Source organism: Ensifer sp. ENS07 (assembly GCF_014852185.1).
Classification (GTDB): domain Bacteria; phylum Pseudomonadota; class Alphaproteobacteria; order Rhizobiales; family Rhizobiaceae; genus Ensifer; species Ensifer adhaerens.
Genome location: NZ_JACVBE010000009.1, coordinates 1 through 230,053, shown reverse-complemented (window position 1 = coordinate 230,053; position 230,053 = coordinate 1). Strand labels below are relative to the sequence as shown.

Below are 230,053 nucleotides of genomic sequence, written 5' to 3'. Positions count from 1 at the left end.
TTTGGAAAAATGGTCCGCCGCCTCAAGCGTGAGGCGGCGGACCGGCCTGTATTACTCGACCGTCACGTCCGTCAGCCGCAGGCGGCTATCCGGCACCGGCGTGAAGTTCTTGACGCGCTTGCTCACGCCGAAGATGGCGTTGAGGTTATAGAGCGGCATTTCGAGCGAACGGTCTGCGGCGTAGTTGGCGATCTGCTTGAGGATCTCCTCGCGCTTTGCCTGGTCGGTGATCGAACGCTGCGATTCGAGCAGCTTGTCGAGTTCCGCGTCCTTGTCGTACGGGTTCCACTTTTCGCCCGAGTGGTACATCGAGTAGGCGGTGTTGTCGTAGTCGAGCGTCCAGCCGCCCCAGGACTGCTGGAACAGCGCGCCGGTCTTGCCGGCCGGGATGATGTCGTTCAAGAGGACGTTGGTTTCATAGGGCTTGATCGTCGCGTTGATGCCGATCAGCTGCAGGTAGCTTGCGATAGCCTGCACGACCTCGTTGAAGGTCGCGTCGTTACCGCGAACGTCGATCTGCACGGAAGCGCCCGGCGCAACGCCGGCTTCCTTCAGAAGCGCCTTTGCCTGTTCCGGATCGTAGGGCAGCGGCTTCATCGCCGGGTCGAAGCCGAAGGAGAGCTTGCCCTGGAAACTGGCGATCGGATCCGCCTGGCCGGCGAGGATCGACTGGATGATGGTGTCGCGGTCGACGCCGAGGATCAGCGCCTTGCGGACCTTCGGATCCTTGGTGATGCCGTCGCGCGTGTTGAATCGCAGCGCGTAGACCGTCGGGCCGGCGCTGGAGACGATCTCCAGATTGCTATCGCCCTGGATCGTCGGGATCATGCCGATCGGAATGGTCGGCGGGATGACGAGATCGACGCGGCCGGCCTGCAGCTCGGCAACGGCGGTCGCCGGCTCCGAAATGAAGCGGTAGTTGAGGTTGGAAAGCTTCGGCGCGCCGCCCCAATGATCTGCGAAGGCTTCGAGCTTGATGCCGACCTTCGGCTCGTAGGAGACGAACTTGAACGGGCCGGTGCCAACAGGATGGGCGTTGAAGTAGTCCTCACCCTTTTCCTGGATGTACTTCGGCGGCACGATCATCGCGCCATAGCCGGCGAGCTTGGTGAGAAGCACCGGATCCGGCGTCTTCAGGACGAGGTCGACTGTCTTTTCGTCGACGATCTCGACCTTTTCGATCACGGCATAGTTGGACTTCTGCGGACCCTTGGAGCCTTCTTCGCCGAGCAGGCGGTCGAAGGTGAACTTCACTGCTTCTGCATTGAAGGGCTCACCGTTGTGGAACTTGACGCCCTCGCGCAGCGTGAAGCGCAGGCGCTTGCCGCCGTCGAGCTCTTCCCAAGCAGTAGCAAGGCCGGGCACGAGCTTCAGATCCGGACCGCGATAGGTCAGGCCGTCATAGATGTTGGTGGCAACCGACGCCCAGTTGACGAGGAAGGTGTCGACCGGGTCCCAGCTTCCCGGATCCTGCGGCGAAGATACCGTCAGCGTGCCGGCGGCAAAGGCCGGGGCTGCGGTCATGAAACTACCCGCCATCGCAAGGGCGATGAAAGCGGCGTGGATCCCCTTTTTGTTGATCATTTACTCACTCCTGTTTCGACAGCCTTCCTGAGAAGAGAAAGCGGCTCACGCACCCTTGGCCACGTAATGGCCAGGGGCGATTTCTTTGCGCGGCAGCACCGCGGGTTCGTCGCCGACGCGGCGGATCGGGCTCGGGATCTCGCCCTCCAGCATGGCGCGCTCGCGACCCTTGCCGGGCTCGGCGACGGGCACCGCGGAAAGCAGCCGGCGAGTATAGGGATGGGACGGCGTCTCGAAGACCTGCTGGCGGCTGCCGAACTCCATGACCTGGCCGAGATAGAGCACGGCGACGCGGTGGCTCATGCGTTCGACCACCGCCATGTCATGGCTGATGAAGAGATAGGCGAGACCCTCCTGTTCCTGCAGCTCCATGAACAGGTTGATGATCTGCGCCTGGATCGAGACGTCGAGAGCCGAGAGCGCCTCGTCGGCGATGATCAGCTTGGGACGGGAGGCGAGCGCACGCGCAATGCAGACGCGCTGGCGCTGGCCGCCGGAGAATTCGTGCGGGTAACGCTTGGCGTGCGCGGGCGTCAGTCCGACGCGCTCCAGCAATTCATGCACGCGCTTTTCGATGTCCTTTTCACCGAGGATCAGGCCGTGGGTGCGGATAGGTTCGGCGATCGAGAAGCCCACGGTCTTGCGCGGGTCGAGCGAGGCGAAGGGATCCTGGAAGATGTACTGGATTTCCTGCTTCAGCCGCTGCCGCTCGGCATAGCTCATGGCCGAGACCGGGCGACCGCCAAAGAGGATCTCGCCCGAGGTTGCGTTCTGCAGTTGCTGGATCGTGCGACCGATCGTCGACTTGCCCGAGCCGCTCTCGCCGACCAGCGCCAGCGTTTCACCCGGGAAAATGTCGAAGCTGACGTTTTCGATGGCGTGCACGCGGTGCGTCGCCTTGCCGAAAAGGTTCTTGCGCACGTCGAAGCGGGTGACGAGATCACGCACCGAAAGGATCGGTGCCGCGTCGTAGCGGGCGGTGCGCTGGATATGGGTTTCGCCGACGCGCTTCGGTTCGCCGTCGATCATCATGGTCAGAGGCAGGCGCTTCGGGAATTCCTCGCCGGTCATGCTGCCGAGTTTCGGCACGGCGGAAAGCAGCGTCTGGGTATAGGGGTGCTTGGGGCTTGCGAAGATCTCGCCGACCGGACCTTCCTCGACCTTGCGGCCCTTCCACATGACGACGACGTCGTCGGCCATTTCGGCGACGACACCCATGTCATGGGTGATGAAGATCACCGCCATGCCGAGTTCTTTCTGGAGGTCGCGGATGATCGTCAGGATCTGCGCCTGGATGGTGACGTCGAGCGCCGTCGTCGGCTCGTCGGCGATCAGCAGTTTCGGCCGGCAGGCAAGCGCCATGGCGATCATGACGCGCTGGCGCATGCCGCCGGAAAGCTGGTGCGGATAGCGGCCGATCAGTTCTGGAGAATCAGGAAGGCGCACCATGTCGAGCAGGCGGCGCGTCTCGACGAGCGCTTCGGCCTTGGTCATCTTCTCGTGCAGCATCAACACTTCGGCGACCTGGTCGCCGATGGTAAAGACCGGGTTCAAGGACGTCATCGGCTCCTGGAAGATCATGGCGATCTCCTTGCCGCGGATCGCGCGCATGGTCTTCTGCGGGGCGCTCGTCAGATCGATTTCGCCGTCCTTGCCGCGAAACAGGATGCGGCCGGTCGGAAACTGGCCGCCCATCATGTCCGAGAGCCGCATGATCGACAGCGACGTCACCGATTTGCCGGAGCCGGATTCGCCGACGATTGCGAGCGTCCGGCCGGGCGTCACCGTGAAGCTCAGGTCTTCGACGACAGGATTGCCGTTGAAGGCGACGGAAAGCTTCTCAACGGCGAGCAGGGGCGCAGGCGTATCGACGGTCACGCGGTCTTCCTTGTTACAATGTGGTCGCGGCGCGCGCGGACTGTTCATAGGCGCCCGACATGAAACGCAGGACGGCGGCGATCTCGGAAAGCGTCTCCTCGGAAGGACGCGCTTTGGCGGTGGAGGAGACCAGCAGCCGCTCGCGAATTTTTGCGTAGCGCGTGCAGGCGTCCGACCCCTTGTCGGTGATGAGGATGGTCTTTTCCTTGCCTTCCTTGCCCGTCGTCACGAGGCCTGCGGCTTCGAGCTTGCGGATGGCATAGGTCGCGACATGGGTGTCCTCGATGTCGAGCACGAGACAGATGTCGGCGAGTTTCTTGCCGCGATCGCGGTGGCGGATCGTGTGCAGGATCAGGATCTCGATCGGGGAAAGACCGGGTACGCCGGCGGCCGCCATGCAGCGCATCATCCAGCGGTGAAAGGCATGCGACGCGAGGATCAACCCGTATTCGACCTCGGAGAGGCCGGGAGAGCCGCCTTCAGCAAGGTGCGCGGAGGAAACGATCGGGCCGATGGCCGCGACCGGCTTTAGATGTTCGGGCAGGGCATTTTCGGCCCATTCCCGTCCTTCGAAGCTATCCTCCGACTTCTTCGTCATTCAGCTCTTCCTCATCTTGACGATTTTATGTCATCATTTTATCGACATTTTGTCAACGAACTGCTTTGATGAATTTCCGGGCTTGCACAATGAAGCGGCTCGCGAATGAGAGGGATGGACAATGAGCGCACGCGAAACCGGCAGCTGGGACTTCTGGATCGACCGTGGCGGCACCTTCACCGATGTCATCGGTCGCGACCCGCACGGGAACCTGCATGCCCGCAAGGTGCTGTCCGAAAATCCGGAAGCCTATCGCGACGCCGCTGTGCAAGGCATCCGCCTGCATCTCGGCCTTGCGACCGGTGCACCGATCCCGACCGGCCTCATCGGCGAAGTGCGCATGGGCACGACGGTCGCCACCAACGCGCTGCTCGAGCGCAAGGGCGAGCCCCTGGCTCTCGTGACGACCAAGGGCTTTCGCGATGCGCTGAAGATCGGCTACCAGGAACGCAAGAAGATCTTCGCGACCGAAATCATCAAGCCGGAAGCGCTCTACCAGGATATCGTCGAACTCGACGAGCGCGTGCTGGCCGACGGTATTGTCGAGCAGCCGCTCGACGAGGCGAAGGCGCGCGCGGCCCTCGAAGACCTGAAGGGCAAGGGCTACAAGGCCGTCGCCATCGTCTTCATGCATGCCTACAAGTATCCGGAGCACGAGGCGGCCGTTGCCCGCATCGCCCGCGAACTCGGCTTCGAGCAGGTCTCCGTCAGCCACGAAGTCTCGCCGCTGATCAAATATGTCGGCCGCGGCGATACCACCGTCATCGACGCCTATCTCTCCCCGGTTCTGCGCCGCTACGTCGCCCAGGTCTCCGGCGAACTCGATATTGCCCGTACCGGCGCACGCGTCATGTTCATGATGTCCTCCGGCGGCCTGACGGCGGCTGAAATGTTCCAGGGCAAGGATGCGATCCTCTCCGGCCCGGCCGGCGGTGTCGTCGGCCTCGCCAAGACCGGCGAAGCCGCGGGCTTCGATCGCGTCATCGGCTTTGACATGGGTGGTACCTCGACCGACGTCGCCCATTTCGATGGTGAATATGAGCGGGCGTTCGAGACCGAAGTTGCAGGCGTGCGCGTGCGCGCACCGATGATGCTGATCCACACGGTTGCCGCCGGCGGCGGATCGATCCTGCACTTCGACGGCGAACGTTTCCGCGTCGGCCCGGATTCGGCCGGCGCCAACCCGGGCCCCGCCTGCTACCGCAATGGCGGTCCGCTTGCTGTCACCGATGCGAATGTCATGCTCGGCAAGCTGATGCCGGATTTCTTCCCGGCGCTGTTCGGTCCGAACCAGGACGAACGTCTCGACGTCGAGACCGTGCGCGGCCGTTTTGTTGCCATGGCGACCGAGATCGGCGATGGCCGCAGCCCCGAGGATGTGGCCGACGGCTTCATCCGCATCGCCGTTGCCAACATGGTCGAGGCGATCAAGAAGATTTCCGTGCAGCGCGGTTATGACGTGACGCGCTATGCGCTGAGCTGCTTCGGCGGCGCCGGCGGCCAGCACGCGTGCCTCGTTGCCGACCAGCTCGGCATGAAGAGCATTCTCGTGCATCCGATGTCCGGCCTGCTTTCGGCCTATGGCATGGGACTTGCCGATATCCGCTCGACTCGCCAGAAGGCGCTCGGCGTCGCGCTCGACGACAAGGCGCCGGCAGCCCTCAGCACGCTGGGCGCCGAGCTGGAAGTCGATTGCCTCGGCGAACTGGAAGCACAAGGAATTGCCCGCGACGAGATTCGCACCCATCTGCGCGCCCATATCCGCTATGCCGGCACCGACACGGTGCTTGCGGTCGACGCGACCTTCCCGGCGCATGACGACATCGCCCGCCTGCGCGCCGAGTTCGAAGAGCTGCACAAGCGCCGCTTCGGCTTCGTCGCCGACAACAAGGCGCTGGTGATCGACGCCGTCGAAGTCGAGACGGTCGGCGGCGGTGCTGCCCAGATGGAGCGCGAAGGCGCATCCGTCACCTCGGGCACGCCCGACGTTTCACGCCGCACTCAGTTCTATTCGCAAGGCCAGTTCCACGATGCGCCGGTCCTGCTGCGCGCCGAACTCAGCCCCGGCCAGCGGCTCGACGGTCCGGCGATCATCATCGAACCGAACCAGACCGTCGTCGTCGAGGACGGCTGGCAGGCGGAACTGACGGCGAAAGACCATATCGTGCTGCGCCGCGTGAAGGCGCTGCAGCAGCAGAGCGCGATCGGTACCCATGCCGATCCGGTCATGCTGGAGATCTTCAACAATCTCTTCATGTCGATCGCCGAGCAGATGGGCGTGACGCTGCAGAACACCGCCTATTCGGTCAACATCAAGGAGCGGCTCGACTTCTCCTGCGCCGTCTTCGACAACCGCGGCAACCTCGTCGCCAATGCGCCGCACATGCCGGTGCATCTGGGTTCCATGGACGCCTCGGTCGCAACCGCGATCCGCGAGAACCCGGTGATCAAGCCCGGCGACGTGTTCCTGATCAACGCGCCCTATAACGGCGGCACGCACCTGCCTGACCTCACCGTCTGCACGCCCGTCTTCGACGATGCCGGACAAGAGATCCGCTTCTGGGTCGCCAGCCGCGGCCACCATGCGGATATCGGCGGCATTTCGCCGGGCTCGATGTCACCGCTTGCCACCAACATCGAGGAGGAGGGCGTCTACATCGACAACTTCAAGCTCATCGATGCAGGTCGCTTCTGCGAGGCCGAGCTTGAAGCGCTTCTGAATGGCGCGCGCTATCCGGTGCGCAACATCCTTCAGAACGTCAACGACCTGAAGGCTCAAGTGGCGGCCAACGAAAAGGGCGTCGCCGAACTCAAGAAGATGATTGCCCAGTTCGGCGAAGACGTGGTCGAGGCCTATATGGGCCACGTCCAGGACAATGCTGCTGAGAGCGTGCGCCGTGTGCTTGACCAGTTGCCAGACGGCGAATTCTCCTACGAGATGGACCAGGGCTGCAGCATCGTCGTCAAGATCACGGTCGACCGCGACAAGCGCGAGGCGACCGTCGATTTCACGGGCACGTCGGAGCAGCGCGGCGACAACTTCAATGCGCCGGCGCCTGTCACCCGCGCCGCCGTACTCTATGTCTTCCGCGTGCTGGTCGAGGCCGACATTCCGATGAATGCCGGGTGCCTGCGGCCGATCCACATCGTCATCCCCGAGGGTACGATGCTGACGCCGCGCTATCCGGCGGCCGTCGTTGCCGGCAACGTCGAGGTCAGCCAGGCCGTGACGAACTGCCTGTTCGGCGCGGTCCAGAGCCAGGCCGGCGCGCAAGGGACGATGAACAACCTCACCTTCGGCAACGACAATTATCAGTATTACGAGACGATCTGCTCCGGCGCGCCGGCGGGTCCCGGCTACAACGGTGCCGATGCGGTTCATACGCACATGACCAACTCGCGGCTCACCGATCCGGAAATCCTCGAAACCCGCTTCCCGGTGGTGCTCGAAGACTTCCACATTCGCGTCGGTTCCGGTGGCCGCGGCCAGTGGCACGCCGGAAACGGCACGAAGCGCACGATCCGGGCGCGGGAAACGCTCGACTTCGCGATCCTCTCCGGCCATCGCCGCGTCGCACCCTTCGGCATCAAGGGCGGAAGCCCGGGTGAACTCGGCCGCAACCTCGTGCGCCGCAATGACGGCCGGACGGAGGAACTGTCGGGCTGCGCCCATACGGTTCTCGAAGCTGGCGAAGCCTTTACCGTCGTGACGCCGACCGGCGGTGGATACGGCCGGTCATAGGCCGGAAAGACTGAAATCTCCCAAGACTGCTGCGGTGGTCTGCGGGCGGGCGAGCGATCGTCCGCCCGTTTTTCGTTCCGGCATATGCACAACAACTATTGCTGCATATGCGAAAAGACGCGATCGCTTTTTTAACCCGAATTTAAATTCGAAATTACTAAGTACTTATTGGTCAGTGCGCGCCCCAGTTCCTCCCCTTGCGGGGCCGCAAACATCCGGTCCTCCTCCCGCCGGTTTGGCTGACCATGTCCCCTCCCATCAGCGCGATTGCGACATCACAGGAGTCACGGCAGTGACGTTCAAGAACCTTTCGATTTTGACCAAGGTCGGCCTTGTGGTCGTGGTCATGGGCATATCCTCCATTCTGATCGCGCTTGCCGGTGCGCGTGGTCTTTCCTCGCTCGGTGCGACGATCGTCGATGTCGGCGCGCGTGAGGAAGCAGCGCGCGAGGCAATGGACCTGCGCGTCGACATCATCGCCATCAGCCGCATGACCTATCAGCTCGCCGCCGCCCCGGAGAACGCCGCCGACTTCGGCGCGGAAACCGAAAAGCGTGCGACCGAAATGCTCGGCCGCCTGACCAAGATCGAGGCGGTCGCCGACGATGCCGAAGACAAGCTGCTGAATGACATCCGCCTGACGCTCAACAGCTACTTCGACGAGATCCGCGCCATGGTCGCCGTCGCCGCCGAGAAGGGCGGAGATGCCGGTGCCGTCAAGGCCGCACTCGACAAGGCGCTCGAAGCGCAAAAGACCGTGACGGCAACAGTCAAGACCTACAGCACCTATTCCGGCGAAGCGCTTTCCGCCGCTCGTGAAGAGGCGCTGAATTCCTCGTCCGTCGCCATGACAATCCTCGCCGCGGCCGCTGCGGCCTGCGTGCTCTTCGGCGTCGGCGTCAGCCTCGTCGTTGCCCGCCGCGGCATCGTCATGCCGGTCCGTGACCTGACCTCGACCATGAGCGAACTTGCCGACGGAAAACTGGATGGAGATGCGACGGACGTTTCCCGCCAGGACGAGATCGGCGAGATGGCCCGTGCCGTCGAAGTCTTCCGCAAGAACGGCATCGCCATGCGCGCGATGAAGGCGCAGGAAGCGGCCCTCCATGCGCGCAGCAGCGACCTGCAGTCCAACATCAGCGTCGTCGTCGCCTCTGCCGTTGCCGGCGATTTCACCGGCCGCATCAACAAGGACTATGAAAACGACGACCTCAACCGCTTCGCATGGAGCGTCAACGAGCTCGTCTCCAGCGTCGACCAGACCGTCACCGAAGTCCGCCGCGTGATTGCGGCGCTTGCCGACGCCGACCTGACGCAGAACATGCGCGGCGAATTCCACGGTGCCTTCGCCGAGCTGCAGACGAACGTCAACCAGACGATGGTGACGCTGCGGTCGACCATGCAGAACGTGCGCACCGCGGCCAGCACCATCAACGACAACTCCGCCGAACTGAGCTCGGCTGCCAATGATCTGTCGAAGCGCACGGAACAGCAGGCGGCAGCGCTTGAGGAAACCGCAGCGGCGCTCGACGAAATCACCTCGACCGTGCGCACCGCCTCGGAGCGGGCGAATGAGGCGCATGAGATGGTGCGCGCCACCAAGGAAAGCGCCGGCCGTTCCGGCGCGATCGTGCGCAGCGCCGTCGATGCCATGGGCCGCATCGAGGGTTCGTCCAACCGCATCAACCAGATCATCTCGGTCATCGACGAAATCGCCTTCCAGACGAACCTGCTGGCGCTCAATGCCGGCGTCGAAGCGGCACGCGCGGGCGAAGCCGGCCGCGGTTTTGCCGTCGTCGCCCAGGAAGTGCGCGAGCTGGCGCAACGCTCGGCCAACGCGGCCAAGGAAATCAAGACGCTGATCCACAGCTCGGCGTCGGAAGTCGAAAACGGCGTGGCGCTGGTGCGCTCGACCGGCGAGGCGCTGCTGGAGATCGAGACACTGGTCAACAATGTCAGCGGCCACGTCAACACGATCGCGACGGCGGCGCGCGAGCAGGCGACCGCACTGCAGGAGATCAACACCTCCGTCAACCACATGGACCAGATGACCCAGCAGAACGCGGCGATGGTGGAAGAGACGACAGCCGCCAGCGGCACGCTCGCCGAAGAGAGCCGTCAGTTGCGCACGATGCTGGCGAAGTTCAAGCTGGAAGGTGCTGCAGCCCGCGAAGGCTGGAGCCGCGCCGCCTGATCGAGCGGCGTAATCGCCACGACTTCAAGTGAAGTTCTTGCTGCGGCGGCACTGTCGTTTCTGCACCCCGTGTTGACGGGGACGGGGACAACAGTGCCGCCGAGCATATTGAAGCGCGAGACCGTTTCCCCATCTTTTGCGCCTGAAAATCCAGGCGCTCCTGCGCCTTCTTCCCGATTTGCTGGGAAGCATGCCTGTTAGCCGCTATTCTGGAACGCAGACGTGTGAGTCGTTAATTTGCGGGACAACCGAATGACGCAGCAGTTCGACCTCTTTGTTTCGGACGAGGCAACTTCCAAAAAGGCGGGCGGTGGACCGGCGGTCAAGCGGGCATCGCTGACCGAGGACGATATGGTCCGTCACCTTCAGGCGACGGGTCGCTATCGCCTGTTGCAGCGGCTTGTGCCGCGCGCTGTGGTGCCTGTTGCGCGTCCCGGCTTCCCCCTGCATGGCGTCATTCTCGATACCGAAACCACAGGGCTCAACCATCGCAAGGATGAGATCATCGAGATCGGCCTGATCGCCTTTACCTTCGATGAGAAGGGAAACCTGGGAGACGTGACTGGCGTTTTCGGCGGCTTGCGCCAGCCGTCCAATCCGATCCCTGCGGAAATCACTCGTCTTACCGGCATCACCAACGAGATGGTCGCGGGAAAGACGATCGACCTCGACGAAGTGCGGGCGCTGATGGAAAAGGCCGACCTTGTCATCGCCCACAATGCCGGCTTCGACCGTCCCTTCTGCGAGGCCTTCTCGCCCGTTTTTGCAGGAAAGGCATGGGCCTGTTCCGTCTCCGAGATCGATTGGTCTTCCCGCGGCTTCGAAGGCACCAAGCTCGGTTACCTGATCGGGCAGGCCGGTTACTTCCACGACGGCCACCGGGCGGTCGACGACTGTTTCGCTTTGCTCGAAGTCCTTGCCAAGGATGGCGGCTCCGGCAGCACGCCCTTTGCCGAACTCTACGAGGCGAGCCAGCGATCACGCGTCCGCATTTTTGCGGAAAACAGCCCCTTCGACATGAAGGATCATCTGAAAGCTCGCGGCTACCGCTGGTCTGACGGAAGTGACGGCCGTCCGAAATCCTGGTGGGTCGAAGTCGCCGAAACCGCACTTGAAGACGAACTCGGCTACCTCCGCTCGGAGATCTATCGCTGGAAGGAAGCCGATCCGCCGATCAAGCGCTTGACCGCTTTCGACCGCTTCCGGGCCTGACACGCGAACGAGCCGCTGCGGCCGACAGGGCAAGCCCTTCGGTGACGCGGGCGTCGCTCGATTAAAACATCCTTTTCCCGCCGATCTTTGCATGACGCGGCCCACCGATCGTAGCGCAGGCGCCAGGCTGAGGCTGTCCTGCGCCGGACGCGGGCTGACGGCCCGCTACGCCCCGATTTGCCTGTCTTTCCACATCTGGCAAACAACGCCCGGTTTACCGTTAACCGCTGAATTCACGCACAAAAAGCGTGGACGCCCGACCGAATCCGACTATACGTGCGCAGACTTGACTTAGAAATTCAAGTTTTATGCTATTGTTATAGTTGATGTTTCAATGTCGATGTTCGCAATCTCGTCCAGTTTTGAGAGTGCTCCCAAGCGTGGGATGACCCGCGATCGCCGACACTTTGTCTGGCAGCCAGTCTGCATGGGCGCAACCGAACGCGCCGTGACCGAAGGGCCGGTTACGCACCCGCTTTGCCGAAGCGAGCTGCTGCGCACGAGACCCGTCTGTCGGTCGAAATAGCCGCAACTGAACGCAATGTCCGGGGCTCGCCCTGCACCGTTGTTCAACGGGCAAGGCGCGTGCGTCGCGTTCTGAGCGGCTGGGTTCGGCCGGCGACAGTGGCGGATACGGAATTCACCTTAATCGAAGTTACAGGGGTAAGAGAATGGCAAGGGGCAGGTTCAATTCGGTTTCGCGTCGGCGAGCCAAAGTCGTGCTGGCGGGCGTGTCGCTGCTGGCAATGTCCGCCGTGGCGGCGTCGGCCCAGGAGGCACGCAAGACCAGCCGGGTCGAAAGCCTGGCCCAGGCTGAACGCAGTTCGGGCGGCGCGACGCAGCTGGCCCCCATCGTGGCCGTCGGGCAAGCGGGCGGTCAGCCGCCTGAGACCGGCACCATCGGCCAGCCGTCAGCTCCCTATGCGGGCGGTCAGATGGCGACCGGTGCGCGGCTTGGCGCGCTCGGCAACCGTCCTGTCAAGGAAACCCCGTTCAGCGTCACCAGCTACACGGATAAGCTGATCCGCGATCAGCAGGCGCGAACGGTCGCCGATGTCACCCTCAACGATCCCTCGGTACGCATGGATGCGCCGGCGTTCAGCGAGCGTGATTCGTTCTTCATTCGCGGCTTCTCGGTCACCAATCTGGATACGGCCTATGACGGCCTCTTCTACATCACCAACCCGCGCCGCAGCCCCCTTGAGGGCATCGAGCGCGTCGAGGTCCTGAAAGGCCCGAGCGCGCTGGTCAACGGCGGCGTCGGCCGCGTCGGTGGGACTATCAATCTGGTGCCCAAGCGCGCCACCGACGAGCCGCTGACGCGACTGACGACCACCTATATGTCGGACTCGCAATTGTGGTCGCACCTCGATGTCGGTCGCCGTTTCGGGCCCGAGGGCGAATGGGGCGTCCGTTTCAACGGTTCCTATCGTGGCGGCGACACGGCGCTTGACCACAACGAAAACGAGATCGGCGTGCTGTCGCTCGGGCTCGACTATCGCGGCGATCGGGTGCGTGCCTCGCTCGACCTCAATCATTCGAAGCAGAACATCAATGCGCCGGCCTCGCTGTTCAACGCGGCAGCGCCGGGCATCAAGATCCCGGAAGCGCCGGACGGCCGGATCAACACGTCCAACCCGTTCGAATACCATGACAGTGAACACAATATGGTCGCTGGCCGCGTCGAGTTCGACGTGCTGGAGAACACCACTGTTTACGCCGCCGGCGGCATCAGCCGCTACCGCGAGGACTTCCTGAGCACGTCCTACACCATTCAAAATCCCAATGGCGATGCGCTGGCCGAGTTCGGCTACAATCCGCAGGAGATCCAGGGGGTCTCGGGTGAGGTTGGTCTCCGCTCGGAGTTCGATACCGGACCCGTCGGTCACCAGCTCAGCGTTTCTGTGAGCCGAGCGCTCAACGAGAACAACCGCGGCTACTTCCATCCGGGCAGGCTCGGCTTCAGAAGCTACATGACCAACATCTACAATCCGATCTATGTGCCGAGCGATTGGGTCAATACGGGCGGGCTTCCGCGCTCGAACGACCTGCATGCGTTTTCGGACCTGCTCGCGACCAGCGTCGCGATCTCCGATACGCTTTCCTTTGCCGAAGACCGTTTCCAGCTGACGGTCGGCGGGCGCTATCAGGAAATGCGTGTACGAGGGTACAATACGCGTCCCGGCGCCGTGCCGCTCGGTCAACAGACCTACTATTACGAGGAAGGCCGGTTCAGCCCTGCCGTCGCGGCACTCGTAAACGTCACCGACAGCTTCTCTGTCTACGGCAACTACGTGGAAGCTCTGACCGAAGGGCCGTCAGCGCCGTCCAACGCTCTGAACAGCGACCAGATTTTCCCTCCTGTTGTCAGCAAGCAGAAGGAAATCGGCTTCAAATACGACCTCGGCGAAGTAATGCTCGGCGCAGCGCTGTTCGAGATCAGGCAGCCAAACGGTTTGACAACCGGCGGCGTCTTCGCCGTCGACGGCCTGCAGGTGAACCGTGGCATCGAGCTTTCAGCCTATGGCGAACCGGTTGACGGCGTTCGCTTGCTTGGTGGCATCACCTTCATGGACGCCAAGCTCGATAAGGCAGAGAACTCGAGAACAGGAGAGCGGTTCGATGGCAACCGTGTGCCCGGCGTCCCGACGACCGCGATCAGCCTCTATGGTGAATACGACACACCCTGGGTCGAGGACCTGACGCTCACCGGTCGCCTCGTTTATACCGGCAGCACCTACTACGACCAGAGGAACACGCAGAAGGTCTCGGACTGGACGCGGGTCGATCTCGGTGCGCGTTACTCCTTCGAGCGTGAAAACGCTAAGCCGGTGGAAATCCGGGCGACCGTCCAGAACGTGTTCGACGAGAACTACTGGGCCTCGTCCGCCCGTGGCTTCCTTGCCGCCGGCGCGCCGCGCACCTTCATGGTGTCGACTGCGTTTGAATTCTGAGCCAGAGGAGCTTCAGTCACAAAAAGAAACGGCCGGCATTTTGCCGGCCGTTTCTCGTTTCCGGGGGGGCGTGCCGATCAGGCTTCCGGCGAATAACCGAAGACGACGGCCGGGTTTTCCGCGGTCTCGACCCAGACGCTCTTCGTCTGTGTATAGGCCATCAGTGCATCACGGCCGGAGGAGCGGCCATAGCCGGAGCGGCCGAAGCCGCCGAAGGGCGACATGACACTGATCGTCTTGTAGCCGTTGATCCAGAAGGTCCCGGCCCGCACCATTGAAGCGACCCGGTGTGCGCGGCCGACATCACGGGTCCAAACGGCGCCTGCCAGGCCGTACGGGTTGTCGTTGGCGAGGGTGACCGCCTCGTCCTCGTCGTCGAAGACGGTGACGCCGACGACCGGGCCGAAGACCTCTTCGCGGGCGATCGTCATGTCCGGCTTGACATTGTCGAGAATGGTCGGCGCGAAATAGAAGCCGCCGGAGGCTTGAAGAGAAGCCGGCTTGGCGCCGCCGGTTGCAAGCGTTGCACCTTCGGCAACGCCCTGGCGCACCATTTCCTCGATCTTCGCCCATTGTCGTGCATTGTTGATCGGGCCGATCTGCGTGCTGTCGAGATAGGGATCGCCGACGGGGATGCGCGCGGCAGCCTCGGCATAACGCTCGACGAACTGCTGGTGCACCGAGCGATGCACGAGCAGGCGTGAGCCGGCAACGCAGCTCTGGCCGGCGCCAGAGAAGATCGCCGATTGGGCGCCGACGATGGCGCGGTCGATATCGGCATCGGCAAAGACGATGTTGCCGGACTTGCCGCCGAGTTCGAGGATACAGGGCACGACGTTCTTCGCAGCCGCTGCCGCAATGGCCGAACCGGCAAGCGCCGAGCCGACGAAGACGACGAGTGCCGTTTTCGGATGGGCGACCATCGCCTGGCCCGCCGTTACGCCCTGGCCGGCGATGACGTTGACGAGGCCACGGGGCGCGCCGCCCGCCTCGCAGAGCGCACCGAGCACGAGCGTGCTGAGCGGCGTCAGTTCCGACGGCTTGATGACGACGCCGTTGCCGGCGCAGATCGCAGGCGCAATCTGCCATCCGCCGGTAAAGAGCGGCGCGTTCCAAGGGGTGATCTGGGCGACGACGCCAACCGGCTCGTTGCGGGTATAGTTCAGATGCGAGGTCGGGACCGGGATGACCTCGCCGTGCAGCTTGTCGCACCAGCCGGCATAATATTCGAACATCTCGGCGACCCGGACAGCCTCGCCACGGATGTCGCGGATCGGCCGGCCGGCCGAGCGGCTTTCGAGCTCGGCAATCTCGCCGGCGCGCTCGCGGATCTTGCGGGCGATCTCGTTCATCACCCGGCCGCGCGCCGAAGCGGTCATCGAGATCCATTCGCGCTGGGCGCGCGCTGCCGCCTGCATGGCGGCGTCGACGATATCAGCGCCGGCGTCCTTGAAGGTGGCGAAGACTTCGCCGGTCGCCGGATCGGTGAGCGCCTGCTCGTCGCCGGAACCGGGCACCAGCGTGCCGTCGACATAGCTGCCGATCTCGGTGCCGGGAATGATGCCGTGGAACAGCGCCCGGATGCGCTCGGCCTTGGCGGGCATGGTCATGTCGTTCATCGTCGTTCCCTTCAAGTCTCAGTTGTCGTTGGCCACCGGGCGGAAGGCGCCCATGCGGGTGAAGTCCTCGGCGTTTTCGAGCGGGCTCTCGGCCCAGAGCTTGGCGACTGCGCCCGAGAGCGGCAGATCGGCGCCGGTGCGGGCCGCAAGCTCGCTGGCAAGCCGCACGTCCTTGCGCATCAGGCCCATGGTGAAGCCGCTGTCGAAGCGGCCGTTCATCACCCAGGTCGGGAAATGCACTTCGCTGATCATCGATTTGCCGGACGCGGCGTTGAGCACCTTCAGCGCCTCGTCCGCATCAAGCCCGGCGGCAAGCGCCAGCTTCAGCCCTTCGCCCGTCGTCACCATATGGGCGGCGGCGAGCAGGTTGTTGACGAGCTTGGCAACGTTGCCGGCGCCGCTCGGGCCGACATGCAGGGCCTTGGCCGACATCGCGTCGATCACCGGGCCGGCAAGGGCGACGTCCGCGTCACTGCCACCGATCATCATCGTCAGCTTGCCGCTTGCGGCACCTGCCGGACCGCCGGAGACCGGCGCGTCGATGAAGCCGTGGCCGAGGCCGGCAAGGGCTGCGGCGAGATCACGCGAGACATCCGGCTCGGAGGTCGAGGTGTCGATGATGACGACGCGGCGGCCGGCCGCCTTCAGCGCTTCTAGATTGGCCTCGACGACGGCTGCCACGTCCTTGGCGGTTGGCAGCGAGAAGACGATGAAGTTGGTGTCGAAGAAGACGTCAGTCAGAGCCTCGACCGGGGTCACCCCGCCTTCGGCGGCAAGCGTGCGCCGGGCCTCGGAGAGGTCGAAGCCCTTGACGGCAAAACCTTTGCCGGCGAGCGTCGTCGCCATGCCGAGACCCATGGCGCCCAAACCCACCACGCCAACTGTCGTTCGTTCCGCCGTCATGATCCGCTTACCCTCGTATGATCAGAATGATCCGGCGAAGGTGGCATGCGGGCTGGCGAGCGGGTAGACGGCGCGCCTGGTACAATGCGTTGCTGGCGTGGCAACGTCTGCTCGACCGCCGGTGATGGGAAAGGCGAGCGTTAGCGCCGCGCGGGTTTCATCGAGCTAGGACGGTCTTCTAAGTCTGGAAGGATTGCATCTCGCGCGCGAGATGCTGGCCGAGTTTTTCGACCGACAGCGGCAGGCGGCGGTGGGCCCGCACCATCAAATGCGCGCTCGCCTCGCTCAGCAGCGGATCGGAGAGGTCGATCGCCTGCATGGACCCGCGCGCGATTTCCACGGTTACGGACGTACGCGGCAGGAAGGTGACGCCGAGGCTTGCTGCAACGAAGCGGCGGAGCACCTCGATCGAATGGGTTTCGAGCAACGGCGCCAGCGCCAGCCCCGCATCGGCCGCCACCCGCGCCACCAGTTGTGTCACGCCATTGCCCTTGCCGAGCAGCGCGCACGGGAAGGCGAGGCAATCGGCAAGTTTCAGGTCGCTGCGCTCGGACAGGGGATGGCCCGCCGGCACGATGACGCAGAGCGGCTGGCGCGCAATCGCCAGCGCCCGGATGCGCGGTTCGGTCAGGGGATTGTAGGCGATGCCGATGTCGGCGTCGCTGTTGGCGATGGCGTCGACGACGTCTTCGGTGCTGCCGAGTTCGACGATGTAGCGCACATAGGAGTGTGCCTTTGAGAACGACGAGAGCCCGTGCTCCACCAGGTCGGCCATGAAACCTTCGCCGCAGCGAATGCGGATGCGGGTCTGCTGCACGCCGCGGATCTGGTCGAGCTGCTCGGCAAGCAGCCCGTTGTCCTCGAGCACGCGTTTGCCGTGTTCGAGCACCAGTTCACCGGCGTCGGTCAGGACCGTGCCGCGGGCGGTGCGCTCGAAGAGGGACAGGCCGATGTCGCGTTCAGTGTCGGCGATCTGGCGGCTGACGACCGATGGCGCCAGCCCCATATGCTCCGCAGCGCCCCGGATCGAACCGATGCGCGCAACCGCCATAAAGATCCTGAGCGCTTTCGCGTCGAGTACGTCCATGGTGGTCATGGATGCGACGGAATCCCCTTGGGGTCAACGACCAAGCGAGGTCGCGATCAGGCGTGTCCAGAGGTTTACGCCCTGGCCGATGATCGCGTCGTTGAAATCGTAGTGCGGCGAGTGCAGGCCGGGGTTAACGCCCTCGCGTCTTGCGCCGAGCCAGAGATAGCAGCCGGGACGTTCGTCGAGCATGAAGGCGAAGTCCTCGGCCGCCATGCTTGGTGGCGCGTCGATGACCGTCAAGGCCGGGTCTGCCGCGGCGACCGAGCGTGCGAGCGCGGCGGCTGCGGGATCGTTGATCGTCGCCGGATAGCGGCGCTGATAATCGAGCTCGGCCGTGCAGCCGAGCCCTTCGGCAAGGGCCGAAACGAGCGTGCGCATCCGGTTTTCGAGCGTGTCACCGACCGCCTTGTCGAACCAGCGCGTGGTGCCGCGGATCACGGCTTTTTCCGGGATCACGTTCCAGGCGTCGCCGCCGTGGATCTGTGTGACGGAGACGACGGCCGCTTCGAGTGGCGAGACGTTACGGCTGGCAATCGTCTGCAAGGCCGTGACGATCTGGGCGCTAGCGACGAGCGGGTCAGCACCCTCATGCGGCATCGCCCCATGGGCGCCGCGACCGGTGATGGTGATTTCGAAGACCCCGAAGGCGGCCATCATCGCGTCGTCGCGGGCCACCACCGAGCCGACGTCGAGCGCCGGCCAGTTGTGCAGCGCATAGACGGCATCGGCCGGGAAATCACGGAAGAGGCCATCGGCGACCATGACGCGGGCACCGCCCTCGGCCTCTTCGGCCGGCTGGAAGATGAAATGCACGGTGCCGTCGAAGTCCATCTCGCTCGCCTGCCGGGCGGCGGCCAGCAGCATGGCGACGTGGCCGTCGTGGCCGCAGGCGTGCATCTTGCCCGTCGTCTTCGAGGCGTAGGCAGCGCCGCTCGTCTCGATGATCGGCAGCGCGTCCATGTCGGCGCGAATGGCGATCGATCGGTTCGATGTGCCACGCCTGAGCGTGCCGACAAGCCCGGTGCCGCCATAACCGTCCTTCACGGCAATGCCCCATTCGGCAAGCCGGCCGGCGATGAAGGCCGCGGTCTGGCGTTCCTCGAAGGCAAGCTCGGGATGGGCATGCAGGTGATGACGCCAGCGGATCGTTTCCTCGATGCGCTCGGGGCTGATGTCGTGGCGTGTCATGGCGTGCGTCCTGTCGTTTGAGGGGATGGCCGGCCGCAGAGCGGCCGACCTGTTTCTCTTACACAATTCCGGACGGAAAACCGCTTCCTGGAATTGCGTGCCGCGTTACTGGCCGAGACGCAGGAAGAGATCGGCGACGACGACCGAGCCCATATAGGTGCCGACCATCACGCAGATCGCGACGATGACGATCTTCCAGCCCGAGCGGCGGGCGATCGCGAACTCGTTCGCCGTCAAGGCAAGGCCGCCATAGGCAAGCGCCGGGGTCGCCAATGCGAGGAAGTTGAGGTGCTCGACCTGTTCGCTGACCCAGGCTGCACCCGGAACGCCCGGGATGGTGATGAGGATCGCGATCAGCGAAACCCAGGCGACGCTTGGCAGGTAGAAGGGCACGAAGCGGGCGAGCGCCAGGCCGACGATGCAGGCGGCATATAGCGTCGCCATGCCCGGCAATGCGGTGAGCGGCGACGTTCCGGTGCCGACCCAGTTGGCGACAAGGCCGATGGCGCAGGCGATGATCAGCAGGCCGGCATGGCCGATCACGTCGAGCTTGCGTTCGTCCTCGGGGTTCAGCGGGAGATCGTCGGCGTAGTTGGCGGAGGTGTTCTGGTTGGTCATGGTTCTCTCTCCCGATCAGGCTGCGGTGCGACGCTCGGACGGGCGCGCCTTGTTGTAGAGCCACTCCGTCAACGGCAGCGCCACGAACATGCCGACATAGAGGCCGGTGGCATAGGTCAGGATGTTGCTGGCGGCGGCGAGCGCGAGAATGATGTCCTTCTGGTCCGGCACCGCCGCGACGAGGCCGCCGGTGCAGGCCGCCAGCATCGAGCCGGAGCCGACGCCGCAGGACATGGCGAGCGCACGCACGTCGAAGATGCCGAGGCCGTGGACGATCGGCGGCATGATGGCGAAGACGAAGGTGCCGATCAGCGTGCCGGTGGCATAAACGCCCATGGCGCCGGCACCTTCCGGCGAGTTGAGGCCGTATTTGTCGGCGATCAGTGCGATGTTCGGCTCGCGGTCGATCGAATAGGTGGCGCCGACGGCTTCACGGCCCATCTTGAGAAGGAACACTGCGACCGGGAAGGCGACGATGATCGTGCCGAGATTGCCGAGCTCCTGCAGAACCAGCGCCGGGCCGGCCTCGATGATCTGCGAAATCTGCGGGCCGACCGTCGTTCCGAACTTGGCGATGAACGGCATGATGGCAACGGTGATCATCGCGCCGGAAAGCTTGACCGCATCGCGCGACAGGAACTTGCCGGTCGCCTTGAAAATGGCCGGATTGAAGGCGATGCCGAGCGCGAAGGCGTAAAGGATCGGCAGGAAGATGACGGTGCCGATACCGATCGGCAGACGCTGAATGCCGATCAGCTCGGAGACGATGACGATCGCCAGCACAAAGATATGCAGATAGAGCGCGCCCGAGGCGGCTCCGGTTTTCCCGGTCATGATGTTCTCCTCTGGTTGGGAGCCAGTTGTTGTTCTTTGCCCAGCGTTCAGAGTAGGCGGTGAGGGCAAATTGCGGCTAGCCGGCCGGCAAGCAACGAAGTGTTGCGATTTGAGCAACGGGCGGGCCGCTGTTCGGGCGGCCATCGGGATCAATCCCGCAGCGCCTTCATGTCATGGCGTCATTCCTGCAGTTCATTCCAGTTGGCGCAACGACGAATCGTCACTGCCTCTGCCCTTGCTGTCGCACAGCGGGGAGGGGGAACCAAGCACTATTGGCTTCTCTCGGTGAGACACTTGCCGAAGTCTATTCTGCCCGCGCCCGACGCTTTCCGTTATCTCCTTGATCCTCCCGGCGGCGGAAAACGAAACCGCACAAAATTCCCTGAAAATGCCGATTGAAATCGATTACATTTTCTGGCTTCATGGTTTTCGCAAGATTTGGGAGGATCTGATGAAGAAATTTATCGCCGCAGCGCTTGGCGCTGTCGCAACCATTGCCATTTCCGCTTCTTTCGCCAATGCCGAGACCTTCAAGATCGGCCTGTCCAACGGCTGGGTCGGCAGCGAATGGCGCACGCAGATGATCGACGAGGCCAAGGAGGCCGCGGCGAAGTGGAAAGAGAAGGGCGTCGACGTCGAAGTCTCCGTCCAGAGCGCCAATGTCGACGTGCCCGGGCAGATCGCGCATGTGCGCAACTTCATCGCCGAGGGCGTGAATGCCATCATCATCAACCCCAACAGCCCGACGGCCTTCGATCCGATCTTCGCCCAGGCGAAGGAAGCCGGCATCCTGGTGATCGCGACGGACGCCGAGGTTTCCTCGCCGGATGCGACCTATGTCGGCATCGACCAGACGGCCTGGGGCGCTGCCGGCGCCAAGTGGCTGGCTGACACGCTCGGCGGCAAGGGCAAGGTGGTCGCCATCAACGGCGTCGCCGGCCATCCGGCCAATGAAATGCGCGTCGCCGGCTACAAGAGTGTCTTCAAGGATTATCCGGACCTGCAGGTGGTCAACGAGGTCAACGCCAATTGGGATCAGGCCCAGGGCCAGCAGGCGATGCAGAACATCCTTGCAACCTATCCTGATATCAACGGCGTCGTTGTTCAGGACGGCATGGCGGCCGGCGCCTGGAAGTCGATCATGGATGCGGGCAAGACCAGCCAGATCGCCGCAACCGGCGAAATCCGCAAGGACTTCATCGACCTCTGGGTCAAGGACAAGCTGAATTCCGGCGCGACCGTCAACCCGCCGGGCGTCATGGCAAGCGCGCTCAACGTTGCGGTGCTGATGCTGCAGGGCAAGGAACTGAAGGAGCCGGCAACGGCTGGCCAGTACAAGAACGCCATGTATCTGCCGATCCCGTTCATCGACAGCAAGAACCTTGGCGACGCCGCCAAGCAACTCGACGGCAAGCCGGGCTATTACTCCTACACCAACGCGCTTTCGATCGACGACGCCACGGCGTTGTTCAAGTAAGTTCGGGTTTCGCCGGGCGACTCTTGTCTTGAGCCGCCCGGCGACCGATGCCGCCGATGGCCACCGACCAAGGCCGATCGGGCGTGAAAGATTGCTGCAGTGGAGCCGGTGCCGAGCGCGAGCATCCCTGAAGATGCGGCAAGCAACCAAATGGACGACAGCCGATGTCGAAACTGAGACTGAACGGCGTGAGCAAGGCTTACGGCGCAACGCTGGCGCTACGCCGCGGCGACCTTGAGATCGCTGCCGGCGAAGTGCATGTGCTGATGGGCTCCAACGGCTCCGGCAAGAGCACGCTGTGCAAGATCATCGCCGGCAGCGTGCGGCCGGATGGCGGCCAGATCCTGATCAACGACAAGCGCGTGACGATCTCCGGGCCGCAAGCCGCACGCGCCGCCGGCATCGGCATTTTCTACCAGGAACTCAGCCTCGCCAGCCACCGGTCGGTCGAGGAAAACATCTGCCTTTCCGCCCTGCCGGTGAAGGCCGGCCTCTTCATCGACCGGGCGGCAATGAAGGCGCGCGCGGCGCGCTACATCGCCTTGTTCTCGGAGGTCTCCGGCGAAGGTTTTCACGCGGAGGCCCTGGTCGGCAACCTTCGGGCGGACCAGCGGCAACTGGTGGAGATCATGAAGGCGCTCGCCAGCGAAGCGCCGATCCTGATCTTCGACGAGCCGACCTCCGCACTTGACCGCGCCCAGGTCGATCGCTTCTTCGAGATCCTGCGCGATCTCAAAGGCCAGGGTCGCGGCATCATCTTCATCTCGCACCGCATGGACGAAATCACCGCGATCGGCGATCGCGTGACGATCATCCGCGACGGCGAGACCATCGAGACGGTGAAACTCTCCGAGACCGACCCGGCAACGGTCATCCGGCTGATGGTCGGCGGCGCCAGCGACATGCCGGCTGCAAGGTCATCGGCACCAGCGGTGGTGGAAACTGGCGCGCAGACGGCGATCTCCGTACGTAGCCTCTCGGGCAAGGGCTTTCGCGATGTCAGCTTCGAGGTGGCAAAGGGCGAGATCCTCGGGCTCGGCGGGCTGCACGGGCAGGGGCAATCGGCGCTGCTGCGGGCCATCTTCGGCGCAAGCACCGTTTCATCCGGCGAGGTGACGATCGGCGGCGAACGCTATGATGCCAAAAGCCCGCGCGACGCCATTCGCCGTGGCTGCGCCTATGTCTCCGGCGACCGCGGTCGCGACGGCGTCATCAGCGGCCGTCCGATCATAGAGAACGTCACGCCGATCCATTATCTTCGCGACCGGCTGATGCTCGCGCGGCCCTCGAGCCTCAAAAACAAGGCGATGCCGGCGCTCGAAGCGATGCACACCAAGTTTGCGAGCCTCTTCCATCCGATCAATTCGCTTTCCGGCGGCAACCAGCAGAAGGTGATCATCGCCCGATGGCTGATCGATCGGCCCGACGTGCTGCTGCTCGACGACCCGACCAAGGGCATCGACCTCCAGGCCAAGGCCGATCTCTTTGCGCTCATTCGCCAGCTTGCGGCCGAAGGCCTCGGCATCCTGCTCTATTCGTCCGAGGACGCCGAATTGCTCGGAAATGCCAACCGCATCCTTGTCTTCAACGGCGGCTCGGTGACGCGCGAACTGACCGGCGACGATCGCACCCGCTACAATCTCTACCAGGCTGCATACGAGGCCGCATGATGACATCGACCGCGACAGACATTTCCTCTCCCAGGAGCGGCGGCCTGCGCTCCTGGCTCGAGCGCTACCCCTTCCTGCCGGCGCTGGTCATCCTCATCGTGCTGCTGGCGCTGAACGGCCTCTTTTCACCCAACAGCCTGAGCTACCGCTCGCTGACGGGTCTGCTCAGCACCTATATGGCGCTGATCATGCTGGCGATCGCGCAGACATATGTCGTCTCCGCCGGCGATATCGATCTTTCCGCCGGCGCGACGCTGTCGCTGGTCAATGTCGCGATCGTCGTCCTGATGGAGCGCTGGGGCGGCGGCGCCGGTGCCGTGCTGCTCGCACTTGCGCTCGGCGTCCTCATCGGACTTGCCTGCGGGCTGGTCAACGGACTGGTCGTCGCAGCACTTCGGCTGCAGGCGATCGTCGCCACCTTTGCGACCAGCATCTTCTTCACCGGGCTGGCGCTCTATGTCATGCCCGTTGCCGGTACGCCGGCGCCGGCACTGTTCTGGCGCACCTATGGCGGCCGCCTCTTGGGCCTGCCCTTCGTCTTCTACGTGCTCGCGGCGCTGGCCGTCCTGCTTTACTTCCTGTCGCGCACGCGCATCATCACCGAACTGCTGGCCGTCGGTGACGACCAGCAGGCCGCCTATCAGACCGGGCTTCCGGTCGTCGCCGTCCGCATCAAGGGCTACCTTCTGTGCGGGCTGTTCTCGGCGCTTGCCGCTTTCTGCCTCACGGGTGATACAGCGAGCGGCGATCCGCTGGTCGGCGGCAAGATGACGCTCTACAGCGTCGCCGCCGTCGTGCTTGGCGGCAGTGCGCTTGCCGGCGGCTGGACGACGGTGGTCGGCTCTCTGCTCGGCGCCCTGACGATCGGCCTCGTCAATTCCCTGGTCTTCTTCATGGGCACGCCGTCGGAATGGCAGAACTTCGTCCAGGGCCTGGCCATTCTGATCGTCTTGATGGCCGGCGTGCTCGCCGGTCGGAGGGCACGCGCATGAGCTCGGTTACGTCGTTCTTCAAACAGCCGCTGGTCGTGGCGCTCATCCTCATCGTCGCGCTGCTCTATCTTGGCCAAAGCCTGTCGCCGGGGTTTGCCTCGGCCGATCAGATCCTGCGGCTCTTGATCGTCGCCTCGCTGCTCGGCATCGTCGCCGCCGGCCAGAACGTCGTCATTCTCGGCGGCCGCGAGGGCATTGACCTCTCCGTGGGTGGCGTCGTGTCGCTCTCGGCGATCATCGCCGGCAATGTCATGAACGGTGCCGATGGCGGCATCCTGCCGGCGGTGCTCGCCTGCCTGGCGGCTGGCGCCTTCTTCGGCCTTTTGAACGGCCTCGGCGTCACGCTTCTGCGCATCCCGCCGCTGGTGATGACACTCGGCATGCTGGGCGTGCTGCAGGGCCTGCTGGTGGTCATCCGCCAGGGCATTCCCTCGGGTCGCGCCGCGCCCGGCCTCTCCGCCTTCGTGACCCAGCCGCTGGCGCTCGGCATTCCCGGCATCATCTGGCTCTGGATCGTGATCGGCCTGTTCATGGCCTTCATGCTGAACCGCACCGTCTTCGGTCATCGGATCTACGCGATCGGCTCCAACGAGCACGCGGCCTATATGGCCGGCGTGCCGGTTCGGCTCATGCGCATCGGTCTCTTCATGATCTCGGGCATGTTCGCCGCGATCGCCGGGCTCTGCCTGCTCGGTTATTCCGGATCGTCCTTCGCCAATGTCGGCGAGCAATACATGCTGTCGTCGATCATCGCGGTCGTCTTTGGCGGCACGTCGCTTGCCGGCGGCAAGGGCGGTTACACCGGGACCATGGCCGGCGCGCTGCTGCTTGTCATCCTCCAGGGCATCCTGACGACGGTGAACATCGACGAGTCCGGCCGTCAGATGGTGTTCGGCGCGACGCTGCTGCTGCTCATGCTGTTCTACGGCCGCGGGAGGGCGATGCGCGCATGAGCGACCGGCCGAAGATCAAAGATATCGCAGAACGCGCCGGTGTCTCGGTTGCGACCGTTTCGCGGGCACTGAGCGGCTCGTCGCTGGTGACGGACGAGACACGCCAGCGCATCAACGCGCTGGCGCGCGAGCTCAACTACCGCCCGAATGTCAGCGCCCGCAACTTGCGAACGCGCCGGTCGATGTCGGTACTGCTTGTCGTGCGCGACGTCGGCAACCCCTTCTACCTCGAGATCCTGAAGGGCGTGGAGGCGACGGCGCGCGAGGCCGGTTACGCCGTCCTCATGGGCAACACCGAGAACGACCCGGACCGCGAGGTCGAGTATTTCAACATGCTGCGCGACGGCCATGCCGACGGCATGATCCTGATGACCGGCAAGCTGCCGCCGCCTGAGCCGGGCGAAAGCGCCGATCTCTCGCATCTGCCTGTCGTTATCGCGCTCGAAATGATCGAGGGGTCCGGCTTCCCGCATGTGCAGATCGACAACGTCGCCGCCGCTGAGGCTGCGGTCGACCATCTGATCGCGCTCGGCCATCGCCGCATCGCCCATATCGCTGGTCCCCTGCCGGAGGTCATGGCGCTCCGCCGCCGCGACGGCTATAGGGCCGCCATGAAAGCGGCCGGCCTTGCGGTCCCCGAGGGGTACGAGGTGCGCGGCGACTACCTGCTCGAAAGCGGCGAGGCCTGCGCCTCGGACCTTTTCGCCCTGCCGGAGCCGCCGACCGCGATTTTCGCCGCCAACGACGAGATGGCCTACGGCGCAATCCATGCGCTACGGCGGCTCGGCCGCGACGTGCCCGGAGACGTCTCGGTCGTCGGCTTCGACGATCTCTATCTCAGCAAGGCCTTCTATCCGCCGCTGACGACCGTCAGCCAGCCGCGCGCCGACATCGGTCGCACGGCGATGTCGCAGCTTCTCAACGTCCTCTCGGATGGTGACGTCGCCGCAGAGCCGGCCATCGTCCTGCCGACCACGCTCAACATCCGTGGCAGCACCGCGCCGCCACGTAAATAGCCGGAGGTGGGACGAGGAAAGCCGCGTGCGGTTTTCCGCCCGCACCCCGCCGTTACCAAAATCGATAAATGGGAGAAGAGAATGACACAGCTACCGAAGCAGACGCTGCGCGTGGGTTTCGTCGGATCGGGCTTCATCGCCCATTTCCATCTGAAATCGATGATCGGCGTGCGTAATATCGAGGTCACCGGCGTCTTCAGCCGCAAGGCCGAGAACCGCGAGAAATTTGCAAATGAGGTCGAGGCGCTGGGTCTCGGCAGCTGCCGCACGCATGAAAGCCTGGAAGCGCTACTGACGGCCGATGACGTCGACGCGGTCTGGATCCTCTCGCCCAACTACACCCGCATCGACGTCATGCGTTCGCTGCATAAGGCCGTCAAGGACGGCCGCAGCAAGGTCTTCGCCGTTGCCTGCGAAAAGCCGCTTGCGCGCACGGTCGCCGAAGCCCGCGAGATGCTGTCGCTCGCCGAGGATGCCGGCCTCAACCACGGTTATCTGGAAAACCAGGTTTTCTGCACGCCGGTGCTGCGTGGCAAGGAAATCATCTGGCGGCGCGCGGCGACGACCACCGGGCGCCCCTATCTGGCGCGCGCGGCCGAGGAACATTCCGGCCCGCACGAACCCTGGTTCTGGCAGGGCGACAAGCAGGGCGGCGGCGTGCTTTCGGACATGATGTGCCACAGCGTCGAGGTCGCGCGCTACCTGCTGACGGCGCCCGGTGCGCCGCGCAATTCGCTGAAGATCAAGGCGGTAAACGGCACCGTCGCCAACCTCAAATGGACGCGTCCCCACTATGCCGAACAACTGCGCAATCGCTTCGGCAACGAGGTCGATTATCGCAACCGGCCGTCCGAGGATTTTGCCCGCGCCACGGTGACGCTCGAAGACCAGGACGGCAACGAGCTGATGATCGAGGCGACCACCTCCTGGGCCTATGTCGGCGCCGGCTTGCGCATCCAGCTCGAATTGCTCGGACCGGAATATGCGCTCGAATACAATTCGCTCTCTACCGGCCTGAAGATCTTCATGTCGCGCGAGGTCAAGGGCTCGGAGGGCGAGGATCTCGTCGAAAAGCAGAATGCCGAGCAGGGCCTGATGCCGGTGCTCGAGGACGAGGCCGGCGTCTACGGCTATACCGACGAAAACCGCCACATGGTCGAGTGCTTCCGCAAGGGCGAAAAGCCGCTCGAAACCTTCGAGGACGGCCTTGCTGTCGTCGAGATGCTGATGGGGCTTTACCGGTCGGCAGAAATCAACGCGACGCTCAACTTCCCGGCGCCGGAGCTCGAACATTACGTGCCGGTCGTCGCGCGCCGGGGTGCCTGACGACTGAAGTTCAGGCCCGCGCGGTCGAGGCCGTGAGGCCGAGTTTGCGGAGCAATTGGGCGGCGGAGGCAATGACCGTCTTCGCCGGCCCGCCCGCAACGAGGGCGGTCGGCGTAGACGCCTGCGCGTAGAGCCCCCCATAATTATACGCTTTCCTCCATGATCCCGGTTGACGGGGATCAATGTCGCCGGGTGCGCATTTGCCTAGGCTGACTCAGTTCTTAAGTCCGGTCGCGAGGAGGAAACGCGATGACATACAAGACAATTCTCGCCGTGGTCGGCGTCGATCATTCCGCAGACGATCTGCGTGCCGCGGCACAGGTCTGCGCTTCGGCAAACGCTCACCTCTCCCTGTTGATCGTCAAGCTCGCCGCTTCTCCGCCGATCGGCGATTTTGCCGCCGCCATCTCGATTGACTGGCTGAACGAACGTCAGCGCGAGGTCGACAAGCTCGAATCCTGCGTGGCAAGCGCAACCGACGTTCTCACCCGGGAAGGCATCTCGTTCAGCGTCGAAACGAAATACACCGAGGCTGCCTGGGCCGATGACGAGATCGGCGAGCGCGCACGCTATGCCGACCTGACGCTCGTGGGCGACGGCCTGATGCTGGACCCGGAGCTACGGTCGCGCACCATCGACGGGACGCTGTTCAACTCCGCGCGACCGGTCCTCGTCCTGCCCAAGGGCAAGCCCGCGCGGCTTGATCCGAGGACGGTGGTGCTTGCCTGGAACTCCCGGCTGGAAGCGGCCCGTGCGGTACGCGAAGCGCTCGACCTGCTGAAGGGCGCCAAGATCGTCCACGTGACGATGGTCGACCCGCGTTCCGCCTACGGCAAGAACGGCGAGGAACCCGGTGCCGATATCGCCGGCTACCTTGCCCGGCATGGCGTTTCGGTTTCCGTCGAGCGGCTGCCGAGCGGCGGGCATCGGGTCCATGACGTGATCAATCGCTTCGCTTCCGACGTGGCCGCCGATCTGATCGTCATGGGCGCCTATGGCCACTCCAGAATGCGCGAACGCGTCTTCGGCGGCGTCACCCGCTCGATGCTCGAAAACGCAGTGGTACCCGTGCTGATGGCCCATTGACAGGCACGGCCGAGCGCGCAGCCATCTGACTGCGCGCCGACGGTCATCAACCCACAGTGGCTGCCCGCCCGGTCACCTCATCGATCTCGATTTCGAAGAAGAGATGCGGCGAGGCGCCGGTAATTGCCTGATCGCCGGGCTTCAGACCGCCCGGTTCCCACCAGTTCACGCGCTGTTCGAGAAGCGACCAGGCGTTCATGCGCTCGCGATGCCATTGTTTCGTATCCGGCAGTTCCTGATAGCGGCCGTAGATGACGACGCTTCGCCAGTCCTTCCGGTCCGTTGCCGTGTCCATTTGAATGCAGACGCGGGGAGTGGCCCGCATCCAGTCGATCTTCTGCCCGGGCATCGAAAAGCCGTAGAGCCTGTTGGCGGCAAAAGCATATTGGATGGGCACGACATAGGGCTGGCCATCCCGGACGCACCCGAGGCGGGCGATGTGGTTCTCGGCGACGAGGTCGATGCATTCCTGCCGCGACATTTCCCTGATCAACATGAAACTCTCCTTTTGAAAGAGGTCATCTGGCACCAGTCTCTGCCTGTCAGGAGAACAGGCATTGATCTCGCTCAATTCGGGCTTTCGGGCCTCCAGCGCCGAAAATTGTCGGGCACGAGCGGAATAAACCGCCCGACACCCCGTTTGCCCTCCCACGAAATCAGCCCGGTGGCTTTCGTGCGGCGCGGTTGCCGCGCGAGCCTGGGCCAGCAAAAAGGGAGCGTAGCTATGACCATCAGCCCGGTGATCGCTTCGGAAAAAGACCTCGTCACCCTGAAAGCGGCGGTAGCCGAACGCATTGACGGCCATATGCCGGTGAGCCAGGTGCGCCTGCTCGTCGGCGCAATGCTCGTCGCCTTTGCCGCCGTCCTGATCTTTCTCGCGGCTGACGGCCTGGCGCTGCCGATGCGCCTTTCGCTGATGGTGTTTGCGACGACGCTGATCTGCTGGACGATCTTCGACCTGCCGGAAACGCCGGTGGCGCTTGCCGGGGCGGCGGCTTTGGCCGTGACCGGCGCCGTCGGCGAAAAGGCGGTTTATGCCGCGCTTGGCAACGACATTGTCTGGCTGATGATGGCGGCATCGGTGATTGCGGCGGTGCTGCAGGCATCCGGTCTCGTTGAGCGGCTCGCCTTCCGGCTGCTTGCCCGTTTCCGCGACGTCAGCCGGCTGTTCTGGGTGGTGACGCTGACGATCTTCGTGACTGCCTTCGTCATCCCCTCGACCTCGGCACGGGCGGCGATCTTCATGCCCGTCTTTCTGGGGCTCGCCTCGACCATCGGCCGCCCTGGCGTCACCCGTGCGCTGGCGCTCCTGTTCCCGTCGGTGATCCTGCTTTCGGCGGCCGCCTCGCTGACCGGCGCTGGCGCCCATCTCGTCGCCGTCGATTTCATTCGCCGCAGCGGCGGCGAAGCGCCGGGCTTCCTCGGCTGGGCCTTGCTTGCAGCGCCCTTCGCGCTGCTGACGAGCCTCCTTGCCTGCGGCCTGATCCTGCGCTTCTTCCTCGACGATGCCGACTGGAACTGGCGCCTCGACCTGCCGGCCGCGCCTACGGAGAAACGTCCGTTTTCGGCGCGCGACAAGGCAATCCTTGCCGTGACCGCTGCGATCGTCGCAGCACTCGCGACCTCGGACCTGCACGGCATCGCGCTGCCGGTGGTGGCACTCGTCGGGGCTCTTGTCCTTGCGTCTGAAAGGATCTCCGGCATGCCGTTTCGCAAGGCGCTGAAGGGTGTCGAGTGGAACCTGCTTCTGTTTCTTGCCGGCACGCTCGTCATCGGCGAAGCGCTGCTGTCGACCGGCACGGCGACGGAACTTGCCGATCGCCTGATCGGTGCCTTCGGCCAGATCGGCAAGCCGCCGGCGTGGCTGGTCGTGCTTCTCGCCATTGCGGTCGCGACCTTTGCCCATATCGTCCTTGCCTCGCGAACGGCTCGCGCGACAGTGCTCATTCCGGCCGTTGCGCTGCCACTGGCGGGCTTCGGGGTCAGCCCCGCCAGCCTCATCATGGTCACAGCCATAGGTAGTGGCTTCTGCCAGACGCTGATGGTTTCGGCGAAGCCCGTAGCGCTGTTCGGAGGTATGGAACCACCCGCTTTCAGCCCTTCCGATCTCCTGCGCTTGGCCTTGATGCTGGCGCTCCCGTTCATCGCGTTGCTTGCCCTGTTCGCGCTTGTGATCTGGCCTGCAGTCGGGTTGGAAACATGACGATAAGCATCTGATATAATGTCATTTTAAGAGCCGAAGCGTCTGTCGCTTCGGCTCTTTTCTTTTTCTTTTCGTAAAAGAAAGAATTCTGCATTTCGGCCGGAATAAACGTGGCGAGCTGCCGTTTCTCCCTTGCATCCGCATTGTCACAAAAGTGCAAGGAGATTGTCACATGTCACTTACCATTCTGGTTGCACCGTCCGGTTTCAAGGAAAGCCTGTCGGCGGAAGAAGCTGCCGACTGCATCGAGAAGGGCGTGCTGCGCGCCTGCCCGAGCGCCGAAGTCCTCAAGGTGCCCATGGTCGACGGCGGCGAAGGTTTCACCAAGGCGCTCGTCGCTATCACCGGCGGCAGCCTGCACGAACTGACCGTGACCGGCCCGCTCGGCGAACCCGTCGCCTCGCATTTCGGTTTCCTCGGCGGGCAGTCCGAACGCACGGCCGTCATCGAAATGGCCGCGGCCGCCGGTTTGCGACTGGTCCCGCGCGATCGCCGCAACCCCTGCCTCACCACCAGCTACGGCGTCGGTGAGTTGATCCGGGCAGCCCTCGACGCCGGCGCCCGCCGTATCCTGCTTGGCTGCGGCGATAGCGGCATCAACGATGGCGGCGCCGGCATGGCCGCAGCCTTGGGCGTGAAGCTGCTCGACCGGGAGGGCAATCCGCTTGTGCCCGGCGGCGCGTCGCTTGCGTCGCTCGCGCGCATCGACATTTCGGGCCGCGATCCGCGCCTTGCCGAGGTTCGCATCGACGCGGCCGTCAACTGGCACAATGTGCTGCTCGGCGCACGCGGCGTTGCCCGTGTGTTCGGGCCGCAGAAGGGCGCAACGCCGGAGCAGGTGGAACTGCTCGCGGCGGCGATGGAGACCTATGCCGCCGCCATTCAGGCGACGACCGGCATCGCTGTTGGCGACGCCCCGGGAGCGGGCGCATCCGGCGGGCTCGGGGCGGCGGTCATGGGGCTGCTCGGCGGCGCGCTGCATCCGCGCTACGACATCGTCATGCGCTACCTCGAACTCGACGACATGATCGCCAGGGCCGATCTTGTGATCACCGCCGAAGGCAGCCTCGACGGCCAGACGCCGTTCGGCAAGGTGCCGGCCGAGGTCGGGCACAGGGCCAAGGAGGCGGGCCGCCCCGTGATCGCTCTCGCCGGTACGATCGGCAAGGGCGTGACCCTCAATTTCGAGCACGGCATCGACGCTTTCGCCTCGATCCTGAAGGCGCCCTGCACCCTCGACGATGCCATCAACGCCGCGCCGAAACTGCTCGTTCGTGCGGCTGAAGATGCCGTGCGCATGGTGCGCGTCGGAATGCTGCTCAACGAACGCGGACTGGCTGCCTGACAAAACGGCCACACTCTGGCGGGACGGCGGCGCTGCCGCCTCCCGCCGGAGCCGCGCGGCGGCTACCGTCATGCAATCGCCAAGGTTGTCCTCTCAGTCTTCGTAAACGCAGGACGGATCACGAGGGCCAAACGTAAAATGTCAAATGGATGGGAGGAGTCGGCGGCTGCCTGGATTTCCGGGCTGGGCGCCGAGGGGGATTTTGCGCGGCGCTTCGTCCTCGATGCGCCCATGCTCGAAAGGGCGCGGCAAAGCGGGGCAAGGGCTGTCCTCGATGTCGGGTGCGGCGAGGGGCGGTTCTGCCGGCTGCTTTCGGCGGAGGGGCTGAGCACCGTCGGCATCGATCCCGCCGGGTCGCTCGTTAGTCAGGCGAGGCGTCTGCATCCGGATGGTGACTATCGCATCGCACAGGCCGAAGGACTGCCTTTCGCGGAGAAGACTTTCGATCTGGTCGTTGCCTATCTCAGCCTCATCGACATCGCCGATCTGGATGCGGCGGTTGGCGAGATGAACCGGGTTCTCCGCCCGGGCGGTCATCTGCTGATCGCGAACCTGACCAGCTTTTACAGCGCCAGCAACCCGACCGGCTGGCGCGATGGCGGCGATGGCAAGCGCAGTTTCATGATCGACCACTACATGGATGAACGGTCCGATTGGATCGGCTGGGGCGATCTTCGGGTCATGAACTGGCACCGGCCGCTCAGCACCTACATGTCGCTGTTGCTGGGAGCGGGCCTGCAGTTGCGCTATTTCGACGAACCACTGCCGCGTGGCGGCGAACCGGAACAAAGGGACCTCTTTAGAAGGGTCCCCCCGTTCCTGGTCATGGATTGGCAAAAGCCGTAGTTCAGTGCCGCCCGCTCGACGCTGCTACGAGCGGCAGAGCTCGCGGGCATTGAGAACGCCCCAGCCGAACACGGGATCCTTGCCCGGCGCGCCGAGGTCCTGCGCCGTCTCCGTGACGAGTTTTGCAACTTCCTGGGCCGACAGCGACGGATGCGAGGCCCTGAGAATGGCGGAGGCAGCCGTGACGAAGGGGGCGGCAAAGGATGTGCCGGTCTTGGGCGCTGCCCCCTCGATCGACGCAGCCGTCCAGACACTCGTGCCGAGTGCTGCGACATCGATATGGTCGCCGCGCCCGGCGCGGCGATAGGGCTTGAAGTTGCGGTCGACCGCGGTGACCGCGATCGTCGCCGGATAGGCGGCCGGATAGACGGGTTTAGCCCGCGGGCCGTCATTGCCGGCCGCCGCCACCTGGATGATGTTTCGCTCGGCTACGAGCGCGACGGTCTTTTCGAGCAGCAGATTGTGTGGCCCGGAGAGGCTCATATTGATGACCGTGACCTTGCGCGAGGCCAGGAGATCGATGGCGCGCACGAGATCGTAGGTCTCGGCGATATCGCTCTCGCCGCCCTTTCGCTGGAAGGCGTCGACGGCGATCAGGTGGGCATTGCCGAGCAGCCCCGGCGCGCGACTGTCCTTCCGTCCGGCAATGAGAGCTGCGACCGCAGTCCCGTGCTGGCGGCCGGATTCCGGCGCCTCTTCCTCCGCCAGCCTGACGATGTCGAGCCTGACATCCTTTAGTGAGGGATGGGCGGGGTTGATCGCCGTGTCGATCAGCCCGATCGGGCCGGCAGCCGTGCACGCGGCGCTGGCGTCGGGCCAGCCGATGGCGGTGCGGACGAGCGCGCAACCGCCGTCGGCGCAGGGAGCCGGTGAGGCGGTGCCTTCGTTCGGCTCGAAATAATGGTTGAGATCGGCGATTGCTCCGGGCGTCGCATCCGCGACCTGCCGGAGGGCATCCTCGAGCGTCATGCCGCGGGGGGCGCCGAGCTTGACGATCTCTGTCGTCGAAAGCCCGAACGGCTCTCGTGCACGCACTGTGAAGCCGCTTTCCGCAAGGCGCTGGATGGCGGCATCGTCGAGACCGAGCGCGATGATTTCACCGGGAACATGGGTTGCCCGGCGCGCTGCCGGACGCTGGCGCACGACGCGGCGCTCCGGCGTTCCGCGGAAGAGATCGAGCAGATTGCCGCCTCCCCGCCAGGTGTTGCTTGAGTCGCGATCGCCTGAGCCGCGGGACGAACCGCCACCGCCACCATCGTCATCGTCGTCGTCCGCCTGGGCCTGACTGATTGAGGCAAAGCGAACGGTTGAATTGCCATCGTTACTACCGCCAAAGGAGAGATCCCCAGCACCGGTTGCCAGGCCGCACAACGACAGGACGGTCAGTCGAAACAGGCGTTTTTTCAAGGTTTTCTCCTTGTGTAGCGGCATCCGAAAACGAAAGCTTACCGTGAACGGACGGACCATAAGTGGTGACTTTCGGGTGTAGTTCCCATAACGCTCAACGGATGAATGGACAAATTATTCCACCGGTGACGAAGGGTAGCGCCAAAAGGAACGCCCGATGACGGATCCGACCATCGTCTTCGGCGAGCGCCTGGTCGCGTTTCTGCCGAACCTGCGCCGCTTTGCCATTTCGCTTTGCCGGTCGCGCGACGTGGCCGACGATCTGGTGCAGGCGGCCTGCGAAAAGGCGCTTGCCGGTTCGGACCGCTTCGAGGAAGGCACGCGCTTTGACGCCTGGATGTTCCGCATCCTGCGCAACCTCTGGATCGACCAGCTGCGCCGGCAGAAGACCGCCGGCCCGACGGAGGAGATCGAGGCGCAGGCCGAACTCGCCGTTCCTTCGGGCGAGGCCGGGAGCGAGGCGCGCATGGCGCTGAAGAGCGTGGCGGCTGCGATCGACGGCCTGGTGCTCGAACAGCGCGAGGTACTGATCCTCACCTGCGTCGAGGAGCTTTCCTACAAGGAGGCAGCCGAGGTTCTCGGCATTCCGATCGGAACCGTCATGAGCAGGCTCGCCCGGGCGCGTAAAAATCTTGCGGAGGCAACGGGAATAGAACCGCCGGTCGCGCGTTCACAGGACATGAGAGGCGGGACAAGATGAGCGACACGGAATTCAGCGATGAAATCTTGATGGCGTTCGCCGACGGCGAACTCGACGAGGAGACGATGCGCCGTGTCGAGGCGGCGCTGGAAACGGACGACGAATTGATGGCGCGCGTAGCGATGTTCATGGAAACACGCGCCGCCGCAAGCGAGGCGCTGAAGCCAGTGCTCGACGAGCCGGTGCCGGATGAACTGGTCGCTAAGGTGCGGGCCATGGCGGCGGCCGCAGGCGACGCAGCGCGCGCGGCGGACGCACCGGCTGCAGCCGGCGATAACGTCGTGGCCTTCCGGCGCCCTGCGGATCAGCCGGCGTCGCCGAACGGCAGCCCCTCGCGGTTTCTGATGGCGATGGCAGCGTCGCTGCTGGTGGTCGTCGGCGGCGCTGGCGGCTACCTGCTTCGCGGCGGTGGGCTGGCGGATCCAGGCGGGGTGCCGGGCGCGATGCAGGTGGCCGGCACCGTCGGCCCGGCGCTCTCCGCCATCCTCGACAAGGCGGCTTCGGGAGACGAAGTCGCCCTTGGTGAAGGGCAGGGGACGGTCCGGCTGGTATCGGCCTTCGAGCTCGGCTCGGGGCAGCTCTGCCGCGAATACGAACTCGCCCAGCCCGGTGAGCCCGGTCTGGTGTCGGTCGCCTGCCGCAAGGCGTCGACCTGGCAGACGCGGCTCGCCGTCACTAGGCCGGAAGGCGGAGACGGCTATGCGCCCGCCTCTTCGCTTGAGACCGTCGATGCTTTTCTGACGTCGATCGGCGCCGGGCAGCCGCTCGACGCGGACGCCGAGAAGAAGGCGCTCGGGGGCTCGAAGTAGGCGGAGAATTCCGCCGTCGGGCAATCGCTGCGCGCTTCCGGCTTTATCCTAGAGCGGAACCGAAAGCCCGACCTTCACCGGATCCATCGTCACGAAGGTGCGGAAGCGCTTGATGTTCGCATTGCCGAAGAACATGCGCCGGGTGAAGGCCTCGTAGTCGGCCATGGTCGGCACGATGACGACGAGCATGAAGTCGACGTCGCCGGTGACATAGTAGCATTGCTGCACCTCGGGTGCCGCCGTGAATGCCGCCTTGGCCGCATCGAGCAGGGCGATCTGCTCGCTTTCGACCTCCACCTCCACCAGGATCGTCAGCGCCTGATTGACGCTGACCGGGTCGATCAGCGCGACATTGGCGCGGATGACGCCGGTTTCTTCCATGCGCTTGATCCGCCGCTGGACGGCGGGCGCCGACAGATTGACCGCCTCGCCGATCTGGCGCTGCGGCGTCGTATTGTCCTTCTGCAGGATGGCGAGAATCGCAAGATCGAAGCGATCCAGTTCGACCTGTGGCTTTTTCGACGGGGCCATCCAGTGCCTTTCGGTTCCTGCTCTCCGGGCGCTGAAGGTGGAACCCCACGTCACGGCACCCCATTCGCTTTACAAACTTGCATCCGCGCCGGCTATTTAGAGCGCATTTCTCGGCAGCGATGAAATAGATTTTCGTGGTCTACGGAGATTGCACCATGTTTCTCGCCAATACCCATGCCGATTTCGGCCACTCGCTACTGCCCGCGGATGCCGACATGCTGTCGCTTGCCGCCACCGCCCGTGTCGAGCAGCAGCTTGCGCGCCGCCCCGACCATCGGCCGACGCCGCTTCATGCCTTGCCCGCTTTGGCGGACGAACTCGGTATTGCCGGCATCTTCGTCAAGGACGAAGGCCATCGCCTGGGTCTCGGCAGTTTCAAGGCGCTTGGCGGTTCCTATGCGGTGATCCGGCTGGTGGTCGAGGAGGCAGAACGGCGTCTCGGTCGCAGCATCGATCTCGACGATCTCGACCGGCCAGAGGTTCGGGCAATTGCCGCCGCCCAGACCTTCGGCTGCGCCACCGATGGCAATCACGGCCGCTCGGTTGCCATGGGCGCCCGGCTTGTCGGCGCGAAAGCGGTGATCTTCGTGCACGGAGGCGTCAGCGAAACGCGCATCGAGGCGATCGCGGCCTATGGCGCGGAGATCGTCCGCGTTGCCGGGACCTACGACGATTCCGTCCGGGAGGCCGCGCGGGTCTGTGACGAAAATGGCTGGACCGTCGTCTCGGACACCACCTGGCCGGGCTACGAATACATTCCCGGCCTGGTGATGCAGGGCTACACGGCGCTGCTGAGCGAGGCGCTGCGGCAGATGGAAGAGCCTCCGACGCATGTGTTCGTGCAGGCGGGCGTTGGCGGCATTGCGGCGGCGACCGCGGGGCATCTGGCGCTACGTTATGGCGCGGAGCGTCCACGTTTCGTCGTCGTCGATCCGGCGCGCGCCGCCTGCCTCTACGAAAGCGCCAGAGCCGGACATCCGGTCAAGGTGGCGCATGGCGAGCCGACGATCATGGCGATGCTCGAATGCTACGAGCCGTCGCTTGTCGCCTGGCGTATCCTGTCGCGCGTCGCCGATGCCTTCATGACCGTCGACGAGGAGGATGCCGTTTCGGTGATGAACCGGCTTGCGCGGCCGACAGGCTCTGACCCGGCGATCGTGTCCGGCGAAAGCGGCGGCGTCGGCCTGGCCGGGCTGCTTTCGGTTGCCCGCGATCCAGCGCTGCGGGAAACGCTCGGACTGACCGCGCAGTCGCGCGTCTTCGTCATCAATACCGAGGGTGCGACGGACCCAGAGCGTTATGCTGCCTTGGTCGGCCTGTCGCCCGAGACCGTCGCCAACACATCGAACGAAAGAGGATGACCATGGCGGGAATGGATTTTGACCGGCTTGTGAAGGACATGACCGCCTGGCGCCGCGACCTGCACGCGCACCCGGAATTCGGTTTCGAGGAACAACGCACCTCATCCTTCGTTGCGGCAAAGCTCAGGGAATTCGGGCTCGACGAGGTGGTGGAAGGTGTCGGTGGTACCGGCGTCGTCGGTCGGCTGAAACGCGGCAGCGGCAACCGCGCCATAGCGCTTCGGGCCGACATGGATGCGCTGCGGATACCGGAACAGGGAGAGCTTCCCTATCGCTCGACGAAGCCCGGCACCATGCATGCCTGCGGCCATGACGGTCACACGGCCATGCTGCTTGGCGCCGCCAAGATGCTCGCCGAAGACGGCGGCTTCGATGGTACCGCATGCTTTATCTTCCAGCCGGCCGAGGAGTGGGGCAAGGGCGCGCTGGCGATGCTCGACGACGGACTGATGGAACGTTTTCCCTTCGACGAAATCTACGGCCTGCACAACATGCCGGGGCTGCCGGTCGGCCGTTTCGAAACCCGCGTCGGCGCCATCATGTCGGCGGAGGACAATTTCGAGATCGTGCTCAAAGGCGTCGGCGGGCACGCGGCGCGGCCGCACTGGGGCAACGAGACGCTGGTCGCCGCCTGCGCCACCGTCGTCAATCTGCAGACGATCGTGTCGCGCCGCCTCTCGCCGACGGATATCGGTGTCGTTTCGGTCACCGAGCTTTTGACCGACGGCACGCGCAACGCGCTGCCCGGTCTCGCCCGCATCCTCGGCGATGCCCGCAGCTTCCGCCCGGAGGTCAGCGCCAAGATCGAAGCGGAGATGCGGGTGATCGCCAAGGGTACGGCGGATGCCTATGGCTGCGAGGTCGAGGTCAACTACACGCGCGAGTTCGTGCCACTGATCAATGACCCGGCCCTGACCGGCCACGCCTTTGCCGCAGCAGAAACGGTGTTCGGGACCGGGAATGTCGCAACGGCCGCCGAGCCGATGACCGGCTCGGAGGATTTCGCACGCTTCCTTGAGCACGTTCCGGGCTGCTTCGTCTTCATCGGCAATGGCGAGACATCGGCGCCGCTGCACAATCCGCGTTACGACTTCAACGACGACGCCCTGATCTTCGGCGCGCGTTATCACGCCGAGATTATCCGGCAGAGACTGGCGTTGGCTGATAGCCGGCCATGAACCAAAATCCGCATGAAAGCAGGAATAACATGTCATTTCCTTCCATCGACGCCGCGCGCCTCTTCGGGCGCATCCGCGAGCTTGGCGAAATCGGTCGCGATGCAGAAGGGCGACTGACCCGGCTGGCCGGCTCCGACAACGACAAGGCCGGCCGCAACCGCCTCGTCGCCTGGATCGAGGCGGCGGGCCTCGATGTGGCCGTGGATCAGATTGGTAACATCTTCGGCATCTGGCGCAGCGAGGAGAACAGCGGCGAAGCGCCGATCATGCTCGGCTCGCACATCGATACGGTCATCAATGCCGGCATCTATGACGGATGTTACGGCGTACTCGCCGCGCTCGAAGTAATCGAGACGCTGAAGGACCGTGGCGTGACGCCGGCCCGACCGATCGTCGTTGCCGCCTTTACCAATGAGGAGGGCGTGCGTTTTGCGCCCGACATGCTCGGCTCGCTCGTCTATGCCGGCGGCCTGCCGCTGGACGCAGCGCTCGCGACCATCGGCACGGATGGCTCGTCGCTGGGCGAGGAACTCGAGCGGATTGGCTATGCCGGCAACATCGAGCCGGGGTTCCTCAAGCCCCACGCCTATGTCGAGCTCCATATCGAGCAGGGGCCGGTGCTGCAGCGCGAGGGCTTTTCGATCGGTGCCGTCGAGAACCTGCAGGGCATTTCCTGGCAGCGCGTGACGATCGATGGCGTCGCCAACCATGCCGGCACCACGCCGATGGCAATGCGTTCCGACGCCGGTCTCGCGGCCGCCCGTGTCGGCCTCTTCCTGCGCGAGCATATTGCCCGGTCGAACGCGCCGAGTGTCGCGACCATTGGCACCATGCGTTTCGAGCCCGACGCGATCAACGTCATCCCATCGCGTGCCGCCTTCACCGTCGATCTGCGCGATCCGGACGAGGATCGGCTGCAGGCGCTCGAAGCGGCGCTTGCGGACTTTCTGGTGCGCATCGGCGCGGAAGAGGGGGTAACGATCTCGGTCGAGCGGCTGGCACGCTTCCAGCCGGTCGCCTTCGATCAGGGCATCGTCGCAGCGGTCGAGGCTTCGGCGAAGGCGCGAGGCCTCAAGAGCCGGCGCATGACCTCGGGCGCCGGTCATGATGCCCAGATGATCGCCCGCATCGCGCCGACGGCGATGATCTTCGTTCCGAGCCGCGACGGCATCAGCCATAATCCGCGCGAACACACGGAGCCGGATGATCTGGTCGCCGGCGCCAACGTGCTGCTCGATGTGGTCGAGCGGATGGTGAGTGGTCGCTAGAGGGCTATAGGGCTATAGGGACGTTGCGCGTTCGTTGATCGAACGGGATCGATAGCGCGCCTCCCGCTGCTCCGTCATGCCAGGGCTTGGCCCAAGCATCCAGGCGCAGACGCTTCTATGTCTGCGATAAACAGCACACGGCATCCTTCGGCGCGACGAAGCAGACATCTCTTCAGGGCTCTGTTCTGGTGTGACCCGCGCTTTTGCGGGATCCCGCATCGCTCTTCTGCCGGGTGGAAGACTCTGGCCCGCTCCCCTCGGGAGGCTCTTCCGGTGTCCGGCGAAAAAGATTGAGGAAACTGCTGCCGCCGTGCCATACGCTGCCGGTTGGTCCGTAATCCCGCCCGTCGCGCGATGAGGATGAGTGGCGCTCGCTGTCTCCGCCGCTCAGGCCGCTTCCGTCGATGACGCCGCCTCCACCGCCAGCCCCGGTCCCGCCGGGCTCGCCGCCCACGCCGCTACCATCGCCGGAGCCCCAATCGCCGCCACCCTCTGTGCCGTTGCTTCCGCCGCTCCCGACGTTTTCGCTACCTTGGTCGCTGCCGCCCGCGGCACCTTCACCATTCGTGCCGCCGGCATCGGCGTCGTCCGCATGGGCAGCGGAAATCCAGGAAAGGCCCGCGGCAAAGCCCCGGTCACCGTTGAGGCGCGGCAGATCTCCGCCGAATGCTGCAAGGGCTCCTATGGACAAGGCCGTCAGTCTCAACAGGCATGTCCTCAAGTCATTCTCCTTGTGCAAACGGCGTTCTTGCGTCGTCCTGCAGGACTTTTGCGCGGGTACAGTTCGGCTGCCCGCCGCGAATGAATTTCGCCGACAGCGACTTTTGCGTGCGCCTTGCATATCGTTCAATCGATGTGGGGACAAGCTATTGGGGGGACGGGCGACACGGAGCGCAAGGTGCGGGCCTCTGGCGGCGGCCACGACATACAGATGATCGCCCTCATCGCTGAGGCGTCGCGAGAGGGACAGAGGACGTTGCATGTTTGTTGATTGAACGGGGTCGTTGGCGCGCCTCCCACCCTCCGTCATGCTCGGCTCAAGCCCAAGCATGACGGAGGAGGAGAGCCTTGGCGATCGCCGCTTCCGCTTCCGAGGCGGGAGGCGCAGCCCTGAGTGAACTGAAGGGGCCGTGACTGGCCCCTTCAACGAGTCTCTGTCGTCTACTCGGCCGCGCCAGCCGCCCCTTCCACCGGCATATAGAGGTCGCCGCCCTCGCGGTATTTCGCGGCCATTGCCTCCAGGCCTTCCTTCTGCGCTTCTGCGCGGATGTCGTGCGAGATCCGCATCGAGCAGAATTTCGGGCCGCACATGGAGCAGAAATGCGCGACCTTGTGCGCTTCCTTCGGCAGTGTCTCGTCGTGGAAGTTACGGGCCGTCTCCGGGTCGAGCGAGAGGTTGAACTGGTCCTCCCAGCGGAATTCGAAGCGCGCGCGCGACAGCGCGTCGTCGCGCACCTGGGCGGCCGGATGGCCCTTGGCGAGATCGGCGGCATGGGCGGCGATCTTGTAGGTGATGACGCCGACCTTGACGTCGTTGCGATCGGGAAGACCCAGATGCTCCTTCGGCGTGACGTAGCAGAGCATGGCGGTGCCGAACCAGCCGATCATCGCCGCGCCGATGCCCGACGTGATGTGGTCGTAGCCGGGCGCAATGTCCGTCGTCAGCGGTCCGAGTGTGTAGAACGGCGCCTCGCCGCAGACGGCGAGTTGCTTGTCCATGTTCTCCTTGATCTTGTGCATCGGCACGTGGCCGGGGCCTTCGATCATCACCTGACAATCCTTGGCCCAGGCGATCTTGGTGAGCTCGCCGAGCGTTTCGAGTTCGGCGAATTGTGCCGCGTCGTTGGCATCGGCGATCGAGCCGGGGCGCAGGCCGTCGCCGAGCGAGAAGGAGACGTCATAGGCGCGGCAGATGTCGCAGATTTCCTCGAAATGCTCGTAAAGGAAGCTCTCGCGATGGTGATGCAGACACCACTTGGCCATGATCGAGCCGCCGCGCGAAACGATGCCGGTGACGCGATCGACGGTGAGCGGGATGTAGTGCAGCCGGACGCCGGCATGGATGGTGAAATAGTCGACGCCCTGTTCAGCCTGCTCGATCAGCGTGTCGCGATAGACTTCCCAGGTGAGGTCCTCGGCAATGCCGTTGACCTTTTCCAGCGCCTGGTAAAGCGGCACGGTGCCGATCGGAACCGGTGAGTTGCGGATGATCCATTCGCGGATGTTGTGGATGTTGCGGCCGGTCGAAAGGTCCATGACGGTGTCGGCGCCCCAGCGCGTCGCCCAGACCATCTTTTCGACCTCTTCCGCCATCGACGAGGTGACGGCGGAGTTGCCGATATTGGCATTGATCTTCACCAGAAAATTACGGCCGATGATCATCGGCTCGGATTCCGGATGGTTGATGTTGGCAGGCAGGATCGCGCGGCCGCTGGCAATTTCCTGGCGCACGAATTCGGGTGTCACGTGATCGGGGACGTGGGCGCCGAAGCTCTCGCCGTCGCGGACTTTCGCACGCGCCGCGTCGCGGCCGAGATTTTCGCGGATCGCCACGAACTCCATTTCCGGCGTGATGATGCCGGCGCGGGCATAGGCAAGCTGGGTCACTGCGCGGCCGCCCGTGGCCTTCAGCGGCGCATGCTGGAACGGGAAGGTCGGTGTCAGCCTGTCGCCGCTCACAAAGCCGTTGTCCTCGGGGCGGACCACGCGTCCCTCATAGGTTTCCACATCGCCGCGGTCGACGATCCAGTTGCGGCGCAGCCGCGGCAGGCCGTCCTCGATGCGGATCTCGGCGTCGTCGGCGGTGTAGGCGCCGGAGGAATCATAGACCGTAACCGGTTGCTCGCCCGACGTCGGGTGGAGCGCAATCTCGCGCATCGGCACGCGGATATCCGGATGAAGCACGCCCGGCTTGTGGATCTTGCGGGAGGCGGGAAGCGGTCCTTGCGTGACCGTGAGGGCTGCGGGTTTGGTGGCAATATTCATGACGAGGCTCCAAGTTTGCAATTGGAGACCCAGTTCTGATGCCGGAAAGATGAAAGACGCTCCGCCAGATGCTGGACGCACGGAATCCTGGCTTCGATATCTGCACCGTCCCTACGCCAGTATGAACTGGATCAGGTTCAACGGGTCACTGCGCCACAGCCGGCAAGCCGGCCATCCAGCAGAATCTCAGCCCCTTGCGGGACCCCCCTGGTGAATGCCTAGATCATAGCCATCGATCGGCCCGGGTCGTCAAGCGTGAATTCGCCTGCCGACAAAGATGCACCTATTGCGTGTGGTGACGGATTCGGGTTTGACGCTAGCGGCCGGCCTTTTCCGGTGCGGCCCGCTCGGCGTAATCGGCACGGTTGATGCCGTGGCGCTGGAGCTTGTCGTAGAATGTCTTGCGCGGAATGCCGAGCGCCTCGATCGTCGCCTTGACGTCGCCGCGCTGAGCCCGCAACACCTCTTTCAGGATCTCCGCCTCGTAGCGTTCGAGCCGTTCCGGGAGCGCAAATCCAGGCTGTTCGGCGGGCGCAATCGGCTGTCCCAGCGGACCTTCGACACCAAGCGCCACGCGTTCTGCAAAGTGCGAGAGCTCGCGCACATTGCCCGGCCAGGCATGCGTCATCAGATGTCTCTGCACGGCCGATGTGACCACAGGCGCGTCGCGCTTGAAGCGCTCGGCCGCCCGGGTCAGGAAGTGCGAGAAGAGCAGCGGGATATCGTCTCGGCGTTCGCGCAGCGGTGGGATCGACAGCGTTACGACATTCAATCTAAAGTAGAGGTCTTCCCGGAAATCGCCGCGCTGCGCCGGGTCGCCAAGATCGATTTTGGCAGCCGCGATGACGCGGATATCGACCGGACGAACCTGGTTGGTGCCAAGCGGCGTGATTTCGCGCGCTTCCAGAACGCGCAGCATCTTCACTTGAGTCGCCGGTGGCATCGCCTCGATCTCGTCGAGGAACAGCGTGCCGCCGCTCGCATGCTCGATCCGGCCGATGCGCTTCTTCAAGGCGCCGGTGAAGGCGCCCTGTTCGTGGCCGAAGAGTTCGCTTTCGATCACCGTTTCGGGCAGCGCCCCGCAATTCAGCGCCACGAAGTTGCCGTTGCGGCGTCGGCTCCAATTGTGGAGCAGCGTCGCCACCACCTCCTTGCCGCTGCCCGTCTCGCCGGCGACGAGCACGTCGACATCGGTATCGGCAATGTGCCGGATCGTCTGGCGCAAACGTTCCATGACCGGCGTCTGGCCGATCAGCGGCAGGCTGTCGCCGGCCGTCTCGGCGGCCCGTTTCAGCGCGCGGTTTTCCATCACGAGCCGGCGTTTTTCCAGCGCGCGATGCACGCTCTGCACCAGCCGGTCGGCGGCAAAGGGTTTGGGGATGAAGTCGTAGACGCCATCCTGCAGCGCCTGCACTGCCATCGGGATGTCGCCATGGCCGGTCACCAGGATCACCGGCAGATCCGCGTCGAAAGCTTCGATGCGGCGGAAGAAGGCGAGGCCGTCGATGCCCGGCATGCGGATATCGCTGACGACGACTCCGTCGAAATTCGCATCCAGCGTCTTCAACGCTTCGGCAGCGCTGGCAAAAGGGGTAACGGCGAGGCTGGCGAGTTCCAGCGTCTGCGTCATCGCCTTGCGCAGGTGGTTGTCGTCGTCGACGAGATAGACGGTCGGCTGCATCGCTCAGGCCCTCTTCAGGCGAACCGTGAAGACGGTGCCCCTGTCGCTGGTTTCGACGGTGATATCGCCGCCATAGTCGGCGACGATCTCCTTGGAGATGGCAAGGCCGAGGCCGAGCCCTTCATCCTTCGAGGTGTTGAACGGCGTGAACAGATCCTCGTGGATGTGCAGGGGAATGCCTGGGCCGTTATCGGCAACGACGAGCAAAACCGTACCCGAGGGACCGTCCTCGCAGCGCACGCGGATCTCGGCGCCGCTGCGCGTGCCGAGCGCTTCCAGGGCATTTTGCAAAAGGTTGATCAGCACCTGCTCGAGCCGGATGCGGCTGCCGAGGACGCTGAGGCCATTTTCCGGCAGGTCGATGACGATCGCATCCATGCGGCCGGCAAAGCGGCTGCGCAGCAACATCATCGCCCCCTCGATCACGTCGCGCATGGGCGTCGGCTCGGCGACGAAGCGGCCCTTGCGAGCGAAGCTTCTGAGTTCGTCGGTGATGGTGCCGACCCGATCGGTCAGTTCGGCGATGCTGACAAGGTTCTCGACCGCGGTCTGCTGCTGGCCGCGTTCGAGGAAGGTGCGGGCGTTGTCGGCATAGGCGCGGATGGTCGCGACCGGCTGGTTGATCTCGTGGGCGACGCCGGCCGCCACCTGGCCAAGGATCGCCAGCCGGTTCGCCTGAACCAGTTCCTGCTGCACCGCCTGCAGCTTCTCGCCAGTACGCCGGTGGTCGGCGATCTCCGTTTCGAGATGATCGCGGGCAAGGCTGAGGTCATGTGTGCGCTCCGCCACGCGGGTCTCCAGCTCGTCGCGCGCGGCGCGATCGCGCGCAGACACCAGCGCCAGCGTCTGGCGGCGGCGCAGGAGGACCGCGGTAAAAGCGAGCAGCGGTGCGAGGAGGGCCAGGGCAATCAGCCGGGCCTCGCGGGTTGCCGCCGAGATCGCGCCATCGAGCGGTGCTAGCTGCTCCAGCCGCCAGCTGGTGGTCGGAACCATGGTTTCGACCCGGAGGAACCGACGTTCGCTGTCGCCCGGCAACAGTGCGCGCAACTCGCTGGAGCCATCGCTGGTCGGCTCGATGTCGCGGAAGGGCAGCGGCAGCAGCGAGGCATCGCCAAATTGCAGGCTGTCGCGGATGGCGGCGACGCGGTCGCGTGGAATTGTTTTGGTCGTCATGAAGCGCCAGGAGGGGAAGCTGGTGATCAGCACGATGCCGCGCCGGTCGGTGACGTAGACCGGCTTGCCGGAGGCGAGCCATTCGGCTTCCACATCGTCGAATTCGAGCTTGGCGACGACGACGCCGATCGGGCCGTCAGGACCCTGGACCCGACGCGAAATGTAGAGGCCCGGCCGCTTGCTGACGTTGCCCATGGCGAAATGCTCGGCCTTGCCGTCGCGCATCGCCATGCGGAAATATTCGCGGAAGGCATAGTCGTTGCCAACGAAACTCGTCGGCTCGCGCCAGTTGCTGGCAGCGACGGCGACGCCATCGGGGCCGATCACGTAGATGACAGCGGCGTCCGTGTTGGTCGCCAGCGCCTGCAGCTTCTCGTTCAGCCGTTGCAGCGCCTCTGTGCCGCGGGTCGAAAGGGCTGCCATCACCTCGACATCGTCGGCCAGCACCAGCGGCGTCGAGCGTTGGCGTTCGAGTACGGCGCGCAGCAGCGAGGCCTTCAGATTGGCATCGATCCGGCTTTGGGCATCGACAGTTTCGAGCGCCTGGCTTCGGCCGTACTCGCCGGCAAGCAGGAGCGCGGCGACAAGCAGCGCGACGGCAAGGCCGGCAAAGACCAGCCAGGTGCGGCGCATCGACTGGTCGAGATCTGCCAGATTGAGGGGGGCGGACAGGGCGTTGAACATGGCCCAATTGTGCATTTTTTCGCTCAGTCTTCCAGATGGCTTGTGCGGAAATCCGCTCAACTCTTTGTGCGCACCGAGCCGCCTGCACAAAACATCCTCATCAATTCAAAGGCTTGGTTCCTGCCGCGGCCAACTGGCACGACCGTTGCAAATGACATCCTCATGACAGCCCGCGCTGTCGCGCATCGGAAATTGACCCGGGAGGCCCGGCATGACGCCGGACTGGGTCCAGTGGAGGATCTCATGATTATCGAACAATCCGCGGAACCGCGCGGCAAGACACCTTTCTATCGCCATCTCTATGTCCAGGTTCTGGTGGCGATCGCCGCCGGCATCCTGCTCGGCCATTTCTATCCGTCGCTCGGCACCGAGCTGAAGCCGCTCGGCGACGCCTTCATCCGTCTCGTCAAGATGATCATCGCGCCGGTCATCTTCCTGACAGTCGCGACCGGCATCGCCGGCATGACCGATCTTGCCAAGGTCGGCCGCGTCGCCGGCAAGGCGATGATCTATTTCCTGACCTTCTCGACGCTCGCGCTGATCATCGGCCTGATCGTCGCCAATGTCGTCCAGCCGGGCGCCGGCATGCACATCGATCCGGCCTCGCTCGACGTCAAGGCGGTGACCACCTATGCCGAAAAGGCGCATGAGCAGACGATCACCGGCTTCCTGATGGGCATCATCCCGACGACGCTCGTCGGCGCCTTTGCCGATGGCGACATCCTGCAGGTGTTGTTCATCTCCGTGCTCTTCGGTCTGTCGCTTGCCATGGTCGGCAAGAAGGCAGAGCCCGTCGTCGACTTCCTGCACGCGCTGACGCTGCCGGTCTTCAAGCTCGTCGGCATCCTGATGAAGGCCGCCCCGATCGGCGCCTTTGGCGCGATGGCGTTTACCATCGGCAAATACGGCGTCGGCTCGATCGCCAACCTGGCGATGCTGATCGGCACCTTCTACATCACGTCCTTCCTCTTCGTGTTCGTCGTTCTTGGCGCGGTCGCCCGCTACAATGGCTTCTCGATCGTTGCGCTGATCCGTTACATCAAGGAAGAACTGCTCCTGGTGCTCGGCACGTCCTCGTCGGAAGCCGCTCTTCCGGGTCTGATGAGCAAGATGGAAAAGGCCGGCTGCAAGCGCTCGGTCGTTGGTCTGGTCATCCCGACCGGCTATTCCTTCAACCTCGACGGCACCAACATCTACATGACGCTGGCCGCGCTCTTCATCGCCCAGGCGATGGATATCCCGCTGTCGCTCGGCGATCAGGTGCTGCTGCTTCTCGTCGCGATGTTGAGCTCCAAGGGTGCTGCCGGCATCACCGGCGCCGGTTTCATCACGCTGGCTGCGACGCTTTCGGTCGTCCCGGCGGTGCCGGTCGCCGGCATGGCGCTGATCCTCGGCATCGACCGCTTCATGTCGGAATGCCGCGCGCTCACCAACTTCGTCGGCAATGCGGTCGCCACGATCGTCGTTGCGAAGTGGGAAGGCGAACTGGATGAAGCGCAGATGGCCGCGGTCCTTGGCGGCCGTGCGCCGGAGGCGCTGCCGCAGCCGGCCTTGCAGCCGGCGGAATAAGTTTGCCTCCCAAGGCATGACTGCAAAAAAAGCAGTCCGAACGCGGTCCGTGGCAACACGGGCCGCGTCGTCGTTTTAGCTATTGGCCGCTCAACGTCATCTTCGACGTTTCAGGCGCACCGGCGTTCAGGTAGGCCACGAAGTCCCGGAGCATCGGAACTCGGCGCGGGCGGAAGCTTTCCTCCGTCATCGTGACATCGACGATGCGATCGACGCGGAACTTGCGGTAGTCCTGGCGCAGGCAGCACCAGGCGAGCAACACCAGCATCCGCTCGAGATACACGATCGCCAACGGCAGGATCTTCCGGTCTGTCCGCTGCTGGTCCGCGTCGACATAGGCGATCACCACTGCACGTTCCTGCCAGCAGGCTTCGCGCAGAAGGCTGACATCGGTGACAGGCGGGTTGCGGCGCTCGAAGCGATAGACCTGTGAAGCGGCATGCAATGCCTGACGCTGCAGCCTGTCGGGCAGTGTCGCCGTTATCTTCGAAAGCACGGCGCCCGCTGCGGCCGCGAGATCCGGCTCGCCCATGTGCTGCACCTCGGCAAGGCCGAGCACCAGCGCCTCGATCTCCAGGCGGGTAAAGGTTTGCGGCGGCAAGGCGATATCCTCCGTCAGCCGGTAGCCGAAGCCGCGCTCGCCATCGATGACGGCGCCGGCGGCGCGCAGGCTGTCGATGTCCCGATAGAGCGAGCGCAACGACACGCCGGTTTCCTCGGCAAGGCGGGCCGCCGTTACCGGGGAGGGGAGTGTGCGCAGCGCCTGGAGCAGGCAGAACAGACGATCACTACGGGCCATGGATGAAAGATAGACGAACCCTACTGACGAAAACTGGCAGTTGGCCGACTGTATAAGATCCGCATCGCCAAACGCAACCGAGGATCCAGACTATGCTGACACTCTTTCACGCCCCGCGCTCGCGCTCGTCGCGCATCATCACCCTGCTTCGCGAACTCGATGCTCTCGACAAGGTGGAAGTCGAGATCGTCGACATCACTCGCGGTGACGGCAGCGGTCGAAAGGATCCGGCGAACCCGCACCCGGAGGGTAAGGTGCCGCTGCTCGTTCATGACGGTGTGGTGCTCTGGGAAACCATTGCGATCATCCAATACCTGACCGACCTCTTCCCGGAAAAGAGGATGGCGCCGCATGTTGGCGATCCGCAGCGTGGCCGTTATCTCAGCTGGCTTGCCTGGTATGCCGGTGTGGTCGAGCCGGTGCTGATCGCGCAAGCCGCGGGGGTTTCGCACCCCTATTTCGACGCCACCTTCCGCGGCCCGACAGAGATGGCGGCACGCCTGGAAAACGCGTTGAAGGACAGTCCCTATCTGATGGGCGAGCACTACTCGGCGGCCGACCTGCTCTTGCATTCGCCCTTCGCCTGGTATCCCGCGGCAACACCGGATAGCGCCGTCATCAAGGACTGGGTCGAGCGCTGTGGCGCGCGGCCGTCGCTACAATGGACCGCGGATTTCGATGCCCGGGTGGCAGCGGTAGCCTGACGGCGCCGGCAACGCGCCAACTCCGCCCCGGTTCCGGTCCGAAGGGGGCATGGTGGCCCAAGGCTATTTTCGCTTGAGATTGATCTCGCTCGTGACGATCCGCTTGCCGGAAGCGGGATCGACGTCGATCGTCTTCAACTGCATCCCGTTGGTGCCGACCTTGCGTAAGGTCAGGTCGGCACTGCGGTCGCCATTGACTTCCTTCGCCCATCGAATGGTGAGGTTGATCGCATCGCCGCGTCGTGTGCCGTTGAGCCCGGCGCGGCCGCCGCGGGGCCCGAGATAGGAGCCGCTATAGGTGGACCCGGTAAAGCGCAGCTTCGCGTCAATGGATCGCGAGATCAGCAGCATGCCGCGGCAGACGCCCTCCATCGATAGAGCGGCGTCGCTCGCCTTGGAACTGAAGTTGCAGGAAATGTTCATCGGCGACATGTGAGCACGGATGCGCACCGTTCCGGTGCCTGCCCAGTTGCCGCCAAGGGTCTTCAAGAACGCGCCCTCGTCTGCCCGTGAGGCACTCGTGGACGGCAAGATGAGTGCGGCCATCAGGAGCCATCGCCACATGCCTTGCACCTCCCATTTGCGTGGATGCTGCAACACCCCGTTGCCGCACATGAGCGTCAACGCAACATGTGGCGGCGAAGTTCCTCATTGGCTTCTTTATCTGGCCGGATCTTACGATCGATCAACAATCGGGCACGCATCCGGGCAGCCATCAAAATGTGATCCCTGGCGCTGTTTTATCAGATTTGCCTGCACGTGCGCTGCTGTTTTCAATTCCCCGTATTAACGTTGATCTCTGAAACAGCGTCTCGTCGTCCCCATCCGTAAAAACGGGTAAAGACTTCGTTACCTTGTAAGTATAGACCTCGATCTGCGCTGTCTGTCCGATTTAGCTATTGGCCACCGGGGCGGGAGGGGGACTGGTTTATGTTCGGTGTTACGCGCTTTTTGCCTTTTTCAACCGATCCGGGTGCCCGGGTCCGCCTAAAGGCACCCGCCAGCCACCGGTTCATTTCACGCGGTCGCAAGCAACGAACAGCGGTTACGCTGTCTGGAGACTGCCCGTGACGGCGCGATCCGAATGTGTCCGATCTCCGGACGGCGAAACGCCGTTCACGCCTGAGCGGTTCGTCGGCGATCCGCTCTTTGGGGAGGCGTTGCGTCAGGCGGCCCTTCATATGGTTGCGATCCATGACGCCGCTCCGCGCATCGTGCGCTACACCGCCAGCCTGAGAAAATGGCTGCTCACCCAGGCCATCCTGACGCTGCATTTCGAGCGTCTGACCGACCCATCCCGCCCGGAGCTGACGGCGGCAAGGCTGATCGACTTTATCGCCGGCAACAACGTAGCCAGCAAGAACACGGCAGCGGCGCACCTGGCCGAGATGCGCAACTATCGACTGCTTCTCGATGCGGAACAGGGCGGCGACAAGCGGATCAGGCCCCTGATCCTTTCCGATGTCGCCGAGGGCCTGATCCGGCAGTGGTTCGAGGGGCACCTTTCGTCGCTCGACAGGCTCGACGAGGGAACAAGGCTGGCGCAGTCGCAAACCGAGCCGACCTTGATGCATCATGCGCTCCCGCGTGCGATGCGGCGGCTCATCGCGGATCGCGCCTGGTGCGACCCACCCGAAAGCATCGCCGCTTTCGTCTCGACGGAGTCGGGCAGCAACATCCTGCACGACCTGGTGGCGCGGCTGCCGACGGGCGTCCTGCCCGATCAGCGGATTTGGATCGGGCCCCTGAAGCCAGGTGAGATCTCCAGCCGCTACATCATCTCGCGCACCCATGCGCAAAGGGTTTTCGCGCGTGCCGGTGATCTCGGCGTTCTCGGCTGGGAGAGTTCCGGCAGCCGCGGTCCGCTCTGGATTTCGCGTGACCTGGTCGACGATTACCGCCATTGGCAAGCGGTCAAGTTTGCCGCACTCGATGAAGCCTTCGCCTGGGCAGCGTTGCAGGCAAGGTGAACGGCGGGCGCGGCCTGAGCGCGTGCAGATTGCTGCTTGCGACGCGTGCCGGTCGGCTGTCGCTTTCAGCAGGTGCTGACCCGCCCATGACGCTGGACGTGCGGCAGCAAGAAGCGGGACGGAAATCGGACCGCAGCCTGCCTACAGACTGTGCAGAACCTGCGTCGCCTTCACCGCGGCAGACGCCCGGTTCTCGACGCCGAGCTTCACATAGATCTGCTCCAGATGCTTGGTGACCGTGCGCGCGCTCAAGCCGAGGATCTCGCCGATGTCGCGGTTCGCCTTGCCCTTGGCGATCCACAGCAGCACCTCCGATTCCCTTGGGGTCAATGCGAAGTGCTGGCGCAACACCGCATCGTCGGAGCGGCGGTTTTCGGCGGTGAGGCGGAAGAGATGTTCATTCGGGCCGATCGAGCCGAGGAAGGATATCTGCAGGGACGACTGCTCGGGCTGGTCGAGCGTGAAGGTGCCGTCGTCGGGCGCTCCGGTGCGCAGGCGGTTTGCCATCCAGCTCGCGATGCGCCGGGTGACGATCGCCATGCCATCGTCGCGGCCGGTTGCGGCGTTGACGAGACGCGTCGCCTGCGGCGTCGACCAGCAGACGCTTCCGTCGCTGCGCACCGCGAGCAGATGGCGGCCGGCCGCGTCAAGTGCGACCCGTGCGCTCTGGGCCGAACGCGCGTTCGAGAGATGGACGCGAATGCGCGCCCTCAGCTCATCGATGTTGATCGGCTTGGTCAGATAGTCGACGCCGCCGGCCTCGAGCGCACGCACCACATGTTCGGTCTCGGTCAGCCCGGTCATGAACAGCACCGGCGTCTGGCCGACGGCGGCGTTGCCCTTGAGGCGTCGGCAGGTCTCGAAGCCATCGATCCCGGGCATGACGGCATCGAGCAGAATGACGTCGGGCGTGATGCGCTCGGCGATCGAAAGGGCGGCGCTGCCGGAGGTCGCGATCAGCACGGAAAAGCCGGATTGCTCCAGCGCTTCCGTCAAGAAACCAAGCGCCTCCGGGGAATCGTCGACGAGAAGCACGATGTCGCGGCGGTCGTTGGCCTCAGCCATGGGCGTCGTCTCCGTTGGCTGCGTTGTTCTTGAGGAAAGCGTCGTAGCCCGAGAGGTCGAAGGCCTGCACATAGGCGCGGGCGGCCTCAGCGAAGGGCTGGTGCTCGGGCTGCAGGGCAATCTCCGTCAGTTTGGCTTCGATGCCCCTGACATAGCCGATCTCTCCAAGGCGGATCAGCTCTTCCACGTGATAGGCGTCGGGGCGCGTCAACGGTTCGGCCGCCGGCGACGGGTGTGCTTGCTTCTCCTCTCCCTCGTGAACCCAAGTGAGGCCAAGGTGCACGGCGAGCTTGTCGGCGAGTTGCCCGACGGGGAAGGGCTTGGCGAGCGTGTCGTTGTGGCCGCGGAATGCTCCGGTCGCCGAGCCATCGCCGATATTGGCCGAAAGCATGATGATCGGCGCGATCTGCCCGCCCTGGCGCAGCCGCTCGACAAGCTCCCAGCCGCTCATGCCCGGCATCGAGATATCGATCAGGAAGAGGTCGGCGCCGAGGTCTTGAAGCAGCGCCAGACAATCGGCTCCGGACGCGGCCGTCAGCACCGTGAAGTCCATCGGCACGAGGATCTCGCGCATGAGGTCGCGATGGTCGGCATTGTCGTCGACGATGACGATGGTGCGGCGCGGGCCGAGATAGGAGGTGATACGGCGCGGGGCTGCGGGAGGTAGCGGACGATCTACCGCCGACAGCATCAGCCGGACGCGGAAGGTGGTGCCTTGCCCAGGCGTGCTGGTGACTGCGATTTCGCCGCCGAGCGTCTGCGTCAGGAGCCGCGTGATCGTCAGGCCGAGGCCGAGGCCCGGCATACTACCGAGATGTTCGGCCTCGCCGCGCTGGAACGGATCGAAGATGCGCGGCAAATCCTTGTCGGCAATGCCGCGGCCGCTGTCGGCAATCGTGAAGGTCGCCACCTGGCTGCGATAGGCGACATCCAGGCGGATGCCGCCACGCTCGGTGAACTTCAATGCGTTGGATAGGAGATTGACGAGGATCTGCCGCAGGCGCTTTTCGTCGGTCTTCACATGGCGTGGCAGGCCGCTAGCGCGCTCGTGCTCGAAGCTGATGCCCTTGGCCAATGCCTGCGGCCGAAACATTTCGACGATCTGGTCGAGGAAATCGTGAATGTTGATCTCATTGGAATAGACCTGCAGCTTGCCGGCCTCGATCTTCGAGATATCCAAGAGGCCGTCAATCAGGCCGGAAAGATGGTCGGCGCTGCGCTTGATCACCTTGATCGCGCCCTGACGCGCCGGGGGGATCGTCTCGTCGCGCTCCAGAACCTGGGCGTAGCCGAGCACGGCGTTGAGAGGCGTGCGAAGCTCATGGCTGAGGCCGACGACATAGCGGCTCTTGGCGCGGTTGGCTGCTTCCGCTGTTTCCTTTGCCTGCTGGAGTGCGGCGTCGGTCTTCTTGTGGGCGGCGATTTCCTTCAGAAGCAGGGTGTTCTGGCGCGAGGATTCTTCTTCGGCGACGACGCGGCTGTCATGGGCGAGCACGTAAAACCAGGAGACGATACCAGCGAGCACGGCAAAGACGAAGAAGACGACGGCGACCGTGCGCTCGACGACCGCAGCGATCTCGGGAGATGTGCCGGCGGTCTGGTGGGCGATCATCGCGAGGATGAGGCCGATGCCGGCGATCGACAGCACCGCAGAGATCGCGTAGCGGCCGAGCCGCGTCGCGAGCTTTTCCGTGACGGTGCGTGGAAGCAACGTGGTCGCGACGGTCGCGACCTGGGCGTTGAAGCGGGCCTTCGGCTTGCACATGTCGTGGCAGCGGCTGTCGAGCGAGCAGCAGAGCGAGCAGATCGGCGCTGCATAGGCGGGGCACCAGGCCATGTCCTCCGGCTCGAACGGATGCTCGCAGATCGAGCAGGTGATGTCCATCCGGTTGGCCCAGCTCCTGCGCGGCTTGCGCGCGAGATAGAACTTGCCGTCGGTGCCCCAGGCAATCAGCGGCGAGGCGATGAAGGCGACGACCAGCGCGATGTATGGCGCGAGCGAGGCGGCAATCTCGCCGAAGGCACCGAAATGCGCTGTCAGCGCCACGGTCGCCGAGATCGCCATCGCGCCGAGACCCACAGGGTTGATGTCGTAGAGATGGGCGCGCTTGAACTCGATGCCGGGAGGCGACAGGCCGAGCGGCTTGTTGACGAAAAGATCGGCCGAAATCGTGCAAAGCCAGGCCATGGCGATAATCGAGAAGACGCCGAGTGTTTCCTCAAGCAGCCGGTAGATGCCGAGCTCCATCAAAAGGAGCGCGATGGCGACGTTGAAGACCAGCCAGACGACCCGGCCCGGATGGCTGTGGGTGAGCCGCGAGAAGAAGTTCGACCAGGCGAGCGACCCGGCATAGGCGTTCATGACGTTGATCTTCAACTGCGACACGACGACGAAGGCGACCATCAGGAGAAGTGCTGCCGTATCGGAGGGGATCATGTAGCCGAAGGCGGTGTAGTACATCTGCGCCGGATCGGCGGCTTTGGTCGAAGGCACACCGGCAGAAAGCGCCAGCACCACCAGGAACGAGCCGGCGAGCAGTTTGGGCGCGCCGACGATCACCCAGCCGGAACCGGCGAGAAAGACGGCGATGCGGTGGTGCAGCTTGCGCTGTCCGTCCGGCGGCAGGAAGCGCAGGAAGTCGACCTGTTCGCCGATCTGCGCCATCAGCGCGAAGATGACGGCAGAGGCCGCACCGAATTCGACGAGGTCAAAAGGCGCGAAGGTACCCGGAGGACCCGAGGCGTGATGCATGCCCGCATAGGCGAGCCAGGCGCCGACCTTCTCCCAATCGGCAAAGGCGATGAAGACGAAGGGCAGGACGTTGAGCACGATCCAGAACGGCTGCGTGATCAACTGGAACTTGCTGATCAGCCGCACGCCATGGGTGACGAGCGGGATCACGACGACGGCGCTCAGGATGTAGCCGATCCAGAGCGGTATGCCGAGCGCCAGTTCGAGTGCGCCCGACATGATCGAGGCCTCGATCGCAAAGAGGATGAAGGTGAAGCTGGCATAAATCAGCGAGGTCACCGTCGAGCCGATATAGCCGAAGCTGGCGCCGCGGGTGAGCAGATCGATGTCGACACCGTGGCGGATCGCATAGCGGCTGATCGGCAGGCCCACGGTCAGGATCATCAGGCTGGCGACGACGATCGCAACGATCGCATTGGTGGTGCCATAGGACATGGTGATGGCGCCACCGATCGCTTCCAGCGCCAGAAAGGAGATCGCGCCGATGGCGGTCTGGGAAATGCGTTCGGAAGAGAAGCGCCGGGCGCTCTTGGCGGTGAAGCGCAGCGCATAGTCTTCAAGCGTCTGGTTGGCGACCCAACGATTGTATTCCCGCCGGACGGGAATGATGCGCTGGCGTGCCGCCATGGGGGTCCTAACGTGCTGTCGCGGTAGTCTCTGCCTTTTTTCTTAGCACGGAAATTTTCTGCTTAAAATTGCTGCAATCGTAAAATGTGTCGGTAAAGCGGAAAATATGAGCGTGCCGAAATCGGATGCCCCATACTTTGAGAATGAGATCAGTTGCGGAGTGCAGCGGCCGTCAGTTGGGCCGGCAATAGATCGGATTGCTGATGGCCCGGCGGATCGTCTGTTTCGAGAGATCGTCCTCCGAGAGCGCCCAGGGCAAATTTTTGCCGTGGAGGGCCTCCCGGAATGTCTCGACGATCGCGCTCCGGTTGGCGGCCGCGGCGATTTCGGTCCGCAGGAACCGATCGGGCGAACCGGCATAGTGGGCGGTCCAGTCGTCAGCTTCGATGGTCTCTTCACCGACGATGCCGGAAGCGTCTAGCCACAGCAGCCGGTCGCCCTTGGCGCCGCGAGCCAAGGCCTCTGCGGTCACTGGGCCAACCACGGTCGATCCCATCGGTTGGCCGTTGGCGATCAGTTCGAGATGCGGGCCGGTGGGGCTTTCCGTCACGTAGCCGTGGCCCGATCTCATCGTGGCGAGCACGGCGTCTTCGGAGAGTTCATTGAGCCAGAGCACCGTCGTCGGGCGGGCGAGCACCAGCGGTCCCTCCGGCAATAGCCGCGCCGGTTGGTGGAAGTCGCTGCCGCCGATGGCGGAGATCTTCAGGCCCGAGGCGAGGCGCTGCTGGTAGCGCTCGAGCGACACCCAGTTCCAGGCGAGCCAATGGGATTGCCAGACCTCCATGCAGTCGATCTCAGGCAGTTCGTAGTCCCAGGGGATGGTCGGCTTGTCGTGGTTGACCGAGAGCAGGCCGCCGCGCTCATGCACCATGCTCGCGAGCGTGCGGGCATGCTCCGGCTTCGTCATGCGAAAATCGACCCAATCGTCGACGCCGAAGACATTGGCGTGGCCGACGGCGGTGGTGATTTCCATGGCGCGGATGAAGATGAGGTCGGCGGAGGAATGCGGATGGAAGTAGCGCCGCTGGGTGATGGTGTTGTGGTCGGCGACCGCAAGAAAATCGAGACCCGCCTGTTTGGCGGCGGCGTGCAGCAGTTCGGGCGAGCCAGCCGCATCCGAGTGGAAGGTGTGGCAGTGCAGATCGCCGCGATACCATCCGGACTGTTTGCGCACGGGGAACGTTCTTTCCGGCTGCGGCACGATGGAGCGCGGGCTTCTGTCGAAATCGACCGTCACGCTGACCTCGGCGCCTTCTTCGGGGATCTTGTAGAGGCCGAGCATCACCTTCCACTGGCCGGGCGGCATCTCGCCGTGAATGTAGCCGGGCGTGGCGTCGTCGGTAGCGATGAAGAAACGGTCACGCGCGCCACCGCTCCAGCCGCGAAAACCCTGGCCGGTCGGATACTCGGTCGCCCGCGGATCAAGCGCGCCGAGATCGATGATGCATGCCTCTGACTTCGGATAGCTGAGCGTCGCGTCGATGCGCGTTACACCTTCGGGCACCTCGAAGGGCAGATAGAAATAGGGATCGGCCGCCTGATGCTTACGGGTGATGCGCACGGCAAATTCCTGCATGGCGGCCTCAGCGTTCGTCTGCCGCGGGAATGCGGGCGCTGCTGTCATCGAAGAGGGTGATGTGCCTGGCGTCGAAGGCGAGATGGACTGAGGTTCCGACCTTGATCTCGTCGTCGGTGAAGATGCGCGCGGTGACGCGACCGTTGTCGCCGCGCTCCAACGTGACGAGGCTCTCCGGCCCCATGTTCTCGTTGGCGAAGAGTTCGCCGGAAACCACGTTCAGGTCGCCTGCGGCCGCGATACGCAAATGTTCGGGGCGGACACCGAGTGTCATCCTGGCTGATTTCGCCGCCTTGGCGATGGCGTCGGTGAGCGCGATCGGTGCGAGCTTCAGGCCATCGGCGCGCAGGTGCAGGGCGCCATCGCCGATGGATGCTTCGACGGGGACGAGGTTCATCGGCGGATTGCCGACGAAGTTGGCGACGAAGGTCGTTGCGGGCCGGCGGTAAATCTCGATCGGCGGCGCGAACTGCACGATCCGGCCCTTGTCCATGACGGCGATGCGGGTTGCGAGCGCCATGGCTTCGGCCTGGTCGTGCGTGACATAGACGGCGGTCATGCCCATGTCGCGCTGCAGGTGGTTGAGGAAGCCGCGCGCTTCGAGCCGCAGCTTGGCATCGAGGTTCGAAAGCGGTTCGTCGAAAAGATAGACCTCGCTCGGATAGACGAGCGCACGTGCCAGCGACGTGCGCTGCTGCTGGCCGCCGGAGATCTGGCTCGGCAGCCGCTTCATCAGGTCGCCGATCTTGAGGACGTCGGCCACTTCCTTGGCGCGGGCGTGGCGCTTGGTCTCCTGCTCGCCGCGCACCTTCAAGGGATAGGCGATGTTGTCGGCGATGTTCATGTGCGGGTAGAGCGCATAGTCCTGAAAGACCATGGAGATGCCGCGGTCCTTCGGATGCAGGTAGGTGACGTCGCGGCCGCCGATCATCACCCGGCCAGAGGTTGGCGTTTCGAGACCTGCGATCATGCGCAGGCTCGTCGTCTTGCCGCAGCCCGACGGGCCGAGCAGGCAGATGAACTCGCCGTCGGCGATCTGGAAGCTGATGTCGGGCACGGCGACGAAGGCGCCGAAGGTCTTGGAGATGTTCTGGAATTCGACAGAGGCCATGACGGGTTTCCGATTACGACTTGATGCCACCAAAGAACCGGAAACCGAATTTCCAATTCACGAAGAGATAGAGGGCGATGACCGGCAGCGAATAGATCAGCGAATAGGCGGCCAGCAGCGTGACGATCGGCGTGCCGGCTTCCGAGTAGAAGGAGTAGATGGCGACGGATGCCGGCATCAGCTTGTCGCTGCGCAACAGGATGAAGGGGATGAGGAAGCTGCCCCAGATGTTGACGAAGGCCCAGACGACAACCACGACGATGCCCGGCCGGATGACCGGCAGCGCCACATCGAAGAACGCCTGGAGCGGAGAGGCGCCGGCGACCATCGCGCTCTCCTCATAGGAGCGCGGGATGGCGTCGATGAAATCGCGAAGAATGAACATCGCTGTCGGCAACAGCCCGCCGGCAAAGACGAGAATGACGGCAAGATGGGTGTCGATCAGGCCTGCCGCGGAGATGATGAGGAAAATCGGCACCATCGCCGCCGAGCCTGAAACGACCGACGAGAAGAGCAGCAGGATATAGGTGACGGCGCCCTTGCCCGGGATCGGTGAGCGCGAGAGGGCATAGGCCGCAAGCGTCGCCGCCGCGCCGACCAGCACCACGCCGCCCGCCGCCTGGATGAGACTGTTCAGCAGCGCCTGCATCGCGAAGGTGTTCTGGAAGACGGTGGCAAAATTCGAAAGCGTGAAGGGCGAGGGGATGGCAAGGCCGAGTTCGGCACGGGCATTGAAGGGTGCAAAGATGAACCAGACGAGCGGCAGTGCGAAGATCGTTCCGAGGAAGGTGGCGGCGGCGGCAAAGATCGCGCGCCGCACGAAGATGTTCTGAGTCTTCTGCATCATTCCGCCTCCACCGGCTTCTTGTGGGCAAGGCGAAGATAGATGAGCGCGAAGGCGAGATTGATCAGCATGATGACCACGCCGACGGCAGCGCCCTTGCCGAACTCGAAGTCCTTGAACGCGATGCGGTAGGTGTAGATCGACAGGATCTCGGTGCGATAGGACGGCCCGCCATGGGTGAGCAGGAACGGCGTGAAGACGTTGAAGGTCCACATGGTGATGAGGATCAGATCGGTGACGACATGGCCGCGGATCAGCGGCAGCGCGATGTCGCGCAGCTTCTGCCACGAGGTGGCGCCCGCGACATCAGCTGCCTGGAAATAACTCGGCGGGATCGACTGGAAGGCCGAGTTGAACAGCATCATCGAGAAGGCGGCGCCCCGCCAGGTGTTGAAGAACACGATCACCCAGAACGGTTGCTGCAGCAGCCAGTCGCCCGGCGGCAGACCGAGGCCGCGCAGGATCATGTTGAGCGTGCCGTTGTCGTAATCGAGGAACGCGAACCAGGCAAAGCCGATCACCACCTCCGGCAAGATCCAGGCGGCGATGACCGCGGTCTGCAGGAAGGATTTGAGCGTCGGCGTGACCGTCTGGCTGAGCCAGGCGAGCAGCAGCCCGAGCAACGCCTGGCCGATCAGCGCCGAGAGCAGCACGAACTGGATCGTCAGGATCAGCGAAAACCCGAACTGGCCGCGGGTAAAGAAGGTCGCCGGATTGAAGAGCGCGAAATAGTTCTGCAGGCCGACGAAATCGGGGTCGACGGCCGTGCGACCGAGCAGTGTGCGGTTGGTGAAGGAAACGAAAATCACCCAGAAGAAGGGAACGATGACGAAGACCCCGACGAGGGCCGTGGCCGGTGCCAGAAAAAGCGCGCCGGCGCGCGTCGAAAGCAGGGAGAATTTCTTCATGCGCGTTTCATGCCCATATCCTGATCGGGAGCCCGGCCACGGATGGCAGCCGGGCGCTCTGTCGTTGGATCGAAGCGGGAGGGGGCCTCGTTGCGGCCACATCCCGCATTGGCTTTAGAGCGTGCTGACGGTGTTTTCTTCACCGACGATGGCGATGACGGCCGCCTTGTACTGGGCCATCGCGTCCTCAGGCGAGAGCTCGCCGGAAACGACGCTTTCGGTCATGCGCTGGATCTCGGTCGAGACCTTGTTGTAATTGGCGTCGTTCGGACGGGCCGTGGTGATCGGCAGCAGCGTCGTTGCCGTTTCCGTCAGGAACGGCGAGTTCGGGATCGCCACGTCGTCGCGGATGCGGATGGCGGGCTGGATTTCCTGGAACGCGTCGAGCTGCTCCTTGCTGTTCATGAACGAGAGCAGCGCCCAGGATTCGGCAGGCGCGTCCGTATGCGGATTGATGACGAAGCCGGTGCCGCCGGACATCGTGACGAAATCCTGGCCGCGTAAGCCCTTTCCGGGTGCTGCGGCGGGCATCTTCTTCCAGGTCATGGTGTTGTCGCGATCGGCGACGGCGAATTCGGCGCCGGGCGCTGTGACCGAGCGATAGAACCAGTCGCCCTCGACGAGCATCGCCGTCTTGCCATCGCGGAAATTGGCGAAGGTGCGGTTGCGGCCGTCGGCAAGCAGCTGCGCGCGCTGGTCGCCGAGCTTGTCGTCGACATAGATGGTCTTATAGAGCTTCAGCGTGTCGAGGATGCCTTGGCTCGAAACGATATATTTGCCGCTGTCGTCGGTGACCTGTTCGCCGGTGCCGAGCAGCGCCATCCAGTAGCCCTGCATCGTGGTCGCCTCGCCCATGGAGACGCCGGCGTTGAGCTGCAACGGGAAGCTGTCGGGGGCGGCCGCCTTGATCTTGCGGGCGGCGTCGAGCAACTCATCCCAGGACTTCGGCTGCCAGCTGTCGGCATCGAGCCCAGCCGATTTGAAGAGGTCCTTGCGCACGAAGATCATGCGGGCGTCGGTGCCGAGCGCGATGCCATAGGGCTTGCCCTGGTAGCTCATCAGCGCCTTGGTGCCGTCGGAGATATGCTGCCAGCCCTCCCACTTCGGAACGTCTGGGCCGGCCACTTCCTCGAGCGACTTCAGGAGATTGCCCTGGACGAAGCTCGGGATCAGGAAGCCGTCGAAGCCGGAGACATCAGGGCCGGCGCCGGTGGAGAAATCGAGCGCGAGCTGCTGCGTCAGCTGCTCGTCCTCGCCGCCGAACTGGGTGAGCTTGACGGTGACGTCCTTGCCTTCGGCCTTCATCTTCTCGGTAAAGGCCGGAATGACCTTCTTTTCGATCCACTCGGCCATGCCGCTGTTTACGCCGCCGATGATGCAGCGGCAGGTGATGTTGAGTTCGGTGGCGCTCACTGGTGCTGCAAAGGCGATGGCCGCGGCTGCGCCGAGCAATAGGGAATGAAACCTGGTACGCATGTTTTCTCCTCCCGGTCGATCCACTCAAGGACCTATGTGTCTGGCTGCGACAGTCCGTCCCTCCTCCAGGTCCGGCGTCTCGACGACGGTCAAGAATGAACACGCTTTCATCTTTGTCAACATGGGTCATGTGTTCCGTTGGTAAAAATCGGCGGAATACCTATTCCGCTTGACGAAATCGTCGCGTTGCTCTCTTTTGTGAATGAACACGTTTTCATTTTGTGACGGATAGATGAACGAGCGCGCCGACAAGAAAGCTGCCCGAGCCACCGCAGACCAGGTGGCGCGCGAGGCCAATGTTTCCCGTGTGGCGGTCTCGCGGGCCTTCAATCCGAATGCGTCCCTGAAGCCGGAAAAGCGCGACCGCATCCTGCAGGTGGCGCGGGAGCTGAACTACACGCCCGACATGGCGGCACGCTCGCTGGTGACCGGTCGCTCGCATCTCGTCGGCATGATCGTGCCCGACGTTTGCAGCCCCTGGGAGAGCCAGGAGATCGACGCGTTGACGACGGCGCTGCAGGCGGAGGGCTTCGCGACGCTGCTCTTCAAGGCCAAGGCTGATTTCAGCATGGATCCGCGCCTGCTCACCTACATGCGCGGCTTCAATCCGGATTCCGTGATCGCCTTTACCGAGAACATCCTGCCCGATGTGCTCTGCGGCTTTCTCGACCGCGCGGTGCCGATCTACGTGATCTACGACGACGTGAAGCAGTTTGCAGGCGCCGCATCCGGTACGCTCTATGACCGCCTGCTCGTCCGGCAGAAAAACGGCATCGAGCAGGCGGTGGCCCTGCTTCAGGGCTATGGCGCGCGCCGCATCGCCTATCTCGGCGGCAAGGCGCAGTCGCTCGCCAATGCCGAGCGCGAGCGCACACTGAAGGAGACGCTCGCGGAGCGCGGCATGGATGCGCCGATCGTGCTTGCCGGCGATTACACCTACGACACCGCCTACCAGGCGACGCTCGATCTGTTCCGCATCGGCGAAGGTGCCGATGCGATCTTTGCGGCCAATGACGTCGGCGCCTTCGGCGCGATCGACGCGCTGCGCCACGAGCTCGGGCTTTCCGTGCCTGAGGACGTCAAGGTCGTCGGTTTCGACGACATCCCGCAGGCGCACTGGAAGAGCTACAACCTCACCACCGTGCGCATCGACCTCGAAGAGCGCGTGCGTGCGCTCGTCCGCCTCATCCTGATGCGGCTTCGTGCGCCCGATGCCGAGCCGTTTACCGAGACACTCAACACCCGCCTGATCGTGCGGGGCACCGTCGGCTGAAGGTAGCGAACATGACCGAAAAACGCATCCACGTCGTCTTCAAGACCCATCTCGACATCGGCTTTACCGATCACGCCGAGAAGATCCGAAAGCAGTATCACGAGCGCTTCATCCCGCAGGCGATCGAGACCGGCGCGCACTTCTACAACGAGAACCCGCACGAGCCGCTGTTCGTCTGGACGACGGGCGCCTGGCTGATCTGGGATCACCTGAATTCTCGCTCGAAGGAAGAGGTCGCCCGCCTTGAGCAGGCGATCGAGCGCGGCCTGATCCGCTGGCACGCGCTGCCCTTCACCACCCATACGGAGCTGATGTCGCCGGATCTTTTCAAGGCGGGGCTTTCCTATGCGCAGGAGCTGGACCATCGCTTCGGTCTGAAGACGATCGCCGCCAAGATGACCGATGTGCCCGGCCATACGCTCGGCATGGTGCCGCTGCTGGCCGAAGCCGGCGTGCGCTTCCTGCATATCGGCGTGAACTCCGCTTCGCCGCCGCCGGAAATCCCGGATATTTTTCGCTGGCGAGCGGCGGGCGGCGAGGAAATCGTCGTCATGTACCAGCGCTCCTATGGCGAGACCTATTTCCCCGAGGGTCTCTCCGACGGCTTGAGCTTCGCCCATACCAGCGACAACATCGGCCCGCAGAGCGTGTCGCAGACGGCCGAAGCCTATCGCGAGATCCTGAAACACGAGCCAGGTGCCGCCGTGCGCGCGGCGACACTGGAGGACTACGGCAAGCTTATTTGGGAGGCGCGCGAGCGTTTCCCGGTGGTGGAAAAGGAACTCGGCGACAGCTGGATCCACGGCAGCGGCACCGATCCGGAAAAGATCGCCCGCTATCTGGCGCTGCAGCGGCTTTACGACCAATTTGCCGGCGAGCGGATGACCACAAGCCGCCAGGCCTTCGGCCGCAAGCTGGCGCTGGTCGCCGAACACACCTGCGGCGTCGACATCAAATCCTTCCTGCGCGACGAGAAGGCCTGGGCACGCCCCGCCTTCGAGGCGGCGCGAAAGACTGATCCTCGCTTCCACTATACCGAAGCGTCCTGGGCGGAGCAGCGGGCCTATCTCGACCAGGCGGTTGCAGAGCTGGACGGCGAGGATGCGGTCCGCGCCGAGGCGGCCCTTGCCGAGATTGCCGTTCCATCACGGCCCGAGGCGACCGAGGCTGCTACGCGGCTCGATGTCGGCGGCTGGATCATCGAGCTTGATCCGGTAACCGGCGACGTTTCCGCGCTGACTGCGCCCGACGGTCGGACGGTCCGTGGCGCCAACGGTTCGCTGATCGCCTATCGCTACGAAAGCTATGACGCCGGCGACGTTCGCCGCCACATGGATACGTACCTTACCCATTGGATGGATTGGGCGGTGCTCGACCACGACAAGCCCGGGCTTGCGAAGGTTGCGGAAGCGCGCTCGCAGGCCTACGCGCCCAAGCTCTACGGCACGACCGCAACATCCGTCCTTGCAGTCATGCCGGCAGAAGCGGTGGAGCAATTGGGCGCGCCTGCCGAAATCGCCATCGAATTTTCCGCCGGCAAGGACGGGCTCGATGTCCGGCTGTCCCTCTATGGCAAGAACGCCAACCGTATGCCGGAAGCGAGTTTTCTGTCGTTCACGCCCGAGGGACGTTCCGCCTGGGATGTGTGCAAGATGGGGCACTGGCACGCCACCGACAATTTCGCCCGCGCGGGCGGTGCACAGCTGCAGGCGGTCACGGCGGTGAGGGGGCGCTCGGAACCGGGCGTCGAGCTGATGGTCGAAAACCTCGACACGCCGCTGGTGGCGCCGCAGTCCTGGCCGTTCATGGCCTTCTGCAAGGACCTGCCTGACTATTCCGCCGGTGTCCGCTTCAACATCCACAACAACAAATGGGGCACCAACTTCCCCATGTGGTGGGGCGGTGATTTCACCACGCGCTTCAAGCTTAGCTTCAGCGGTCGGTGATCGTCAGCGGCTGCGGAGCGACGGAAGGCTCGTCCTCGTTCGGGTGGGCTGTGCCGGTCTCCCGGTGAAGACACCAGATGTCGACCGGAAGGCGACGACCTGGCAGCACGACCGCCTCGTGCGATATCCATGCGGCTTCAGGTGCTGGAGCTTGAAGCCGGCACATCAACGAGGCGGAGACGACAAGCGGCACCTGCAGCGTCTTGGTCATGGATTCCAGGCGCTGGGCCACGTTGACGGCGTCGCCGATGACGGTGAACTCGCTGTGGCAGCCGCTGTCGAGAACGCCGCCGACGACCGTGCCATAGTGCAGGCCGATGCCGGCATCGAGGGCCGGGTGGTTGTTGCGCGCGTTGTGGTTCTTCCAATCCGTGAGGATGTCGACGAGATCGAGCGCGCAGGCAAGTGCCCTGTCGGCGTCGTCTTCCTTCGGTCTCGGCTGGCCGAAGACCGCCATCACCCCATCGCCGATGAACTTGTCGACGGTGCCGCCGTGTTCGAAGATCGTCTGCGAGACGAGTTGGCGATATTCGGCGAGCACGAAGGCGAGCTCAGGCGCCGGTGCCGCCTCGGCAAAACGGGTGAAATCACGCAGGTCCACGAACATGATCGCGGCGCTGCGTCGCTCCAGCCCGAGCACATCGCCTTTCTCCTGCAGGGCGGAAACGACTAGCGGCGAGAAGAAGCGCGAGAGATTTTGTCGCCGCTGGTCGGCCTTCAAGGCTTCCTTGCGCGTCCGGTCGTGGTCGCGCGCAAGAAGATAGATGGCAAAGGCGGTGAAGCCGAAGCTCACGGTCAGGCCGAGATCCTGATTGAAGAATGCCCCGAGCAGCGAAAGCGGTCCGGAGGCATCATGCCTTGCAGCCGTCATCGCCAGCATCGTCACCCAGGCTATGAGCACGATGGCGGAAAAGAGGAGGACCAGGCGTCGCTCCAGCTTGAGTCCGACATGGACGAGCAGGATGAAGGCGACGACGAGGCTGGTCGTCGTCAGATTGTGGTTCGCTGTCACCGGGCCGGCCAGAATATGGGCGTAGAGCAGCAGCGCGACCAAGAGCGCATCGAGAACGACGAAGAGGGTCGTCAGCCAGGAGCGGCCGGGCAGATAGCGCGCCGTTGCCACCGACGCCACGCTGATGGCGAGATAGCTGACGACAACGACCGCGTGCATGCGTTCCGCGCCCGCGTTGCCGCCGAGCAGCAGACTTGCCAGCAGGATTGCGAAAGCAACGAAGCGCAGGGTGAGCGAACGCTTCTCCCGGGCCGTATCCCAATGCGGATGAAGTGAGGACGTCATGTCTTTCGGCATTCCCCCTGCGTCGACGGCCGGCGATAGCCGCTCTGCTACCAGTCGATTCGCGTCGAATATGTGGCGTGGCCGCAAGCCCGCTGACCTGCGGCCAGATTAGGTTCTAGGGCTTCCAACGATGGGAAGGTCAAGAAAGATACCATCGCTGCGCTGCAGCCGCCCGCGACCAGGTTATCAATCGCGTTCCTCTTTGCCCCCGGCGCCTACGTAGAATGACGTATGTGCAGTGCAGCGTGGCTGTCCGATGATCCCCTTAAGCAGCGGCCAGAAGCACCGAAAGGCCAGTTGCTCCAGAACGAGAGGGGTTCCATCAGATGACTATCAAGACAAGCGTGACCGGCGCATTCCTAGCCGCCATCCTGTCGACGACGGCTTTCAGCGGCGCTTTCGCCGCTGACGACACGATCAAGGTCGGCATCCTGCATTCGCTTTCCGGCACCATGGCGATCTCCGAGACGACGCTGAAGGACGCCATGCTGATGCTGATCGACGAGCAGAACAAGAAGGGCGGCCTGCTCGGCAAGAAGCTCGAGGCCGTCGTCGTCGATCCCGCGTCCGACTGGCCGCTCTTTGCTGAAAAGGCGCGCGAACTGGTTTCGGTCGACAAAGTCTCGGCGGTCTTCGGCTGCTGGACCTCGGTATCGCGCAAGTCGGTTCTGCCGGTGTTCGAGGAGTTGAACTCGATCCTTTTCTATCCCGTCCAGTATGAGGGCGAGGAAAGCCAGCGCAACGTCTTCTACACCGGGGCGGCGCCGAACCAGCAGGCGATCCCGGCCGTCGACTATCTGATGGAAAACGAGAGCGTCGAGCGTTGGGTGCTCGCGGGCACCGACTATGTCTATCCGCGCACGACCAACAAGATCCTCGAAGCTTATCTGATCTCCAAGGGCGTGAAGCCCGAGGACATCATGATCAACTACACGCCCTTCGGTCATTCCGATTGGCAGACCATCGTTTCTGACATCAAGAAGTTCGGCTCGGCCGGCAAGAAGACCGCCGTGGTCTCGACCATCAATGGCGACGCCAACGTGCCGTTCTACAAGGAACTGGCGAACCAGGGCGTCAAGGCGGAGGATATTCCGGTCGTCGCCTTCTCGGTCGGCGAAGAGGAACTCGCCGGGCTCGATACCACGCCGCTCGTGGGGCATCTGGCGGCCTGGAACTATTTCCAGTCGGTCGACACACCCGCCAATGCCGAGTTCATCAAGACCTGGAAGGCCTATACCAAGAACGACAAGCGCGTGACCAACGATCCGATGGAAGCGCATTACATCGGCTTCAACATGTGGCTGAAGGCGGTCGAAAAGGCCGGCACGACCGATACGGACGCCGTTCTCGACGCGATGATCGGCGTCTCCGTCCCCAATCTTTCGGGCGGCTACTCGACGATGATGCCGAACCACCACATTACCAAGCCGGTGCTGATCGGCGAGATCCAGGGCGACGGCCAGTTCGAGACCGTCTGGGAAACACCCGGCCTCGTCGTCGGCGACGAATGGTCCGATTATCTGCCGGACTCCAAGGACCTGATCTCCGATTGGCGCGCGCCGATGTCCTGCGGCAACTTCAACGTCGCCACCGGCAAGTGCGGCGGCAAGGGTTCCTGATTTCATCACCTAGTCATAGACCGGGCGGCTTGCCGCCCGGACAGTGATTGCATGACGAAAACTTGAGGCAAGCATGCCCTTCGTTCGGCGGCGCGCACGAGCGAAGGGAGCTTGCTTGGGCTATGACGGGTTTGTGCATGCGCCGCATGACCGACCCGGATGAGGGGGCCATGTACCGAATTCTGCAGATCCTGTTCGTTGCGCTGTGTCTGGTGATATCGGCCCATGTGGTCGGTTCTCGCGCAGCCGAAGACCTCGGCCCGCTGATCGATCAGCTGGGCAGCGCTAAGCTTTCCGAAATGGACGACCACATAACGGCGCTGGCCAAGACCGGCGACGCGAAGGTCATTCCGGTGCTTGAGGCGCTGGGCGAGGGGGAACTTTATCAGCGCAAGTCCGACGGCAGGGTCTTTCTGGTCAAGGCGCAGGGCGCAGACCTGCTGCTCGTCGATCCCGTGACCGGGGCTGACGCCGGAGCGGCACCGAAGGCGGCGATGCAGAAGGTCAAGGTCAACAATGCGGTGCGTCGCGCGGTTCGCAGCGCGCTCGGAGGTCTCACGCTCTTCAGCGACGATACCAGTGCGCGCATAAAGGCGGCGCAATCCATGCTGCAGACGCCGAATGCCGATGCGCTCGAGGCGATCGAAACGGCGATCGCGGCCGAGAAAGACGGGACCGTGCGCAAGGTTCTCGATGAGGCCCGCGCGGTGACGCTGCTCGTCTCGGATCGCCCGGACGATCAGAAGCGTCAGGCGATCGCGCTGCTTGCCGAAGGTAACGGGCGAAACGGCCTTGCCGTTCTGACCTCCGCTCTGGCCACAGCCGATGCTTCCCTTAAACCCGATATCGAGGCGGCGATCGCCCGGATCGAGCAGACCCAGGCCTTCTGGAGCGCCGGCCAGAACATTTGGTACGGCCTGTCGCTCGGCTCGGTCCTCTTGCTGGCGGCGATCGGCCTTGCCATCACCTTCGGCGTCATGGGCATCATCAACATGGCCCATGGCGAGATGGTCATGCTCGGCGCCTACACGACCTTCCTGGTGCAGGAGGTGGTGCGCAATTCCTATCCTGACCTCTTCGACTGGTCGCTGGCGATCGCGCTGCCGCTCGCCTTTCTCGTGACCGGCGCGGTTGGCCTTGCAATCGAGCGCGGCGTCATCCGCTTTCTCTACGGGCGACCGCTCGAAACGCTGCTTGCCACCTGGGGCATCTCGCTGATCCTGCAGCAGGCGGTGCGCTCGATCTTCGGGCCGACCAATCGAGAGGTCGGCAATCCCTCGTGGATGTCCGGCGCCTTCGAGCTTGGCGGGCTGACCATCACCTGGAACCGCCTGTGGATCATCGTTTTCGCGCTGGCGGTATTTGCGGCGCTGCTGTTCCTGCTCAAGAGGACGTCGATGGGCCTTAAGATGCGGGCCGTAACCCAGAACCGGCGCATGGCGTCGTCGATGGGCATCCGCACCCCCTGGGTGGACGCGCTCACCTTCGCGCTCGGCTCCGGCATCGCCGGCATGGCGGGCGTGGCGCTCTCGCAGATCGACAACGTCTCGCCCAATCTCGGCCAGGGCTACATCATCGACAGCTTCATGGTCGTCGTCTTCGGCGGCGTCGGCAATCTCTGGGGGACGCTCGTCGGCGCCTTCTCGCTCGGCATCCTCAACAAGTTCCTGGAACCCTATGCCGGCGCGGTGCTCGGCAAGATCCTCGTGCTGGTGCTGATCATCCTCTTCATCCAGAAGAAACCGCGCGGCCTCTTCGCGCTCAAGGGAAGGGCGGTGGAAGCATGATCACGTCATTTCTGATGCGGTCGTTCGACCGCAGCATTCTGATCGCCGTTGCGATTCTTGTCGGCCTCGCCATGCTTGTCCCGGCGCTCAACCTTTTGACCGCGCCCGATCATCCACTCCACGTGCCGACCTATCTTGTGTCGCTGTTCGGCAAGTACCTGACCTATGCGCTGCTGGCGCTGGCGCTCGATCTCGTCTGGGGTTTCTGCGGTATCCTTTCTCTCGGGCATGCGGCTTTCTTCGCGCTCGGCGGTTACGCCATGGGCATGTACCTGATGCGCCAGATCGGGGCGCGCGGCTCCTACGGCAACCCGCTGCTGCCGGATTTCATGGTGTTCCTCAACTGGAAGGAGCTGCCGTGGTTCTGGCATGGCTTCGACATGTTCTGGTTTGCCGCGCTCATGGTGGTCCTTGTCCCGGGGCTGCTCGCCTTCGTCTTCGGCTGGTTCGCCTTCCGCTCGCGGGTCAACGGCGTCTATCTCTCGATCATCACTCAGGCGATGACCTACGCACTGCTGCTTGCGTTCTTCCGCAACGACATGGGCTTCGGCGGCAACAACGGCCTCACCGACTTCAAGGACATCCTCGGCTTCAACATCCAGGCTAACGGCACGCGCGCCGCCTTGTTCGCTGCCTCGGCGCTGATGCTGGCGCTCTGCCTGATCCTGACGTCGGCGATCGTGCGTTCCAAGTACGGCAAGGTGCTCGTGGCAGTCCGCGACGCGGAAAGCCGGACGCGCTTCCTCGGCTACCGCGTCGAGCACATCAAGCTCTTTGCCTTCACCCTATCGGCGATGATGGCCGGCCTTGCCGGCGCGCTCTATGTGCCCCAGGTCGGCATCATCAATCCCGGCGAGTTCGAGCCCGGCAATTCGATCGAAGTGGTGATCTGGACGGCGGTCGGCGGGCGCGGCACGCTGATTGGCCCGATCGTCGGCGCCATTCTCGTCAATGGCGGCAAGAGCATCTTCACCGCAGCGTTCCCGGAATTCTGGCTCTTTGCGCTTGGCGGCCTCTTCGTGCTCGTCACCCTGTTCCTGCCGAAGGGCGTCGTCGGAACGGCTGGCGCGTACTTCGCCCGCCGGCGTGCGGAGCGTCAGACGCGGGCGGCTGAAACACCGGACAATCTGGCCGTTGAACCCATGGCGGCGGAGTAACGACATGAACCAGACAATCGGGCAGACCAAGCCGACCAGCCTTCTCTATCTCGACGGCGTCTCCGTCTCCTTCGACGGCTTCAAGGCGTTGAATGCGCTCTCCTTCGTCATCGAACCCGGCGAGCTACGAGCGATCATCGGCCCGAACGGCGCCGGCAAGACGACGATGATGGACATCATCACCGGCAAGACGCGGCCGGACGAGGGGCAGGTGTTCTTCAAGGGCGAGATCGACCTGTCGAAAAAGGACGAGGCGGAGATCGCTTCGCTCGGCATTGGCCGCAAATTCCAGAAGCCGACGGTGTTTGAAAGCCACACGGTCTGGGACAATCTCGAGCTGGCGCTCAACCGCAAGCGCGGCGTGTTTCCGACACTCTTTTACCGACTGACGGCAGCGGACAAGGCTCGGATCGAGGAGATCCTTGCGACCATCCGCATGTCGTCGCGCAGCAGCGATCTCGCCGCCAACCTTTCGCACGGGCAGAAGCAATGGCTGGAGATCGGCATGCTGCTTGCCCAGGAGCCGGAACTGCTGCTGGTCGACGAACCGGTCGCCGGCATGACCGACGCGGAAACTGCCGAGACAGCCATCCTGCTAAAGGAGATCGCCAAGACCCGATCGGTCGTGGTTGTCGAGCACGACATGGGCTTCATCCGTGAACTCGGCGTCAAGGTCACCTGCCTTGCCGAAGGGGCGGTGCTGGCGGAAGGCTCGATCGACTTTGTCAGCAGCGATCCGAAGGTGATCGAGAACTACCTTGGCCGGTGATGACCCACACCGAAAATCCAAAAGGAGGGCGCGCCATGCTCAGCGTCGAAAACGTCAATCTTCACTACGGCGCCGCGCAGGCGCTGCGAAACGTGTCGATCACGGCCGAGATGGGCAAGATCACCTGCGTGCTCGGGCGCAATGGCGTCGGCAAGTCGAGCCTGCTTCGGGCGATCACCGGTCAGCATCCGGTCAGCGCCGGCGCGATCGACTTCAACGGCGCAGCACTCGCCGGCATGGCGCCCTATCGGCGGGCAAAAGAAGGCATCGGCTACGTCCCCCAGGGGCGTGAAATCTTCCCGCTGCTGACGGTCAAGGAGAACCTGGAGACCGGCTATGCGCCCCTGAAGCGCGGCGACCGCTCGATACCCGAGGATGTCTTCAACCTCTTTCCGGTGTTGCGCTCGATGCTTGGTCGCCGTGGCGGCGACCTCTCCGGCGGGCAGCAGCAGCAACTGGCTATCGGCCGGGCGCTGGTGACGCGACCGAAGATCCTTGTGCTCGACGAGCCAACAGAGGGCATCCAGCCCTCGATCATCAAGGATATCGGCCGGGCTATCCGCTATCTCAGGGATTCGACCGGCATGGCGATCCTCTTGGTCGAGCAGTATCTCGATTTCTGCCGCGAACTCGCCGACCACGTCTACATCCTCGATCGGGGCGCTGTGGTCCACGAGGGCGCAGCCGAAACGCTGGACACATCAGAGGCGCGCCGCCATCTGACGGTGTGATCGCATCCTGAACAGTTACACCTGCGGTGCTCCGGCGTCGGGTTTCGCGGCGTCCGAGGCAAGCGACTGCTGGCTCTTGAGGCAAAGCCACCTTCTCAAGGGAGCGGAAATTCTCCCCCTGCCATAAAAGCGCCTTCTAAAATCACTAAATCTATGCAGTAACTGACGTATTTTATTGAGAATGGTGCAGTTTGGGTGTAGGACATCCTAAGCGAAAGAGTGCGGCCGTCACAACCCGTTACCCCCGGTAAATGCCGCGGGAAGGGGCGTTGTGGCGGCTTTCCTTGTTCAGGAAAGTGAAGTGACATGTTGACCAAAAAAGGAAAATACGGGCTCAAGGCCCTTGTCGACCTGGCTCAACTGGAGCCCGGAGAGACCGCCTTCATCACCGAGATCGCCACGCGGAACAATATTCCGAAAAAGTTCCTGGACGCGATCCTGCTCGAACTGCGCAATGCCGGCATCCTGCGCTCGAAGAAGGGCCCGGGCGGCGGCTATTCGCTCTCCCGGCCAGCCTCCGACATCCGCATCGGCCAGGTCATCCGCACGCTCGACGGTCCCCTGGCGCCGATCCGCTGCGCCAGCCGCACCGCGTTCGAGGCCTGCGACGACTGTGCCGATCCGGTCAACTGTCATGTGCGCAAGTCGATGAGCAACGTTCGCGACGCGATCGCCTCGATCCTCGACAACATGACGCTGGAGCAGTTCGCCGCCAACGACAACGCGTCCGAGATCGTCGCCTTGAGGGACGCGGAGGCTGGCTAACCTTCGCGCAAAGGCCCGCTGTGGGGCCTGCGATCGCAAGATGCCGCTTGAGAACTGCAGCGTCACAGCTTTCTGATGATCGCGGCGGCTGCAGGCGGCGCTATGATTTCGAGCAGGCGCAGCAATCGCGCCTTGCCGACATGGATGCGGGTTGCGCCCGGCTCGAGCGCACGCAGGATTTCCTTCGCCGCATAGGCCGCGCTGACCTTGCCCTTTCCCCGCCCTGATGTCATCGGGGTATCGACGAGCGGCAGCACCACATCAACCACTTTGACTGCGCCTGCCTGGTGCTGGACGGAAAGTGCATCCGAAAACATGCGCAGCCCCGCCTTGGTGGCGCTGTAGACCGCCGACGTCGATTTCGGATAACGGGCGAGTGCTGAGCCGACATTGACGATGACGAAGGGGCGCCCGGGCGTCTTCGGCAGAAGCAGCCGCGACAGCAGCATCGGCGCGACGAGATTGGTATCGACTTCGTCCGCGATTTGTCCGGCGTCGTAATGCGGGTCGTCGAACCGGACATTGTGCTGGATGGCCGCGTTGTTGATGAGACCGTCGATCGGATCGCCCGCCATCTTGGCTCCGCAGGCGATGGTTGCGGCCCGATCGCAGAGATCGAGCACCCGCGTTTCGATCCTCCGGTTTCGCAGCGTCAAGTCCTCCAGTCGCTCCCGGTCGCGGCCAAGTGCTAAGACATTGTGCCCTCTCGCGGCCAGTTGCAGTGCGATCTCCCTGCCGATTCCCGAGCTTGCCCCGGTGACGACGTAGCGTGCCATGTGATCTATTTCCCGTTGTTGCGCAGTCGAATCTGCAACGGGAGGACGGGGATGGCATTAACCGAAGTTAAGCGCGGAGAGGGCGCTGCGATTTCGCTGTTCGAGCGCATCGCCCGGCATCCGCTGGCGCAGGCGGAGCGACTGGCCGAGGCGATGCAGGTGCGCAGCGTGGGGGCTGGCGAAGCGATCTTCCATCAGGATGAGCCGCATCCCTATGTCTATGTGATCGAGCGCGGCCTGGTGAAGCTCACCTATCTGCGTGCCAATGGCGAGGAGTGGATCAAGTCCTTCGCCATCGAAGGGCGGTTCTTTGCGAGCCTCTCGGCGCTGGTGCCCGCCGGGCGGGCGAGCTTTTCGGCAATTGCGGTCGAGGAGAGCCGCCTCGAGAAAATTCCGTTCGTGACGCTGCAGGCGCTGGCCGACACCGACCTTGGCTGGTCGCGGATGATCCGAAGTGCGCTGATGATGCTTGCCGAGCGCAAGGAGCGCCGTGAACGCCAGTTCCTGACGCTTGATCCCGAGGAGCGCTATCGCGCACTGCTCGTCGAGGAACCGGAGGTGGTCGCACGGGTGCCGCAGAAGGACCTCGCCGGCTATCTCGGCATCACCCCGGTCGGCCTCAGCCGCATCGCCAAGCGAGTGCGGGGGGAGGCCGACACCAGGCTTAACCCGGGTTAATGCGCGGCATCCGACAAGGAGCGATACCAGGCACCGTTGCAACAACGGAGGCGCGACTTGACCAAACAGAAAGCGGCATCGGATTTCCTGCTCTTCCTCAGATCCTGGGCGGCTAGACCGCTGGAGGTCGCGGCGATCGCGCCTTCGAGCAGACGGCTGGCGGTCGCCATGACCACCGAGATCGGACCGCTCTCCGGCAATGTGCTCGAACTTGGGCCTGGCACCGGAGCCTTCACGCGGGCACTGCTTCGCAACGGCGTTTACGAGGACAATCTCATCCTGGTGGAGCGCAATCCGGCTTTCGCTATGCTGCTGCGGGAGCGGTTCCCGAGCGCGACGCTGATCGAGGGCGACGCCCAGCACCTGGCCCTGCCGGCGGTGAAGTCCATCGGGGCGGCGATCAGCGGCCTGCCACTTCTGTCCATGCCGGCGCAGACCGTGCGGGCGATCCTCGCCTCGGTCTTTCATCACCTTGCCGAGGATGGAAGCCTGTTCCAGTTCACCTATGGACCGCGATGCCCGATCTCGCTCCAGGTTCTGGGCGAGCTTGGGCTCAAGGCCTCCTTTCGGCGCTGGGTGCCGCTCAACCTGCCGCCTGCCAGCGTCTATCGCATTTCCCGGAATAGTGCCTGAGCGCGATGGCCCCGTTTCCCGCCGGCGCGTGGGCGGCACCGAGTGGCAGGTAAGACTTTCTCGGGCTTCCGCCCAAGTCAAAATTCATTTGCTGTTATTGTCTATAGAATAAGTTCATTATTATGCCTCAACCAAGGAGAGGCGGATGAGCAACGTACACTTCCTCAGAGAACCGGCGCCGGTGAACGCCGAACATGACGAAAGGCGACGGGAGCTTTTTGCCCGCGCCGAGGCGCTGTCAACCGATCTTGCCCGTCGGGGCGCCGAACTCGACCGGGTGGGCGCGCCGCCGCGCGAGGAGATCGAGGCGCTCCGCCAGGCTGGTCTGTTGACGGCGTTGCATTCGCCGGAGATCGGTGGGGCCGGCTTGAGCTGGATCGACGGGCTGCGGCTGGTGCGCGTCGTCGCGCGCGGCGAAAGCTCGATCGGGCAATTGCTGGGCTACCACTACGTCAACAGCCAATACGTCTATTGGGCCGCCGCCGATCCCCGGCAAGCCTGGGTGCTGGGCGCCGAAACGGTCGAGCGGCAGCTCTACTGGGGTGCAGCCGTCAACCCGCGCGACCCCGGCCTGACGCTCGAGCGGCGCGGCGCGCACTACGTCTTGAACGGCCGCAAGACGTTTTCGACCGGCGCGCATGTCTCCGACCGCATCAACGTCAATGCCACGCTCGACGGCAAGATCGCCAATTTCGTCGTGCCCACCGACCGTCCCGGCTATATCGCGAACGACGACTGGGACAATATCGGCCAGCGCCTGTCGGACAGCGGCAGCGTCGAGTTCCGCGACTTTCCGGTTTATGGGCGAGACTTCATCCAGGCGCTTGCCGAACCCTTAGATCCGCCACCGGTGCAGGCGACGTTCAACACGCCGCTGATCCAGCTCGTCTTCGTCAATTTCTATCTCGGCACGGCGCAGGGGGCGCTGGCAGCAGCGCTCGACTACGTCCGCAGCACAACGCGTCCCTGGGTGACGTCCGGCGTCGAGCGTGCCGGCGACGACCCCTATATCCTTGAGGCGATCGGCGAGCTCCAGACGAACCTGAAGGCGTCGGTCGCGCTGGCTGATGCGGCTGCGGCAGCGGTCGAAGCGGCCTTGTCCGAGGGCAGCTCGGTAACGGCCGAGGCGCGGGGCGCGGCGGCGATCGAGGCCTATGCGGCCAAGGTGAATTCCACCCACGTGGCGCTCGACGTGACGGCAAGGGTGTTCGAATTGATGGGCGCGCGCGCCACGGCTGGGCACTATCGCTTCGACCGCTACTGGCGCAATGTCCGCACCCACACGCTGCATGACCCGGTCGCCTACAAGGCGCGCGAGGTCGGCGACTTTGCGCTCAACGGTCGGATCCCGCCGATAAGCCTTTACAGCTGAACCTGACGCACAGGGTGACTGTGCGTGGAAAGACGCCGCCTGAACAAAGGTTCCGGCGGCGTTTCTTTGATGTCTTCGCTTAAGCGGAGGCCGCGATCGTCTGCCGCTGGCCGGCGAGGTCGCGATAGCCGGCGCCCGGATGCGGCGCTGCAAGCCTCGGACCGGCGCCGAAGAGCTTTTCGCGGAGCGTGCCTTCGCGGTAGCCTGTCTTGTAGACGCCGCGTCTTTGCAGTTCCGGCACCAGCAGGTCGACGGCGTCTTCGAAGGTCCCGGGCGTGATGGCATAGGCAAGGTTGAAGCCGTCGACATCGGTGTCCTCGACCCATTCCTGCAGGAGATCGGCGACCGTCGAGGGCGAGCCGACGAAGACGGGGCCGAAGCCGCCGATACCCACCCAGTCGGCCATTTCGCGCACGGTCCACACCCGATCCGGGTCGATGGTCGTAAAGGTCTCGACGGCCGATTGCACCGCGTTGGTGTAACGGTGGCGAAGCGGCTCGTCCGGGGCGAACTGGCCGAAATCGATGCCTGTCCAGCCGGAGATCAGCGCCAGGGCACCCTCGTAGGACACGTGGCTGCGGTATTCGTCGAACTTCTTCTTCGCCTCCGCGTCGGTTTCGCCGAGGATCACCGTCTGCAGATTGAAGGCGAGGATTTCGCGTGGGTTGCGGCCGGCGCGCGCGGCTGCCTCGCGGACATTGGCGACATAGCGCTTCAATACGGTTTTGGATGGCGCGGCGACGAAGATGCATTCGGCGTGCGCCCCGGCAAAGTCCTTGCCGCGGCTCGAAGAGCCGGCCTGGTAGAGCACGGGCGTGCGCTGCGGCGACGGTTCGCTCAGGTGAATGCCGGGAACCGTGAAGTGGCGGCCGTGATGGTTGATCGGATGCACCTTTTCCGGATGGGTGAAGATACCGCTTGCCCGATCGCGCACGACGGCGCCGTCCTCCCAGCTTCCTTCCCAGAGCTTGTAGCAGACCTCCAGATATTCCTCGGCGAGATCATAGCGGTCGTCGTGGCGCGCCTGCTGCGCCTGGCCGATGTTGAGCGCGCCGCTGTTGAGGTAGGAGGTGACGATGTTCCAGCCGACACGCCCCCGGGTCAGATGGTCGAGCGTCGAGATGCGGCGGGCGAAGGTATAGGGATGCTCGAAGGAGAGCGACGCCGTCAGCCCGAAGCCGAGATGCTCGGTCTCGTAGGCCATGGTCGGCACCAGTTGCAGCGGGTCGTTGACCGGGACCTGGGCCGAATGCCGAAGGGCTGCATCCGCATTGCCGTTCAGCACGTCATAGACGCCCAGCACGTCGGCGATGAACAGGCCGTCGAACTTGCCGCGCTCGAGCGTTTTTGCCAGATGCACCCAGTAATCGAGATCCTTGTAGCGCCAGGACTGGTCGCGCGGATGGGTCCAGAGCCCTGGCGACTGGTGGCCGACGCAGTTCATGTCAAAGGCATTCAGCCGGATTTCGCGGCTCATGGGGCTCTCCTTCGGGCAAGGTTGGGCGTTGCCCAAAGCGCCGGTCACGCCTCGGGACGATCGCGCGCGGTCGATGGGCTCAGAGTGCGCCGTTCTTCGGCGGCTTGATGCCGTTCAGGTGGTAGTTGCCGACAACGTGATGCTTCCAGCGCACCGGGTCGTGCAGCGTGTGGGTGCGGGCGTTTCGCCAATGGCGGTCGAGGTTGAGGCCGATCTTCGTCGATGCGGTGCCGGCGAGTTCGAAGAGCGTGTTGCTCGCTTCCAAGGCGATTTCGGTCGTCAGGACCTTTGCCGCGGCAACGGCAAGCGTCGCTTCGATCACGCTTTCCTCGGTACCGTTGATCTGGGCGACGTCGACCTTTTTGCCGGCACGCTCCAGCGTGGCCGTTGCCGCCTCCAGGCGGATGGCAAGCTGGCCGATGCGGGCGATCGTCAACGGATCGTCGGCCGCCCGTTCGGCGCCACTGTCCATCCAGGGGCGCGCATGATTGCGGACAAAGTCGAGGGTTTCGGCAAAGGCTGCCCGGGCAATGCCGAGATCGATGCCGGCATGGATGATCTGGCCGACGCTACCGATCGTCGTCGGCCTTTCGAAGCCGCGGTGATGGCGCACCACCGCATCGGCGGCCACATAGACGTTCTGCAGCACGGTCGTGCCGCTGCCGGTCGTGCGCTGGCCGAAGCCGTCCCAGTCGTCGATGATCTGCAAGCCCTCCGCGCCGCGCGGCACGAAGGCCATGGTCAGCTTGTCGTTCGGATCAAGGGCGAAGATGACGATCCATTCGGCAAACAGCACGCCGGTCGAATAATATTTGCGCCCGTTCAGACGGAAGCCGGGGCCGTCGGAGGAAAGCCGGGTCTCATAGTCGCCGACGGTTTTCGTGCCACGTTCCGAAAGGGCGTTGCCGAAACGGTCGCCGGCAAGCGCCCGGCCGAAGAAAAAGGCCTTTTGCTCCTCGGTGCCATCGGTGCGCAGCGCCTCGAGAATGTAGAAATGGTTCTGCGGGATCTGGCCGATCGAGGAATCCGCTTCCGAAAGGATGGCGGTGACTTCGGCAAGAACGGCATTGGAGACGTCTATGCCGTCATACTCCGGCGGCACGGTGATCGCCAGCAGGCCGGATTGGGCGAGCGCATCGAGCTCGTCGAAGGGCAGAATGCGATCCGTGTCCCGCTCGTTGGCACTCCCTGCAAATTCCGCCGCCAGCTCACGCGCGATCGACAGCGCTTCCTCTTCGCTTTCGATCCGGTGCGCCGGGGCTCTAGTTTTCTCGGAAAGCCGCGAGATCGTTCCCATGTGACTGCTCCCTGTCGATTGAGGTGCATATCAGTGAATTATCTGGCCTGATCGGGTAAGATAGTATATTCTATAGAAATTATCGATTTGAGTATTTCGTTTCGGCCTTGATGGCGACTTGGTGTTTACCTTCGGGTCGGGATGGGTAAGATCGATTCGGGGGAAGGTCAGGGAAGAGGACCCTGGTGATGCTCGGCGGCGTGTATGCTCACCGATTTCCCGCCAAAATTGACTGCGGCTCAGGGAACCATCGCCCGATTTGTGCATTTGCCTCATCGCCTGCAGTTTGACCCGTCGTGTGGCCCCAGAGTATCGGCCACCCGGCACGAACACAAACATATGCTGACAGAATTGGCCATTCGCGTTTCCCGGCCTTAACCACTGAAGGAGACACAAATGACGAATTTCCTGCCTGCTCTCCATGAAGGGCACGCCTCCATCACGCTGCAGAACCTGTTTCGTGATGCTCTGGAGGCCTATGATGACTGGGGCGCCAACATGCCCGAGCCCATCGTTGCGTTCGAAGGCAAGCGCATTCCCATCAGCGAGGTCTTCGACTGGATGAAACCTTGCAGCGACATCATGCCGGCAAACCTCATCGGCATCGTAACCGACCGACTGAACAAGCCGTGGAGCGGTGAAGGGCCGCTCGACGCCATGACCGTCTCGACGGCCGCGCGTGTCATGTCGGTGCTGACGCGGCGGCAGCTGCGCAGCTTCGGTCGCGGCTCGATCGAGATCTTCGCCGACCGCTTCAACCATCCGGTCCACGCCAGCGCGTGAGACCGGTGACCTCAGAGGAGCGCGCGTGCGCGCTCCTCGTTCCCGGCGGGTATCCGTCACGGATTTCCCCGCACCTTGCCGACCCCTTCCTTGAAGCATCGCCTTCCCGTAAACACGAGGGGAGAGCAAGCGGATGTTCGAGCGGACCGGGGGCGGCGTGAATTTTCGACAATTGGAAGTGCTGCGCACGCTGTTGGCGACCGGATCGACGATTGCGGCCGCCAAGACGATGGGGCTCAGCCAGTCCGGCGTCAGCCGGCTGTTGCAGCAGCTCGAGGAAGAGCTGTCGCTGACGCTTTTTGCCCGTGACAAGGGCCGGCTGATTGCGACGCCCGAGGCGATGAAGCTCGCCGAGGATGCGGAGCATATCTTGCTCGGCATCGACCGGTTCACCAATCTGGCGCAGGACCTGCGCAGCGGCGCAGTCGGCCCAGAGGTCGTGCGCATCGGCCTGCCGAACAGCATGTCCGAGACCTTCGCCCCGGCGATGCTCGCCGACTATGCCAAGGATTTTCCCGGCGTGCGCGTCGAAACCTTCTTCGACACGACCGTTGCGATCGCCCGCCTCGTCGAGCAGCGCATCATCGATTTCGGCTTCCTGCGTTATGAGGGGCAGCTGAGCGCCGGTCTCGAAATGCAGCCGGTCGCAACCGGCCTCAGCGTCTGCGTCATGGAAAAGGGGCACACGCTTTCGCAGCACGAAACCGTGACGCCGAAGGAACTGCGCGGCGTGCCCTTGATCCTGATCGGCCGCCGCCGGCCGACGCGGGTCATGCTCGACGAGATCTTCCGCAAGGCCGGCGTGCCGCAAAAGGTCAAGATCGAGACCCACAGCAACAGCTCGGCCTGCGCCTACGCGGCCTACGGCCTTGGGGTCGCGATCATCAGCAGCTTCTTTGCCAATCTGCACCGGCACCTACCGATCGAGATCCGTCCGTTTTCGCCGCACCTCACCCAGGATTTCGGCGTCGCGACGGCGGCTGGCGTACCGCTGTCGCTTGCAGCCCAAGCCATGATTGACTGCCTCAAAAGGCAGGTCGCCGCTTCGCAGCAGCCGTGAGACAATGGCCTCAAGGTTGCGGCCATTGGCAATGGGACGGGCGCGACACTACATTGCCGGCCGATACGAACATTAGAGCGGATAAGATCATGTTTCAGGCAGCCACCATCGACACAGGCGACAAGCGCGCTTTCTATGCGGAGTTGGCCCAGCAGCTCGAATCGCTGCTTCATGGCGAGCCGAACCTGATCGCCAACGCGGCCAATACGTCGGCGCTGATGTTCCAGACCATGCCGAGCCTCAATTGGGCGGGGTTTTATTTCCTCGAAACCGACGACGAACTCGTGCTGGGACCGTTCCAGGGCAAGCCTGCCTGTGTGCGCATCGCCGTCGGCCGCGGGGTCTGCGGAACGGCCGTCAAGGAAGACCGCTCGATCCTTGTGGAAGACGTCCATGCCTTTCCGGGGCACATCGCCTGCGATGCGGCCTCGCGCTCGGAACTCGTGGTTCCGGTGCGGCGTGACGGCCGGGTGATCGGCGTCATCGATCTCGACAGCCCGGAGCCTGCACGCTTCGACCGCGACGACCAGATCGGCATCGAAAAACTTGCGGCGATCTTCGCAGCGGCAATTGCATAGGGCCGCCGCCGTGGATGATCTGGCAAGGACTGACAGGCTTTTGCTTCGGGCCGCACCATGACGGATGCGGCTCAGCCTGTCGATGTCGAAACGCATGCGCGCGTGGCCCGCAAGATCGACATCGTCGTCATCGGCGCCGGGCAGGCGGGATTGTCTTCGGCCTATCACCTGGGCCGGCTCGGGCTGGCGCCTCACAGGCAATATGTCGTCATCGACCGGTCGCCGCAGCCGGGCGGGGCCTGGCAGTTTCGCTGGCCGTCGCTGACCTTGAATACGGTCAACGGTATTCACGATCTTCCCGGCATGAGATTTTCCGAAGCGGTCGATACCAGCAAGGGCGAGGTTCACGCGGCCGTCGCCGTGCCGCAGTATTACGGCGCCTATGAGAAGGCATTCGGTCTGCCGGTCCGCCGGGCGGTGGCCGTCAAGGTCGTGTGTGACCGGGGCGAGCGCTTCAGGGTCGAGACGGACGACGGGGCTTATGCTGCCCGCGGCATCATCAACGCGACCGGCACCTGGGAGGCCCCCTATATCCCGCCCTATCCGGGAGCGGAGCGCTTCAAGGGGCACCAGCTGCACACGAAGGATTATCAGTCGGCAGCGCAATTCGCGGGGCAGCATGTGCTGGTCGTCGGCGGCGGCATCTCCGCCATCCAGCTGCTCGATGAAATATCGCAGGTGACATCGACCACGTGGGTAACGCGGGAGGAGCCGGCCTTCCGCGACGAACCGTTTACGCCAGAGGTTGGACGCGCCGCCGTAGCCATGGTCGAGGACCGGGTTCGCCGCGGCCTGCCGCCGGGCTCGGTCGTCTCGGTGACGGGCATTCCGGTGACACCTGCGATCATGGCCGCACGTGCACGCGGCGCGCTCGAGCGCCAGCCGATGTTTGCCGAAATGACCGAAAACGGCGTGCGCTGGTCCGACGGGCGCGAACTGGCCGTCGACGTCATCCTCTGGAGCACCGGCTTCAGAAGCGCGCTCGATCACCTGGCGCCGCTGCAACTGCGCAATGCTGACGGCGGTATCCTGATGACCGGTCGGCTGGCGACTCAGGTGGCAAAAGACCCGCGCATCCATCTCGTCGGCTACGGGCCGTCGGCTTCCACCATCGGTGCGAACCGGGCAGGAGGCGCTGCCGCCCGCGAACTGGCCGATTTTCTTCATCTGACCTGACGGAAGCCGGCGCGATCGCGCCGGCTTCCTCGCCAGCGAGCAGCCGGGCAGCGCCCACCCGGTCGCGATGAAGTTGCATGCCCTTTTCATAGAGGTATGACATTTACTCATAATATTGCACGATTTTTTCCAATCGATCATAGTCCCTTCAACAAGAGAGCCGACGGGCAGGAGAATCGCGGTAACGCGTGCGGCCTGCCTCAGTACGGGGAACCCATGATCAAATTCATTCTCAATCGTCTCGTGATGGCGATACCGACGATCGTGATCGTCTCGGTTGCCGTCTTCACGCTTATCCGCCTCATTCCCGGTGATCCGGCAGCGCTGATGCTCGGCGATATGGCCGAACCGCAGCAGATTGCCGCGTTGCGCGCGGAGCTCGGTCTCGACCGCAGCATCCCGGAGCAATTCGTCATCTGGGCCGGCAACATCCTCTCCGGCGATTTCGGCACCTCGATCGTCACCGGCGAGCCGGTGCTGCATCTGGTCGTCAGCCGCTTCTTCGTCAGCGCCGAAATCGTCGTCATCGCCGTGCTTCTCGCGAGCCTGATCGCGGTTCCGGCCGGCGTCATCGCCGCCTGGCGGCAGAACAGCCTGACCGACCTGGCGCTTGTCGGTTCGGCGACCGTGCTTCTGTCGATCCCAACCTTCTGGCTCGGTCTTCTCTTGCTGCTCGCCTTCGGCCTGAAGCTCGGCTGGCTGCCGGTGCTTGGCTACTTGCCGATCTCGGAGAACTGGAGGGCCGGCCTTCTCTATCTGGTGCTGCCGGTCATGACGCTTGTCATCCACGAGATGGGCGTGATCATCCGCATGGCCCGCGCCTCTACGCTCGAAGTGCTGCGGCTCGATTACATCACCCATGCCCGTGCCAAGGGGCTTTCGGAAAGTGCCGTTCTCTGGCGCCACGCCTTCAAGAACGCCTTCGGCCCGACCTGGACGATGATTGGCCTGATCCTCGGCAACCTGCTCGGCGGCATCGCCGTCATCGAGACGGTGTTCACCATTCCGGGTCTTGGCCGTCTAATGGTCGATGCGATCTTCCAGCGCGACTATCCGGTGATCCAGGGCTGCCTGCTGCTCGTCGCCTTCTCCTATGTCGTCGTCAATCTGGTGGTCGACCTCCTCTATCCTCTCTTCGATCCGCGGGTGGTGGCAGAATGAGAAAGCTCACTTTCAACGGCGCCATCGGCGGCGGCCTGATCGGCCTGCTGGTCATCACCGCCCTCATCGGCCTTTTCTGGACGCCTTATGATCCGATGGCGCTCGGCTTCACCGCGCGGCTTGCCGCACCCGGTGCAGCGCACTGGCTCGGCACCGACGAGTTCGGCCGCGATGTCGCCAGCCGCCTGATGGTCGGCGCCCGTGCCAGCGTCTGGATCGGCTTCCTGACCGTCACCTTCGCCGTCGTCTTCGGCACCTTCATCGGCATCGTCAGCGGCTATGCGCGCGGCTGGGTCGATGGCGTGATCATGGCGATCAACAACGCGCTCCTGGCCTTCCCCGGCATCCTGCTGGCGCTCGGCCTGCTCGCCGTCTTCGGCGCCAACCAGTACGGCATCATCTTCGCGCTCGGCATCGCCTATACGCCGTCAATGGCCCGCGTGGTGCGCGGAGCGGTGCTGTCGCTGCGCGAACGCGAGTTCATCGAGGCGTCGCGGGTGATGGGCAATGGCGAGATATATACGATGCTGCGCCATATCCTGCCGAACTGCGTCGCGCCGATCACGGTGCTTGCCACCTCGATGTTCGGCTGGGCGATCCTCTCGGAAAGCGCGCTTTCCTTCCTCGGTCTCGGCGTGCCGCCACCGGCACCCACCTGGGGAAACATGCTCGCCGCCGGCCGCCCCTTCATAGAACAGGCCGTCTGGCTCGGTTTCTTCCCTGGTCTCTGCATCGCTCTCACTTTGCTCGGCATCAACCTTCTGGGCGACGCGCTACGCGACCGTCTCGACCCCCGCATGCGAGGCCTGAAATGACCGGCAATCCTCTTCTCAGTGTCCAGCGCCTTTCGCTTGCCGTCACTCACTCCGGCAACCAGGTAGTGAAGAACGTCAGCTTTGACGTCGCGCCCGGCGAAATCGTCGGCATCGTCGGCGAAAGCGGCTCCGGCAAGACACTGGCGACACGCGCGATCATCGGGCTCATTCCGCCGGCCGTCCGCCGTATCGGCGGCACGATCCTCTACCGGGGTAAGGATGTGCTCGGCATGAAGGACCGGGATCTCCGCCAGCTTCGCGGCGGGGAGGTCGGCGTCGTCTTCCAGGAGCCGATGACCTCGCTCAACCCGTCGATGACCATCGGCCGGCAGCTCGAGGAAGGGCTGATCCTGCACACAAAGATGTCGGTCGAGGAGCGCCGCACGGCGATCCTCTCGATGCTTGGTCGCGTCGGCATACGCGAGCCGGAGCGGGCGTTGACCGCCTATCCGCACGAGTTCTCCGGCGGCATGCGCCAGCGCATCATGCTCGCCTCGGTGATGCTGTTGAAGCCAGCCTTGCTGATCGCAGACGAGCCGACGACCGCGCTCGATGCCGTCGTCCAGCGCGACGTCATGGAGCTGATGGTCGAGTTGACCCAGGCCGAGGGCACTGCAGTGCTGCTCATCAGCCACGACCTGCCGATGGTCGCCCGCTACACCAACCGTTTCGTGGTGATGGAAAAGGGCGTCGTCGTCGAGCAGGGGCTGACCGAGGAGATCCTGCAAGCACCGCAGCATCCCTATACCCGCAAGCTGCTTTCGTCGCTGCCGTTCCGTGGTGCTGCGCGTGAGCTCGACATGACCCGCACGCCGATGGTTTCGGCGCGCAATATTGTCGTCGAGTATCCCGGCCGCAAGGGTCTCTTCCGCAGGCACGAGCCGAAGCGCGCGCTGCACGGCGTCAGCGTCGATATCCATGTCGGCGAGGTCGTGGCACTGGTCGGCGGTTCCGGCTCTGGCAAGACGACGCTCGGCCGCACCATCGCAGGCCTCGTCCAGCAGGCCGAAGGCGACATCCTGTTCCAGGGCCGCCAGCGCAGCGCCGACTGGCGCGATTATAGGCTGAACTGCCAGATGGTCTTCCAGGATCCCTATTCGTCGCTCGATCCGCGCATGACCATTCAGGCGCTCCTCGAGGAAGCGCTGCGGCTGGTGCCGGACCTCGATACGCCGGCCAAGCGTCGCCGTGCGCTCGAAACGCTTGAGGAAGTCGGGCTCAGCGCCGATTTCGCCAATCGCTATCCGCATGAGCTCTCGGGCGGCCAGCGCCAGCGTGTGGCTATCGCCCGCGCCATCGCACGGCGGCCAAAATTCCTGATCGCCGACGAGCCGGTGTCGGCGCTCGACGTAACCGTTCGCTCTCAGGTGCTGGAACTCTTCTCGAACCTGCAGAAGCGCTACGGCTTCTCGTGCCTGTTCATCAGCCACGACCTCGGCGTCGTCGAGCAGGTCGCCGACCGCGTCATCGTCATGCAGGACGGGCGCATCATCGAAGAAGGCGACCGCGACCGGATCTTCGATGCGCCGAAGGATGCCTATACCCGCAAGCTGCTTTCGGCGATCCCGGCGCTCGATCTCAACCAGACCGGTGGCGTCACCCTCAAATGGCGGCTGGAGGCCTGAGATGAGCACGGAAATCAAGACCGGTGCGATCGCGGCCGAACTCCACGCGATCGCCGACGCGGAGCCCTTCGTCACCCGCTTCCTCGTGCGCAATCTCCAGACCGGTGAAACCATCGGCCGTGGCGAGGGTGAGGAAACACCATCTGCCAGCACCCGCAAAACCTCGATCATGATGGCGGCGCTGAAGGCGGTGGCAGAAGGCCGGCTTCATCTTGACGAGCGCATCACCTACGAAGCACGGCTCGCCCAGGAAGTGGCGAGCGGCATGTTCCGCTACCTGACGCCTGGAATCGTCATTTCGCTGCGCGACGCGATCGTCGGCATGATGGTTCTGAGCGACAATGTCTGCACCAAGATGGTGTTCGAGCGGCTGACGCTTGAAGAGGTCGACGGCTATTGCAAGGCGCTCGGCATGGTGGGCACGCACCATCGCTTCCTCATTCCGCCGCTGGCGCTCAAACCCGATCATTCGCTGGCCGACGTCACGACGACGACGGCTGCCGACCAGGTGATGCTGCTGGAACTGATCCTCGCCGCCGAGCACGATGCCGCTGCTGCCGCCAGGCTTGGCATCACGGTCGAGCTCGCCGCCTTCGCTGTGCAGACGCTGAAGAACCAGGTTTTGCGCTATGGCATCCGCTCGCGGCTGCCCTTCGATACGGTCGTCGCCTGCAAGGGGGGTCGCGGCAAACGCGGCCGCATGGATGCCGGCGTCGTCTATCGCGACGGCAAGCCGCTCTATGCGATCGCCGCCTTCACCGACGGCGTACCCGCGCTGATGCCCGACGGCACGCCCGGCTACACCATCGCGCTCGAAACCATCGGCAAGCTGTCACAGGTCTGCTGGCGCGCCTTTTGAACCGACAACACCAACAATCAGAAAAGAGAGAGGAACCATGAAAACCATACTTCTTGCCGGAACCATGCTGATGAGCGCGATCGCGCTCGGCCATGCGCGTGACCTGACGGTCGCCCAGAGCTCGGACATCCGCAGCAACGAGCCCGGCGTCAACCGCGACGGCAACACCGACTCGGTGATCTTCCACATCGTCGAAGGTCTGGTCGGCTACGCCGAGAACGGCGAAGTGAAGCCGCTGCTCGCGAAAAGCTTCGAGGTTTCGCCCGATGGCCTGACCTATACGTTCAAGCTGCGAGACGACGTGAAGTTCCACAATGGTAAGGCGCTGACCGCGGAAGACGTGGTCTGGAACTGGAACCGCTACATGAAGCCGGAGACCAAGTGGACCTGCGCCGGCGACTTCGACGGCAGCAAGTCGATCAAGGTGACGAGCGTCGCCGCAGCCGACGCCTCCACCGTCACCATGAGTATCGAGAAGCCTTCGGCCGTCTTTCTCGGCCTGATGGCCCGGCCGGAATGCGGCTACACCGGCATCGTCTCCCAAGATTCCGTCGGCGCAGACGGCGCTTACACTGCGCCCATCGGCACCGGCCCGTTCAAGTGGGCGGAATGGAAGAAGGGCGAATATGTCCGGCTCGAAAAGAACGCCGACTACGTCTCACCCGCCAATGACGGCAAGCCCGATGGCATGGTCGGCTCGAAGCGGCCGCTCGTCGACGGCATCAAGTTCATGGTGATCCCGGACGCCTCGACCGTGAAGACCGGCCTGCTTTCGGGCGCGCTCGACACCGCCGAAGTCTCGGCCGATCTCATTGCCGACTTCAAGGACAGCGACACGATGCAACTCATCGTCAAGCGCAACAACGGCAAGAACCTGCTTTACTTCCAGACCCGCGACAAGATCTTGAGCAACGTTGCGGTTCGCCGCGCGATGGCCGAAGCGCTCGACCTCGACCAGCTCGTCGCCGCTGTTTCCAACGGCACCGGCGAAGCCAACGCATCGATGGTCTCGGCCGACTCGATCTTCTACTCCGACGTCCAGAAGAAGAAGATCCCGATGGATCTCGAAAAAGCGAAGAAGAACCTGGCTGATGCCGGCTACAACGGCGAGCCGATCACCATCATCGCCAACAAGCGCGGCAACGTGCCGAGCTTCCCCGCTGCCGTCGTCGCCCAGGCGATGATGCAGCAGGTGGGCCTCAACGTGCAGATCGAAGTGCTCGACTATGCGACCCAGGTCGATCGCCGCCGCTCCGGCAACTATCAGGTGATCTCGCAGTCGGTGTCGCCGCGTCTCGATCCGGCGCTGATGTACAGCTTCTATGTCGGCAACAAGGACAAGAACGCCTCGCTGATGTGGGACAACCCGAAGGCGGTTGAACTGATGAAGGCAGCCTATGTCGAGGCCGACCAGGCCAAGCGCCAGGCGATCTTCGACGAGTTCCACCAGCTGATGCTCGACGAGGTCCCCGGCATCTTCATGTACGACATGGTCGACATCTGGGGCGCCACCAAGAAGCTGCACGGCCAGCCGGTCTGGCAGTCCAACACCCGCCTCTGGGAAGTGACGCTCGACGACTGATGCGGGCGTAGTCCTTTCTCTCCAGCGGATGGCGGCCGTTTGTCGCCCTCCGCACCTCCTTAGACAAAACTGCTGATGCGACCGCGCCCCGCGCCGTCGCAAAAGGATGATTGATGCCAAATCCAGCCGCCCGGACCGCCCTTGTCGACACGATCGAAGCGCTGAAGCCCGAATTCGCCGAAATGAGCGACGCGATCTGGGACCATGCGGAACTGAGTTTTCATGAGGAAAAGTCGGTAGCGACGCAGATCGCCATGCTGGAGAAGCATGGGTTTCGCGTGTCGCGCGGACTGGCGGACATCGATACCGCCTTCGTCGGCGAGAGCGGGCAGGGCCTGCCGGTGATCGCCTTTCTTGGTGAGTTCGACGCGCTTGCGGGTCTGAGCCAGGTGGCCGGCGTCGCCGAGGCGAAAGCGCTCACTGAGGGCGGTACGGGCCATGGCTGCGGCCACAATCTGCTCGGCACGGGTTCGCTGCTCGCTGCCGTCGCGCTTGCCCGCTACCTCAAGGAAAACGACTTGCCGGGCACGGTGCGCTATTACGGCTGCCCCGGCGAGGAGGGCGGTTCCGGCAAGACCTTCATGGCACGCGCCGGCATCTTCGCTGATGTCGATACGGCGCTGACCTGGCACCCGGCACCCTTCAACGGCGTACGCTCGACCAACAATCTCGCCGTTCTTGAAATCAATTACCGCTTCAAGGGCGTCGCCGCGCACGCATCGAACGGTGCCCATCTCGGCCGCAGCGCGCTCGACGCGCTGGAACTGATGAATGTCGGCGTCAACTTCCTGAGGGAGCACATGCCGCAGGATTGCCGCGTGCACTATGCGATCACCGATGCCGGCGGCAAGGCGGCAAACGTCGTCCAGGCCCGCGCCGAGGCGCTCTATCTCGTGCGGGCGCCGCAGATGCCGGAGGCCTTGGCGCTCGCTGCCCGCATCGACAAGATCGCCAAGGGGGCGGCGATGATGACGGAGACCGAGGTCGAGATCGTCTTTGACCGGGCGGCGACCAATCTGCTGCCCAACATCGCGCTGGAAACGGCGATCCACGACAACATGGCGGCGCTCGGGCCGGTTCCCTTCGACGAGGCCGATATCGCCTTTGCCAAGGACATCCAGAAGACGCTGACGCAGGAAGCAATTTCGAGCAGCATCCGGCTTTACCAGATCAAGGGCGATGTTTTTGCGAACAGCCGCATGGACGGTTCGACCGGTCTGCATCTCGGCCTTCGCGATTTCGAGGGCCAGTCGCATTTCCGCGCCGGCTCGACCGATGTCGGCGACGTCAGCTGGATCACGCCGACCGCGCAATGCTGGGCGCCCGCCTGGGCGATCGGCACGGCGCCGCACACCTGGCAGGTGGTGGCGCAGGGCAAGAGCCCGGCCGCCCACAAGGCTTTCGCCCACGCGGCAAAATCACTGGCCACGACCGGCCTCGACCTGATCCTCGATGCCGATCTTTTGGCACGGGCAAAGGCCGAGTGGCGTGAAAAGACCGAGGGCAAGCCCTACCAATGCCCGATCCCGGATCATATCGGTCCGAAACTCTGAAATCATTTTTTCGATGCCTGCAAACGCCCGCGCCACCCCGCGGGCGTTTCGTTTTGTCGGCGTCCGGAACGTCTGCCCGGCGAGTGCACGCGCCTTTGAATGGCGCCAGACTCTTGACGCGAATCGCAGGCTCCGGCATCTCTGTTACGGAGTTTTCCGAATAAGTGCCGATTGGCCGTATTTGAATTGAATCTCTGTTAGCGTGATGTGGCGCCGTTGGGCCGCTGACGCGCGCAAGGAGTATGGCAGAATGAATATGACGGCAACCCAGGCAAGACAGGACGCGGGTCACTCCCAGGCACGCCGTCCGGCCGACGAAGCGATCGCGGCCGATGCCCGCGCGCTTTCCGAACAGTTGAAGGCGATGCGCGAGCGCCTGTTCGCGCCGACGGCGATGAAGACATTGCGCAGCTTCACCTCGGGCGAGGCGGCCAAGCTGATCGGCGTTTCTGACGGCTATCTGCGCCAGCTCTCGCTTGCGGGTGAAGGTCCGCAGCCCGATACCGGGCTTGGCGGCCGCCGCTCCTATTCACTCTCCGACATCAATGCGCTTCGCCGGCACTTGGCCGAACAGGCGCTTGCCAAGGGCAATGCCGCCAAGGCGCGCAGCTATCTCAAGTGGCGCGATGCGGAAGCGGGCGAACACCTGCAGGTGATCTCGGTCACCAACTTCAAGGGCGGCTCCGGCAAGACCACATCGTCGGTGCATATCGCGCAATATCTGGCGTTGACCGGCCACCGCGTGCTCGCCGTCGACCTCGACCCGCAGGCCTCGCTGTCCGCACTCTTCGGTTACCAGCCGGAACTCGACCTTACCGGCAACGACACGCTCTATGGCGCGATCCGCTACGACGCCGAGGCGCGGCCGTTGAAGGACATCATCCGCAAGACCTATTTCGACGGCCTCGATCTCGTGCCGGGAAATCTCGAACTGCAGGAGTTCGAGCACACGACGCCGCAGGCACTGAGCGCCCGTCACAATGGCACGGACGCTGGCCCGCTGTTCTTCGCCCGCGTGCAGGCCGCCCTTGCGAGCGTCGCCGACGACTATGACGTCGTCATCATCGACTGCCCGCCGCAGCTCGGCTATCTGACGCTGTCAGCGCTCTGCGCCTCGACGTCCGTCGTCGTCACCGTGCATCCGCAGATGCTCGACGTCGCCTCGATGAACCAGTTTCTCTACATGACGTCGGACCTCCTGAGCGTCGTGCGCGAGGCCGGTGGCGAACTCAACTTCGACTTCCTGCGCTACCTCGTCACCCGCTTCGAGCCGAACGACGGGCCGCAGGCCCAGATTGTCGGCTTCATGCGTTCGCTCTTCGGCGACCGGGTGTTGACCTCGGCCATGGTGAAGTCCACCGCGGTTTCCGATGCCGGCCTGACGAAGCAGACGCTCTACGAGGTCGGACGCGAGAATTTTACCCGCGCCACCTATGACCGCGCGATCGAATCGCTGAACGCCGTCAACGGCGAGATCGAAACGCTCATTCACGCGGCCTGGGGGCGCTGACCGACATGGCTGGCAACCGCAAGAACGAACTGCGCGCACTCTTTTCCGGCAATGTCGCCCCGGCGGCGCCTGCCGCGGAAGCGGATGACAAGGCGCCCGCCGCACCAAGCGTGCAGCCGGCAAAGCCAGTCGTGGTCCCCGCCGCCCAGGCCGACGTGCCGCGGGCCGCCTCCGGCGCGATCAAGGCCATGGGGCTTTCGCTTGGGAGTATCACCCGCGAGGCGGAAGAGGCCCGGGCGCTGCGCGAGGCCCTGCATCAGGGCGAGCGCGTCGTCGAGCTTGATCCGGAGCTGATCGATGCGTCTTTCGTCGGCGACCGCCTGACCGACGGCGAGACCGACGATCCGGAATTCCTGGCGCTCGCCGACAGTATCCGCGACAGCGGCCAGCAGTCGCCGATCCTCGTGCGCCCGCACCCGCAGAAGCAAGGCCGCTACCAGACCGCCTACGGCCATCGTCGTCTCAATGCCGTGCGCAGCCTCGGCACCAAGGTCAAGGCCATCGTCCGGCCGCTGACTGACGACGAGCTGGTGCTGGCGCAGGGCAAGGAAAACGCCGAGCGGCGCAACCTGTCCTTCATCGAGCGTGCCATGTTTGCGTCGGCGCTCGCCGACCGCGGCTTCGACCGGAAGGTGATCGGCGAGGCGCTCGCCGTGCAGAAGAGCGAGCTGTCGCGCCTCCTGCAGGTGGCCGAAGGCGTGCCGCCGGCGATTGCCCGCGCGATCGGCCCGGCACCGAAGGTCGGCCGCGAACGCTGGATGGCCTTCGGCGCGCTGCTTGAGGACATGGTGACCGTCGAACTGGCGCAGGAGGAGTGCCGCTCGCGCCGCTTCCTCGAAGCCGAAAGCGACCAGCGGTTCCAGATCGTCTTCGCGCGCCTGTCGCGCAAACCGAAGCCGGACGCAGCGGCCAAGCCGGAGACGCTGGTCGACGCCGGCGGACGCGCCTTTGCCAAGCTCAAGCGCGACGGCAAGAATGCCCGCATCGAGTTCTCAGTCGATGTCGATCCAGCCTTCATCGACGAGGTCGTCGAACTGCTTGCCAAGCAGCATGCGGTGTTCGCGGCGGGCCGCGAAGGCTGAACGAAGTCTGCCCTTCTGAAAGTTCCAATCGGGCCTGCGTGACGCTCTCACGCAGGCCCGATTCGTTTTCCCGGCGGAGCCGATGGTAGGCCGCCGCGAGCATCCCCGTGCGATCGCCGCTGTCGCCCCCATCCAAGAAATATTTTCGGCCGTGTGAGGCCGGCGACGGGATGTCGCGGCGGCCTTGGGGCGTCGGGCATTGCCGTTGCATGGAGCCCACAGAAAGGCAGCAATCGACCACGGATCCCGGTTCGAAACGGGGCGTTGGAAGGGACTTGTTAACCTTCATTTCCTATCGCTTAGAAGGCCCCGCGGCGATGTCTCTAGCTCTTCCAGGACCCATGCGTATTCCCAGGACAAACTTCTCACAGGCTGCTTTGCATGATGCAAACCAGGCGGATTATTTCAATGGTCCGCAGGATGATGCGTTGAGCGGTATGCCCACCCATGAGGCGGAACCCGCCGACCCCTATCAGTTGTACGAGGCGCCGGCGGCGCCTCGCCGGCCGGCGAACCAGCAGGCTGAAACCACGAGCCGTGCGACCCGCCTCTATGGGCAGGGTTCCGCCTACGCTCCTGCACAGGTGACGTCGACGATGAGCGAACCCTTGCCGACCCTTTCGGAGATTGCCGGCCACTACGGCGATTCCACCTGGGAGAGCCATTTCTTCCTGGCGCCGAACGTGCGCTTCACCCGCACGCCCGAGCGCGAATTCATGAAGCGACGCGCGCCGCAGGTCGAAGAAGGCGAAACGGCAACCGAAGTCGAAGAGGCGATCGTCGCGGTGGCGGCGGAGCCTGCTGCGGTCTTGGTGGAAACCGTTGAGCCCGTCGCGACGGCCACGGTCGAGCCGGTACAGACGGAAGCTTCGGCCGTTGCTGCTGACGAGGCGCCGCTGGCCGAGGTCGCGCTGCCGTCCTACAGCCCGTCCGAACTGTTGCGCATGCTGACCAACCAGTTGCCCACTTGGACCGCCGCGCAAAACACGATCGAGCCGGCCATGCTCGCGCGTGTCGAAGCTCCGGCCGACGAGAGCGTAGCCCTTGCGCCCGTTCTGACGACGCAGATCGCCGTTTCCGCGCCGGTCGCCGAAGTCCAACCCGCGCCCGCTCAGGCAGGCGACGCTTCCGTCGATCAGGGCGCTGCGCATTCTGTCTTCCTGTCGGATTTCGCCTTCTTCGAATTCGGCCCGGCCGACGATGCTGAGGTTGCCGGTACGGAAGCCACCCATCCGAAGCCCTTTGTCGAGACGCCCGCCCCGACACCGATGACGCCTGTCGTCACTCCCGCTGCCTTTGCTGCCGTTGCGGTGACACCGCCAGCACCCGTGCGTCCGGTTGAAATCCGCCGTATGCCGCCGACGGCGATCACCTCGCTGTTCCGCGTTGTCGATGTCCGCGGCGCAAAGCCGGAGGATGTGCCAGCACAGCAACCGCCCGCCGCCGCCGCTGAGGCCGTTGCCGACGTTGCGCCAGCTCCGGTTGCCATGGCTGAAGAACCGGTGACTGTAGCCGCCGCTGAAATCATTGACGTCGAACCGGTCGAAATCGAACAGCCGACGCCGGTTGCCACGAAGGCGGCCATCACCATGCCGGCGCAGGTCACCCGCGCGCCCAGCAACATGCCGGCCATCGGCTCGACCGACCGCGCGCCGAGCGCCGACGGCTACGAGTTCCCATCCGAGGAACTGCTGCAGGAAGCGCCCGTCGGTCAGGGCTTCTTCATGACGCAGGAGCAGCTGGAACAGAATGCCGGCCTGCTCGAAAGCGTGCTCGAAGATTTCGGCGTCAAGGGTGAAATCATCCATGTTCGCCCCGGCCCGGTCGTCACGCTCTACGAATTCGAGCCGGCGCCCGGTGTGAAATCGTCGCGCGTCATCAACCTTGCCGACGATATCGCCCGCTCCATGTCGGCGCTTTCGGCCCGCGTCGCGGTCGTGCCCGGCCGCAACGTCATCGGTATCGAACTGCCGAATGCCACCCGCGAGACCGTCTATTTCCGCGAGCTGATCGAATCTGTCGATTTCCGCAAGACCGGCTACAAGCTGGCGCTTTGCCTGGGCAAGACGATCGGCGGCGAGCCTGTCATCGCAGAGCTTGCGAAGATGCCGCATCTGCTCGTCGCCGGCACCACCGGCTCGGGCAAGTCGGTCGCGATCAACACCATGATCCTGTCGCTGCTCTATCGGTTGAGCCCGGATCAGTGCCGCCTGATCATGGTCGATCCGAAGATGCTCGAACTCTCCGTCTATGACGGCATCCCGCATCTGCTCACCCCCGTCGTTACCGACCCCAAGAAGGCGGTCATGGCGCTGAAGTGGGCCGTCCGCGAGATGGAAGACCGCTACCGCAAGATGTCGCGGCTCGGTGTGCGCAATATCGACGGCTACAACCAGCGCGCCGCCGCTGCCCGTGAAAAGGGCGAACCGGTGATGTGCACGGTGCAGACCGGTTTCGAAAAGGGCACCGGCGAGCCGCTGTTCGAACAGCAGGAAATGGACCTGGCGCCGATGCCCTACATCGTCGTCATCGTCGACGAAATGGCCGACCTGATGATGGTCGCTGGCAAGGAAATCGAAGGCGCGATCCAGAGGCTGGCGCAGATGGCGCGTGCTGCCGGTATCCACCTGATCATGGCGACGCAGCGTCCTTCGGTCGATGTCATCACCGGCACGATCAAGGCGAACTTCCCGACCCGCATCTCGTTCCAGGTGACCTCGAAGATCGACAGCCGCACGATCCTTGGCGAGCAGGGTGCCGAGCAGCTGCTCGGCCAGGGCGACATGCTGCACATGCAGGGCGGCGGACGTATAGCCCGTGTCCATGGCCCGTTCGTTTCGGATCTTGAGGTTGAACACGTCGTCGCACATCTGAAGACGCAGGGACGCCCGGAATATCTCGACACCGTCACGGCGGAAGAAGAGGAAGAAGAGCCGCAGGAAGAGACCCCGGTCTTCGACAAGAGCGCGCTTGCGTCGGAAGACGGCAACGAACTCTACGACCAGGCCGTCAAGGTGGTCCTGCGCGACAAGAAGTGCTCGACCTCCTACATCCAGCGCCGCCTTGGCGTCGGCTACAACCGTGCTGCCTCGCTGGTCGAGCGCATGGAAAAGGAAGGCCTCGTCGGGTCGGCGAACCACGTCGGCAAGCGCGAGATCATCTACGGCAACCGCGACCATATGAGCGCGCCCGACAACGACGACATGGATTGATACCGGGCGTAGCCCAGGCCAGTATTTCGAGCCGTCGCTGACAGGTTGTTGGCGGCGGCTTTTCTATCTTCGAGTTGCTGTTAGTGTCGCCTGCGTCAGGAGCCGTCGTCGTGATGCTTCCGGCCCTAATGTCGCGCATGGGATGATCTGATCGGTGCAAGCAGTAAAGCATCGTCGCAATGAGACACCGATCTGGCCAAGCCTAACGCTTGCTCTCATCCTCCATGCGTTCGCCGTGTCGGTGCTTTTCCTCCTCCCGTCACCGCGGCCACCTGTTCCGAGCCCGGACGAGGGGATCGCCGTTCAGATACTGGAATTGCCGCTCCCACGCCCTGAGGTGGTGCAGCCCGTGCTCGGACCGCAAAATGCGCCGCCCGTCGCGCATTCCGTTCCGGAGACGGCGCCTGCCGCGGAAACAGCCACGCTACCGCCGGCTGCCCAGCCGATGGTGCAAGCGAAGCGGTTCTTCTCGGCGGCGATACTGGCTGATCCACGCAGCAGACAGGCGCTGGAAGGGCTGTCACAGCTCACCGCCGATGAACAGATTGTCCAGCTCTGCAATCTCGAGGCGATGGAGCAGGTTCATCGCTGGCGCGTTGACTTTACCCCCGACCTGCTCGTCGCCTACGCCACGTCGGATATCGTCTTGGTTGGGCGGAACCTCCGCGCCGATGGCGCCGCCTTTCGCAGCAAGGGGCGCTGGTTTAACATCAAATTTGGCTGCGCCGTGGCGCCGGATATCAAAAGCGTCGCCGCATTTGAGTTTCAGGTTGGTGACGAAATTCCGGAAAGTGAGTGGGAGGCAAATTTCCTCTCTGCCGGTGCCGAAGCCCACTGATCGTGGCCATGGCCGAAGTCCGCTCCCTGTGCACTTTGGTGAACGACCTGACGAGAAGCAGGCTGCGGAGCCGGATCAAGCCGGGGCGGTTCCACCTTTGGCGTGGCCTGTGCGGCAGCAGTGCTTCAGTTGCTTGCCAGATCCGCAGGGGCAGGGGTCGTTGCCGCGCAGTTGCAGGCGACCAACAAGCGGCAAGAGCGCTGCGGAGGGAAGGAGGCCCGCCATCAGGATTGCCAGCCTGGCGGAAATGCCGGGAATGACCAGCCGCCGGCGCGCCTTGAAGCCGCGCCAGGCGCATTTTGCCACGTATTCCGGAGTGGCTTTCGGGAGCGCCTTGAACAAGGCAGCCCTGTTGGCGCCGGATTTTTCGAGGAACTCGGTCGATACCGGTCCCGGCGCAACGCAGGTCACAGTTACGCCGGTCCTTCGCGTCTCCTGGTATAGCGCTTCGGAGAACGAACGAACGAAGGCTTTGCTCGCATAATACATTGCCATGTACGGGCCGGGCGTAAAACTCGCGACCGAGGCTAGATTGATGATGCCGCCGCGGCCGCGCGCGACCATGCCCGGCAACAGGTGCAAAGTAAGGGCCGCAAGCGCACGCACATTGACGTCGATCATTCCAATCTGGTCGGCAATCGGCAAAGCGGTCGCCGCGCCGCGCAGGCCATAGCCGGCACTGTTGACAAGAACGTCGCAGACGAGGCCTTCGCGCGAAAGAAATTCGTCGAGAATGCGCGCGGCATCGGGCGAGGCCAGATCGACCGGCAGGGAGAATGCCTCGCCGCCCGCCTGTCCGATCGCGGCCTGCACGACGTGCAAGCTTTCGATGGATCGCGCGACCAGAACGACCGGCGCGCCGTCTCGTGCGGCAAGTTCGGCAATTGCCCTGCCTATGCCCCGGGACGCTCCGACAACGACAATGGCGGGTCGTGGTGACTGCTGCGATGTCATGCCGATGGCTCCGGCGTAGCGATTGGCGGCTTGTCAACTTCGGAAAGGATCGCCACCTCGTCGGCGATCTCACCGTTCAATATTTCCTCGAAACGCGCCAGGGCTCGCGCGACGTTGGCGCCGTCCATGACGCGGTGGTCATAGTGGATCCTGACCGTGACCGATCCGTCGTCACCGATCGGCCCATAGTTGAAGATGGTCGTCAAAGGCGTCAGCGGATTAAGCGACTCCGCACCCAGGCCGGAATAGACCGACAATTGGAAGGTGCCGAAGCGGTGGCCCCGCTGGCGCCCCATGTTCAGGCTGAGCCACATCAGCAGCCGCCGCAACGGCGCGGGCAGGCGTGCAATCTTCAACGCCCGCCGGAATTCCCTGATCTCGAGCACGGGGCGGGACCGGGCCTCCTGGAGCAGGGCGCTCAATTCGGCAAGGGACCGCCTCTCGGGTTGCTTGATCGTGCTGAGAAGGACGACCCGTTCGCCTTCGTGCTCGCGCTCGTGCGCCACGGACGCGATGCTTCCGGGATACTCATAGAGTTGCGGTCTCGGAAGCTTGACATAAGCCCGGCGAAACTCGGGTGTCTCCATCGAGAGTAACCCGTAACCCTTGAGAAACAACACCATCCACGATGGCCGGTCAGGTCGGCCTGCCCGGGCTTTGTGCAACGCGCTGATGTCCATCTGCCGTTGCACCGTGACCCGCGGCACGCCGATGGAAAATCGCATCAGATCGCCGACGAGGCGTCGTGCGGCGGAAAGCTTGATCGGTCGGCCGCGCATAGTGCCACCTCTAATAGATATAGGGTATAATTCGCTTCGTCCTGTCCATGTAAGCGCGATATTCGGGCCCGAAGAATTCCAGCATCAGGCGCTCCTCCTTGCTTACACGCAGGAAGAAAAGCACAGCGAAGCCAAGGACACCCACGAGGCCAGCCACCCAGTTCGACAGCAGAAACAGCTGGCCAACGCCCATGAGCAGGAAACTGGTGTACATCGGATGGCGCACGAGGGCGTAAGGGCCCCCGCAGATCAACTGATGTTTTTCGCGAATTTCCAGCGAGATCGACCAGTTTCGGCCGAGTTCCTTGTGGGTGCGGCGGAACGTCCATAGAGCCAAGGCGAAGATGACGCCGCCAAGACCCACCGACCATGGGCGCCCCGTATAGTCGGCGAAAGCGGGGATTCCCGTTGCAACATACAATCCGGGCAAAATCGCAAGGCCCGCCAACGCAGCGGCCAGACCGATCGTATCGCTCGCCGAGCGACGACTGCTCATCACCCGCACGCGCTTTGCCCGGCGCTCAAAGGGATAACGGATAACGTACCAGGCAATGATGCCTATGACCCAGACGATTTCGCCAATGGAAGCGACAGACATGTTCACGTTGTTTCACTCAAGCTCTTTTGCTGCAGGGTTCGATCACCGAAGCGGCAAGCGTAGGTGAGACTGCCACGCGCCGCCTCGACCTGACAAGGTACCGAAACGTCGACGGCCAACCGATACCCATAATCAGCAGCCAAGGGTGGTGATGGCAGCCGATGATGGCGCAAGCGGTCCTTGTTGACCGTTCGGAGGGGTGCGCGTGTTCTTTCAGCCTATCCGCCGTTCATCTCGCGTAGTCTCGTGATGAACTGCTGGGGCCTGAGCCAGATGCCTGGTGTCTTGTAGCCCATGGAGCGGGCGATGTCGGCGACGAAAGCGTTGCAGTTGTAGATTGACGCCTGCCAGAAGCGGGCTTCGGACTTGAGCTTTCGGATCTTGGCAACGACGTCGCGATACTCCGCTTCCGTCAACATGACGCGCCAGCTCGCGGACCTGTACTGTTCCTCCAGATCACCGTCACTGGCGCCAGTTTCGGCCGGCACCGGCAAAACGTGACCAATTACATAGGGAGCGGTATCGTTTGTCGCTGGGGCAAGCCCCGCAACTTCTGGATTGACCATTGCTCCAGACTTGCTGAGCCGGCCAAAAATTACGTAGGAGTGACCGTAACTGAGGGCATAACGAGAGCGGAACTCAATGAAATAGCCCTGATCGCGCTGTTGTGACGTTGTGCCCGCGTAGCTTGAGACGAATCGCGGCTGAGGGCCCTTGTCCTGCGATTGACACGCCGTAACCGCGATTGCGGCCAGGACGGCGAACGAAATACGACCTCGTGAACGAGTCATTTCTGCGCGATGTCTCCCAAATTCTGATCAGGCTGCGAAGGTGCGACTGGTGGATTTCGATTCGCGCCGCGAAATGTGGCCAAGCCGGCCACGGTCAGACAGGGCGGGAAGGACTGTGAGGTCCTCCCCGAACTAAGGTCAGTGACTATTTGTAAACGGGCGCTGGTTCTTCAGCCACCGGTGGTGGCGCCTTGCCTTTGCCTTTACCGATTGTCCCGCAAGCGGCGAGGCTGGCCACGGAAAGCAACGCAACTGTCACGATTAGAATTCGGCTCATCAATATTTCCTTTCCTCTGTTGTCGGAATGGTTATTCGAAGGCTACATTCATAGTATTACCGGCAATTCGAGATTCGTCCTAGTGCAGAAATAACACGCTCGTTGGTCGGTTTATCGTTACCGAAGTTTAAATAATCCATCAAAGCGTGCTGGGCCCTACTCCAATGTCAAACTCAGATAGAGTACGGCTTCAAATGATCAATACCGAAGTTCCAATCGGTGTCCGTGCGTATAGGTCGACGATGTCCTCGTTGGTGAGGCGGATGCAGCCGTTGGAAACGGCTTGCCCTATTGTCCAGGGCGCATTTGTACCGTGGAGGCGGAACTTGGTGTCCTGTCCATTGCGATAAAGGTATAGAGCCGACGCCCCTAGCGGGTTGTGAGGGCCGCCTGTAACGCCACCGGCGTATTGCGCCAATTCCGGCTTGCGTCGGATCATGCTTGCCGTCGGTGTCCATGTCGGCCATTCCGCCTTTCGACCGACAACTGCCCGCCCCTTGAGGGTTAGGCCTTCTTCTCCGACGCCGATTCCGTAGCGCATCGCCCACCCACCACTTTCGATCGAGTAGAGGTAGCGTTGCGATGTGTCGACAAGGATCGTTCCGGCCGGCTCGTTGCCGTCATATCGGACGTGCCGTTTTCGGTAGCGACGATCAACGCCCGGGGTGCCGCCGTATAGGGACGGAAAGGAGACGCCTTGCCAAGTTGAACTGCATCCCGCCAACAAGCCAAGGCTGCCGATTAACAGGAGTCTCCGTGTAATGCGGTGATTGTCCATCTTTACCTGCTGAGAAAAATGGTACGCCCCGAATCTTTCTAGCATTACAATATTGCCTGGCCAAGTTCCAATGAATCAGGTGAGGCTTGCAAGCAGATAATCAGATGACGCTTAATATTTTTTCTGCGTCCCAGGGGATGAACGAAAAGGATTGTATATCTGGAACGAGAGGATGGGTGTGATGCATGGATTGGATTAAAATTTGCTGCGATTCTTGTGTGTAGTTGCATCAGCCAGGTTGGAAGATCGGGGCCCGATGTGCGCCCATGAAATGACTTGCGATGTCGTGCACGCTCGACGGGTCGAAACATGTAAATTAGGAATGGCAGCATGAATTTAGGCTTCGCTGGCAAGGTAGCGCTCGTGACTGGCGCGGGTTCGGGAATTGGCGCAGCCGTGTGTCGGCAACTCGCTGCCGAGGGGGCAGAAGTGGTGGCTGCCGACGTCGACGCTGAGGGCGCGCGCAACATCGTTGCGGAGCTTCGCGCGAAGGGGGGCGCAGCCCACGACGTTGCCGTCGATGTTGCTGACGCTGCCGCCGTGGAAAAGCTGGTTGCCTTCGCTGTTAAGACCTGCGGCGGTCTGCATCTGGCGGTCAACAATGCCGGCGTCGATGGGGTCCGCAAGGCGACCGCCGACTATCCAGTTGATGGCTGGCACGCATTGATGAATGTGAACCTGCACGGCGTCTTCTATTGTATGAAGTACGAGATCGCGGCCATGGTCGCTCAGGGCGGGGGTGCCATCGTCAATACCTCTTCCATTCTGGGCGCTGTCGCTCTGCCGGCCGCAGCCGCCTACACGGCCGCCAAGCATGCAGTGGTTGGGCTGACGAAGGCTGCTGCAATCGAATATGCCCGAACGGGAATTCGTATCAATGCCGTGGCGCCTGGTTGGATCGACACGCCGCTCTCGGCGGAAAATGCTGACGTGGCAAAAAACAGGCGCATGATGTCTCTGCAGCCGATGGGTCGTCTCGGTACGCCGGATGAGGTTGCTGCCCTGATCTGTTTCCTGTTGTCCGAGCAGGCGAGTTTCATCACCGGGAGCGTTCATCTCGTTGACGGCGCCTACACCGCTCACTAACGGGCGGCGTATTCACTCTTTAGATCACCTCCCTATGGTTCTAGGCACGTAGATGCGCGCGTCCGGCATCGCGCTGCGGCTTGTTGCGACGCGGAAATAAAAACGTTTTTATTTTTCTTGAAAACGTTTTTATTGGCTGTTACCTCTATGTTCAGGAGAGGTCGAGTCGTGGGAGGGTGCATGGCGACTGAGATGCACAGGGCGCGGCGCACGCCGACGCCGACGATCAAGACCCTGGCCGAGATGACGGGCTATTCCATCGCAACGATCTCGAAGGCCTTGCGCGAATCCCCGGTGGTCGCGCCGGCGACAAGAGACATCATTTACAAGGCAGCCCGTGAGGTCGGCTATCAGGCCAACGCCCGCGGCATGGCGCTTCGCACCGGCAAGAGCTTTCAGGCCGCAGTGCTGATGCCGGTGACTGCGGCACGCGACTATGAATGGGACGGCGTCGAATACACCCAGACCCTCAGCGGCATCAGCCAGGCACTCGATGGCACCGACTACCGCATGTCGGTGCACGTGATCCGCGACGCGGCCGATGGCGCGGACGCGGCGCGCCGCATCGTCGATCAGGGGCTTGCCGATGGCCTGATCTTCTCCGGTATTCTCGCCGATGACCCGCGCATCGATCTGCTCGTCGCTGAGGATTTCCCGTTCGTCTCGATGGGGCGCTGCCGCGGGGATCTCAACTATGCCCATGTCGACATCGACAACGAATGGGCAGCGCATGCGGCGACCGCGCGGCTGATCGCCGGCGGCCACCGGCGGATCGCGCTCGTCAATCCGGAGCGGCGGCTTTCCTACGCGCTCGACAGGATCGACGGTTTCGTCCGGGCGTTTCGCGAGGCCGGCCTGGAAGCCCCGATGGATCTGATTGCCGAAGGCGACCTCTCGACCCATTTCGGCCGGCAGACGGTGATCGATTTCCTGCAGCTCGACGACGCTCCGACCGCCTTCGTCTGCATCAACGAATCCACCACGCTCGGCGTGCTCTCGGGGCTCGGCAGCCTCGGACGCCAGGTCGGCGTCGATGTTGACGTCATCGCCTATGACGACATCAACGTCAGCGCCTACTTCACGCCGCCGATCACGACTTTCTATCAGCCGATCGAGGTGCTCGGTCGCACGCTCGGGCAATTCCTGCTGCGCCGTATGGAGGGGGAGGACCCTGGGGTGTTGCGGCAGGTCTTCAGGCCGACACTGATCGCGCGCCAGCCCGATAATCTCGGTGGCCGCCTGATCCAAAGTTAATCATCCAAGGAGGAGAACCATGAAGAAACTGATGATTGCCCTGGCTGTAGCAGCCCTTGCTTCGAGCGTGTCCCACGCCGCCGATCTCGGCGGCAAACTGCTGAAGGTCGGATCCGACACGACCTCGCCGCCGATGGAGAGCATCGATCCGGCAACCGGACAGGTGGTCGGTTTCGATGTCGACGTGGTCAATGCCGTCTGCGCCAAGATCAACTGCCAGGCCGAATTCATCACGACCGGCTGGGACGGCATCTTCGCAGCCCTCGACCAGGGCAGCTTCGACCTCGTCGCCTCCGGCGTCTCGATCACTGAGGAACGCAAGAAGGCGATGGATTTTTCCGATCCCTACATCGTCAACAGCCAGGCTGTGCTCATGCGCGCTGACGACCAGGGCATCACGCTCGACGCGTTCAAGAATGCCGGCAGAAAGCTTTCCGCCCAGGCAAACACGACGGACGCCCAAGTCGCTGAAAGCGTCGTCGGCAAGGAGAACGTCGCTGCTTACGACACGTTCAGCGCCGCGATCATCGCGTTGAAAAACAAGGATGTCGACGGCGTCGTCATCAACGGCGCCAATGCGGCTGCCTACGAGCGCGAGTTCGCCGGCGAGCTCGTCGTTGCCATCAAGGACCTCGAATCCGATCCGCTCGGCCTCGTCTTCCGCAAGGGCGACGAGAATGTTGCGGCTTTCAACGAAGGCCTGAAGATGATCAAGGACGACGGCACGCTCGACCAGCTGATCAGCAAATACTGGGGCCTTAAGTAAGCCCAGAGTGCCGATCGGGCCCGGAGCATGCTCCGGGTCCTCCGTCTGTCTAATCTATGCCCCCGGAGGAATGAATGTCGTTCCTGAGAAGCGTGCGTCCGAGCAATCTGATCATCCTGACCGCGCTGCCCTTCATCATCTATCTGTTTATTTCCTCCGGCGACTATCAGCGCTCGCTGCGGGCGATCCTCGGTGTCGAAAACGGTTCGTCGGCCTTCGTGCCTGGCTTTCTGGCGCTGGCGATCGCATTTACTTCGGGCATCGCGGTGCTCGTATTCTCGCGCGCCAAGGCGCCGCGTCCGCGCCTCGCCAATGTGGCGGCGCTGCTCAATCTCGCTGCCGCCGCCGTTCTCGTTATCGGCCACAGTATCCATCCCTTCATCGCGTCCGTCGTCGCCAATGGCGTCGATCCGTTCAAGTCGACATTGATCGCAAAGGGCGTGACGCCGCGGCAATTGACCGAGGCTGCGGATCTCATGGTGCAGGGCGTCGAGGCCTGGCTGTTTCCCGCCTATCTGGGGGTCACGCTGATTGGTCTTGGTCTTCATTTCTGGAGCAGACGTCCCGATGCTCCTCCTGACGGAAGGTCGCGCCGCATCGCGCGCTGGATCATCGGCCTCGTCAACGGTGCGGGTCTCGTCTTCATCTTCTTCTTCGCCCATATCGCCTTTGCGGCCGGTGTGGCGACCACCATCCGCGCGGCGATCGCAGCTTATATCCTGGCGGCGCTCATGGGCCTTGTCTGGGTTGGGCTGTTGCAACTGCACTCGACGGTGAGGACCAGCCTCTATTTTGCGATCGCCACCCTGGTGCTGGCGGTTGCGGCCGGCTGGTTCCTCATGCAGCCGCGCGACACCTACCTGCTCGCCGGCACGCTGGACGGCAAGGTCGGCATCATCACCAATACGCCGGCGGGGCTCATCAGCGCCGTGCGTTTCGGTCAGTATGACGGCGCGCCGCAGACGGAAACGCCGGTCCGCACCTTCGTCGGCCCGACCGAGGCGCTGGCGTCGATCGCCAAGGGCGAGGGCGTTTCCGGGGCCTTGCTGCCGGCTGCCTCCGCTCCGGCAGACATGCCGGTCCTGTGGAAGACCGAGGCGCTCAACGACCGCGACCGTGCCGCCGGTGTCACCGTCGCCGTGCTTGCGATCATCCTTGGCCTTCTCACTTTCGGCGGCTATCTGCACCAGCGCCATCCTCTGGCGATCGGCTCGGAGTTCATCGTCGATACGATCCGCGGCATTCCGATGCTGGTGATCGTGCTTTATGTCGGCCTGCCCTTGAGCGGGGCGCTGAAGGACGCGACGCAAGGGGTGCTCGACCCGCCAAACCTGATGCGCGGCATCGTCGCGATGGCACTCGCCTATTCGGCCTATCTCGCCGAAATCTTCCGCTCGGGCATCAATGCGATCCCGGTCGGCCAGGTCGAAGCGGCGCGCAGCATCGGCCTCAACCGTTGGCAGACGGCGCGTCTCGTCGTGCTGCCGCAGGCTTTCCGCATCATCATCCCGCCGCTTGGCAACGAACTGATCGCGATCCTCAAGGACACGTCGCTGCTTTCGATCCTGTCGATCCGCGACATCACCCAGCGCATGCGGGAGTTCCAGTCGGCAAGCTTCCTGCCGTTCGCGCCCTATAACTCGGCGGCGATCTTCTACATCTTCCTGACGTTGGCGGCGGCCAGCCTCGTCAACATGATCGAGCGGAAATATGACATCAAGCACCGCTAGGCCCCGCACGGTTCTGATCACGGGCGCCTCCCGCGGGCTCGGCGCAGAACTCGCGCGGCTTTACGCCGAAGACGGCTGGCGGGTGATCGCCTGCCAGCGGGGACCGGTCGCGAGCGAAGGTTCGGCGGATCGGTTGGTGCTGGACGTTGCCGATCCCGCATCGATCGAGGCTCTCGGTCAGTCGCTGCAAGGCGTCGCGATCGATCTGCTGATCAACAATGCGGCCGTGCGCGGCGATACCGGCGGCCTCGCGACGCTTGAACCGGGCGAGTTTCTCGATGTTATGCGCGTCAATGCGCTGGCGCCGCTGCTGGTGACGCGGGCGCTCCTTGCGAACCTGCGCGCCGGCGAACATCGCGTCGTCGCCAATATCAGCAGCCGCGCCGGCTCCCTTGCCGAAGGCACGCTCGACGATGATGACGGCGACTATGCCTATCGCTGCTCCAAGGCGGCCCTGAACATGGCGACGGTCAAGCTGGCGCAGGATCTGAAGGGCGACGGGATTTCCGTCGTCTCGCTGCATCCTGGTTGGGTGCAGACGGATATGGGCGGCAGCGAAGCCGTCGTTTCGGTGGCGACAAGTGCTGCCGGGCTGAAGGCGATCATCGACGGCACAGGTTTGGCCGATAGCGGCAGTTTCCGCGCCTATGACGGGCGCCGGGTTTCGTGGTGACAGGACAGTGAAATGGCAGACAGAGATTTGAGAACCGAGCAGGAATTGGCAACGATCCGGATCTGGCTCATTGAGACCTACGGCATCGAGGCAAGCCTCTCGCCGCTGCAGGGCGAGCACGATCTCAACTATCGTGTCTCGGCTGCCGATGGCCAGGAGTATCTGTTGAAGCTGCACGCTGCCGGCGATGCGGACGAACTCGAGATGCAGATTGCGGTGCTCGAACACATCGCCGCCAAGGATTCGGGGCTGCCGATCTCACGGACGTTTCGCGATCGCTCGGGTGGCGTCACCAGCAAGATCGAACTTCGAGGCCCGCGCACCGCACGGCTGCTCGCCTGGCTGCCCGGCGATATCTGGGCGAAGGCGCCGCTTCGCGACATGGCGAGCGCCGAAAGCCTCGGGCGCCTGCTCGCCGGTCTTGACCGCGGCCTCGAAGATTTCTCCCATGCGGGCGCCCAGCGGCTCTATGCCTGGGACATCGGCCGCGCCGACATGCACGCTTGCCATGTTGAACTGATCGACGGCGCCGACAAGCGGGAAGCGGTTCAGGCGATCCTCGAGCACTTTTCTTCGACGGTCCTTCCGCGTCTTGCCTCCTGCCCGAAGCAGGTCATTCACAACGACGCCAACGACTACAACGTGCTGCTCGACAAGGATGGCGTTGTCAGCGGCTTGCTCGACTTCGGTGATATGGTCGAGACCTGGCGCGTGATCGAGATCGCCGTCGCCTCTGCCTATGCGCTGATCGGGTCTCCCGATCCGGTCGGCATGGTTGCAGCCCTTGCCGGCGCCTACCATCAGGTCAATCCGTTAAGCGAGGCGGAAGTCGACCTGGTCTTCGATCTGGTCAAGACCCGCTATGCCGTCAGCATGTGCATGGCGGCAAAGCAGATCCGGGACAATCCTGAGAATACCTATCTGCTCGTCAGCCAGGAGGATGTCTGGCGCGAGCTCAATCGCCTGCAGGGCGAAAACCGCGCAATCGCCATCGCGCGCATCCGCGATGCCTGCGGCTTTGCGCCGATCCCGCATGCCGCTGCCGTGGTTCGCTGGCTCGAAAAGAACGCGCATGACTTCGCGCCGATCGTTCGGCCCTCGGTCAAAAAGCCGAAGGTGACGGTGTTCGATTTCTCCGCCGCCGGCCCGGAGGCCGCGCGATGGTCAAGCCTCGATGCGGCGGAAGCTGAAGCCCGCATCATGGCCCAGATCGGCAGCGAAGGCGCCGCCTTCGGCATCGGCCTCTACGGCGAGGATCGCGGGATCTACCAGGGCGACGCCTATGAGACAGCGATCGAAGGCGCGCGGCGCTCGGTGCATCTCGGCGTCGACATCTTCGCGCCGGCGGGCGAGCCGGTCTCGGCACCCTTCGCCGGCAAGGTCGCCTATATACACGACGACGCGGTTGCCTTTGGTTTCGGTCCGACCGTACTTCTCGAGCACGAGGTCGAAGGCGGTCTGCGCTTCTGGACGCTCTACGGTCATCTTTCGCGCAACAGCGTTGCCAAGCTCGCCAAGGGGCAGGCGATCGCCAAGGGCGAGGTTTTTGCCGCCTTCGGTTCCGCTGACGAAAACGGCAACTGGGCGCCGCATCTGCATTTCCAGATCGTCACCGATCATCTCGGTCTCGCCGGACAGATGCATGGCGTCGGCGTGCGCGATCAATGGCAGGTCTGGCGCGAAGTGAGCCCGGACCCGAGCGTCGTGCTTGGCCTTTCGGTGCCGGTCTCTGTGATCGTCCCGCGCGACAAGGCCTTTCTTGTGCGTGAACGCCATCGTCGCATTGGTCGGTCGCTGAGCATCGCCTATAGCGCGACACCCTTGAAGATCGTCGGTGGCGAGGGCGCGCATCTGATCGACGAGGACGGCACGCGCTGGCTCGACATGGTCAACAATGTCTGCCACGTCGGCCATTGCCACCCGCGCGTCGTCAAGGCCGCACAGGCGCAGATGCAGCGGCTGAACACCAATTCGCGCTACCTGCACGATTCGCTGGTCGAATATTCCCGCAGGCTCGCCGCGCAGTTTCCGGATCCGCTCAACGTCTGCTTCTTCGTCAATTCCGGCAGCGAGGCGAACGACCTCGCGATCCGGCTGGCGCGTGCCTATACCGGCAATCGCGACATCATCACCGTCGACCACGCCTATCACGGCCACCTGTCGAGCCTGATCGACGTCAGCCCCTACAAGTTCGCCGGCAAGGGCGGGGAGGGGCAGGCGTTGCATGTGAGGGTCGCCGAGATGCCGGACCTCTATCGCGGGCGCTATCGCTATGGTGACGCGGATGCGGGCCGGAAATATGCCGAGGATGTGCGCAGCCAGGTTGCGGTTCTTGCTGCCGATGGTCGCCGCCCGGCGCTTTTCTTCAGCGAAGGCATTCTTGGGACCGGTGGGCAATTGTCGCTTCCGGAAAGGTATCTGCGCGAAGCCTATGCGCATGTGCGCGCCGCCGGCGGCCTCTGCCTCGCCGACGAGGTACAGGTGGGCTTCGGCCGCGTGGGCAGCCACATGTGGGCGCATGAACTCCAGGGCGTCGTGCCTGACATCGTCACCATGGGCAAGCCGATAGGCAACGGCCACCCGATGGCGGCCGTCGTCACGACCGAAGCGATCGCGGCCTCCTTTGCCAACGGCATGGAGTATTTCAACACCTTCGGCGGCAATCCGGTCTCGGCCGAGATCGGCCTTGCCGTGCTCGATGTCATCCGCGACGAGCGGCTAATGAACCATTGCCGCGTCGTCGGTGACAGGCTGATGGACGGGGCGCGGACGCTCGCCGGCAAACACGCGATCATCGGTGATGTCAGAGGCCACGGCCTCTTCAACGGCATCGAACTGGTGCGCGACCGCGAGACGCTGGAGCCGGCAGCGCGCGAGCTTGATTTCGTCATTGCCGAGATGAAGCGCAAGCACCGCATTCTCTTGAGCAGCGAGGGACCGCACCACAATGTGCTGAAGGTGAAGCCGCCGGCGCCCTTCAGCGCCGAGGATTGCGACCGCTTCCTCGATGCGCTGGACGATACGCTTCAGCGTCTAAGCGTCTGAGACAAAAGACCAAAAACGGCCGCCTCCGGGCGGCCGTTTTGTCATTGCTCTCTGCTCTCAACAGCAAAATCGGATCGATGCGATTTTCCGCTTTACAAGAAAGTTAAACGTTTTTATCGTGCATATAAACGTTTAACTTGGTGCTGCAACTCGGCCGTTGGCCGCAGCAGTGCTCCGCCGGCAGGGAGGGCCCGTTGGCAGCGATCCGCATCGACAATTTGCGCAAAGGCTTTGGTTCGCTCGAAGTCTTGAAGGGTATCAACCTCGATATCGCCGACGGCGAGTTCGTCTGCTTCCTCGGTCCGTCCGGCTGCGGCAAGAGCACGCTGCTGCGCTCGATCGCCGGCCTCGAGGATCTCGACGGCGGCTCGATCCATCTCGGCGATCGCGATATCACCGACGTCGCTTCGGCCAAGCGCGACATCGCCATGGTCTTCCAGAACTACGCGCTTTATCCGCACATGAACGTGCGCAAGAACCTGTCCTTCGGTCTGGCGCTGAACGGCATGAAACGCGACGAGATCGACCGCCGCGTCGAGAGCGCTGCCGACATCCTGCGCATCAAGGAACTGCTGGCCCGCAAGCCGCGCCAGCTTTCCGGCGGCCAGCGCCAGCGGGTGGCGATCGGCCGCGCGATCGTGCGTGAGCCAAAGCTCTTCCTGCTCGACGAGCCGCTGTCGAACCTCGACGCGGGCCTGCGCGTCACCATGCGCGTCGAACTTGCGGCGCTGCATGAACGTCTCGGCGTGACGATGATCTATGTGACCCACGACCAGGTGGAAGCGATGACGCTGTCCGATCGTGTCGTTGTGCTCGACAAGGGCAAGGTCAGCCAGTTCGGTACGCCGCTCGAACTCTTCTATCAGCCGGCCAACCTGTTCGTCGCCGGCTTCATCGGCTCGCCGCGCATGAACTTCGTGACCACCGAAGTGACGTCGCAGGTCGATACGGCGGTGACGCTCAACGGCGGTGGTCTCGCCCATCCGCTCACGCTCGAAATGCTCTCGGCCGCACCGGTCGCCAAGCCCAAGTCGGTGACGCTCGGCATTCGCCCGGACAAGATCGAGCTGGTTTCGGCCGAGGAGGGTCACCTCGTCGGCGACGTGCGCCTCGTCGAGCGGCTCGGCACGGAAAGCCACGTCCATATCAGCCTTCAGAATGGTGGCGACATGACCGCGGTCGTGCGCGGCACGCATCCGGTTTCCGCCCGCGAGCGCGTGCATCTGCGTCTGCCGGCCGAGCATTGCCATCTGTTCGACGGCGATGGCCAGGCGGTTGCCCGACGTCTCGATGGCGAGACGCAGGCGCTCATCAATCAGGAAAAGGCAAAGCGGGTCGCGTAACCCGAAGGAGGAGGAGAAACATGCTCAACAGGAAGTCGATCATCGGCTCGCTGATGGTTCTGGCGATCGCCGGAACCGCCACGGCTCGCGCAGAAGAGACCTTGCGTTTTGCGACCTGGGATACGGACGAAAGCCTGGCGATCCAGCAGGAAATCGCCAAGAAGTTCGAGGAAAAGCATCCAGGCGTGAAGGTTCAGGTCGAACCCTACGCCGATGGCTACGATCAGAAGCTGATCGCCGCCTTCGGTGCCGGCAACCCGCCTGATGTCATGTATATGTGGAACTTCCCGCAATACTACACGTCGCTGAAGCCGCTCGACGATCTGATCGCCAAGGATGCGGCCGAGATCAAGCCGGACGATTTCCCGAAGGGCCTGATGAACACGGTTCGTGTCGAGGGCAAGACCTACGGCATGCCGTCGGGCTTCACCACCCAGGTGGTGTTCTACAACAAGGACATGTTCGCCAGGGCCGGCGTCGAGGAACCGAAGGACGGCTGGACCTGGGACGACCTGCGCGCCAAGGCTGCCAAGTTCCGCGACGAGCCAAACAAGGTCTATGGCTTTGCCGTCGACGCCAAGCCCGACCCTTATGATTTCGAGCAGTTCCTCTGGTCGAACGGCACCAAGTACATTTCCGACGATGGCAAAAAGATCGACGGCTACATGAACAGCGACGCCGCCGCCCAAGTCCTCGACATGTTCGGCGACATGGCCAAGAAGCAGGAAGCGATCACGCTGAACCTCGGCGACGACACGTCGGGCAGCACGCTGTTCAAGGGCGGCAAGATCGCGATGTTCCAGAGCGCCATGTGGTCGAAGTCCGGCATCGATGCATCCGGCATCAAGTATGGCGTAGCACCACTGCCGAAGTTCGGCGACAAGACCGCCCACTCGGCGCTCGGCGTTTCGGCGATCTCGATCGCCAAGGATGCGGCCCATCCGGACCTCGCCTGGGAATTCGTCAAGTTCTTCTCCTCGCCGGAAGCGGTTGCCATGCGCATCAACGACCTGCCGGTGCGCACCAGCGTTGCGGAAGAAAAGGGCATGACCAAGGACCCGATCTACAAGCCGTTCTTCGACATTCTCGCGACCTCCAACACCGAAACCCATGCGTTCCTGAAGAACGCCAACTGGGGCAAGGTCCAGGACAATCTCGCTCGCGCCATCGAGGCGACGATGATCGACCAGGGCAATGCCAAGCAGCATCTCGACGAGGCGGTTGCCCGCTCGAAGCGGCTGATCAAGTAAGACAAGGGAGCCCGGGGAGATGGACATGACCTATGCAACAGCCGCAGTGCCGGCCGCGGCCAAGCGCAAGCGCTCGGCCTTCGCCCGCCACATCGCGGCCTATCTGTTCATTTCCCCGTGGATCCTCGGGTTTCTGTTCTTCACGCTTGGCCCGCTCGTCTTCTCGTTGACAATGAGCTTCTACGACTGGCCCGTCGTCGGTGAACGCACGTTCGTCGGGCTCGAAAACTATCGTTCCATGCTGTTCGAGGATCCGCAGTTCTGGGAAAGCCTCTGGATTACCGTCAAGTTTGCGGCAATCTATGTGCCGTTCAACATCGTCATGTCGTTCCTGCTGGCGCTGATGTTGCATAACATTACCTTCGCCAGCGGCTTCTTCCGCACCGCCTTCTACCTGCCGAGCGTCATTTCCGGCGTCGCGCTGGTGACGATCTGGAGCTGGATCTACAGCCGGGAATACGGGCTTTTGAACTTCATGCTCTCCTTCGTCGGCATCGACGGGCCGAACTGGCTCGGCGATCCGAACCTGGCGATCGTCGCCATCATCATCGCCAGCCTCTGGGGGCTCGGCGGCACGATGCTGATCCTCTTGACGGGCCTGAAAGCCATCCCGAAGGAGCTCTACGAGGCCGCAACCGTTTCGGGCGTTCCCGGCTGGGCGCAGATGGTCTTCATCACCCTGCCGATGCTCGGGCCGATGCTGCTCTTCACCTTCATCACCTCGATCATCTCGGCCTTCCAGCAGCTGACGATCGCGCTGCTTCTGACCAAGGGCGGACCGCTCGGCTCCACCTATTTCTTCGCCATGTACATCTACGACAACGCCTTCAAGTATTTCGACATGGGCTATGCCGCCGCCGGCTCCTGGGTGATGTTCATCATCGTGCTCCTGCTCAGCCTCGGCGTCATGCGCTGGTCGGCTGCCTGGGTCTATTACGAAGGCGAAGTCCGCCAGAACGATGGAGAGCACAATGCGTAAGACGCTGCTCTATTCCGCGCTCATCCTGCTCTCGGCGCTGTTCATCGCGCCGTTCTACTGGACCTTCATGACGGCGATCAAAAGCTCCGCCGAGCTCTACCAGTTCCCGCCAGTCTTCTGGCCGTCGGAATGGCACTGGGAGAACTTTGCCGCCGCCTGGAACAAGCAGCCCTTCGGCACCTACCTCACCAATTCGGTGATCGTCGTGGTGCTGTCGACGATCGGCCAGCTGATCTCGTCGTCGCTGGTTGCCTATGGCTTTGCCCGCTTCCGCTTCCCCGGCCGCGACCCGCTGTTCATCCTGCTGCTCGCCACCATGATGATCCCGTGGGACGTGAAGATGATCCCGCTCTACATGGAGTTCAACCTGCTCGGCTGGATCAACACGCTGAAGCCCTTGATCGTGCCCGCCTATTTCGCCGATGCTTTCTTCGTCTTCCTTTTGCGCCAGTACATCATGACTGTGCCCATGGAGATCGACGAGGCGGCCCGCATGGATGGCGCCAACGCTTTCGACATCTACTGGCGCATCCATCTGCCGCTGATGATGCCGGCCCTGGTGCTGGTCGGCACCTTCCACTTCATGAATGCCTGGAACGACTATCTCGGCCCGTTGATCTTCCTCAACGACCAGTCGAAATACACCCTCACGCTCGGCCTCTCCATGTTCAAGGGCCTGCACGAGGTGGACGTGACCTCGATCGCCGCGATCACGGTCATCCTCTGCCTGCCGCCGCTCGCCCTCTTCTTCGTCGCCCAGCGCTACATCATGGATGGCGCAGTCGGCTCGTCGGTGAAGGGATAACGGCATGCTGTTCGACATCGATACCGTGCCCTTCAGCCGCAGGGGCCGGTTCCTGACGCTCTCGATGATGCGCGTGCCGGGCCGCGACGGCGAGCGGGCACTTTATCTCCGCCACGTGGCAGGCGGCGACGAGCGGCCATCGCTCGGTCGCCTCTGCCGCGTGGAATTTCTCGATGCGGAAGGCAGGGCCGTGGCCCCGGTGCTCGTGCTTTCACCCGAACGACTCGACGCACGCGTCGGTGACGGCGAAGTCACCTTCGTCATCGGCGAAGGGGAGCGGCTGCACATATCCGGCAGACAAGCCGGCGTACGCTTTCATCTCGAAGGCTCGCGTTACGATTATGTCTACCGCACGCCGAACGGAGAGGATTGCCTCGTCGCTGCGGTCGAAAACGTCAAGTTCATCCCGCGGGCGATCACCGGCGACCTGAAGGTCACCGGCGCCTGGCAGCGCGATCATTCCGAAGACGTGTCCTTCGCCTTTTCGGGGACCGGTGCCTTCGAGGGCAATGTCGACTTCTTCCGCACCGTGCCGCCGGCTGATCGGCCCGGTCGGTTCGCCGAGGCGCTTTCGGATGCGAAGGCAGAATTCTCTGTGTGGCACGCGCGCGTTCCCGGAGGTGTTGACGGCCAGGGCGAGGCGCATCGGCTGGCAAGCTATCTGCTCTGGGCGAACGGCGTGCCGGCCGGTGGCGCGTTGACGCGGCCGGCGATCTACATGTCCAAGAACCACATGATCAACATCTGGAGCTGGGACAACGCCTTTTCGGCGCTGGGCGTTGCGGCCTTCGATCAGGATCTCGCCTTCGATCAGTTCGCAGCAATCTTCGACCACCAGGACGCCTCCGGCCTGCTGCCGGATTACATCAACGACCGCGACGTGCTCTTTGCCTTCACCAAGCCGCCGGTGCACGGTTGGGCGGTGTCGCTGATCGCAGCTGCCAATCCGGGCTTCCTGACAGCGGAGCGCAAGTCCTACCTGCGCGACGCCATCGGCCGACAGGTCGATTACTGGCTGACCCATGGACGCAAAGATGCCACGAGCCTGCCGTCCTATTTCCACGGCAACGACAGCGGCTGGGACAACGCCACCTTCTTTGCCGAAGGCGGCCCGGTGATCTCGCCGGATCTGCCGGTTTTCCTGATCCTTGCCTGCGAGGCATTGGCCGAGCTTCTTGAAGACGATCGAGAACGCCGGGCGGTGTGGCGGCAGAAGGCAGACGACCTGCAGGTGCTGCTGTTCGAGCGCCTCTGGACCGGCGACACCTTTGGCGCCCGGCTCGCTGCGGATCCGGAGCGGATACTGCCGGGCGAAAACCTCATCCAGTTCATGCCGCTGCTGCTCGGTTCGCGGCTGACGCCCGACATGCGCGAGAAGCTGGCCGCGCGGCTCGTCGCTGGCGGCTTCATCACCGAATGGGGCCCGGCGACGGAAAGCCCGAAGAGTTCCTTCTACGAAGACGACGGTTACTGGCGCGGGCCGATTTGGGCGCCGACCACACTGCTTCTCTGGGATGGACTGCGCCGGCAAGGGAAGATTGAGCTCGCGCGCGAAGTCGCGGAAAAGTTCTGTTCACTTGCGAGCAAAAGCGGTATGGCCGAAAACTTCGACGCGCGCTCGGGGAGGGGCCTTCGCGATCGCGCATTCGCCTGGACATCCGCAGTCTATCTTGTGCTGGCAGCATCGCTCAGCGCTGACAACCCGTGACGAGCAGAACCGCCATGCAGAGACCGACGATCAAGACCATTGCGCAGGAGACGGGGCTTTCCATCGCCACCGTTTCCAAGGCCCTGAAGCATTCGCCTCAGGTTCGTCCGGAGACGCGCGCGATCGTGATCGAAGCGGCGGAACGCGTCGGCTACGAACTGAACATGCATGGCGTGCAGTTACGCACCGGCAAGACCTATCAGGTCGCAGCCATCATGACCGCGCCGGGTCCGAAGCAGAACGAATGGGAAGGCGTCGAATACGCCCAGCTCCTGAGCGGCATTTCCTGGGCGCTGGAAGACAGTCCCTATCGCGTCTCGCTCTATGCGGTCCGCAATTTCGAGGAGAGCCAGGCGGTCATCAAGCAGATCGTTTCGCTGAAGAAGGCCGATGGCATCATCATCTCGGGCACCCGCGCCGACGATCCCCGCATCCGCACGATGCAGGCGGCCGATTTCCCCTTCGTCACCTATGGCACCAGCATTCACAATGCGCCGCATGCCTATGTCGATGCCGACAACGAGCAGATGATCCGGGTGTCGATGGCGCGGCTCACCGAGCGCGGTCATCGCCGCATCGCGCTGCTCAACCCGCTCTCGGACTTAAGCTACGGCATCACCCGGCACGAAGCCTACAGGCATGCGCTTGATGTCGCGGGGCTTCCCTATGATCCGGCGCTCGTCGCCCATGGCCGTCTGACGCCGGCTTTCGGCCGCGAGAACGTGCTGACCATGTCGGAGCTCGGCAACCCGCCGACCGCCTATATCTGCGCCAATGAAGCCTCCGCGCTCGGCGCCTTCTCGGGCTTCCACGAGCGCGGGCTGGTGCATGGCCGCGATGCGGTGATCAACGCCACCGACGATCTCAACGTCAGCCAGTATTTCGCGCCGCCGATCACCACCTATTACCTGCCGATCAGCGAGCCGAGCAGCCTGCTCGGCGCCTATATCCTCAGGCGCATGGAGGGTGAGCCGCCGGAAGCGCTGCAGACGCTGCTCATGCCGAACCTGATCGAGCGTTGCGACGACCGCTTGAACCCGAACCGTTGACGAATTTCACGCCCGCTCAGGGCGCTCATTCATGCCCTTGAATATAAACGTTTATATTCGAGGGCGCACAGACAAAACCCGAGGTCGGACCCAACCGGCCGTAAGACATGACGAAGGACCGGAACCCGTGCACATGCCCCTGACGAGATCGAACCGCTTCAACGCCAAAGAACAGCAGACGGACATGCTGGAACTCGGCGTCTGCTACTATCCGGAGCAGTGGCCGCGCGAAAAATGGGAAGAGGATGCCCGCCGCATGGTCGAGCTCGGCCTTGCCTGGGTGCGCATCGGCGAATTCGCCTGGGCGAAGATCGAGCCCCGCTCGGGCGAATTCCACTGGGAGTGGCTGGACGACGCGATCGAGGTGCTCGGCAAGGCCGGTCTTAAGGTCATTCTGGGAACACCGACCGCCGCACCTCCGAAGTGGCTGATCGACCGCTACCCGGACATCCTGCCCGTCGACGTCAAGGGTGTGGTGCGCAAGTTCGGCGCCCGCCGTCACTACTGCTTCTCCAGCCGCCGCTACCGCATCGAGGCGGCGCGGATTTCCGAAGCCATGGCCGAGCGCTACGGCAAAAACGCCTTCGTCCATGCCTGGCAAACCGATAACGAGTACGGCGACCACGACACGATCTACAGCTATTCCGACGAGGCGCTGCGCGCCTTCCGCGAATGGCTTGAGGCCCGCTATGGCACGGTCGACGAGCTGAACCGCGCCTGGGGTACGGCCTTCTGGGCGATGAACTATCTGAGCTTCGACGAGGTCGAGCTTCCGAACAACCTCGTCGAAGAGCCGAGCCCGACCCATATCGTCGACTACATCCGCTTCTCCTCAGACCAGGTGAAGAGCTTCAACAAGGCGCAGGTCGACATCATCCGCAAGCACTCGCCGGGCCGTCCGGTGACGCACAACTTCATGTCGCAGAACACCGACTTCGACCATTACAAGGTCGGCGAGGACATCGATATCGCGTCGTGGGACGTCTATCCGATGGGTGGCCTGCTCAATGGTCGTCTCTCGTCGGAAGACAAGGGCCGGTATCTGCGCGTCGGCGATCCCGACCAACCGGCCTTCAACCACGATCTCTACCGCGCCGTCGGCAACGGCCGCGTCTGGGTGATGGAGCAGCAGCCGGGCCCGGTAAACTGGGCCTCGCACAATCAGTCGCCGGCCGACGGCATGGTGCGGCTCTGGACCTGGCTCGCCTATGCCCACGGCGTCGACATGGTCTCCTATTTCCGCTGGCGCCAGGTGCCGTTTGCGCAGGAACAGTTCCATGCGGGTCTGCTGCTTCCGAACAGCGAGGCTGACCAGGGCTATCTCGAAGTCGCGCAGGTTGCCGAGGAAATGAAGCGTCTGCCGAAGGGTGAGCGCCGCGAGAAGGCGAAAGTCGCGATCCTGCTCGACTACAATTCGCGCTGGGCGACCCGGGCGCTGCCGCAGGGCCGCACCTATCTGGCTTCGCAGATCGCGCTCGACTGGTATTCGACCGTCGCCCGCCTCGGCGTCGATGTCGACATCATCGGCCAGCACTCGGACCTCGAAGGCTACCAGCTGGTGCTGGCACCCGACCTCGTGATCCCCGAACAGGCCTTTGTCGAAAAGCTTGCGGCGTCGGGTGCCAAGGTGCTTTTCGGACCGCGCAGTGGCAGCAAGACCGAGGACATGCATATTCCGGAGGGCCTGCCGCCGGGTCCGCTCGCCGCGCTGATCGACGTCAGCGTCGCGCGTGTCGAGTCGCTGCCGGAATTCCACGGCGAGAGTGTGCTTTACGGCAACGAGACCTATCCGGCCGGCGTCTGGCGCGAGACGGTTCGCACCAACGAAACCGTGCTTGCGACCTTCGAGGGCGACTATCGCAATGGCGCTCCGGCGCTCGTCGGCAACGACAAGGCACGCTACATGGCAACGGGTGCACGCGGCGAGCTCTTGGACAAGGTGATTGGCGATGCGCTCGGCTGGGCTTCGGTCGAGGCGCTCGCCGATCTTGGCGATCTGCGCATCACCCGCCGCGGCAAGCTCACTTTCGCCTTCAACTACGGCAAGACGGCCGTGGACGTGCCGGCGTCTGCGGGCGCAACCTTCCATGTCGGTGGCCGCAAGCTCGGCCCGGTCGACGTCGCGATCTGGTCGGAGTGACCGGAAGGCAGATTATCGCCCGCCGACCGACGCAGCACCCAAAAGCAAAGAGCCCGGCCTTGGAAACAGGCCGGGCTCTTTGCGTTTCATACGGTACTTTTTCCGTGGTCAGACCCGTTCCAGCGCTACGGCGATGCCCTGGCCGACGCCGATGCACATGGTCGACAGCGAATAGCGCCCACCGGTCTCGTGCAGTTCGAGTGCCGCCGTGCCGGTGACGCGGGCGCCAGACATGCCGAGGGGGTGGCCGAGTGCGATCGCGCCGCCGTTGCGGTTAACGCGCGGGTCGTCGTCGGCAATGCCGAGGTCGCGAAGCGTGGCGAGCCCTTGCGAGGCGAAGGCCTCGTTGAGTTCGATCACGTCGAATTGCGCCTGCGTGAGACCGAGGCGGGCCATCAGCTTCTTCGATGCCGGAGCCGGGCCGAAGCCCATGATGCGCGGCGGTACGCCGGCGGTAGCCCCACCGAGGATGCGGGCGATCGGCCTGAGGCCGTATTTCTTCGCTGCCGCTTCCGAGGCGATGATCAGGGCCGTTGCGCCATCGTTGACGCCGGAGGCGTTGCCGGCGGTCACCGTGCCGCCTTCTTGTCTGAAGGGCGTGCCGAGCTTGGCAAGCACCTCCATCGTCGTCGCGCGCGGGTGCTCGTCGCGATCGACAATAACGGGCTCGCCCTTGCGCTGCGGGATCGTCACCGAAACGATCTCTTTCGCCAGCCGGCCATTGGCCTGCGCAGCCGCTGCCTTTGCCTGGCTGCGCACAGCAAACGCATCCTGGTCTTCGCGGCTGACGTGAAAGTCAGCCGCGACGTTCTCGCCCGTCTCTGGCATCGAATCGACGCCATATTGCTTCTTCATCAGGGGATTGATGAAGCGCCAGCCGATGGTCGTGTCGTAGATTTCGGCGTTGCGGGAGAAGGCGGCATCGGCCTTCGGCATCACGAAGGGCGCGCGTGACATGCTCTCGACGCCACCGGCGATCATCAGCTCGGCTTCGCCCGATTTGATGGCGCGGGCTGCCGTGATGACCGCATCCATGCCGGAGCCGCAAAGCCGGTTGATCGTCGTGCCGGTGACGCCGACCGGCAGGCCGGCCAGGAGCAGTGACATGCGGGCGACGTTGCGGTTGTCCTCGCCCGCCTGGTTGGCACAGCCGAAGATCACGTCGTTGACGGCGTCCCAGTCGACATCGGCATTACGCTCCATCAGGGCGCGAAGTGGGACCGCGCCGAGATCGTCGGCCCTGACCGATGAGAGTGAGCCGCCGAACCGGCCGATCGGGGTGCGGATGTAGTCGCAGATGAAAGCCTCGGCCATCACGCAGCCTCCTTGTCGCCCTGATGCGCCTTCTTGGTGCGAGCGTTGATGTCACGAAGGGTCTTGAGTTCGAGTTCGGACGGGGCCGGCGTCTCGATCACTTCCTCGGCGAACCTGATCGCCCAGCCGCAATTCTCGACGATCTGCTCGCGCGTGACGCCGGGATGGATCGAAACGACGGTCAGTTCCTTGGTTTGCGGATGCGGCTCCAGGATGCAGAGGTCGGTGATGACGCGCGTCGGTCCCTTGGTCTTCATGCCCAACCGTTCGCGGTGGTCGCCGCCGTCGCCGTGGCCCATGGAGGTAATGAAGGGCAGCTTCTCGACGAAGCCGCGCCTGGAGAGCGCCATGGTGATGAAGATGCGGCCGCAATTGGAGGCAATCTCCGGAGCGCCGCCACCACCGGGCAGACGCACCTTCGGGTGGTCATAGGGGCCGACGACCGTGGTGTTGAGGTTCGCGAACTTGTCGATCTGGGCGCCACCGAGGAAGCCTGTCGTGATACGCCCGCCCTGCAGCCAGTAGCGGAACATCTCCGGCACCGACACGGTGAAAAGGGCCGTGTCGCAGAGTTCGCCATCGCCGATCGAAAGCGGCAGCACATCCGGCTTGGTGCCGACCGTGCCGCTCTCGTAGATCAGCGTGATATCGGGTGCATGCGTCAGCCGCGCGACGTTGCAGGCGGCCGAGGGCGCGCCGATGCCAACGAAGCAGACGTCGTCGTTGGAGAGCGCCCGGGAAGCGGCGATGGTCATCATTTCGGTGGGGGTAAAATCGCTCATCCTATCCTCCCTCAGGCCGCTTTTGCCGGTTTGTTGCCGGCATGCTTGGCGAAATCTTCCGGCTTGGCGTCGAGCACGTTTTCCTTGATCCAGGCGGTGAAGCTATCGCGGTCGCGGGCGATCTCGTCCCAGCCGATGTAGAAGGCGTTGGAGCGCGGATAGTAACCGTGCGCATAGGACGGGAAGGCGCCACCCGGAACGTGGGCAACCGATGTGACGGCCCAGCTCGGCAGTACGAGGGAATTGGGCGACGGAGGGTCGAGTTCGTCGACGATCTCCTCGACCGTGACGATCGAGCGCTTGGCGGCAAGAACCGCCTCCTTCTGCACGCCGACGATGCCTTCGATCAGCACGTTGCCCTTCCTGTCGGCGCGCTGGGCGTGGATGATCGTGACGTCAGGGCGGATCGCCGGTACGGCCGCAAGCACTTCGCCGGTAAACGGGCAGGTGACCGACTTGATGTTGGGGTTTACCTTCGGCAGGTCGGCGCCGATGTAACCACGCAGCGTCGCAAACGGCAGGTTGGCGGCACCCGCCTCATAGGCGTTGGCCATCGCCGCGTGGGAATGCTCTTCGATCTCGAGCGGCCGCGGCCACTGGTTTTCGACGGCGTCGCGGAAGCGATGTAGCGAGCCGACGCCGGGATTGCCGCCCCAGGAAAACTTCATGCCACGCGCCGCACCCACGCCGATCAGCTGGTCATAGAGAATGTCCGGCGTCATGCGCAGCAGATAGAGGTCCTTGCGACCCTGGCGGATCACCTCATGCCCCGCGGCATAGGGGATCAGATGGGTGAAGCCTTCCATGGCGACGGTGTCGCCATCCCTGACATTGTCGCCGACAGCCTCGGCGAGCGAAACGATCTTCGCCATGTTTCCTCTCTTGGTCTCAGTGATCTGTTCGTGGCCTTCGTCGCCCCACGGGCAGCCGGCGCCTTCCTCTTCCGGATGCCAATAAGCGCCGATCGAAACGCTCGGTCAAATATTTTGTGCGATATTTGACTTTTGTTCGTATATCGCACAAAATCGTTGGCGATGATTTGGGAGGCAAGGATGCGTGAAACGGACTTCGTCAGCGGCTTTGCGCGCGGGTTGGCAGTGATCGAAGCCTTCGATGAAACCCGGCCGAAACTGTCGATCGCCGAGGCGTCAAAGATTACCGGGCTTGACCGGGCGACGGTGCGCCGGTCGCTGCTGACCCTCTCCGAGCTCGGCTATGCAGACTATGACGGCAAGTTCTTCGCGCTGACGCCGAAGATCCTGCGCGTTGGCCATGCCTATCTCTCGGCAACGCCGCTGCCGACGATCATCCAACCTTATCTCGACCAATTGTCCGACCGCGCCGGGCAGAGCGCCTCGGCCTCGGTCTTGGATGGAACCGAGATCGTCTACATCGCCCGCGCCTCGCAAAAGCGGGTGATGTCGATCAACCTGACGACGGGGTCGCGCCTGCCGGCCTATTGCGCCTCCATGGGGCGGGTATGGCTCGCGGCACTGCCGGAGCATGAGGCACGAGAGATCCTTTCCCGATCGAACCTCAAGACAAACACGCCCTATACGAAGACCGATCCGGAGGACCTGATCGCCGAGTTTCGCCGTGTGCGCGACCAGGGCTATGCGCTGATTGATCAGGAACTGGAACTCGGTCTCTGTTCGATCGCAGTGCCGCTCGAAAACGACCGCGGCCGGATCGTTGCGGCGCTGAACATCGGCGCGCCGGCAGCCCACGTGGCCGCAGCGGAGATGGTCGAGCGTTACCTGCCGCTGCTCAAGGAAACGCAAGCGGCGCTCCGGCTGGTGCTGAGATAACAACTTTTGAAGCTGCGCTTGACCTTCCGCCGTCGCGCCCTTCTTACTTTCGCTTGGCGAGTGAATTCGGGGTTGGGGAGGAGAGCATCATGACCGACGACGCGCATCCGCCGGAAACCAAGCTCACGACGACGAAGCGGCGCTGGGCCGCCGATGGCAAGTTCCTGACGGGGCGGATCGTGCGCCCCGAGGACGAGCGCCTTCCGCCCGGGCAACATCTGGTCAAGGACTGGCCGGTGCTCGACCTCGGCCAGCAGCCGATCATCCGGACGGAAAGCTGGCGGCTCGATATCACCGGTCACGTCGAGCATCCCCTGTCGCTCGACTGGGCCGCCTTCAAGGCTTTGCCGCAGAGCGACCGTCTCTCCGACATGCATTGCGTGACGACGTGGTCGCGCTACGACAACCGCTGGCAAGGCGTGACCACACGTGATCTGCTCGACCAGGTGATGCCGAAGGCTGAGGCGAGCCATGTCATGCTGACGAGTTATGACGGCTACACCACGAACATGCCACTTGCGGATTTCGCCTCCGAAGACGCGATCCTTGCGACCGACTGGGAGGGCCAACCGATCGGCCGCACCCATGGCGGACCGATGCGGCTCGTCGTTCCACATCTTTATCTGTGGAAGAGTGCCAAGTGGCTGACGCGTATCGATTTTCGCGAAGGCGACATGCCCGGCTTCTGGGAGCGGAACGGCTACCACATGCGCGGCGACCCGTGGCGCGAAGAGCGCTATTCGGACGACTGATCGGGGCCTGTGAAGGCTTGACGATCACCGCCCAACGCGTCCGGGTCCAGAAGCGATTGCAGCCCCGCAAGCTGGTAGCGCCAGAAGAGGGAAATGGCCGACTGGATAGACGGGGCGTCGCTGTATTCGCTGAGCGTATCGGCAATGGTGTCCAGCGTTCGAGTGAAGGTTCGCTCGAGCATGAAACCCATCAAAGGCGTCAGGGCTTGCTCGCCGCCCTTGTCGGTCAGGTAGCCGGAAGCCAGCCGCACCATCTCCCGGATCATCAGCTTGCGGACATGGGCGTAGCGCGTCCCATCGGCCCCGCGAAGCAGGATCAGCACCACGAGCCGCTGGTCGATCCAGAAGGACAGCAGCGCCCGGGCACGTTCGGATCCGGAAGCATCGGCCTGCAGCCAATCGCCGATCGATCGCAGTTCTCGTACACGGGCGCGCAGCAAGCGCAACAATCGCCCGGCGAGCGCCGGTGTCACGATCTCATAAAACAGCGCTTCCTTGTCGGCGACGTACTTGTAGATGTTGCTCGAACTCGTACCCGCCCGTTCCGCCACATCGGCCAGCCGGGCCTTTTCGAACCCTTGCTCGGCAAACACCGCTGCCGCTGCCGCAAGCAGACGCTCGCGCACTTCCTGCTTCAGGCGCTGGGGCATGCGAGCCTTTCTGCAAGCTCGGTGAGCCTTGGTTGCCAGGGGGCAGCTTCTTCCAGCTGGAAGGCGAGTGAGAAGAGCAGCGCGTCCTCGCCCGTTGCTGCAGCGAAATGGCAGCCGACCGGCAGCCCCTCGCGCGACCAGCAAAGCGGCACCGACATGGCGGGCCATCCGGCAAAGGACGCCACATTGGTGAAGCCGGCGAGGCGTTCCGTAAACGCGATGAGTTGGTCTGCATCCTCGGTCGGTCCTTGCGTCCCCAGCGGAAAGGCCGTGAAGGGGACGGTGGGCGAAAGCAGCACGTCATAGCCGGAGATCGTCTGATTTGCGCTCGCCTCGGCCCTCTTCGTCGCGCCGATCGCCTCCATGATTGCCGCCTCCGGCAGCCGCCTGGCGCGGCGGACGAGCTCGACCGTGTAGGGCTCGAACAAGGTCTCGTCGAAGGCGCCGCCCATTGCGGCCGCGACCTGGTCGAACAGGCCGGACAGAACGATCCCGGTCAGATTGAAAAAGGCACGGCTGGTTTCCTGCGCGTTGACGTCAGGCCCCGCGCATTCGACGACCTCGTGCCCCAAAACCGTGCACAACGTGATCGCCGCGTTGAGCGCGTCCTCGACCGCTTCAGACACGCCGCGCCCGAAAACATCATGGCGATAGACGCCAATGCGCAGCCGCTTCTGCGGGCCGCGGCGCATATCGTCGATCGCAGGCATTGGCCGCGCCAGGTCCTGCCGCTCGGTCGCCGCCAGCCACGCGGCGCTGTCGCGCACGGAACGGCTGACGCAATGGTCGCTGATCAGCCGCGCCGTCGGCATCGCCGGCGGCAGGCCGGCATTCACCGTGCGGTCCCGGCTCGGCTTGAAACCGAATAGCCCGCAGAACGAGGAGGGGCCACGGATCGAGCCGCCGCCGTCGGACGCGTGGGCGATCGGCACCATGCTGGAGGCAACGGCCGCCACCGCGCCGCCGGACGAGCCGCCGGTCGAAAGGGCAAAATTCCAGGGGTTGCGCGTCGCGCCATGGGCGAGGGTTTCGGTGGTGCCGAGCAGGCCGAACTCCGATGTGGTCGTCTTTCCAAGAACGATCAGACCGGCCTTGTCGATCGCGTCCGTGTAATCCGATCCGGCTGGGGCGGGCTGTCCCTTGAAGAGGCGAGAGCCGAAGCCGGCCTGATGGCCGGGATAGGCAAGCAGATCCTTGAGCAGGGTCGGTACGCCCGGGAACGGCATGTCCGCGTGCGGCCGAAGAGCTCCGGCGCACTTGCGCGCGTGGTCGAAATTCGCGGATGCAAGGGCGTTGACGTGCGGCTCGACCCGCTCGATGCGCCGGATGGCGGCATCGACGAGTTCGAGCGGCGAGGCTTGGCCCGTCGAGACGAGACGCGCCTGTTCCGTTGCGTCCAGCGCGGAAAAGTCGTCCGTTTCCTGTTGCGAAAATTCGGGATTGGGGGCGCGCATCTGTCCAGCTTCCATTGACGATGAAAAGAGAATGCTGGATTCTCTTTTCATCGTCAATGAGCGGTTGCATCCGCAAGCGACTGATTGCATCTTCCCGTCTCCTGCAATGCTGGTGCAACCCACCCCCCGCAAAGCTCGTGCAACGTTTCAACAAAGGACGTTGTCGATGCGCCTGGCCATTTTACCGATGTGGATGATCCTCTTCAGCGCGAGCCCGAGCCATGCCGAAGAAAAGGGAATGTGGATTGCGGACAATCCGTATCGGACCGTGCAGCCTTTGTACGATCCCTGTCGTGATGGTCGGCTAAGTGATGGAACGCCGCGAACCTGCGCCGAGATCAGACGCATGTACCGGCATGGACGAGGCGGCTGGTCCGAGCAGGACCATCGCCTGGATGCATGCAGCAACGGACGCGTCAGCGACGGTCGGCCGCGCACATGCCGGGAACTGCTTGAATGGATGGAGCATCGTTGATGAAGGCAGAGCGCAGAGCCACCGTGTCGAGGCTCGGACAGGTTTTCAGATTAGTGCTTGGGTATCTGTCCTGGCCGCTGGTGCTTTTCGGTGGACTGCTCGGCGCCTACTACGCGTTCGCGAGCGCAGAGCCTATGGTCGGATTCGTGGCGGTCTATGCGGCTGCCGTCTTCATCTTGTTTCTTCTCGAACGCTACATTCCCTACGAGCGGGGCTGGCTGCAATCGGATGGCGAAACGGTGAACGATATCGGCCACACGCTGGCGACGAAGGGCCTGCTGCAGGCGGCTGGCCTGATCGCCGCCGTCTTTCCCATGTATGCCGCCAACATCCTGCAGCCGCTCGCAGCGCTCAAGTTTGGTCTCTGGCCATCGGATTGGCCGATGGTGTTTCAGGTGGCTATCGCCGTGGTCGTTGCCGAATTCGGCCTCTATTGGTCGCATCGGATCGCCCACGAAAAGCTGTTCTTCTGGCGGTTTCACGCGCTGCATCACAGCGTCGTTCGGCTCTGGGTCATCAATACCGGCCGCTTCCACGTGGCCGATTCGCTGTTCAAGATCGCCATGAGCCAGATCCCGCTCTATTGCCTGGGCGCTCCGTTGCACGTTTTCTGGTGGCTCGGCGCGGTCACGGCCTTCATGGGCATTCTTACCCATTGCAACGTCGACATGCGCACCGGCCCCTTCGACTATCTCTTCAGCACGCCGCGGCTGCACCGCTGGCATCACTCGAAGGACCTTCGCGAAGGCAACATGAACTACGGCGAGAACGTCGTGGTCTGGGACCTTTTGTTCGGCACGTACTACAACCCTGACCGTCCGTCCTCCACTAACATCGGCATCAAAGGCCAGATCGCCCAAGGCTTCCTGGCACAACTGGCGCAGCCCTTCACCAAGAACGGCGTTCGCGAAATCCTCGGCCTCCCGAAGAAAAACTGAAAATGCGACAGCATGCCCGGTGTTGAACCGGGCATGCTGCGCAATAACTAGGCCGCAAAGGCCGGCTTGCGTGCGCCGATCCTTAAGACGTAGTAGATCGCCCCGCCGATGGCGACGCCGAAGAACCAGCCATAGATTCCCCACCAGGCGGGCAGGATGTTGGTGAAGGTCGGCAGGATCGAGGAGAACAGCGCGCCGATGGCAAAGGCGATAAAGGCGCTGCCGTGCCAGCCGCCCTGGAAGCGGAACTCGCCCTCCTCGTGATAGAGTGCTTCGACATTCAGCTGGCCGCGGCGGATCAAATAATAATCCACCATCATCACCCCGAAGATCGGCCCCATCGTCGAGCCGATGAAGTTGACGAAATGCGCAGCCCCCGTTTCCCAAGGGGCGAACGGATAGAGGATGAGCGCAATCAGCGCCGCAATGTAGCCGCCGCGCTTGAAGTTGATCTGCCGCGGAAAGACGTTGGCAAAGTCGAAGGCCGGCGACACGAAGTTCGCCACCACGTTGATGCCGAGCGTCGCGACGGCGAAGGTAAGGGCTGCAAGCAGCGCCAGGAACCAGCTGTCGAATTTCGCCGAAATCTGGTCCGGATGCAGCAGCACTTCGCCATAGACGGCAAAGGCGGCGGTCGTCGTCACGCCGGCGACCAGGCAGAAGGCGAGCAGGTTGATCGGCAGGCCCCAGAGATTGCCCTTGCGTAGCGTCTTCACGTCGGTTGCATAGCGCGAGAAGTCGCAGAAGTTCAGATAGAGCGCTGCGAAGTAGGTGATCCAGGTGGCGGCGACCGCGGCCAGCGCCGGGAAGCTGCCGGGCTCCCACGGAACGCCTGCGTCCTTGGTCTTTTCGACGAGCACGTCGCGCGGGATTTCCGAACCGAACGAGAACGTCCCTGATTTGACGATCAGGTAGACGGCAAGGATCAGCATCATGATCCAGACGGCCGGGCCTGCCCAATCCTGGAATTTGCGAACGGTCTCCATGCCGCGCTGGATGATAAGCAATTGCAGCGACCAGACGACGACGTAGCAGATGACCTCAAGCGTCGAGTGGCCGAGCATGTGGCTGTTTTGATGGAAGGCCAGCATGCTTTCGTTGCGAATGAGAAGCGCCACGATCGCGCCGGAGGCAGCCGCTGTCTGGGCGCCGTACCAGAAACAGGCGACGACGGCGCGCACCAGCGCCGGAACGTTGGCGCCGAAGGTACCGAAGGAGGCGCGGGCGAGAACGGGGAAGGGCACGCCGGTGCGTACGCCCGCATTGCCGACAAGGCTCATCAGGAAGAAGATCACCAGCGAGCCGATGCCGATCGCGATGACGAAGTTTATGAAGCTGCCGCAGAGCAGGAACAGGCTTGCTGCGAGGTAGTATCCCCACAGGCTATGCACGTCGGATGTCCACACATTGAAGATGCTGAAAGCGCCCCACCGGCGCTCCTCGGCCGGTGCCAGATCCTCGTTGTACAACGAGGGCGACGGATCGCGTACTGCCATGTCTTCCTCCGTATTTCCTCCGGATCCCCCTCGGACCCGATCTTGATTCTGCTCCCGTTTTGAGTCGTTGCAAAAAGCTTTTTGGATCGTCGAGGTGGGGATGCAGTGGCACCGAACGTGACAAAGCGGCCTCGCAGAACTGCGATCGGCAGCCGCGAAAGGTCGCGTATATCCCATTGACATATCCTGTGGCTGAAACCATCTTGGATATATTCAAGGTATATCCCGGAGGCGACAATGTCGGAACAGGGCGCAGTTTTTCTCACCAATCGTAGTCAGGCGATCCGGCTGCCGAGGGCCGTAGCGCTTCCGGAGGACGTCAAACGCGTCGATATCGTCGCGGTGGGGCGAACGCGCATCATTACACCCGCAGGCGAGGCCTGGGACAGTTGGTTCGACGGCGAGCTCGTCACAGCCGATTTCATGGTGCAGAGAGAGCAGCCGGAGGCCCAGGAACGCGAGCCACTCTGATGTTGAAATACATGCTCGACACCAATATCTGCATCTACACGGTCAAGAACCGGCCGCAGCAGGTTCGTGAGGCGTTCAACAGGCATCACGGCCAACTGTGCATCAGCTCGGTCAGCCTGATGGAGTTGATCTACGGCGCGGAAAGATCCGCAATGCCCGAGCGTAACCTATCGGTCATAGAGGGGTTTGCCGCGCGTCTTGAGGTTCTCAACTACGATCAGGCGGCAGCCAGCCATACCGGACAGTTGCGCGCCGAACTCGCCCGCAGTGGCACGCCGATAGGGCCTTACGATCAGTTGATCGCGGGTCATGCACGGTCTCAAGGCTTGATCCTCGTGACCAACAACCGGCGGGAGTTCGATCGTGTGCCCGGCTTGCGAGTCGAGGACTGGACCGCGGCGCCCTGACCCCGCCTTCCTACGCACCGAGCCTGTCTCGTTCCGCAAGCCGCCAGGCGCGGGGCGTCACGCCCGTCTGGCGCAGGAAAAAGCGGGAGAAATACGCGGGGTCTGCGAAGCCGAGGCGGAAGCTGATTTCCTGGACGTTGGCGCGGGTGAAAACGAGCTCGCGCTTTGCTTCGCCGACGAGCTTTCGCGAAATCATCTCGTGCGCGCTGAGGCCGGCAACGGCGCGCGTGATCCGGTTGAGATGGGTTTGCGACAGGCCGAGTTCGCGGGCATAGGCGGCGGCCGGCCAATGCGAGCGGAGGTGCTGCTGCAAAAGCGCCTGGAAGCGCTGGACCCGCCGCTCGTTTTCACTCTGGCTGCTATCATCCCGGTCGTCGCTCGTCTCGTCGAGACGGGCCGTCAGCGTCAGCGCGGCGGTCAGGTAGGCGTCCAGAAGATCGGCGCGGTTGCCGCGGCTGGTTTCCCATTCCCTGGCAAGACGTGTGAGGGTTGCTGCGATGTAGGCAGCATCTTCGCGGCCGTCGAGCCGGATCAGGTGCGGGACGGCGAGCCAGGCGCCAAGGCGGCTGCGCTCGCCGGGCGTTGTCTTCAAGTGCGAAGCAAGGATGGTGAAGACGAAGCCGTCAGTGTCGCGCGAGAAGCGGAAGCCGTGGCTGAGCGCCGGCGGAACGGTAATGACCATCGGCGGTTCGATCATGTTGACCGCATTGCCAAAGACCGCATCGCCGGAGCCGCCGGCAATGTACAAGATCTGAAAGAAGCTCTCGTGCCGGTGCAGCCCGATCTCCCAGTGGTAGAGGCTGCTTCGTGACGGAATAGTCTCGCAATGCAGCCAGAAATCCGGCCGTTCTCCGGTCTTTTCGCCGTAGAGTTCGTAGGTCGGAACCGTCTTCTTCATACCGCACATCCTGAAGCCATGTTCGATTTGTGCAATTTCATGGCGGATTTGTCCATTGAGAGCGAAGCCGGCCCGGCGCAGATTTTGCCAAAAGACAATTCTGACAAAGAGCAATTCCGGAGGAGAGCATGCGCACCAAGGTCGTCATCATCGGGTCGGGCCCGTCAGGGCTTTTGCTCGGGCAGTTGCTGACGGAAGCGGGCATCGACAATGTCATTGTCGACCGTGTCAGCAAGGACTACATCCTCGGGCGCGTGCGCGCCGGCGTGCTGGAGGAAGGCACGGTCGGCCTGATGGATCGCGCTCAAGCCGGGGCGCGCATGCATCAGGAGGGCCTGCCGCATGACGGCTTCTCGCTCGCCTTCGATGGCCGCGATCACCGCATCGATCTCAGGCAACTGACCGGGGGCAAGCGCGTCATGGTTTATGGCCAGACGGAGCTGACGCGCGACTTGATGGAGCATCGCGAGCGCTCAGGGGCTGTCACGATCTACGAGGCGGCCAATGTCCAACCGCATGATTTCGACGGTCATCTGCCCTATGTGACCTTCGAGAAGGATGGCACGGCGCAGCGCATCGACTGCGACTTCATCGCCGGCTGCGACGGCTTTCACGGGATCAGCCGCAAGTCGGTACCGGAAAAGGCGCTCAAGACCTTCGAGAAGGTCTATCCCTTCGGTTGGCTCGGCATTCTCGCCGACGTGCCGCCGGTCGACCACGAACTGATCTATGCCAACCATCCGCGCGGTTTCGCGCTTTGCTCGATGCGTTCGACGACGCGCAGCCGCTACTACATCCAGTGCGCGGTGAGCGAAAAGATCGAGGATTGGTCCGACACGCGCTTCTGGGACGAACTTCGCCGGCGGCTGCCGTCGCATCATGCCGAAGCAATGGTAACGGGACCGTCCTTTGAAAAATCAATCGCGCCGCTGCGCTCTTTCGTTGCCGAGCCGATGCGTTTCGGCCGGCTGTTCCTGGTCGGCGATGCCGCCCATATCGTGCCGCCAACCGGCGCGAAGGGTCTGAACCTTGCCGCCAGCGACGTGCATTATCTCTTCGAGGGGCTGCGCGAACACTACCAGGATCGCTCGAATGCCGGCATCGACGCCTATTCGGCGCGGGCGCTGGCGCGCGTGTGGAAGGCGGTGCGCTTCTCCTGGTGGATGACGACGATGCTGCACCGTTTTCCGGATACCGGCGATTTCGACCAGCGCATCCAGGAAGCCGAACTCGACTACCTCACCCATTCGGTGGCGGCAGAAACGGCGCTGGCGGAGAACTATGTCGGCTTGCCTTACTGAGCGGCGGCGGTGCGGTCGGCCCATTCGCCTCTAAGCATGCCATAAATCGCTGTGTCCCACCTGGCATCTCCGACCTTGGCGGAGGAGCGTCTGACGCCTTCCTCGTAAAAGCCGAGGCTTCGGTAGGTGCGGATCGCCGCCTCGTTGAACGTGTAGACGTTGAGCTCCAGCCGCTCGAAGGCGGGGTCGGCGAAAAAGCGGCGGGTGACTTCGCTGAGGAAAGGCTGGGCGAGGCCCTGGCCGCGCATGCGTGGATTGATGGCAACCCGGGCGAGGCGGCCGACGCCGTTTGCCCAGTCGAGCGCCACCTGCGCATGGCCGGCGAGCTTGCCGTCGGCGACGCCTGCAAACATCAAGCGCTCAGGTTCGGCACCCTTGGTTCCGGCGAGCATCGCTTCGAGCTGTGCCGCTTGCAGCGGAAAGGAGAGGCCGGGGCCGCCCCATTGCACCAGCGCCTCCAGGCTTGAAAACCAGTCGAGCATCTCGGGGATGTGCGCTTCGGAAAATGCGTCAACAAGGAAGGGAGCGGTCGGCATGGTTCACCATTTTGTCGGGCCCGCAATCTTGGCTGTGGAGCGGGGCTTGTAAAGCCGCGAATTCCGACACACCGCCGAAAGGGCCTCAGTTCGCCTCCATCGCCAGCCGCATATCCTGCACCGTGGCGCGGGTCGCCTCGACATAGGCGTCGACCAGGTGGCGGTTTCTCGTTTCGCGGAGCCAGCAGAGGCTGAGATCCGACGCAATGCTGGGGAGAAACGGCTTGATTGTCAGCCGGTCGCGCTGGCCAAAGGCGAACACCGGATCGACGATCGCGATCCCCAGTCCGTTGGCGACCATTTCGCATACCGCCGGCGCAAGGGTCGCATCCATAATGTAGTTCAACCGCGTGCCATAGCCATCGAGCGTGCTTTCGATCTTCTGCCGGATGCGGTTGTCCGCGGCAAAGCCGATATAGGGCTCGCCGTGGATGTCGGCGGGCACGATCTCCTGTTTCGCAGCGAAGCGATGGTCGCGCGGCGCAATGCAGACGAGGTCTCCGCCGCGCAAGGGAACGCACTCGATGTAGGGGTTGTCCGTATTGCGGTTGATGAGGCCGATATCGACCTGCTTGGAAAGCAGCCACTCGACGATGAACTGCGAACTGCGGATCACGACCGAGATGTAGGCGTCGCCGTGCCCCGCAAGAAAGCGCTTGTTGGTGTCGCTGATGAAGAGGCCGGAAAGCGCCGGCATCACACCGACCGAGATCTGCCCCAGTTCCTCGCGCCGGATCAGGTCGACGGCGCGCTCGATCTGCTTGATGCCGGCGAAGACACGATCGATCTCCTTGTAGAGCCGCATGCCATGCTCCGAAGGAATGAGCCGCCCCTTGATGCGGTCGAAGAGTTCAAGCTCCGTATCTTCTTCCAGATGCGCCAGGAGCTTGCTCACGGCGGGTTGCGAGATATGCAGCACTTCCGCGGCACGGCTGACCGTGCCGCATTCGATCACGGCTTTAAGAGCCTCGATTTGTCGCAGGTTCGGTGCGCGCTTCATTTCATAACTTCATTCGGGGCAAACTTGCCCATACCCTAGCTTTGCGCGCGGAGGTTGACAATCCGGCCGACCAAGACCCCCGCAAAATATCGCCGTTTGCCGTGCCGGCTTAAATTCTGGGCTATAACCTTTTGGAATGGATGCAGGCTCAAAAACAATTAGACGGACCAAATTTGCTGCGCCAATCTTTATGCAGGCTGCAACTGGATCGATCCGGCTGCGCGATCGGCGACGGGATCAGAAGCGCGTATGCGCGCTCTGGCGCCATCAAGTCACGCTGGGAGGCGAGAGGAGAAACAAATGATTATCGGGCAGAAGATCAATCGCAGGAACGCGCTCAAGCTGTTGGGGGCAGGCGGTGCAACGGTGCTCACCGCGCCTTACCTCATCCGGTCGGCGCGTGCTGAGAGCTCGGTTCTCAACATCACCACCTATGACAAGTTCCTGCCGCAGGATTTCATCGAGCAGTTCCAGAAGGACACAGGCATCGAGGTTCGCATCCGCCTGACCGACGACCAGGGCAAGCAGTACAATCTCTTGACGGCGGAAGGCGCAAACCCGACCACGGACATCGTCACGGTCGCCGGCCACCGCTACGGCCAGTTCATCGGCTCCAAGCTGGTGCAGGCGCTGGATACGGCAAAGCTGCGTAATTGGGCGAACCTCAACCCCGCCTATCAGGACGCCGCCTGGGCGCGCTTCGAGGGCAACCTTTGGGGATTGCCGATCCTTGCCGGCTACGAAGGCCTCGTGCGCAACACCGACTACGTGTCGGAGGCCGACAGCTGGGGCATCATGTTCGACGAGAAGTACGAAGGCCTGACCGCCTATATGGCGGGCGACTTCATGTCGATCACCATGAAGTATCTGGGCCATGACGGCGACTTCGTCACCTACACCGACAAGGTCGAGGAGGCCCAGAAGGCCGCCAGCCAAGCGCGCGACCACCTGATCAAGCACAAGCACATGGTTCGCAAATACTACGATGCGGCCAGCGAAGTGCAGCAGATGTTCATCAACGAGGACATCCATCTGGCGCAGGCCTGGTCGGGCCCGGCCGCCAAGCTGATCATGGACGGCGTGCCGGTCAAGCTCTCCGTGCCGAAGGAAGGCACCTACGGCTTCTGCTACACGCTGAACATCGTCAACAACGCGCCGAACGCCGAGAACGCCTACAAGCTGTTCGACGCGATCCTCGCCAACCCCGAGGTCGGGGCGGCGATGACGCGCACCTCCGGCTTCAGCTCGACGATATCGGGTGTCGAAAAGCTGCTCGACGAGAGGGAGCGGCTGGCATCGACCCTGCCGCAGGACGAGCTCGAGCGCGTCACCTTCTTCAGCTCGCTCAACCGCTCGATGAAGAACGAGATCATCGATCGCGCCGTCGCCGAACTGAAAGCGGCCTAAGCAATCGCATTGCGATGACTGACTGACTGACCTCGCCGTGGCGGCGGGGTCAGAACGGTGACGCATGTTCTGCCAACGCCCGTCGGGTCGCGGACAAGCTTTGGGATAATTCAATGGCCGTGGGAACACATACGGCAGGTGGCGGTCTCCCCGTCCGTGCTGCGCACATGAAATACTCGACCGGGGTCGCAAGGGTGATCAACTCACTGCTCTATCGCTACACCTTGGGCGCCGTTGCCGAGTGGCGATACGGACGCATCCTGCTTTTGGCCGGCGTGCCGGTCGTCTGGATGCTGATGATGCATATCGGCCCCATCTACGAGATGCTGCGCATCAGCCTCCTGTCCAGCTATCCGCCGCAGCCGGGCGTCGAGGCCGAATTCACGTTCGACAACTACGCGCTCTTCTTCAGCGAAAAGCTCTACTGGATGCCGCTGCTGCGCAGCTTCATCTATGCCTCCATCGCAACCGCCGTCACTCTGGTCGTGGTCTATCCGGTCGCCTATTACGTGGCGAAGGTGGTTGCGACCGGCAACAGGTCACGCGCGCTGCTCCTGCTCTTGGCCCCGTTCTGGGCCGGCGAGATCATCCGCATCTTCTCGGTCATCATGCTTCTCGCCAATCGCGGTGCCGTTAACGTGCTGCTCAGGGAAATCGGGCTGACCGAGCGTCCGATCCAGATGCTCTACACCTCGTTTTCGATCAGCTTCGGCCTCGTCTACATGGTCTGCCTTTACATGCTGCTGCCGCTCTATTCGGCGATCGAGAAGATCCCGAAGTCGCTGCTCGATGCCTCAGCCGATCTCGGGGCAGGGCCGTTCAGCCGCTTTCGCCGCATCATCCTGCCGCTGTCGCGCGACGGCATCGTGTCCGGATGCTCGCTGGTCTTCCTCACCTGCATGGGCGTGTTTGCCGCTCCCATTCTGCTCGGCGGGCCGACCACCAGCATGTTCTCCGAAACGATCAGCAGCTTCTTCCACGGCGCCAGCAGCCGTTGGCCGGCCGGTGCCGCCTTCGCGATGATCATGCTTGCCGCATCCCTCGTCACAGTCGGTCTGTTCATGCGGGTCGTCGGCGGCTCGAAGCAAAGGACATTCTGATGCGCGCCCTGTTTCACGATTGGCCCGGGCTGGCCCTCAAGTCCTTCTACTGGCTGTTTGTCCTGTACCTGTTTCTGCCGTTGTCGCTGATGGTGGCGGTCAGCTTCAAGGACGCGAGCTTCATTTCGTTTCCGCTCGGAAACCTGACGATCGACTGGTACGCCAAGGTCATAAAGGACAAGCAGTTCCTGGACGCCTGCCTCTACACCATCATGATCGCCGCGGCGACGACGGCCATTGCAACGGTGATCGGTGTCTGGATCGCGATGCTGATCGGGTCGCTGCGCGGGGCCGCTCAATACGTGGCCTTTGCGGTGGCCTGCCTGCCGGCCGTGGTGCCGGGCATGATCTCGGCGATTTCGCTGCGCATCTTCATCACCACCATCGATCTGCCGACGGGCACGGTCGCCATCATCCTAGGCCACGTCGTCCACGCCGTGCCTTTCGTGGTGGTCATGGTGCTGACGCGGCTGCGCTCGATGCCGGGCAATCTGGTCGATGCCGCGCGCGATCTCGGTGCCGACAGCATCGTCACCTTCTTCCGCGTCACGCTTCCCTATCTGGGACCGGCCATCTTCGGCGGCATGATCTTCTGCCTGCTGCTGTCGAGCGACGACTTCGTCCGCACCTTCTTCCTCGGCGGCTATCGCCCGACGCTGCCGATGCTGATCTTCGCCCGGGTGCAGTCCGGCATGTCTCCGGAGATCAACGTCATGGCGACGCTCGTCCTGGTCGTGACCGCCGTGGTCGGGCTCTACGCAGAATATCTCACACGTCGTTCGAGGATCCGCTGATGCAACCGGTTGTTCAGTTCGAAAATATCCGCAAGAGTTTCGGCAGCTTTGTCGCCGTCGATAATCTCAATCTCAACATCGAGCGCGGCAAGTTCGTCACCCTGCTCGGCCCCTCCGGCTGCGGCAAGTCGACAACGCTGCGCATGCTGGGCGGGTTTGAAACGCCGACCGAGGGCCGCATCTTGCTCTCCGGCCGCGACGTGACAATGGTTCCGCCGAACCGGCGCAACGTCAACATCGTGTTCCAGGACTACGCGCTGTTCCCGCACATGTCGGTCGCGAAGAACATCGCCTTCGGCCTGGAGCTGAAGGGTGTCGACAACCGCCAGATCCAGCGGCGCGTATCGGAGCTTCTGGAACTCGTGCAGCTGCAGGATTTTGCCGGCCGCCTTCCGTCCGAGCTGTCGGGCGGCCAGCGTCAGCGTGTCGCGCTGATGCGCGCCTTGGCGCCCGATCCGGACGTTCTGCTTCTGGACGAGCCGCTTTCCGCCCTCGACGCCAAGCTTCGCCAGACGATGCAGATCGAGCTCAAGGCGATCCAGGAACAGACCGGCAAGACCTTCATGTTCGTGACCCACGACCAGGAAGAGGCGCTCACCATGTCGGATACGATCGTGGTCATGAACAATGGCCGTATCGAGCAGATGGGCGATCCGGCGACCCTCTACAAGCGCCCCGGCTCCGCCTTCGTGGCGACCTTCCTCGGCGAAACCAATCTGTTGCATTCCGACGTCGTCGGTACTGACGCCGGCGAAGCGGCGGTGCGGTGGAACGGCATGACGATCAAGGCGTCCGCCGGCGCGCTCTCGCCCAAGGCCGGCGACGCGATCTACGTCGTCCTGCGGCCGGAAGCGATCCAATGCTCGGCGCAGGAACCGGGTGTCGCCAACCGGATCCGTGGACGGATCCGCCAGCGGGTTTTCAAGGGCAACCACACATCGCTCAAGGTTGAGATCGGGGAGGGGCATCTGCTCAACGCACTCGTCCATCCAAGCGAGGTGGAAGGCTTGAGCCGCGACGACATCTGGGTCGGCTGGTCGTCCGAAGCGACGACGCTCATCCCCGCCCGAAACGCGGCTTAGCCGCAACACCTCGACAGCGGGCGCCCCAGCTGCGCCCGTTACCCGATATCAATGAAAGTGGAAAACGACATGCGCGTAGGTATCGCAGGTGCTGGCTCTATTGCCTTTGGCACCGCTGCACTTCTTGAAAAACTGGGACACAAGGCAACGCTCTGGTCGCCGTCCGGCACCGGGACTGTGGCACTTGCCGACGGAAAGAGCCTGACGGCCGAGGGTGCCATCGAAGGCACCTTCCTTCCGGCCGTTGCCGAGAGTGCGGAAGATCTCGTCCACGATACCGATGCGATCCTCATCGCGCTGCCGGCCTATGGTCACCGCTTCGTGCTGGACGCAATCGCGCCGCATCTGACTGCCGGTCAAGTGGTGATCTTCAGCTCGCATACCTCGTTCGGAGCGCTTTATCTCTCGTCGCTTCTGGCAGCACGCGGCATCACCTTGCCGATCGTTGCCTGGGGCACGACGATCGTCAGCGGCCGGAAGCTCGGCCCTGCGCTGGTGCAGGTGAACACCATCCGCAAGCAGGTCGATCTCGCGACCGTTCCGGCATCGGAAAGTGCGCGCGGCCATGCGGTTTGCACGGCGCTTTTCGGCGAACATTTTGTCGATCGCGGCAGCCTGCTGGCGATCGCGCTTTCAAACCTCAATCCGCAAAACCACCTCGGGATCGCGCTCGGCAACATGTCGCGCATGGAGCGCGGCGAGACCTGGGTTCAGGCCCAGAACGTCACCCCCAATATCGGTCGTCTCCTGGAGACACTCGACCTCGAACGCCTGGCTGTCGCCGAGAAGCTGCAGCTGAAAGTGCGCGACATTTTTCAGCATTTCCACCTGTCGTTCCATGTGCCGGTCAGCACGATCTCGCAGATGAACCAGGAAATGCATGAGGCCGGACATAACGGCACGGGTCCTGCGACGGCCGACAGCCGCTACGTGACGGAGGATGTTCCCTTCGGTCTGGTCGTCACTGCGCAGCTCGCGCGCCTTGCCGGATGCCCGGCTGACCTGCACGAGGCCGGTATCCGCATCTTCTCGGCCATGTACGGCCGAGACTTCGAAGGCGAGAACGACCTCCTTCCGGAACTGGGCCTCGAGCGGCTGGATCTCGAAGGTCTCGATGCCCTGTGCCGCACCGGCTTCCCGCCTGTCGTCGCTGTCGATCGAGCCGAGGGACGTGTCTGAATGAGTGATCGCTTCCTCACCCATCTCCGTTCAGAACTCGAGGGCCTGAAGACGGCCGGGTTGTACAAGTCGGAGCGTGTGATCACCTCGAAGCAGGCGGGTGAGATCAAGGTCGCCTCGGGCGAGCGGGTGCTCAACTTCTGCGCCAACAACTATCTCGGCCTTGCCGATAACACGGAGCTGGCCGAGGCCGGCAAACAGGCGCTCGACCGCTACGGCTACGGCATGGCCTCGGTGCGCTTCATCTGCGGCACGCAGGAGGAGCATAAACAGCTGGAGGCACGCATTTCGTCCTTCCTCGGCCTGGAAGACACGATCCTCTATTCCTCCTGTTTCGACGCCAATGGCGGCCTGTTCGAGACGCTGCTCGGCGAAGAAGACGCGATCATCTCCGATGCGCTCAACCACGCCTCGATCATCGACGGCGTGCGGCTGTCGAAGGCCAGGCGCTTCCGCTACGCCAACAACGACATGGCGGCGCTGGAGGAGGAACTGAAGAAGGCCGAGGGCAGCCGCTTCAAGCTGATCGCCACGGACGGCGTGTTCTCGATGGATGGCATCATCGCCAATCTCAAAGGCGTCTGCGACCTTGCTGACAAGTATGGCGCCATGGTCATGGTCGACGACAGCCATGCGGTCGGCTTCGTCGGGAAGAATGGCCGTGGCTCCGCCGAACATTGTGGCGTCGAGGGCCGGATCGACATCATCACCGGCACGCTCGGCAAGGCGCTCGGCGGCGCTTCGGGCGGCTACACCTCGGCCAAGGCCGAAGTCGTCGACTGGCTCAGGCAGCGCTCGCGCCCTTATCTGTTTTCCAACACCCTGGCGCCGGTCATTGCCGCCGCCTCGCTGAAGGTGTTCGACCTGATCGACAACGGCGATGCCTTGCGCGAGCGGCTCTATGCCAATGCGGCGCTGTTCCGCACCGAGATGTCCAAGCTCGGCTTCACGCTGGCCGGTGAGGGCCACCCGATCATCCCGGTGATGCTCGGTGATGCCGCACTCGCCCAGGAGATGGCGGCGCGCATGCTGAAGAAGGGCGTCTATGTCATCGGCTTCTCCTTCCCGGTGGTGCCGAAGGGCCAGGCGCGCATCCGCACGCAGATGTCGGCAGCGCATAGTGAAGCGGACGTCCGGCGGGCAATCGCCGCCTTCGAAGAGGTCGGCCGCGACCTCGGCGTGATCTGAGGGAGGGACTGATGACGAACATGATGAAGGCGCTGGTGAAGTCGAAGCCGGAAGAGGGCCTCTGGATGGAGCGCGTGCCGGTGCCGGAGATCGGCCCGAACGACGTGCTGATCAAGGTGAAGAAATCGGCGATCTGCGGTACCGACGTGCACATCTGGAACTGGGACCAGTGGGCGCAAAAAACCATTCCGGTGCCGATGGTCGTTGGTCACGAGTTCATGGGCGAGATCGCCGAGGTCGGATCGGCCGTCACCAAGTACCATGTCGGCGAGCGCGTCTCGGGCGAGGGCCATATCGTCTGCGGCAAGTGCCGCAACTGCCGGGCCGGCCGCGGGCATCTGTGCCGCAACACGCTCGGCGTCGGCGTCAACCGGCCGGGCTCGTTCGGCGAGTTCGTCTGCCTGCCGGAGTATAACGTCGTGCCGATCCCGGAGGATGTGCCCGACGAGATCGCGGCGATCTTCGATCCGTTCGGCAATGCGGTGCACACAGCACTCTCCTTCGATCTCGTCGGCGAGGACGTGCTTGTGACCGGCGCAGGGCCGATCGGCATCATGGGGGCGCTGGTCGCCAAGCGTTCGGGCGCGCGCAAGGTGGTGATCACCGACATCAACCCGACGCGGCTGGCGCTCGCGAAAAGCGTCGGCATCGACCATGTCGTCGATGCCTCGAAGGAAAACCTTGCCGACGTGATGAAGGCGATCGGCATGACCGAAGGTTTTGACGTCGGGCTGGAAATGTCCGGCGCGGCCCCTGCCTTCCGCGACATGATCGACAAGATGAACAATGGCGGCAAGATCGCCATCCTCGGCATCGCACCGGCCGGCTTCGAGATCGACTGGAACAAGGTGATCTTCAAGATGCTCAACCTCAAGGGCATCTATGGCCGCGAGATGTTCGAGACCTGGTACAAGATGATCGCCTTCGTGCAGGGCGGGCTCGACCTTGCCCCCGTCATCACCCACCGCATCAAGATCGACGAGTTCCGCGACGGCTTTCAAGCCATGCGCTCCGGCAATTCCGGAAAGGTCGTCATGGACTGGTAAGGCCGCAAGAGCGGGCCTGATCCGGCCCGGTCGAGCCCACCCGAGAAAATTGTCTTTTGTCACTAGAACTAAGAATGCGTTTTATGCACTATTGATCGTCAACCATGCAGGGAGCGCATGATAGCCGATGGAAGTACGCGATCTCGAGGCCTTTCTCGCCGTTATGTCGACGGGCAGCATCACCGGTGCCGCCCGCCTGCTCGACCGCTCGCAGTCGCAGGTGACGCGCCTGATCCAGGACCTGGAGACGTCGCTCGGTTTTGCGCTGTTCGAGCGGAATGGCCCGAGGATCGCGCCGACCGACAAGGGCATTGCCTTCCACGAAGATGCGGAGCGTTTTGTCAGCGGCATCGGGCACCTGCGCAATCGCGCCAAGGCAATCGCCGGCAAGGAACCCGAGCCGATCGAGATCGCCGCAACGCCGGCCTTTGCCAGCGGCATCATCCCGATCGCACTTGCCGCGCTGCCGGAGCATCTGCTGCCCCACACGATCAATTTGCGCAGCATGCCGGCCGAGGCCGCCGTGCAGTCGGTGTTTGCGCGCACGGCGGATTTCTGCGTGACGTCACTGCCGGCCGATCAGCCCGGCCTGGACGTTCAGGGTTTTTTCGAAGGGCGCTGCGTCGCCGCGGTTGCGCCGCACGATCCGCTGGCTGCGAAAGACGTGATCTCGATCGCCGATCTGGCCGGGCGCACGCTGGTCACCATGTCCAATCCGTTTCGGCTGCGCCATAGCGTCGATGAAGTGCTCAACGCGGCCGGCGTGCGGCCCAGCCGCATCATCGCGACCAACGCGGCCAATAACGCCGTGCAGGTCGCATCGCTCGGCCTTGGCGTGGCGATCATCGAGCCGGCGACCGCCTACGGTCTGCAATCGGCACCCATCGTCGTTCGGCCTCTCGATGTCGAGATCCCCTTTCTGTGGGCGATCCTGTCGGCCGGGTCGCGCCCGCTCTCGGCCGGCGTCCGGGACCTCATTCAACGGATAGCGCGGATCGCTTCGGAGCGGATGCCGGATCTGACAGTGCATGATCCCAAGCAGATGGCGCGTATCGCCGAAAGGAGCTTTGCCGGCAGGAACGCCGGTAATGGTGCGCCGCCGGACAACCCGGCGGCGAAATAAAGGGGAGCAAAAAGCTCTGAACGCCCACACGAGAATTGAGCCTGCCAAAATGAGGAGAACGAGATGAACAATTTTGATGTCACCCGCCGATCGGCAATGAAGCTGTTGGCAGCCGGGGCCGGCGTGCTCGCAGCACCTTCGATCATCCGCCCGGCCTTCGCCCAGAGCAAGGTCGTCAACATCACGACCTATGACAAGTTCGTACCGCAGTCCTTCATCGACCAGTTCCAGAAGGATACCGGCATCGAGGTGCGAATCCGGCTGACCGACGACCAGGGAAAGCAGTACAACCTTTTGACCGCCGAAGGGGCTGCACCTTCCACCGACATCGTCACCGTGACCGGCCACCGCCTGTCGCAGTTCATGAAATCGAATCTGCTCTCGTCGCTCGACACCGCGCGCCTGAAGAACTGGGGCAAGCTCGCCGCCGCCTACAAGGGCGCGCCGCAACTGACCGTCGACGGCAAGACCTTCGGCGTGCCGCTGCTTGCCGGCTTCGAGGGCCTGGTGCGCAACACCGAATACGCCAAGGCTTCCGACAGCTGGGCGATCATGTTCGATGACGAGAACAAGAACCTGACGTCCTATATCGTCAGCGACTTCCTCTCGATCGTCATGCGCTACCAGGGCAACGACGGCGACTATGTGACCTACGGCGACAAGCCCGAAGTCGCACAGGCCGCAACGAACCAGGCCCGCGATTTCCTCATCCAGCACAAGGACAAGGTGCGCAAGTACTACGATGCCGGCTCCGAGCTGCAGCAGATGTTGGTCAACGAGGACATCTACCTGGCGCAGGCCTGGTCCGGTCCGGCCGCCAAGCTCATCATGGACGGCCATCCGATCGAGATTTCGGTGCCGAAGGAAGGGACATTCGGCTTCCTCTACTCCTTCAACATCGTCAACAACGCGCCGAACGCGGACGCGGCCTACACCTTCCTCGACGCCATCCTGTCCTCGCCGGAGATTGGTGCTGCGATGACCCGCCAGTCCGGCTTCTCGTCGGCCTTCGACGGCGTCGACAAGGTGCTGGACGAGAAGGAGCGTGCCGCGCTGTCGCTGCCGCCCGAGCAGGTCGAACGCATCCAGTTCTTCAGCTCCGTCAACCGCGACATGAAGAACGAGATGATCGACAAGGCAACGGCCGAGATCAAGTCGGCCTGACCTATCAAAATCCGGGCGATCGGCTGAGGCCGGTCGCCCGTCATAAAATGGACTCTTCCAGAGCCGGGAACAAAGACAATGCTGGATACGACAACACAACCGCCATCCGTCGGTTTGTCGACGGTGCCGCGCTATGCCGGATGGATCGGCAAGGCGGCACGTTCGGGGCTTTATCGCCATACGATCGGCCTGCTCGTCGAAAGCCGGCGCGTGCGTCTCGCCGTGCTGGCAGGCGTGCCGCTTTTCTGGATCGCCATGTTGCATATCGGGCCGATCCTGCAGATGGCCAATATCAGCCTACTTGCCAACTATCCGCCGCAGCCGGACAAGAGCAGCGAATACACGCTGGCCAACTACGCGCTGTTCTTCTCCGATCGGCTCTATTTCCTGCCCTTTGTCCGCAGCCTGATCTTTGCCGCCGTGGTCACGATCTCGACACTGGTGATCGTCTATCCCGTGGCCTACTACGTCGCAAAGATTGTGCAGCCGAAGAACCGGATGCGGGCCCTGTTGCTGCTGCTCATCCCCTTCTGGGCCGGTGAGCTGATCCGCACCTTCTCGGTCATCATGCTGCTCGCCAACCGCGGGGCGCTGAACGTGCTCTTGCGGGAATTCGGCTTCATCGACCGGCCGATCCCGATGCTCTACACCTTCTTTTCGCTGAGCTTCGGCGTCATCTATCTGTTGGCGCTCTACATGCTCCTGCCGCTCTATTCGGCGATCGAGAAGATCCCGACGCCGCTGATCCAGGCGGCAGCCGATCTTGGGGCTGGGCCGTGGCAGCGGTTTCGCCGGGTCATCCTGCCGCTATCGAAGGACGGCATCGTCTCGGGCTGCAGCCTCGTCTACCTGACGGCTGTCGGTGTCTTCGCTGCGCCGCTGCTGCTTGGCGGCCCGAATTCAGTGATTTTCCCTGAAGTTATCGCGACGCTGTTTCACGGCTCAAACGACAAATGGCCGGAAGGTGCTGCCTTCTCGATGATCATGCTTGTCGTGTCCTTGACGACCGTCGGGCTCTTCATGCGGGTCGTCGGCGGTCGCTCCGTCCGGCTGATGTGAGGGCGAACGATGCGAACCTATTTCAACGACCTTCCGAAAACCGCGCTCGGTGCTTCCTACTGGATCTTTGCCGTCTATCTGGTCCTGCCGCTGGCGCTGATGACGGCGATGAGCTTCAAGGACGCGAACTTTATCGCCTTCCCGATCGGCAACTGGACGCTGTCCTGGTACGGCAAGGTGATCCAGGACAAGCAGTTCCTCGAAGCCTCGCTCTATTCGATCGGCATTGCGCTCGCGACCACCGTTTCGGCGACGATCATCGGCGTCTGGATCGCACTTCTCGTTTCGGCGGAAAACATCTGGGGCAAGGCAGTGATCTTCGCGCTCGCCTGTCTTCCGGCCGTGGTGCCGGGGCTGATCAACGCGATCTCGATGCGCATCTTCATCCGCGCCGTCGACATTCCGACCGGAACCTTCGCGATCATCCTTGCGCATACGGTTCATGCCGTGCCCTTCGTCGTCATCATGGTTCTGACCCGGCTGCGGTCGATGCCGGCCAATCTGGTGGATGCGGCGCGCGATCTCGGCGCCGATCCCTTCATCGCCTTCCTGCGCGTCACCATCCCCTATCTGATGCCGGCGCTCTTCGGCGGCATGATCTTCTGCGTGTTGACCAGCATCGACGACTTCGTCCGCACCTTCTTCCTCGGCGGCTACCAGCCGACCCTGCCCATGCTGATCTTCGCCAAGGTGCAAGGTGGTATGTCGCCGGAAATCAACGCCATGGCGACCATCGTGCTCGTCGTCACCACCGCCATCGGCCTTTATGCCGAGCATTTCACCCGCCGATCGAGGAGCTGACGCAAATGCAGCCTGTCGTCCATTTCAAGAACGTCAACAAGTCCTATGGGGCGCTGACCGCCGTCGATGATCTCGATCTTGCGATCGCGCCCGGCCAGTTCGTCACGCTGCTTGGCCCATCCGGCTGCGGCAAGTCGACGACGCTGCGCATGCTCGGTGGCTTCGACAGCCCGACGTCGGGGGAAATCTACCTCGAGGGCAAGCCGATCTCGCACCTGCCGCCGAACAAGCGCAACGTCAACATCGTCTTCCAGGACTACGCGCTCTTTCCGCATTTGACGGTCGGCCGCAACATCGCCTTCGGCCTGGAATTGAAGGGCATGGAGAGCGCCGCGATCCACAGACGGGTCAGCGATCTCCTCGCCCTCGTCTCCCTTCAGGATCACGCCGAACGCATGCCGGCACAGCTTTCCGGCGGACAGCGCCAGCGCGTGGCGCTGATGCGGGCGCTGGCTCCGGATCCGAACGTGCTTCTGCTCGACGAGCCGCTGTCGGCGCTCGACGCGAAGCTGCGCCAGCAGATGCAGATCGAGCTGAAGTCGATCCAAAAGAAGACCGGCAAGACCTTCATCTTCGTCACCCACGACCAGGAGGAAGCGCTCACCATGTCCGACGTCATCGTCGTGATGAACAAGGGCAGGATCGAGCAGATGGGAGGACCGGACGAGCTCTACGCCCGGCCACGCAGCCGCTTCGTTGCGAACTTCATCGGCCAGAGCAATTTCCTCGAAGGCACGGTTGCTTCGGTCTCCGGCGAGATCGCTGCCGTCGAGTGGCGCGGCAACATCGTGCATGCGGATGTGAACGGCACCTCGCCGATACCGGGAGACCATGCCACCGTGGCGCTGCGACCGGAGGCGGTTTTCTGCCTGTCGCGCAAGCCGGAAGACCGGCCGTCGCTCAAAGGGCGCATCGATCAGCGCGTCTTCAAGGGGGCTCACACGTCGCTGACCGTCAAGCTCGACAACGGTAGCACGCTCGAGGCGCAGATCGATCCGGTGGCGCTTTCGCATATCGAAGGGGACGACGTCTGGGTGGGGTGGCGCGACCGCGATGCCGTCCTTTTGGCGAAGTGAAGGGAGATCGGGGATGACCGACAGTCAAAAGCAGCAACGGCTTGCCGCGCTCAATGCGCGGGTAAGGCAGGACCTGAGCTACCTCAACTATCCGCCGGCCAACTGGTCGAAGCCGGTGACGACTGCGGCGGGCGATGACGTCAGCGATGTGGTCGTGATCGGCGGCGGCATGTGCGGGCTCGTTGCCTGGCATGCCTTGACGCGTGCCGGCATTGCCAATCTGCGCATCGTCGACCGCGCTCCGAAGGGTTTCGAGGGCCCTTGGGTCACCTATGCACGCATGGAGACGCTGCGCTCGCCGAAGATCCTTCTCGGCCCGGCACTGGGCGTTGCGTCACTCAGCTTCCGCGCCTGGTTCACAGCGCTTCATGGTGAAGCGGAATGGGAGGAGCTCTTTCGCATCCCGCGGCTTATGTGGATGGATTACCTGCGCTGGTATCGCGATGTCATGGACATTCCGGTCGAAAACGACACGCATGTCACCCGCGTCGTGCCGCGCCCCGATGGACTGCTGGAACTTGAAATCGCCGGCGGTGCAAAACCGTCGATCATCACCCGCAAGCTGGTGATGGCGACGGGCCGCGATGGGCTCGGCGAGCCGACCATTCCGGATTTCGTCAAGGGCATGGAGCGGCACAAGTCCTGGGCGCACTCGGCCGACGAGATCGACTTCGATCGCCTGAAGGGCAAGCGCGTCGTCGTCATCGGTGTCGGTGCTTCGGCGGTCGACAATGCCGCCGAGGCGTTGGAGCAAGGGGCAGGGGAGGTGCGGCTTCTCGCCCGCCGCAAGGAAATGCCGACGGTCAACAAGCTGATGGGCATCGGCTCTTATGGTGTGACCGCAGGCTTTGCCGAGATCTCGCCGGAATGGCGTTGGCGGCTGATGGACTATGCGGCCAAGCAGCAGACGCCGGCACCACACAATTCGACGCTGCGCGTCAGCCGGCACCCGAACGCCTACTTCCATTTCGACTGCGGCATCCGGTCGATGAGGGAAGAGGGCAGCGAGGTCGTTATCACCACGACGAACGGCCGCATCTTCCGCACCGACTTCGTCATCCTCGGCACTGGGTTCTCGATCGATCCGCTGAGCCGCAGCGAGCTTGCCCCCTATCAGGACCAGATCGCCTGCTGGGATGACCGCTACGCGCCGCCACCGGGCGAAGAGAACCCCGGGCTCGGGCGCTTCCCCTGGCTGAGCGGAGACTTCTCCTTCACCGAGAAGGAGCCGGGAACAGCCCCCTGGCTGAAGGACATCCATTGCTTCAACTACGGCGCCTCCGTCAGCGTCGGCAAGGTCAGCGGCGACATCCCCGCCATCAGCGAGGGCGCTCTGTGGCTGGCGCGCGGGGTCGCGGCTTCGCTCTTCATTCGGGATGTCGACTACCATTGGGAAGCGCTAATCGCCTACGAAAAGCCGGAGCTCGACGGGACCGAATGGGTGGATGCCGACGCGCCGACGCCGGCGCAGAAGACGGCCTGAACCTCCCGCGTTTCAGATGACAGGAAAACCAATGACCTCTCCATCGACAACTGACGTAATTGACACCGTGCTCGGGCTCGATCGCTTTCCCGACCTGCAGGCGCTGCGCGAACAGCGGGCGAAGCTGAAGCAGTTGAGCCAGACGAGCTATCAGGCCGCCCTTCGCCCTGTCGATCCGCGCAACTTCTCCTATGCGCTCCGAGCAGCCCTTGCTGCGCGCATGGCGGCACTCTGGAAGTCGCAGGAGCTCTCCGCGCATTTCCGGGCGCTGCTCGAACGCGAGGACGAGGGCTCCGCGTTGGCGTCGATTGCCGATCCTGGCAACGGCATCGAAGACCCCCGCCTTCAGGCGATCCTCGCCCATGTCGATCTCGTCACGCTTTCGCCGAAGGAGGCGACGCGCACCAACATCGAAAAGCTCGCCGCCGCAGGTCTCGACGACCGGGACATCGTCACGCTCGCCGGCCTCATCGCCTTCGTGAACTATCAGGTGCTGGTTACGGCCGGCCTCAAGATGCTGAGGGACAACTGAGATGTCGCAAGCCGTGCACGAATTCACCGTCGAAGCGCTCGACTGGAAGCCCTATGTCAAGCCGGTCGATGTCGAGACCGCCACACCCGAACAGCTCGACGCGCTGAAGATCACGCCGTCCAACAAGAAGATTTCGGACTATGTACTGGTTCTCGCCAACGAGCCGGAAACCTTGAAGGAGCGCACGCCGCTCTTCAACGACATCATGTATAGCGAGGGCGGGCTGTCGCGCGGTGGCCGGGAGATCGGCGCGCTTGCCGCATCCTTCGTCAACCGCTGCATCTATTGCGCCTCGGTTCATGCGGCGCGCTACATCCAGCTCGAAAAGCGGCCGGAGGTGGTGGACGAGATCTATGGCAGCGGCCTTGACGCGAACCTGCCGGAATTCGAGCAGGCGCTGTTCAATTTCGGCGTCGACCTGACGGCGCATCCCGACAATGTCGGCGCCTACCAGTTCTACCATCTGCGCGAGAACGGCCTCGACGACCTGCAGATCCTCGACCTTATCCACGCGGTTGCAATCTTCGGCTGGGCCAATCGGCTGATGCATACGCTCGGCGAACCACACCGGCTGGATTGAGTGAAACACGCTTCCGATCACGCTGCGGTCACGGTCCGTCCCTTCGACATCGCGCATCGCGACGTGCTTTGCATCGCGTTGCCGATGATGATCGCCTATCTGTCGAGCCCGCTTGTCGGGCTCGTCGCAACCGGCGTCATCGGCCAGTTGCGCGACGAGACCCTGATCGGCGGCGTGGCGCTTTCGACCGTCATCTTCGACGTCATCTTCGTCACCTTCAACTTCCTGCGAGGGGCGACCACGGGCTTTACGGCCCAGGCGCTCGGCGCCGGTGACCGGCGTGAAGAGCAGCGCATGCTCGCAAGCGGCCTCATCATCGCGATCGTGGCGGGGCTGGCACTGCTTTTACTTCAAAAGCCGATCGGCGCGCTTGGCCTTGCCGCCATGGGCGCGGAAGGCAAGGTCGCCGAAGCGGCCGCCACCTATTTCGCCTGGCGGGTCTGGTCGGCGCCCTTCGTCCTCTTCAATTTCGTGGTTTTCGGCTGGATCATCGGGCGTGGCGATGCGCTCTGGGGCATGATCCTGCAAACTCTGCTCAATGCGCTGAACGCCGGCTTGAGCGTGCACTGGGTCCTCGGTCTCGGCTGGGGCGTGGCGGGCGTTGCTGCCGCCTCTCTCGTTGCCGAAGCCGTCACGGCACTGGCGGGGCTCTACCTCATCTGGGCAAAGACCGACCGGACCGCGTGGAACCTGCCGGATCTGACAGCCTTCCGTCGCGCCTTTTCGGTCAACGGCGACATGATGATCCGCTCCTTCGCGCTTCTGATCGGGCTTTCCTTCTTCACCCGCCAAAGCGGCATGCTCGGCATCGAAGTCCTTGCGGCCAATACGATCCTGCTGCGCTTCTATTTCTTCGGCGTCGCCTTTCTCGACGGGGTGGCAACGGCGGCGGAGCAACTGGCCGGACGAGCCGTCGGCGCGCGCTACCGGCCGGCGTTCGACCGTGCTGTTGGTTTGACCACGGTATGGGGCTTCGTCTTTGCCGGGCTCGTCGCGCTCTGTCTCTTTGTGGCCGGCGACTGGGTGATCGGCATCACCGCCCCGTCGGAAAGCGTGTCAGCACTTGCACACGCGTACCTGCCCTATGTCGCCGCCCTTCCGATCTTCGGTATCGTCGCCTTCCAGATGGATGGCGTCTATATCGGCGCCACCTGGTCGCGGCAGATGCGAAATCTGATGGTCGCCTCGCTGGTGATCTACTTTGCCGCCTGGGCGATCCTGCAGCCGGTCTTCGGCAATGACGGACTGTGGATCGCGCTGATCCTGTTCCAAAGCGCCCGCAGCGTCGCCTTCCGGCTCATGCTGCCGCGGCTGGCCGACCGCACATTTTCGACCGTGCGCCAATGACCGGGCCCTGACGTTCGGCTATGCCCAGTCTCGGCTCGACGGCAACAGGGGCAGGGCCAGCGGATTGTTGCGATTCCCGGCAACCTGCTCGGCCAGGAGAAGTGCTGTCGTCGGCCCCAGGGTGAAGCCCTGGTGCCCATGGCCGAAATGGAACCACAGGCCCTTGTGACGACTGGGCCCGACGACGGGAAGCATGTCGGGCATGCAGGGACGGGTACCCGACCATGGCGCTGCTTCGATGGGGTCGCGGAGTGCAAAGAGCGTTCGTGCGGCGTTGACGGCGTGTCGTATCTGTCGGGATGCCGGGGCGGTGCCGAGCGGCGCCAGGTGCGCGCCGGTCAAAACCCGCCACCCCGCGTTCATCGGGGCGATCAAGGCGGAGCTGTCGATGTCCAGCATCGAAATGCGTGGGCCTTCCTTGCCGCCAAAGTGCCAGTGGTAGCCGCGCTTGAACACCATGGGGACACGATAGCCAAACCGCGCCAAAAGCATCGGCGACCACGGCCCCAGGGCGACGACCGCGTTTTCAGCCGTGAGATTGCCACGCTCCGACAGGACCCGCCAGCCCGCGCCGGTCTGCTGCAGGGACATGGCATCGCCCTGGGCGACCTTGCCGCCGCGGGCGACGAAGAGCGCGGCGTAGCGCGAGACCAGGTCGCCCGGATCACGGCAGGTCCAGGGTGAGGTCCAATGGACTGCGCCCGCCAGCCGGCTTTTGAGCGCAGGCTCGCTTGCCGCAAGCTCGTCGGAGGTAAGCACGTCCGACGGCACACCGTATTCCCGTTTCAGACGCTCGGCGGTCGCGACAGCCGCATCGAGCTTTCCTGGCGAACGGTAGACCGCGCGCCAGCCCTCGCGAACGATCAGGTCGCCGGCATTGGCGGGTTCGATGAAGCGCGCATGATCGCCGCTCGCCCGCAGCGCCAGCTTCGAGTAGGCCGCGACGGTTCTCGCATAAGTCGCCGGCGCCGATTGCGTGAAATAGCGCCAGAGCGGTCCGGCCAGCCGCGGCATGTCGCCGAGCCGCCAGTCCGTATCGTTGCCGCGCTTCAATCCGACCCTGACGATCTCGGCAAGCGAGCGAGGAAAAGCATAGGGTTCGACGGCCTCGGTCTGGATGATGCCGGCATTGCCGTAGCTGGTTTCCCGGCCCGGTGCCTTGCGGTCGATAAGCACCACCTGGTGCCCGGTTTCCTGCAAAGCTAGCGCTGTGGAGACGCCGACCATGCCGGCGCCGAGGACGATAGAGGTGGTCATGGATTGGTTCCGCGGAAATGCTCGTCAGAAGGTGAGGCGGGAATTGTAGCCGACCACGAATTGGATGAAACGCGAGACGTCGACCATGTCGTCGCCCGGGTAGCGGATCGTGTACCCGTCGGTGCGTTCGACGCCCTTGAGATAGGAAAGATATTCGGCCGGAAGGCGGTTGCGGAAGACGATCTCAAGGACGGGGTTCTCCAACTTGAACGGCTTTGCCGAACCGGCCCTCGACAATGCCTTCTTGACGCCCTCGCGGATGCGGCGATGGGCGACGGCGGGCGTCAATGTGATCGCCGATTGCGTGCTGTAGACTTGCTTGACCGGCACCGTCACGATGTCGCCGATCCGCTCCTTGATTTCGTCGAGGGCAACGTTGTCACCGGATGCGAGCAGCACCGGTACGCCAAAATGTCCGGCGATGGCGGCGTTGATGCCGGCCTCCGGCATGACGGTGCCGTTGATCCGCACTTCGGCAAAGGCGGTGCCGCCGATCGTGTGCGACAGCACGCCGCCCTTGTGGCTTGCGCCGGCATGGTAGCCGAGAAGCATCGCGCCGACGAAGGAACCGAGTTCGACGCCCTGCATCATCATCAGCGGCCGCGGCCAGCTGCGCACGACCTGTACGTAGTCGGGCAGGCGGTCGATCAGGATGCTCTCGCCATTTCCATGGGAATCGCTGAGGATGACCTCCTCGACGCCTTCCTCGTACGCAGCTTCGCAGGCGTGAACCACGGTGTCCGTCATCCAGCGCCGGGCGTTCTCGTACTCGAAACCTTCGGGCATCAACTGGTCGCGGCTCACGACCCCGACGATCCCTTCGATGTCAGCGGAAATATAGATGCGCATTCCTGCCTCCCCGGTCAGCCGCGCAAGGGCGCGGATAATGCATTTGACTTTCCGACGATAAACATAGTTTTATGATTAGAAAATATCTTTCTTGATAGGCGAGAGGCGAAAATGAAACTTTTCATCGCGGGGCTGGATACGGAGACCAACACCTTTTCGCCCATGCAGACCGGCATCGAGGCCTTCCGAGAGAACCTGATCGCCTATGGCGATGCCACCGGCAAGCCGCTCAACTGCTGCTCTTCGCAAATGTTCGTCTGGCGCAATGCCGCGCAAGAAAAAGGCTGGGATGTGGTGGAGAGCTTGTGCGCCGTGGCCGAGCCCGGCGGCAGGACGACGCGAGCGGTCTATGAGAGTTTCCGCGCCACCATTCTCGACGATCTCAAGGCCGCGATGCCCGTTGACGCCGTGATGCTTGCTCTGCACGGAGCCTGTGTGGCGGACGGCTACGACGATGTCGAAGGCGATCTGCTTGCGCATGTCCGGCAGGTGGTCGGGCCGGATGTGCCGGTCGCAGCCGAACTCGACCTGCACTGCCATATCACCGAACGCATGCTGGCCAATGCGACCATGATCGCCACCTACAAGGAATATCCGCACACCGACATCGAAGAGGTTGCGGAACAACTGTTCCGGTTGATGGAGCGCACACTTGCGGGCGATGTGAAGCCGGCCATGGGCATGCATGATTGCCGCATGATCAACACCTTCCACCCGCATCGCGCGCCCTTGCGTGGCATCGTTGACCGCATGAAGGCGATGGAAGGGCAGGACGGTGTGCTCTCGGTTTCCTTCGGTCACGGCTTCCCCTGGGGCGATGTCGAGGATGTCGGTGCCAAGATGCTTGTTGTGACCGACAACGATCCGGAAAAAGCCGTGCGTGTCGCCCGGTCCTTCGCTCGCGAGATATTCGAGGCGCGTGAACAGATGCGGGGAGACTATCTCGGGATCGACGCGGCGCTGGACCGGGCCGTTGCCGCGACAAGCGGTCCGATCGTGCTTGCCGATGTTTCGGACAATGCCGGCGGAGGCGCACCTGGAGACTCGACCTTCATCCTGCGTCGTATCATCGAGCGCGGCATCGAAGACGTGGCCTCCTGCCTCTATTGGGATCCGATTGCGGTTCGCATGTGCCGCGAGGCGGGGGAAGGGGCCACTTTGGCACTGAGGATCGGCGGCAAGGTGGGGCCTGCATCCGGCGACCCGCTCGACCTGACGGTGACGGTCAGGCGCGTCGCGTCCGGCATCACCCAGCGCTTCGGGCCGACGCCGCTTGCCATCGGCGATGCCGTGTGGGTTTCTGCCGGCAGCATCGACATCGTGCTCAACACCGTTCGCACCCAGACCTTCCATCCGGAATGCATGACGGCATTGGGGCTTGACCCGGCGCAGAAGAAAATCGTCGTGGTGAAATCCAGCAACCACTTCCGTGCCGGCTTCGAACCGATCGCGCGTGACATTCTTTACGTCAGTGCGCCAGGCGCCTTGCAGCCGACTTTCGAGGATCTGGCTTTCACCAAGCTGAAGCGCCCCTATTGGCCAAGGGTCGCCAACCCGTTTGCGGATTAGGCGGGCTTCGAAACGCTGCAAGTGGTTGTGGGGCAGGGATTGCCGTCAACACGATGTTGCTTTCGGCCACGTATTATAGGAAATGGTTTTCCTATCATGCCAATCGGATTCTGTGTTGCGGGCGGGCGAGAACCGGCGAGCACTTCGATGGCGGCAGGCAAATGGAGACGCCAACGATGACCGACGCGAAATCCAGCCTCGGCGAGATCCTCAAGGATATTCGCAACCGCAACCGCTGGACCTTGGCCGAAGTCAGCTCCATGACCGGGCTTGCGGTCTCGACCCTTTCCAAGGTCGAGAACAACCAGATGCAGCTCACCTACGACCGCTTGATCCAGCTTGCCCAGGGCCTGAAGGTCGACATCGTCGAGCTTTTCGGGACCATGACGGGCGCGGAAGACGTCCCCAACATGATGGGGCGGCGCACCTATACCAAATCCGGCGACGGGCGGGAGATCGTCACGCAGAACTACGATTATCTCTATGTTTGCACGGAGATTTCCAAGAAGTCGATGGTCCCGATCCTGGCGATGGCACGGGCGCGCACGCTCGAGGAGTTCGGACCGCTGATCCGCCACAAGGGCGAGGAGTTTTTCTACGTCCTCGACGGCGAATTGGAACTCCACACCGAGATCTACGCGCCCCTTCGGCTGAAGAAGGGTGATTCCTGCTACTTCGACGCCATGATGGGACACGCCTATTTGAGCGTCAGCGAGGAGCCGGCGCAAATCCTGTGCGTTTGCTCGACCCCGGAAACCGAATTGGTCTCCACACTGGCAAACGCGCAGACGATCAAGCTCAAAAGCTGATCGAAACTAAAAAACAAATATGATAAGAAAAAATATTGCACTTAGGAAAATCGTTTTCTAGTCTAGGACTGCGGTGGGTGCCGGGAGGGCATCGCACGCCGCAGTTCTGGGGAGGACGACGAGATGAACGGTTCCAAGTGGAAATCGATCGGCATTGCATTGCTTCTGGCATCGACGCCGCTTTCCGGCGCGATTGCTGCGCAGGACGTGCTGGTGCTGGCGCGCGCGGAAGATCCGCCGACAGCCGATCCAGGCATTGAGATCAGCAACAGCGGCTACACGCTCACTTATGCCGCCTATGAAAGGCTCGTCGCCTACAAGGGCGCCTCGACGGAAGTCGGGCCGGAACTTGCCGAAAGCTGGACTGCCGACGATGCCGGTCTCGTCTGGACCTTCAAGATTGCGGCCGGCCACAAGTTCGACGACGGCTCGCCGGTCGATGCCGCCGCCGTCAAATTCAGCTTCGACCGGCTGATGAAGCTGAAGGCTGGCCCCTCCGACGCGTTCCCGGTCTTGAAGGAGGTCGAGGTCGTCGACCCACAGACCGTAAAGTTTCACCTGACCGCGCCGTTTGCGCCGTTCATTTCAACGCTTGCCGTCTCCGGCGCTGCGATCATCAATCCCAAGGTCATGGAGCATGAGAAGGACGGCGACATGGCGAAGGCCTGGCTCGCCGAGCATACGGCCGGCAGCGGTCCCTATCGCATCGCTTCCTGGGAGCGCAACCAGAGCATCGTGCTCGACAGCAACGAACATTATGCAGGCGCCAAGCCGGCGCTGAAACAAGTCGTGCTCCGCATTGTCGGCGACGTGTCGGCGCGTCGCCTTCAACTGACCAACGGCGATGCCGACATCATCGAACAGATCCCGCTCGATCAGGCAGAAGCGCTGCAGAAGGATGCCTCCGTCGTCGTCGAGAGCAATCCGAGCATGTATGTGAACTACATCTACATGAACAATCGCCAGCCGCCGCTCGACGACGCCAAGGTGCGTCAGGCGATCTCCTATGCGGTCGACTACCAGGGCATCATCGACGGCATCATGCTCGGTCAGGCCAAGCAGATGCGCGGCGCCGTGCCGAGCGGCATGTGGGGGCATGATCCCCAGGGTTTCCAGTACAGCTACGACATCGAGAAGGCCAAGGCGTTGCTTGCCGAATCCGGCAAGGGTGACATCCATTTGACCTATACCTTCTCGCAGGCCGATCCTGCCTGGGAACCGGTCGGTCTGGCGCTGCAAGCCTCTCTCGCAGAAATCGGCGTCAAGCTCGATCTGCAGGCGGTCGCCGACACGACGAAGCGCGAGTTGGTCGCCAACGGCAAGTTCGACATGGCGCCCGGCGCCTGGACGCCTGATTTCGCCGACCCCTACATGTTCATGAACTACTGGTTCGACGCCGGTAAGATGGGCGGCCCGGGCAACCGTTCCTTCTACAACAACAGCAAGGTGACGGGTCTCGTCCAAGAGGCAGCTTCGATCGTCGACGAAGCAAAGCGCAAGGCTCTCTACATCGAGGCGCAGAAGCTTTCGACTGACGACGCGCCGTATCTCTACATCATGGAGAAGAACGACATCTTCGCCCGCCGCGCCGCGGTGAAGGGCTATGTCTACAATCCGATGCTGATCCAGGTCTACAACTTCGGAACGATGTCGAAGACGGAGTGAGGAGGAACGGTCAAGCTTCGCTTGGCCGACCGCATTCCACGGAACGCCTGCCGCCGGCCCCTGGCCGTGGCGGCAGGGTTCTTCGTTTCCCAAGCTAGGCCGGGGTTCCCCTGCCGGAAGGGCTGACGTCCATGGCAATCACCCGCATCATTCTTCCGCGTCTGATCCTCTTGCTTTTCGTCGTGCTGGGGGTCGCGGTCATCACCTTCACGATCTCGCATCTCATTCCCGGTGATCCGGCGCGCATGATCGCGGGCGACAGGGCAAGCGCCGAGACGCTTGAAAATGTCAGGCGCAATCTCGGTCTCGACCGGCCGGTCGTCGAACAATTCACCATCTATATCGGCAATCTGCTTCAGGGCGATCTCGGCACGTCGCTCAGGACCAATCGCCCCGTCGCGGCCGATATCCGCACCTTCCTGCCGGCGACGCTGGAGCTCGGCCTGGTCGCGCTTTTCATCGCGATCTGTCTCGGCGTGCCGCTCGGTGTGCTCTCGGCCGTCTACAAGGACGGTCCAATTGATCAGGTGGCACGAACGGTCTCGGTCTGCGGCATCTCGATGCCAGTCTTCTGGTTCGGCCTGATCCTGATCTACGTCTTCTATGCGAAATTCCAGATCCTGCCCGGCAGCGGGCGCCTGGCCATGGGTATTGCGACACCCGAGCGCATCACAGGCTTCCTGCTGATCGACTCGCTGCTGCAGGGCCGTTTCGACGCATTCCGCAGCGCCCTTTACCACATCATCCTGCCGGGCTTCGTGCTCGCCTTTGCCAATATGGGCGTGATCACGCGCCAGATCCGCGCCTCGATGCTCGACGTGCTGCAGGAAGATTACATCCGGACAGCACGCGCCAGTGGCCTGCGCAAGGGCATGATCATCTTCAACTATGCGCTCAGAAACGCGCTCATCCCGTCGATCACGCTGCTCGGGCTGGCGCTCGGCGATCTGCTCTATGGCGCGGTGCTGACGGAGACGATCTTCGCCTGGCCGGGCATGGGCACCTATGTTGTGACCTCGATCCAGACCCTCGATTTCCCCGCCATCATGGGTTTCACCATCGTCGCATCCATCGGCTACGTGCTGATCAACCTCCTGGTCGATCTCGCCTACATGCTCGCCGACCCGCAGATCAGGGAGGTCTGATCATGTCCGCCGTCATGCCGACAGAGCCTGCCGCGTCGAATGCAGCAATGCGCAGGACCAAGTCCTTTTCCGAGCGGCTGCGCTATTTCTGGTACCTCAGCCGCCGCAGCCCGCTGACGCTGGTCGGCGTCGCGATCATCCTGCTTGTCCTCGTGATGATCGTCGCCGCACCCGTGATCGCGCCCTACAATCCGGACAAGGTGTCGCTGACGGCGCGCCTGTTGCCACCGAGTGCGGCGCACTGGTTCGGCACCGACGAGGTCGGCCGCGACCTGTTCTCGCGCGTGATCTTTGGGGCAAGGGCTTCCTGCGGCGCCGCCTTCATGATCGTCCTGATCTCGATGTCGGTCGGGGTGCTGATCGGCTGCTTCTCGGGCGTCGTCGGCGGTCGGGTCGATACCGCCATCATGCGGCTGATGGATGTCGTGCTCGCCCTGCCGGCGCTGGTGCTCGCCATGGCGCTGGCCGCGGCGCTTGGCCCAAGCCTGTTCAATTCCATGCTGGCGGTCGCGATCGTACGCATCCCCGCCTATGTGCGCCTCGCCCGCGGCCAGACGCTGTCGCTGCGCGAGCAGGTCTTCGTCAAGGCGTCGCGCACCTTTGGCGCCTCGCCGTTCTACATCCTGCGCTGGCATATCCTGCCAAACGCCATGTCGCCGATCATCGTCCAGGCGACCCTCGATCTCGGCGGCGTCGTGCTGATTGCAGCCGCCCTCAGCTTCATCGGCCTCGGCGCGCAGCCGCCGACCGCCGAATGGGGCGCGCTCGTCAGCAGCGGCCGCAGCTACATGCTCGACCAATGGTGGTACGCGACCTTCCCGGGCCTGGCGATCCTGATCACGGCCATGGGGTGCAATCTCGTCGGCGACGGCATACGCGATATGCTCGACCCGCGCTTGAGGGGCAGATGATGACGATGGGAACGGCAGAACCACGCGGCCAGGCGCTGGCCATCAACAACCTGTCCCTGGAGTTTCCAACCTTCAGCGGCGCCGTCAAGGCGCTTGACGATGTGTCGATCAGCGTCGGCAAGGCCGAGATCGTCGGTATCGTCGGCGAGTCCGGCTGCGGCAAGTCGGTGACGACGATGGCGGCAACGGGGCTCCTGCCCAAGGGACGCTACCGCATCACCGGTGGCACCGTCAGGCTCTTTGGCCACAGCACGCTTTCCATGGACGACAATCAGTTGCAGGACCTGCGCGGCAAGGTGGTCTCGACCATCTTCCAGGAACCGATGAACGCGCTGAACCCGACGATCCGTATCGGCAAGCAGCTGACCGACGTCATCATGCGCCACGAGGAAATAGATCTCGCCGAGGCAAGGCGCGTGGCGCGGGACATTCTTGCCGACATGCTGATCGGCGAGCCCGAGCGGGTCATGAACCTCTATCCGTTCGAACTCTCCGGCGGCATGCGGCAGCGGGTGCTGATCGCCATGGCGTTTTCCTGCAACCCCGGCCTGATCATCGCCGACGAGCCGACGACTGCACTCGATGTTACCGTGCAGGCGGTGATCCTGCGGTTGATCCAGAACCGGGCGCACCGGACAGGCACGTCAGTCATCTTCATCTCGCACAATGTCGCCGTCGTCTCGCAGCTCTGCGATCGGCTCTACGTGATGTATGCCGGGCGGATCGTCGAGCACGGCGCGACGCGGACGGTCCTTGAAACGCCGCAGCATCCCTATACCCAGGCGCTGTTGCGCTGCCTGCCGGAGCGGGTCGCGCCGAAGCAGGAACTCGAAGCGATCCCTGGCGCTGTGCCGAACCTTCTGCACCCACCGGCGGGTTGCTACTTCCAGCCGCGATGCAAGGAAGCAGTCGAACAATGTCGAACCCGGTCTCCGCAACTGGTGGGGGCCAGCGGCCAGCAGGTCGCCTGCTGGCGTCGCGGTGTGGCGACCGAACTCGTAGAGCAGGGAGGCCGGCAATGACCGAAGGCGTTGGTACGATAGCGCGGCCGGTGCTCGAGGTTTCCGACCTCCATGTCCGCTTCCCGGCCTCCCGCAACTGGTTGGGGCGGCCCACGTCTTATGTGCATGCGGTCAATGGCGTGACCCTTGAGGTCGGCGCCGGCAAGAGCCTCGGCATCGTCGGCGAGTCAGGCTGCGGCAAGAGCACGCTCGCCCAGGCGATCATCGGGCTCGCGCCATTTGAACAGGGCAGGTTGGCGATCGACGGCGAGGATTTTCAGAAGGCTCAGGGCAAGCAAAAGCGCGCCTTGCGGCAGAAGATGCAGATCGTCTTTCAGGATCCGCAATCCTCGCTCGACCGGCGCCTGCCGGTCTGGCGGCTGATCAGCGAGCCGCTGCACATTCGCGGTGGGCACAGCAGGGCCGAACTGCATGAGAAGGCCGAGGAACTGGCCATCGCCGTCGGGCTCCGTCCGGAACACCTCGATCGCCTGCCGCACGAGTTTTCAGGCGGCCAGCGCCAGCGCATCGCCATTGCCCGCGCGATCAGCACGGACCCGGAGTTGCTGGTGCTGGACGAGCCGACATCGGCGCTCGACGTCTCGGTGCAGGCGCAGATCATCAATCTGCTCTTGAAGCTGCAGCGGGAGCGCGGGCTCACCTATCTCCTGATTTCGCACGACGTCGCGCTGGTGCGCCATTTCTGCGACGACGTCGCGGTGATGTATCTCGGCCAGATCGTCGAATCCGGCCCGGCCGACGAAGTGTTGCGCAATCCCCGCCATCCCTACACGCAGACGCTTCTGGCGGCTGCGCCGAGCTTCGAGAGCCCGCTGCCGGATATTGCCCAGGTGCGTGCGGGCGAGCTTCCCAACAACCGCCATCTGCCGGACGGCTGCTTCTACAAGCAGAGGTGCGACCGGATTGGCGGCGGCTGCGAGGCGGGCCAGGTGCTGCGGCGCCTGAGCGAGAGCGCCCGCCATGTCAGGTGTCACCTGGCGCAGACGTGAAAGCGCAGACGACGCGCCAGATCCGCGCCCGCCGGCCCAACCGCCGGAACGGCGCGGTGCGGCCTGTGCCATTTGATGCGCAATTTCGATAGTTTGAGAAATATAATTTTCTTATAGGAAAAATAATTTGATTGATATTTCCGACTGTGCAAATTTGTAGCCGCCGCCATCGGGCGGCGCTTGCCAATCGGGACCGCCTTTTCGCGATCCCGCCGCTTGCCGGAGATGAGATTGACTGACCCAACGCTGCTCGACGCCTTTCGTCAGCCTGCGGCAATCGGATGGGCGCGCGGTGACCCTGCGGGTCGATGCCCGCGGACGCCAGACGGCGCCTGTCGCCGGCGAGGCGGCGAACAGAATTTGCTTTGATGACATGAAAGAGGCCTGACATGACCAAGGAAGTTGAATGGGCGCGCATGACCGCGCCGAGCCTGCGCGAAATTGCCGGCAAACCGGGGGCGCTTGCAATCCTGCCGATCGGCTCGCTGGAGCAGCACGGCCCGCACCTGCCCGTCATCACCGACACCGCGAGCGCATCGGCAGCCGCGATCCGCGCGGCCCGGCTGGTGGCCGACGACATTCCGGTCGCCGTTCTTCCGGGCTTGTGGACTGGCATGAGCGAACATCACCTGCCCTTCGGCGGCACGATCACGCTCGATTACGATACGCTGAGCCGCGTCCTCCGCTGCATCGTCCGCTCGCTGAAGACGCTCGGCTTTCAGCGCCTGTTCATTGTCAATGGTCACGGGGGCAACATGGATCCGCTGGCGGTCGCCGTGCGCGAACTGGCGGTCGAGTTCGCCATGCCGATCGTCGCGACGACGCCGTGGATGCTGGCAACGGAGGAGGCATCAAAGATCTTCGAAGTCGACACCGGCGCCCACCATGCCTGCGAAGGTGAGGCCTCTGTCATGCTGGCGATTGTGCCGGACGCGGTAAAGACCGAGATGTTCGGTCAGGCTTTCGGTAACCAGCAGCACCCGGTCGACGTGCCGGCGGACGTGTCGCGCTTCTATTCCTTCTCCGAGCGCGCGCCGGTTACTGGCACCTGGGGCGATCCGCGCAGCGCAACCGCTGCAAAGGGCGAGCGTTTCCTCGATCTTCAGGCGAGCGAACTGGTGAAGCTGATCCGCAACGACGTGCTCTGGACCACGCCGGATCCGGTCTGGACCCCCGGCCGCGGGCTCGGCACCACGGCCGGCAGGGCCGAATGATCCTTCCGGCGCCATCCGCCGGCACTCGCATTCCATTCCTTTAGGGAGGACAGACCAATGAACGTGAAATTCGCGCGGACGCGCAACACCCTTGTAACGCTCTTCGCTGCCACCATGCTTTCAGGCGCCGCGCTGACGCCGGCCATGGCAAAGACGCTCGTCTATTGCTCGGAAGGCGCGCCGGAAGGCTTCGACGCGGCACTGTACTCGGCTAACAGCACCTGGGACGCGTCGGCCGAGACGGTCTATGACCGCCTCACAGAATTCGAGCCCGGCACCACCAATGTCGTCCCGGGCCTTGCCGAAAGCTGGACCATTTCCGCCGACAATCTCGAATACACGCTGAAACTGCGCGCGGGCGTGAAGTTCCAGACGACGGACGATTTCACGCCGACGCGTGATTTCAATGCAGACGACGTGCTCTTCACCTTCAACCGGCAGATGGACAAGGACGATCCGTGGCATAGCTATTTCGCCGGCGCGAACTGGGAAATGTTCAACGCGATGGAGATGCCGGCGGCAATCAAGGAGATCGTCAAGGTCGATGACAGGACCGTCAAGTTCGTACTGAACCAGCCGGATGCGTCGCTGCCGTCGAAGCTCGCGCTGAACTTCGGCTCGATCGTGTCGAAGGAATATGCCGACAAGCTGGCGGCAGACGGGCGGCGCGAGGACCTCGACCGCAAGCCGGTCGGCACCGGACCGTTCCGCTTTGTCGACTACCAGCAGGACGCGGCGATCCGCTTTGCCGCCAACGCCGACTATTGGGATGGCGCGCCGAAGATCGACAATCTCATCTTCGCGATCACCACCGACCCGACCACTCGCATGCAGAAGCTTCAGGCGGGCGAATGCCATATCGCTCCGTATCCGGCACCGGCCGATATCGCCAAGCTAAAGGCAAATCCGGACCTCAACGTCATGGAGCAACCGGGCCTCAACGTTTCCTATCTGGCGATGAACACCCTGGTGGCGCCATTCGACAAGCTGGAGGTGCGCCGCGCCATCAACATGGCGATCGACCGCAAGGCGATCGTCGAGTCCGTCTATCAGGGCATGGGCCAGATGGCCAAGAGCGTCCTGCCGCCGACGATGTGGGGCTATAACGGCGGGATCGAGGGCTATGGCTACGATCCCGAAGCGGCCAAGAAGGTTCTCGACGAGGCCGGCGTCAAGGATCTGAAGATGAAGATCTGGGCAATGCCCGTCAGCCGCCCCTATATGCCGAATGCCCGCCGCGCCGCGGAACTGATGCAGGCGGATCTTGCCAAGGTCGGCATCGGTGTCGAGATCGTCTCCTACGAATGGGGCGAATACCTCAAGAAGTCGCGGGACAAGGCGCGCGACGGCGCCATCATCCTCGGCGGCACGAGCGACAATGGCGACCCCGACAACCTGCTCAGCTACTTCTTCAGCTGCTCAGGCGTCGGTGGCAGCAACAATGCCAACTGGTGCTACAAGCCGCTGGATGAGATCTTCCAGAAGGCCCGCGCCAGCTCGGACCAGGGCGAGCGGACGAAGCTCTACGAAGAGGCCCAGGCGATCATCAGCGATCAGGCGCCCTGGGTTCCGATCGCACATTCCACCGTCGTGCTGCCGATGTCGAAAAAGGTGAAGAACTACGTGATGGAGCCTCTGGGCTCGCATCGCTTCGACAAGGTCGACATCGAGGAGTAACTCACCCGATCCGGGCTGGGCGCGAGCTCGATTTTCTCGCGTGACTTAGGCGGGCGTTCGTCCCGTCCCGCCCGAGGCGCTGGAGATTTCACTCTCCAGTGGTCCCCGGGGGCGGGTGAACGACCGCGACAATGCCCGGCTGGCGGCGGCCAACGGCAGGGCGTTGATCGGCCTGTTCCAGTGACTACATCTTGCAACTCCCCAGTGTGGAGCGCAGCGGATAAAGAGCCGTGCGCCCTGTACGGAACCGCGGAATACCCGAAGCGAGGAAGTCTGCGCCTGCCGAGGCGCCGCCGGTTGGTGAAGTGTTGCTGCTCGCCCGACCGGTGCTAGGGGGACAGTAGAACCGGGCGTGTCGAGATCAGAAGCGGAAGTTCAGGCCCGTCTTGATCGCGTGATTGACCAGATTGTTCGAGCCCTTCACGCCACCGATCGTGGAGTCCACGCCGTTGAAGCGGGTCTGGGTATATTCGACCTTGCCGGAGATGTTTTCGGTAAATCCCATTTCTGCGCCCGCACCATAGGTCCAGCCCGTGTGCCAGCGATCGCGTGAGGTTACGGTGCCCTTGCCCTCGAAGCGGGCGGTGGTGACGCCCACCGTGCCGTAAAGCAACACGTTGTCGAGTGCGTAGCCCGCCTTGGCCCTGGCGTACCGCTCCAGGTCTGCTGCAAGGCGCCGCCTTTGCCAACCTGGTACTGTAAGCCGCCGGCGCGCGCCGCCTCGATCTCACCACCGACCACGAAATCGCCGAACTGTTGATTGTAGCCGACCTGGACGCCGCCGTTGATCTTGTTCTTGCTGCCCTTCTGGTTCGAGGAGCCGGTGCCGATGTGGCCGCCCGCATAGGCCCCCGTCCAACGATCCACATTGGCAAAGTCGACGCCCGAATTGTTGAAATCAGCGGCCTGTGCGGTCGAAGCGGTTGCGGCAACGTTGAGAGCAAGCGCGGCCGTCTTGAAGTTGAGTGTCATCGATCGTTTCCTTTATTGTCGCGGGCCGGCCCGGCCCGTTCAATGCTATCGGTTTGCCTCATCTGCTTGCAGGTTTCGCGCAGAGTTCATCCGGTTTTCATGGAGAGAGTACGCTTTGCGAGCCTCTGCTCCCGCAGTCTGTCGGCAAGGCGATTTCGAAGGTCATGCCGCCGAACTCGTTTCGCTTCGCGCTGGCCGAACCTCCATGGGCCTCGGCGATCGCGCGAACCACCGACAGGCCGAGACCGCTGCCGCCGCTCGCCCGGGATCGGGAGTCATCCGCGCGCCAGAACCGATCAAACGCGTGCTCGATGTCGACGTCGGACATACCAGGGCCGGAATCCTGGCATTGGAAGATTGCCTCCGAACCTCTCATCTTCGCCACGATGGAGAGCCGGCTTCCGGACGCATAGCGGGTGGCATTGTGCATGATCGCAAGCAAGGCCTGTCGCACTTTGCCGCGATCAAGCATCATCGGCGCCCGACTGAGGTTGAGCGATACCGGCATCCCGGCCTTGTCGAACTCGCCGAGCATCGCGGCTACGGCGGTCTCGACCTCTTCGCCCATGTCGCCTGGCTCCAACCGGAGCTCCAGCCGCCCTACATTCGAGAGCGCCAGGATGCGGAGATCCTCGACGATGCCGGTCAGGTGATCGATCTGACCGATCAAGCCATCGTAAAGCTCGGTGGTTGGCTTGAAGACGCCGTCGCGCATTCCCTGCAGGCGGCCCCGCAGCACCGTCAGCGGCGTTCGCAGCTCATGGGCAATGGCGTTGTTCTGGTACTGCAACTCCTTCTCTGCGTTCTCCAGCAGTTCAGCCATCCGGTTGAAATGGTCGATCACATCGTCGACCTCCCCCAGTCGTCTTGATCGAACGGGCACGCGGGTGGAGAAATTTCCCATCGCGATCGCCTTTGCGGCATCGCGGATGAGCACCAGTGCGTTCACGATCCGGTGGCTGAGGCGACCGCCGATGATCGCAGCGATGATGAGGCTGACGGTGAGCACTGCGGCCATAACCAGGAGCTCGACCAGGGTGACCGGCTCGAGGACCGCGTCGGGGTGCGTCAGATAGAGGACGTACATGTAAATGAACGATCCCGACGTCAGCACCCCAATGGTGGCCGTCACCGCCAGAAACATGTGTTTCGTCAGAAGCCAGCTGAAGCCTCCGATCGCCCATTCCCGTTTCCTGGGACGGCTGCCCGGGGTTGGGCCGAAGGTAAGGTCTGTCGTTTGGGGATCGCTCATGGTGGTTCTCGGAGTTTCTCTGCAATCAGCGGTGCAACCGGCAGGCACAGGATTCGTTGAGGCCGTGTGTGGGTTGCGTGGAGAGAGCGCCGAAATCGGAGGAGCAATCGTTCGAGGGACTTAGCTTGTCCGGCGCAATCACGGCCGGCGGCATCGGTTTGCGGTGCTTTGCAAAGAATCTGTTGGGCAAATGCACAGGTTGCAGGTTGTCCTGCATGGAGCACGCGCAGGTAGGTTTGTTGGGGCGTCTAGCCGGTAACCTGCAGGGCCGGGACCCCATCTACAGACAGGAGGCATCACCCATTGCAGACCCTTGCAAAGATTCTTGCATTGCCATTATTGACGGCACGGAAAATTGCAGGAACGATGGATCCTGCAAATGAACTTGCGGGGACGTCATGACGATACTCGATCGCATTAAGACGCATTCCAGGCGGCTTACCGATGCGGATCAGAAGCTGATCACCACCATGCTGGAAAACCGGGCGGAGGCCGCGTTCCTGTCGGGCCCGCAGCTTTCCCAGCGCGCTTCCGTTCATGAGGCCACCGCCACCCGGCTGGCGCAGAAGCTCGGCTACAAGGGCTTTCCGGACCTTCGCGCGCAGCTGCAGCGCGAGGTGCTGGACGATCAGGACGCGGCCAACCGCATGCGCCGCTCGGTCTCGAAGGTCGAGCATGGCGACTACCTGACCGATCTGATTGCGGCCGAGATCAGCGCGCTCGAAACGCTCGCCCGGTCCGTCGAGCAGACGGATATCGACAGGGCCGCGGACATGATTTTTTCCGCACGTCGCGTCTTCATCTTCGGGCAGGGGCATGCGCAATCCGTGGCCGGCTTCCTGCAGCGTCGCCTCGATCGCTTCGGCATGACCACGATCCAGCTGACGGGGCGCGGCCGGGACATCGCCGAGCGCTTGGTCAGCATGGAGGCAGGCGACCTCATCGTGGCGCTTGCCTTTCGCAAACAGCCGCAAAGCTACGCCCCGCTGATGCGGCATGCGACACGGGTCGGTGCGCCCTCGATCCTCGTTTCCGATCTGGTCGGGCCGCTGATGGAGCCCGCTGCCGATCTGATGCTTGCAGCGCCGAGGGGACGCTCGGGCAGCGAATTTCAGACACCGACGATCCCGTTTGCGATCGTCAACGCCATCGTGCTGACGATCGCCGGCCGCCACCAGGGGCAGGTGATCGGCAGGCTGGAGAAGCTGTCGGAGTTGTTCAACGACTTCGACTAGAGCGCCTGCGTTCACAGGAACGCACAAGGGACGTTCTAATACTTTGATTCTAGAGCATCTTTCCGCCCGCAAGTGATCCCACTTGAAGGCAGAATGCTCTAGCGGGGAACTATAAAGGGAGGAGAACGAAATGCTGAAAAAACTGACCAGTGCCGCACTTGCCGCATGCTTTGCACTGCCATCCTTGACGATGGCGTCCGATCTCGACGGGCTGACGCCGCAGCAACTGCTGCCGCTCGCACAGAAGGAGGGAAGCGTTACAGTCTTCTCGTTGTCGAGCCGCATAGCCAAGATCGAGAAGGCCTTCGAAGAGACCTATCCGGGCATCGACCTCATCGGCCTCGACATGAGTTCGACCAAGCAGATCGCGCGTGTCGAAGCGGAGCAACAGGCCGGCGTGCATGCTGTCGACGTGCTCTATATTGCCGACACACCTGTCGTGTTCACCAAGCTTCTGGAGGGGAAGCGGATCGTGAACTATGTGCCGCCGCGGGTCGCGAACGAACTGGAGGATCGCTACAAGGCGCCGCTCCTGACCCAGCGCCTCTCGACGAAGGTGCTGATGTACAACGAGAAGGCGTTTCCTGATGGTTCGCCCGTCAGTAATCTCTGGCAGCTCACCCAGCCGGAATGGCAGGGAAGGGTGCTGATGGTCGACCCGAGCCAGCGTGGCGAACTTCTCGATCTCCTGACCGAGATCGCGCTGCATCCGGACGAAATGGCCGCCGCCTACAAGGCGCATTTCGGCAAGGATATCGAAGTTGAAGGTGATCTTCAGGGCGCCGGTGAGCAGTTCATCAAGGACCTCTTCGCCAACGACCTGATCCTGGTTCCCAACAGCGACGTGCTCAACAAGTCAGTGGGTGACGTCAACGCCAAGAGCCCGCCGGTCGGTTTCGGCACCTATTCCGACCGTCGTGACAACGAGAAGGAGGGCTGGGCGCTGCAGATCGCCAACAATGTCGAGCCGGCCAACGGCATCCTGTTTCCGGCGGTACTGACGGTCGCCGACAAGGCGCCGCATCCGGCGGCCGCTCGGTTGCTGATCGACTTCATGTTCGGCGACGATACGCCGACCGGCGGGGCGGGCTTCGAGCCCTTCAACGTTCCCGGCGACTACGCGACCCGCAAGACCATCGCCCACCATCCGGACTCGGTGAAGCTCGATGACTTAAAGGCCTGGACGATCGACCCGGCAAAGACGGCCGCCGCGCGCGGGCGCATTGCCGACCTGATCATCACGCTCCAGTAACGGAAACCGTCTGTCGGCACGCTTTTCCAAAAACGCGTGCCGACAGACGCCGAGGCTCTGACATGACATCCCTATCAATATCCGCACCATCGGGCAGCCGGCTGCTCCGATCGGGCTTCCTCTTGCCGGCAATTCTCGTCGCCATCGTCGCGATCCTGGTCGTCGCTCCGCTCTTGCGCATCCTCTTCACGACGCTGACGCCTGAGGGCATCGCGGCCTGGAAGGCCGTGCTCGCCAGCCCGCTCTCGGCCAACCTCTGGTGGCGGCCGCTCCTCAATACCATGATCCTCGGCTTCAGCGTCGGCGCCGGCTGCCTGCTCATCGGCGGCTTCCTTGCCTGGCTTGTGGTGCTGACGGACGTGCCGGGCCGGCGCTTCCTCGGCCTGATGGCGTCGCTGCCCTACATGATCCCGAGCTTTGCCGCAGCCCTTGCCTGGGGCACGCTGTTTCGCAACTCGCGTCTCGGCGGTTCGGCCGGCTTCTTCGAGACCAGCGGCCTTGCCATTCCCGACTGGCTCGCCTGGGGGCTCATCCCGACGGCGATCGTGCTGATCGCGCACTATTATTCGCTCGCCTATACGATCATCGCCGCGGCCTTGAGTTCGGTCGGCGCCGATCTCGTCGAGGCAGGCCAGATGGCCGGCGCCAAGCGCCCGCGCATCTTCTTCGGCATCATCCTGCCGGTGGTCACGCCGGCGCTGATTGCCGCGGCATCGCTGACCTTCGCCGGTGCCGTCGCCAATTTCGCGGCACCCGCTTTGCTCGGCCTGCCGGTGCGGATGCAGACGCTTTCTACCCGTCTCTTCGGCATGATCGAGACCGGGCAGAACGAACGCGGCTTCGTGCTTGCGCTGCTGCTCATTGCAGTGTCGGCACTGTTCCTGTGGCTCTCCGATCGTATCGTCTCCGGTCGCAAGGCCTTCATCACGGTGACCGGCAAAGGCGGGCGGACCAAACGCTTCCCGCTTGGCGCCTGGCGCTGGCCACTCTTTGCCATCGCCGTCATCATCGGGTTTCTGACCACGGTGCTGCCGGTCCTCGTGCTGGCCGCGTCGAGCCTGGCACCGCAGAGCGGCGCGCTGTTTTCCAACTGGACGCTGCACTTCTGGATCGGCGAAGGTGGCGGCGAGATGGCGCAGGGGCAGGCGGGTATCTTCCGCAATCCGGTGCTGATCGACGCGATCTGGAACACGATCCGTCTCGGGCTGGTCGTCGCCTTCACCACGATGCTGCTCGGTCTTGGGCTGGCCTATACCATCGTCCAGCGCCGCGGCAGCCTGCTCGCGACGCTGCTGAGCCAGCTTGCTTTCCTGCCGCTTCTGGTGCCGAGCATCGCCTTTGCCGCGGCCTATATCGCGCTCTTCGGCGCGCCGATCGGGCCGCTGCCTTCGCTCTACGGCACCTTCGCCCTGCTGGTCATCGCGGCATCGGCGCACAATCTGCCCTTTGCCGTGCAGTCGGGGCGGTCGGTGCTGGGCCAGATCTCCGCCGACATCGAGGAAAGCGCCCGGCTGACGGGTGCGGGACTGATCCGTCGCCTGTTCGCGATCATCTTTCCCCTCGCGATCCGGGGCCTCTTTGCCGGCGCGATCCTCGTCTTCGTCAAGATGGTGCGGGATCTCTCGCTGGTCGTGCTGCTGTTCACCGCCACCTCGCCGGTCTTGAGCATGGTCGCCTATCGCTATGCTGCGGAAGGCTTCCTGCAGTTCGCCAATGCCATCACCCTCGTCATCCTCGTCGTCTGCCTGGCTGCCTCCTTCGTGGCCCACAGCCTGCAGAACCGTGTCCAGAAATGGAAAGCACCATGAATGCTTTAGCAACCGGCACTGCGGACGCCATCAAGATCCGCAGCCTCGTCAAACGCTTTGGCGCCTTTACCGCCGTCAAGGACGTCAACATCTCGGTACCGGCGGGGTCCTTTCTCGTGCTCGTCGGCCCCTCGGGTTGCGGCAAGTCGACCCTTCTGCGCATGCTGGCCGGGCTTGAAAGCCCGAGCGAAGGCGAAATCGCCTTCGTCGGGCAGACCGTATCGAGCGGCGCGGGCGGCGTCATTGCCGACGCCGGCAAGCGCAACGCCGGCCTCGTGTTCCAGAGCTATGCGCTCTGGCCGCACATGACGGTCGCCGGCAACATCGCCTGGCCGCTGAAGGTCGCCAGATGGCCGCGCGACAAGCGCGAGCAGCGTGTGCGGGAAGTGCTTTCGCTTCTCGGCATCGACACGCTTGCCGAACGGTATCCGGCCGAGATCTCCGGCGGCCAGCAGCAGCGCGTGGCGATCGCCCGCACGATCGCGCCACAGCCGAGCATTCTTTTGTTCGACGAGCCGCTGTCGAACCTCGATGCCAAGCTGCGCATCGAGATGCGCAGCGAGCTGATGCGCATCCACCGGGCGACGGGGGCGACATCGGTCTACGTCACGCACGACCAGGTCGAGGCGATGACCATGGCGACCCATGTCGCCGTGCTCAACAACGGCCGCGTCGAACAGTTTGGCAAGCCGATCGATCTCCTGCGCAATCCGCAGACCACCTTCGTTGCGACCTTCCTCGGCACGCCGCCGGCAAACCTGATACCGGTGCACCGCGCCGGCGACGGCCTCGTCTTCGGCGATATGGTGCTCGCGCCGGCTTCCGTGGCGGCCGGCCGCGACGATGCGCAACTGCTCTACCGTGCCGAAGACGTCAGCGTCGGCGCGGTCGCCGGAGCAGCGTCGCTTATGGCCCGCTTTGCCGAAGCAGCACCGATCGCGGGCCGAACCATGGTGACCGCCATGGTCGGCGACCTGCGCGTTACGGCCATGGCCGACAGCTACTTCACCGCCACACCGGGGGAGCCGATCCCCCTTTCCTTCATTCGCACCCCCGATGCGGTTTTCGCCGCCACCGGAGAAAGGATCCAACAATGAGGCTCATCCTCATGCGCCACGGCGAAACCCAGTGGAACGCCGAACAACGCCTTCAGGGACAGGACAACTCGCTCCTGTCCGAGCGTGGGGTCGCGCAGGTGAGGCGGTTCCGCCCCTACGCCAAGGCTTTGAAGCCGGTTCGCATTATCGCCTCCGATCTCGGCCGCACCCGGCAGACGGTCGCCCTCATCGGTCACCCGGACGCGCCGACCGACGAGCGCTTCCGCGAATTGGACATGGGCGAATGGACGGGACGGCGCAAGCCGGATCTGATCGCCGAGCGGCCGGAAGAATATGCCGCATGGCGCGCCGGTACGTTCACGCCGGCCAACGGCGAAACCTGGGGCGCCTTTCGCGGCCGCGTGGCCGAAGGTGTGCATGACTGGATGTCGCGCACCGAAGGGGACCTGCTCGTGGTTGCCCATGGCGGCGTGGTGCGCGCCGCCTGCCACGAATTCCTCGATCTTCCCCCGTCGCGCGTCGTCCCCGTCACGCCGGGGACGGCGACCATCCTGCATTTCCCGCGGCGCGGCAGCATGACCGCGCAGCTGGAGGGCTACAACATCGGATCTGTCGCACCCGACGACTTCGTCGCCGACTGATACTTGCGGCGAGGGGCATGAGATGAACTCCGGAACATTCGTTATCCTGGAACTCTTGGGTGGCGTGGCGCTGCCTCTGTGGGGCGTGCGCATGGTGCGCACTGGCGTGATGCGCGGCTGGGGCGACCGGCTGCAGCGCTTTGTCGAAGAACGCCTGTCGAACCGGCTTACCGCCTTCGGTGGCGGGGTCCTTGCGACCGCCGTGCTCGGCAGCGCCACGGCCATGGCGCTGATCGTTGCCGGGCTTGCAGGCGCCGGCGCGATTTCGGCCCGGACCGGGCTCGCCGTCCTGCTTGGGGCGGATATCGGCTCCGCGCTCGTCTCCGGCCTCTTTGCCTCCGGCTCGTCGCTTGCCGGCGTGCTCGCTCCGCTGTTTCTCCTGACCGGATACATCGCATTCAGCGTGTCCGGCGAATTCCGACCGCGTAACGCCGGCCGCATCCTGATGGGCCTCGGGCTGATGCTGATGGCCTTGAAGGTGATCGTGTCGGCGACCGCGCCACTGCGCGAAGCCACGCTTTTCCACGATGTCCTGCAGGCGGTCGCGACGGAGCCCGTGCTTGGCTTCCTCGTCGGTGCAATGCTTGCATGGCTGTTCCACTCGACGCTTGCCGTCATCCTGCTCGTCGCCTCGCTCCTGATGAACGGCAGCCTCGAAGTCGCCGGCGCCGTCCCGCTTATCCTCGGGATCAATTTCGGCGGCGGACTTCCGGCGGTCAGCGCCACGCTCGACCAGCCGCCATCTGCCCGCAAGCTGCCGGTCGCCAATCTCTTCTGCCGCGGGCTTCTGGCCGTGTCGCTGCTGCCCTTCGCGCGGCAGATCGTCGATATTGCCGGCCGTCTACCCACCGATCCGTTGCATGTCGCGGTCGGTCTTCACGTCACCTTCAACCTGGTCGTTGCGGCCGTGTTCCTGCCGCTGTCGTCGTTCGTCGTGAACCTTGTGGAACGGCTTGTCCCGCCAGCGCCGGTCGTTGGCGATCCCTTGACGTCTCCGCGCTATCTCGACAGCATGTCGCTGGAGACGCCGGCAATCGCGCTCAGCAATGCAACGACCGAAACGATCCGCATGAGCGAATTGCTGGAGCGCATGTTCCGGATGGCGCTGACGTCGTTACAGGCCGGCAGGCTCGAAAATCTGAAGGAACTGCTGCCCGTGGATGCACGGCTCGGCAATTACATGGCGTCGGTGCACGCCTATCTCGGACAATTGACACAGGACGGGTTGCCGGCCGGAGAGACGAGCAGAGCCCATGAGATCATGTTGTTTGCGAGCAATCTCGAACATGCGGGCGACGTCATCAAGCTAAGCCTTGCCGATCGCATCAGGGCGAAAATCAAGCAGAACATTCAGTTCACCGTCAGCCAGCGTGCGGCGATCGAGGCGCTCTCGGAGGTGATCGTGGCCTCGTTGCGATTGTTGCCTGCGGCCCTCTCCTCCCGCGACGTCGCGGCCGCATCGCGGCTCGCGGCCCAAAAGGACCGCTTCCGTGAACTCGAAGATGAAATCGTGCGCCGGCATCTCGGCGGCGAGCATGTGGAGACGGCGGCCGGTGCGAGAGACAATGCCCTCTTCATCGACCTCGTGCGCGACCTCCACCGGATCAATTCCGATATCGCAGCCGCCGGTTATCCGCTGGTGCAGGCCGCAGGCCTGTTGAGCAGCAGCCGAATTCTCAACGTCGGAGCGGTTGCCGGTGCGAGATGATCGCAGAGGCGATGTCGATCGGCCAGGCGCTGCTAGAGCTTGGCTGAGACCGCTGTCGCCGCCTCTCGGATAGTCTGCATCAGCAGAGAAAGGGCGAGCGGCGGCACCGCGTCGGCGCGCATGGTCAGGCCAACAGGACCTTTCGTTTCGCTTGTGTCGATCGGCAGGATTGCGATCGTGCCATCGTCGACATCGGCGGCGACGACACCGGCGGAGATGATCCAGATCGCATCGCTCGCCCGCACGAAGGCCCGGCCGAAGGCGTCGGACACTGTCTCGATCTGGTTCGGCAGACTGGCAATACCATTTGTGATCAGGAAGCGCTCGACGAAGGGGCGGATGATCGAGGCGCGTGTCGGCATCAGGACCGGGAAGTCGGCGAGCCGCGCAAAGGTGGAATGGGCGCCGGCAAGCAGCGGATGTCCAGCCCTGACGGCAAAGACCACCTGTTCCGAGTAGAGATGCTCGAAGGAAAAGCCGGTCATCTTTTCCGGTGCCGCAAGCCGCCCGACGACCAGATCGAGATCGCCGACGCGCAGCTGTTCGAGGAGGACTGCATTCTCGCCGGTGACGATCTTGATGCGGGCGCCGGTCTCCTCCTTGAGAAACAGCGTCATGGCGTGCGGCATGATGCGTGTCGAGACGGTCGGCAGCGCTCCGATGCGGACCGGAACGCCGTCGCCGGACCGTTCCTGCGAGACCGAATCGAGCCCTTGCCGAAGCGCCGTCAGCGCCGCACCGGCGTGGCGCAGGAACACCTCGCCATAGCGTGTTATCTTGATGCCGCGCCCGTCGCGCTCGAAGACCGCGACGCCAAGCACCTCTTCGAGTTCGCGGATCGTCTTGGTCACGGCCGGCTGGCTGACATGCAGCAGCTCGGCCGCCTTCATCACGCTCTTCTGCCGGGAGACCTCGACAAATGTCTGTAGATGGCGAAACTTGACCCGGGCGTCGATCATGGAATTCATAACCCTCAAGTTAATGAAATGCCATGAAATATCATTTTACCTAACCAGATTAAATATCCAATTTGGTGGCGGAGGAGAGAGCCCGTGCAGTTTGCCCGTATCAACGACATTACGATCCACTATCAGGTGATCGGCGCCACCGGCGACCGGCCGGTGCTGGTTTTCGCCAATTCGCTCGGCACGGATTTTCGCATCTGGCGCGATGTCATCGTCCGTCTTGCCGGCGATTTTGCCATCGTCCTCTACGACAAACGCGGCCATGGCCTCTCGGATATCGGGCCCACACCCTATGCGATCGAGGACCATGCGAACGACCTTGCCGGCCTGCTCGACATGCTCTCGGTCAAGCAGGCGATCATCTGCGGCCTCTCGGTCGGCGGCCTGATTGCGCAGTCGCTCTACCAGCGACGGCCCGATCTGGTTCGGGCGCTCGTCCTTTGCGACACGGCGCACAAGATCGGCACGGCCGAGACCTGGGCCGCACGCATCGCGGCGGTAGAGGAACACGGCATCGAGGCGATTGCCGATAGCGTGCTCGAGCGCTGGTTCACGCCGGCGTTTCGCCGCCCGGAAAACATCGCCTATGCCGGCTATCGCAACATGCTCGTCCGTCAGCCTGTAACCGGATACGTCGCCACCTGCGCCGCCATCCGCGACGCCGACTATACCGAGGCGGCAGCCCGCATCGCCGTGCCGACGCTTTGCGTCGTCGGCGATCAGGACGGCTCGACGCCGCCGGATGTCGTGCTTGCCACCGCCCGCCTCATTCCCGGTGCGCGCTACGAAGTCATCCGCGATGCCGGTCACATTCCCTGCGTCGAAAACCCGGAAGCCTTGACCGCGGTGCTTCGCGCCTTCTTCGAAATTGCAATGCATGGAGACAGGACCCATGAGTGACGCTTCTGCGCCCTCCGATCGCTATCGCCAGGGCATGGCCACGCGCCGTGCGGTGCTCGGCGACAATCACGTGGATCGGACGCAGTCGGTTTCTACCGAATTCGACCGCCCCTTCCAGGAGCTGATCACCGAAGCGGCGTGGGGCCATGTCTGGTCGCGGCCGACCTGGACGACGCGTGAGCGCTCGATCGTGACGATCGCGTTGCTCGCAGCCCTCGGCCAGGACGACGAGGTTGCTATGCATGTGCGGGCGACCGCCAACACCGGTGCGACCCGCGAGGATATCTGCGAGGCGCTGCTGCACGTGGCGATCTATGCCGGCGTGCCAGCGGCCAACCACGCGATCAAGATCGCCAAGCAGGTCTTTGCCGAGATCGATGCCGGCACGGCGGCCTGACGGGAGGAAGCGATGTCCGACAGAACCAATGGAAAGCCGGAGACGGGCGCCTTTTTCCCACGCGACCGTGGATGGCATGCGCCGGCGCTGACGCCGGGCTACAAGACCTCGGTGCTGCGCTCGCCTCAAAAGGCGCTGCTTTCGTTCGACGGCACGATTTCGGAAATTACCGGCCCGGTCTTCGGGCATTCGGTCGTCGGCGAACTCGACAACGACCTCATCCACAATTTCGCCAAGCCCGGTGAGAGCGCCATTGGCGAACGCATCATCGTGCATGGCCGCGTGCTCGACGAGCGCGGTCGCGCCGTGCCTGGGGCGCTGCTCGAATTCTGGCAGGCCAATGCCGGCGGCCGCTACCGCCACAAGAAGGAAAGCTATCTCGCGCCGCTCGATCCGAACTTCGGCGGCTGCGGCCGCACGATAACCGACGCGGAAGGGGGCTACGCTTTCCGGACGATCAAGCCCGGCCCCTATCCCTGGCCGAACGGCGTCAATGACTGGCGCCCGGCGCATATCCATTTCTCGGTCTTCGGCCATGGTTTCGCGCAGCGGCTGATCACCCAGATGTATTTCGAGGGCGACCCGATGATCTGGAAGTGTCCGATCGTCAACACCATCCCGGACCGCCAGGCGGTAGAACAATTGATCGCCCCGCTCGACTGGGCAAACACCATTCCCTTCGACGCACGGGCCTACAAGTTCGATATCGTGCTGCGGGGACGCCGCTCGACACTGTTCGAGAACCGGCTGGAGGGCAACTGATGGTTCAGCAACTCGGCTACCTCAAGGAGACGCCCTCGCAAACGGCCGGGCCCTACGTGCATATCGGCCTCACCCCGAACTTCTGCGGCATCACCGGCGTCTACGAGGCTGACCTCGGATCGCGGATGGTGAACGCTGAGACGCGTGGCGAGCGCATTACTATCACCGGACGGGTGATCGACGGCGCCGGCGCGCCGTTGAAAGACGCACTCGTCGAGATCTGGCAGGCGGATGCCGCCGGGTTCTACAATTCGCCGACCGAGATACGCGGTGCTGCGGACGCAAACTTCACCGGCTGGGGGCGCTGTGCAACGGGCGCCGAAGACGGGGTCTTTTCCTTCGAGACCATCAAGCCGGGGCAGGTTCCCTACAGCCACGACCGGAGAATGGCGCCGCACATCACCTTCTGGATCGTCGCGCGGGGCATCAACATAGGGCTTCACACCCGCATGTATTTCCCGGACGAGGCGGCAGCCAACGCTGCCGATCCGCTGCTTGCGCGCATCGAACATCGCCATCGCGTCGCGACGCTTGTCGCGACCGGAACGGCGCCTAATTATGTCTTCGACATTCACCTGCAGGGTGAGAAGGAAACGGTCTTCCTCGACATCTGAACAGGAATGTCACGCCTGGACATGGAGTGCCGCATGGGCGGCATTCAGGGCAGCAGGTGGCATTTCGTTCGGCGAGCCGCATCCGCGACCAGAAACGGGGAAATCATGACCTATTCCGCCTTCGACCACCCTTATCTTTCCGGGTTGCTGGGGGATGAGGCGGTTGCCGCCGAGTTCTCGGCTTCCGCCGATATCCATGCGATGCTCGCCTTCGAGGCGGCGCTTGCGCGGGCCGAGGCCGTGCACGGCATCATTCCGGCCAAGGCTGCCGACCGGATCACCGAGGCGTGCCGCGCCTTTTCGCCCGACGTCAGCGCGCTGAGGCGGGCCGTGGCGGCCGACGGGGTGGTTGTTCCGGAACTCGTGCGACAGTTGCGATTGATCGTCGGCGGCGAGGCGGCAGACTATGTGCATTACGGCGCCACCAGCCAGGATGTCATCGACACCAGCCTGATGCTCAGGATGAAGGCGGTGGCCGAGCTTTTCGCCGTCCGGCTCGGCAACATCGTCACGGTGCTCGAGGAGTGCGACAACGAATGGGGCGAGCGCGGACTGATGGGGCGCACCCGTATGCAGGCGGCGATCCCGATCACCGTGTCGGACCGGCTGCGCAGCTGGATCGAGCCGCTGCTCGATCACAAGGACCGGCTGGAAGCCATGGATCGCGATCTCTTCGCCGTCCAGTTCGGCGGCGCCGCCGGGACGCTGGAGAAGCTCGGTGACCGGGCGGACGACGTGCGCGCGACGCTTGCCGAAGAACTCGATCTCGCCGACTTTCCGCAATGGCACAGCCAGCGCTCGGAGGTGGCGGACTTTGCCAATGCCCTGTCGCTGGTCACGGGCAGCCTCGGCAAGTTCGGCCAGGACATCGCCTTGATGGCGCAGCAGGGCGACGAGATCGAGCTTGCGGGTGGCGGCGGATCCTCGGCAATGCCGCACAAGCAGAACCCGGTGGCAGCCGAAGTTCTGGTGGCGCTCGCGCGGTTCAACGCGACCCAGCTTTCCGGCATGCACCATGCGCTGATCCACGAACAGGAGCGTTCCGGCGCCGCCTGGACGCTGGAATGGCTGATCATGCCGCAGATGGCTGGTGCGACGGCGGCAGCGCTTCGTCTGGCTGGCGAACTCGTGGGCAACATACGCCGGCTTGGCCGCGCCTGAGCGGGCTGGTGACGCGATCCCTCAGCGGGCCGCGCGCAACATCGAGCGGTAGCGCACCTGGCTGTTCTTGAGGTGCTGGCGCATGGCGCTGCGCGCCTGCTCCTCGTCTCCATCCTGGATGGCGATGAGGATCGCCTCGTGCTCGGCGATCAATCGCGACAGCTCCGCAGACGCCAGCACGGTTTCCTCGCCGCTCTCCGAAACCGCTCGGCGGGGAATGAGCGCCGTGCCGAGCATCTGCAGGAACTCGCTGAAGCGCGGGTTGTTGGTCGCCTGGGCGATCGCCAGATGGAAGTTGAAGTCGGCCTCCGCCGTCGGCCGCCCCTGCGCGGCGCTCTCGCAGAAACTGTCGAACGCTTCGGCGATCTTTTCTTCCTGGGCCGGCGAACGGCGAAGGGCGGCAAGCGCTGCGGCATCGCCTTCGACGGCGGTCCTCAGTTCCAGCATTTCGATCAGCGAAGAGACGCGCGCAAGATCGATGCCGTGGAACGGCAGCGGGGTCGAAGGCGCAGGCTCCAGCACGAAGACACCGATACCGTGCCGCGCCTCGACAAGCCCGCCGGAGCGCAGCGCCGCGATCGCTTCGCGCACGACCGTGCGGCTCACGCCGAATTCCTGCGTCAGCTGCGCTTCCGAAGGCAGGCGGTCGCCAGGCTTGTAATGCCCGGCGCCGATCTGGCAGCTGAGGGCGTCCGTTACCTTGGCCACCAGCGTCTTGCCTTGAGAGGCGGGGGGGTCGGAGGCGGTGACGTTGCTCATGGGAATGGCCGTTTCTGCGACTTGGGTGCTTTGTGTCTGGATACGCCATTGCCGATCAAGGGCGCAATCCATGGCTGGCTGCAATGCGCGGGAACCAAGGGTGATGTCTCAATAAATCGGATCATCGACGAAGGCGCCGCCCTGATAGCGCACGAGAGAGTCGCCCGGCTGCGGCGTGGGGGTGTTTTCGGCGACTTTCTGACGGAAAACTTCGGCATTGTCCTTCGGGCGCCAGCCGAGCCAGGAAACATGCGAATTGTCCCACCAGCCGGCGTCGTTGGCCGAGGCGCCCCAGATGACTGGGCAACCGAGAACCGGCACACGGAAGACGGCCTCCGTCAAGGATACGAAGTCGTCATGGGAAAACCAGGTGGAGAGCATGCGATAGTTGACGGGCTCGGGCAGGCAGGAGCCGATGCGGACCAGGGCGGTCTCCTGGCCGAACTTCTCGAAATACATGCGCGCCAGCGCTTCGCCGAAGCACTTCGACACGCCGTAGAGCCCGTCGGGCCGGTAGGGCGCGTTCGGGCCGAGCCGTTCGCCTTGCGGATAGTAGCCGATCGTGTGGTTGGTGCTGGCAAAGAGGATGCGTGGCTTGTTGTTGGCGCGCGCCGCCTCATAGAGATTGTAGAGGCCGAGAATATTGCCGTCGAGGATTTCCGAGAACGGACGTTCGACCGAAATGCCGCCCAGATGCACGATCGCATCGCATCCGACGACAAGCTCGTTGACGGCGCCCCGGTCGGCCAGGTCGCACTGAACGCATTCCTCGTTTTCACCCGGCGGATCGAGCGGCGCGCGATCTGCTAGACGGATCGTCCTTGCCAATGGCGCCAGCCTTTCGCGCATGACACGGCCCAATTGCCCCGCCGCGCCGGTGATCAGAAGTCGTTCCATCGCCTGTCCCCCCAAGCCGGTGCAGGCGCTCACCGCGATCGATGCGCCCACATATCATATGATACCCGCTAACATATAATACATCTCTATTGCAATGCTTTCGCGATGAGGCGAATTTGTTAAGGAGCGATCTCTTGGCGGCGTTTGGCGCCGAATTTCGGCCTTATGGCATCACGTCGCTTTCGAAGTACAAAGACGACCCACAGATCTTATATGATGACTTGTATTACTACATATTGACATGTGTCTGATGACTTGCTTAGTAGGGCGCGTCGAGTTTTAGGGAGGACCCGCACGAAATGAACCCTGAGCAGATCAAGGCCGCGCTTGGATCGGGCCTGCTTTCGTTCCCGGTGACGCATTTCGATGCGGAGGGTCGGTTTGCGCCGGACAGCTATCGGGCGCATGTCGAGTGGCTGGCCGGCTACAAGGCGCCGGTTCTGTTTGCGGCCGGTGGCACCGGCGAGTTCTTTTCGCTGAAGCCGGACGAGATCCCCGGCATCGTCAGGGCGGCCAAGGACGTTTCCGGCGACACGGCGATCGTCTCGGGCTGCGGCTATGGCACGGAGATGGCGGTCGACATCGCTCGTTCGGTCGAGCGCGTCGGTGCCGACGGCATCCTGCTTCTGCCGCACTATCTGATCGATGCGCCGCAGGAAGGGCTTTATGCCCATGTGAAGACGATCTGCCAGTCGGTCGGCATCGGCGTCATGGTCTATAACCGCGACAACGCGGTGCTGCAGGCCGACACGCTCGCAAGGCTGTGCGACGAATGCCCGAACCTGATCGGCTTCAAGGATGGCACCGGCGACATCGGGCTGGTGCGCCAGGTCACCGCCAAGATGGGCGACCGGCTGATGTATCTCGGTGGCATGCCGACGGCGGAACTGTTTGCCGAGGCCTATCTCGGTGCCGGCTTCACCACCTATTCCTCGGCCGTCTTCAACTTCGTGCCGGGCCTTGCCAATGAGTTCTATGCCGCCCTTCGCGCCGGCGAGCGCGCCACCTGCGAGCGCATCCTCAACGACTTCTTCTATCCGTTCATGGCCATCCGCAACCGCGCCAAGGGCTATGCGGTGTCGGCGATCAAGGCCGGCGTGCGGCTGCAGGGTTTTGATGCCGGTCCGGTGCGTGCGCCGCTGAAAGACTTGACCGAGGAGGAAGTCGCCATGCTCGACGCGCTCATCGGTGCGAACAAGCGTCAGAAATGAGCGTTTTGCGAGGATAGCCCATGAAGATCGTCGCCGTCCGCACCCACCTTCTCGAACATCGGCTGGCCGTGCCGTTCGAAAGCGCCTCCATGCGTTTTGACCGTCGCGCCCATGTGCTGGTCGAGATCGAATGCGACGACGGCACGATCGGCTGGGGCGAGTGCCTCGGCCCGGCGCGGCCGAATGCGGCGGTGGTTGCGGCGTACACGCCCTGGCTGATCGGCCAGGACCCGCGCCAGACGGAAAAGCTCTGGGCGATCCTCTACAACGCGCTGCGCGATCAGGGGCAGCGCGGGCTTGCGGTCACCGCCCTTTCCGGCATCGATATCGCGCTCTGGGATATCAAGGGCAAACACTATCGTGCCTCCGTTTCCATGCTGCTTGGCGGGCGCTGGCGCGAGAGCGTGCGCGCCTATGCGACCGGCAGCTTCAAGCGCGATGGCGTCGACCGGGTCTCCGACAATGCGCTGGAGATGGCCGAGCGCCGGGCGCAAGGCTTCCATGCCTGCAAGATCAAGATCGGCTTCGGCATCGACGAAGACCTGCGTGTCATTCGTGCCGTGCGCGAGGCGATCGGCGACGAGATGCGGCTGATGATCGACGCCAACCACGGCTACACCGTCACCGAGGCGATCCGGCTTGGCAAGGCGGCGGCCGACTACGACATCGACTGGTTCGAGGAGCCGGTCGTGCCGGAACAGCTTTCCGCCTATCGGGCGGTCAGCGCCGGCCAGCCGATCCCGGTTGCCGGCGGCGAGACCTGGCATGGCCGCTATGGCATGTGGCCGGCGATCGAAAGCCGTGCCGTCGACATCCTGCAGCCGGATCTCTGCGGCTGCGGCGGTTTTTCCGAGATGGCGAAGATCACGAGCCTTGCGACGCTGCACGGCGTTCGCATCGTGCCGCATGTCTGGGGCACGGGCGTGCATATCGCTGCCGCGCTGCAGTTCATGGCGGCGATGACGCCGGATCCGGTGCGGGTCAACCCGATCGAGCCGATCCTGGAGTTCGACCGGACGGAAAATCCGTTCCGGCAGGCGGTGCTGAAGGCGCCGATCGAGGCGGTCAACGGTGTCGTTGCCATCCCCGATGCGCCCGGCCTTGGCATCGAGATCGATCGTGACGCGCTCGCCAGGTTCAAGATGCCCGAGAGCGCGCAATGATCGAGCGAACCCTCACCGGCCGCCCGCCTGAACCGCGCTTGCCGACGGGCACGGTCGACGCGCAGATGCACATGTATCTGCCGGGGTTTCCGTCGCTTCCCGGCGGCCCGCCTTTGCCCGTTGAGCCGTTGCCGGATGCTGCCGCCTACCGCCAGGTCATGGACTGGCTCGGCATCGACAGGGTGATCATCACCCAGGGCAACGCCCATCAGAAGGATAACGCCAATCTGCTCGCCTGCCTGGCCGAGATGGGCGATGTCGCGCGCGGCGTCGCCGTCATCGACGAAACCACGTCCGATGCGGACATCGGCGCGCTCAGCGACGCGGGCGTTGTCGGTGCCCGTATCATGGATCTGCCTGGAGGGGCGGTGGGGCTCGATGCGTTGGAAGCGGTCGATGCGCGGGCACATGCGGCAGATTGGATGATAGCCGTGCAGTTCGACGGCAACCGGCTGCTCGACCATCTGCCGCGGCTGGCGCGCATCCGGTCACGCTGGGTGCTCGATCACCACGGCAAGTTCTTTGCCGGCGTCGATCCGGATGGACCGGAGATCGCGGCTCTCTTGAAGATGATTGATCGCGACAATGTCTGGTTCAAGTTCGCCGGCGTCTACGAGAGTTCGCGCGACGGGTGGCCCTATGGGGATGTCGCAGCCGTCTCCAGGAAGATCGCCGCGCATGCGCCAGAGCGCATCGTATGGGGCTCGAACTGGCCGCACAACATGATCCGCAAGACAGAAGACTATCCCGACGATGCACGGCTGGCAGACCTCGTGCTCGGCTGGCTTCCGGACGAACGGGCCAGACATCTGGCTCTCGTCGAGAACCCGGAACGCCTGTTCAAGCTGCCGGCCTTCGCCGCGGTGTAGTTGCCGCGGGTGCTGGGAGGCGCCCGCGGAACCCACAACAAGGAGATTTCGCATGCCGGCCCGGATGGGCAGCAACCCGGTCTTGGGAGAGGCCGAAGCACGACTATAGGAGGAGGAAAACATGAAGAAAATTGCAAGCATGCTTTGCGTCGCCATGGGGCTGGCGTTTGCCGGCACAGCGGCGCAGGCGCAGGAAATCACCCTGCGTTCGGCCGACATCCATCCGGATGGCTACCCGACCGTCGATGCGGTCAAATACATGGGGCAATTGCTCTCCGAGCGCACCAACGGTCGCATCAAGATCGAGGTCATGAACAACGGCGTTCTCGGCGGCGAGAAGGACACGATCGAACAGACCCGCTTCGGCGTCATCGACATGAACCGCGTCAACGCAGCACCCTTCAACAACCTCGTCAAGGAGACGATGGTCCTCGGCATGCCTTTCCTGTTCCGCTCGACGGAACATATGCACAACACAGTCGACGGCCCGATCGGCGACGAAATCCTCGCAGCCTTCGAACCGCATGGCTTGATCGGTCTTGCCTTCTACGATAGCGGCGCGCGTTCCTTCTACACGACCAAGAAGCCGATCGAGAAACTGGCTGACCTGAAAGGCCTGAAGATCCGCGTGCAGCAATCCGATCTCTGGATCGCGATGATGCAGGCCTTCGGCGCCAACCCGACGCCGATGCCGATGGGCGAAGTCTATTCCTCGCTCGAGACGGGCGTCGTCGATGGTGCCGAAAACAACTGGCCATCCTACGAATCCGCCCGCCATTTCGAGGTGGCCAAGAACTATTCTCTGACCGAACATTCGCTCAATCCGGAGATCCTCGTCATTTCCAAGACGAGCTGGGACAAGCTCTCGCCTGAGGATCAGACGCTGCTTCGCCAAGCGGCCAAGGACAGCGTCGGCAAGATGCGCGAGCTTTGGAGCGCGCGCGAAAAGGCTTCCGAGGAGAAGGTCCGCGCTGCCGGTGCGAACGTGATCAAGGTCAACAAGGAGGAGTTCGCAGCCGCGATGGGGCCGGTCTACGACCAGTTCGTCAGCGACCCGAAGCTGAAGGACCTTCTCGAAAGGGTAAAGGCGGTCAAGTGACAGCGGTGAGGCCGGCTCCGGGATCGGGGCCGGCCTTTTCAACTGTTTACCGGATCGCCTTTGCGGAGGAGGAAGAAACATGCGTCGTTTCATGCGGACGATACGTCCGCTTCTAGGCGCGCTGAGCCGCGCTTCGCTCTACATCGCCGGCATCGGCATGGTCGCCATGACCCTGATCGTCGGCTGGCAGGTCTTTGCCCGCTACGTGCTCAACGACTCTCCGAGCTGGTCGGAGCCCTTGGCTCTTCATCTCATGGCCTGGTTCATCATGCTCGGCGCCGCCGTCGGTGTACGCGAAAGCGTGCATCTCGGCCTCGATGTCGTCCGACACGTGATGAAGCCGTCGGTGCAGCTTGCCATGGATCTGGCGAGCCTCGGGCTGATCGTCGTGTTCGGGTTAGCGATGGCCTATTACGGCCTGCTCCTTTCGGCCGGCACCTGGACGGCGACCATTCCGGTTCTCGGATGGCCCGGCGGCGTCGACTTTTTCCCGCTGATCGTCGGTGGCGCCTTGATCGCCCTTTTTGCCGCGGAGCGATTTATCGACCAGTTTCTCGGCGTCGAACTCGCAGCCGATGTCGTCGTGCAGGAGATGGCCTGAATGGCTTACACTATCCTCTTTGGGGTCTTCACCCTCCTGATGCTCATCGGCACGCCGATCGCCTTCTGCCTCGGCATCGCTTCGTTCGCGACCGTGCTCTATCTCGGCCTGCCGCCGGTGGTCGTGTTTCAGCAGCTGAATTCGGGCATGAACGTCTTTGCCATGATGGCGATCCCGTTCTTCATCTTTGCCGGTGACCTGATGGTGCGCGGCGGCATCGCCAACCGGCTGATCCAGTTTGCGGCCGGCCTCGTCGGCCACCTGCGCGGCGGCCTCGGGCAGGTCAATATCGTCGCCTCGACGCTCTTCGGAGGCATCTCCGGCTCGGCGGTGGCTGACGCCTCTGCGGTCGGCGGTCTGATGATCCCGCAGATGGCCAAGCGCGGCTACGACCGCGACTATGCCGTCAACGTCACCGTCAATGCGGCGATTATCGCGCTGATGGTTCCGCCGTCGCACAACATGATCCTCTATTCGATCGCCGCTGGCGGTAATGTTTCGGTTGCCGATCTCTTTACCGCCGGCATCATCCCGGGGCTCTTGCTCGCGCTTGCGCTGATGGTGACGGCCTATGTCGTTGCCAGGCGCCGGGGCTATCCGTCCGAACCGTTTCCTGGCTTTGCCAAGGTCTTCTACTACCTGCTCGCCTCGTTCCCCGGCATCGTGCTGATCGGCATCATCTTTGGCGGCGTGCGCTCCGGCGTCTTCACCGCCACGGAAAGCTCGTGCATTGCCGTGCTCTATGCCTTCCTCGTCGCCATGCTTGTTTATCGCGAGCTGGATTGGACGGGCTTCGTCGAGGCGGTGATGGGGGCGGTGCGCACGACGGCCATGGTGCTGCTCGTCATCGGCATGGCGGCGTCCTTCGGCTGGCTGATGGCGTTCCTTCAGGTGCAGGCATTGATGATCAGTGCGATCGGCGCGATCTCGGAAAACCCGATCATCGTGCTGCTCGTCATCAACATCATCCTTTTGATCCTCGGCACCTTCATGGACATGGCGCCGATGGTGATCATCTGCACGCCAGTGCTGTTGCCCGTGGTCAAGGCCTTCGGCATCGATCCGGTGCATTTCGGTGTGGTGATGATCCTCAATGCCGGCATCGGCCTCAACACGCCGCCGGTCGGAACCGTACTCTTCGTCGGCTGCGCCGTCGGCGGGATATCCATCCGCGAGGCGATGCGCACGATCTGGCCGTTCTTCGGCGCCAGCATCGCAGTGCTGATGGCGGTCACCTACATACCGGCGCTGTCGCTGTGGCTGCCTTCGGTCTTCAAGTGAACTGATCGTTCGCGATATCTCCGGGCTCGGTATATCCGCCGGGCCCGGCCTTTTTCAGGGCTGGCTACTCGTTCCCGTTGGCGGCGAGACACTGCCGCTCCAGGCGTTTCAGGAAGACGCCGATTTCCTTTGCTGCCTGCAGATCGCCCTTCCGCTCGGCGACCGTACGGCCTTCGCGCCAGACCTGAATTGCCTCCTGGTGGCGGCCCAGCTTGAGGAGGATTGCGCCACGCAGTTTCCATGCTGCCGAATAGTCCGGGTCGAAGGCGATCGCCCGCTCCACATGGGCCAAGGCGGTATCGAAGTCCGCCTCCTGGAGGCAGATGCTGCCGAGCGTGAACCGCAAAAGGGCGTCGTCCTTTCCGTCCTGTAAGAGCTTTTCGAGCACTTGCCGCATGGCTTCCTCCTCCGCGATCGCCGCTTCAGGCCGCAGGCTTGCTTGGGGTAAGGGGCGCATGCCCATTGCTCGCCAGCGTCAGCGATCTCGTCCTGTCGAGAGACTGATACCGGCGGCGGCCCCAGATCAAGGGGTCGGCATGAGCAGACGTCTGGGTTGCGACAATTGTTCCCACGAACAGCATATGGTCGCCCACCTCGATCGAAGCGCTGAGCAGGCAGTCGAGCGTGGCAGCCGCGCCGAGCAGCCTTGGCCGTCCGCTCGGCCACTCAGCCCATATGCCGACGAGATAGCGCTTCGACGCTTCGATCTTGCCGGCAAAGGCATCTGCGATCAGCTCCTGGCCCTCAGCCAGCATGGCGAGCGAAAACCCTCGCTCGGCGGCGATCAGCGCGGCAAGCGGACTGTCCGCCTTGATCGAAATGACAATCGACGGCGGGTTGGCAGAGAGCGAGAAGGTCGCCGTCACCGTCCGGCCGAGACTGTCGGGGCCATTGCCGGCGCTCGCCACGCAGACGGTGGCGGCGAGATGCGACAGGGTGTCGGCGAACTCCGGTTTCGACACCGCCAGGTCGGCATGGGCGTCGATGGCGAGGGAGGGCGGAGGTGTCTGGCGCATGGGGCTCGTTCCGAGATGAAATAGCCCGTGGCGGCGGGGAGACGCCACGGGATTTGCAGAAGCCTGAGCTCAGGCGGGGGCGAGCGGCTGCTGCAACTCTTCGACCGATCGGCTCGCGAACTCTTTCCAGCCCGCACCGCCTTCAGTCGGTCAGGCGGACTTGAGCTCCGCTTCGGCAAACTCATAGTTGGCAAGCTTGTCGAGGAAGTTCGACGCGTAGTCCGGGCGACGATTGCGGTAGTCGATGTAATAGGCGTGCTCCCAGACATCGAGGCCGAGCAGCGCCTTGCCTTCATTGGTGGCAACCGGGTTGGAGCCATTGGCGGTCTTCGTCACCTTCAGCTTGCCGTCCTGGCCGAGCACCAGCCAGGCCCAGCCCGAACCGAACTGGCCGGTGGCGGCTGCCTTGAAGGCATCCTTGAAGGCAGCGACGCTGCCGAAATCTTCGGTGATCTTCTTATCGAGCACGCCGGGGATCTGACCGCCCTTCGGCGAAAGGTTGTTCCAGAACAGGATGTGGTTCCAGTGCTGGCCGGCATTGTTGAAGACCGGGGCGAGTTCCGCCTTGCCGTGGCTGAGGCGAATGATTTCTTCCAGCGACAGGCCTGCAAGCGAGGCGTCCTTCTCGACGAAGCCGTTGAGCGCCGTGACATAGGCCTGGTGATGCTTGCCGTGGTGAAACTCGATCGTCTCGGCGCTCATGCCGTTTTCGGCAAGTGCTGCGGCGGCGTAGGGAAGGGCGGGAAGTTCGAAGGCCATGGTCAAATCCTTTGCGGGCGGGGCACTCTCGGATCACTTGTCTGCGAACGGAGGAGAGTGTATTTAGCAAGACAATTCTTTGTAAATCTGCGCGCGGGAATATGTCAAGCGATCCCTTGTTAAATCCAGAGCAAAGCGCCGGCCGCACCCCGGGCGAGCGCATCATGCTTGCACTCAAGCTACACGGACCGCAGACCGCGACAGCGCTCGGCAAACGTCTGGCGATCACCGGCGAGGCCGTGCGCCAGCAGTTGGTGCGTCTCGCCGAGGAGGGGCTGGCCACGTCGTGGTCCGAGGCAAAAGGCGTCGGTCGTCCGTCGCAGTTCTGGGGGCTGACGGCTGCCGGCCACGCGGAGTTTCCCGATACGCATGCAGAGCTGACCGTCCAGTTGTTGCGCACCATCCGGCAGACGCTTGGCGAGGACGCGATCGACCGGCTGATCGCCGCGCGTGAGGACGAGACGCGCCAGAACTATCGTGCGGCGATGGTGGAGAAAGAGAGCCTGCGCGAACGGGTGGACGTGCTCGTTCGATTGCGGTCACAGGAAGGCTATATGGCCGCCTGCGAGGATCCGGGCGACGGCACGCTGCTGTTCGTCGAGAACCATTGTCCGATCTGTGCCGCCGCGACCAACTGCCAGGGCTTCTGCAGGGCAGAATTGAGCGTGTTTCGGGCGGTGCTCGGCCCCGGTGTCGAGGTCGAGCGCGCCGAGCACATTCTGGCCGGCGCGCGACGTTGTGCCTATGTGGTCAAGTCGGCCGACCGGGCCGCCTGATCGTGCCAAAGGAACGCTCTGGCACGCGCCCGGTCGTCGGGCGCCACCAGCTCCGATCGTGTCAGCGCGCGCCCATGCGCAGGGCGCCGTCGAGGCGGATGACTTCGCCGTTCAGCATGCGGTTTTCGCAGATGTGCTGCACGAGTGCCGCGAATTCGTCCGGTTTGCCAAGGCGCTGCGGGAAGGGCACGCTCTTGCCGAGCGAATCCTGCACTTCCTGCGGCATGCCGGCCATCATCGGTGTTTCGAAGATGCCCGGCGCAATGGCGACGACGCGAATGCCGTGGCGCGCGAGTTCGCGCGCAATCGGCAGGGTCATCGAGACGACGCCGCCCTTGGAAGCGGCATAGGCCGCCTGGCCGATCTGGCCATCGAAGGCGGCGACCGATGCGGTATTGACGATCACCCCGCGCTCACCATCCTCGCCGGGCTCTTCCCGCTGGATCGCCTCTGAGGCGAGCCGCAGCATGTTGAAGGTGCCGATGAGGTTGATCGCGACCGCGCGCGAAAAGCTTTCAAGCCGGTGCGGACCGTCGCGCCCGAGCACCTTTTCCCCCGGCGCGATGCCGGCGCAGTTCACCAGGCCGTGCAGATGTCCGAAGCGATCGAGAGCCGCTGCCACTGCGGCGGCGCCATCGACCTCGCTGGTGACATCCGTCTTCTGGAAAAGCGCGTTGCTGCCAAGCTCCTCGGCCATCTGCTGGCCGGCTGCGGCGTTGACGTCGGCGAGAACCACGCGGGCACCCTCGCCATGCAGCTGCCGCGCGACGGCCGCACCCAGACCCGAACCGCCACCGGTAACGATAAAGACTTTTCCATCGATCAGCATATGAGGCTCCTCCCGTACCGGATCGTGTCGTTGAACTATCGACATAGCCTTGCTGGCTGTGGAAGCCAAGTTCCGCTGACGACGGCGGCCTTACGCGTCGGAGCCTATTGGGCGCCGATCGGGGAGATTTCGATGATCTTGATGCCGATGGCGTTGGTGGCTTCGTCGAAGACGATTTCGCCGCGGCCGATCACCATGCCGTTGACCTTGAGTTCCACCGGTTCGCCGAAGTTGCGATCGAGATGGATCGTGTCGTCCTGATGGAGTTTCGAGATCTGCGACACCGTCAGCTTGGCGCGCCCGATCACCGCTTCGATCGCGAGAGGAATTCCCTGGACTGCGCGCTCGCTCATGACAGAACGGCCTTCGAACGCAGGGCTTTCGTCGAGCTCGACCAGCTCATCCTGTAGCTTCTTGTTAATCATTCTGCACCATCCAAAGCACTGATTCACGACTCTTTAACAAAGAGTTGCGCCAGTTCGCCCTGGGTAGCAACCGTGGCTAAATGGGGGTTCCCCGTGCCTTGCAAGCGAGCGTTAACAAAGCGTTAACATCCACAATTCGGAGGCGGTGAAAGCTGTCAAAGCGTCACCGCAGCCCAGTTTCCGTCCCGTTTTTGGAATCCGATCATGCGGCGGCCATTCGGCAATTTGTCGCCGAGTCGCACGACATAGACGTAACCCTCGTAGACCATCAGCCCGCGATCGCCGTCACTGAACAGGATCTGGAAATTCGGCGACTGCATCATCGCGGCGTCGACTTCAGCGCCGGTCACAGCCGGGGCAATCGCTGCGATCTCCGACGAAGGCTCTTTCGCTCCACTCAAATAGTAGAGCGATGCCGCAGCGGCTATAACGAAAAGCAGCAGGGCGCCCGCCAAAGGCAACGGGCGGCTCTTGAAACGTGTCGGGTTCGGTTGAGAGGCGGCAACACTCAAGGTCAACTTCCTGATTCGCTGTATTTTCCGAACGGATCCGGCCACAGGTGGAAAGCGACTGATTTCTCCTGCCGATACAAGGGCCGGAGATCTTGCCAAATCTACCTAGTGGAACCGTTCCGTACTTCAAGCTGAGAAGTCACTTGCTTCTCCGACTCGGGCAGCATGCCCACTCGCCGATTTCAGGGACATATGCCCATCGGCGTTTCCACATCTTTTGCGTGCCGTGCGACAATAGCATGTCGACGGATGATTTTTCAGCTCCCGACGCCCGCAACTGACAGGCGCCGGGGGCGAGGCCGATCCCTCAGCCCTTTCTGATGTCGATCAGTTTCAGCCAGGGCTGAAGGTGAAAGGCGCCCATCAGCAGATACATGGCGGTCATCCCGCCGATCACAGTTTGTCCGGCGCCGCTACACAGCATCGGATCGGCCCCGGCGGTTCCCATGTTGGAAAGAACCGCCATCAGGGCGAAGGTGGGGGCGGCGGCAAGCGCCAACCCCGCAGCTACCAAACGGGCGAGGGAGGGCGCCCGCCCGTCGCGCTCACCGGAGCGGGCGCCGATGCTCATGGCTTCGCGCTCGTGTCGGAGGCGCGCATCGCGGCCTCGCCGGCATCCGATACTTCGACCCATCTTTTGTCGGGGGCAGCGCCTTCAACGTAGCTGTCGTTCCAGTTCCACCACTTGTAGGTCGGGGTCTGCGGATATCCGGCCGGCGAATCCTCCCACACTTCCTGTCGGCCGAGCGGGGTGATGTCGAGATAGTTCCAGGTGCTACCCATCTGTTCGTCGCCGCGGCTGTTGACGAGGTAGGTGCGAAACAGCTCTTCGCCGTCGCGGAAGAAGACATTGTGGCCGTGCCACTCGCCCACGTCGAAATCAGCATCGAAGCTGTCGGTGATGGTGTACCAGGGCATGGTCCAGCCCATCCGTGCCTTCAGCCTGGCAATATCCGCCTGCGGGGCGCGCGAGGCAAAGACCAGGGTCGTGTCACGGGCGTTAAGGTGCGACAGATGCGCAACCTGATCGGCGACCATCGAGCAGCCCCGGCAGCCGTGATCGGGCCAGCCATGCACGCCCGGTTCGTAGAAGGCGCGGTAGACGATCAACTGGCGCCGGCCGGCAAAGAGGTCAAGCAGGCTCGCCTTGCCGTCGGAGCCCTCGAACACGTAGTTCTTGGTCACGGCCGTCCAGGGCATCCGCCGACGCTCGGCGGCCAACGCATCGCGGGCGCGGGTGTGCGCCTTTTCCTTTACCAGCATTTCCTGCCGGGCCGCTTCCCATGCCTGTGCCGAAACCACCGGCGGCTTCTGCATCGTCGACTGGGCGTCCGCGCGTCCGTTCTCGCGTTTCTCGATCGTCTGGGTCATGGTGCTGTGTCTCCTCGTTTCAGCAAAACTTCTCAACGCAAGGCCGATGCCTTGCAGTCCTGAGCAGCTTGACACCGCAAGAGGATCGGCGGGAGTAACAAGTGTGGCGGTGTTTTCGAGCCGGAGCCGCTGCCACTGCGCAGCGGCGCGGGAGTTTGCCGATCAAGCTCCTTTGTAGTTGTCGCTGTTGTAATTCCTCGAAGTTGAGCGAGTATGCTTGTCGCAACCACGCGCGGGAGGACGGCATGCATTTCGTTTCGGATGCGGTTGGCGGGTACAAGGTCTTCGCCGTGTCGGGGGTCAATACGGTTTCGTTCGCGATAGACTATCGCAACGCCGACACCGCGGGGCTTCTCGGTTTTGCGGTCGAGCGGCATGATCCAACGGAAGGCGAGCGGTACTACATGTACGGCTTCAAGGTCTTCGAAACGGTGATCTCCCATCCCAATGAGGATACCGTCGTTCTGACCTACGACCATCCCGTTCAGAGTTTCGTCTGGGATGACTTCACGGCCAAGCCCGGTCGGCGTTACGACTATTACTTCCATCCGCTGACGGGTATGGCGAAGAACATCGACCGGTCAGCACCTGCCATCAGAATCGGTATCAAAACCGAACCGCTCTTCAGTGAGGAGACGCACGACGTTTTCTTCAACCGCGGTGTCGCGAGCAGCCAGGCCTACCGACGCCGTTTCGGAAACAAGCCGCCGGACAAGCTGGAAACGCCGGAAAAGACGCTCGAGGCGCTGCAGTGGCTGAGCCGGGACCTTGACGAAGCACTGCTGCGTTTCATCGACCAGGCGGAAGCGGGGGACACGCTGCTCGGCTGCTTCTATGAATTCAGATATCGCCCCGTCGTGGAAAGGCTGAAGGCCGCCTTCGAGCGCGGCGTCGTCGTGAGGCTCGTGCTCGACGCGAAGGAAAATGCCTATACCGACAAGAAGGGCAAGTTCCACGAGAGCTTTCCGCGCGAGGAGAACAAGGAAATCGTCCGCACCGTAGGGCTTCCGAAGGCGGCGATCGCGCGGTGGCGGGAGAACAATCCCGCCGACATACAGCACAACAAGTTCATGGTGCTGCTCCCCAAGGATCCGGGCCGAAAGGCGCAGGTTTGGACAGGCTCGACGAACCTGTCGATGGGCGGCGTGCATGGCCAGACCAATGTCGGGCATTGGGTCCGCGACGCCGATCTCGCCAAGGCATTTGAAACATACTGGACACTGCTTGCCGGCGACCCTGGTGCGGCAAAAACCGACAATCCTGCCGCGAGCAGGTCAAAGCGAAAAGCCTTTCGCAAGGCGGTCTCTGACCTTGCCGAGGTGCCGCATGCGCCCGCGGATGTTTCAAGCGGCGTGACCTCGATCTTCAGTCCGCGTGCCGGAAGCGCCGTTCTGGATATGTATGTGAGGGCGCTGGACGAGGCGCGGTCCTATGGCGGCGTGACACTCGCCTTCGGGATCAACGATCGCTTCAAGCAGGCGTTTCTCGACAATAGTGCCCAGTCCGGCGTGCATCCGGTGCTCTTCCTCCTCCTGGAAAAGCGCGACCAGCCTAAGGCCAAGGCGAAGAAGCCGTTCATTCCGCTGACGGCGCGACAGAACGTCTATCAGGCCTGGGGATCCTATCTGCGCGATCCGGTCTATCAGTGGGCGCGGGAAACCAATGCGCGGGCGCTCGGGCTCAACAATCACGTCGCCTATGTGCATTCCAAGTTTCTGCTCGCCGATCCCCTTGGCGCGGATCCAATGGTCGTCACCGGTTCGGCGAACTTCTCGGACGCGTCGACCAACGACAACGACGAGAACATGCTGCTCATCCGTGGCGATCGGCGCGCGGCCGACATCTACTTCACGGAGTTCAATCGGCTGTTCAACCACTATTATTTCCGCTCTGTCCGGGAGGCGACAGCAAAGAAGAAGTCCGACCGGGACAAGGCGGCGCGCGTGGGGACATCCGAGGGAGCCGCGGCCAGTCTGTTCCTCGATGAAACTGGCGAGTGGCTGAAGAAGTACAAGCCCGGCAAGCTGCGAGCCAAACGCGTTCAGGTCTTCATCGACATGGCGCAGCCGGAAAATCTGCCGCCGATCTAGGTCTGCGGCGGCGATACGCCCCGAACCTGCGATTGCGCCGCCACCGTGTCGTTTGCTGCTCCCCTGTTGATCGCAGTGGGCTGGCGCGGGCACCGGAAGGTGCGTGTCATGGGCTGGGGATTTCGGTGCACTCGGCTGGCCGAGGCGCGCTGCCTGTGTCAAAACATAACCCCTAAATTATGATTGGCACCCCATATTTCATTTTTACATCACCGTTTGGCATGGCAAGCTGACAACCATCAAATCGACAGTCGTTTGCGACGAGGATGCGGGCTCGGGAGTGGCCGGCATCTCAGGGAGGAAATATGAAGTGGATGATTCTGGCTGCGGTTGCGGCTTTGGCAATGAGCAGTGCTGCCTATGCCGACACGATCAAGATCGGTGTCGTCGGACCGTTCTCCGGCCCCTTCGCGCTGCAGGGCAAGAACTTCAAGGCTGGCATCGACGCCTATATGGCGCTGAACGGCAGCAAGGTCGGCGACGACGATATCGAGATCATCTACCGCGACGTGCCGCAGGCCGATCCCGCCCAGTCAAAGGCGCTGGCCCAGGAACTGGTGGTCAAGGAAGGCGTGCAGTACCTCGCCGGCTTCTACTTCACCCCGGATGCCATGGCGGTCACGCCGCTGCTCACCCAGGCGAATGTGCCGCTCGTCATCATGAACGCGGCGACCTCGGCGATCGTCACCAAAAGCCCGCTCGTCGTGCGCACCTCGTTCACCACCTGGCAGACCTCGACGCCGATCGCCAAGGTTGCCAAGGACGCGGGTGTTTCCAAGGTGATCTCCGTCGTCAGCGACTACGGCCCGGGTGTGGACGCCGAGAACGCCTTCAAGACGGGCTTCGAAGCGGCCGGCGGCCAGGTGGTCGAAGCGATCCGCATGCCGCTTGCGACCAACGACTTTTCCCCAATCATGCAGCGCATCAAGGATTCGGGCGCGGAAGGCGTCTTCGCCTTCCTGCCGTCCGGCCCGACGACGCTCGGCTTCGTCAAGGCCTTCAAGGAAAACGGCCTGAAGGACGGCGGCATCAAGTTCTTTGCGCCCGGCGACCTCACGCAGGAATCCGATTTGCCTGCTCTCGGTGAGGCGGCGCTCGGCATTCAGACGACCTTCCACTACGCCGTCTCGCACGACTCGCCGGAGAACAAGGCCTTTGTCCAAGCGGCGAGCAAGGCGATCGGCAACCCGGCGGAACTCTCGTTCCCCTCGGTCGGAGCCTATGACGGCATGCATGTGATTTACAAGATGATTGAGGCGACCGGCGGCGAGCAGGATGCGGCCAAGGCCGTGGAAGCCGTGAAAGGCCTCTCTTGGGTCAGCCCGCGTGGTCCGGTGACGATCGATCCGGAATCGCGTCACATTACCCAGAACATCTATCTGCGCGAGGTCGCCAAGGCCGATGACGGCACCTATTACAACAAGGAAATCCAGACCTTCGAGAAGCAGGGCGACCCCGGTCTCGCTGCGCTGAAGTAGTCGACTTGGGCGGGCGCTGAGCGCCCACCGACACTGATGATGCGTTGACCGGTTGCTTTTGAGCGACCGGCGCGCCTGCGGCGCCTCGAATGCTGGCGCCTGACTGCCGCTCCGCGCATAGTGCGCACCGAATCCGGCGCAGCCAAATTTGGAAGAAAGGGCAACGGATAGCCCCATGCAAACCGTCCTCAGCATTGCGATCGACGCCCTTGCCTATGGCATGGTGCTCTTCGTCATCTCCATCGGCCTTTCGGTCACCATGGGCCTGATGCGCGTGGTCAACCTGGCGCATGGCGCCTTTGCCATGATCGGCGGTTACATCGCCTCCTATGCAGCGCGCGATTTGGGTCTTGCCTACGGCTTTGCCGTGCTGCTCGCGATCTTCGGCACCATCATCATCGCCGTGCCGATCGAGCGGCTGCTCTATAGGCGGATCTACGGCGCACCGGAACTGACCCAGGTGCTGATGACCATTGGTATCACGTTCTGCATCATCGGCATCGCCAACTATGTCTTCGGCCCGACGCTGAAGACGGTGCCGCTGCCTGGCGAATTGCAGGGATCCGTCGACCTCGGCTTCCGGGCAATCGCCACCCATCGCATCTTTGCGATCGTCTGCGGCCTCGTGGTTGCAGCCGGTCTCTGGTACGCGATCGAAAAGACCGCCTTCGGCGTCAAGCTGCGGGCCTCGGTTGACAACGCGGCAATGGCGGCCGCCCTCGGTGTGCGCACGGAAATCGTCTATGCGGTGAGCTTTGCGGTTGCCGTCGGACTTGCCGCCTTCGGCGGCGTGGTGGGGGCGGAACTTCTTCCGGTCGAACCCTATTACGCGTTGCGTTACATGGTGACGTTCCTGGTCGTCGTCTCCGTCGGCGGCGCCGGGTCTATCCCGGGCGCGCTCGTTGCCTGCCTGCTGCTCGGCGCGATCGATACGACCGGCCGTTATCTCATGCCGGAATTCGGTGAATTCTTCTTCTATCTGGCCGTGATCGCGATCATCTGCGTGTTCCCGCGCGGGCTCGCCGGGAGGGCCAAGGGATGACCATGACGACGACGAACGACTTGATCGCGACCGCTCCGGTGCGCCGACGGTTTGGCGGTGGGGACCTCATAGGTCTGGCCGTTATCCTGCTGGTCGCGGTGGTCGGCTACTTCCTCTTTCCCAACAATCTGGCTCTTCTGACCCGGATCATCGCAGCCGCTCTGTTGGTGCTGTCGCTCGATCTCGTCACCGGCTATTGCGGTGTCGCGACGCTCGGGCACGCGGCCCTCTTCGGCGCCGGCGCCTATGCCGCGGGCATCGCCTCGGCGCATTACGGCATCAACGATCCGCTGGCGATGCTGGCCTTCGGCATTGTTGCCGGGGCGGTGGCGGGACTTATCTGCGGGGTCGTCATTCTGCGTGCGCACGGGCTGCCGCAACTGGTGCTGTCGATCGCGCTCATCCATCTCTTCCACGAGTTCGCCAACAAGGCCTCCTCCTGGACCGGTGGCAGCGACGGGCTCTCCGGCATTGCGCCGACGGCACTTCTCGGACTCTACGAGTTCGATCTCTGGGGCCGCACGGCCTATGTCTTCGGCGTGGCGCTGCTTGCCATCGTCTTCGTCGTGCTGCGACTGATCGTGCGCTCGCCCTTCGGCATGTTGTGCCGCGGCATCAAGGAGGACCCTGTCCGCATCCGCTCGATGGGGGCGTCGCCGAAGTTCGCGCTCACGAAAATGTATGTCATCTCCGGTGCCGTTGCCGGCGTCGGCGGCGCGCTGAATGCGATCTCCACCCAGGTCGTCGGCCTCGACAGCCTCTCCTTTACGATGTCTGCCGAAAGCCTCGTCATGCTGGTGCTCGGGGGTACGGGCTCGTTGTTCGGTGCGCTCACGGGCACTGTCGTCTTCATGTTTTTCGAGGACGTGGTCTCGGCGGCCAATCCCTTCCACTGGCTGACGATGGTGGGCGCGCTGTTGATCGCCGTCGTGCTCTTCGCGCCGAAGGGCATCTATGGCACCGCGGCTGCGTTCTTTGCCCGCCGCAAGGAGGCACAGTGATGCAGCCGATCTTCGAAGTCCGCAACTTGAAGCGCGCCTTCGGCGGGCTCGCGGTCACCAATGACGTCAGCCTCAGCATGGCGCCGGGCGACCGGGTCGCGCTGATCGGGCCGAACGGCGCCGGCAAGACGACGTTCGTCAATCTCGTGACCGGCAATCTCAAGCCGGATTCCGGCGAGGTGCGTATCGGTGGCGAGGTGGTGACCGGTATCGACGCCATCGGTCGGGTGCGAAGGGGGCTCGTTCGCTCGTTTCAGGTGACGCGGCTCTTTGCCGATATGACACCTTCCGAACATGTTGCGCTCGCTGTCCTGCAACGCACTGGCCGCGCCGGTCGTCTGTTCGGCAATTTTCTGGGCATGCCGGACGTCATGGCCGAGGTGGCAGACCTTCTCGGCAAGCTCGGGCTTCGGGAACTGATGCACCGCAAGGTGAGCGAGATCGCCTACGGTCAGCAACGCTTGCTGGAGATCGCCGTTGCGCTGGCGCTGAAGCCGCGGGTGCTGCTGCTCGACGAGCCCGCCGCCGGCGTGCCGCAGAGCGACACCGGCCGGATCGAGCAGGCACTGGCCGACCTGCCAGCCGATCTCGCCGTCTTGATGATTGAGCACGACATGGATCTCGTCTTCCGCTTTGCCAAGCGCGTCGTCGTGCTGGCCGCCGGCGCGATCATCTTCGACGGTTCGCCGTCTGACGTGACGAAGGATCTGCGCGTGCGGGAAGCCTATCTGGGGAGCTATGCCAATGCCAGCCACGCCGCTTGAGGTGGAAAACCTGTCCGCCGGCTATGGGCCGACGCGGGTGCTCGAAGACGTATCCTTTGCCGTTCCGGCAGGTACCCGGCTTGCAGTGCTCGGTCGCAACGGCATGGGCAAGACGACGCTGCTTGCGACACTGGCCGGCCAGACACGGCGCTACGACGGTCGCATCCGCATGGGCGGGACGGACGTGACCGGGCTGCCAAGTGCTGCGCGCGCCATGCAGGGGCTCGGCTTCGTGCCGCAGGCGCGCTGCGTCTTCCCGACGCTGACCGTGGAGGAAAACCTGTTCGTCGGCCTCAAGAACCGCCCGAAAAGTGCGATCCAGGAAGCCTACGACATGTTCCCGCGTCTCTTCGAGCGCCGGCGCAATCTCGGCAGCCAGCTCTCAGGCGGCGAACAGCAGATGCTGTCGACGGCACGCTCCATCCTCGGCCGTCCGTCGATCCTGTTGCTCGACGAACCGCTGGAGGGCCTGGCCCCCGTTATCTGCGAAGAGCTGATGAAGGCGTTTGCCGAACTGGCAAAGACCGGCGACATGACGATTGTCTTGGTCGAACAGCGCATTCAGAGCGCGCTCGACTTTGCCGACCGGGTGATCGTGCTCGAACGCGGCCGGATCGCCTGGACCGGAACGCCGGAAGCGCTGGCGGGAGATCACGATGCCGTCGAGCGGCTGCTCGGCGTCGGCGGGCTCCACTGACCACGCGGTCGGTTGTGGCGGCTCACTTCGGTTCCCGTCGCGACGTATCGAGACGGGAACGCTCTCTTTCGTAGTAGCGCGCGAGTGGCGGCAGGGCGCTCCTCAACTGGTCGAACACCGCGTCATGAGCTCGAAGCGTGCCGTCATATTTGGCCTGTACGAAGGCCTGGTGGCGTTCGATCGCGTCCTTCCTGGCGCCGACGGCGACGGTGAAGACCGGCGACACGGCGGTGCGGCCCTTGACGGTGATGCGATCGAGTTCGGCGATCGGGAAGGTCTTTTCGACGAGACGCGCGGTCTCCTCGCCGAGGAGCAGGGAGATGCCGTAGTCCTTCGATGCGCCTTCGAGGCGCGAGGCCAGATTGACGGCGTCGCCAAGGGCCGAATAGTCGAACCGCTGGTGCGAGCCCATGTTGCCGACGACGCATTCGCCGGTGTTGATGCCGATGCCGATCCTCAAGGTTTGGGCCGGTCGGCGTTCCCGTTTCGCCTCGCTTTCGAGTTCCCGGTTCACCCGTTCAAGCCGCGCAAGCATGTCGAGCGCCGCCCCGACTGCATGCACGGCATGGTCGGGGTCGTCGAGCGGCGCGTTCCAGAAGGCCATCAGGCAGTCGCCGATATATTTGTCGATGGTACCGCCCTGTTCGAGAACAGCTTCTGAAAGCGGCGTCAGCAGCCGGTTGACCAGTGCCGTCAAACGCTCCGGATCCTCCTTCATTTCCTCGGCGATGGTGGTAAAGCCCCGGATGTCGCAAAAGAGGATCGACAGCGTGCGCCGTTCGCCGCCGAGCCTCAGGTGTGACGGGTCTTTCGCCAGGCGCTCGACAAGGGCAGGGGAGAGGTACTGCTGGAAGGCGCGGGTGATTTCGCGGCGCTTCTTGCGTTCCTCCGCATAGTCGAGCCCGGCCTGGCCGGCAGTCACGGCAAGGAACGCAAGCCCAGGCCCAAGCGGCGACAGAAAGACGTGGCCAAGCCGCATCGCGGCATAGCTGGCGGCGATGATCAGGCCGATGGCGACGGCGCCATAGGCAAGCGTGCGCCAGCCGGTCGTCCGCAGCACCGAAAAGGCCGCAAGCATCGCGGCCAGCGCAATGGCGGCAACCACATACGGTCTTGCAGCGCGCTGAATGAAAAGCTCATGGGCCAGATTGTCGTAGATGGTAGCCTGCATCTCAACGCCGGAAACGAGCTTGTTCGAATGTACGGTATCCGATGTCGTGAAGGCATCGGCCCCGCCATCGGCGATCGATGGCGCATTTTGCAGGCTGAGACCGACGAGCACGACACGGTCCTCGAACATGCCTTCTGGCAGGAAATTGTCGGGATCGAGCGCCTGGTAATAGGAGACGGTGGGATAGGTCCGCGCCGGTCCGAAGACCTGGATCAGCGCGTCCTTTGGCGGTGCGTGCGATTTTGCGCCGGCGATTGCCGCGAGCACGGCGGCAAATCCGTCCGGATAGTCGGGAACGGCGCGCAACGTTCCGTCGCCGCTGAGGCTGACGGAGGCGATCCCGGTCCAGGCGCCCTTTGCGATGAAGCGGGCGAGCGGCTCGGTGCGCACGAACTGGTCGGCCTGCGGCGCCTCCACCAGCGTCTGGTCTCCGGCAAGAACCACGTCCGCGCCGAGCGCCTTTTCCAGCGCCTCGTCGTTGGCGGCATCGGCCGAAGGTTCAGCGAAAATCACGTCGATGCCGATGGCGCGTGCGCCGGCCTTGCGCAGCGCCTCGATGAGGCGCGCATGCAGGGCGCGCGGCCAGGGCCATTGGCGCCCGATTTCGGCCATCGACGGTTCGTCGATCGCGACGATGATCGGGCTGTCCTCGGGCAGCGGCGGGCCGTCGATGGTCGACAGGTAGTCGAAGCTGCGCAACTCGTTCAGCCGCCAGGCATTGGTCAAGGTCGCCAGCGACAGCGCGATGGCGACGAAAACCGCAAGCGCAAGAAGTTTCAACCGCCGTTGCAGGAAGCGGGGGCTGTCCCATTGTCCGGACCGACCGCTCGATGCCTGCACGGCGACGCGCTCCTCCATCAGAACCGCACTTTGATCGTGCCTTTGAACGTTCGTCCCCAACCCGGCAGGCCATTGCCCAGCTCGAAATCTTCATCGAGCAGATTGAAGGCTGCCAGATCCACCTCGATCTGCTTGTCGAACGGTTCCCATTGCAAGGCGGCGTCGAGCGTCCAGAAGTCGTCGAGCGTCTTTAACCCGCCGGGTCGTGAACCGACATAGTTGGCGGCAACGGTCGTCTTGACGTTCGCCGTGCTGACCCAAGTCAGCGCCGCTTGGCCGGTGTTTTCCGGCACGAACAGCAGTTCGCCGGGCTGGCTGCCGGTGTGTTCCTTAACGTCGGCTTCCGTGTGGGCCGCTGTCAGGGAGAGGCCGAAGCCGTGGCCGATGGCAAAGTTCGCCGTTGCCGCAACCCGGTCGAGCCCGACCTTGGCATACGCAAGGCTGGTGGTCGAAAGCGGAATGTCGAGCGCGAGTTGCCGCACCTCCTGGTGCTGGTAGTCGAGCGCGGTGAAGAACCAGCTGTTCCACTCCGCGTCCCAACGCAGTGCCAGCGTATCGGCATAGCCTTCGGCGCCGAAGCGCAGCTGGTTCGGCTGCAGCCCGACGATGCCGATCGGCGCAAGGGTGGCGACGTCGAAGTTGAGGCCATCGCGCATGGCTGCCGCCCGCAGCCAATGCCCTTCGGCCGGCGCCCAGGCGATGCCGAATTTCGGTTCGAGCCTGACATCGCCGTCGTTGACGCCTTCGATATAGCGGGCAAAGAGGGCGCCTTCCGTCTTCAGGTCCGGCGTGATTTCGTAGATCGTGTCGATGTAAGCCTTGGCGACCGTCTGTGTGGCGGACGTCGAACCGGACGCGATGACGGGCGCATTGCTGCTGCCGGTGCTGACGCCCAGCGGGTCAAAAATGTCGAACGCGCTCGATGACTTTACCACGCCGCCTTCGACGCCGTAGCGCCAGGTGAAATCGCCGTCACCGTAAAGGTGATTGATGGCGGCGATATAGGTTCTTTGCTTGTCCTCGCTCCGGCTGGTGGCAAGGTCCGGAAAGCGCGGGTCCGTGAGCCGGATCCGCTCGTTTTCCGTGGTATTCTGATCGGAGAAGAAGAACGCGGCATTGGCGATGTTGCGGTATCCGAAGGTATGGCTCCACGCCACGCCCGAGAGTAGCCGTGAGGAATCGTCGTCGCTCAGCCCGTCGAGCTTCAGAGGGGCCGCGCGGGGATCCGGGATATCGAAAATACTGCGTTTATCATCAAGATCGCCGTAGTTGGCATAGGCCACGACCCTGTCATCCGGCGTCGGGGAGGCTGTCACATAGCCATTGCCGCCAAGCAGGCGTGCTTCACGCTCGATCGCCAGGCCATTGCCGATATCGATCGTATCGCGCGGCTTCTCCCAATGCAGATTGCCGTAGACGCTGATCGGGAAGGGCGAGAACGTCAGCCCGCGCAGTTCCGCCTCGCCGATCCCGCCCTCATGGTCGCTGTCGGCGATGATGCCGCCTGCGACCGCGGCCTCGAAGAACGGCCGTTGGACGAGATTGGCCGTGCGCTCGCGGCTTGCCAGCATGTGCGGCTCGATCAGCAGCCCCTGGAAGAAGGCGGAGAAGCTCTGCGGATTGGCGGTGTTGACGACGGGGCTGCCATCGAAATCATAGGTGTTGAACAGCGGATTGACGCTGCCGCGGATCGCCTGGTCGACATAGCTCGATCCCGTGAACGGATCGAAGACCACATCGCCGTAATATTGCCCCCAGGCGTTCAGGCCTTGCAGGCGGAAGGCGTCGTTGAGCGTCGATCCGGCATCCTGGTTGGCGCCGAGCGGAGCACTTTCGCCGCCGCGCGCCCGCGTCCGCCGCATCAGTTCCTGCGCGTAGCGGATCGCCGCATCGGAATCGTATTCGTCGATCGCAATCGCGGTCCGCACGGTCGCGACGACGGGGTCGTTCGGGTCGAGCCGGTCGGCATTGTCGAGGGCCTGTGCCGCCGGAAGGCGGTCTCCCTTTTCATAATGCGCCGCCGAGAGCAGCAATTGCGCGTTGGAATAGGCGGGGTTGGCCGTCGAACCGGCCAAGAGGTCGTCGATCGCCTTGTCCAGGTTGCCGTTCTGCAAATGGTACCGACCGCGGGCGACGAGCACGAGGTCGAAGGAAGGATCGATCGCGAGTGCCGTATCGATCTCGCGCTTTGCTTCCGCAAGCCGCATTTCATCGAGGTACTGATAGGCCAGGTTGGCGTGGTAAAGCGGATCGGCCGGATCGAGTTCCACGGCCTTCTGGAATGCTCTCTCGGCGCCGCGATTGTCGCTCCGCTCGCTTTTTGCCAGGCCCACCCAGTTCCAGAGAGACGGGTCGCCCGGCGTGATTTCCAAGGCGCGCTCGAGATCCGCCAGCGCGCCTGTCCGATCGTTTTCAATGAGCAAACGGTATTTGGCGCGCGATTCCAGCGCGGTCGGGTCGTCGGGATCGTTCGCAAGCGCCTTTTCGATACCGGCGCGCGTTTCGTCTCGATCGTCGAGCAGCATTGCAAATTGCGCACGGGCGGCTGGAAGGAACGGATCGTCCGGATATCGCCTTTCCGCCTTCTTGATCGTTTCGATCGCTGCGCGGATATCGGTGCGAAAGCCCGCGGTCCAGGCCGCAGCGAAGGCGCCATAGGCACCTGTCGCCTGAGATGGCGGCTGCTCGATCCGGTCCGGGTCGGCGAGAGCGCGTGCGAAATAGCCGCCGAAGGCCGCGACGGAGCGGCGGTCGGCGTCGAGCCCGGGGGTTGCCTTTTCGAACAGCTGTGCCGCATCGCCGTAGCGGTTTTCAGAACCGGCAATCAGCGCTTCGACGAGATAGGCGCGCGCGGCTTGAGATCGGTTGAGGCCGAGGCGTCGGGCCTGTTGAAGGGCGGCTGTGGCCTGGGCTCGCCCGTCGAACCGCAGCTGGATTTCGGCGAGTGTCAGCCAGTCTTCGGCCGAGCGCGACGCTTCCGGCCGGGCTTCGATCCGTTCGCGCTCATTGCGCATGTCGCGCACCTTAAGCGGGGTTGACGGCATGAGCACGAAGGCGTCGCGTAAAGACAGATGGAAGAGCATCTGTTCGCGGTCCTTCGGCGTCACGATCACGATCTTGGTCGGCGCTTTCCCGATCGCGGCAACGGCGCCTTCGCCCTGTTTCACGGTGACGCTGCCAAGTCCGTTGCTGAGTTCGACCACGCCTTCAAGCACGGTCAGCGAGGTCGTGTCGCCGGCGACCGTCAGTGTCCAGTCGGTGCCACGAATGGCAGCCGTTGCCGCCGGCGTGTCGATCGTCAGGCCCTGGCCGCCACGCTCCGCCCGTGCCCAGATCGTGCCTGACTGCAGTTCGAGATTGGTATCGCTGCCTGTGCCCATGCGTTTGACGCGCAACGCCGTGTTGCGGCCGAGCCGGATCTGGGTGTGGTCGGAGAAAAGCACCGCCAGCGCCCCGGTCGCATTAGTGCGCAGGATATCGCCGGACAAAAGGTCCTGTGCGAGATCGACGAAACGCCAGCTCGAAACGTCGACGAAGCGCACTTCCTCACCGGATTTTCGGGCAATCACCGATCCGGCCACGGGCGGTGTTCTTTGAACCGGTTCTGCCAAGCCTGCGCTTGGACAGAGGATTGCCACTGTCGCAAGCAGTCCCCGAAGCTGATGCCGCCCCATCTTCGTTCCCGTCTCCGTCCCACCGTGGATTCAGTGAATTTCGATCAGGATAAAGTCAATAGAATTCGAATATTCTTAATTGCGTTCCAAGTGATATGGCTAGTTCGCGAGGCAAATCTGTAACGCCAGGGCGAGAGCAAGGGGTCTCGTCTGCCGCTCCTTGTTGTCGGACAGTCGGTGAGGAAGGCTTATCCGAATTAGAGCATTCGCGTGGGTGGTTTTGGCCCACGATTTGGCGTCCCTGCACCGGCTGCCTGCCGGCTCCATCAGGTGGTCCGGCGACTCCGCTGGGGCTGCAACGCTTATTTTCCAAGCGCTCAAATCTTGACGCAAATATCGCGTGGCCAAAGCGGGCGGCGCGGGACATGCCGCGGCCGTTATCAACGCTAATGCGAAGTTCTGACGGAAGCCACGACCGGGTGAGCCAGCCTCGCTCACTTACGCCGAAGCTGGAGCGTCGCCTACACCGCGGCGCGCACCCGTTCCCAGGCATTCATGAGGTGCCGACCGAGAACTTCGGAAAGCCTTGCCTTGTCGCGGGCTTCGAGCGCGACGATCATCTCCTCATGCTCGGCAACGGCCGCTGCCCATTTTTCGGGCCCCTCGTGGCCGATGAAGCGAATGCGCTTCAGCCGCGTCTGCAAGATCGCATGCATATCCGCCAAGGCGGCGTTTGCCGCCAGTTGGGCGATGGCCGAATGGATCTGCTGGTTGAGCTTGTAATACTGCAGCCGGTCACCGGCCTTGTAGCGCGAGACCATTTCGTCGTGGAGCGCGCGCACTTCGGCGATGCCGGCGTCGCTGGCGGCTTCACAGGCGAGCTTGCCGGCAAGCTCTTCCAGCGTCTGCAACACCGTCAGCATGTCACGCACGTCCTTGGCGCTGAAACGCTTGACGACGGCGCCGCGGCTCGGAACGAGCTCCACCAGTCCTTCGCTCGCCAGATACTTGATGGCTTCGCGCAGCGGCGTGCGCGAGACGCCGAGCTGCTCGCCGAGTTGACCTTCATGCAGACGCGTGCCGGGCGAGAGATCACCCTCGATGATCATGTCGCGCAGATGCGTGACCAGCGTGTCGTGCAGCGCAGTGCGTCGGATCGGGCCGGGGCCGCCCTCGGGGCGTTTCTCCAGAGAGGTAATTTCGTTCATCGTTTCGCTTCTGCATCTGGCGACTGAAGTGTCGGCCGTCTGTTCCCGTTCGCGCCAATTGAATCAGCGCTGTCTCATTAAAGCATGGAGACGGCCCCCGATATCGTCAACAGAAAATGCTGCATACAGAATACAAAAGACTTGATGCAGAATTTTGAATAACGTATGACGGCTCTCGAAAGAATGAAGTGGAGGACATCTCTCATGACGACCAACGGTGTAGCCGCTAACGGCGCGCGTCCTGTCATCGCGCTCGCTATGGGCGATCCGGCCGGCATCAGCCCGGAGCTCACGGCAAAGCTGCTGGCGCTTTCCGATATTCGTGAGGCTGCCCACATCATCACGATCGGCGATCGTCGCATCCTCGATGAAGGCGCCCGCATTGCCGGCGTCACGCTCGACCTTGCATCCTCGACCCTGGAGGGCCTCGACGCCGTGGGGACCGAGCGCCACGTGTTCGTCGACCTTGGCCATCTCGATCCGGCCGACGTCGTTCGCGGCGAGGCGACGCTTGCGGGCGGCACCTTTGCGACCCGCAACTTTCGCGTAGCGCTCGAGCTGGCGCATGCCGGCAAGGCGGAAGCAGTCTGCTTCACGCCCTTCAACAAGAAGGCGATGCGCTTTGCCTATCCGGGCTACGACGACGAGATCCGTTTCGTCTCCGACGTTCTCAACTTCACGGGCAAGGTCCGGGAATTCAACGTTCTCGAGAAGGTCTGGAACGCCCGCGTCACCTCGCACATTCCGATCAAGGAAGTGGCCGACAACCTGTCGGTCGAGGCGATCCTTGCCGAGCTCGAGCTGACCCAGAGCTGCCTCAAGGAAGCCGGTTACAGCGAGGCGAAGATTGCTGTTGCCGGTCTCAACCCGCACGCCGGCGACGGCGGCAGCTTCGGCATGGAAGAGATCGACATCATCGAGCCGGCCGTCGAAAAGGCCAAGGCGCGCGGCTTCAACGTCGACGGCCCGTTCCCGGCTGACACAGTCTTCGGCCGCGCCCTGAAGGAAGGCTACAACGCCGTCATGACCATGTACCACGACCAGGGACAGATCGCGATGAAGCTGATCGGCTTCGACAAGGGCGTGACGATGATGGGCGGCCTGCCGTTCCCGCTCTGCACGCCGGCCCACGGCACGGCCTACGACATCGCCGGCAAGGGGATTGCCGACGTCGGCGCCAGCCGCGAAGCGCTGCTTCTGGCAGTGCGCATGGCGAAGAAAAAGGCGGCTCTCAAGGCTGCTGCCTGATTTCGCACGCTTTCAAGCAATAACGGCGCAGGAGGAGGTCTTGCGCCGCAGAACCACAAAAACGGGAGGACCCGCATGAAGAATACCGTCTCCATCGCATGCATCATGGCAGCCGTTTTCGGCGTTGCTGCTCCGGCCGCCGCTTTCGAGCCCGATCGTCCAGTTGAATTCGTCGTCACCGCCGGCCCCGGCGGCGGCACCGACATCTTCGCCCGCACGATCCAGGCGATCATCGGCAAGTACGAGCTGATGAAGGCTCCGGTCGTCGTGACCAACAAGGGCAGCGCCGGCGGCGCCGAAGGCTTCGTCTACACGGCGACCAACAAGGGCGACGCCTACAAGCTGGCATTCGGCACCAACAACGCCTACCTGCTGCCGGTCCGCGCCAAGGTTCCCTACAAGGCTGAAGACCTGACGCCGGTTGCGGCGCTTGCTTCCGACGAGTTCGTTCTCTGGGTCAACGGCAAGGCCTCCTACAACACCGCTGCCGACTTTGCCGCCAAGGCGAAGGAAGGCGGCCTGAAGATCGGCGGCAGCCAGTCGAAGGACGTCGACCAGATCCTGACCTCGATGATCAACGAGACGACCGGCTCGACGATCAACTACATCCCGTTCAAGAGCGGCGGCGAAGCGGCCGTTCAGCTCGCCGGCGAGCACCTCGATGCCAACGTCAACAACCCGAGCGAAAACCTCGGCCAGTGGCAGGCCGGCATGGTCAAGCCGCTTTGCGTCTTCAAGAGCGTCAAGCTTTCGAACGAAACCAAGGTTGCCGGCGACAAGGCCTGGAGCGACATCCCCACTTGCAAGGATTCGGGCATCGCCATCGACAACTACTCCATGCCGCGCACCGTCTGGCTGCCGGCTGGCGTTGACCAGGATGTGGTCAAGTTCTATGCGGACCTGATGCGCAAGGTTTCGGAAACGCCGGAATGGGCGAAGTACCTGGCCGACACGTCGCAGTCGCCCGCCTACATCGCCGGCGACGACTTCAAGGCCGCCATCGAAATGGATGGCGCTGCTGTCGGCGAAGTGCTGAAGCGCGAAGGTTGGCTCGCCAACTAACAGGCGACGATCGGGACGGGTGCCATCCGGCGCCCGTCATTCGCTTTGAAAGGTCACGATCATGAGCGAGAACGGTGCGAATGGGGTCTCCCGCTTCGCGGTTGAGCTTGGTGTTGCCGCACTGACCGGCGCCTTCGGTGCTGCGGTCTGCTACGGATCTCTCGATATCGGCGCGGGCTGGACGGAATTCGGTCCCGAAGCCGGCTATTTTCCCTTCTATGTCGGGCTTCTGATCCTTCTCGGAAGCGTCGCCAATGCGATCCACGCCATCGTGAAACATCGCGGGTCCGGTGAGATCTTCATCGACGGTCACCGCGCCAAGGTGGTGGCATCGTTCCTGCTGCCGCTGGTTGTCTTTGCCGGCGTATCCGCCTGGCTCGGCCTTTATGTCGGGACGGCGCTCTATATCGCCGGAACCATGCTCTTCCAGGGGCGCTACAAATGGTGGATCGCGCTGCCGTCGGGCATCGCCGTTTCGCTGTTTTTCTTCATCGTATTCGAGTTCGGTTTCAAGGTTCCCCTGCTCAAGGGACCGATCGAGGCCTGGTTCGGGATCTATTGATTCCGACCGCTCAAGGGCATGTCGCGTAAGCGCGCACAGCGGTCTTGCGCTAACGACAAGCAAAAAAAAGTCAAAGACTTAAAGCGCGGGGAGCGAGCCTCAAGGATCGTGACGTGCTTTAAGCCCCGGGAGGAATGACATGGAAAATATCGGTCTTCTGATCGATGGCTTCGGCCACATCCTCAGCTGGAACCATATCCTGCTGATGATGATCGGCGTCACGCTCGGCATTCTGGTCGGGGTGCTGCCCGGCCTTGGCGCGCCGAACGGCGTTTCGCTGCTCTTGCCGCTGACTTTCTCGATGGACCCGATCTCCGCCATCATCCTGCTCTCCTGCATGTACTGGGGGGCGCTCTTCGGCGGATCGACCACATCGATCCTGTTCAACATTCCCGGCGAACCCTCGTCGGTGGCGACCACGTTCGACGGCTATCCGATGGCGAAAGCCGGGCAGGCGAGCCGAGCGCTGACGCTCGCCTTCGTATCCGCCGGCATCGGCGCGCTGGCCGGCGTCGTGATGATCACACTGCTTTCCGGCTGGGTCGCGAACTTCGCACTGCGTTTCTCGTCGCCGGAATACTTCGCGGTCTACTTCCTTGCGTTTGCAAGTTTCATCTCGATGGGCGCGCAATCGCCCTTCAAGACGCTCGTCTCGATGATGCTCGGCTTCGCGCTTGCTTCCGTCGGCATGGACACGATCTCCGGCGACCTGCGCCTGACCTTCGATATCCCGACGCTGATCAAGGGCGTCAGCTTCCTGATCGCGGTCATGGGGCTCTTCGGCATCGGTGAACTGCTGCTGACGACGGAAGAGGGCCTGCGCTTCGAAGGCATTAAGGCGCGCGTCAAGCTCGTCGAGATCGGTCGCACGCTGGTCGAGATCCCGCGCTACTGGTTCACGATCCTGCGCTCGACGATCATCGGCATCTGGATGGGCATCACGCCCGCTGGCCCGACCGCGGCCTCCTTCATGAGCTACGGCGTTGCCCGTCGCTCTGCCCGCGACAAGTCGAAGTTCGGCAAGGGTGACCCGCGCGGTGTCGTCGCACCCGAGACCGCCGACCACTCGGCCGGCACCTCGGCGCTGCTGCCGATGCTGGCGCTCGGCGTTCCCGGCTCGGCAACGGCGGCCGTCATGATGGGCGGCCTGATGATCTGGGGCCTGACCCCCGGCCCGATGCTTTTTACCGAGCGGCCGGACTTCGTCTGGGGCCTGATCGCGTCCATGTATCTCGGCAACGTCGTCGCCGTCTTCCTGGTGATCGCCACCGTGCCGCTCTACGCCTCGATCCTGCGCGTGCCTTTTGCGATCATCGGCCCGATCATCGTCGCCGTCATCTTCTCCGGCGCCTATCAGGTGGCAAACTCGGTCTCCGACATCTTCATGGTCATCGGCTTTGGCGTACTCGGCTACGTCTTCAAGAAGCTCGACTACCCGCTTGCGCCGCTGGTTCTGGCCATGGTGCTCGGCGACAAGGCTGAGGACGCCTTCCGCCAGTCGATGCTTCTTTCCGGCGGTACCCTGAACATCTTCTGGTCAAACCCGCTGGTTTCCTCTCTGATGGCGCTTGCTCTTGCCCTTCTGCTGTCGCCGCTTGTCTTCGGGCTGGTCGGCCTGGTCCGCAAGCGCAAGCAAGATGCGGCCACGCCGCATGGCGACGGCAGCGCGGCGGCTTGACGGAGTCGCCGCACCTCAAAACAAGCGCATCGGAAAAGCGCGACGCGGTCTGCTTATAGACTGCGTCGCAAAATAAGTGAGGAAAACCATGGCGAACCCATCGCGCAAATGGACCCGTGAAACCTGGCCGATCGCGGCCGCGATGATCCAGTATCCGAACGTGCTAGCAGACGGCAGCTCCGTGCAGGATCAGTCGGTCGAGCAATGGGCCGAGACACTCGCCGATGTCGTCGACGCCGGCTTCACCGAGCTCGACCCGACCGACAGCTGGATCCGGCTGGCCGACCTCCCGGCCGCGCGGCGCGATGACTTCGTCAAGCTGACGCGTGACCTTGGCCTTTCCATGCCGGCGATCTCGACTTCGCGGCGTAGCGTCATTGATCCGGAGCATGGCGACGAATATCTCGCCTACGGACATCGGGTCATCGACACGGCTGCGGCCATCGGCGCCGGCTCCGTTTCCTTCGGCTTCTTCGGGCCTTTGACCGACGCGCAGAAGAAAGCGCTCTGGTTCTGGACCGTCGACGGCGTCAAGAACCCGGAAGACCCCGCGGTCTGGAGACAAGCGGTTCAGCGCATCCGCGAACTTGGTCGCCATGCCGAGGAACTCGGCATCGAGCTGGCGCTCGAGATGTACGAGGACACCTATATCGGCTCGGCCGACAGCGCCGTGCGCTTCGTTACCGATGTCGGCCTGCCGAACGTCGGCATCAATGCCGATCTCGGCAATCTCGTGCGCCTTCACCGCCCGGTCGAGCACTGGCAGCCGATGATGGCCAAGGTTGCACCCTTCGCCAAATACTGGCACGTCAAGAATTACTACCGCACCGAGGATGAGACCTCGGGGCTGGTGGTCACCCATCCGGCGCCGCTGGAATTCGGCGTTATCAACTATCGGGCGGCGATCCGTATGGCCTTGGCGCATGGCTTCGACAGCCCGTTTCTCTGCGAGCATTACGGTGGCGACGGGCTCTCCGTCAGCGCCGCCAACCGGGACTATCTGAGGCGCATTCTGCCTCGCGACTAAGGGAAGAGACGCGATGACCACAATCTTTGACGCACCGGAAGAATTTGCGACGACCGCGCTTGCCGGATTCAGCTCGATCTACGCGCGCAACGTCCGTCTCGTGAAGGGCGGCGTCGTGCGCTCGACCAAAGTGCCGAAGGGCAAGGTCGCCGTCGTCGTCGGCGGCGGCTCCGGCCACTACCCGGCCTTTGCCGGCTATGTTGGCCCGGGCATGGCGGATGCGGCCGTGGCCGGTGACGTCTTCGCCTCACCTTCGACTGCGGCAGTTGCCCGCGTCTGCCGGGTGGCTGACCAGGGAGGCGGCGTGCTGCTTGGCTTCGGCAACTATGCCGGCGACGTCTTGAACTTCGGCGTTGCCGCCGAGCGGCTGCGCGCCGAAGGCATCGACGTGCGGATCGTGCCGGTGACGGACGACGTGGCGAGCGCCTCTGCCGAAACCCCGGCCAAGCGCCGCGGCATCGCCGGCGACCTCGTGGTCTTCAAGGTTGCTGGAGCCGCTGCGGAAGCGGGCCTCAATCTCGACGAAGTTGAGCGCGTCACCCGTCTTGCCAACGACCGCACCGTCTCCTTCGGTGTGGCTTTCGGCGGCTGCACGCTTCCGGGCGCCAAGGGTCCGCTCTTCACCGTTCCAAAGGGCGAGATGGCCCTTGGTCTCGGCATCCACGGCGAGCCGGGTATCCGCGAAGAAAAGATGGTTTCGGCAACTGAGTTCGCGAAGCTGCTCGTCGGCAAACTGCTCGCCGAGCGGCCGGCGGATGTGCGCAAGGTCGCACCGCTTCTGAACGGCCTCGGCTCGACCAAGTATGAAGAACTCTTCGTGCTTTGGGTTGCGATCGAAAAGGAACTGAAGGCGGCTGGCCTGGAGATCGTCGATCCGGAATGCGGCGAATTCGTCACCAGCCTCGACATGCAGGGCTGCTCGCTGACGCTGATGTGGCTGAACGACGAGCTCGAGACCTACTGGCGCGCGACTTGCGATGCGCCGGCCCTGCGCAAGGGAGCGATCATCGCCACCGAGCCCGCGACGGACACGCTCAAGGATGACGAGGACGCCATTTCCTTCGCAGCGGCTTCCGAGACCTCCCGTCAGAGCGGCGCGTGCATTGCGCGGCTGATCGGCGAAATGGCCGAGGCGCTGAAGCAGGCGGAAGACGAACTCGGTCGCATCGACGCCTTTGCCGGCGACGGCGACCACGGACAGGGCATGCGCCGCGGTTCGGCCGCGGCCAACGATGCCGCGAAGGCGGCGGTTGCAGCGGGTGCAGGCGCCGCCAGCGTTCTGGCGGTGGCGGGCGATGCCTGGGCGGACCGGGCCGGCGGCACGTCGGGCGCGATCTGGGGCCTGCTGTTGCGCGCCTGGAGCAATGCCTTCAACGATGATGCCGCCCCGACCGATGCCGCGATTGTCGACGGTGCCCGCCGTGCACTCGATGGCGTGACCCGCCTCGGCCGCGCCCGTGTCGGCGACAAGACCCTTGTCGATGCATTGGTGCCTTTCGTCGAGACCCTGGAGCGCGAGTTTGCCGCCGGAAAGCCGTTGATCGAGGCATGGCAGGCGGCGGCAAAGGCTGCGACCGAAGCGGCCGAAGCCACTTCGAGCCTGTCGCCGAAGCTCGGCCGGGCACGGCCGCTTGCGGAAAAGAGCATCGGTCATCCGGACGCCGGCGCCGTTTCTCTGGCGCTGACGGCACGCGTTGCCGCCGGTGTCCTGGCGCAGGCCGCAAAGGCCTAAGAAACGTTATCTCCTCCGATCGGGCGGCGCCGTCGCCCGATCGGAACCTCCCCCCCGTGTAACCGCTGAATTGCCCTGCGCCAATCGGCGCCGCCACACGCTGCCGCGCAAATGAGCGTCGCAGACTGCCCGGGCCCGGCCATTCCGTGGCTTTTTCAACACAATCTGCAGTCATTGTTGGGGAAACCCGACCAATTTTATCGTCTGCTAAAAGCTTGCCACGGAATTGCCCGATCGCGGGCTATGGCTTTGGTTTCCTGCAGCGTGCGCTATGTGCTTGAGTTCGTGTGCCGCCGGTCAAATGACAATCATTTCTGACGTTCCGAGAAGGAGACAAGAATGAAAAAGAGTTTTGCCGTAAAGGTGTCCGCAGCGTCTCTGGTTCTCGCTGGCGCGATCGCCGCAAACGCAGCCGATCTCGCGACAGTTCAACCGCAGCCCGAGCCCGACACAAGCAACGGCGTCAAGATTGGTTACCTCGATTGCAACATCGCTGGCGGTGTCGGCTATGTGCTCGGCTCGGCCAAGGAAGTCGACTGCGTCTTCCGCTCGACCATGGGTGCTGAAGCCTCGGACCACTATTCCGGCGCCATCCGCAAGATGGGCGTCGATGTCGGCTTCACGACGCAGAGCCGCCTGATTTGGGCCGTGTTCGCACCGACCGCCGGCTACCACCGCGGTTCGCTCGGCGGTCTCTACCAGGGTGCAACGGCGGAAGCGACCGTCGGCGCCGGTATCGGTGCCAACATCCTCGTCGGCGGCACCTCCGGTTCGATCCACCTGCAGACGATCAGCGTGACCGGCCAGATCGGCCTGAACCTCGCGGCCACCGGCACGTCGATGACGCTGACGGCCGTCAACTAACGTCGTTTGGGCGGCCCGTTGCACCTCCCACAACGGGGCGTCGAAAGACCGGGTAAGACGCAAAGGCACCGCACGCTGGAGACGGCGCGCGGTGCCTTTGTTTTTTGGCCTGTTGCCATTGGCCGATTCGCGTTTAAGGAATGCGGCCAGGAATCGTGCGCCGACAGGGCGAACTTCGAGGGGTTGGATTGAACAAAAGCCTTTGCCTGGGCGTCGTTGCCCTTTGCCTTGCGTCTGAGCCGCGGTTCGCCTCTGCCGAATGGCAGCCGGTCGAAAAGGAAGCGCTCTACACAATCAACGGGCAGACGGGTGCCGAGCTCTACGCCTCGATCGGCGAACGGGGTCCGAAAGCCGGAATCGGCAGGGCAATCGCACACACCAACTTCAAGCTGACCTGGACGCGAAAATATGAAGAGCAAGGCGGTGCCTGCGTGCTGGCGGTGGCAAAGCCGAAACTGATCATCACCTACACCCTGCCGAAACCGGCAAGGCCGCTGCCTTCAGGCACGCGCGAAAACTGGGACATTTTCATCGACGGCGTGCGCAAGCACGAACTCGTGCACGGCGATTTCATCAAGGAGATGGTCCGCGCGATCGAGCAGGCGACGCTGGGCCTCACTGTTCCCGACGATCCGAAGTGCCGCAAGATCAGGACCGTCATGACCGAGCGCCTCGGTGCGCTCTCGCAGACGCAGCGCCAGCGCAGCCGCGACTTCGACCAGGTCGAGTTGACCGATGGCGGCAATATTCACCAGTTGATTCTGAAGTTGGTCAACGGGCCGTAACCGCCTCGTTCTCAGCTCGGAAAGGCGCCGAACCTCTGCCCGGCGCCGTATCACTCACGCATAACGCACCAAAAACTCTTCGGCCGTCAGCTCGCGGAAATCGTCGAGCGCGCGGCGCAGGCGCTGGTGGTCCCAGTCCCACCACGAGAGCGCGTCCATCCGCTCGCCGACGCCCTCGTTGAAACGGGCGCGGATGAGCTTGGCGGGCACGCCGCCGACGATGGTGTAGGGCTCGACGTCCTTCGAGACGACTGCGCCGGCGCCGATAACAGCACCGTTGCCGACAGTGACGCCCGGCAGGATGGTGGCGCCGTGGCCGATCCACACATCATGGCCGATCGTTACCCGGTTCGAGCGCCGCCAGGCGAAAAGGTCGTGGTCGAGTTGGGTATCGTCCCAATAGTTCGGCGCGCGATAGGTGAAGTGATGCAGCGTCGCCCGCCAGGTCGGGTGGTTGGTGGCGTTGATGCGCACGGCGGCTGCGATGTTGACGAACTTGCCGATCGTTGCGCACCAGATCGAGCCGTCCTGCATGATGTAGGAGTAGTCGCCGAACTCGACCTCGTCGAGCCTTGAGCGCTCCTGCACTTCGGTGTAGCGGCCGAGCGTCGAATTGTTGACGCTCGCCGTTGGGTGGATAAAGGGCTCGAGCCCGAGCTTCTGGCTCATGCGGCAGCCTTTCGCGGCGAGAAGGCCGAGACGTCGAGAATGCGATCGGCAACCGCGTCGCGCACTTCCTCGTCGTGGAAAATGCCGATCAGCGCGGTGCCCTTGGCCTTCTTCTCGGCAATCAGTTCGACAACGACCGCCCGGTTCTTCGCGTCGAGCGACGCGGTCGGCTCGTCGAGCAGAAGGATCTTGTGGTCGGTGATGAAACCGCGGGCGATGTTGACGCGCTGCTGTTCGCCGCCGGAGAAGGTCGCCGGTGGCAGGCTCCAGAGTTCGCGCGGCAGGTTCAGCTTGTTCAACAGTTCGGCCGCATGGGTGCGGGCCTCTTCGAGCGGCATGCCGCGGGCCTGCAGCGGCTCGGCGACGATGTCGAGGGAGGAGACGCGCGGCACCACCCGCAGGAACTGGCTGACATAGCCGAGCGTCGTGCGCCGGACTTCGAGCACCGTGCGCGGCTCGGCCGTTGCCAGATTGACCAGCTTGCCGTCGTGATCCATCAGGATCTGGCCTTCGTCGACGCCGTAATTGCCGTAGAGCATTTTCAGGATCGAGCTCTTGCCGACGCCGGACGGGCCGCCGAGAACGACGCATTCGCCGGCCTTCACCGAGAAGGAGACGTTGGCGACGACCGGCCGGCGGATACCGTCACGCAGATGCATGGTGAAGCTTTTTGCGACTTCGGAAACAACAAGGGGCGTGGCCATGGTTTACACCTGCAGGATCGAGGAGACGAGGAGCTGGGTATAGGGCTCGCGCGGATCGTCGAGCACGCGGTCGGTCAGCCCCTGTTCGATGACCGCGCCATCCTTCATCACCATCATGCGGTGTGAAAGAAGGCGGGCGACGGCGAGATCGTGGGTGACGATGATGGCGGCAAGCCCGAGGTCATGCACGAGGCCGCGCACGAGATCGAGCAGGCGCGCCTGAACCGAGACGTCGAGGCCGCCGGTCGGCTCGTCCATGAAGACGAGGCGCGGGGAGGTGACGAGGTTGCGGGCGATCTGGAGGCGCTGACGCATGCCGCCCGAAAAGGCGCGCGGCTGGTCGTCGATGCGGTCGATGCCGATTTCCACCCGCTCCAGCCAGTCTCTGGCGGTGGCGCGGATGTTGCCGTAGTGGCGCTCGCCGACGGCCATCAACCGCTCGCCGACATTGGCGCCGGCAGACACGGTCATGCGCAGGCCGTCGGCCGGGTTCTGGTGCACGAAGCCCCAGTCGGTACGCATCAGGAAGCGGCGCTCGGCTTCGCCCATGCGGGCGAGGTCACGGTACTGACCGTCGCGCATGTGGTACTCGACGATGCCGGAGGTCGGCATCAGACGGGTCGAGAGGCACGACAGAAGTGTCGTCTTGCCCGAGCCGGATTCGCCGACGATGGCGAGCACTTCGCCCGCATAGAGCTCGAAGGAAACGTTGCGGCAGCCGATGCGGCTTCCGTAGAACTTCGAGACGTCGTTCACTTTCAAAAGCGGGAGCGTACTCATTCTGCGGCTTCCTTTCGGGCAAGCATGTGACCTGCATGGCCGCAGGCGCGGCGGTCTTCGCAATGATCGGTATCGGAGCAGACGAACATGCGTCCGCCCTTGTCGTCGAGGATCACCTCGTCGAGATAGACGTCCTCGGCGCCGCAGAGCGCGCAGGGCTTGTCGAAGCTCTGGATCTCGAAGGGATGGTCGTCGAAATCGAGGCTGACGACTTCGGTATAGGGCGGGACAGCGTAGATCCGCTTTTCGCGACCGGCGCCGAAGAGCTGCAGCGCTTCCGACATATGCATCTTCGGATTGTCGAACTTAGGCGTCGGCGACGGGTCCATCACGTAACGTCCCTCGACCTTGACCGGATAGGCGTAGGTCGTGGCGATATGGCCGTTGCGGGCGATGTCCTCGTAGAGCTTCACATGCATCAGCCCGTATTCCTCGAGCGCATGCATCTTCCGCGTCTCGGTCTCGCGCGGCTCGAGGAAGCGCAAGGGTTCCGGGATCGGCACCTGGTAGACGAGCGTCTGTCCCTCCGAGAGTTTTTCCTCCGGAATGCGGTGGCGCGTCTGGATGATCGTCGCGTCTTTCGTCCGGGTGGTGACGGCAACGTCGGCGACCTTCTGGAAAAAGGCGCGGATGGAAACCGCGTTGGTTGTGTCGTCGGCGCCCTGGTCGATGACCTTCAAGACGTCCTGCGGACCGAGGATCGAGGCGGTGACCTGCACGCCGCCGGTGCCCCAGCCGTAGGGCATCGGCATTTCGCGCGACGCAAATGGAACCTGGTAGCCGGGAATGGCGATCGCCTTCAGGATCGCGCGGCGGATCATGCGCTTGGTTTGTTCGTCCAGATAGGCGAAATTATAGGTAGCAAGGTCGTTCATCGCTGATTACCCTTGAGTGTGTCGACCGCTGATGAGGCCAGGATTTGAGCGAGATTTTCGTCTGGGTGATTGGGATCTTCGTGCTGTGTTCGGCGGTTGCCGGCCTGTTCGGCATTGCCCGCCGGCCGCAGCGCGAGCCGGAGAGCAGGGCGCGCAAGAACGACGGAGGTGGCGACGCCGGTGGTGTCTATGCCGGTGACGGCGGCGATTGTGGTGGCGGGGATGGCGGCGGCGATTGAACCGCTAGGGCTGGCGGTATGCCCGATCATTCGGCCGCCTCCCGTTGTACCTTCGGTGCTTCACCTGAATTCGCGGCCTCGTAATCGCGGCGCATGCGGCGCACGAGATCGAGTTCGGCCTGGAAGTCGACATAGTGCGGCAGCTTCAGGTGCTCGACGAAGCCGGTAGCCTGAACGTTATCTGCATGCGAGATGACAAATTCCTGATCCTGGGCGGGTGCGACGATGTCCTCGCTGAACTCGTCAGTGCGCAGTGCCCGGTCGACCAGCGACATCGACATCGCTTTGCGTTCACTCTGGCCAAAGACGAGGCCGTAGCCGCGGGTGAATTGCGGCGGCTGCTTGGCCGAGCCCATGAACTGGTTGACCATCTGGCATTCAGTGACGCGGATCGCGCCGAGTGAGACGGCAAAGCCGAGTTCCGGCAGATCGAGTTCGACTTCCACTTCTCCGATGCGGACTTCGCCGACGAATGGGTGGGTGCGGCCGTAGCCGCGCTGGGTGGAGTAGGCGAGCGCCAAGAGGAAGCCTTCGTCGCCGCGGGCAAGCGCCTGCAGTCGCAGGTCCCGGGCCATCGGAAACTCCATCGGCTCGCGGGTAAGGTCGCCCATGACATGGCCCTCGGGCATCTGGCCATCACCCTCGATCAGGCCTTCGCCGTCGAGAATGTCGGAGACGCGCATCACATGCTCACCGGGCTCCTTGACTGCCGGTTCTTCGACCGCTTCGTCGGCGATCAGTGATGGGTCGAGCAGGCGGTGGGTGTAATCGAAGGTCGGGCCCAGAAGCTGTCCACCGGGCAGATCCTTGTAGGTCGCCGACACGCGGCGCTCGACCTTCATGTTGGCGGTATCGACCGGCTCGGAGTAGCCGAAGCGCGGCAACGTCGTGCGATAGGCGCGCAGGATGAAGATCGCCTCGATCATGTCGCCGCGCGCCTGGCGGACGGCAAGGGCTGCGAGCGCACGGTCATAAAGCGAGGCTTCCGCCATCACTCTATCGACCGCAAGGCCGAGCTGCTCGACTACCTGGTCGATAGTGATGGAGGGAAGGCTACGGTCGCCACGGCGGCGATCGGCGAGAAGGCGGTGGGCATTGGCAATGGCGGCTTCCCCGCCCTTGACGGCTACATACATGGCTCACGCCTCCTTGAGCGAAAGACGGGTGGTGCGCGGCAGGCAGACGAGCTTGTCGCCGGCCGTCAGCACGAGATCGACGCCGCGCGGAAAGATCGCGCGATTGGCGGTCCAGAATTCGAGGAAGACGTCCGGCAGCCCCTTCACCGCAATCTCCGTCACGTCCTTGATGCCGGGGCCTTTGGCGGTCAGCGCAGGGCCGCCGCTCAGCGCTTCGACTTCGATGACGAGTGTCGTCGAGCGATCCGGATATTCCTGCGTGCCAAGCGAGAACTGGTCGAAGCCGGGGAAGGCCGCGCCCTTTTCGATGAAGGCGAAGCGCGCGTCGGTCTTGCTGGTGGTGAGCGGAGCACCGGTGTGGAAAGCGATCCACTGCGGAACGGCCGATTTGGAAAGTGCCGGCGTCAGCCAGACGGGCGTGTCATGGTCGCACAAAGTCAGCGCTACGGCGCCTGCGGCGGTAGCGAGCGGAGCCGGAGGCGTGCTCGTCGCTTCGAGGCGCTTGATCGTACCCGGACGGGCAAAGCCGTCCATCAGGTCGCGGAAGACGGACTGAGCGGCAAAGACTGGATCGGCAAAAGCGCCGGCGTAAATCTGCGATTGGCTGGCCATCAGTCGTCTCCCCGAACCATGGTGAAAAAGTCCACGCGGGTGGCCGCGGTTTCTTCCGCCTTGCGGCGTTCTTCCTGGGCAAGCCGGTCGGCCACGCGGCCAAGCAGGGCCTCGACCCTAGCCCTGTCGCCGTCACGCTGGGCAAGGGCGTCGAAGATGGCGGCAAGCCGGGCGCGTTCCTTGTCGGTTCCGAGCAACTGCCCGTGGCCGATTTCGCCGGTCGAAAGGCGGACGGTGGCGCGCGACACCGTAGCCTCGCCGAGATTGAAGGGATCGCCGCCGCCGCCGATGCGGCCGCGCACCATGACGAGGCCGGTCTCGGGGCCTCGGACCGGGTGAACCTCGGGCTGGTCTGCGAGCGCTTTCCAGGCGTCCTTGAGTTCGGCGAGCGTTGCCTGGGCGAGCAACCGCATGGCCTCCTTGCGCGCCGGGTCCGGCGGGCTTTCCTGCTTCACTTTCGCGTCCATCATTTTCACCTCAAATGTCTATTGATCTAGACAACTATACATCTTATACTTTTTCATAACGTCGGCAAATGACAGGCTTGTGACATGCCAATGCGAAAAGACACGGCAGCGCGAAAAGTGGTGGAGCGCCAGACCGGCGTCGCTCTCTGGCGGCAGATTGCCGACCGGATCCGCCTGGCAATCAGCAATGGCGACTATGACGCGACCGGCATGGTGCCACCGGAAACGGTGCTTGCGGGCGAGTTCGGCGTCAACCGGCACACGGTCAGAAGCGCGCTGGCGGCGCTGGCCGAAGAAGGGCTGGTGCGTCCCGTCCAAGGGCGCGGCACAATGATCGAGCGCAAGGAGCGGGTGAGTTATCCGATTTCAAAGCGCACGCGCTTCTCGCAAGGTCTTGGCCACCAGGTGAAGGAAATTGGCTCGCGGCTGCTCGGCCACACGGAATTGCCGGCAAGGGGCGAAGTGGCGAGCGCGCTTGCCATCAGGCCCGGTGATCCGGTGATCGAACTCAGAACCGTCAGCAGCGGCGATGGTCGACCGCTCTCGGTATCCTCGAGCTACTATCCGGCGCATCGCTTCCCGCGCATGGCCGAAGAATTCGAACAGCTGCACTCCGTCACCAAGGCCTTCGCAGCCCACGGTCTGGATGATTATGTACGCGCCTCAACGGAGATCGTCGCCCGGCACGCTGACGCCGACGAGCTTGCGATGCTGAAGCTCTCGCCGGGCGCAATCGTGCTCGAAGCCCAGTCGATCAACGCCGATCTCGACGGCAAGCCGATCGAATATTCCCGTAGCCGCTTTGCCGCTGACCGGATGAAGCTGCGGATCGAGACTTGAGGCCATGAGGCCGCCTCTGCCGGTCGCGATGACGTCTCGCTCAACCAGAAGCGTTCCGATCCCTGTCAGGAAATTAGGCAAAGGCCGTATTTCCGACGCGTTTTTGCCGCATGACCGGAGCCTGCATCAGGACCGCGCATTCGGGAATTCTCTAAGGGGGAGAATGGCAATGGCGACGTGGCGACCCGATCCTTCCTTCTATCCATCACCGCGCATGGCGGCCAAGGCTCCAAAGGAGACGCTCGCCTACGTGGCGGCTTTCGATCCGGACCGAAGAAGGCCGGACGCGATCGCCGTCGTCGATGTGGATCCGGCGTCGCAAAGCTATTCGCAGATCGTCGGGCAGGTCGAGATGCCGAATGTCGGGGACGAGTTGCACCATTTCGGCTGGAACGCGTGCTCCTCGTGCCTGTGTCCCAACGCACCGCATCCACATGTCGAGCGTCGCTACTTGGTGGTGCCGGGCCTGCGCTCCTCCCGTCTCCATATCATCGACACCAAGCCGGACCCCCGCAATCCGAAGATCGTGCGGGTGATCGAGCCCGCGGAAATCGCCGAGAAGGCGAATTATTCGCGGTTGCACACAACCCATTGCGGACCTGAAGGCATTTACGTCAACGCGCTTGCGGATCGAGACGGCAAGGCGCCCGGCGGCATTTTCCTGCTCGACCATCAGAGCTTCGATGTGCTCGGACAGTGGGAAATGGACCGTGGGCCGCAGAAGCTCGCCTATGATTTCTGGTGGCACCTCGGCCACGACACGATGATCACCAGCGAATGGGGCACGCCCGATACTTTCGAGAACGGGCTGGTGCCGGAGGTGCTGCTTGGCTCGAAATACGGCCGCCGCCTGCATTTCTGGGACCTGCACAAACGCAAGCACGTGCAGGAGATCGACTTCGGCGAGGAACACCAGCTCGTTTTCGAACTGCGCCCGGCCCACGATCCGACCAAGGCCTACGGTTTCGTCGGCTGCGTCATCAGCCTCAAGGACCTCTCGGCGTCGATCTGGACCTGGTATCGCGACGGCGACCGATGGGCCGTGAAGAAGGTGATCGAGATCCCGGCAGAACCGGCCGATCCGGATCTGTTGCCACCGGTGCTGAAAGGCTTCAGTGCGGTCGCGCCGCTCGTCACCGACATCGACCTGTCGATGGACGATCGCTTCCTTTACGTTTCCTGCTGGGGCACCGGCGACATGATCCAGTACGACGTGTCCGACCCCTTCGCACCGAAGGAAACGGGGCGGGTCAGGATCGGCGGCATCGTTTCGCGTGCGAGCCATCCGAAGGCGAAGAACGGTGCGCTCAACGGTGGGCCGCAGATGGTGGAAATCAGCCGCGACGGCAAGCGGGTCTATTTCACCAACTCGCTCTATGGCGCCATCGACCCGCAGTTCTATCCCGAAGGCATCGACGGTTGGATGGTCAAGCTCGATGTCGCCGATGGTGGCGGGATCGCCTTCGACGAAAACTTCTTCGTCGACTGGCCAAAGGGTCATCGACCGCATCAAGTTCGTCTCGAAGGCGGCGACTGCTCGTCCGATTCCTATTGTTATCCGTGAGGAGGGAGCCGCGGTGCAGCCGGGTCACGGCGAATGACGACGGTCTGGCCATGGCTCTCGCTCGCCGGCCTCGGTGCCTTTCACGGCCTCAACCCGGCAATGGGCTGGTTGTTTGCGGTTGCGCTCGGACTTCATCGCCAGAGCAGCCGGGTCGTCTGGCTGTCCCTCGCACCCATTGCGGTTGGTCACGCGATCTCGGTCGCGACCGTGCTGGCGGTGGTCGCAGCATTCGGCTCGGTGCTGGATCCGAACACATTCAGGATCGCGGCCGCCGTGCTCATTCTCGTTGCCGCCGGCTACACCGCCATTTATGGCCATCGCCACCGCGTCCGGGTTGGAATGCGGACCGGCATGGCGGGACTTGCGGTCTGGTCCTTCCTGATGGCGACGAGCCATGGGGCCGGCCTGATGCTGGTGCCGGCGGTGCTCAGTCTCTGTCTTGCAGGCCACGCCGGCGAACTGGCGATGGCAAGTTCGCTGCCGGTCTCGCTCGCCGCCGTCGCGGTGCATAGCATCGCGATGCTCACGGTAACCGCGGTGCTGGCGCTCGCCGTCTTCACCTGGTTCGACCTTGCGGTCCTGCGTTCGGCCTGGATCAATTTCGATCGCCTCTGGACGCTCGCACTCGGGGCAACCGGCGTCGCACTCCTCATTCAATGATCCGCATCGTAGCGGCCGAGCCTATTGCCGCTGCGATTTTACATAAGCGATATAGCCGCGGACATCGGCGGCGGGCTCGGCATAGGCGGCCCCGAGCGTTCTTTCGATGCTTGCCATGTAGGTCTTTGCCCAGTCCGGCAGGTCATAGTCGATCGCGGCCAGGAACTCGAGCGTTGCTGCGAGCCGGATATCGGCGATCGAGGGCTTGGCGCCACCGATGAACGGCTTGTCGCCAATGTAGAAAGCGCGGAATACGTCGAGCGGTTCGGCAAGGGCTGCAACCGCTGCCTTCCGGGCGATCTCCTTCGTCGCCGCATCGGCATCGCTGCAGCCGACTTCGCCCGCGTAGAGCGGAAAGCTCAGCGCCGGATAGGTTGCGCGGGCAAGGTAGGGATAGAAGGTGCCGATCAGGTAGAACATGGCGCTGTCGATCATCGCGCGTGCTTCGGGTTCCCTCGGGTAGAAGTCATCAAGCCCATGTTTGTTGCAAAGGTACTGCATGATCGCGCAGCTTTCCCAAAGCGCGCCCCTGGGCAGGTCCGCGGTCTCGATCATCGTTGTCAGATGCGACGGCGCTCGTGCCAGATATTCGGGCGAGCGCGTCTGGCCGTAGACATCGTTTTCACTGAAATCGAGCTTGGCTGCGCGCAGGAACACGCGCGCGGTCATGTTGTTGACGCTGGGCTTGATCACGTTGAGCTGGATTGCGGACATGGCATTCCTCCCGGTTGATCGTCGTTGAACTGGCGGCGGCTCGCCCGCGGCAGACACCGCCACTTGGCTACAGATCTCACCAAGTGCGACTCTATCGCGGTCCGTATGGGTTCTTCGGTTGGCGATCGAGCGACAGCGTCGGCCGAGAGCGTTCGTTCAGGGCTTCGATCGCATCGGCGAGATGGACCTCGGCGATGTTATAGTCGCCGCGTTCAGTCCTGATCCTATGCGCTTCCATCAGGACTTCGGCATGGCTGTGACCGGCCGGCGGCTCGAAGCGATAGGAGGCAAGTTCAACCAGCAGCCCAAGCGGATCTTCGAAGTAGATCGAATCCATGAAGCCGCGATCCTTGACGCCACTGTGGCGGATCTTTCGCTCATCGAGCCGCTCCACCGCCTGGTTGAATGTGGCGCGCGAAACAGCAAAGGCGATGTGATGCACACAGCCCATGTCGGTCGGGGTGCGCTCGGGATCCGGCGTGCGGTTCTCGTCGGTGAAGACGGTGATCAGGCGGCCATCGCCCGGATCGAAATAGAGGTGGCTTTCGCTCGCCCGGTCGAGGTTCGGTTGCTCGAAAATGAAGGGCATGCCGAGCAGCCCCTCCCAGAAATCGATCGACGTCTGACGGTCCGCCCCGACAAGCGTGATGTGGTGAACGCCTTGCGATTGCAGTTTGCGCATAGCCGGCCTCCCGGGTTCGGCGGAGAATGTGGGCCGAATGGCGCCTAGCACCGCTTTCCACCGCATGCAATTGTCGTCCGTCGCGGGCAGAAGGCAAGCGCCAATGACGGGTGGATCGGTGGGCGGAAAACGCGTTGTGGCTGGTCAATGCACAGCTTTGAGCCCACCTGATCTTGACCACCTCCAATTTGGTTGTTTTTCTAGCGTGACACAATCAAAGAATGCGAAGAGTTGTGTATGTCGGTCCGCGATGAGGAGGGAAAGCATGAAGATCCTGTGCAGGGCCGGCGTCGCCGGCCTGTTGCTTCTTTCGTCTGCCGCCGCCGTCAGGGCCGACGGTGATGCGTTTGTCGGACAGTGGCGCCAACTCACCTCCACGGCAGGGCGTTGCAACACCTGCTATATCGGCATCGTCAGGCACGGCGACCTTTTGACCGTCAGCAGCAACAACGGTTGGCAGGCCGTCGCGAACGTCGAGCGCTTTGCCGATCTGCCGCTTGCCGCAGGCAAGGGTGAGTGGAAGCCGACCGTTTCCGGCGCCTATGGCGGCAGAAGCTTCGGCATTCAGTTCGTTCGGCGTGGCGGACAATTGCAGATGTTCATGGTGGTGTCGCGAGGGAACGGGACGCCCATGTCCATCCGCGCGACCTTCGAGAAGAGGCTTCCGGCTTCCGAGGAGCCGGCGATGGAGATGCACCGCATCTGACCCAATGCGCGCACCTCGCTGGCCGCGGGCGGCAACGGCTGCCCGCCCGGTTTACATCGCACATGGGTTCACTCCGACGATCCAATATTCCACATTCGAGCTTCGTTCTGAGGTTGCGTCCACTGCCTCAACCGTTTCCGACACGCGTGTTTTGATTTCCCCGGCAAACTTTCCTATCTTCCGGTTGCAGTATCCGCAGGGTGGATGGAGGACAGATGCCGGTCATGCGGCGGTCGAAGATCAGGCAGCGCCTGCTGATCATGCTTGTCACCGGTATCGGCGGCATGGCGGCGGCTGCGATTTCCTTTACTTCGGCGGTTTACGATGCAGCCAATCCGGTTCCTGTTCCGGTCATAGGTAAAGACCAGGTCGTCGACACGGGCCGTTGGCGGGTGACCATCAATGGCGCTTATATGTCGTCTCTGCCGCCAACCGGCACCAAACCGTTCGAGCCGAAGAGGTTCCTCCTTGTGGATCTCGAACTCGACAACCGGTCCGTGGCCAGCAGCAACGTCTTCATGAACCTGATCACGATCAAGGATGACGTCGCTCCGCTGCAGCCCAAGCCCACCTATTACCTGGCGAGAGACAAGTGGATCGCCAGTGCGATCAATCCGAACATGCCGGAAAAACTGGTCGCGGCCTGGGAGTGGCCGGCGAACCGCCCGGAACCGCAAACGCTTTCGCTGGCGATCGGCAAACAGATCTACAAGCCACGTGACGATCTCTACGGCGCGCCGAATTGGTTCGATGACGGCGAGGCCGCGGTCGTCGAGTTGCCGGTGACGCAAGCTGTGGAGACGACGGAGCAATGATGTCGGCTTTCCGTACGCTGCTGCTTTGCGGCCTTGCAATCGTGGCGCTCTATGGGATGCGAAACAGTACCCCCGGCTACGGCGACATCACCGCGCCGATCGCCATTCGCGGTGCTGTCGGCGAGCGGGTGGAGACACGCGACTTCGCTTTCGGCGCAGCCAATGTGCATCTGGCACGACAGCTCAAGGTCGAAAGTTTTGGCCGGGTCAAGGACTTCTCCACATCCGGCATCTGGCTAGTCATCGAGGGCGCGGCCGTTTCCAAGACGGAAACGATGACGTTGATGTCTGCGGAATGGCTGGCGAGCAATGGTTTGCGCTACGCGTTGAGCCAGCGGTTCTCGACCGTGCCGGGCTATCTGCCGACGGAGCGGCTCGAACCCGGCCTGCCACGGCCGGTGCTTCTTGCCTTCGAGCTTCCCGAGGCGGCCGTTGACCAGGGCACGCTGCTCGTCGCACGCAGTCGTGTGTCGCCGCTCGCCGAGGAACTGTCGATTGCGCTCGGCGACAAGAAGCCGGCTGAGATCAAGCCGTCCGTCACCATTGCGCGCAGCGGCAGCGGCGCGCCCTGGACACTGGCCGCGCACTGAGGGAGGTAGTCATGAGCGAGAAACGCACCTTCTGGACCTGCCTGCTCGCGTTGATCGTCGCGCTGCCGCTCGCCTTCGTTGCCCGCGCATGGGAAAGCCTTGGTGAGAGCCAATGGCTCGCCGGCGGTAGCCCGGAAATCGTCGTTGCGGATGGAGCGGCGCAGGCCTTCGCCGGCGGGCAATGGAAGCTTATGGATATGCGACGCCTGCCGCGCACCGACGACGCACGCGTCATTCTTACCGAATTCGAGGCATCGCCGACCGATCTCGCCGCTTTGTCGAAGGGCGCCTGCCGCGTTCGACTGATCGACGACAAAGGGCGCCGCTTCGAACCGGTCACCCTGACCGAGCCGATCGTGCGAGAGATGTATCCGGAGGTGGCCGAGCGTCAGCGCTGCAGTGTCCTGGCCTTTACGGATGCCAAGGCCGGCAGCCCCGTCCGCATGGCCGAGAGCTTCATCGTTCCGGCGGAGGCGCGGGACCTTTCGCTGCGGATCGAATTTCCCGGCGCCAGTGACGAGACGCTGGTGTTCAAGTGGACGCGTAGTTTATCTCGGCCTTATCGGCCTGACGGGAAACGGCGTGTTCGAGCATCGCCGCCAGCAGGGTGATGCGCAGGGCATCGAGCACGATGCCGCCGTTGAGATCGCTGGGGCTGCCGATGAAAAGGCTCACGGCATCGAAAACGAGCCGCCAGCTCGCAAGATCTCCCACGTCCAGCGTCCGTGTTGCCGCGTACCACGTCCAGGCGCCGAGCCAGGCAATGGCATTGTAGGCGATGATAAAGGCGAAAAGTGCCGCCAGCCCCGAACCGAGCGTCAGCTTCAGGCAGGTCCAGATCGGCGCATAGCGGGAGCGATAATCGCCGATGAAGTGGTCGAGAAAATCGGCGACCCATTTGCGCAGCGTGCGGGCGCGGCGCGGCTTTGGCGATGCCGGCGGGGTGCGCGGTGTTGCGCTCGAAAGCTCGTAGCCGTTGATGATGGCCGCCATGACCAGCCAGACGACCGGAAGGAGCGCATAGAAGAACAGCCCTGTGGCCTGGCTATCCCAGTCAGGTTTTCTCAATTCCACCGGCACGAAGGTCTCGGCGGCATGCGCAACGCCGGCGAAGGCGAAGCCGTTCATGCTCAGAAGCTTGCCGGCGCCAAGCCAGGTGATCACCTGGTCCTTCCAGACCGACAGGCCGTAGAGACCGATGAAGATCCAGCTTGCATCTGCAGCGACGATCAGCAGTCGCCAGACGGGCGCTTCGCTCAGCGTGCTCATGCGTTTTGCGCCCCAGCGTACAAGCCAGCAGAGCGCGATCGACACGAGAACGCCGCGCGACCCCAGAATATCGAAGAAGTTGGCTTTTTCGCCGAAAGCGACGGCAGAAAGTGCTGACCGCGAATATTCGCGCACGGTATCGCCGAGAAACCCCCAGGCGGCGTAGTAGGCAAAGAACGGCAGCAGGGCGGCGGCGGTGACGGCGAGCAGCCTGCGCTCGGCCTTCGGAACCTTGGTCTCGACAGGCGCCGCTGCCGGTTGTTGCCGGAGCGCTTCGAGCGCCGGCAAGCCCGGGCGAAGGACCATGAACATCAGCACGATGACGACGAGCTTCGCCAACACGACGAGGGAGAGCGTGACCATGCCGCCGAGCGGATGCTGCATCCCGATCCAGACGGCTGCCCGCATCAGGAGGTCGTGCACGATGGCGCCGCAGGCGCCGACCAGCAAGAGCTGAGGCCAGAAGCGGGCGATAAGGCGCGCCATCAGGGCAAAGGGTCCGAACACTTCGGCGATCGACGTCATGCCGACACCATAGTTGCGTCGGCCGGCTACGACAACCGCTCGGGGCGAACGGAGAGAGGATGTCTTCCGCGTCGCCCGGTGTCAGATGTTGCGGCGCTTGCCCTCGATCAGGTCGAGCACCGCGCGTGCCGCATCGAGCACGTTGGTGCCGGGGCCGAAGACCGCCGACACGCCGTTCTCCATGAGATAGTCATAGTCCTGGCGAGGGATGACACCCCCACAGATGACGATGACATCCTCGCCGCCACGCCTTTTCAGCGCTTCGGCCAATTGCGGCATCAGCGTCTTATGGCCGGCTGCGAGCGAAGAGACGCCAATGACATTGACCTTGTTCGCAAGCGCCATGTCGGCCGCTTCCTCCGGTGTCTGGAACAACGGGCCGGCAAGCACGTCGAAGCCGATGTCGCCAAAGGCCGACGCGATCACCTTGGCGCCCCGGTCGTGGCCGTCCTGGCCGAGCTTGGCGACCATGATTTTCGGCTTGCGGCCGAGTTTCGCCGAAACCTCGTCGAGGCGGCCGGAGAGCACCTCGAGTTCAGGCTCGCCCTCATAGGCCTTGCCATAGATCTTGCTGACGACCTTGGGCGTTGCGGCATGGTCACCAAAGGCGCCGCGCATCGCATCGGAGATTTCGCCGACGGTCGCGCGCGACCGCGCCGCTTCGACGGCGGCCGCCAAGAGGTTGCCTTCGCCGGTCGAGGCGACCTTTGAAACCGCGGCCAGGGTCTCTTTCACCTTTGCGCTGTCGCGCCGCCGCTTCGTCTCCTCGATGCGACGG

General features: G+C 63.4%; 207 protein-coding genes and 1 riboswitch. Of the genes, 133 read left to right on the top strand and 74 right to left on the bottom strand.

Features of this window, described 5'->3' with window-relative positions; all coding sequences use genetic code 11:
* Positions 1–51 precede the first annotated feature (51 nt).
* The 3 genes from IB277_RS24995 to IB277_RS24985 all read right to left on the bottom strand — a co-directional run bounded on the left by IB277_RS24995 (position 52) and on the right by IB277_RS24985 (position 4,060).
* Complete coding sequence (locus tag IB277_RS24995) at positions 52–1,539, bottom strand: ABC transporter substrate-binding protein (RefSeq protein WP_370689612.1); 1,488 nt, start codon at positions 1,537–1,539, stop codon at positions 52–54.
* 90 nt (positions 1,540–1,629) lie between these two features.
* Positions 1,630–3,462: a dipeptide ABC transporter ATP-binding protein gene (locus IB277_RS24990; protein WP_371813672.1), complete on the bottom strand. Its 1,833-nt coding sequence runs from the start codon at positions 3,460–3,462 to the stop codon at positions 1,630–1,632.
* A gap of 13 nt (positions 3,463–3,475) precedes the next feature.
* Positions 3,476–4,060 (bottom strand): winged helix DNA-binding protein, encoded by a 585-nt coding sequence (locus IB277_RS24985; protein WP_043622645.1) that lies wholly within the window; start codon positions 4,058–4,060, stop codon positions 3,476–3,478.
* A 121-nt stretch (positions 4,061–4,181) separates the two neighbouring features.
* Here IB277_RS24985 and IB277_RS24980 point away from each other — a divergent pair, with 121 nt between their 5' ends.
* The 4 genes from IB277_RS24980 (at position 4,182) to IB277_RS24965 (ending at position 14,162) form a co-directional block, all read left to right on the top strand.
* Complete coding sequence (locus IB277_RS24980; protein WP_192371998.1) at positions 4,182–7,802, top strand: hydantoinase B/oxoprolinase family protein; 3,621 nt, start codon at positions 4,182–4,184, stop codon at positions 7,800–7,802.
* Between the two features lie 292 nt (positions 7,803–8,094).
* A complete protein-coding gene (locus IB277_RS24975; protein ID WP_060644639.1) occupies positions 8,095–9,996 on the top strand; it encodes a methyl-accepting chemotaxis protein in 1,902 nt (633 codons plus the stop codon).
* 252 nt (positions 9,997–10,248) lie between these two features.
* Positions 10,249–11,208, top strand: coding sequence for a 3'-5' exonuclease (locus tag IB277_RS24970; protein WP_034805639.1), 960 nt, complete (start codon positions 10,249–10,251; stop codon positions 11,206–11,208).
* A gap of 671 nt (positions 11,209–11,879) precedes the next feature.
* Positions 11,880–14,162, top strand: a complete 2,283-nt coding sequence (locus tag IB277_RS24965) for a TonB-dependent siderophore receptor (RefSeq protein ID WP_370689604.1) — start codon at positions 11,880–11,882, stop codon at positions 14,160–14,162.
* Positions 14,163–14,239: 77 nt separating this feature from the next.
* Here IB277_RS24965 and IB277_RS24960 read toward each other — a convergent pair whose 3' ends face one another.
* From IB277_RS24960 to IB277_RS24935, 6 genes are all read right to left on the bottom strand, one after another.
* The gene (locus IB277_RS24960; protein ID WP_371813671.1) at positions 14,240–15,781 is read right to left on the bottom strand and encodes an aldehyde dehydrogenase family protein; all 1,542 of its coding nucleotides are present in this window, start codon (positions 15,779–15,781) and stop codon (positions 14,240–14,242) included.
* A gap of 18 nt (positions 15,782–15,799) precedes the next feature.
* The gene (locus IB277_RS24955) at positions 15,800–16,684 is read right to left on the bottom strand and encodes an NAD(P)-dependent oxidoreductase (RefSeq protein WP_034805645.1); all 885 of its coding nucleotides are present in this window, start codon (positions 16,682–16,684) and stop codon (positions 15,800–15,802) included.
* 178 nt (positions 16,685–16,862) lie between these two features.
* A complete protein-coding gene (locus IB277_RS24950) occupies positions 16,863–17,780 on the bottom strand; it encodes a LysR family transcriptional regulator (protein WP_234798789.1) in 918 nt (305 codons plus the stop codon).
* A 24-nt stretch (positions 17,781–17,804) separates the two neighbouring features.
* Positions 17,805–18,962, bottom strand: coding sequence for a M20 aminoacylase family protein (locus tag IB277_RS24945; RefSeq protein WP_034805651.1), 1,158 nt, complete (start codon positions 18,960–18,962; stop codon positions 17,805–17,807).
* A 105-nt stretch (positions 18,963–19,067) separates the two neighbouring features.
* Positions 19,068–19,580: a hypothetical protein gene (locus IB277_RS24940; protein WP_034805654.1), complete on the bottom strand. Its 513-nt coding sequence runs from the start codon at positions 19,578–19,580 to the stop codon at positions 19,068–19,070.
* A 15-nt stretch (positions 19,581–19,595) separates the two neighbouring features.
* Positions 19,596–20,414, bottom strand: coding sequence for a DUF3100 domain-containing protein (locus tag IB277_RS24935; protein ID WP_060521979.1), 819 nt, complete (start codon positions 20,412–20,414; stop codon positions 19,596–19,598).
* Positions 20,415–20,865: 451 nt separating this feature from the next.
* Between IB277_RS24935 and IB277_RS24930 the strand changes: the two genes are divergently transcribed.
* The 7 genes from IB277_RS24930 to IB277_RS24900 all read left to right on the top strand — a co-directional run bounded on the left by IB277_RS24930 (position 20,866) and on the right by IB277_RS24900 (position 28,934).
* Positions 20,866–21,891 carry an ABC transporter substrate-binding protein gene (locus tag IB277_RS24930; RefSeq protein ID WP_034805952.1) on the top strand — a complete coding sequence of 342 codons (1,026 nt, stop codon included), beginning with the start codon at positions 20,866–20,868 and terminating at the stop codon, positions 21,889–21,891.
* Between the two features lie 164 nt (positions 21,892–22,055).
* The gene (locus IB277_RS24925; protein WP_192371997.1) at positions 22,056–23,561 is read left to right on the top strand and encodes a sugar ABC transporter ATP-binding protein; all 1,506 of its coding nucleotides are present in this window, start codon (positions 22,056–22,058) and stop codon (positions 23,559–23,561) included.
* Positions 23,561–24,553 carry an ABC transporter permease gene (locus IB277_RS24920; RefSeq protein ID WP_060601827.1) on the top strand — a complete coding sequence of 331 codons (993 nt, stop codon included), beginning with the start codon at positions 23,561–23,563 and terminating at the stop codon, positions 24,551–24,553. The genes IB277_RS24925 and IB277_RS24920 overlap by 1 nt, the downstream gene beginning before the upstream one ends.
* On the top strand, positions 24,550–25,506 hold the full coding sequence (locus IB277_RS24915; RefSeq protein ID WP_034805661.1) for an ABC transporter permease: 957 nt from the start codon (positions 24,550–24,552) through the stop codon (positions 25,504–25,506). The genes IB277_RS24920 and IB277_RS24915 overlap by 4 nt, the downstream gene beginning before the upstream one ends.
* Positions 25,503–26,522, top strand: a complete 1,020-nt coding sequence (locus IB277_RS24910; RefSeq protein ID WP_060601715.1) for a LacI family DNA-binding transcriptional regulator — start codon at positions 25,503–25,505, stop codon at positions 26,520–26,522. The genes IB277_RS24915 and IB277_RS24910 overlap by 4 nt, the downstream gene beginning before the upstream one ends.
* 81 nt (positions 26,523–26,603) lie before the next feature.
* Positions 26,604–27,848, top strand: a complete 1,245-nt coding sequence (locus tag IB277_RS24905; RefSeq protein WP_060601712.1) for a Gfo/Idh/MocA family protein — start codon at positions 26,604–26,606, stop codon at positions 27,846–27,848.
* A gap of 249 nt (positions 27,849–28,097) precedes the next feature.
* Positions 28,098–28,934 carry a universal stress protein gene (locus IB277_RS24900; protein ID WP_060601710.1) on the top strand — a complete coding sequence of 279 codons (837 nt, stop codon included), beginning with the start codon at positions 28,098–28,100 and terminating at the stop codon, positions 28,932–28,934.
* A 46-nt stretch (positions 28,935–28,980) separates the two neighbouring features.
* Here IB277_RS24900 and IB277_RS24895 read toward each other — a convergent pair whose 3' ends face one another.
* A complete protein-coding gene (locus IB277_RS24895) occupies positions 28,981–29,430 on the bottom strand; it encodes a pyridoxamine 5'-phosphate oxidase family protein (protein WP_034805669.1) in 450 nt (149 codons plus the stop codon).
* Positions 29,431–29,658: 228 nt separating this feature from the next.
* Between IB277_RS24895 and IB277_RS24890 the strand changes: the two genes are divergently transcribed.
* The 3 genes from IB277_RS24890 (at position 29,659) to IB277_RS24880 (ending at position 33,328) form a co-directional block, all read left to right on the top strand.
* The gene (locus IB277_RS24890; protein ID WP_246812547.1) at positions 29,659–31,137 is read left to right on the top strand and encodes an SLC13 family permease; all 1,479 of its coding nucleotides are present in this window, start codon (positions 29,659–29,661) and stop codon (positions 31,135–31,137) included.
* Positions 31,138–31,309: 172 nt separating this feature from the next.
* Complete coding sequence (locus IB277_RS24885; protein ID WP_060530418.1) at positions 31,310–32,482, top strand: glycerate kinase; 1,173 nt, start codon at positions 31,310–31,312, stop codon at positions 32,480–32,482.
* A gap of 138 nt (positions 32,483–32,620) precedes the next feature.
* Positions 32,621–33,328: a class I SAM-dependent methyltransferase gene (locus IB277_RS24880; protein ID WP_060530419.1), complete on the top strand. Its 708-nt coding sequence runs from the start codon at positions 32,621–32,623 to the stop codon at positions 33,326–33,328.
* A 24-nt stretch (positions 33,329–33,352) separates the two neighbouring features.
* Here the strand turns inward: IB277_RS24880 and IB277_RS24875 are convergent, their stop codons facing one another.
* Positions 33,353–34,759 carry a S8 family serine peptidase gene (locus IB277_RS24875; RefSeq protein ID WP_083523552.1) on the bottom strand — a complete coding sequence of 469 codons (1,407 nt, stop codon included), beginning with the start codon at positions 34,757–34,759 and terminating at the stop codon, positions 33,353–33,355.
* A 133-nt stretch (positions 34,760–34,892) separates the two neighbouring features.
* Here IB277_RS24875 and IB277_RS24870 point away from each other — a divergent pair, with 133 nt between their 5' ends.
* Both IB277_RS24870 and IB277_RS24865 read left to right on the top strand, forming a co-directional pair.
* Positions 34,893–35,435, top strand: coding sequence for an RNA polymerase sigma factor (locus IB277_RS24870; RefSeq protein ID WP_034805673.1), 543 nt, complete (start codon positions 34,893–34,895; stop codon positions 35,433–35,435).
* Entirely contained in the window at positions 35,432–36,244 is an 813-nt protein-coding gene (locus tag IB277_RS24865) for an anti-sigma factor (RefSeq protein ID WP_060530420.1), read from the top strand. Before IB277_RS24870 ends, IB277_RS24865 begins: the two co-directional genes overlap by 4 nt.
* A gap of 48 nt (positions 36,245–36,292) precedes the next feature.
* Here IB277_RS24865 and IB277_RS24860 read toward each other — a convergent pair whose 3' ends face one another.
* Positions 36,293–36,775 carry an Lrp/AsnC family transcriptional regulator gene (locus tag IB277_RS24860; protein WP_034805679.1) on the bottom strand — a complete coding sequence of 161 codons (483 nt, stop codon included), beginning with the start codon at positions 36,773–36,775 and terminating at the stop codon, positions 36,293–36,295.
* Between the two features lie 155 nt (positions 36,776–36,930).
* Between IB277_RS24860 and IB277_RS24855 the strand changes: the two genes are divergently transcribed.
* From IB277_RS24855 to IB277_RS24845, 3 genes are read left to right on the top strand one after another with little or no spacing between them, the layout of a single operon-like run.
* Positions 36,931–38,136: a diaminopropionate ammonia-lyase gene (locus IB277_RS24855; protein ID WP_060530422.1), complete on the top strand. Its 1,206-nt coding sequence runs from the start codon at positions 36,931–36,933 to the stop codon at positions 38,134–38,136.
* 2 nt (positions 38,137–38,138) lie between these two features.
* Positions 38,139–39,314: a M20 aminoacylase family protein gene (locus IB277_RS24850; protein ID WP_060530423.1), complete on the top strand. Its 1,176-nt coding sequence runs from the start codon at positions 38,139–38,141 to the stop codon at positions 39,312–39,314.
* Between the two features lie 29 nt (positions 39,315–39,343).
* Positions 39,344–40,582, top strand: a complete 1,239-nt coding sequence (locus IB277_RS24845; RefSeq protein WP_060530424.1) for a Zn-dependent hydrolase — start codon at positions 39,344–39,346, stop codon at positions 40,580–40,582.
* Positions 40,583–40,754: 172 nt separating this feature from the next.
* Here IB277_RS24845 and IB277_RS38705 read toward each other — a convergent pair whose 3' ends face one another.
* The 4 genes from IB277_RS38705 to IB277_RS24825 all read right to left on the bottom strand — a co-directional run bounded on the left by IB277_RS38705 (position 40,755) and on the right by IB277_RS24825 (position 47,120).
* Positions 40,755–41,288 (bottom strand): hypothetical protein, encoded by a 534-nt coding sequence (locus tag IB277_RS38705; protein WP_090296833.1) that lies wholly within the window; start codon positions 41,286–41,288, stop codon positions 40,755–40,757.
* Between the two features lie 455 nt (positions 41,289–41,743).
* Positions 41,744–43,567 carry a phosphomethylpyrimidine synthase ThiC gene (thiC, locus tag IB277_RS24835; protein WP_060581033.1) on the bottom strand — a complete coding sequence of 608 codons (1,824 nt, stop codon included), beginning with the start codon at positions 43,565–43,567 and terminating at the stop codon, positions 41,744–41,746.
* Positions 43,568–43,657: 90 nt separating this feature from the next.
* Positions 43,658–43,786, bottom strand: a riboswitch (TPP riboswitch).
* 97 nt (positions 43,787–43,883) lie between these two features.
* Entirely contained in the window at positions 43,884–45,248 is a 1,365-nt protein-coding gene (locus IB277_RS24830; RefSeq protein ID WP_060581032.1) for a sigma-54 dependent transcriptional regulator, read from the bottom strand.
* Between the two features lie 3 nt (positions 45,249–45,251).
* A complete protein-coding gene (locus tag IB277_RS24825) occupies positions 45,252–47,120 on the bottom strand; it encodes an ATP-binding protein (RefSeq protein WP_192371996.1) in 1,869 nt (622 codons plus the stop codon).
* A gap of 228 nt (positions 47,121–47,348) precedes the next feature.
* Between IB277_RS24825 and IB277_RS24820 the strand changes: the two genes are divergently transcribed.
* Entirely contained in the window at positions 47,349–48,674 is a 1,326-nt protein-coding gene (locus tag IB277_RS24820) for a dicarboxylate/amino acid:cation symporter (protein ID WP_034805703.1), read from the top strand.
* A 79-nt stretch (positions 48,675–48,753) separates the two neighbouring features.
* Here the strand turns inward: IB277_RS24820 and IB277_RS24815 are convergent, their stop codons facing one another.
* Complete coding sequence (locus IB277_RS24815; RefSeq protein WP_089042836.1) at positions 48,754–49,473, bottom strand: YafY family protein; 720 nt, start codon at positions 49,471–49,473, stop codon at positions 48,754–48,756.
* Positions 49,474–49,565: 92 nt separating this feature from the next.
* Between IB277_RS24815 and IB277_RS24810 the strand changes: the two genes are divergently transcribed.
* The gene (locus IB277_RS24810) at positions 49,566–50,177 is read left to right on the top strand and encodes a glutathione S-transferase family protein (protein WP_034805722.1); all 612 of its coding nucleotides are present in this window, start codon (positions 49,566–49,568) and stop codon (positions 50,175–50,177) included.
* A gap of 63 nt (positions 50,178–50,240) precedes the next feature.
* Here IB277_RS24810 and IB277_RS24805 read toward each other — a convergent pair whose 3' ends face one another.
* A complete protein-coding gene (locus tag IB277_RS24805; protein WP_034805724.1) occupies positions 50,241–50,741 on the bottom strand; it encodes a hypothetical protein in 501 nt (166 codons plus the stop codon).
* 68 nt (positions 50,742–50,809) lie between these two features.
* On the opposite strand from IB277_RS24805, the gene IB277_RS24800 reads away from it, so the two are divergent.
* Complete coding sequence (locus tag IB277_RS24800) at positions 50,810–50,980, top strand: hypothetical protein (RefSeq protein ID WP_159415784.1); 171 nt, start codon at positions 50,810–50,812, stop codon at positions 50,978–50,980.
* A 264-nt stretch (positions 50,981–51,244) separates the two neighbouring features.
* Positions 51,245–52,147, top strand: a complete 903-nt coding sequence (locus tag IB277_RS24795; RefSeq protein ID WP_060581030.1) for a hypothetical protein — start codon at positions 51,245–51,247, stop codon at positions 52,145–52,147.
* A gap of 141 nt (positions 52,148–52,288) precedes the next feature.
* Here IB277_RS24795 and IB277_RS24790 read toward each other — a convergent pair whose 3' ends face one another.
* The 7 genes from IB277_RS24790 to IB277_RS24760 form a co-directional block, all read right to left on the bottom strand.
* Positions 52,289–53,212 carry a response regulator transcription factor gene (locus IB277_RS24790; protein ID WP_192371995.1) on the bottom strand — a complete coding sequence of 308 codons (924 nt, stop codon included), beginning with the start codon at positions 53,210–53,212 and terminating at the stop codon, positions 52,289–52,291.
* Positions 53,205–56,591, bottom strand: coding sequence for an ATP-binding protein (locus IB277_RS24785; RefSeq protein ID WP_034805730.1), 3,387 nt, complete (start codon positions 56,589–56,591; stop codon positions 53,205–53,207). Before IB277_RS24785 ends, IB277_RS24790 begins: the two co-directional genes overlap by 8 nt.
* Before the next feature lie 172 nt (positions 56,592–56,763).
* Positions 56,764–58,167, bottom strand: a complete 1,404-nt coding sequence (locus IB277_RS24780) for a CehA/McbA family metallohydrolase (RefSeq protein WP_192357050.1) — start codon at positions 58,165–58,167, stop codon at positions 56,764–56,766.
* Between the two features lie 7 nt (positions 58,168–58,174).
* Positions 58,175–59,278 carry an ABC transporter ATP-binding protein gene (locus IB277_RS24775; protein WP_029742803.1) on the bottom strand — a complete coding sequence of 368 codons (1,104 nt, stop codon included), beginning with the start codon at positions 59,276–59,278 and terminating at the stop codon, positions 58,175–58,177.
* 13 nt (positions 59,279–59,291) lie between these two features.
* Positions 59,292–60,122: a carbohydrate ABC transporter permease gene (locus IB277_RS24770; protein WP_029742802.1), complete on the bottom strand. Its 831-nt coding sequence runs from the start codon at positions 60,120–60,122 to the stop codon at positions 59,292–59,294.
* Entirely contained in the window at positions 60,122–61,030 is a 909-nt protein-coding gene (locus tag IB277_RS24765) for a carbohydrate ABC transporter permease (protein WP_060601700.1), read from the bottom strand. The genes IB277_RS24770 and IB277_RS24765 overlap by 1 nt, the downstream gene beginning before the upstream one ends.
* Before the next feature lie 114 nt (positions 61,031–61,144).
* The gene (locus IB277_RS24760) at positions 61,145–62,506 is read right to left on the bottom strand and encodes an extracellular solute-binding protein (RefSeq protein WP_029742799.1); all 1,362 of its coding nucleotides are present in this window, start codon (positions 62,504–62,506) and stop codon (positions 61,145–61,147) included.
* A gap of 232 nt (positions 62,507–62,738) precedes the next feature.
* On the opposite strand from IB277_RS24760, the gene IB277_RS24755 reads away from it, so the two are divergent.
* Positions 62,739–63,779: a LacI family DNA-binding transcriptional regulator gene (locus IB277_RS24755; RefSeq protein WP_029742798.1), complete on the top strand. Its 1,041-nt coding sequence runs from the start codon at positions 62,739–62,741 to the stop codon at positions 63,777–63,779.
* 11 nt (positions 63,780–63,790) lie between these two features.
* Positions 63,791–65,725 (top strand): DUF5054 domain-containing protein, encoded by a 1,935-nt coding sequence (locus IB277_RS24750; protein ID WP_060581027.1) that lies wholly within the window; start codon positions 63,791–63,793, stop codon positions 65,723–65,725.
* Here the strand turns inward: IB277_RS24750 and IB277_RS24745 are convergent.
* The gene (locus IB277_RS24745; protein WP_192371994.1) at positions 65,712–67,022 is read right to left on the bottom strand and encodes an adenylate/guanylate cyclase domain-containing protein; all 1,311 of its coding nucleotides are present in this window, start codon (positions 67,020–67,022) and stop codon (positions 65,712–65,714) included. The two genes, IB277_RS24750 and IB277_RS24745, sit on opposite strands and share 14 nt — an antisense overlap.
* Positions 67,023–67,348: 326 nt before the next feature.
* Here IB277_RS24745 and urtA point away from each other — a divergent pair, with 326 nt between their 5' ends.
* The 6 genes from urtA to IB277_RS24715 all read left to right on the top strand — a co-directional run bounded on the left by urtA (position 67,349) and on the right by IB277_RS24715 (position 73,850).
* Positions 67,349–68,641 carry an urea ABC transporter substrate-binding protein gene (gene urtA, locus IB277_RS24740; RefSeq protein WP_060522006.1) on the top strand — a complete coding sequence of 431 codons (1,293 nt, stop codon included), beginning with the start codon at positions 67,349–67,351 and terminating at the stop codon, positions 68,639–68,641.
* A gap of 170 nt (positions 68,642–68,811) precedes the next feature.
* Complete coding sequence (gene urtB / locus IB277_RS24735) at positions 68,812–70,428, top strand: urea ABC transporter permease subunit UrtB (protein ID WP_060581026.1); 1,617 nt, start codon at positions 68,812–68,814, stop codon at positions 70,426–70,428.
* Positions 70,425–71,585, top strand: a complete 1,161-nt coding sequence (gene urtC, locus IB277_RS24730; RefSeq protein WP_110818784.1) for an urea ABC transporter permease subunit UrtC — start codon at positions 70,425–70,427, stop codon at positions 71,583–71,585. The genes urtB and urtC overlap by 4 nt, the downstream gene beginning before the upstream one ends.
* 4 nt (positions 71,586–71,589) lie before the next feature.
* Positions 71,590–72,354 (top strand): urea ABC transporter ATP-binding protein UrtD, encoded by a 765-nt coding sequence (urtD, locus tag IB277_RS24725; protein WP_060530435.1) that lies wholly within the window; start codon positions 71,590–71,592, stop codon positions 72,352–72,354.
* 35 nt (positions 72,355–72,389) lie between these two features.
* A complete protein-coding gene (gene urtE, locus IB277_RS24720) occupies positions 72,390–73,085 on the top strand; it encodes an urea ABC transporter ATP-binding subunit UrtE (RefSeq protein ID WP_029742910.1) in 696 nt (231 codons plus the stop codon).
* A 306-nt stretch (positions 73,086–73,391) separates the two neighbouring features.
* Positions 73,392–73,850 carry an Rrf2 family transcriptional regulator gene (locus IB277_RS24715; RefSeq protein WP_029742909.1) on the top strand — a complete coding sequence of 153 codons (459 nt, stop codon included), beginning with the start codon at positions 73,392–73,394 and terminating at the stop codon, positions 73,848–73,850.
* Between the two features lie 62 nt (positions 73,851–73,912).
* Here IB277_RS24715 and IB277_RS24710 read toward each other — a convergent pair whose 3' ends face one another.
* Positions 73,913–74,626, bottom strand: a complete 714-nt coding sequence (locus IB277_RS24710) for an SDR family NAD(P)-dependent oxidoreductase (RefSeq protein ID WP_049811030.1) — start codon at positions 74,624–74,626, stop codon at positions 73,913–73,915.
* 51 nt (positions 74,627–74,677) lie between these two features.
* On the opposite strand from IB277_RS24710, the gene IB277_RS24705 reads away from it, so the two are divergent.
* From IB277_RS24705 to IB277_RS24695, 3 genes are all read left to right on the top strand, one after another.
* On the top strand, positions 74,678–75,304 hold the full coding sequence (locus IB277_RS24705; RefSeq protein WP_049811029.1) for a Crp/Fnr family transcriptional regulator: 627 nt from the start codon (positions 74,678–74,680) through the stop codon (positions 75,302–75,304).
* A 57-nt stretch (positions 75,305–75,361) separates the two neighbouring features.
* Entirely contained in the window at positions 75,362–75,937 is a 576-nt protein-coding gene (locus tag IB277_RS24700; protein ID WP_049811028.1) for a class I SAM-dependent methyltransferase, read from the top strand.
* Between the two features lie 145 nt (positions 75,938–76,082).
* Positions 76,083–77,309 (top strand): acyl-CoA dehydrogenase family protein, encoded by a 1,227-nt coding sequence (locus IB277_RS24695; RefSeq protein ID WP_192371993.1) that lies wholly within the window; start codon positions 76,083–76,085, stop codon positions 77,307–77,309.
* A gap of 79 nt (positions 77,310–77,388) precedes the next feature.
* On the opposite strand, the gene IB277_RS24690 is transcribed toward IB277_RS24695, so the two are convergent.
* The gene (locus IB277_RS24690; protein ID WP_034805763.1) at positions 77,389–78,786 is read right to left on the bottom strand and encodes an LLM class flavin-dependent oxidoreductase; all 1,398 of its coding nucleotides are present in this window, start codon (positions 78,784–78,786) and stop codon (positions 77,389–77,391) included.
* A 79-nt stretch (positions 78,787–78,865) separates the two neighbouring features.
* Entirely contained in the window at positions 78,866–80,083 is a 1,218-nt protein-coding gene (locus tag IB277_RS24685; protein WP_034805765.1) for an SfnB family sulfur acquisition oxidoreductase, read from the bottom strand.
* Positions 80,084–80,479: 396 nt separating this feature from the next.
* On the opposite strand from IB277_RS24685, the gene IB277_RS24680 reads away from it, so the two are divergent.
* The 14 genes from IB277_RS24680 (at position 80,480) to IB277_RS38975 (ending at position 97,917) form a co-directional block, all read left to right on the top strand.
* The gene (locus IB277_RS24680) at positions 80,480–80,866 is read left to right on the top strand and encodes a hypothetical protein (RefSeq protein WP_034805768.1); all 387 of its coding nucleotides are present in this window, start codon (positions 80,480–80,482) and stop codon (positions 80,864–80,866) included.
* Positions 80,867–81,023: 157 nt separating this feature from the next.
* Positions 81,024–81,926, top strand: coding sequence for a LysR family transcriptional regulator (locus tag IB277_RS24675; protein WP_034805970.1), 903 nt, complete (start codon positions 81,024–81,026; stop codon positions 81,924–81,926).
* Positions 81,927–82,015: 89 nt separating this feature from the next.
* Positions 82,016–82,504 carry a GAF domain-containing protein gene (locus IB277_RS24670; RefSeq protein ID WP_034805770.1) on the top strand — a complete coding sequence of 163 codons (489 nt, stop codon included), beginning with the start codon at positions 82,016–82,018 and terminating at the stop codon, positions 82,502–82,504.
* 57 nt (positions 82,505–82,561) lie between these two features.
* The gene (locus IB277_RS24665) at positions 82,562–83,680 is read left to right on the top strand and encodes an NAD(P)-binding domain-containing protein (RefSeq protein ID WP_051659710.1); all 1,119 of its coding nucleotides are present in this window, start codon (positions 82,562–82,564) and stop codon (positions 83,678–83,680) included.
* Positions 83,681–83,896: 216 nt separating this feature from the next.
* Positions 83,897–84,841, top strand: coding sequence for an ABC transporter permease (locus IB277_RS24660; RefSeq protein ID WP_192371992.1), 945 nt, complete (start codon positions 83,897–83,899; stop codon positions 84,839–84,841).
* The gene (locus IB277_RS24655; RefSeq protein WP_034805777.1) at positions 84,838–85,656 is read left to right on the top strand and encodes an ABC transporter permease; all 819 of its coding nucleotides are present in this window, start codon (positions 84,838–84,840) and stop codon (positions 85,654–85,656) included. Before IB277_RS24660 ends, IB277_RS24655 begins: the two co-directional genes overlap by 4 nt.
* Positions 85,653–87,281 (top strand): ABC transporter ATP-binding protein, encoded by a 1,629-nt coding sequence (locus IB277_RS24650; RefSeq protein WP_192371991.1) that lies wholly within the window; start codon positions 85,653–85,655, stop codon positions 87,279–87,281. The genes IB277_RS24655 and IB277_RS24650 overlap by 4 nt, the downstream gene beginning before the upstream one ends.
* 1 nt (position 87,282) lies before the next feature.
* Positions 87,283–88,140 (top strand): serine hydrolase, encoded by an 858-nt coding sequence (locus IB277_RS24645; protein ID WP_034805783.1) that lies wholly within the window; start codon positions 87,283–87,285, stop codon positions 88,138–88,140.
* A gap of 37 nt (positions 88,141–88,177) precedes the next feature.
* A complete protein-coding gene (locus tag IB277_RS24640; RefSeq protein ID WP_192371990.1) occupies positions 88,178–89,722 on the top strand; it encodes an ABC transporter substrate-binding protein in 1,545 nt (514 codons plus the stop codon).
* Positions 89,723–89,835: 113 nt separating this feature from the next.
* Positions 89,836–91,275 (top strand): M20 family metallopeptidase, encoded by a 1,440-nt coding sequence (locus IB277_RS24635; protein ID WP_192371989.1) that lies wholly within the window; start codon positions 89,836–89,838, stop codon positions 91,273–91,275.
* A gap of 250 nt (positions 91,276–91,525) precedes the next feature.
* Positions 91,526–92,785 (top strand): plasmid partitioning protein RepA, encoded by a 1,260-nt coding sequence (repA, locus tag IB277_RS24630; protein ID WP_034805794.1) that lies wholly within the window; start codon positions 91,526–91,528, stop codon positions 92,783–92,785.
* A gap of 5 nt (positions 92,786–92,790) precedes the next feature.
* Positions 92,791–93,867, top strand: coding sequence for a plasmid partitioning protein RepB (gene repB / locus IB277_RS24625; RefSeq protein ID WP_034805797.1), 1,077 nt, complete (start codon positions 92,791–92,793; stop codon positions 93,865–93,867).
* Positions 93,868–94,208: 341 nt separating this feature from the next.
* Positions 94,209–97,079, top strand: a complete 2,871-nt coding sequence (locus IB277_RS24620; RefSeq protein ID WP_192371988.1) for a DNA translocase FtsK — start codon at positions 94,209–94,211, stop codon at positions 97,077–97,079.
* A gap of 154 nt (positions 97,080–97,233) precedes the next feature.
* Positions 97,234–97,917, top strand: coding sequence for a DUF930 domain-containing protein (locus tag IB277_RS38975; RefSeq protein WP_371813668.1), 684 nt, complete (start codon positions 97,234–97,236; stop codon positions 97,915–97,917).
* 75 nt (positions 97,918–97,992) lie between these two features.
* Here IB277_RS38975 and IB277_RS24610 read toward each other — a convergent pair whose 3' ends face one another.
* The 6 genes from IB277_RS24610 to IB277_RS24590 all read right to left on the bottom strand — a co-directional run bounded on the left by IB277_RS24610 (position 97,993) and on the right by IB277_RS24590 (position 102,094).
* Positions 97,993–98,871 carry an SDR family NAD(P)-dependent oxidoreductase gene (locus IB277_RS24610; protein ID WP_112975528.1) on the bottom strand — a complete coding sequence of 293 codons (879 nt, stop codon included), beginning with the start codon at positions 98,869–98,871 and terminating at the stop codon, positions 97,993–97,995.
* Positions 98,868–99,650, bottom strand: a complete 783-nt coding sequence (locus IB277_RS24605) for a hypothetical protein (protein ID WP_060644690.1) — start codon at positions 99,648–99,650, stop codon at positions 98,868–98,870. The genes IB277_RS24610 and IB277_RS24605 overlap by 4 nt, the downstream gene beginning before the upstream one ends.
* 10 nt (positions 99,651–99,660) lie before the next feature.
* Positions 99,661–100,248 carry a protein-S-isoprenylcysteine O-methyltransferase gene (locus IB277_RS24600; protein ID WP_034805804.1) on the bottom strand — a complete coding sequence of 196 codons (588 nt, stop codon included), beginning with the start codon at positions 100,246–100,248 and terminating at the stop codon, positions 99,661–99,663.
* Positions 100,249–100,466: 218 nt separating this feature from the next.
* Positions 100,467–101,039 carry a hypothetical protein gene (locus tag IB277_RS24595; protein WP_060581005.1) on the bottom strand — a complete coding sequence of 191 codons (573 nt, stop codon included), beginning with the start codon at positions 101,037–101,039 and terminating at the stop codon, positions 100,467–100,469.
* A 145-nt stretch (positions 101,040–101,184) separates the two neighbouring features.
* A complete protein-coding gene (locus tag IB277_RS38230; protein ID WP_077963089.1) occupies positions 101,185–101,316 on the bottom strand; it encodes an ABC transporter in 132 nt (43 codons plus the stop codon).
* A 190-nt stretch (positions 101,317–101,506) separates the two neighbouring features.
* On the bottom strand, positions 101,507–102,094 hold the full coding sequence (locus tag IB277_RS24590; RefSeq protein WP_060530487.1) for a L,D-transpeptidase: 588 nt from the start codon (positions 102,092–102,094) through the stop codon (positions 101,507–101,509).
* Between the two features lie 330 nt (positions 102,095–102,424).
* Between IB277_RS24590 and IB277_RS24585 the strand changes: the two genes are divergently transcribed.
* From IB277_RS24585 to IB277_RS24525, 13 genes are all read left to right on the top strand, one after another.
* The gene (locus tag IB277_RS24585) at positions 102,425–103,180 is read left to right on the top strand and encodes an SDR family NAD(P)-dependent oxidoreductase (RefSeq protein WP_034805810.1); all 756 of its coding nucleotides are present in this window, start codon (positions 102,425–102,427) and stop codon (positions 103,178–103,180) included.
* Positions 103,181–103,360: 180 nt separating this feature from the next.
* Complete coding sequence (locus IB277_RS24580) at positions 103,361–104,434, top strand: LacI family DNA-binding transcriptional regulator (RefSeq protein WP_234824450.1); 1,074 nt, start codon at positions 103,361–103,363, stop codon at positions 104,432–104,434.
* A gap of 19 nt (positions 104,435–104,453) precedes the next feature.
* Positions 104,454–105,200, top strand: a complete 747-nt coding sequence (locus IB277_RS24575; RefSeq protein ID WP_034805816.1) for a transporter substrate-binding domain-containing protein — start codon at positions 104,454–104,456, stop codon at positions 105,198–105,200.
* Between the two features lie 74 nt (positions 105,201–105,274).
* A complete protein-coding gene (locus tag IB277_RS24570) occupies positions 105,275–106,930 on the top strand; it encodes an amino acid ABC transporter permease (RefSeq protein ID WP_192371987.1) in 1,656 nt (551 codons plus the stop codon).
* Positions 106,911–107,603: an SDR family oxidoreductase gene (locus tag IB277_RS24565; protein WP_112985489.1), complete on the top strand. Its 693-nt coding sequence runs from the start codon at positions 106,911–106,913 to the stop codon at positions 107,601–107,603. Before IB277_RS24570 ends, IB277_RS24565 begins: the two co-directional genes overlap by 20 nt.
* A gap of 12 nt (positions 107,604–107,615) precedes the next feature.
* Positions 107,616–110,648 (top strand): aminotransferase class III-fold pyridoxal phosphate-dependent enzyme, encoded by a 3,033-nt coding sequence (locus tag IB277_RS24560; protein ID WP_192371986.1) that lies wholly within the window; start codon positions 107,616–107,618, stop codon positions 110,646–110,648.
* A gap of 194 nt (positions 110,649–110,842) precedes the next feature.
* On the top strand, positions 110,843–111,991 hold the full coding sequence (locus IB277_RS24555; protein WP_060522036.1) for an ABC transporter ATP-binding protein: 1,149 nt from the start codon (positions 110,843–110,845) through the stop codon (positions 111,989–111,991).
* Positions 111,992–112,011: 20 nt separating this feature from the next.
* Entirely contained in the window at positions 112,012–113,241 is a 1,230-nt protein-coding gene (locus tag IB277_RS24550; protein ID WP_060581002.1) for a sugar ABC transporter substrate-binding protein, read from the top strand.
* Positions 113,242–113,266: 25 nt separating this feature from the next.
* The gene (locus IB277_RS24545) at positions 113,267–114,220 is read left to right on the top strand and encodes a carbohydrate ABC transporter permease (protein ID WP_234798784.1); all 954 of its coding nucleotides are present in this window, start codon (positions 113,267–113,269) and stop codon (positions 114,218–114,220) included.
* Positions 114,213–115,025: a carbohydrate ABC transporter permease gene (locus IB277_RS24540; protein WP_034805833.1), complete on the top strand. Its 813-nt coding sequence runs from the start codon at positions 114,213–114,215 to the stop codon at positions 115,023–115,025. Before IB277_RS24545 ends, IB277_RS24540 begins: the two co-directional genes overlap by 8 nt.
* Before the next feature lie 4 nt (positions 115,026–115,029).
* Positions 115,030–116,733: an amylo-alpha-1,6-glucosidase gene (locus IB277_RS24535; RefSeq protein WP_113079284.1), complete on the top strand. Its 1,704-nt coding sequence runs from the start codon at positions 115,030–115,032 to the stop codon at positions 116,731–116,733.
* A gap of 14 nt (positions 116,734–116,747) precedes the next feature.
* Positions 116,748–117,782 (top strand): LacI family DNA-binding transcriptional regulator, encoded by a 1,035-nt coding sequence (locus IB277_RS24530; protein ID WP_034805837.1) that lies wholly within the window; start codon positions 116,748–116,750, stop codon positions 117,780–117,782.
* Positions 117,783–117,909: 127 nt separating this feature from the next.
* A complete protein-coding gene (locus IB277_RS24525; RefSeq protein WP_034805840.1) occupies positions 117,910–119,922 on the top strand; it encodes a beta-galactosidase in 2,013 nt (670 codons plus the stop codon).
* Between the two features lie 108 nt (positions 119,923–120,030).
* Here IB277_RS24525 and pcaF read toward each other — a convergent pair whose 3' ends face one another.
* The 3 genes from pcaF to IB277_RS24510 are packed head-to-tail and all read right to left on the bottom strand — an operon-like array spanning position 120,031 to position 122,890.
* Positions 120,031–121,236 (bottom strand): 3-oxoadipyl-CoA thiolase, encoded by a 1,206-nt coding sequence (pcaF, locus tag IB277_RS24520; protein WP_113079285.1) that lies wholly within the window; start codon positions 121,234–121,236, stop codon positions 120,031–120,033.
* Complete coding sequence (locus tag IB277_RS24515; RefSeq protein WP_060522042.1) at positions 121,236–122,018, bottom strand: CoA-transferase subunit beta; 783 nt, start codon at positions 122,016–122,018, stop codon at positions 121,236–121,238. Before IB277_RS24515 ends, pcaF begins: the two co-directional genes overlap by 1 nt.
* A gap of 11 nt (positions 122,019–122,029) precedes the next feature.
* A complete protein-coding gene (locus IB277_RS24510; RefSeq protein WP_192371985.1) occupies positions 122,030–122,890 on the bottom strand; it encodes a CoA transferase subunit A in 861 nt (286 codons plus the stop codon).
* A 180-nt stretch (positions 122,891–123,070) separates the two neighbouring features.
* Here IB277_RS24510 and IB277_RS24505 point away from each other — a divergent pair, with 180 nt between their 5' ends.
* On the top strand, positions 123,071–123,826 hold the full coding sequence (locus IB277_RS24505) for an IclR family transcriptional regulator (protein ID WP_060530464.1): 756 nt from the start codon (positions 123,071–123,073) through the stop codon (positions 123,824–123,826).
* An 89-nt stretch (positions 123,827–123,915) separates the two neighbouring features.
* A complete protein-coding gene (locus IB277_RS24500) occupies positions 123,916–124,578 on the top strand; it encodes a sulfite oxidase-like oxidoreductase (protein ID WP_113079287.1) in 663 nt (220 codons plus the stop codon).
* Here IB277_RS24500 and IB277_RS24495 read toward each other — a convergent pair.
* Together IB277_RS24495 and IB277_RS24490 are read right to left on the bottom strand one after the other, a co-directional pair.
* Positions 124,563–125,228, bottom strand: coding sequence for a TetR/AcrR family transcriptional regulator (locus IB277_RS24495; RefSeq protein WP_060530466.1), 666 nt, complete (start codon positions 125,226–125,228; stop codon positions 124,563–124,565). The genes IB277_RS24500 and IB277_RS24495 overlap by 16 nt on opposite strands.
* Positions 125,213–126,682: an amidase gene (locus IB277_RS24490; protein ID WP_113079295.1), complete on the bottom strand. Its 1,470-nt coding sequence runs from the start codon at positions 126,680–126,682 to the stop codon at positions 125,213–125,215. The genes IB277_RS24495 and IB277_RS24490 overlap by 16 nt, the downstream gene beginning before the upstream one ends.
* Before the next feature lie 31 nt (positions 126,683–126,713).
* Between IB277_RS24490 and IB277_RS24485 the strand changes: the two genes are divergently transcribed.
* Both IB277_RS24485 and IB277_RS24480 read left to right on the top strand, forming a co-directional pair.
* Entirely contained in the window at positions 126,714–127,157 is a 444-nt protein-coding gene (locus IB277_RS24485) for a hypothetical protein (protein WP_060530467.1), read from the top strand.
* Positions 127,157–128,095, top strand: coding sequence for a sterol desaturase family protein (locus IB277_RS24480; RefSeq protein WP_060530468.1), 939 nt, complete (start codon positions 127,157–127,159; stop codon positions 128,093–128,095). Before IB277_RS24485 ends, IB277_RS24480 begins: the two co-directional genes overlap by 1 nt.
* 47 nt (positions 128,096–128,142) lie before the next feature.
* On the opposite strand, the gene IB277_RS24475 is transcribed toward IB277_RS24480, so the two are convergent.
* A complete protein-coding gene (locus IB277_RS24475; RefSeq protein ID WP_060530469.1) occupies positions 128,143–129,591 on the bottom strand; it encodes an NCS1 family nucleobase:cation symporter-1 in 1,449 nt (482 codons plus the stop codon).
* Positions 129,592–129,828: 237 nt separating this feature from the next.
* Here IB277_RS24475 and vapB point away from each other — a divergent pair, with 237 nt between their 5' ends.
* Complete coding sequence (gene vapB / locus IB277_RS24470; protein WP_034805861.1) at positions 129,829–130,062, top strand: type II toxin-antitoxin system VapB family antitoxin; 234 nt, start codon at positions 129,829–129,831, stop codon at positions 130,060–130,062.
* Positions 130,062–130,469, top strand: coding sequence for a tRNA(fMet)-specific endonuclease VapC (gene vapC / locus IB277_RS24465; RefSeq protein WP_060530470.1), 408 nt, complete (start codon positions 130,062–130,064; stop codon positions 130,467–130,469). Before vapB ends, vapC begins: the two co-directional genes overlap by 1 nt.
* Before the next feature lie 10 nt (positions 130,470–130,479).
* Here vapC and IB277_RS24460 read toward each other — a convergent pair whose 3' ends face one another.
* Entirely contained in the window at positions 130,480–131,367 is an 888-nt protein-coding gene (locus IB277_RS24460) for a helix-turn-helix domain-containing protein (protein WP_060580989.1), read from the bottom strand.
* Between the two features lie 128 nt (positions 131,368–131,495).
* On the opposite strand from IB277_RS24460, the gene pobA reads away from it, so the two are divergent.
* Positions 131,496–132,668, top strand: a complete 1,173-nt coding sequence (gene pobA / locus IB277_RS24455) for a 4-hydroxybenzoate 3-monooxygenase (protein WP_060580988.1) — start codon at positions 131,496–131,498, stop codon at positions 132,666–132,668.
* On the opposite strand, the gene IB277_RS24450 is transcribed toward pobA, so the two are convergent.
* Together IB277_RS24450 and IB277_RS24445 are read right to left on the bottom strand one after the other, a co-directional pair.
* Positions 132,662–133,204 carry a GNAT family N-acetyltransferase gene (locus tag IB277_RS24450; RefSeq protein ID WP_192371984.1) on the bottom strand — a complete coding sequence of 181 codons (543 nt, stop codon included), beginning with the start codon at positions 133,202–133,204 and terminating at the stop codon, positions 132,662–132,664. The genes pobA and IB277_RS24450 overlap by 7 nt on opposite strands.
* 85 nt (positions 133,205–133,289) lie before the next feature.
* Positions 133,290–134,204 (bottom strand): LysR substrate-binding domain-containing protein, encoded by a 915-nt coding sequence (locus IB277_RS24445; RefSeq protein ID WP_192371983.1) that lies wholly within the window; start codon positions 134,202–134,204, stop codon positions 133,290–133,292.
* Positions 134,205–134,504: 300 nt separating this feature from the next.
* On the opposite strand from IB277_RS24445, the gene IB277_RS24440 reads away from it, so the two are divergent.
* The 16 genes from IB277_RS24440 (at position 134,505) to IB277_RS24365 (ending at position 151,165) form a co-directional block, all read left to right on the top strand.
* The gene (locus tag IB277_RS24440) at positions 134,505–135,611 is read left to right on the top strand and encodes an extracellular solute-binding protein (RefSeq protein WP_060522058.1); all 1,107 of its coding nucleotides are present in this window, start codon (positions 134,505–134,507) and stop codon (positions 135,609–135,611) included.
* Positions 135,612–135,724: 113 nt separating this feature from the next.
* The gene (locus IB277_RS24435; RefSeq protein WP_060601618.1) at positions 135,725–136,711 is read left to right on the top strand and encodes an ABC transporter permease; all 987 of its coding nucleotides are present in this window, start codon (positions 135,725–135,727) and stop codon (positions 136,709–136,711) included.
* Positions 136,711–137,505, top strand: coding sequence for an ABC transporter permease (locus IB277_RS24430; RefSeq protein WP_034805885.1), 795 nt, complete (start codon positions 136,711–136,713; stop codon positions 137,503–137,505). The genes IB277_RS24435 and IB277_RS24430 overlap by 1 nt, the downstream gene beginning before the upstream one ends.
* On the top strand, positions 137,505–138,587 hold the full coding sequence (locus IB277_RS24425) for an ABC transporter ATP-binding protein (protein WP_060580985.1): 1,083 nt from the start codon (positions 137,505–137,507) through the stop codon (positions 138,585–138,587). The genes IB277_RS24430 and IB277_RS24425 overlap by 1 nt, the downstream gene beginning before the upstream one ends.
* A 69-nt stretch (positions 138,588–138,656) precedes the next feature.
* On the top strand, positions 138,657–139,766 hold the full coding sequence (locus IB277_RS24420) for an NAD/NADP-dependent octopine/nopaline dehydrogenase family protein (RefSeq protein ID WP_192371982.1): 1,110 nt from the start codon (positions 138,657–138,659) through the stop codon (positions 139,764–139,766).
* Positions 139,767–140,954 (top strand): glycine C-acetyltransferase, encoded by a 1,188-nt coding sequence (locus IB277_RS24415; protein ID WP_192371981.1) that lies wholly within the window; start codon positions 139,767–139,769, stop codon positions 140,952–140,954.
* An 11-nt stretch (positions 140,955–140,965) separates the two neighbouring features.
* Positions 140,966–142,000 carry an L-threonine 3-dehydrogenase gene (gene tdh, locus IB277_RS24410; protein WP_060611193.1) on the top strand — a complete coding sequence of 345 codons (1,035 nt, stop codon included), beginning with the start codon at positions 140,966–140,968 and terminating at the stop codon, positions 141,998–142,000.
* Positions 142,001–142,127: 127 nt separating this feature from the next.
* Positions 142,128–143,123 carry a LysR family transcriptional regulator gene (locus tag IB277_RS24405; RefSeq protein WP_192371980.1) on the top strand — a complete coding sequence of 332 codons (996 nt, stop codon included), beginning with the start codon at positions 142,128–142,130 and terminating at the stop codon, positions 143,121–143,123.
* 63 nt (positions 143,124–143,186) lie between these two features.
* On the top strand, positions 143,187–144,287 hold the full coding sequence (locus IB277_RS24400) for an extracellular solute-binding protein (protein WP_060584579.1): 1,101 nt from the start codon (positions 143,187–143,189) through the stop codon (positions 144,285–144,287).
* A 78-nt stretch (positions 144,288–144,365) separates the two neighbouring features.
* A complete protein-coding gene (locus IB277_RS24395) occupies positions 144,366–145,346 on the top strand; it encodes an ABC transporter permease (RefSeq protein WP_060529775.1) in 981 nt (326 codons plus the stop codon).
* A gap of 9 nt (positions 145,347–145,355) precedes the next feature.
* Complete coding sequence (locus tag IB277_RS24390; protein WP_060584577.1) at positions 145,356–146,147, top strand: ABC transporter permease; 792 nt, start codon at positions 145,356–145,358, stop codon at positions 146,145–146,147.
* 5 nt (positions 146,148–146,152) lie between these two features.
* Positions 146,153–147,223 carry an ABC transporter ATP-binding protein gene (locus IB277_RS24385; RefSeq protein ID WP_034801840.1) on the top strand — a complete coding sequence of 357 codons (1,071 nt, stop codon included), beginning with the start codon at positions 146,153–146,155 and terminating at the stop codon, positions 147,221–147,223.
* Between the two features lie 13 nt (positions 147,224–147,236).
* The gene (locus IB277_RS24380; RefSeq protein WP_192371979.1) at positions 147,237–148,706 is read left to right on the top strand and encodes an NAD(P)-binding domain-containing protein; all 1,470 of its coding nucleotides are present in this window, start codon (positions 147,237–147,239) and stop codon (positions 148,704–148,706) included.
* Positions 148,707–148,737: 31 nt separating this feature from the next.
* The gene (locus IB277_RS24375; RefSeq protein WP_192371978.1) at positions 148,738–149,238 is read left to right on the top strand and encodes a CMD domain-containing protein; all 501 of its coding nucleotides are present in this window, start codon (positions 148,738–148,740) and stop codon (positions 149,236–149,238) included.
* 1 nt (position 149,239) lies between these two features.
* Entirely contained in the window at positions 149,240–149,818 is a 579-nt protein-coding gene (locus IB277_RS24370; RefSeq protein WP_113081111.1) for a peroxidase-related enzyme, read from the top strand.
* The gene (locus IB277_RS24365) at positions 149,819–151,165 is read left to right on the top strand and encodes an MATE family efflux transporter (RefSeq protein WP_371813667.1); all 1,347 of its coding nucleotides are present in this window, start codon (positions 149,819–149,821) and stop codon (positions 151,163–151,165) included.
* Between the two features lie 18 nt (positions 151,166–151,183).
* Here the strand turns inward: IB277_RS24365 and IB277_RS24360 are convergent, their stop codons facing one another.
* Both IB277_RS24360 and IB277_RS24355 read right to left on the bottom strand, forming a co-directional pair.
* Complete coding sequence (locus IB277_RS24360) at positions 151,184–152,422, bottom strand: FAD-binding oxidoreductase (RefSeq protein WP_060584572.1); 1,239 nt, start codon at positions 152,420–152,422, stop codon at positions 151,184–151,186.
* 24 nt (positions 152,423–152,446) lie between these two features.
* On the bottom strand, positions 152,447–153,271 hold the full coding sequence (locus IB277_RS24355) for a M55 family metallopeptidase (protein ID WP_060584571.1): 825 nt from the start codon (positions 153,269–153,271) through the stop codon (positions 152,447–152,449).
* 111 nt (positions 153,272–153,382) lie between these two features.
* Between IB277_RS24355 and IB277_RS24350 the strand changes: the two genes are divergently transcribed.
* The 9 genes from IB277_RS24350 (at position 153,383) to IB277_RS24310 (ending at position 164,272) form a co-directional block, all read left to right on the top strand.
* Positions 153,383–154,840, top strand: a complete 1,458-nt coding sequence (locus IB277_RS24350; protein WP_060584569.1) for a M81 family metallopeptidase — start codon at positions 153,383–153,385, stop codon at positions 154,838–154,840.
* A 176-nt stretch (positions 154,841–155,016) separates the two neighbouring features.
* The gene (locus IB277_RS24345; protein ID WP_034801861.1) at positions 155,017–155,649 is read left to right on the top strand and encodes a helix-turn-helix domain-containing protein; all 633 of its coding nucleotides are present in this window, start codon (positions 155,017–155,019) and stop codon (positions 155,647–155,649) included.
* A gap of 123 nt (positions 155,650–155,772) precedes the next feature.
* Entirely contained in the window at positions 155,773–157,314 is a 1,542-nt protein-coding gene (locus tag IB277_RS24340; protein ID WP_034801826.1) for an ABC transporter substrate-binding protein, read from the top strand.
* 131 nt (positions 157,315–157,445) lie between these two features.
* A complete protein-coding gene (locus IB277_RS24335) occupies positions 157,446–158,459 on the top strand; it encodes an ABC transporter permease (protein WP_060609964.1) in 1,014 nt (337 codons plus the stop codon).
* A 2-nt stretch (positions 158,460–158,461) separates the two neighbouring features.
* Positions 158,462–159,370, top strand: coding sequence for a D,D-dipeptide ABC transporter permease (gene ddpC / locus IB277_RS24330; protein ID WP_060520890.1), 909 nt, complete (start codon positions 158,462–158,464; stop codon positions 159,368–159,370).
* A complete protein-coding gene (locus IB277_RS24325) occupies positions 159,367–160,392 on the top strand; it encodes an ABC transporter ATP-binding protein (RefSeq protein ID WP_083523800.1) in 1,026 nt (341 codons plus the stop codon). Before ddpC ends, IB277_RS24325 begins: the two co-directional genes overlap by 4 nt.
* Positions 160,389–161,381: an oligopeptide/dipeptide ABC transporter ATP-binding protein gene (locus tag IB277_RS24320; RefSeq protein ID WP_034801820.1), complete on the top strand. Its 993-nt coding sequence runs from the start codon at positions 160,389–160,391 to the stop codon at positions 161,379–161,381. The genes IB277_RS24325 and IB277_RS24320 overlap by 4 nt, the downstream gene beginning before the upstream one ends.
* Positions 161,382–161,770: 389 nt before the next feature.
* A complete protein-coding gene (locus IB277_RS24315) occupies positions 161,771–162,595 on the top strand; it encodes a creatininase family protein (RefSeq protein WP_034801818.1) in 825 nt (274 codons plus the stop codon).
* 57 nt (positions 162,596–162,652) lie between these two features.
* On the top strand, positions 162,653–164,272 hold the full coding sequence (locus IB277_RS24310; protein ID WP_082566483.1) for an ABC transporter substrate-binding protein: 1,620 nt from the start codon (positions 162,653–162,655) through the stop codon (positions 164,270–164,272).
* A gap of 361 nt (positions 164,273–164,633) precedes the next feature.
* Here the strand turns inward: IB277_RS24310 and IB277_RS24305 are convergent, their stop codons facing one another.
* The 3 genes from IB277_RS24305 to IB277_RS24295 all read right to left on the bottom strand — a co-directional run bounded on the left by IB277_RS24305 (position 164,634) and on the right by IB277_RS24295 (position 166,496).
* Entirely contained in the window at positions 164,634–164,870 is a 237-nt protein-coding gene (locus IB277_RS24305; RefSeq protein WP_060609961.1) for an outer membrane protein, read from the bottom strand.
* Positions 164,828–165,244 carry a hypothetical protein gene (locus IB277_RS24300; RefSeq protein ID WP_192371977.1) on the bottom strand — a complete coding sequence of 139 codons (417 nt, stop codon included), beginning with the start codon at positions 165,242–165,244 and terminating at the stop codon, positions 164,828–164,830. Before IB277_RS24300 ends, IB277_RS24305 begins: the two co-directional genes overlap by 43 nt.
* 97 nt (positions 165,245–165,341) lie before the next feature.
* Positions 165,342–166,496 (bottom strand): ATP-binding protein, encoded by a 1,155-nt coding sequence (locus IB277_RS24295; protein WP_060609955.1) that lies wholly within the window; start codon positions 166,494–166,496, stop codon positions 165,342–165,344.
* Between the two features lie 398 nt (positions 166,497–166,894).
* Between IB277_RS24295 and IB277_RS24290 the strand changes: the two genes are divergently transcribed.
* The 6 genes from IB277_RS24290 to IB277_RS24265 all read left to right on the top strand — a co-directional run bounded on the left by IB277_RS24290 (position 166,895) and on the right by IB277_RS24265 (position 174,198).
* Positions 166,895–167,731, top strand: a complete 837-nt coding sequence (locus tag IB277_RS24290) for a MurR/RpiR family transcriptional regulator (protein ID WP_063891251.1) — start codon at positions 166,895–166,897, stop codon at positions 167,729–167,731.
* Between the two features lie 130 nt (positions 167,732–167,861).
* Positions 167,862–168,983 carry an ABC transporter substrate-binding protein gene (locus tag IB277_RS24285; protein WP_060529786.1) on the top strand — a complete coding sequence of 374 codons (1,122 nt, stop codon included), beginning with the start codon at positions 167,862–167,864 and terminating at the stop codon, positions 168,981–168,983.
* A 62-nt stretch (positions 168,984–169,045) separates the two neighbouring features.
* Entirely contained in the window at positions 169,046–170,791 is a 1,746-nt protein-coding gene (locus IB277_RS24280; RefSeq protein ID WP_060529787.1) for an iron ABC transporter permease, read from the top strand.
* Positions 170,788–171,888: an ABC transporter ATP-binding protein gene (locus tag IB277_RS24275; protein WP_060609950.1), complete on the top strand. Its 1,101-nt coding sequence runs from the start codon at positions 170,788–170,790 to the stop codon at positions 171,886–171,888. Before IB277_RS24280 ends, IB277_RS24275 begins: the two co-directional genes overlap by 4 nt.
* Positions 171,885–172,490: a histidine phosphatase family protein gene (locus IB277_RS24270; protein WP_034801808.1), complete on the top strand. Its 606-nt coding sequence runs from the start codon at positions 171,885–171,887 to the stop codon at positions 172,488–172,490. Before IB277_RS24275 ends, IB277_RS24270 begins: the two co-directional genes overlap by 4 nt.
* A gap of 22 nt (positions 172,491–172,512) precedes the next feature.
* Positions 172,513–174,198 carry a Na/Pi cotransporter family protein gene (locus tag IB277_RS24265; protein WP_192371976.1) on the top strand — a complete coding sequence of 562 codons (1,686 nt, stop codon included), beginning with the start codon at positions 172,513–172,515 and terminating at the stop codon, positions 174,196–174,198.
* A gap of 32 nt (positions 174,199–174,230) precedes the next feature.
* On the opposite strand, the gene pcaQ is transcribed toward IB277_RS24265, so the two are convergent.
* Positions 174,231–175,157, bottom strand: coding sequence for a pca operon transcription factor PcaQ (pcaQ, locus tag IB277_RS24260; protein WP_034801846.1), 927 nt, complete (start codon positions 175,155–175,157; stop codon positions 174,231–174,233).
* 93 nt (positions 175,158–175,250) lie between these two features.
* Here pcaQ and pcaD point away from each other — a divergent pair, with 93 nt between their 5' ends.
* The 5 genes from pcaD (at position 175,251) to IB277_RS24235 (ending at position 178,997) form a co-directional block, all read left to right on the top strand.
* Positions 175,251–176,063 carry a 3-oxoadipate enol-lactonase gene (gene pcaD, locus IB277_RS24255; protein WP_060529790.1) on the top strand — a complete coding sequence of 271 codons (813 nt, stop codon included), beginning with the start codon at positions 175,251–175,253 and terminating at the stop codon, positions 176,061–176,063.
* The gene (gene pcaC / locus IB277_RS24250) at positions 176,056–176,460 is read left to right on the top strand and encodes a 4-carboxymuconolactone decarboxylase (RefSeq protein WP_060609944.1); all 405 of its coding nucleotides are present in this window, start codon (positions 176,056–176,058) and stop codon (positions 176,458–176,460) included. The genes pcaD and pcaC overlap by 8 nt, the downstream gene beginning before the upstream one ends.
* Positions 176,461–176,472: 12 nt before the next feature.
* Positions 176,473–177,222 (top strand): protocatechuate 3,4-dioxygenase subunit beta, encoded by a 750-nt coding sequence (gene pcaH / locus IB277_RS24245; protein ID WP_060609941.1) that lies wholly within the window; start codon positions 176,473–176,475, stop codon positions 177,220–177,222.
* Entirely contained in the window at positions 177,222–177,836 is a 615-nt protein-coding gene (pcaG, locus tag IB277_RS24240; RefSeq protein WP_060609939.1) for a protocatechuate 3,4-dioxygenase subunit alpha, read from the top strand. Before pcaH ends, pcaG begins: the two co-directional genes overlap by 1 nt.
* A 105-nt stretch (positions 177,837–177,941) precedes the next feature.
* A complete protein-coding gene (locus IB277_RS24235) occupies positions 177,942–178,997 on the top strand; it encodes a 3-carboxy-cis,cis-muconate cycloisomerase (RefSeq protein WP_060520905.1) in 1,056 nt (351 codons plus the stop codon).
* Positions 178,998–179,018: 21 nt separating this feature from the next.
* Here the strand turns inward: IB277_RS24235 and IB277_RS24230 are convergent, their stop codons facing one another.
* Both IB277_RS24230 and IB277_RS24225 read right to left on the bottom strand, forming a co-directional pair.
* Positions 179,019–179,756: a FadR/GntR family transcriptional regulator gene (locus IB277_RS24230; protein ID WP_192371975.1), complete on the bottom strand. Its 738-nt coding sequence runs from the start codon at positions 179,754–179,756 to the stop codon at positions 179,019–179,021.
* Between the two features lie 108 nt (positions 179,757–179,864).
* Positions 179,865–180,653 (bottom strand): NAD(P)-dependent oxidoreductase, encoded by a 789-nt coding sequence (locus IB277_RS24225; protein WP_060520899.1) that lies wholly within the window; start codon positions 180,651–180,653, stop codon positions 179,865–179,867.
* 299 nt (positions 180,654–180,952) lie between these two features.
* Between IB277_RS24225 and kdgD the strand changes: the two genes are divergently transcribed.
* The 6 genes from kdgD to IB277_RS24195 all read left to right on the top strand — a co-directional run bounded on the left by kdgD (position 180,953) and on the right by IB277_RS24195 (position 186,877).
* A complete protein-coding gene (kdgD, locus tag IB277_RS24220) occupies positions 180,953–181,864 on the top strand; it encodes a 5-dehydro-4-deoxyglucarate dehydratase (RefSeq protein ID WP_089046333.1) in 912 nt (303 codons plus the stop codon).
* 20 nt (positions 181,865–181,884) lie between these two features.
* On the top strand, positions 181,885–183,027 hold the full coding sequence (locus IB277_RS24215; RefSeq protein WP_192371974.1) for a mandelate racemase/muconate lactonizing enzyme family protein: 1,143 nt from the start codon (positions 181,885–181,887) through the stop codon (positions 183,025–183,027).
* The gene (locus tag IB277_RS24210) at positions 183,024–183,896 is read left to right on the top strand and encodes an amidohydrolase family protein (protein ID WP_246812815.1); all 873 of its coding nucleotides are present in this window, start codon (positions 183,024–183,026) and stop codon (positions 183,894–183,896) included. Before IB277_RS24215 ends, IB277_RS24210 begins: the two co-directional genes overlap by 4 nt.
* Positions 183,897–184,017: 121 nt before the next feature.
* Positions 184,018–184,995 carry a TRAP transporter substrate-binding protein gene (locus IB277_RS24205; RefSeq protein ID WP_060520509.1) on the top strand — a complete coding sequence of 326 codons (978 nt, stop codon included), beginning with the start codon at positions 184,018–184,020 and terminating at the stop codon, positions 184,993–184,995.
* Between the two features lie 79 nt (positions 184,996–185,074).
* Positions 185,075–185,596 carry a TRAP transporter small permease gene (locus IB277_RS24200; RefSeq protein ID WP_192371973.1) on the top strand — a complete coding sequence of 174 codons (522 nt, stop codon included), beginning with the start codon at positions 185,075–185,077 and terminating at the stop codon, positions 185,594–185,596.
* Positions 185,597–186,877 carry a TRAP transporter large permease gene (locus IB277_RS24195; protein ID WP_034800061.1) on the top strand — a complete coding sequence of 427 codons (1,281 nt, stop codon included), beginning with the start codon at positions 185,597–185,599 and terminating at the stop codon, positions 186,875–186,877.
* Between the two features lie 64 nt (positions 186,878–186,941).
* Here the strand turns inward: IB277_RS24195 and IB277_RS24190 are convergent, their stop codons facing one another.
* From IB277_RS24190 to IB277_RS24180, 3 genes are all read right to left on the bottom strand, one after another.
* On the bottom strand, positions 186,942–187,274 hold the full coding sequence (locus IB277_RS24190; RefSeq protein ID WP_034800062.1) for a tetratricopeptide repeat protein: 333 nt from the start codon (positions 187,272–187,274) through the stop codon (positions 186,942–186,944).
* A 25-nt stretch (positions 187,275–187,299) separates the two neighbouring features.
* Positions 187,300–187,893: a flavin reductase family protein gene (locus IB277_RS24185; RefSeq protein WP_063979538.1), complete on the bottom strand. Its 594-nt coding sequence runs from the start codon at positions 187,891–187,893 to the stop codon at positions 187,300–187,302.
* A gap of 150 nt (positions 187,894–188,043) precedes the next feature.
* Positions 188,044–188,652, bottom strand: coding sequence for a superoxide dismutase (locus IB277_RS24180; protein ID WP_060520511.1), 609 nt, complete (start codon positions 188,650–188,652; stop codon positions 188,044–188,046).
* Between the two features lie 164 nt (positions 188,653–188,816).
* Between IB277_RS24180 and IB277_RS24175 the strand changes: the two genes are divergently transcribed.
* Positions 188,817–189,428, top strand: coding sequence for a metalloregulator ArsR/SmtB family transcription factor (locus tag IB277_RS24175; RefSeq protein ID WP_034800063.1), 612 nt, complete (start codon positions 188,817–188,819; stop codon positions 189,426–189,428).
* A 61-nt stretch (positions 189,429–189,489) separates the two neighbouring features.
* On the opposite strand, the gene IB277_RS24170 is transcribed toward IB277_RS24175, so the two are convergent.
* The 5 genes from IB277_RS24170 to IB277_RS24150 form a co-directional block, all read right to left on the bottom strand.
* A complete protein-coding gene (locus tag IB277_RS24170) occupies positions 189,490–190,257 on the bottom strand; it encodes a 3-hydroxyacyl-CoA dehydrogenase (RefSeq protein WP_112985970.1) in 768 nt (255 codons plus the stop codon).
* A gap of 104 nt (positions 190,258–190,361) precedes the next feature.
* Positions 190,362–190,682 (bottom strand): FliM/FliN family flagellar motor switch protein, encoded by a 321-nt coding sequence (locus tag IB277_RS24165; protein ID WP_051659531.1) that lies wholly within the window; start codon positions 190,680–190,682, stop codon positions 190,362–190,364.
* Between the two features lie 155 nt (positions 190,683–190,837).
* On the bottom strand, positions 190,838–191,194 hold the full coding sequence (locus IB277_RS24160; RefSeq protein WP_127890830.1) for a hypothetical protein: 357 nt from the start codon (positions 191,192–191,194) through the stop codon (positions 190,838–190,840).
* A 307-nt stretch (positions 191,195–191,501) separates the two neighbouring features.
* On the bottom strand, positions 191,502–191,765 hold the full coding sequence (locus IB277_RS24155; RefSeq protein WP_034800066.1) for a hypothetical protein: 264 nt from the start codon (positions 191,763–191,765) through the stop codon (positions 191,502–191,504).
* Positions 191,762–192,565: a DUF899 domain-containing protein gene (locus tag IB277_RS24150; protein WP_034800067.1), complete on the bottom strand. Its 804-nt coding sequence runs from the start codon at positions 192,563–192,565 to the stop codon at positions 191,762–191,764. Before IB277_RS24150 ends, IB277_RS24155 begins: the two co-directional genes overlap by 4 nt.
* Before the next feature lie 245 nt (positions 192,566–192,810).
* On the opposite strand from IB277_RS24150, the gene IB277_RS24145 reads away from it, so the two are divergent.
* From IB277_RS24145 to IB277_RS24120, 6 genes are all read left to right on the top strand, one after another.
* A complete protein-coding gene (locus tag IB277_RS24145; protein ID WP_112985971.1) occupies positions 192,811–194,655 on the top strand; it encodes a phospholipase D-like domain-containing protein in 1,845 nt (614 codons plus the stop codon).
* 305 nt (positions 194,656–194,960) lie between these two features.
* Positions 194,961–196,133 (top strand): ABC transporter substrate-binding protein, encoded by a 1,173-nt coding sequence (locus tag IB277_RS24140; protein ID WP_112985972.1) that lies wholly within the window; start codon positions 194,961–194,963, stop codon positions 196,131–196,133.
* Between the two features lie 175 nt (positions 196,134–196,308).
* The gene (locus tag IB277_RS24135; protein ID WP_060520514.1) at positions 196,309–197,175 is read left to right on the top strand and encodes a branched-chain amino acid ABC transporter permease; all 867 of its coding nucleotides are present in this window, start codon (positions 196,309–196,311) and stop codon (positions 197,173–197,175) included.
* Complete coding sequence (locus tag IB277_RS24130; RefSeq protein ID WP_089046005.1) at positions 197,172–198,176, top strand: branched-chain amino acid ABC transporter permease; 1,005 nt, start codon at positions 197,172–197,174, stop codon at positions 198,174–198,176. The genes IB277_RS24135 and IB277_RS24130 overlap by 4 nt, the downstream gene beginning before the upstream one ends.
* Positions 198,176–198,940, top strand: a complete 765-nt coding sequence (locus IB277_RS24125) for an ABC transporter ATP-binding protein (protein WP_034800071.1) — start codon at positions 198,176–198,178, stop codon at positions 198,938–198,940. The genes IB277_RS24130 and IB277_RS24125 overlap by 1 nt, the downstream gene beginning before the upstream one ends.
* Complete coding sequence (locus IB277_RS24120; RefSeq protein WP_034800072.1) at positions 198,921–199,637, top strand: ABC transporter ATP-binding protein; 717 nt, start codon at positions 198,921–198,923, stop codon at positions 199,635–199,637. The genes IB277_RS24125 and IB277_RS24120 overlap by 20 nt, the downstream gene beginning before the upstream one ends.
* Positions 199,638–199,659: 22 nt before the next feature.
* On the opposite strand, the gene IB277_RS24115 is transcribed toward IB277_RS24120, so the two are convergent.
* The 3 genes from IB277_RS24115 to IB277_RS24105 all read right to left on the bottom strand — a co-directional run bounded on the left by IB277_RS24115 (position 199,660) and on the right by IB277_RS24105 (position 206,470).
* Positions 199,660–201,666: a CHASE2 domain-containing protein gene (locus tag IB277_RS24115; protein ID WP_082566452.1), complete on the bottom strand. Its 2,007-nt coding sequence runs from the start codon at positions 201,664–201,666 to the stop codon at positions 199,660–199,662.
* Positions 201,666–205,322 carry a FecR domain-containing protein gene (locus tag IB277_RS24110; protein ID WP_192371972.1) on the bottom strand — a complete coding sequence of 1,219 codons (3,657 nt, stop codon included), beginning with the start codon at positions 205,320–205,322 and terminating at the stop codon, positions 201,666–201,668. Before IB277_RS24110 ends, IB277_RS24115 begins: the two co-directional genes overlap by 1 nt.
* Before the next feature lie 461 nt (positions 205,323–205,783).
* The gene (locus IB277_RS24105; protein WP_034800075.1) at positions 205,784–206,470 is read right to left on the bottom strand and encodes a GntR family transcriptional regulator; all 687 of its coding nucleotides are present in this window, start codon (positions 206,468–206,470) and stop codon (positions 205,784–205,786) included.
* A gap of 204 nt (positions 206,471–206,674) precedes the next feature.
* Between IB277_RS24105 and IB277_RS24100 the strand changes: the two genes are divergently transcribed.
* From IB277_RS24100 to IB277_RS24065, 8 genes are all read left to right on the top strand, one after another.
* On the top strand, positions 206,675–207,718 hold the full coding sequence (locus IB277_RS24100; protein ID WP_060520517.1) for a 4-hydroxythreonine-4-phosphate dehydrogenase PdxA: 1,044 nt from the start codon (positions 206,675–206,677) through the stop codon (positions 207,716–207,718).
* Between the two features lie 75 nt (positions 207,719–207,793).
* On the top strand, positions 207,794–208,780 hold the full coding sequence (locus IB277_RS24095) for a tripartite tricarboxylate transporter substrate binding protein (RefSeq protein WP_034800079.1): 987 nt from the start codon (positions 207,794–207,796) through the stop codon (positions 208,778–208,780).
* A gap of 61 nt (positions 208,781–208,841) precedes the next feature.
* Entirely contained in the window at positions 208,842–209,342 is a 501-nt protein-coding gene (locus tag IB277_RS24090) for a tripartite tricarboxylate transporter TctB family protein (RefSeq protein ID WP_192371971.1), read from the top strand.
* Between the two features lie 139 nt (positions 209,343–209,481).
* Positions 209,482–211,020: a tripartite tricarboxylate transporter permease gene (locus tag IB277_RS24085; protein WP_034800081.1), complete on the top strand. Its 1,539-nt coding sequence runs from the start codon at positions 209,482–209,484 to the stop codon at positions 211,018–211,020.
* 88 nt (positions 211,021–211,108) lie between these two features.
* Positions 211,109–212,047: a sugar phosphate isomerase/epimerase gene (locus tag IB277_RS24080; RefSeq protein ID WP_034800082.1), complete on the top strand. Its 939-nt coding sequence runs from the start codon at positions 211,109–211,111 to the stop codon at positions 212,045–212,047.
* Positions 212,048–212,060: 13 nt separating this feature from the next.
* Complete coding sequence (locus IB277_RS24075) at positions 212,061–213,779, top strand: dihydroxyacetone kinase family protein (protein WP_112985975.1); 1,719 nt, start codon at positions 212,061–212,063, stop codon at positions 213,777–213,779.
* 339 nt (positions 213,780–214,118) lie between these two features.
* Positions 214,119–214,643 (top strand): DUF992 domain-containing protein, encoded by a 525-nt coding sequence (locus tag IB277_RS24070; protein ID WP_034800084.1) that lies wholly within the window; start codon positions 214,119–214,121, stop codon positions 214,641–214,643.
* A gap of 140 nt (positions 214,644–214,783) precedes the next feature.
* Complete coding sequence (locus IB277_RS24065) at positions 214,784–215,428, top strand: DUF922 domain-containing Zn-dependent protease (protein ID WP_112985976.1); 645 nt, start codon at positions 214,784–214,786, stop codon at positions 215,426–215,428.
* Between the two features lie 54 nt (positions 215,429–215,482).
* Here IB277_RS24065 and IB277_RS24060 read toward each other — a convergent pair whose 3' ends face one another.
* Genes IB277_RS24060 through IB277_RS24045 form a run of 4 tightly spaced genes read right to left on the bottom strand, consistent with a single transcriptional unit; the run spans position 215,483 to position 218,456 of the window.
* A complete protein-coding gene (locus IB277_RS24060; protein ID WP_034800086.1) occupies positions 215,483–216,097 on the bottom strand; it encodes a DapH/DapD/GlmU-related protein in 615 nt (204 codons plus the stop codon).
* On the bottom strand, positions 216,094–216,801 hold the full coding sequence (phnL, locus tag IB277_RS24055) for a phosphonate C-P lyase system protein PhnL (RefSeq protein ID WP_034800087.1): 708 nt from the start codon (positions 216,799–216,801) through the stop codon (positions 216,094–216,096). The genes IB277_RS24060 and phnL overlap by 4 nt, the downstream gene beginning before the upstream one ends.
* Positions 216,802–216,804: 3 nt before the next feature.
* Positions 216,805–217,581, bottom strand: coding sequence for a phosphonate C-P lyase system protein PhnK (gene phnK / locus IB277_RS24050; RefSeq protein ID WP_192371970.1), 777 nt, complete (start codon positions 217,579–217,581; stop codon positions 216,805–216,807).
* A complete protein-coding gene (locus tag IB277_RS24045; protein ID WP_034800089.1) occupies positions 217,578–218,456 on the bottom strand; it encodes an alpha-D-ribose 1-methylphosphonate 5-phosphate C-P-lyase PhnJ in 879 nt (292 codons plus the stop codon). The genes phnK and IB277_RS24045 overlap by 4 nt, the downstream gene beginning before the upstream one ends.
* Positions 218,457–218,500: 44 nt before the next feature.
* Here IB277_RS24045 and IB277_RS24040 point away from each other — a divergent pair, with 44 nt between their 5' ends.
* On the top strand, positions 218,501–218,695 hold the full coding sequence (locus IB277_RS24040; RefSeq protein ID WP_112985978.1) for a hypothetical protein: 195 nt from the start codon (positions 218,501–218,503) through the stop codon (positions 218,693–218,695).
* Between the two features lie 26 nt (positions 218,696–218,721).
* On the opposite strand, the gene IB277_RS24035 is transcribed toward IB277_RS24040, so the two are convergent.
* From IB277_RS24035 to phnG, 3 genes are read right to left on the bottom strand one after another with little or no spacing between them, the layout of a single operon-like run.
* Entirely contained in the window at positions 218,722–219,831 is a 1,110-nt protein-coding gene (locus IB277_RS24035) for a carbon-phosphorus lyase complex subunit PhnI (protein WP_060583604.1), read from the bottom strand.
* Positions 219,832–219,834: 3 nt separating this feature from the next.
* Positions 219,835–220,443 carry a phosphonate C-P lyase system protein PhnH gene (gene phnH / locus IB277_RS24030; RefSeq protein WP_060529561.1) on the bottom strand — a complete coding sequence of 203 codons (609 nt, stop codon included), beginning with the start codon at positions 220,441–220,443 and terminating at the stop codon, positions 219,835–219,837.
* Positions 220,443–220,910, bottom strand: coding sequence for a phosphonate C-P lyase system protein PhnG (gene phnG, locus IB277_RS24025; RefSeq protein WP_089046012.1), 468 nt, complete (start codon positions 220,908–220,910; stop codon positions 220,443–220,445). The genes phnH and phnG overlap by 1 nt, the downstream gene beginning before the upstream one ends.
* Positions 220,911–221,000: 90 nt before the next feature.
* On the opposite strand from phnG, the gene phnF reads away from it, so the two are divergent.
* The 3 genes from phnF (at position 221,001) to IB277_RS24010 (ending at position 223,974) form a co-directional block, all read left to right on the top strand.
* The gene (gene phnF, locus IB277_RS24020) at positions 221,001–221,750 is read left to right on the top strand and encodes a phosphonate metabolism transcriptional regulator PhnF (RefSeq protein ID WP_029742729.1); all 750 of its coding nucleotides are present in this window, start codon (positions 221,001–221,003) and stop codon (positions 221,748–221,750) included.
* Positions 221,751–221,919: 169 nt separating this feature from the next.
* Positions 221,920–223,314: a selenium-binding family protein gene (locus IB277_RS24015; protein WP_034800094.1), complete on the top strand. Its 1,395-nt coding sequence runs from the start codon at positions 221,920–221,922 to the stop codon at positions 223,312–223,314.
* 33 nt (positions 223,315–223,347) lie between these two features.
* Positions 223,348–223,974: a hypothetical protein gene (locus IB277_RS24010; RefSeq protein WP_112985979.1), complete on the top strand. Its 627-nt coding sequence runs from the start codon at positions 223,348–223,350 to the stop codon at positions 223,972–223,974.
* 21 nt (positions 223,975–223,995) lie between these two features.
* Here IB277_RS24010 and IB277_RS24005 read toward each other — a convergent pair whose 3' ends face one another.
* Entirely contained in the window at positions 223,996–224,688 is a 693-nt protein-coding gene (locus IB277_RS24005) for a glutathione S-transferase family protein (RefSeq protein WP_192371969.1), read from the bottom strand.
* A gap of 91 nt (positions 224,689–224,779) precedes the next feature.
* On the bottom strand, positions 224,780–225,370 hold the full coding sequence (locus tag IB277_RS24000) for a VOC family protein (protein WP_034800095.1): 591 nt from the start codon (positions 225,368–225,370) through the stop codon (positions 224,780–224,782).
* Between the two features lie 265 nt (positions 225,371–225,635).
* Between IB277_RS24000 and IB277_RS23995 the strand changes: the two genes are divergently transcribed.
* The 4 genes from IB277_RS23995 to IB277_RS23980 all read left to right on the top strand — a co-directional run bounded on the left by IB277_RS23995 (position 225,636) and on the right by IB277_RS23980 (position 228,092).
* Positions 225,636–226,076, top strand: a complete 441-nt coding sequence (locus IB277_RS23995; RefSeq protein ID WP_049810982.1) for a hypothetical protein — start codon at positions 225,636–225,638, stop codon at positions 226,074–226,076.
* Between the two features lie 215 nt (positions 226,077–226,291).
* Positions 226,292–226,891, top strand: coding sequence for a hypothetical protein (locus IB277_RS23990; protein ID WP_192371968.1), 600 nt, complete (start codon positions 226,292–226,294; stop codon positions 226,889–226,891).
* Positions 226,891–227,481, top strand: a complete 591-nt coding sequence (locus tag IB277_RS23985; RefSeq protein WP_192438700.1) for a hypothetical protein — start codon at positions 226,891–226,893, stop codon at positions 227,479–227,481. Before IB277_RS23990 ends, IB277_RS23985 begins: the two co-directional genes overlap by 1 nt.
* Before the next feature lie 11 nt (positions 227,482–227,492).
* Entirely contained in the window at positions 227,493–228,092 is a 600-nt protein-coding gene (locus tag IB277_RS23980; protein ID WP_192371966.1) for a hypothetical protein, read from the top strand.
* Here IB277_RS23980 and IB277_RS23975 read toward each other — a convergent pair.
* Positions 228,013–229,275, bottom strand: coding sequence for a hypothetical protein (locus tag IB277_RS23975; RefSeq protein WP_192371965.1), 1,263 nt, complete (start codon positions 229,273–229,275; stop codon positions 228,013–228,015). The two genes, IB277_RS23980 and IB277_RS23975, sit on opposite strands and share 80 nt — an antisense overlap.
* Before the next feature lie 81 nt (positions 229,276–229,356).
* A partial coding sequence (locus IB277_RS23970) for a methylmalonyl-CoA mutase family protein (protein WP_192371964.1) occupies positions 229,357–230,053 on the bottom strand: 697 nt, incomplete at its 5' end.

Coding starts and splice junctions, on each gene's coding strand:
- IB277_RS24995 (WP_370689612.1), bottom strand. CDS start 1,539: ATGGCGGGTAGTTTCATGACCGCAGCCCCGGCCTTTGCCGCCGGCACG.
- IB277_RS24985 (WP_043622645.1), bottom strand. CDS start 4,060: ATGACGAAGAAGTCGGAGGATAGCTTCGAAGGACGGGAATGGGCCGAA.
- IB277_RS24980 (WP_192371998.1), top strand. CDS start 4,182: ATGAGCGCACGCGAAACCGGCAGCTGGGACTTCTGGATCGACCGTGGC.
- IB277_RS24970 (WP_034805639.1), top strand. CDS start 10,249: ATGACGCAGCAGTTCGACCTCTTTGTTTCGGACGAGGCAACTTCCAAA.
- IB277_RS24965 (WP_370689604.1), top strand. CDS start 11,880: ATGGCAAGGGGCAGGTTCAATTCGGTTTCGCGTCGGCGAGCCAAAGTC.
- IB277_RS24960 (WP_371813671.1), bottom strand. CDS start 15,781: ATGAACGACATGACCATGCCCGCCAAGGCCGAGCGCATCCGGGCGCTG.
- IB277_RS24955 (WP_034805645.1), bottom strand. CDS start 16,684: ATGACGGCGGAACGAACGACAGTTGGCGTGGTGGGTTTGGGCGCCATG.
- IB277_RS24950 (WP_234798789.1), bottom strand. CDS start 17,780: ATGACCACCATGGACGTACTCGACGCGAAAGCGCTCAGGATCTTTATG.
- IB277_RS24945 (WP_034805651.1), bottom strand. CDS start 18,962: ATGACACGCCACGACATCAGCCCCGAGCGCATCGAGGAAACGATCCGC.
- IB277_RS24940 (WP_034805654.1), bottom strand. CDS start 19,580: ATGACCAACCAGAACACCTCCGCCAACTACGCCGACGATCTCCCGCTG.
- IB277_RS24935 (WP_060521979.1), bottom strand. CDS start 20,414: ATGACCGGGAAAACCGGAGCCGCCTCGGGCGCGCTCTATCTGCATATC.
- IB277_RS24930 (WP_034805952.1), top strand. CDS start 20,866: ATGAAGAAATTTATCGCCGCAGCGCTTGGCGCTGTCGCAACCATTGCC.
- IB277_RS24925 (WP_192371997.1), top strand. CDS start 22,056: ATGTCGAAACTGAGACTGAACGGCGTGAGCAAGGCTTACGGCGCAACG.
- IB277_RS24920 (WP_060601827.1), top strand. CDS start 23,561: ATGACATCGACCGCGACAGACATTTCCTCTCCCAGGAGCGGCGGCCTG.
- IB277_RS24915 (WP_034805661.1), top strand. CDS start 24,550: ATGAGCTCGGTTACGTCGTTCTTCAAACAGCCGCTGGTCGTGGCGCTC.
- IB277_RS24910 (WP_060601715.1), top strand. CDS start 25,503: ATGAGCGACCGGCCGAAGATCAAAGATATCGCAGAACGCGCCGGTGTC.
- IB277_RS24905 (WP_060601712.1), top strand. CDS start 26,604: ATGACACAGCTACCGAAGCAGACGCTGCGCGTGGGTTTCGTCGGATCG.
- IB277_RS24900 (WP_060601710.1), top strand. CDS start 28,098: ATGACATACAAGACAATTCTCGCCGTGGTCGGCGTCGATCATTCCGCA.
- IB277_RS24895 (WP_034805669.1), bottom strand. CDS start 29,430: ATGTTGATCAGGGAAATGTCGCGGCAGGAATGCATCGACCTCGTCGCC.
- IB277_RS24890 (WP_246812547.1), top strand. CDS start 29,659: ATGACCATCAGCCCGGTGATCGCTTCGGAAAAAGACCTCGTCACCCTG.
- IB277_RS24885 (WP_060530418.1), top strand. CDS start 31,310: ATGTCACTTACCATTCTGGTTGCACCGTCCGGTTTCAAGGAAAGCCTG.
- IB277_RS24880 (WP_060530419.1), top strand. CDS start 32,621: ATGTCAAATGGATGGGAGGAGTCGGCGGCTGCCTGGATTTCCGGGCTG.
- IB277_RS24875 (WP_083523552.1), bottom strand. CDS start 34,759: ATGCCGCTACACAAGGAGAAAACCTTGAAAAAACGCCTGTTTCGACTG.
- IB277_RS24870 (WP_034805673.1), top strand. CDS start 34,893: ATGACGGATCCGACCATCGTCTTCGGCGAGCGCCTGGTCGCGTTTCTG.
- IB277_RS24865 (WP_060530420.1), top strand. CDS start 35,432: ATGAGCGACACGGAATTCAGCGATGAAATCTTGATGGCGTTCGCCGAC.
- IB277_RS24860 (WP_034805679.1), bottom strand. CDS start 36,775: ATGGCCCCGTCGAAAAAGCCACAGGTCGAACTGGATCGCTTCGATCTT.
- IB277_RS24855 (WP_060530422.1), top strand. CDS start 36,931: ATGTTTCTCGCCAATACCCATGCCGATTTCGGCCACTCGCTACTGCCC.
- IB277_RS24850 (WP_060530423.1), top strand. CDS start 38,139: ATGGCGGGAATGGATTTTGACCGGCTTGTGAAGGACATGACCGCCTGG.
- IB277_RS24845 (WP_060530424.1), top strand. CDS start 39,344: ATGTCATTTCCTTCCATCGACGCCGCGCGCCTCTTCGGGCGCATCCGC.
- thiC (WP_060581033.1), bottom strand. CDS start 43,567: ATGAATATTGCCACCAAACCCGCAGCCCTCACGGTCACGCAAGGACCG.
- IB277_RS24830 (WP_060581032.1), bottom strand. CDS start 45,248: ATGCAGCCGACCGTCTATCTCGTCGACGACGACAACCACCTGCGCAAG.
- IB277_RS24825 (WP_192371996.1), bottom strand. CDS start 47,120: ATGCACAATTGGGCCATGTTCAACGCCCTGTCCGCCCCCCTCAATCTG.
- IB277_RS24820 (WP_034805703.1), top strand. CDS start 47,349: ATGATTATCGAACAATCCGCGGAACCGCGCGGCAAGACACCTTTCTAT.
- IB277_RS24815 (WP_089042836.1), bottom strand. CDS start 49,473: ATGGCCCGTAGTGATCGTCTGTTCTGCCTGCTCCAGGCGCTGCGCACA.
- IB277_RS24810 (WP_034805722.1), top strand. CDS start 49,566: ATGCTGACACTCTTTCACGCCCCGCGCTCGCGCTCGTCGCGCATCATC.
- IB277_RS24805 (WP_034805724.1), bottom strand. CDS start 50,741: ATGTGGCGATGGCTCCTGATGGCCGCACTCATCTTGCCGTCCACGAGT.
- IB277_RS24790 (WP_192371995.1), bottom strand. CDS start 53,212: ATGGCTGAGGCCAACGACCGCCGCGACATCGTGCTTCTCGTCGACGAT.
- IB277_RS24785 (WP_034805730.1), bottom strand. CDS start 56,591: ATGGCGGCACGCCAGCGCATCATTCCCGTCCGGCGGGAATACAATCGT.
- IB277_RS24780 (WP_192357050.1), bottom strand. CDS start 58,167: ATGCAGGAATTTGCCGTGCGCATCACCCGTAAGCATCAGGCGGCCGAT.
- IB277_RS24775 (WP_029742803.1), bottom strand. CDS start 59,278: ATGGCCTCTGTCGAATTCCAGAACATCTCCAAGACCTTCGGCGCCTTC.
- IB277_RS24770 (WP_029742802.1), bottom strand. CDS start 60,122: ATGCAGAAGACTCAGAACATCTTCGTGCGGCGCGCGATCTTTGCCGCC.
- IB277_RS24765 (WP_060601700.1), bottom strand. CDS start 61,030: ATGAAGAAATTCTCCCTGCTTTCGACGCGCGCCGGCGCGCTTTTTCTG.
- IB277_RS24760 (WP_029742799.1), bottom strand. CDS start 62,506: ATGCGTACCAGGTTTCATTCCCTATTGCTCGGCGCAGCCGCGGCCATC.
- IB277_RS24755 (WP_029742798.1), top strand. CDS start 62,739: ATGAACGAGCGCGCCGACAAGAAAGCTGCCCGAGCCACCGCAGACCAG.
- IB277_RS24750 (WP_060581027.1), top strand. CDS start 63,791: ATGACCGAAAAACGCATCCACGTCGTCTTCAAGACCCATCTCGACATC.
- IB277_RS24745 (WP_192371994.1), bottom strand. CDS start 67,022: ATGACGTCCTCACTTCATCCGCATTGGGATACGGCCCGGGAGAAGCGT.
- urtA (WP_060522006.1), top strand. CDS start 67,349: ATGACTATCAAGACAAGCGTGACCGGCGCATTCCTAGCCGCCATCCTG.
- urtB (WP_060581026.1), top strand. CDS start 68,812: ATGTACCGAATTCTGCAGATCCTGTTCGTTGCGCTGTGTCTGGTGATA.
- urtC (WP_110818784.1), top strand. CDS start 70,425: ATGATCACGTCATTTCTGATGCGGTCGTTCGACCGCAGCATTCTGATC.
- urtD (WP_060530435.1), top strand. CDS start 71,590: ATGAACCAGACAATCGGGCAGACCAAGCCGACCAGCCTTCTCTATCTC.
- urtE (WP_029742910.1), top strand. CDS start 72,390: ATGCTCAGCGTCGAAAACGTCAATCTTCACTACGGCGCCGCGCAGGCG.
- IB277_RS24715 (WP_029742909.1), top strand. CDS start 73,392: ATGTTGACCAAAAAAGGAAAATACGGGCTCAAGGCCCTTGTCGACCTG.
- IB277_RS24710 (WP_049811030.1), bottom strand. CDS start 74,626: ATGGCACGCTACGTCGTCACCGGGGCAAGCTCGGGAATCGGCAGGGAG.
- IB277_RS24705 (WP_049811029.1), top strand. CDS start 74,678: ATGGCATTAACCGAAGTTAAGCGCGGAGAGGGCGCTGCGATTTCGCTG.
- IB277_RS24695 (WP_192371993.1), top strand. CDS start 76,083: ATGAGCAACGTACACTTCCTCAGAGAACCGGCGCCGGTGAACGCCGAA.
- IB277_RS24690 (WP_034805763.1), bottom strand. CDS start 78,786: ATGAGCCGCGAAATCCGGCTGAATGCCTTTGACATGAACTGCGTCGGC.
- IB277_RS24685 (WP_034805765.1), bottom strand. CDS start 80,083: ATGGGAACGATCTCGCGGCTTTCCGAGAAAACTAGAGCCCCGGCGCAC.
- IB277_RS24680 (WP_034805768.1), top strand. CDS start 80,480: ATGACGAATTTCCTGCCTGCTCTCCATGAAGGGCACGCCTCCATCACG.
- IB277_RS24670 (WP_034805770.1), top strand. CDS start 82,016: ATGTTTCAGGCAGCCACCATCGACACAGGCGACAAGCGCGCTTTCTAT.
- IB277_RS24665 (WP_051659710.1), top strand. CDS start 82,562: ATGACGGATGCGGCTCAGCCTGTCGATGTCGAAACGCATGCGCGCGTG.
- IB277_RS24660 (WP_192371992.1), top strand. CDS start 83,897: ATGATCAAATTCATTCTCAATCGTCTCGTGATGGCGATACCGACGATC.
- IB277_RS24655 (WP_034805777.1), top strand. CDS start 84,838: ATGAGAAAGCTCACTTTCAACGGCGCCATCGGCGGCGGCCTGATCGGC.
- IB277_RS24650 (WP_192371991.1), top strand. CDS start 85,653: ATGACCGGCAATCCTCTTCTCAGTGTCCAGCGCCTTTCGCTTGCCGTC.
- IB277_RS24645 (WP_034805783.1), top strand. CDS start 87,283: ATGAGCACGGAAATCAAGACCGGTGCGATCGCGGCCGAACTCCACGCG.
- IB277_RS24640 (WP_192371990.1), top strand. CDS start 88,178: ATGAAAACCATACTTCTTGCCGGAACCATGCTGATGAGCGCGATCGCG.
- IB277_RS24635 (WP_192371989.1), top strand. CDS start 89,836: ATGCCAAATCCAGCCGCCCGGACCGCCCTTGTCGACACGATCGAAGCG.
- repA (WP_034805794.1), top strand. CDS start 91,526: ATGAATATGACGGCAACCCAGGCAAGACAGGACGCGGGTCACTCCCAG.
- repB (WP_034805797.1), top strand. CDS start 92,791: ATGGCTGGCAACCGCAAGAACGAACTGCGCGCACTCTTTTCCGGCAAT.
- IB277_RS24620 (WP_192371988.1), top strand. CDS start 94,209: ATGCGTATTCCCAGGACAAACTTCTCACAGGCTGCTTTGCATGATGCA.
- IB277_RS24610 (WP_112975528.1), bottom strand. CDS start 98,871: ATGACATCGCAGCAGTCACCACGACCCGCCATTGTCGTTGTCGGAGCG.
- IB277_RS24605 (WP_060644690.1), bottom strand. CDS start 99,650: ATGCGCGGCCGACCGATCAAGCTTTCCGCCGCACGACGCCTCGTCGGC.
- IB277_RS24600 (WP_034805804.1), bottom strand. CDS start 100,248: ATGTCTGTCGCTTCCATTGGCGAAATCGTCTGGGTCATAGGCATCATT.
- IB277_RS24595 (WP_060581005.1), bottom strand. CDS start 101,039: ATGACTCGTTCACGAGGTCGTATTTCGTTCGCCGTCCTGGCCGCAATC.
- IB277_RS38230 (WP_077963089.1), bottom strand. CDS start 101,316: ATGAGCCGAATTCTAATCGTGACAGTTGCGTTGCTTTCCGTGGCCAGC.
- IB277_RS24590 (WP_060530487.1), bottom strand. CDS start 102,094: ATGGACAATCACCGCATTACACGGAGACTCCTGTTAATCGGCAGCCTT.
- IB277_RS24585 (WP_034805810.1), top strand. CDS start 102,425: ATGAATTTAGGCTTCGCTGGCAAGGTAGCGCTCGTGACTGGCGCGGGT.
- IB277_RS24580 (WP_234824450.1), top strand. CDS start 103,361: ATGGCGACTGAGATGCACAGGGCGCGGCGCACGCCGACGCCGACGATC.
- IB277_RS24575 (WP_034805816.1), top strand. CDS start 104,454: ATGAAGAAACTGATGATTGCCCTGGCTGTAGCAGCCCTTGCTTCGAGC.
- IB277_RS24570 (WP_192371987.1), top strand. CDS start 105,275: ATGTCGTTCCTGAGAAGCGTGCGTCCGAGCAATCTGATCATCCTGACC.
- IB277_RS24565 (WP_112985489.1), top strand. CDS start 106,911: ATGACATCAAGCACCGCTAGGCCCCGCACGGTTCTGATCACGGGCGCC.
- IB277_RS24560 (WP_192371986.1), top strand. CDS start 107,616: ATGGCAGACAGAGATTTGAGAACCGAGCAGGAATTGGCAACGATCCGG.
- IB277_RS24550 (WP_060581002.1), top strand. CDS start 112,012: ATGCTCAACAGGAAGTCGATCATCGGCTCGCTGATGGTTCTGGCGATC.
- IB277_RS24545 (WP_234798784.1), top strand. CDS start 113,267: ATGACCTATGCAACAGCCGCAGTGCCGGCCGCGGCCAAGCGCAAGCGC.
- IB277_RS24540 (WP_034805833.1), top strand. CDS start 114,213: ATGCGTAAGACGCTGCTCTATTCCGCGCTCATCCTGCTCTCGGCGCTG.
- IB277_RS24535 (WP_113079284.1), top strand. CDS start 115,030: ATGCTGTTCGACATCGATACCGTGCCCTTCAGCCGCAGGGGCCGGTTC.
- IB277_RS24530 (WP_034805837.1), top strand. CDS start 116,748: ATGCAGAGACCGACGATCAAGACCATTGCGCAGGAGACGGGGCTTTCC.
- pcaF (WP_113079285.1), bottom strand. CDS start 121,236: ATGGCCGAGGCTTTCATCTGCGACTACATCCGCACCCCGATCGGCCGG.
- IB277_RS24515 (WP_060522042.1), bottom strand. CDS start 122,018: ATGAGCGATTTTACCCCCACCGAAATGATGACCATCGCCGCTTCCCGG.
- IB277_RS24510 (WP_192371985.1), bottom strand. CDS start 122,890: ATGGCGAAGATCGTTTCGCTCGCCGAGGCTGTCGGCGACAATGTCAGG.
- IB277_RS24505 (WP_060530464.1), top strand. CDS start 123,071: ATGCGTGAAACGGACTTCGTCAGCGGCTTTGCGCGCGGGTTGGCAGTG.
- IB277_RS24500 (WP_113079287.1), top strand. CDS start 123,916: ATGACCGACGACGCGCATCCGCCGGAAACCAAGCTCACGACGACGAAG.
- IB277_RS24495 (WP_060530466.1), bottom strand. CDS start 125,228: ATGCCCCAGCGCCTGAAGCAGGAAGTGCGCGAGCGTCTGCTTGCGGCA.
- IB277_RS24490 (WP_113079295.1), bottom strand. CDS start 126,682: ATGCGCGCCCCCAATCCCGAATTTTCGCAACAGGAAACGGACGACTTT.
- IB277_RS24485 (WP_060530467.1), top strand. CDS start 126,714: ATGCTGGATTCTCTTTTCATCGTCAATGAGCGGTTGCATCCGCAAGCG.
- IB277_RS24480 (WP_060530468.1), top strand. CDS start 127,157: ATGAAGGCAGAGCGCAGAGCCACCGTGTCGAGGCTCGGACAGGTTTTC.
- IB277_RS24475 (WP_060530469.1), bottom strand. CDS start 129,591: ATGGCAGTACGCGATCCGTCGCCCTCGTTGTACAACGAGGATCTGGCA.
- vapB (WP_034805861.1), top strand. CDS start 129,829: ATGTCGGAACAGGGCGCAGTTTTTCTCACCAATCGTAGTCAGGCGATC.
- vapC (WP_060530470.1), top strand. CDS start 130,062: ATGTTGAAATACATGCTCGACACCAATATCTGCATCTACACGGTCAAG.
- IB277_RS24460 (WP_060580989.1), bottom strand. CDS start 131,367: ATGAAGAAGACGGTTCCGACCTACGAACTCTACGGCGAAAAGACCGGA.
- pobA (WP_060580988.1), top strand. CDS start 131,496: ATGCGCACCAAGGTCGTCATCATCGGGTCGGGCCCGTCAGGGCTTTTG.
- IB277_RS24450 (WP_192371984.1), bottom strand. CDS start 133,204: ATGCCGACCGCTCCCTTCCTTGTTGACGCATTTTCCGAAGCGCACATC.
- IB277_RS24445 (WP_192371983.1), bottom strand. CDS start 134,204: ATGAAGCGCGCACCGAACCTGCGACAAATCGAGGCTCTTAAAGCCGTG.
- IB277_RS24440 (WP_060522058.1), top strand. CDS start 134,505: ATGATTATCGGGCAGAAGATCAATCGCAGGAACGCGCTCAAGCTGTTG.
- IB277_RS24435 (WP_060601618.1), top strand. CDS start 135,725: ATGGCCGTGGGAACACATACGGCAGGTGGCGGTCTCCCCGTCCGTGCT.
- IB277_RS24430 (WP_034805885.1), top strand. CDS start 136,711: ATGCGCGCCCTGTTTCACGATTGGCCCGGGCTGGCCCTCAAGTCCTTC.
- IB277_RS24425 (WP_060580985.1), top strand. CDS start 137,505: ATGCAACCGGTTGTTCAGTTCGAAAATATCCGCAAGAGTTTCGGCAGC.
- IB277_RS24420 (WP_192371982.1), top strand. CDS start 138,657: ATGCGCGTAGGTATCGCAGGTGCTGGCTCTATTGCCTTTGGCACCGCT.
- IB277_RS24415 (WP_192371981.1), top strand. CDS start 139,767: ATGAGTGATCGCTTCCTCACCCATCTCCGTTCAGAACTCGAGGGCCTG.
- tdh (WP_060611193.1), top strand. CDS start 140,966: ATGACGAACATGATGAAGGCGCTGGTGAAGTCGAAGCCGGAAGAGGGC.
- IB277_RS24405 (WP_192371980.1), top strand. CDS start 142,128: ATGGAAGTACGCGATCTCGAGGCCTTTCTCGCCGTTATGTCGACGGGC.
- IB277_RS24400 (WP_060584579.1), top strand. CDS start 143,187: ATGAACAATTTTGATGTCACCCGCCGATCGGCAATGAAGCTGTTGGCA.
- IB277_RS24395 (WP_060529775.1), top strand. CDS start 144,366: ATGCTGGATACGACAACACAACCGCCATCCGTCGGTTTGTCGACGGTG.
- IB277_RS24390 (WP_060584577.1), top strand. CDS start 145,356: ATGCGAACCTATTTCAACGACCTTCCGAAAACCGCGCTCGGTGCTTCC.
- IB277_RS24385 (WP_034801840.1), top strand. CDS start 146,153: ATGCAGCCTGTCGTCCATTTCAAGAACGTCAACAAGTCCTATGGGGCG.
- IB277_RS24380 (WP_192371979.1), top strand. CDS start 147,237: ATGACCGACAGTCAAAAGCAGCAACGGCTTGCCGCGCTCAATGCGCGG.
- IB277_RS24375 (WP_192371978.1), top strand. CDS start 148,738: ATGACCTCTCCATCGACAACTGACGTAATTGACACCGTGCTCGGGCTC.
- IB277_RS24370 (WP_113081111.1), top strand. CDS start 149,240: ATGTCGCAAGCCGTGCACGAATTCACCGTCGAAGCGCTCGACTGGAAG.
- IB277_RS24360 (WP_060584572.1), bottom strand. CDS start 152,422: ATGACCACCTCTATCGTCCTCGGCGCCGGCATGGTCGGCGTCTCCACA.
- IB277_RS24355 (WP_060584571.1), bottom strand. CDS start 153,271: ATGCGCATCTATATTTCCGCTGACATCGAAGGGATCGTCGGGGTCGTG.
- IB277_RS24350 (WP_060584569.1), top strand. CDS start 153,383: ATGAAACTTTTCATCGCGGGGCTGGATACGGAGACCAACACCTTTTCG.
- IB277_RS24345 (WP_034801861.1), top strand. CDS start 155,017: ATGACCGACGCGAAATCCAGCCTCGGCGAGATCCTCAAGGATATTCGC.
- IB277_RS24340 (WP_034801826.1), top strand. CDS start 155,773: ATGAACGGTTCCAAGTGGAAATCGATCGGCATTGCATTGCTTCTGGCA.
- IB277_RS24335 (WP_060609964.1), top strand. CDS start 157,446: ATGGCAATCACCCGCATCATTCTTCCGCGTCTGATCCTCTTGCTTTTC.
- ddpC (WP_060520890.1), top strand. CDS start 158,462: ATGTCCGCCGTCATGCCGACAGAGCCTGCCGCGTCGAATGCAGCAATG.
- IB277_RS24325 (WP_083523800.1), top strand. CDS start 159,367: ATGATGACGATGGGAACGGCAGAACCACGCGGCCAGGCGCTGGCCATC.
- IB277_RS24320 (WP_034801820.1), top strand. CDS start 160,389: ATGACCGAAGGCGTTGGTACGATAGCGCGGCCGGTGCTCGAGGTTTCC.
- IB277_RS24315 (WP_034801818.1), top strand. CDS start 161,771: ATGACCAAGGAAGTTGAATGGGCGCGCATGACCGCGCCGAGCCTGCGC.
- IB277_RS24310 (WP_082566483.1), top strand. CDS start 162,653: ATGAACGTGAAATTCGCGCGGACGCGCAACACCCTTGTAACGCTCTTC.
- IB277_RS24300 (WP_192371977.1), bottom strand. CDS start 165,244: ATGACACTCAACTTCAAGACGGCCGCGCTTGCTCTCAACGTTGCCGCA.
- IB277_RS24295 (WP_060609955.1), bottom strand. CDS start 166,496: ATGAGCGATCCCCAAACGACAGACCTTACCTTCGGCCCAACCCCGGGC.
- IB277_RS24290 (WP_063891251.1), top strand. CDS start 166,895: ATGACGATACTCGATCGCATTAAGACGCATTCCAGGCGGCTTACCGAT.
- IB277_RS24285 (WP_060529786.1), top strand. CDS start 167,862: ATGCTGAAAAAACTGACCAGTGCCGCACTTGCCGCATGCTTTGCACTG.
- IB277_RS24280 (WP_060529787.1), top strand. CDS start 169,046: ATGACATCCCTATCAATATCCGCACCATCGGGCAGCCGGCTGCTCCGA.
- IB277_RS24275 (WP_060609950.1), top strand. CDS start 170,788: ATGAATGCTTTAGCAACCGGCACTGCGGACGCCATCAAGATCCGCAGC.
- IB277_RS24270 (WP_034801808.1), top strand. CDS start 171,885: ATGAGGCTCATCCTCATGCGCCACGGCGAAACCCAGTGGAACGCCGAA.
- IB277_RS24265 (WP_192371976.1), top strand. CDS start 172,513: ATGAACTCCGGAACATTCGTTATCCTGGAACTCTTGGGTGGCGTGGCG.
- pcaQ (WP_034801846.1), bottom strand. CDS start 175,157: ATGATCGACGCCCGGGTCAAGTTTCGCCATCTACAGACATTTGTCGAG.
- pcaC (WP_060609944.1), top strand. CDS start 176,056: ATGAGTGACGCTTCTGCGCCCTCCGATCGCTATCGCCAGGGCATGGCC.
- pcaH (WP_060609941.1), top strand. CDS start 176,473: ATGTCCGACAGAACCAATGGAAAGCCGGAGACGGGCGCCTTTTTCCCA.
- pcaG (WP_060609939.1), top strand. CDS start 177,222: ATGGTTCAGCAACTCGGCTACCTCAAGGAGACGCCCTCGCAAACGGCC.
- IB277_RS24235 (WP_060520905.1), top strand. CDS start 177,942: ATGACCTATTCCGCCTTCGACCACCCTTATCTTTCCGGGTTGCTGGGG.
- IB277_RS24230 (WP_192371975.1), bottom strand. CDS start 179,756: ATGAGCAACGTCACCGCCTCCGACCCCCCCGCCTCTCAAGGCAAGACG.
- IB277_RS24225 (WP_060520899.1), bottom strand. CDS start 180,653: ATGGAACGACTTCTGATCACCGGCGCGGCGGGGCAATTGGGCCGTGTC.
- kdgD (WP_089046333.1), top strand. CDS start 180,953: ATGAACCCTGAGCAGATCAAGGCCGCGCTTGGATCGGGCCTGCTTTCG.
- IB277_RS24215 (WP_192371974.1), top strand. CDS start 181,885: ATGAAGATCGTCGCCGTCCGCACCCACCTTCTCGAACATCGGCTGGCC.
- IB277_RS24210 (WP_246812815.1), top strand. CDS start 183,024: ATGATCGAGCGAACCCTCACCGGCCGCCCGCCTGAACCGCGCTTGCCG.
- IB277_RS24205 (WP_060520509.1), top strand. CDS start 184,018: ATGAAGAAAATTGCAAGCATGCTTTGCGTCGCCATGGGGCTGGCGTTT.
- IB277_RS24200 (WP_192371973.1), top strand. CDS start 185,075: ATGCGTCGTTTCATGCGGACGATACGTCCGCTTCTAGGCGCGCTGAGC.
- IB277_RS24195 (WP_034800061.1), top strand. CDS start 185,597: ATGGCTTACACTATCCTCTTTGGGGTCTTCACCCTCCTGATGCTCATC.
- IB277_RS24190 (WP_034800062.1), bottom strand. CDS start 187,274: ATGCGGCAAGTGCTCGAAAAGCTCTTACAGGACGGAAAGGACGACGCC.
- IB277_RS24185 (WP_063979538.1), bottom strand. CDS start 187,893: ATGCGCCAGACACCTCCGCCCTCCCTCGCCATCGACGCCCATGCCGAC.
- IB277_RS24180 (WP_060520511.1), bottom strand. CDS start 188,652: ATGGCCTTCGAACTTCCCGCCCTTCCCTACGCCGCCGCAGCACTTGCC.
- IB277_RS24175 (WP_034800063.1), top strand. CDS start 188,817: ATGCTTGCACTCAAGCTACACGGACCGCAGACCGCGACAGCGCTCGGC.
- IB277_RS24170 (WP_112985970.1), bottom strand. CDS start 190,257: ATGCTGATCGATGGAAAAGTCTTTATCGTTACCGGTGGCGGTTCGGGT.
- IB277_RS24165 (WP_051659531.1), bottom strand. CDS start 190,682: ATGATTAACAAGAAGCTACAGGATGAGCTGGTCGAGCTCGACGAAAGC.
- IB277_RS24155 (WP_034800066.1), bottom strand. CDS start 191,765: ATGAGCATCGGCGCCCGCTCCGGTGAGCGCGACGGGCGGGCGCCCTCC.
- IB277_RS24150 (WP_034800067.1), bottom strand. CDS start 192,565: ATGACCCAGACGATCGAGAAACGCGAGAACGGACGCGCGGACGCCCAG.
- IB277_RS24145 (WP_112985971.1), top strand. CDS start 192,811: ATGCATTTCGTTTCGGATGCGGTTGGCGGGTACAAGGTCTTCGCCGTG.
- IB277_RS24140 (WP_112985972.1), top strand. CDS start 194,961: ATGAAGTGGATGATTCTGGCTGCGGTTGCGGCTTTGGCAATGAGCAGT.
- IB277_RS24135 (WP_060520514.1), top strand. CDS start 196,309: ATGCAAACCGTCCTCAGCATTGCGATCGACGCCCTTGCCTATGGCATG.
- IB277_RS24130 (WP_089046005.1), top strand. CDS start 197,172: ATGACCATGACGACGACGAACGACTTGATCGCGACCGCTCCGGTGCGC.
- IB277_RS24125 (WP_034800071.1), top strand. CDS start 198,176: ATGCAGCCGATCTTCGAAGTCCGCAACTTGAAGCGCGCCTTCGGCGGG.
- IB277_RS24120 (WP_034800072.1), top strand. CDS start 198,921: ATGCCAGCCACGCCGCTTGAGGTGGAAAACCTGTCCGCCGGCTATGGG.
- IB277_RS24115 (WP_082566452.1), bottom strand. CDS start 201,666: ATGGAGGAGCGCGTCGCCGTGCAGGCATCGAGCGGTCGGTCCGGACAA.
- IB277_RS24110 (WP_192371972.1), bottom strand. CDS start 205,322: ATGGGGCGGCATCAGCTTCGGGGACTGCTTGCGACAGTGGCAATCCTC.
- IB277_RS24105 (WP_034800075.1), bottom strand. CDS start 206,470: ATGAACGAAATTACCTCTCTGGAGAAACGCCCCGAGGGCGGCCCCGGC.
- IB277_RS24100 (WP_060520517.1), top strand. CDS start 206,675: ATGACGACCAACGGTGTAGCCGCTAACGGCGCGCGTCCTGTCATCGCG.
- IB277_RS24095 (WP_034800079.1), top strand. CDS start 207,794: ATGAAGAATACCGTCTCCATCGCATGCATCATGGCAGCCGTTTTCGGC.
- IB277_RS24090 (WP_192371971.1), top strand. CDS start 208,842: ATGAGCGAGAACGGTGCGAATGGGGTCTCCCGCTTCGCGGTTGAGCTT.
- IB277_RS24085 (WP_034800081.1), top strand. CDS start 209,482: ATGGAAAATATCGGTCTTCTGATCGATGGCTTCGGCCACATCCTCAGC.
- IB277_RS24080 (WP_034800082.1), top strand. CDS start 211,109: ATGGCGAACCCATCGCGCAAATGGACCCGTGAAACCTGGCCGATCGCG.
- IB277_RS24075 (WP_112985975.1), top strand. CDS start 212,061: ATGACCACAATCTTTGACGCACCGGAAGAATTTGCGACGACCGCGCTT.
- IB277_RS24070 (WP_034800084.1), top strand. CDS start 214,119: ATGAAAAAGAGTTTTGCCGTAAAGGTGTCCGCAGCGTCTCTGGTTCTC.
- IB277_RS24065 (WP_112985976.1), top strand. CDS start 214,784: ATGCGGCCAGGAATCGTGCGCCGACAGGGCGAACTTCGAGGGGTTGGA.
- IB277_RS24060 (WP_034800086.1), bottom strand. CDS start 216,097: ATGAGCCAGAAGCTCGGGCTCGAGCCCTTTATCCACCCAACGGCGAGC.
- phnL (WP_034800087.1), bottom strand. CDS start 216,801: ATGGCCACGCCCCTTGTTGTTTCCGAAGTCGCAAAAAGCTTCACCATG.
- phnK (WP_192371970.1), bottom strand. CDS start 217,581: ATGAGTACGCTCCCGCTTTTGAAAGTGAACGACGTCTCGAAGTTCTAC.
- IB277_RS24045 (WP_034800089.1), bottom strand. CDS start 218,456: ATGAACGACCTTGCTACCTATAATTTCGCCTATCTGGACGAACAAACC.
- IB277_RS24035 (WP_060583604.1), bottom strand. CDS start 219,831: ATGTATGTAGCCGTCAAGGGCGGGGAAGCCGCCATTGCCAATGCCCAC.
- phnH (WP_060529561.1), bottom strand. CDS start 220,443: ATGGCCAGCCAATCGCAGATTTACGCCGGCGCTTTTGCCGATCCAGTC.
- phnG (WP_089046012.1), bottom strand. CDS start 220,910: ATGGACGCGAAAGTGAAGCAGGAAAGCCCGCCGGACCCGGCGCGCAAG.
- phnF (WP_029742729.1), top strand. CDS start 221,001: ATGCGAAAAGACACGGCAGCGCGAAAAGTGGTGGAGCGCCAGACCGGC.
- IB277_RS24015 (WP_034800094.1), top strand. CDS start 221,920: ATGGCGACGTGGCGACCCGATCCTTCCTTCTATCCATCACCGCGCATG.
- IB277_RS24010 (WP_112985979.1), top strand. CDS start 223,348: ATGACGACGGTCTGGCCATGGCTCTCGCTCGCCGGCCTCGGTGCCTTT.
- IB277_RS24005 (WP_192371969.1), bottom strand. CDS start 224,688: ATGTCCGCAATCCAGCTCAACGTGATCAAGCCCAGCGTCAACAACATG.
- IB277_RS24000 (WP_034800095.1), bottom strand. CDS start 225,370: ATGCGCAAACTGCAATCGCAAGGCGTTCACCACATCACGCTTGTCGGG.
- IB277_RS23995 (WP_049810982.1), top strand. CDS start 225,636: ATGAAGATCCTGTGCAGGGCCGGCGTCGCCGGCCTGTTGCTTCTTTCG.
- IB277_RS23990 (WP_192371968.1), top strand. CDS start 226,292: ATGCCGGTCATGCGGCGGTCGAAGATCAGGCAGCGCCTGCTGATCATG.
- IB277_RS23985 (WP_192438700.1), top strand. CDS start 226,891: ATGTCGGCTTTCCGTACGCTGCTGCTTTGCGGCCTTGCAATCGTGGCG.
- IB277_RS23980 (WP_192371966.1), top strand. CDS start 227,493: ATGAGCGAGAAACGCACCTTCTGGACCTGCCTGCTCGCGTTGATCGTC.
- IB277_RS23975 (WP_192371965.1), bottom strand. CDS start 229,275: ATGACGTCGATCGCCGAAGTGTTCGGACCCTTTGCCCTGATGGCGCGC.